Below are 230,686 nucleotides of genomic sequence, written 5' to 3' on the forward strand. Positions count from 1 at the left end.
TAAGAAGTGCTTGGAAGACCAGCATTGTTCAATGTGTAGCTGTTTTTATCAAGAATTGTGGATGATTTCAAACCGCTAGCATCAAACAGATCAACAGTGATCAAAGCATCACCATAAGTGTCATCACCAACAGATTTGCTATCATAGAACTTGATAGGAGCAGCGCCATTAACAACCAACAATTCTGGAGCTTTATCGTCAGTTGAAGTAGATCCGATTGTTACAGGCAATACTGCAGCAGTCAGTTCATTTGCACTGTAGGATTTATCTACGAACAATCCTGCAGGAATACGCAATGTGTAGCTACCAGCAGTTGGTACACTTACACCAGTGATAGTGAAAGTACTTCCGCTACCTTTAACAAGACTAGAATTGTGAAGTACAGTTGTAGCTTCACCAGTAGTATCATTAATCAGTTGCAGGGTGCCTTTACCTTTGTATACAACATTTTCAGAGAATTTCAGAACCAGACCTTTATTAACAGCTGTAGTTGTGTAAGTAACACCAGTTACAGTAGGAGCTACAGTGTCTTTAGTAAAGGTAATTGCTTGGCTAGCAGCTGTTCCCAAAATGTTACCCAGAGTATCTTTTACAGAAGCTCCGAATACTACAGAACCAGTGAAAGTTCCAGTTGAAGGGAAGCTAGTCAATGGGCTTTGAAGGGTGAACTTCTTGCCATTGTCAGTAGTCAACACTTGGAACGTACCTTGGCTTTCACCAACGGAGTTCAACAAGCGAACATTACCAACCAAAGAAGCACGATCAACTGTTTTGTCGAACTCAACTTCAACATACTTGTCACTTACTGGAGTTACGCTCTTGATTACTGGAGCAGCAACATCAGAAACTACAGTTACAGTAGTTTTGATTGGGTTAGGATTAGCTACATTACCTGCAAAGTCAGTAACGTTAAGCAACGATACATCGTAAGTTTTGCCGCTATCCAATGTTCCTGCAGACAATTTATACTCAGTGTAAGTATCATTTGTTACAGTTACAGTAGCAACTTGACCATTTACGTAAGCAACAATACCAGTAGTTTTAACTGGTTCGCTGAATTTCACGTATACATCTTTAGTAGTTGCTTTTGCAGTAGAGCTAGCAGAAGCAAGTGTTGGAGCAACTGTATCAGCAACAGTGATCAGTTGTGTGTAAGCTGGGATAGCTTCAGCAGATGTTGTTGTTACAGCATCGTTAAGAACTACAGTGTAGTTACCTTTAAGGAATTTAACTCCTGGCAGGGTAATAACAGCTTCAGTGTTGTCAGCGTTGAAGGTAACATTAGCATTAGCTACTTCGTTAACATCACTACCCACTTTAGTTACTTTTACTACGCCGTCGATAACTTTGCTGGATTCAGCCAGTGTATCAACATCGATTGAACGGTTAAATTTGATTACTACTTGTTTAGCATTTGGAGCTTCTGCGGAAACAACCTTAGGAGCTGCCAAAGTTACTTTTGTAGTGTAATCATGATCATTGTGTTTGAAGTTGATTGTAGTTTCAACGCCTGCTACAAGAGCAGTTGTCAATTCAACAGTTGTAGTAGTTTTGTCAGAGAAAGTAACAACTACTTTAGTTGGGCTCAATGCTTCAGCAGAAACGATTGTAGCTGCTTGGCTCAATTGATCCACAGCATAAGCTGTTTCAACTACCAAAGAACGGCTAGCGTTAGCTTTGAAGTTAGTGTCTTTAGCAACCAAACCTGCATTGATTACTGCTTGAGCGTAACCTTTAGCCCATGCGGATGCAGAGTTGTCAGTTGTAGTTGGTTGTTCCAGTTTCAAAGCGCGGAACAATACAGCCGCAACTTCTTCAACTGTTACTTTACCGTTGTAGTCGAAGATACCTTTAACAGTATCTTTACCTTGCATGTAGTTTACTGCAGTAACAGCTTCGATGTAAGGCACAGCCCAGTTCGATGCGTTGTAACCTTTGTCTTTGTAAGACAATTTGTTACTTACTTCAGTAAGGTCGAACAATTTAGTAACGATCTTCGCGAACTCAGCACGAGTAAGATCTTTTTCAAGGTGAGCTTGACCATCTGGGTATCCGTTGAGAATACCTTTCGCTGCCAAAGCATCAAATTTTTGTTGCGGAGTTGTTGCTGCGTCACCAAACGCTACAGAGGCAAACATCGAGAATGCCATTGCTGTAGATAATGCTACGGATAAAATTTTCTTCATAACCTTTTTTTCTCCTCCTTGGACGTTCATAAACTGAGATTTTTCTTTAGTTGAGTAGCTCATGTCACTCATTAGCCGATGCACCCCCTTTCCCGAGTTGAGCAAATTAAGTATAAATAATGTCTGTGACGGGTATCACAGAAACTGGTAAACGATTTTAGGACATGACAATACTAGATTCCTAATTATACCTAAGTATTATACAATGTGCCTCAAGTCACGTAAAGCTAATTTTTCCATTTTGTTAAATTGGCTTTACCAGCGGTTAATTTCAGCCCCTGTGTAAATGACTCTACACCTTAAACGCAGAAGATTTGAAAAAGTTGCGGTTTCTCAAAAAAAATCTTCTTTTTTATATTTTCCGGTGTGATCCCATTAGAAGATACATATGTATGTTCTACTAACTATTGTTAATCATGGGTGCCTACGGAAAACAGTATATCATAGTCGCTTTCTAAACGTCATTATGCAATATTTACTAAGAATCATTAACACTTGTACTATTAATTTAAACATTCCTACAAAAAACAAAAAAAGCGCCGTTGCCGACGCTTGCTTCTATTACATTGTTTCTAACGAATCTTCATAGATAATTGGATCAATTCCTGACGCTTCTCAGGACTCGAGTTCACATTGTCATACATTGCATCAATAGCTGCGCGGTTCTCGCGGTAGCTCTTCTCATGCTTGATTGTAGTATGAGACCATTCGATCAGAGCATTCTCAGTAACAACAAGCTCGTTGTATGAATCGTGGAATCCTGTTGCTTGCACCAGTTCTTCCATGACCTCTTGAGTGATCTCCTGTAGTGCCCGTTTAGCTGCAATTTCCTTCTCCAACACTTTTGCTCTATTCTCAAACATATTCTTGGCTTTCATGTAATCCAACTGTGCTTTTGATAAAATCGGTTTCATCGATGGCTTTCACCTTTCAGAAAATAATATTTTCTACATTATTGTATCGTAAATCGGTGCAGATTACAAAATTTATGTCACTGGTAATTGTTATCTTTACATCAAAACTCCGACCTACGAATACTTTTCGCAGGCCGGAGCACTTTTTTATTCTTTAGTTAAAGTTCTTAGGGAAGATGCTTGTACTCTTCTGTAAGAGTGCCACAGTAATCTTACCAGCCTCTGCTCTAGTCAACTTACCCTTCGGGTTAAAGTTATAGACGGGCTTCTTTTGGCCTGTAACGGTCACAGCGCTTCCTTCCATAATCTTAGCTTTAGATATAGCTTCAATTGCAGGACGTGAGTAGAAATCCATGTTACTTGTATCAACAAATGATTTGCTTAAGCTTGCCAGCAGTTTACTGTCATTCAAAGACATCTTGAGTTTCAACGCCCTAGCTATCATTACTGCGGCTTGTTCACGTGTTAAGGCTTGATCAGGCCCAAAGAAGCCATCACTGAGGCCTGTAACAATACCTGCCCTAGCAGCTGTCTCAATGTGTTTGAAATCCCATGTGGCCGCGACGGCTTCTGGCACAATATCAAAGAAGGTTTGTTTATTAGCATCATAGTTCAAAGGAATACTTAATGATTTCACCAACAATGTAGCAAATTCACCACGAGTGGTCAAATCATCGGCTCCGAATGCATCTGCTCGAAGATTAGTCATAAATCCTTTGGAATACAATCCATTCATTATATTTCTGCCCCATGGATGATTCGTAATATCAACAAAACCACGGCGCAGCTTCATAACAGTGTAATAACCAAATTCATCGAATGGAACGGTGATGGTATGTTTTTTCGTATCTACGACCCCGCCCAAGTTCTCCCACTTACCTGAATCTGTATATCGGAATACTGTAATAGTCGATCCCACTTCATCCACAATGCTGGAGTTGAAAGTAAGCGTCAATTCACCACGTTGGGAAGGTACGATTTTTCTTGTTTGACTATACTGTGTAAAGTATCCAGTCTTTCCACTGGCATCCACGAAATGCGGGGTAACCCCGTTGGTCTCAAGATTAACGCCATCATTTCCTAGACCACCACTAAGCCAATAGATATCCGATACTCTCGAAAAGTTATTAGTAGAGACGGTTGATGTAAAGCGCAGCGCAAGATCTTGTGGAATCACAAGCTGCCCGCCCCCGCCTTCGGTTCTGTCGTCACTACCCGTTACGTTGATAATGTTCCCGTAATCATTCTTACGTTCAACAACGCCATCAGCGGGATCCGCAATACCAAACAACAGTTTTGTATTAGGATAATATTTTGCAGCACCAGAGCTAGTATATCCCTTCATAATCGTGCCTTTAGGGAAGTTCAATTCCAAGGTTTTATTAAAGACACTATACTTCGTAGCTACCTTCTCAGCCATATATTGTGTATCAATCTGCACTGCACTAGCATAATACACATTTATAGTATCGCTTATTGTGGAGTTAGCACGAACCACTTGTATCTTAATGGGATTCGATTTGTCTGCTTTTAAGCCCACATAATCATAGGTGAAGCGATCTTGATTTGGCAAATCCGTACGTTTAATTGCTTCTTCTTTGCCAATTATTACTTTAGTGGCACCTTCAGCCTCAATATCAAAACGAACAAAGTTTTTGTTAACAACAATTTGCTCACCTACCGTCGCTACAGGTGACAGAAGACGATATGGAGCAACTTCCCGCACTACTTCAAGACGTTGTGTAGTTCTTGCTCCTGTTTTGTTAATAAGCTCTAGGGTATAAACTTGACTTCCTGGGGCATCAAATTTAATGTCACGTAATCTTAAAATAAAGTTTTTAGCACTGCCAATGTAGTCATAATACAGACCATTTGCAGCCACTTCATCAGGATAACGTTTAGGACCAATAGGTCCATCGGATTCCGTACCGTCAATTAGCAGCTTATCCTGCCCCGTCGAAGTAAACACCAGAGTAGAGCCCTGATAAAGATTCAGCGTTGTAGCACCACTACCTTGTAGTACCAAGTCGAATTTATCTTTGTTTGTTGTATATTTTTCATCCTTATATACAATCTCAGCCGGCAATGCCAGCATGGCATTACGCTCGACTTCATTAGAAAGGGTTGTAGTTGTAAAAGGTAAACGATTATCCCCTAAAGTAGGATGGAATTGTTTTACCCCAGAAATGTTGGTATCAATGATGTAAATTTTAAGTTCTTTTTTGATAATACGTTGGTTACCAGCATTATCTCTTGAGACTCCAGTAAACACGATTTTATTCTCACCGTATACCAGTGGTCCCGTCTGACTGATTGTCACAGTGAAATTAAAAGTTGTTTTATTTACTGTTGAGTTTTTTTCTACTTCAAGCTTAAAAGGATTGCTAGATAATGAGTTACTGTCTGTACCGTTAATTTGCACTTGTGCATTTTCTATATTTTCGAACCCGATATATTCCCCAGCGACATTAAGTTTTCTTTCTACACTGGAATCGAATTCGTAGGTCTGACCATCTTGCAGATTACTTACATATATATAGTTTTTCGATACATATGAAATATCAGCATTATAGAAGGATTCGGATCCTTTATAACGGAATTGTACCTTTTGTTGACCATTAGAGAACCCTGATATTTTATAAATATATTCATTTGTTCCTGTGCCTGCAGTTACATATTCTATGGATAGTGGTTTATTACTCAATGGCAAATAGTTCGCAGTTATATCTTCTGGGGTTGTTGATCTATTTGTCTTCGCCATTATATAGAAACTATCCGTCTCTAACTGTTGGCCATTCAAAGGCAATTTAGAGATATTGGTAAGATCACCTGAGCCTGTATATCCAGGAAGGTAGTACATTTCTGTTATAACAGTCTCTTTTTTCAAAAATTTATATGAATAAAGATGAGAACTGCTGTGGCTGCCATAATCTACAGACAATTTAAAGTCATTTACACCCGCCAAGATTTCTAAATCAGCTGCAGTCTTAAATTTAACCAATTTATACGTTGGCGTAACGCCATCAGGACCAGGAATTGTTAATTCTTCTGTCACAGCACTAATCGTTACAACTTTTTCGGAACTATTACCTTTATTAAGAGTTAGCACAGCATTTGTTGCAAACGGAGCCACGTTATATGGAACTAAGATCTGTCCAGTAAAACCTGCAACACTTGGAGTCAAATCAGCAGTCAACGTAGGCACATTATCATTTAAGATATTATAGTCCGCATTGTCGTGGTTGATGTTCAAAGAAGCGTACGGTTGATCCTTATCAAAGAAATATACGGATCTGTCTATTGTTATTGAATCCGAAGCATTTTGAATAACAATCTTAAGCGTACTTAATCCCGGACTCAAGTTCAGCGCGGGGGTGAAAAATGTTCCGTCTTCCAATAGGGAAGTTTGTAATGCAGTTCCTCCATTCACGGAGACACTGACTTTAGTGGCATTCGTTACTTTACCTTGAAGAGTAACTGTAGATACTGGTACGACAACTTGTGTTCCTTCATTTAAATTAAGCGCAGAAGGACCACCCAAAACTTTTAATTCTGTTACATAGGGAACTTTATCGTAAAGAACATAAAATGATTCTGAACGTTGGAGATTCCCTTGCATACCAGAAAAGGTCACCTTATTAAAACCTGTATACAAAACAAGACCAGATGCTACAAAACGGTTATCCGGGCTATTGGTATCTGTTGTTACCGCTCCCGTAGTCAGGTGAGTAGCATCTGTTACCCATTTATTAGATTGACTATCTTTTGTAAGCTGCTCTACAGTAACCTTCATCGTGGAAGATGTTACCTGAGAGTAGGTTCCTGTAATTGAAAAGGTAGGGCTACTTACTTTGTAAACACTAGAACGGTCAATAAGTCCCTCAGGATTAGGATTAGCTGTTGTTGCTACAACATCCTGTTTCAACAGAACAGTATTACGTAATGTGAGATCATCCGGACTGAAGAAAGTCGTGGAGCTCGTGGTAGCCGCTGCCGCTATGGGCGTGTATTTACCTGGGAACATAGAAACGATCAAAGCCGCCAGCATCAGCCAAACGAACGGTCTCTTAAAGCGTTGCATGTGTTATATCTCTCCTTTGAGTATAAATTCTCGTAAACCTTCACTTTGTTCTTTATCGGTCATAGGAAGCGATATTTTTAGGGAAAACAACAAAAAACTCATCCGAAAAGGGATGAGTTTTGTTAGTTATAGAAAATATTAGAATAATACCATTAATAAATTAAGATTTGGAACCTCTTTCCGGATTAGCCTTCATACGAATTCTTAAAAAGAAATCAATCAGCGGACGTTTAGTCTTACCGATCAAACCTGTAACTTCCGCACCGATCTGCAAGAAGAAGAGCATGATGCAGATGACTACAAAGGTAACCCAGTTCGCCTCGTAAAGAGCGGCAGAGGATTGAATAACAGCTAAAACTCCGAAAAATGCAGCAATACCATAAATAATGAGCACAGTCTGACGATGACTAAAGCCTAGCTCGCGAAGGCAATGATGCAAGTGACCTTTATCTGGTGCAAAGATTGGTTTCTTCTGCAGCTTACGGCGCACGATCGCAAAGAACGTGTCCGACAACGGTACACCAATAATAAGCAAAGGTGTAATAAACGAAACCACGGCAATCTGTTTAAACCCTAGCAAAGCAAGTAAAGCTAAGCAGAAGCCTAAGAACAGCGATCCCGTATCCCCCATAAAAATCTTGGCGGGATGGAAGTTGAAGAACAAGAATCCGATTATGCTACCCAGAAGCAACAGGCATAACATGGCAACCATCGTGTTACCCATCAAGAAAGCCATTACCGCAATCGTAGCAATCGCAATCCCTGATACACCAGCAGCAAGCCCGTCCAACCCGTCAATCAGGTTAACAGCATTGGTGACACCAACAATCCAGAAAATCGTAAGCGGGATAGCAATCCAGCTTTCCAATGAAGAATACGTATTGTTAAATGGAATATTCACAAAATCTACAGTAATACCAAAACCGAAAACTACAATACATGCTGCAACAATTTGGCCCAGCAGCTTCAACTTTGCTGATAATTCAAATCGGTCATCCAACCCTCCGATAAGTACAATCAGTCCGCCGCCACACAGCAGCGCTTTGATGAAGTTGGCCTCCCGCGGAGTGAACTCATATGGAATAATCGGCAATACGGCAAGCAGGCCTAACACAAACGCCAGAAAAATAGCTAATCCGCCAAGGCGGGGCATAATTTTCGTGTGCACTTTACGAGCATTCGGCACATCTGTCGCACCAATCTTAATGGCGAATTTCTTCACCAAAGGTGTGAGGCCAAGTGCGAGTCCCATGCATACGATAAATCCAGCGATGTATATGATTAACATTTGATCAGTCGACCCCCATTTCTCTACCGCATTGAATTATACGCTGTTACAAAAACAAATTCCAATCCCTTTTTTAGGCTATTCATCTGATTTTCTAGGTGAATATCGGCATTTGACTAGACTTTTGTTACTTTATCTTTCTCACGCACCACTTTTAATGCGAATTTCGGCAACGCAAGCATTCTTTTGTACCGCGTAGGCTCTTTTAATAAACGGTACAACCATTCAATTCTCATTTTTTGGAAAACTTTTGGTGCTCTCTTGCTCTTGCCAGAAATTACATCAAAGCTGCCGCCGACCCCCATCATGATCGGAACACCTAACTTGGATTTGTGTTTTGCAATCCATGGTTCCTGACTATCCGCGCCTCTGGCCACAAATAATAAGTCAGGATTGGTTTTAACAATTCCAGCAATAATTTCATCGTCCGATTCCGGACCAAAATAACCGTCATGATATCCTGCAATAATAACACGCGGATATTGCAATTGTAACCTTTCAGCGGTTTCCTGAATCACCTCAGGTGTAGAACCAAGGAGATATACCTTCCATCCATATCTTTCACCCTGTTGCATCAATTCATGTAACAGGTCAAAACCAGCTACCCGTTCGGTTACAGGCTCCTTACAATAATTAGCAGCCCATACCACACCGGTTCCATCTGGGACAACTAATTCAGCTGACTTCATTATCTCCATATAAGCTGGATCTTCCAAAGCAGCCATAACCATAATCGGATTAGCTGTAATCACTTGATGCGGGATACGGGTATGAACCGCCTCTGTCAAATATGCAACAGTTGCTGCCATATCAACCTTGGAGACTCTAATCCCAAAAATAGGAACTGTAGGTACCGCGCTTTCTGCTTTCACTTTAGATCATCCTTTATGGTGGAAATATTCTACGATTTGCCGTGCTGGAGCCCCTGCTTCTTGAATCAACGAGGAGAGGATCGTCTCCCGCTCATTTCTCCATCCCTCTGCTGTTTCCAAAAGATGGCCTATCTCAGCAGCAACTTGTCCAGCATCTAATGATTGGGTCGTGCCCACAGGCTGACACCGAACTCTGTCTAGAAAATGATCAATTTTCGGATCATAAGAGATACCAATCAGCGGAACTCGCCGCCCTGCGGCATAAATCAGGCTATGAAGACGCATTCCGATCAGCACTTCACATTGCCCTACTTCCCGCAGCATGTGTTGCGGATGACTAGCATCTTCACAAATACTGACCTGCCCCCCATGCTGGCTTATATTTTCTTCCAGCTTCTCCATCACATAACGTGAGGCTTCAATATCAGATGGAAGATGAAACGGAAGGAATCTTAAATGCAATGGTTTTTCAAGATTCGCCTTAATCAAGCCTTGAGCAAGAGCGTCCAGCTCCTTGCGATCTTGTTCCCAATAACGTACCGAAATACCTACTACCGGAAGTGAATCTGAAGACTCTGGTAATTCAGCAGCATCAGTCTCTTCAGGTAAAGATAAGCCCATCACCGGGTCAGGAACAACCTCTATGTTCTTCTGTTCTAATCCCATAGAAAGTAAAAGCTCGCGGGATTGTTCATCCCGCACAGAGATATAAGTACATTTGCGAAACACTGATTTGATTAATGGGTGGAAAAGCTTACGATGCACAGGTCCGATACCTTGAGCATAAATAAAGGTCGGTTTACCCATCCACTGCGCAAGCTTAATAATACCTAAATAGTAAGGAATACTCTTGCTTCCTGTTACATCTTGCAGCAAGCTGCCTCCACCGCTAATCAGACCAGAACTCTCATAAATAGCTTGACGGACTTCAACCAGCTTCATCCGGTGCACAGATTTCACTCCATATGTGGCGCTAGTCCACTCAGGATCGATGGACAAGACAATGGGTTCGATCTCTATACCTGCAGCTTGAGCATGTTGTTGCAGTGCAATCAATATAGATTGCAGTACCGCCTCATCCCCGCTGTTATGGAAACCGTAATAACCGGAAATAACTATCTTTTTAGGAGTGGCGACCATCGTTTCCAACACCCTTCTGCAATTTGCCATACGATTACGGCAATCACACCAATGATCAGTCCTAATCCAAGACCGAGCAAGCCACGAATGAGCGAGATCAGAACTGGCGAGTGAATATGAGCAAAGGTATCTACCATCGAGAGCTGACCGATTACAGCAATAATCATGATAAACGCTGCATTCCGATATCTAAAGGCCAAGAATGCGCCAAGAATTAATAACGGATGCGCTAGCAAAAACTCTTTATTACGCGGTCGAACGCCAACCGTATTTTCCAAGAATGTACGTAAAACCATTTCCAACGGACTCACACTGCCACCGTTACCTGTACGGGTCATGTAATAATAGCCAACAACCGCCAAAACAAAGGCAATGATAATCATCGCAAATGTGATTGGTGTCCGCAGTAGCTTACCTGTCTTGTTAAAGACAAAATCCCCACGATACAAAAGCACGTAAAGTGCCACAAGACCGATAGGTGCCATATGAAGCAGACTGACACCACGGAACTGGTTGAGAACCAGGCTATAAGTTACATTATTAAGCAGTGCTATCATAAACGGCACAGCGCTCAAAGAGATCAGTGAAGTCTTAAAATAAAGCACTAAGCTATGTGTAAACCGGCGTTGCGGGCTCATAGCCTTATAGGTAAGGGGATTGCTCCGTAGAGGTGGCCCCATTTCATTAACCTTACGAATGGCAAGCACAACGGCAAGCGTTGGTGCACTTATCGCAGCGGCAAGCGCGAGCGCTTGTTCAAACATTTCAGGCTTCACTAGCATCAGGCCTGCACTTCCAATCAGACCTAACACCCAGGCAGCAAGCGTGAGCTGTGGAATGAAGTAAGAGACCAGCAGAGCCACTAAAGACACTGCTCCAACCACCGCAACTAGCTTAAAGTAACGTTGATAAGAGGAATCTACAACCTCAAATGCCGTAGCTTGTCCCAGTTTAAATCCATTGTCTTTAATCTGCTCAACTGCTCCGCCTGGTTCGCTTAGGCTGGTAATAAGGTTATCTAATGTATCTGTAACCTGTGCCTTAGCAGTATTTCTTGCAGGAATCGTGTTTAAGTAGATCATGCGGATATTCCGATCCTTTGTTGCCAGAGCGAAACGGTCCGAAATTACTTTTGGATCTAAGGCAGAATCTCCCTCACTAAGGGAATATAAACGTGTCACATTATAATCCAGCAAATAAGCGAGCCTGTTAAAGCCCTTTTGCTGTTTTTTAATATTCTCAATTGCTGCAATCCCCATTCCACGTTCCTTAAGGAGATTAGCAAAGTCAGTGATACTGCCAGTATCGGCATCATCATTAAACCCTTTAACAGACTCACCTTCAAATAGAATCCGTTTAACACCCAATTCCTCATAACGATCCAACAGCTTCTTTACCGTGGCTTCATTATAAGTCAGAGAATCCACAAGACGAGGTACAATACTGAATCCCTTGTTATGCAGCATGTCCAGTGTAAATGGATCGGGCTGCAGCGGCTTCAATGTAGCGTCTTCTAGCGGGGTCTCAATGATAAGACCCTGCTGTCCGCGGAAACTCCAGTCTCTTGAATTAATCCCAAGATTACTAAATGCTTCTTTAATTACAGGCGCTAAAGTTTCGCTGTAATCAGCACTGGTAAAAAGAATATAGGTATAGTTCTCATTTTCAGGAATGATTGTGTCCGTAAGATTAGCTATATCAGCCGCACCCCATATCATAAGACGACGCGCCTTACGATAATCTTCCAATGTGCTTTCGTAAATCGCCATACTCTGAACACCAGCGTCTTTAAGGCGATCTAACTGTTCGGAAATATAATCTTGTGGATTTGCACGATAGCTGGCTACATCAACCAGATCACGATAATCAAACACAAATTCTACTGTTTTGGAAGACTTCTCCGTCTGCAGTCGATCATAGACCACTGGCAAGGCTGCTATAACGCCAACCACAACTATGATCCACAGCCACTTTCGGGAAGTAATATTCCAACGTTGCCATTTTTGCCGCACCAAAAGTACCTCCTCTTTCGCTTTAAAAACTCTTTTAACAAAAGTAGAAACGGATCGTCATCCTTTTAGAGACGGTACCCGTTTCTACGTAAAATATAATTCACAATATAGAAAGCACTCTATATTTATTATTGTCCCCCGTCAACGCGAGCCATAACCTGTTTCGACAGTGCAGCAACCTTATCCTTAGCATTCTGCAGGGAGTCACCCACTACTGCAAAATAAACCTTAATCTTAGGTTCTGTGCCGGAAGGGCGCAGGCAGAACCAAGATCCGTCAGCCAGCAAATACTTCAGTACATTTTCCTTCGGCAGTCCATTTAAGCCCAGGGAATAATCCTGAATTTCTGTTACGGCAGATCCAGCAATTTCTTGTGGTGCATTAGAACGCCAATCATTCATGATTCCTTGAATTTGCGCAACGCCATCTTTGCCTTTCAGCGTACGGGACTCCAAGCTTTCCAAGAAGTATCCGAACTGCTCGTACAATTCCTGAAGAACATCATATAATGTTTTGCCTTGAGCTTTATAATAAGCACCTGCTTCAGCGATAAGCATAGCAGCAAGAACAGCATCCTTATCGCGAGCATAATTGCCTGCAAGATAACCATAGCTTTCTTCATATCCGAAAAGATAAGTGTATTCTCCGGATTGTTCGAACTGGGTCATCTTTTCTCCAATATATTTGAAGCCAGTCAGCGTATTAAATACAGTTGCACCATAATGAGAAGCTACAGCAGCCCCCATTTCGCTAGTAACGATAGTCTTTACAACCGCACCATTGCTAGGCAGCTTTCCTTGTTCCTGCAAACGACTCAAATAGTAATGAATCATCAGTGCTCCGGATTGATTGCCGGACAGAACAACAAATTTACCTTCATTGTCGCGAACTACCGCACCCATACGGTCTGCATCAGGATCTGTACCAATCAAAAGGTCAGCATTCAACTCTTCGCCCAGCTTCATAGCTAGCGTAAAAGCTTCACGTTCCTCCGGGTTCGGAGATTTCACTGTAGAGAATTCAGAATCCGGCTGCTCTTGCTCAGGTACAACATGCACCTGGGTGAAGCCGATTTTCTCAAGTACACGGCGGACTGGCAAATTACCTGTACCATGCAGCGGAGTGTATACGATTTTAAAATCTTTCCCAAGCGTAGAGGCAATCTCTTCACTTGCAAGACTGACTGCAGCAACAGTATCGGTAAACGCTTCGTCATCCTTCTCTCCTAGCCAGTGCAACAGCCCTTGAGCTTCAGCTTCTTCTTGCGAAATCCGCTTTACACCATCAAAAGTGTCAACCTCTAGTATGTAAGAAATGACCTTTTCGGCTTCGTGTGGTACAAGCTGTCCGCCTTCCGAATTATAGACCTTATAACCATTGTATTCAGGAGGGTTATGGCTCGCGGTGATTACAATACCACCCGTTGCTTTCAAATAACGCACGCTGAATGATAGCTGTGGTGTTGATCGAAGGGAGGTAAACAAATGCGCCTCGATGCCATTAGCAGCCAGTACAAGAGCAGCCTCAAGTGTGAATTCAGGCGAGAAGCGACGAGAGTCATGCGCGATAACAACCGAAGGTCTGCCTTCTCCAGTATGCTTTTCTAGAATATAATTAGCGAAGCCTTGTGTAGCTCTGCCAACAGTATAACGATTGATACGATTGCTGCCCGCACCAATAACCCCACGCAAGCCGCCTGTACCAAACTCTAAGTCTCTGTAAAAACGCTCTTCAAGCTCCTGTGGCTCATTCTCCAGAGCGCGAAGCTCTGCCTTTGTAGCCTCGTCAACAGAAGGGTCCTGCAACCAGCGGGATAATGTGTCTGCCGCTTTCGCACTTAATTGAGTCATATGAATCTCTCCTTTAGATATATTTATAGAAAAATAAAATATTTAGCTCAGAGCAAACATAATTTCTCCAGAGGCTACAACCTTACCTTCAACGGAAGCAGTAGCTTGTCCTTTTCCGATGCTGCCCTTAAGGCGGGTGATCTCTACTTCAAGAGTAAGTGTATCGCCCGGTACCACTTGACCACGAAAACGGAATCCGTCCAGCCCAGCTAAAAAACCGATTCGGCCGCGATTAGCTTCTACTCCCAGGATAGCAACCGCACCCACTTGTGCAAGGGCTTCTGTAATCAGTACACCCGGCATTACCGGATAGCCCGGAAAGTGACCTACAAAGAACGGTTCATTGATCGTTACATTTTTGATTCCTACAGCTTTTTTGCCCATTTCAATCTCGATAATTTTGTCCACCAGCAGAAATGGAGGCCGATGGGGGATGATTTCTTGAATTTGGTTGATATCCAGCATTATGACAAAACTCCTTTCGGATGTTGCACATTTTCTTTTATTCTTTGCCGAAATGCATAAAATTAGGCAGGTTCGGTAAAAACTATATTTATCCTTCACCAACTGCAGAAGTGGAGGTTGAGATAAGGGGCTTTCTCCACCGGATGCGGCAGCATGGCGGAGAGGGCCCTTTTTGCTGCCCGAGGCCCCCCACCATTATACATTTTTCAGCATAAAAAAGAAAACTCCCTTATATAACAAGGGAGTGGTTAAATCATCTTCATTTATGGAGCAAAAACCAAATCATATACATGTCTCCACGTGCTCCACTGCAGAGCATCGCTTAACTCTTTCTTACCCAGGACAACGTAACCGACGGCCAGACCGCCTCCAAGTGCAGCTACGAGAAGCAAGGGAATAAGAACCCATTGTATCATGGTCCATTTGGAGATCCCTCGTGGAGAGGGTTCTTTCTTCTCTTCCGATTTAACTTTTTCCTGTCGATCCATTCCTTCACCTCTACGCGCGCATGTTATTGGCTAGACCAAACATCTGATCACTGGACGAAAGTGCCCGAGCTACGAGTTGATACGTGCGTTGAATCTGCATCATTTCTGTCATTTCTGAGGTCATATCGACATTCGACTGCTCCAGCCATCCTGAGCGCACTCCAATTCCAGATGCCTCGCCTGCCGCTCTTTGTACAAAAGCCTGCCGTGCTGTAACTCCATCTGCAAGCATATAGAAATTACCATCGACAGCCTTTAAGGCATTCTGTGTCTTAGGTTCTACTATCATTATAGTACCCGCTACCTGAACAGGTCCATTCTCCGTCTTTTTCGTTAACACACGACCGGATTCATCGATAGCAGCATTCACACCTACAGGAACCGTTAGAGGTTTGCCCTCTGTATTTAAAACCGAGTTTCCTGTGTTATCAACCAATACCATCTTTTTGGCATCAGTCGTGTCAGGAATAAAGTGAAAATCACCCTGACGAGTGTACGCCGTAGTACCATTGACCTGAACACCAAAAAGCCCGTTGCCCTGAATGGCTAAGTCGGTCGGACTCCCTGTTTCTTTAAGGGGTCCCTCTTCCCAATTCGTTGAGATCGAAGGTACATAAGTCCCAAAACCCATATTAAAGCCTAGAGGTGTAGAACGGCCCGGTTGGTCATAATCATCTGATTGCTGTTGTACACGAGTCAGCACGTCCTCAAAAGAGCCCTGCTTGCTCTTATAACCATTGGTATCCATGTTGGCTAGATTATCCGCTATAATATCAAGCCGCTGCTGAAGGCTCGACATGGAGACTGCTGCACTAATCGTTGAGTTGTTCATAGATCAAACCTCCTATAAGCTCTACCTGTAAAGCTCATTCCTAAGCACTGCCTATACCCTGCCAACTTCACTTACAGCCTTCTGCAAGCTGCCATCATAATATTGAACAATCTTCTGGTTCGCTTCATAAGCCCGATAGGCGGCATTCAAATCCACAGTAACCTGAGTAGGATCTACATTGGAGCTTTCCAGGTAACCTTGGCGTACTTGCATGTTATCTGTTCCGTTAGAGAAACGGATATCTGCCGCCTCTACATCATCAGCGTGAAATACACCATTACCGTCACGTACAAGCTCCTGTGGCTTTGTTACTACACTCACACCAAGCTTGGTCCCTGTCGGAAGTCCTGTTACTGGATTAAGCAAATTACCCTGCCCGTCCACTTTAAGGGTGTCCTGATTTCCTGTCAAGACAAGGGGCTTGCCTGTGGAATCAAGAACCTTGAAGCCACCACTGCTCAGTACCTCTCCTGTAGCCGCGTTTATTGAGAAGCTCCCATTTCGCGTATACAGATTATTCCCTTCAGCATCCTGTACAGTAAAGAAGGCCTGTGGACGATAAACAACCTCACCCTCAGGGCTTACATATTTGCCTGAACCATCAAAGGAGATATTTTGACCTGTCACAGGATCAGCTACTTGCAAATCCGTAGATAAAGCAAAATCCATGGTCTTGCCGCTCTCCCTTAAATCACCCTGTAAATATTGGGATATCGATTGTTCTGCAAAAACCCCAGTGTTAAGGCGCCCCACTGGCTTTGTATTGCCATTACTCATAGCAGAGATCAGTACATCCGGAAAAGCATGATTGACACTGTCAACCTGCTTGTACCCCGTTGTATTCAAGTTAGCGATGTTCTGTGTTGCCGTATCATGTCTACGCTGCTGTGTAACCATACCTGCAGCGGCTGTATATAATCCTCTTATCATGAAGGTAGTCCCCTTCCGAATCTTTTGCTACCTTTTATATCGGCTGCTTAGAACTTTTTCTTAACGACCTTGTCCAAATTATCTAGCATTATTCCGGTTCCCTTAACTACACAATGCATCGGGTCTTCCGCTATCCACACCGGAACATGTAATTCTTCTGAGAGGAGCTCGTCCAATCCATTAAGTAAAGCGCCACCACCAGTTAGAACAACACCCCGGTCAATAATATCTGCTGATAGCTCAGGCGGTGTACGTTCCAGAACGGACTTAGCAGCTGCCACAATAGAAGAAACCGGATCCCATAGTGCTTCTTTTACCTCGCCTGAAGTAATAGTGAGCGTCTGAGGGAGTCCACTTACCATATCACGACCACGAATATCCATTTCAGCCTGCATCAGGCCTGGACGCACGGTGCCAATTGTAACCTTAATATCCTCTGCCGTACGTTCACCGATTAACAGCTTATACTTTTGTTTAATATATCTTAAAATGGCCTCATCGAACTTGTCTCCTGCGACTTTAATCGAAGAAGCGGTAACGACGTCGCCCATAGAAAGTACGGCTACATCCGTCGTTCCGCCACCGATATCGACGACCATGTTCCCACTAGGCTGATAAATATCCATTCCCGCTCCGATTGCAGCGGCTTTTGGCTCTTCCTCCATAAAAACTTCCTTAGCCCCGCTCCGCTCCGCCGCTTCCCGTATGGACTTCTGTTCCACAGATGTAATATTTGTAGGGGCGCAAATCAGAATACGGGGCCGTGCGTACCAGGACCGGCCGCCAACGCGGTCGATAAAATACTTGAGCATCATTTCTGTGATTTCAAAATCTGCAATGACACCATCCCGGAGAGGACGGATTGTTATAATATTTCCAGGTGTACGTCCAACCATGCGACGTGCCTGTTCTCCCACCGCAAGGACTCTCTTCGTATCACTTTCAAGTGTGACCACGGAAGGTTCATCCAGAACGACTCCCCTTCCCTTAACATGTATGAGCACATTGGCCGTGCCGAGGTCGATTCCGATATCCTTGCTAAACATAATGAAAGAGCCCCCAAAGTGTTATTTTAATTGAAAAAACAGCAGTTAGTACTAAATTTAAAAATACCATACTTTAGGGGAAGTACACAATGTATTAAAGCTGAATATTTCCTTAAATTTCCGAAAATCTCATGGCTTTGATGCTACAGCAACCTCACGTTTTTTCCCCGTCGATTTTTTATATTTGATTTTTGTGGCTTCTCCCCCCCGAAGATGTCGGATGGACTTGTGATATTCGAGAATGTGCTTCACCTGATCGGCCAGATCAGGGTTGATCTCTGGCAGACGCTCAGTTAAATCTTTATGCACCGTGCTCTTTGAAACGCCAAATTCCTTGGCTATGGTCCGGACCGTATGCCTGGTTTCCACGATGCAGCGTCCGATTTTGATCGTACGTTCCTTGATGTAATCGTGCACGCTCCCGCCTCCCAACTGTGGATAGTTTGGTACATTATATGAGGGGCGGGCTTATATATTCGCGCTTTCAAGACATGACAAGCTATGGAGGGCTCATTTTATTTAATGGACAACCTAATAACCCGTGTTATTAGCATGATGAAAAGCCGTCGTTCTCCCTTTAGGTCAACAACCGTTTCCCGCGTAAACAAAAGGCTCATCACAAACACAACCTTAAAAATCCTTATATACACAAAAAAATAGGGGGCTTTCGCCCCCTGCTATAGAAATTTTTATCGCTGTGGCAGTAAATCCGATGGATTGACTACTTTGCCATCTTCGTACACTTCAAAGTGTACATGATTTCCAAGGTCCTTTTCGATCTCACTGCGACCAGCTGTGGCAAGAGTATCTCCTTGCTTCACTACATCGCCTTGTTTAACTTTTGTTTCACCAAGACTTTGGTATACGGTCTTCAAATTACCTTGATGGGTAATTTCAATCACTTTACCTAATACCGCAACATCTTCCACTCTGGTCACTTCACCGCTGAGCGCTGCTTTAACATCGAACGTATTGTTGTCTTCACGGGCAATATCGATTCCGACATTAGGAATAAATTTGTCGTTATATTGCACCATAGCGGCAACGTGATTGTCCTCTGTACCATTCTCATCATAATACGGCTTAACTACTTCTACTTCACCTGGATTAGCTACTGGCCAAGTCATACTTTCCGTTGAAGCAACAACTTCAAGTGCATCTGGACCTCCGGTTGTTGTACCAGCTTCGTTAGCGGAAGTTCCTACTTGCTGCGAAGTGGCGGCGGTGTCCTGGTTGAGCGGCTTCTGGCCGGCATCCTGATAGACCCACACCAAGGTTAGTATAATTGCCGCTGCCGCCGTGTAGACTGCTGGGAATACCCAACGTTTAGATACCAGTCTGTTCCATGAAGAAGGTTTTGCACCAGGTAAATCTCCCTGAGTTTTTTTGAGAGATTCATCTTGGTTTGTTTTGTTTTTGTCTTGTTCATTCATATGGTTATCACCTCAGTAACCAGTGTTACCGGGGTTTTCTCTTTTATACGTATCTTTCAAGTTATTTTTTCAGAAGAGTTGAGATTTGTGTAAATGAGATACCACTATAATAGTGTTTGAGAATTTGGGTAGCAGTTCCACCCTCTTTAGCCATCCCATTTGCCCCCCACTGGCTCATCCCTACTCCATGCCCATTTCCGAAGGTCGTGATTAAGATCTTATTTCCCTTACGACTCCAACTGAATTGGCTGGATCGTAGGCCCAGCTTCTCTCTCACTTCACGTCCAGTAAATATAGAGCCTCCAATTGAGACCTCTTTAATCCGATGTCCAGTGGTAAGAGACAACACTTCCATAGGTAATCTCGAAGATGATGAAATCTTCGTTGTAGTTCCTGAATTGGTAGTTTCTTTGGAGGCTGGAATGACTTTATCGTTCAGACCCAATCTAGTAAGTATTTCAGCAACAGTAAAGGTGTTAGTCACTGCATAGTTTGGGGTAATCTCTTTCTCCCAAGGACTCGTCACGCTGCGCAGATAGGGAATCGCTGCATTCCAATACTCTTCTGAGTTCTCAGTATATCCTCCACTGGAGGCGAAAAAGGAGGCCGTTATCGGCTGCCCTTTATAAGTCATGATCACTCCGCGCGTCTCAAGGACCGCGCGCTGCAGCTTTGCGAGGTCGGCGCTTCTTCCGCCGAGCTTCCATTGCCGTTCCAGCGTGTCCTTAGATATGTAAGCCTGATGGCTTACCGTATCGGTTACATCCGCCTCCGGAACGGGTACGCCGCTTCTGTCGCCAGCCACCAGGCGGCGCATGATAAAGGTGCGGGCCGCTACGGCCTGCGCTTTGAGCGCTTCAAGCTCAAAGTCGGCCGGCATCTCGGCCGCAAGCACGCCGCGGACGTAGTCCTCCAGCGGCAATGTCTCTATTTGTCCGCTGTGTGACAAATAGACAGAGACGTCCGGCTGCGGCGCTTCCTGCGCAGCCGTCTCCGGCGCCGCCGGAGGGGCCGTGACCGTCGGCACGGCCACAGGCGCCGGTTGTCCCCGGTGTAGCGGGACAACCGCCAGCGGAATCAGCAGCGCCGCCAGGAAAGGCGCTGCGAGCCAGCCGACGGGGATGAGTCGCCTGCGCCGGGGAGCAAGGGGACGCGAGTGCCAGCGCGTTGTCTTGTTTCTTCGCAAGTAGCGGAAATCTTTCATCTCTATGGCTCCTTCCGTGAATCACTGGTGATTCTTATAGATATGAATTTGCAGCAACTGCTAGAACACAATTTGAGAGAAAGAGAGTTCCTGTCCTCAATCTATTACTAGACCACAGGCTATTAAATTGCATACAAAAAAATCCCCATCAAATGAGGATTCCATAAAAAAAGACCAAGCTGCAAACTGCAGCCTGGTCTCTCCTAATGATTGATATTATACCCAAGTTGGTTGAACCTGAAAGCGTGGTTTAACCTCTTCGTTTTTAGTCGATTCACTCTTGGATACTTCCGGTTTAAGAACTTCATCCTTCACGGTTTGCGCTGAAGTATCTTCCATGGAGATGCGCCAAATTTCCGCACCCAATCCGGACAGTTTCTCAGCCAAATGAACATACCCGCGGTCAATATGATGAGTTCCGCTTACTTCAGTAGTGCCCTCAGCAACCAGACCTGCCAAAATAAGCGCAGCTCCCGCACGCAGATCCGTAGCACAAACCTTAGCTCCGACCAATTGTGCATTACCTGTAACGATCGCCGAGCGACCTTCGATCTTAATCTCAGCATTCATGTTGTGGAATTCATCCACATGCATAAACCGGTTCTCAAATACGGTTTCTGTAACGACACTAGTACCTTCAGAACGCAGCAATAATGCCATCATTTGCGACTGCATATCCGTAGGAAAACCTGGATACGGCAAAGTCTTCAAATCAACAGCTTTGAGAGGCTTGTCACTGATTACACGAATACCGTTCTCGTCGGGAATAATGGTTACACCCATTTCTTCCATCTTAGCAATAACAGGACCTAAGTGATCAGCAATTGCGCCTTCCACATATACATCTCCACCGGTAATTGCTGCAGCCGCCATGTACGTACCTGCTTCGATACGGTCAGGGATTACATGATGTTTGACCCCATGCAGACGTTCTACCCCTTCAATACGGATAACGCCTGTTCCCGCACCGCGTACGATTGCGCCCATACCATTCAAGTAATTGGCCAGGTCGACAATCTCAGGCTCCTTAGCCGCATTCTCGATAACGGTCACGCCTTCGGCTAATGTAGCTGCCATCATTATATTTTCGGTCGCACCTACGCTTGCTACATCCAAATACACTTTGGCACCGCGCAGGCGTCCGTTGCTTTTCGCTTCAATGTAGCCCTGGCCGAGACTAATCTCCGCACCCAGTGCTTCAAACCCTTTCAAATGCTGATCAATCGGTCGTGTACCAATGGCACAGCCGCCTGGCAGGGAAATTCTTGTCTGACCAAGTCTAGATAACAGTGGGCCCATGACTAAAAAAGACGCCCGCATTTTTCGAACCCATTCATAAGGTGCTTCACAGGATGTGATATTTGTAGCATCCACCTGGATAATATCGTTCTGATATGTAACCCCTGCACCCAGAGATTCCAGCATTTTTGATATCGTCATCACATCATCAAGCGGAGGTGCGTCTACAATGACGCTTACTCCTTCTTCTGCCAATAGAGAGGCGGCTATGATCGGTAATACGGAATTTTTTGCGCCGCTAACTTTCACGCTCCCGGTCAATCTGTTGCCACCGCGGACGATAAATTTGCTCATTTTCGGTTTCCCTCCGCGTCCATTATTTCTTAAATTATTTTTTTAGATTAAAGTAATTGCAAAAAAAGTTCTCTACTCCATCAATACGCCCATTTACTCGGGCATGTTCCTTAAAGTTCAGTGTTGACATAATAAAACCTTATTATTCGACACCTTTTGACCACTGCGACCTAAGACACTTATAACCAAACTACATCCCCTTAAAACATATATCGGATCATCCCACTCCAGCTCAGGTAATCCAGGAAGAACCCCGCTACAAAACGACCAAGTACAATGGCCAACAGCAAGTGCAGCAGCCTTCCCTGAGGACTCTTGGGATATCTTATGACCAAATCGAGCTTAAGGTTCTGCAATGCCCACCAAGATAATACAACACTGAGCAAAGATACAATCATTGAGACCATACTGCTGGTTCCAACTGCGCTAGACAACCCACCCGACAATATATCCTCCATGCTAACCCTCCGTGTTCGTATTACTCGGAAATCGACTCTTATATCATACTTGTGAAGGGCAAAAGAATCCAGTACTTTTACAAATTTTTAAACAATTCAACGCCATTATCCAAAATAATGAAGAAATTTTAACCTTTTTTCAATAGATTACTATAATAAAAAGCAGTCAAACCCTAAGGCTTGACTGCTTTTATCCTACTGTTGTCCTTTTCCTGTGGACACTTTAATCCGTGTAACAGCGCGTTGCAGCGCCAATTCCGCACGGCGGTGATCGATATCATCTTGTTTGCTCCGAGTCTGGAGACGGCGTTGAGCCCGTTCTCTAGCCGCTTCGGCGCGCTCAACATCGATATCTGTTGGCAGCTCGGCACTTTCAGCCAGCACGGTTACTTTGTCCTTATGCACTTCAACGAACCCGCCATGAACAGCGATGGAGATCGTAACACCGTCCGATTTGACGGATAACGGAGCAACCTGAAGTGGAGTCACAAGCGGAATGTGTCCCGGCAAAATACCCAACTCGCCTTCGACCCCTCTCACAATCAAGCTATTCACTTGCTTGGAGTAAACGAGATGCTCCGGCGTGACAATTTCCAACAAAAAGGTATTCACTTCCATTCCTCCTTAAAGCTTTACATTGTAAAGCTCGCTTCGAAAGCATGCACTAAGCTTTACGAAGTAAAGCTTGCATCGAAAGCATTAGCTAAGCTCAGGTTACATCGATTTCGCTTTTTCTACTGCTTCTTCAATCGTACCTACAAATAGGAAAGCTGCTTCTGGAAGATCATCATGCTTACCATCCAGGATTTCCTTAAAGCTGCGTACAGTTTCTTTGATTGGTACATATTTACCCTTAAAGCCAGTGAACTGTTCAGCCACGTGGAATGGCTGCGACAGGAAGCGTTCAACTTTACGAGCACGAGCTACGATAACCTTATCATCCTCACTCAATTCATCCATACCCAAGATGGCAATGATGTCTTGAAGCTCGGTATAACGTTGCAGCAATTGTTTAACACCTTGTGCCACGTTGTAATGTTCTTCACCAACAATTTCTGGAGCGAGCAAACGCGAGCTGGAAGCCAGTGGGTCAACCGCTGGGAAAATCCCCTTCTCGGAAATTTTACGCTCAAGGTTAGTTGTTGCATCCAAGTGAGCAAACGCTGTAGCCGGAGCAGGGTCAGTGTAGTCATCCGCCGGTACGTAGATTGCTTGAATCGATGTAACTGAACCTTTTTTAGTCGATGTGATACGCTCTTGCAGCTGGCCCATTTCAGTAGCCAGAGTCGGCTGATAACCAACCGCAGATGGCATACGGCCGAGAAGAGCGGACACTTCGGAACCCGCTTGGGTAAAGCGGAATATATTATCGATAAAGAGCAGCGTATCGCGACCTTCCACATCACGGAAATATTCCGCCATGGTCAAACCGGTCAAAGCTACACGAAGACGTGCACCTGGAGGCTCGTTCATTTGTCCGAAGACCATTGCTGTCTTCTTAATAACGCCGGAATCCGTCATTTCGTGATAAAGGTCATTACCTTCACGAGTACGTTCACCGACACCTGCGAATACGGAAATACCACCGTGCTCTTGGGCAATGTTATTAATCAATTCTTGGATTGTTACTGTTTTACCTACGCCGGCACCGCCGAAGAGGCCGACTTTACCACCCTTAGCATAAGGTGCGAGCAAGTCGATAACTTTAATACCTGTTTCCAAGATTTCCGCTTGTGTTGACAATTCGTCAAATGTTGGTGCGAGACGGTGAATCGGGTTCTTTTTCTCAGCAAGAACTTCACCAGCGTTATCAATTGGATTACCAAGTACGTTAAATACACGGCCTAATGTCGCTTCCCCTACAGGAACCGAAATTGGACCTCCTTGATCGATTGCATCCAGTCCACGAACCAGACCATCAGTAGAAGACATCGCGATACAACGTACCAGATTGTCTCCCAAGTGATTGGAAACCTCAAGTGTTAGGTTAAGCTGACGACCATTGTCCAAGACGGTTTCAATTTTGATAGCGTTGAAAATCTCGGGCAACTGGCCGCGTTCAAATTCAATATCGACAACCGGACCCATAATGCTTACAACGCGTCCTTTGTTCATCTTCTTTTCCCTCCTCGAAAGCTGTTACATCAAGAAGAAACGACGTTGTCGTCATATAAAGATGACAACCGTTTCTCGTAGAAATATAAGCATTTTGTATAGTGTAAAACCATACTTTCTTATATTTTAAGAAGAACTTACAGTGCCGTTCTTAAGGAGCTATGCACCCTAAGCAAGCGACACTGTTTCTCGTAAAATACAAGACAAGTTAAGCACTTAGTTTAACTTTTCTTGTATTTTAAGACTGCGCGTTCGCTCCGGCCACGATCTCGGTAATTTCCTGCGTAATTGCCGCCTGACGGGCACGGTTGTACGTAAGGGTAAGTTCTCCGATCATTTTCGACGCGTTCTTCGTTGCACTGCCCATAGCTGTCATTTTCGCACCCAGCTCACTGGCCTTGCCATCCAGAATAGCGCTATAAATCAAAGTTTCAGCGTACTTTGGAAGCAATACTTCTAGCACGCCTTCCGGTGAAGGTTCATATTCGTAGTTTGCAGAAGCTTCATGATGCTCTTGATTCCCTACTCCATCCATAGGCAACAGTCGCTCAACGGTTGGGATCTGGGTGATAGCATTGACGAATTGATTGTAACAAACATACAACTCATCATACGTACCATCTACAAACTGCTGTACTGCCGAATTCGCGATAGACTTGATGTCAGCAAACTTCGGCGCATCCGACAGCTCAGTAACTTCCTGTACAATCGGATATTCACGGCGACGTAGAAAGTCACGGCCCTTACGACCAATAACAAACAATGCGTACTCATCTTTGGACTTATGCTTCTCCGCGATGAGCATTGTCACCTTACGCAAAATATTAGCGTTGTAACCACCTGCAAGCCCTCTATCAGAGGTAACGATTAGATAACCAGTCTTCTTCACAGGGCGGCTAACCAGCATAGGGTGTTGAACACCTTCTGTGCCAGCCGCAATGCTCGATACAACCTCTTTTAGCTTCTCAGCATAAGGACGGGCGGCAATTGCCTTCTCCTGAGCTTTTCTCAGCTTGGATGCGGCTACCATTTCCATCGCTTTTGTGATCTGTCTTGTGTTTTGAACACTCTTAATTTGACGTTTAATATCACGCATGCTTCTTGCCATGATTTCACCACCTTAGAGCTTTGACGGAGTCAAAGCTAACTTCGTAAGCATTCTCTTAACTTTGACGAAGTCAAAGCTACTTCATAAGCACAGCCTGAGCTTCGGCAGAGCCAAAGCTCACTTAGTAAAATCCGTTAAAGTCTATCTATATTAGCTAGTAGCGAAACCTCTTTTAAAGGTATCAATCGCTGCTTTAAGAGCGGCTTCGTTATCAGCTGTCAAATCTTTTGTATCCCTGATGGATTGAGCTACATCAGCAGCACTGCTATCCATGTAAGCAAGGAATTCCTTTTCAAAACGTTTTACGTCTTTAACTGGAATATCATCCAAATATCCTTTTACAGCTGTGTACAAGCTAAGCACTTGATGCTCAACAGACAACGGCTGATTCACACCTTGTTTCAGAACTTCCATCATACGTGCCCCGCGATTCAGACGGGCAAGTGTAGATTTATCAAGATCTGAGCCGAACTGTGAGAAGGCTTGAAGTTCGCGATATTGGGCAAGATCCAGACGGAGCGAGCCGGCTACCTTCTTCATCGCTTTGATTTGAGCGGAGCCCCCTACACGGGAAACGGAGATACCGACGTTGATCGCCGGACGTTGACCAGAGTAGAACAGATCGGATTCAAGGAAGATTTGGCCATCTGTAATCGAGATTACGTTCGTAGGAATGTAAGCTGATACGTCAGATGCCTGTGTTTCGATAAATGGAAGTGCGGTTAATGAACCACCACCGAGCTCGTCACTAAGCTTAGCTGCACGCTCCAAAAGACGGGAGTGCAAATAGAATACGTCACCCGGGAATGCTTCACGACCCGGTGGACGACGAAGCAGCAAGGACAATTCGCGATAAGCCGAAGCTTGTTTCGAAAGGTCATCGTAAATGATCAGTACGTGCTCGCCCTTGTACATGAAGTATTCGCCCATTGCGCAACCTGCGTATGGAGCAATGTACAACAATGGGGACGGCTCGGAAGCCGATGCAGTTACAACGATTGTATATTCCAAAGCGCCATGACGGCGAAGAGTTTCTACAACCTGTGCTACTGTGGATTGCTTTTGACCAATGGCAACATAAATACATTTCATGCCGTTGCCTTTTTGGTTGATAATCGCGTCAATTGCGATTGCAGTCTTACCTGTTTGACGGTCACCAATGATAAGTTCGCGTTGTCCACGACCGATTGGTACCATCGCATCAATGGCTTTAAGACCTGTTTGCATCGGTTCATGTACCGATTTACGATCGATAACACCTGGTGCATTATTTTCTACAGGACGGAATTCAGTTGTAGCAATTGGGCCTTTGCCGTCAAGCGGCATACCAAGTGCGTTAACTACACGACCGAGCAGAGCTTCACCAACAGGAACTTGCATAATTTGTCCTGTACGTTTTACTTGATCGCCTTCACGAATTTCCTTGTACTCACCCAGAATAACAACACCGACGTTGCTTTCTTCCAGATTGAGCGCCATGCCCACTACTCCGTTGGAGAACTCTAGCAATTCGCCTGCCATTGCGTTTTCCAGACCGTAGACACGGGCGATACCGTCGCCGACTTGAATGACGGTGCCGACTTCGGCAACTTCGATATCGGCTTTATATTCCTCAATTTGACTTTTGATCAAAGTGCTGATCTCTTCAGGTCTGATGCCCAATATCCTCACCCCTATCTTCTATGCTTATCATTAAAGGATTTCTCGAGACGCTCCAATTTGTTAGACAGACTGCCGTCATACAGCGTATCGCCGATATAAACTTTCAGTCCTCCCAACAGGCTTGGGTCCACCACATTCGTAATCCGGATTTTACGGTTTACGAGTTGGCCGAATTCTGCAGCTACAGCTGCTTTTTCTTCTTCACTTAAAGAATAAACAGAGTATACCTTAGCATCACCAATGCCAAGAGCGTCTCCTTCAATCTTGATATACGTATCCAGCAGATCGGCAAAAATATCGGTTCTGCCTCGCTCTACTAACAATTCTACAATGTTCATCACGATGGGAGAGAGCTTATCTTGAAGCGCTGTGCGCAGCACTTTCAGCTTGTCGGACTCCGAGATGCGCGGTGCAAGAATAAACCGCTTTATCTCTTGGTCGGAATGTAATAATCCAACCACTGCCTTGAGCTCTTCTTCTACTTCAAGGGTAATCCCTTTCTCTACCGCTGCACTGTACAATGCTCTAGCGTAGCGCTTGGCAACTACCGTATCGCGGCTCATGATTGGCCTCCTACCTCTTTGAGGTATTGGTTCACAAGTTGCTCCTGCTCGCCGTTAGCACTAACTTCTTTCTTAAGAAGTTTAGAAGCAATACGAACAGATGCCGTTCCAATTTCGCTGCGCAACTCTTCCACTGCTTTGTTCTTTTCGTTCTCGATATCGCGCACGGCCTCTTCTTTGACACGTGCTGCATCTGCTTTGGCTTGTGCCAAAGTTTGTTCTACCTGTAGATTGCTTGTGATTTGCGATTGTTGAATAATCTGTTGAGCTTCCTGGCGTGCACTGTTCAGCGCTTGCTTCTGCTCTTCCACATACGCGACCGCTTGTTCTCTAGTCTTCGCAGCTTCGTCCATTTGCTGCATTACCAGCTCACGGCGTTTCTCCATAACTGCAAAAAGTTTGCTGAACGCATACTTGCTAAGCAAGAAATATAAAATCCCAAAGGCGACAATTGAAAATACTATGTTTGTCCAAACAATATCCACTGAGGTCACTCCCTTCCGTTACCGCGTCATGCGGACGTATACAAAAGTAAGGCGCGGATGGCATCGGCCGTCCCCGCCAAACCGTAACTACGGTTTATTAAGTAAACATAATCAGGAATGCGATAACTGTTGCTGCCAACGGAATAACTTCGACGATACCTACACCAATAAACATTGTTGTTTGCAAAGCATTTTTCGCTTCTGGTTGACGAGCGATGGACTCAACTGTTCTACTAACGATCATACCGTTACCAAGACCTGCGCCAAGTGCACCCAATCCAACCGCTATTGCTGCTGCTAAAAATTCCATTTGTAAATATCCTCCTTTAATTTCGGTTCATATTTGTGTTTAATGATATAAGATATCTCCCACGAAGGAAAATCAGACGATAGCCGTTCTCTTCGCAGCAGTTCATTAATGTGCTTCTTCTTCGTGAATCGTCATCTGTGCGATATAAACCATCGTCAGAATCGTAAAGATAAACGCTTGTAGTGCCCCGACGAAAATACTGAAGCCCTGCCATACAGCCAGGAACGGAATACTGAGAATCCCCAGCTTCAAAATGACTGTAATCAGTACTTCTCCGGCGAAAATGTTAGCGAATAGACGAATAGCCAACGCTACAGGTTTTGCCAGGTTTTCGATAATGTTCAGTGGCAAAAAGATTGGAAACGGCTCGATGTAGTGTTTGAAATAATGTTTGCCGTTGAGCTTAATGCCCAGAAAGTTCATCAGTACAAATACTATGATTGCCAATCCTGCAGTGACGTTAATGTCAGCAGTTGGCGACTTGTACCATAAAATTTCTGCATGCTCACCATTCGCCAAGTTCTTAGTTGCTTCAATCACGTGGCCAAACACTGTTACAGGTCCATGCGCCTCAGTTACAACGGAGAAAGGCAATCCAAGTAGATTGGAAACAAAGATAAACAGAATCAATGTCAACCCTAAAGATATGTAAGGTTTTCCTTTCTTCAGATCCATGGCACTGCTTATGACACCCTCTACAAATTCCACAACCCATTCCATGAAGTTCTGAAGCTTGGATGGATTTTCAACGGAAAGCTTACGAACCGAAAGCATAACCAGAACAAACACCACTGTACAACTGATCAGAAGCATCAACACGGCGGATAAATCTATCGGTATTCCCCCGACAAATATTTTCGGCATGTCATGCATAGTATCATCCCCCTTTCTCTTTAATCTGGTTAAAGCTTATTCTTCACACTCAGATATATCCCCGCAGGAATGGCGAGAAGCTGAGGAATGAATACGCCCGAAACAGTTGCTACCAGGGAGAAATGCTCAATCTTGACCGAGAACATGGTGACCAAAATTGCGAAGCTAATCCGTGTAACAAAACCGAGGCTGAAGGCATTCCCTTCGTTGCTCGCAATCGACTGCGTAACCCGTCGAACCTTGACGGCCAGATAACGAAAGTTTACCAATCCCGCCACCAGACCCAGAGTCATGCCCAGTGTAATTGCCCGGGTCTCATGATGAAGCACCCAGCCCATTAAGAGTCCTGCCATAAGGACGAGCGTAACTCTAGTGACGGTATTGATCATGGGAGTCATATTATCCATTCTGCTCCCCCAAAAATTTTTTAATTAACAAGGCGACATTCACAATTCCCAGAATCATTCCAGTTATAGTGCCAATGGCGAGCCAATATTTCGGCCCCTCCATCAGGTCTTTCAGCCATCTTGCCGCAAAAAAACCAATAAGAATGTAAGCGGCAAGCAAAGTGCCTGCACTTCCAATGACAAGCGCGGTCTGTAACAAGCTGTCCTTGCTATTTTGTTCTTTCATGGGCTACAATCCCAACTAATTTTACTGAATTTCCTGAGTCTTTGTCAATTCATTGAACATTGCCTAAAAACCCTTGAAAACATGAAAATAATCACAGCAAAACGTTCCAAAACCATATAAACCGTACAGTTTCACTGTATGTTGATTTTAATCAGATCAGATATTAGTTTAATTGAAATTATTTATTTTTTGTGAACATTCTGTGAAACTCTTCAGGACGTTCCTTATTAACACCAAAATGGTGCAAAATCGCATTGACAATCCGTTGGGAAGCCTTGCCATCTCCATACGGGTTGGCGGCCCGACTCATCGACTGATAGAGCTCATTATCAGTCAAAAGAGCATGTGTCCGTTGATACACCTTCTCCTCGTCCGTGCCCACAAGTTCCAGCGTTCCAGCCTCTATCCCTTCGGGACGCTCCGTTGTATCACGAAGCACAAGAACAGGCACTCCATAAGAAGGAGCTTCCTCTTGCAGACCGCCGGAATCGGTCAATATCAAGTGGGTATGCGGATAAAAATTATGCAGGTCCACGACATCCAGCGGATCAATCAGCTTAATTCTCGGATGTCCTCCCAGTATCTCATGCGCAGGTTCCTTAACGGCAGGACTCGGATGCACAGGGTAAACAATGGCGACATCTTCGAATTCATCAGCGATTCTTTTAATAGCTCGGAAGATATTACGATGCGGTTCACCTTGAGATTCTCTGCGGTGAGCGGTCATCAAAATAAGTCTTTTTCCTGAAGCAAAATCCAAAACAGGATGCCGGTAATCCGGCTGTACGGTATATTGAAACACATCAGTTACGGTGTTGCCTGTGATATAAATACTTGATTCTTTTTTGTTCTCGTGTCTCAGATTGTTAGCTGACAAATCGGTTGGAGCGAAATGCAGATCAGCTAACACACCTGTGAGTTGACGGTTCATTTCTTCAGGATACGGAGACAATTTGTTCCATGTCCTAAGTCCTGCTTCTACGTGCCCAACCTGAATTTGCTGCAGGAAGGAAGCGTAACTAGCTAAAAACGTTGTTAAGGTGTCCCCATGCACCAGCACGAGGTCAGGTTTAACTTCTTTCAGTACAGGTTCCAAACCTTCAAGCACACGAATAGTAATCTCATTCAAGGTCTGACGGTCCTTCATCACGTCCAAATCGTAATCAGGGGTGATATTAAACACTTCCAACACTTGATCGAGCAGTTCTCTATGCTGTGCTGTTACACATACTATTGATTCGATATGCTCAGGATGCTTCTTCAGTTCAAGAACCAGAGGAGCCATCTTGATCGCCTCGGGGCGCACTCCGAAAATAGTCATTACTTTGATTTTGGACATAACCCCTACCCTCTCATCAAATATTCTCGCATTACTATACTTAATACTTAATTACTTATTACTTGGTTCCATAAAGACGGTCACCAGCATCACCAAGACCTGGCACGATGTAACCATGTTCATTCAAATGATCATCAAGCGCTGCTACATAAATATCAACATCCGGATGAGCTTCCTGAACTGCAGCAACACCTTCTGGCGCTGCAATCAAGTTCATCATTTTGATCTGTGTACAGCCACGGTTCTTCAGTGAGGTAATCGCAGCAATTGCGGATCCGCCTGTAGCAAGCATCGGATCAATTACTATCAATTCACGTTCCTGTACGTCCGTTGGAAGCTTGATATAATACTCCACTGGTTGAAGAGTGTCTGGATCACGGAAAAGCCCTACATGTCCTACTTTAGCCGCAGGTAGAAGCTTCAGTACACCTTCAAGCATACCTAAACCCGCACGAAGAATAGGAATAAGCCCCAGCATTCTTCCCGAAATCACTTTGCTTTCCGTCTCAGTGACCGGTGTTTGTACCGTAATGGTCTCTAGTGGAATATCACGTGTAATCTCATAAGCCATCAATGTGGCAACTTCGTCAACATGTTCTCTGAAATCCTTCGTGTTTGTTCTAACGTCGCGAATAAATGTTAGTTTGTGTTGAATTAAAGGATGATCGCAAATCACCAATTTTCCCATTTACTGTCCCTCCGGTAATTGTAAGTCTTGTCTATAGCCATAGAAAGCGCTTTGCTTCTCAGTGGCTAAATCCTGTCTATTATAGCACTCCCGCCGCTGCATTTCACCTCAGAATGGTACTTGAACTCACATTGAACATATTCCTTTGTATTTCCTTGTTTTTAAAGGTAATGATTGGCTTAATTAGGAAACCAATCACTTATAAAACCTAGATTATGTTGTGCAACTTTGGCTTTTTCATACTATTCACATTATTTTCACTAATTTTATTGAAAGTTCCATGAACTTTCATGATTAATTTCATTCAATTTCATCTATTACCTACAGTGATATTTGTGAACAATATGCAACAAAAAAGCCTCCATCAAACCCGGAAGAGGGTATGGATGGAGGCAGAATCATTTCTTATTAGAAGCAAAGATTTAGTATTTCAACTCTGGATAAAGAGGGTATTGGTCAGTCAACTCAGCCACTTGACGCGCAGATTCTGCCAAGTTTGCCTCATCCTTCGGATTCTTTAGAACATTAGCAATGATACGTCCAATAGTGACCATCGCCTGCTCGTCCATACCACGGGATGTGACTGCAGGTGTACCAATACGAATACCACTTGTTACGAAAGGACTTGTAGGATCAAATGGAATTGCGTTTTTATTCACAGTAATCCCGATGGAATCTAGTACTTTTTCCGCATCTTTTCCGGTAATGTTCAGATTACGGGTATCCAGCAGCATCAAGTGGTTATCTGTACCTCCGGATACAATGTTAACCCCTTCGCTGATCAACGTTTCTGCAAGAACATTAGCGTTCTTCACTACATTTTGAGCATAAGTCTTAAAGGATGGCTGCAATGCTTCACCAAATGCGACTGCTTTTGAAGCAATTACATGCATCAGAGGTCCACCTTGGGAACCAGGGAATACCGCTTTATCAATAGCAGCTGCCCATGGCTGTCTGCACATAATCATACCTCCGCGGGGACCGCGCAAAGTCTTATGCGTAGTAGTTGTAACGAAATGAGCATGAGGAACCGGGCTCGGATGAAGACCAGCAGCAACCAATCCTGCGATATGGGCCATATCTACCATAAATAGCGCACCCACATCATTGGCGATAGCGCCAAGTTTTTCGAAATCAATAATACGCGGATAGGCACTAGCACCAGCTACAATCATTTTTGGACGGTGTTTGAAGGCTGCTTTACGTACTTCATCATAATCAATTAGGAAAGTATCTTCTTGTACTCCATAAGCAACGAAGTTATAAAGCAATCCTGAAGCATTAACTGGGCTACCGTGTGTCAAATGACCGCCGTGAGCCAAATTCATTCCAAGAACAGTGTCGCCAGGCTTAAGCGCAGCCAGATAAACTGCCATATTTGCTTGAGCGCCGGAATGTGGTTGTACGTTGACATGATCTGCGCCAAACAATTCTTTTGCACGATCACGAGCAAGGTTCTCAACGATATCTACATCTTCACAGCCACCATAATAACGTTTACCTGGATAACCTTCTGCATATTTGTTCGTAAGCACGGAGCCCATAGCTTCCATTACGGCTTCGCTAACGATATTCTCTGAGGCAATAAGCTCAATGTTGGCACGCTGACGTTTCAGTTCCAGTTCCATCGCTTCCAGTACTGCCGGGTCACTCTTACGCAATTGTTCCATGTTCTTATTTCCTCCCTAGTGTGTGTAGATATGTTGTATTTAAGTAGAAACGATTTGCCCGCCATAAAGAGACTTAGGTCTACGTTTCTGCAAAAAATATAAAAACTAAAGTTCGTTAATCACAAAACTGTGAACCACTTTGTTCTGGAGCACGATATACCGCACGTTCACCGCCAATTAGTGGGGGTCTGGTCCATGCCGCATTCACTCTGGCTGCACCAATGTATCGCAGAGTCGGACGGAAAGGAACGGCTACCCGCCGTAAATGCATTCCTATCAGTGTCTCGCCAATATCTAAACCAGCATGAGCTTCTATCGTTTCCGCCAAAACAGGATCTTTCATAGCGTGATAAGCAGCCGTAGCCATCGAACCTCCAGCACCTCGTATAGGTACAGCTGATACTTCCTTCAGACCAAGTGACTCTAGCAGAGAGCGTTCCATGACAAGTGCACGATTTAAATGCTCGCAGCACTGATACACCGGATGAAATCCTTTTTCCGCTGCTACTAAATGAACACCTTCAAGCAGTTGTTCTGCAACTTCAAGTGCACCACCAGTTCCAATCCGGACACCAGCAACTTCACTTGTGCTCACTCCGACGACAACAATTTTGCCTGACCCAAGGTTACCAGCCTCCGCCAACTCCCTTAACACAGTGACGGTGGCTTCAGTTAATGATAGCTCCACAACTTCGTCCATCACTCTACCTCCTCAAACTTCAAACAAGCTTATTTTAAACAAAAAAGAGCAGTCCGCAGGTAGCTGCGGATTTGCTCTTTTGCCCAGGCGACCGGCCGTTTATTCCGATGCTCCATCGTGGTTTGATCCACATTTGTCGCCAGTTACATCGGAACCGATTATTTGTAACTTCATCTTAAAGCAAAGTGAACTGAAAATCAACCATTTACAAATGGCGGAAGGTTTCCAGCTTATCCAGCAAACTGAATAGCGCAGTGCGAATCTCAGCAGCAGTTAGCTCATAGTCCTCACGCGTGCCACCAAATGGATCAGAAATATCGAAGCTCGGAATACGCTGGCGAATCTCAATCATCCGCTGCAGATCCGTTGCATTCGGTTCACCACCAAGTGCTAAGCTCAACTCCGCATCTGCGTAAAGGCTGTCCAATTCCTTGATATCTTCCGTCACCGCATCTTCATCATGCACGTATTCCTTCAATGTATAGGTTTTCGTTACAGCATCTGGAAAATACTGCAGCAAATGCTGCTTATGCCCACCCGTCAAGGTCAGCACAAGGTCGGCCCAAGCGACAGCTTGACCTGTCAATTGTGACGACTCCATTGAATCATGAATTCCTTCTTCCTGCAGTATAGCTGCAGCATGTCTTGATATAGAAGTACCGGAAATGGCGGATACACCTGCAGACCGCACTTCCAGGTCGATTCCACGTTCCTTCGCGAGCTTTCGTAAAAGCCCCTCAGCCATAGGACTTCGGCATGTATTCCCGGTGCAGACGAATAAAATATGCAGCATGTTTTGCACCCCCATGAAATTAAATATTCTAATGCCGTTATTGTATCAAAAGATGAATAGCAAGCCAAACCCCAGAAGTATTGCACCGCCTAGCGCTTCTCCATAATCCCCGAGACCACGACTGACATGCCGTCCAATTAGCAACCCTAGAATCGACATTAGTCCCCCGCAAGCACCGAAGGCTAAGATGGTCAAAAGTACTCCATTCACAAACATCCCCAGTGATACACCCACGGAGAAAGAGTCAATACTGACACTGAGCGAAAGAAGTATCATCCCCCACAAGGTTCGATGATCCATAGCTCGTGAGCTTCCTGTGTCCGGACGAAAGGAGTTGTACACCATATGCCCGCCCAAAAGAACTAGAAGACCTCCAGCAGCATAAGTCGTTACTTGACCTAACAGGTGTCCGACATAACTTCCTGTCAATAAACCCAGGAGAGGCATCAGCATATGAAAAACAGCAATGAGCAGACTCATTTGCAGAATATGCAGCAGACGAATACCTTTCATCCCGATCCCTACACCGAGCGAAAAAGCATCCATCCCTAATGCAACCGCCATTATAGTAATGGTAACAATCTGCCCCCATTCGGTATATACATCTCCTAAGCCCATGCTTAACCCCCCAAGTCCGAAATATCTTGTACAACAACGATATGCGGACAAGGGGGTAATCATGACTTCATATGGGAGTCATATACGAAAAAGCAATGCCGTGGTTATCCGGCGTCGATGACAGATCCGCCGGCGGCTTTCATAAGCCGGTTCATGATTGCAGCGCCGAGGCCGGTATACGGGCAAGCCTCGGCTAAGATGTAAGTCGCTCCCGCTTCATCGAAGCGCCGCAAGGCGGCATATAGGGAGCGAGCCCCTTCCTCCGGCGAGGATAACGAGCCGAGGGAAAGAACACAGGCGGCAGGGTCGGCGGGATAAAGGGCCTTATGCTCCTCGAAGATGAGCAAGCCCGTGACCTCGCCGTTTAGCTGCGCCGCCTGAAGTTGACTAGCGGCTTCGTCCGCCACGCGTTGCGGGGAAGAGCCGCGCACTACAGCAAGCCAGCCGCGCGGCGCGTAGTGCGTGTACTTCATGCCCGGCGCGCGCGGCGCAGAAATGCCGCCAGCAGCATCCGCACCATGCTGCTCAATAGATGCGGTAGCCCTTTCGAAAGGCTCACGATTGTTAACATTCAGGCAATCCGCTGAAGATTGCGCGGTAGTTGCTTTAGCTGTGATTGGCTCAGCAGTACTGAAATCAATAAGAGAGTTTGTCGTCCCCGAATCAGCCAAGACAGTAGCGGTTGCGGTTGCGGCAGCAGTTGTCTCAGCATTACCGGACTCTGAGCTTACAGCTTCTGCTCCCACCACTGCAGCCAATTGCTCCGAAGTAATCCCGCCGGGGCGCAGCACAGCAACTTTTCCGTCAGGCTGTACCTGCACGACTGTCGACTCTAGTCCAACTCCAGCAGCACCACCATCAAGGACGCCATCAATGTATCCAGCCAAATCTTCCATCACATGCGAAGCTAATGTCGGGCTCGGGCGACCCGAACGATTAGCACTGGGCGCCGCAACCGGACAACCTGCGGCACTTATCAGCGCCAGAGCTACCGGATGATCCGGCATCCGCACACCAACCGTATCCAAACCCGCCGTCACACAAGGCGACAGTACACCTTCACGAACAGGAAGCACAACTGTCAGCGGACCAGGCCAATAAGCTGCCATCAGCGCGGCCGCCTTAGGATGCACCTCTGCAACAAGCTCGTCCAAAGCTACCGTATCCGCAATATGTACAATTAACGGATTGTCAGAGGGCCGTCCTTTTGCTGCAAAAACAGCCTCAACTGCCGACGTATTTCGGGCATCCGCTCCTAGCCCGTAGACGGTTTCGGTTGTAAAAGCCACGGTTCCGCCTTCGCGAAGCATTGTTGCTGCCTCCGCTATCGCCAGCTTGTCAGCTTCATTCGGCTGAATTACCTCAGAGTTCGTTCCCTCAACAGAATTCAACTTCCAGTATACAGTCTCATCTCTATTTCCACTCCGCCGCTGAACGGCGAATAAAGGATTATTGTGTTCATTCATTCTCATCACAGGCTTTCTAGAAGATATAATTTATCTTAGCAAAAAACGGCCCCAGTAGGGAGCCGTGATAGATCTGCTTATAAAATAGTAACATATCTAGGGTCTTACGACCATAATCCACTGATCCAGTTCCAAAGGTTTTGCAGCAGCTCCCAGACGAAGAACCGTACCTCTGGCTCAGCAGCAGTTTCTCCTGATGAAGCACTTCCTGCCGAGGAATCAGCCTGCACTGTTTTTGCAGCTGCTGATTTCACCTTAGCACTGTTATCCGCACCAGCAGCGGACACTGTTTTTGTACCTTTGTCAGCAGCAGGTGCTGCCGCATCTCCAGAGCCTGCGTCGATAAAGCAAAGCGGAGGAAACAGTACACACCACCAATTTTGTCCCTTGCCCGCACCAAGTGTGACCCGTACAGCTTCATACTCCCCAGCAGGATAGACGGTACCACCGTATAATTTGGTTGGAAAAGGGACTACGCCCAGCTCCACTTTATAGGAATATTCAATGCCCCGTTTCTCCAGCTCTGATCCAACCAACGCGTTAAGCTCCGGCAGATGATTTCTAATCAGAGCACGTGCCTGCTCCAAGCTCTGCGGATCCTCAAGAGCAGATACCCACTGGTTCATTTGCTCCACAATTTTATCGCGAATTTGCCGTTTCACCAGCTGATCTTGCGCTCCGTCAGAATTAGCTAGAATACGTAACCGGATAGATTCTTGGGGAATAGATACTTCAGCTACTGCAGCATCGGTTTTTTGACCTTCCCAAGCCATCATGAGGACCATAAAAAAACAAATTAAAATGGCAGTATACTTAAAAGTTACACGTAAGGAATCTCTTTTATCCATAAGATTATCGTTCATTTGTTGCAGCCCCTCTCCTCTTAACTCTCATGCTAGTAGTATGCCCGGAGATAAGAGACTGCAAACCTATGAATCTATTAAATTTATAACTTCAATGCCAGCTCCTTATGCAGCTGCAAATCTTCCTCTACATCCTGCCCATAAAGATGCACGCTCATCACGACCCCCATGCTGGCCATATTAATCAGAAGAGACGTGCCTCCATAACTGATAAACGGAAGTGTTATTCCTGTCAACGGCATCAGGCCGATAAAAGCTCCAACATTCTCAAGAATTTGATACAACAGCATAGCCGTAATTCCAATGATTAGAAATGGACCGCTACGCTCCTTACTCTCGAGAGCAATCAATATCATCCGATGCAGCAAAATAAAAAAGAGCAAGAGAAGCAGCGCAGATCCCACAAATCCAAACTCCTCGGCAATCTGCACGAATATCGCATCCGAATAGGTATATGGGACACGATTATTCTGCACAGAGCTGCCCTGCATATATCCCTCTCCACTCATTCCCCCGGAGGCTATAGCTAATTTGGCATTTTTCGTGTGATAGCTTGCCTTATCTGTCGCTAAATCAGGTACCAGCCAAGGGTCAAACCGCTCCACTAAATGATCCTTACCAATGCCTTCAAAAAAATTGACTGCCTCATCATGATAGTTTATGTAGCTCAAAATCCCAGCAAGGCCGATCCCACCCACTATAAGCAAACCGATGAGCGCATGCGACAGTTTGATATTCCCAATCCATAAAAGTCCAATTAATATTACGATGTAGCTAAGGGCATTCCCCAAATCATTTTGCATAATCACTATACCAAATGGAATGAACGTAAGAATGGTGAGAGGCACAATCCCTTTCCAGAAGGTTAAGGTAGACCCTTGTTTTCGAATTAAGATCGATGATAAAAAAAGAATCAATACCAATTTAAACAGCTCGGCAGGCTGAAACCTAAGTCCACCGATCTCAAGTCCCAATTGAGCACCGTTCTCTACTTTACCAATAAAACTAACCGACACTAACAAGACTAAGCCCAAGAGATAAATATAAAGTGCATGTTTAACAAATATCTTAAAGTCCACAAAAGCGAGCACAATAAAAACTACAAAACCTAAAATATAGTATTTAAGCATTTGTAAATGAAAGCCATCCAATTTCATCGGAGGCGTTATTCTTCCATTGGTTACACTGTATATTGAAAAAATACTAATCACCATCAGCAAAATCAGAACAGTAACAATTACCTTATCAATCCTTTTGAACTTTTGAAGCATCTGCAAGCCCCTTACTCTGTTAAGGTTTCAACTCTCCTCTCTCAGGGAAAGTCGTTCCTTTCTATTGTAGAACATTCGTGAATATAATTCCAAATTTATGTAGCCAATCTATAAAATATCTTTCTATTAAAATTACACTCTGACGTGATTTTACTCTATGATCCAAACCTAACGGACTCCGTAGACTTTATTTATGGATTTATTGCTTCACGGGAACTTTTGCGGACTCCAGAGTCGTTATTACTTGCCATTTTGCAGTAAATCCAGTCTTTTTGATCAAATAACGTCTTTGCGGTCCGATACTATCCAATACGTAGTTAATATTCGAGTATAAGGGCATCTGAGTCCAAGTCAGGATACAAATACGAATACGATACAAATACAAATACGAATTGCTTCCAGCTTGCTTACCTGAAACGGCCCGTATTACGTATTACACCAATCCGACGAAGCCGTCCTCCATCAAAAAGAACCGCCAGCACCCCTATTAAACAATAAGGACCTGACGGTTCTACTTTATTTCGTGGTTACACCTGTTTGGCAGCTGCATAAGGAGTAGGTTTAGGAAAATCCTCTTCCACTTCTTGCCCGTGCAGGCGCACACTCATTACCAGCCCGATGCTGGCCATATTAATGAGCAGTGATGTACCCCCGAAGCTGATGAAAGGTAACGTAATACCAGTCAATGGCATCAAGCCGATAAATGCGCCGATATTCTCAAAAATCTGATACAACATCATCGCGACAACGCCGACAATCAGGAAAGGGCCAGCTCTATCCCTAGACTCCAGCGCAATCAGAATCATCCGGTGAATCAAAATAAAGTACAGCAGCAACACAAACGCAGAACCTACAAACCCAAACTCTTCAGCAATCTGCACAAAGATAGAATCTGAATACGTATATGGCACCCGATCCGTCTGAACGGAGCTGCCGTTCATGTAGCCTTCGCCACTCATTCCACCTGATGCAATCGCCAGCTTGGCGTTTTTAGTATGATAAAGGGCTTTGGCTGTCGCCTTGTCTGGAACAAGCCAAGGATCAAAACGTTCAATCCAGTGAGATCGTCCAATATCCGTAAGAAAGGTTTTAATTTCATCATGATAATGGATATAACTCATAATTCCCGCAATCGCAGAACTAGCCACGATGACCAGCCCGATTAATGCATGCGTGTATTTAATATTGCCAATCCACAACAGACCCGCAAGAATCACAACGTAAGACAAGGCATTCCCAAGGTCATTTTGGGTAAGGACAATAAGAAACGGAAACAAGGTCAGAAGGCCAAGCGGCACAACATCCCGCCAGAACAGAAGCTTACTCTTATTCTTGCGGACAAGCATGGCTGCCAGAAAAAGAATTAATATCAGCTTGAACAGCTCTGCAGGCTGCAGACTCAGGCCCCCCGGCAGGGTCAACCAGCCTTGCGCATTATTTTTGGTCTCGCCCAAAAAGCTGACGAGCACCAGCATCCCTATCCCAAACAAATAAATATATATCGCATATTTCACTAATATTCTGTAATCCAAAAAGGTCATTCCAATAAAAGCTACAAAACCAATAGCATAATACATCATCATACGAATATGATGTCCGTCCAGCTTCTCTCTTCCATGAGTAACGCTATATATGGCGAAGATGCTGACCACCATGAGTAATAACAGAACGACTACAATAGCACCATCAATCTTTTTAATCTTCTGAAGCACGCTCTGCCTCCCTACTCTATATCTGGGCTTTCTTTATGATCCCCTAAGAAATCCTGCTAAATTCTATTGTAAAGGAAGTCGGATTGAAAATACAATTTCTCTACTCCGGACAAAATGAACCCTCTGCATAGCAGGCAATATTATCTCGTTATGCCTAGCACATGACGCGGGATTCCAGCCAGATCATTAATGGTGATAATCTCGGTCCAATGGCCCGCTGCCGCAAGGAGTGCAGCGACTTGCTCAGCTTGACCGAAGCCAAGCTCAAAGCCGATCAGGCGCGGCGGTGCCGGGAGCAGCGTCAGCTGCTCCATCATGCGGCGGTACGGGTCCAGCCCGTCCGCTCCGCCATCCAGCGCAGTGCGCGGCTCATGGTCGCGCACCTCACGCTGCAGCCCGGCGATATCCTCGCCGGGGATGTATGGCGGGTTGGAGACGAGAATATCCGTCTCCATCCCCGCGAACGGCTCGAGCAGATCGCCGAGCCGAAAGTCCACAGCTGTGCCATTGCGCAAAGCGTTGCGCTCGGCCACAGCCAGAGCTGCCGGCGAAATATCGCCGGCGCAGACCCGCCACGCCGGCGCTTCCGCCGCCAACGTGACGGAGATCGCACCGCTGCCGGCGCCGATATCGACGGCGGCCAGCGGTCTTGCGGCGCGCACGTCCCCCGCGCCGCCTCCGTTGCGGGCCGCAGCGCCGCCCGCGCTATCCAGCGCCGCTTCGCCCGGCGTTACAACGCCGTCCGGCCAAAGCTCCGCGCCGTAACGTAAAATCGCCTCGACAAGCAGCTCCGTCTCCGGCCGCGGAATAAGCACGTCAGGCGTCACCTCAAAAGGCCGCCCGTAGAATTCTTGCTCGCCGATGATATACTGCACCGGCTCACCAGCGCCCCGGCGGGTAACTCCCGCCTCAAATGCTTCCTTAACCGCAGCTGGAAAAGGATCTGCCAGCGCCATGTAATAAGCTGCGCCAGACACTCCAAGCACATGCTCCAGCAGCAATTGTGCACTGCGCTGCGGTTCATTGCAGCCGCTCCGGCTCAAAAAAGAAGAAGCCTCCGCAAAGGCTTCCCGGATGCTTTTGACTTCCGACATGACATATACGCCATCGTTCAAAGCATTATTCTCCATTATCCATATTATCCATCAAGTCAGCTTGTTCAGCGATTGAAAGGGCTGAGATAATTTCAGTGATTTCTCCGTTCATAACCTGCTCCAAACGGTGCAGTGTCAGGCCAATACGATGGTCTGTAACCCGGCTCTGCGGGAAGTTATACGTCCGAATGCGCTCACTACGGTCACCCGTACCTACTTTGCTCTTCCGTTCACCAGCATACTTCGCTTCTTCTTCCTGCCGTTTCATATCAGAGATACGGGCACGAAGCACTTGCAGCGCTTTTTCTTTATTGGAGTTCTGTGACTTACCGTCCTGACAGGTAGCAACGATGCCTGTAGGTACATGGGTTACACGTACTGCAGACTTGGTCGTATTTACAGACTGTCCGCCTGCACCACTTGAACAGAAGGTATCCACACGAATATCTTTATCATGGATCTCGATCTCAAAAGCCTCAGCTTCCGGCATCACAGACACCGTAGAAGTAGAGGTATGAATACGACCTCCGGATTCGGTCGCTGGGATACGTTGTACGCGATGCGCACCACTTTCGTATTTCAGCTTACTGTATGCACCACGGCCGTTAATAAGGAAGATTACCTCTTTGAATCCACCAAGATCACTCGCGTTAACATCCATTAACTCAACGCGCCATCCTTGTGCATCAGCATAACGAGTGTACATCCGGTAAAGGTCTGAAGCGAACAATGCTGCTTCATCACCACCCGCTGCACCACGAATTTCAACGATTACGTTCTTATCATCATTCGGGTCTTTAGGCAGCAGCAATACGCGGATTCTCTCTTCCAGCTCCACTTGACGTTTGGAAAGGTCATCAATTTCCATCTTGACCATTTCTTTCATCTCATCATCAAGCTTTTCGCCTTGCATCTGCTTAGCAGCTTCAAGCTCTTCCATTACACTCTTATATTCAGTATACGCCTCAAATGCGGGCTGTAGGTCTGATTGTTCTTTGGAATAGTCCCTCAGTTTCTTACTGTCGTTTGCAACATCCGGATCACAAAGCAGTTCACTGAGCTTCTCATAGCGGTCCGCCAGGGATTGCAATCGGTCCAACAAGGGAATTCACCTCTCCTGATTCAATTTCAAATTCGCAAATATAACATCAAATTTGTACTGTCATAAAAATAGATATACGACTTTATATTATACCAAAGATATTGTGAAATGGCTACAGTTCCGTACGCATAATACCTTAATAAAAAGCTTATATTTTTAAAAAGGATCATCCCAGCAATAGAAACTCCCACTGCTCGAGATGACCCCTTTATCATTCGTACACTTAAACCTTCTTAAACGTTAAAACGGAAATGCATTACGTCGCCGTCTTGCACCAAATATTCTTTACCTTCAAGACGTAGTTGACCACGTTCCTTCGCACCGTTCATGGAACCAGCTGCCACAAGATCCGCGTAAGCCACTACTTCAGCACGGATAAATCCGCGTTCGAAATCTGTATGAATCACACCGGCAGCTCCAGGTGCTTTGGTGCCGCGGCGAATCGTCCACGCCCGAACTTCCTGAACGCCTGCTGTGAAATACGTATACAAGCCAAGCAGTTTATAAGCCGCTTTAATCAACCGGTTAAGGCCGGATTCTTCCAGTCCCAGCTCTTCCAGGAACATAGCTTTATCTTCGCCTTCAAGCTCAGCAATTTCTGCTTCCACCTTAGCACTGATCGGAACCACTTCTGCACCTTCAGTAGCTGCGAAATCACGAACTTGCTGTACATAAGGATTGTCCTCAGCACTTGCCACTTCATCTTCACTTACATTCGCCGCATACAGCACTGGCTTCAATGTTAACAAATGAAGATCACGGATAATAAGCTTCTCGTCATCAGACAATTCTATACTGCGTGCAGGTTTATCTTCGTAGAGCACTTCTTTGACGCGTTCTAGCAGTTCAACTTCTTGAGCGTATTTCTTGTCGCCGCCTTTGATATTCTTACGGGAACGCTCAATCCGCTTCTCAATGCTCTCAATATCAGCAAGAATCAGCTCCAGATTAATGGTCTGGATGTCGCTGATCGGATTTACTTTTCCATCAACGTGGGTAACGTTCTCATCTTCAAAACAACGAACCACATGCACGATAGCATCTACTTCACGGATATGGGCCAGGAACTTGTTTCCTAGTCCTTCTCCTTTACTCGCACCACGCACGAGACCAGCAATATCAACAAATTCAAAAGCAGTAGGTACGGTCTTGTTCGGCTGTACCAGCTCAGTCAGTTTATCAAGACGTTCATCTGGAACTTCAACAACACCAACGTTAGGGTCAATGGTACAAAAAGGGTAGTTAGCGGATTCTGCTCCCGCTTGCGTTATCGCATTAAACAATGTGGATTTTCCTACGTTAGGAAGTCCGACGATTCCAGCTTTCAAAGCCATTTATATGACAACTCCTATTTTCAGCTAAATTGATCATCCGAATAAGCTATACGATCTAAACCATTATATATTAGAACATATTCGCCAGCAACACCGGATGTCAAGCAGATGTGTCCGAACGCGCAAGCTCTAATACCTTTTTTATCGCCGGCTGGTCCAGTAATGGCTTAGATTTATCTGGATCAACCTCCACATCAGGCACAGTCTTTACCTCTTCATTACAACTTCCATCAGAATTCAGACCCATTTCAAAGGAAAACCTGAATACATAACCGCTATTTGGCAATGCAACAACAAGCGGATCTATCCCTAGTCCATCCCCACCTGTCCTGCCGCCTACAACCGTTGCAAACCCGGTGCCTTTTGCAAAGGCTGCAAGACCTTCCGCTGATGAATACACAGAGCTATCAACCAGCAAATAGATTTTCCCTTCAAATCCAACAGATTTATTAGGAGTTACTACATCATTTATTTTTCTATATGTCTTGAACATCTTTAAAGCCTCAGATGGCAGATTAGGCAGTTGCTCATCTTTGATGCCGGAAATAGGTTGTTGCCCGGCTGTGATCTGACGTGCCTGCATAAAAGTCTCCGCATATTTGCCTCTTGTATAAAGGAAGTATGTATTATATTCGATAGGTTTATTAATCAACAGAGGAACAATATGAATTCTCCAATAATTACTGTTTCCTCCCCCATTTCCGCGGATATCTAATATTAAGGTCTTATAGTCCTTTACCTCTATTAAAAAATCATGGATCTCGGAGCTGTCCATCTCCATGAGACTCCCGTCAAAGCTTTGCATGCCGAGATAAGCGATTCGATCGGGCTCTATAATGACTTTTTTTACATTCCCAGAAGTCTTTTTTGTTACATCTCCTACTCCATCTCCACCATTATGCATATCGTTATTGATATCATTAGAGTTTTGCTGCTCCGTTAAAGGTTTCTGGTTGTAACGGGCCAATACGTTAGGCTGTTGAACCACGTCGATCCAAGGTTCATAACCAAAACCTGCCTGAACATAGGTATGTAGGTACCAAGGATATTCCTCCTTGGATATAAAATTCGTATGCCCATTGTTTAATCCGCTAAGGACAAATCTCATTCGTCTCAAAAACTCATCATCCGATTTCACGGCTGCTATTTTATTGCGGTATTCCTCTTTTTTAGCAAGCCAATCCTCTCCATTGAGACGTTTATTCACCTCTAGGAAAGGATAGTTCTCCTCAATAATCTTCCACATATAATCAAAATCCTCTAGCCTTTTTTCCACTGTCAATGAAGGCAACGCTACTTTCGATTGTTCTTCAACTACAGCTGAAGAGGCTAGCGGTGCAACCGGACTTGCCTGGACTTGCTCAGACTCAGATTTCTTCTTTCCTGGTAAATCGCCACTGTTGCAGCTAACCAGTAATAGTAATACTACTGCGGAAACAACCACCCACGATACAGTCCTTGGCCTCACCTTAATCCCCCCTTTTCTCTCTTTATGACTTAATCCATTTTCAGGAAGTTATTTTTTAATCATATTTTCCTAATCATCCTAAATCAAATATATTTATCACAATTATTTACATAATAATTCAGTAGAAAAACAAAAAAAGACCTCTTTCGAGGTCCTCACACTTATGGACTATAGATCTTTAGACATCGTGATGTCAGTTACGATATACCCCATTTTTTTGTATAGCTCAAATGCGCGATTGTTCTGGCCGAAGACGTGCAACCCGATTTTGGTAACATTCATCTCCCGGGCTTCTTCATCGAGTGCGATCATAGCCTGCTTGCCATAACCCTTACTCTGGAACGGTTCAAAAACATAAAAATCATAAATGAAAGCCTCGCGGCCACCACGGCCTTCACTTACGTTAAACCAGATATAACCCACCTGTTCATCACTGCTTATTTCTACTATAGAATATAGATAAGCACCATCTGTGTGCAGCCCTTTTGGCAAAGAGCGCGTTATAGCTTCCTCAGACAGCTTCATCGCGATCTCTGGATCCCAAGCACCGGCGCTGATCTTATCTTCCGCATAATCCCGGGTAGCTTGACCTAAGAAAAATTGAAAGGCCGACTCATCCATATGGATCAGTTTAATCATAATCTTACTCACTTCCTCGCTTCAATATTTACCATCCTATTTACGTATTAAACGGGAAGTTCCACGTAAAGTTGCTAAATCTGGAGCGCCAATACCAAACATTGCTATTTTTAGCTCCAGTTCTACCTGTGCTAATGCAGCATCCAGCGCCTCTTCAGAATCGACAGCCGGCCCTAACAGATTGCGGCCAAAGCCTGCCAGATCAGCTCCAAGTGCCAATGCTTTCGCTGCATCCACGCCATGTTTCAGTCCGCCGCTGCCAATCAAAGCGCCCTGCGGAGAAACTGCGCGCACCTCTGTGATACAATCAGCTGTTGGAGTGCCCCAATCTGCGAAAGCCTCCGCCGCTGCCCGCCGTATAGGATCTACACTGCGGAACTTCTCCACCTGACTCCAAGATGTCCCGCCTGCACCCGCAACATCAATAAAAGCCGCTCCTGCATCATAAAGACGTGCAGCTGCATCTCCATCAATGCCCCAGCCTACTTCTTTCACACCTACAGGGACCTCAAGTGCCCGGCATACCTTCTCTATCTGCGATAGCAAAGAGGCAAAACCAGTGTTCCCTTCCGGTTGAAAGACCTCTTGCAGGCCATTCAGATGCAGTACAAGAAAATCAGCACCTGCGATATCCACAGCCCGGCGACATTCCTCAATCCCAAAACCATAGGACAGCTGTACAGCACCAATATTGGCGATAACCGGAATATCAGGCGCTTGATCCCGCACATAAAAGGTTGCCGTAAGCTCAGAACGCTCCACTGCCGCCCGAACCGAACCTACACCCAGCGCCCAACCACGACGCTGCGCAGCTGCGGCTAACCGGGCATTAATCGCTCCTGTAGCTGCACTGCCACCTGTCATCGAGCTGATGAGCAGCGGTGTACGCAGCTTACGATCCAAAAACGTAGTCTGCAATGATATATCGTCGAAATTCAGCTCTGGCAGAGCATTATGCTGAAATCTGTAATGTTCAAACCCTGTAGTCACACCGACGCCACCTACTTCTTCATTTAGGCAAAGCCGTACATGTTCAATTTTGCGTTCGCCTGTCTTCGATGTAGGCAATAAAGATCTTTTGTCAGAAGCCTCTGCAGCCGGTAGGTCCTTGCCATGATCTGCGCCAGACTGCCTAGTCGCATCATATGGCACGGCCTCTTCTGGCGTATGATTCATGCTGCGTTCCTCCTATTTCCAAACTCGATTTATTATAACATATCCCTACAGATGAATTTACAATATGAGGTTAGCGATTACAATTCACATCTCTATTATTCTACAAATCAGCTTCTACACATGGCTAGCAATATGCTCACCGACTAACCTTCCCGATAACGAGACGATCGGTGTGCCACCGCCGGGGTGTGTAGTTCCACCTACATACCAGAGTCCTTTAACATCGCTTGAACGATTGCCCGGTCTGAAGAAGGTCTGCCCTACTGAGTTCGAAGAAATCCCATAGATCGCGCCCTTGTGAGCCAGTGTGTCATCTGCGATATTTTGAGGTGTATAATGTTGGAGCACATCGCTCTGATGTAAACCTGTAATTCCATGGCTCGCAAGCACCGATAGTACTCTTTTACCATAGGAAGCAGTCTCTGTCCGCCAATCACAGACCTCATTTATATAAGGTGCATTAGCCAAAATAAACAGATTACTGCTTCCTTCAGGGGCCATACCTGACTCAGAGTATCCAGAGTGGCACACATAAACGGTCGGATGCTCGGGAGGACATTTGCGTTCAAAAATATCTCTAAACTCTGACTCATATTGCTCTGGGAAAAACACCGTGTGATGTAATAAAGCATTATATTTACGAGGAACACCTGCGAGTGTTACAAACCCTGATAAAGAGGGCTCATAAGCAGCGATTTTGCGATCACTCATAGAAGGACGGCTATTCTCCTGCACAAGCATACGGTTTACAGTGAGCACATCTCCTCCTGCAATAACCGTCTTCGCCTTGTAGAAGCCTCGTGTTGTATCCACACCTTCGACTACTCCTTTTACCACGGAAATATTCGTAACTTCAACCCCTGTCATGATACGAACCCCTAAGCCTTGTGCCAGTTCCGAAAGACCTTCGACCAGCTTGTAAGTTCCGCCCCGCACACCATAAACTCCTTCTACACTTTCCACATATCCAAGCATGGCGAAAATAGCTGGTGAACGAAACGGGGAAGATCCGACGTAGGTCGCGTAGCGACCTAACATGGCTAAGGTGTGAGGATGGCTAAAGTATCTCATTAGGAGTGAATGCAAACTTAAAAAAGGCCTGACTCGCAGCAGATCCCGTAGTAGAGGAAGAGACAGCTTATCTCGCCAGGACAACAGCAATTTATTTAAGAACTGCTTCTCACTGAGTTGATAGAGCATAGCAGCTTCAGCCATAAAATCGTCATACCGGAGTGCATCACTTGAACTGTATTTGGCTATCTGAGCCTTCATAAACGCTTGGTCGCGAGAGAAATCTACTACAGTTCCATCCGCAAAAATATTACGTGTGCGCGGCTCCAGCTCATATATTTGGACATAATCCTCCATAGAAGCACCAGCAAGCTCATAGAGTGAGCGAAATACATGAGGCATTGTTATCGTGCTCGGACCCCTGTCAAAGGTATAGCCATCGATTTCGATCCGTTGCAGCTTGCCACCAGGATTCTGTTGGCGTTCCAGCACTGTCACCTCCCAGCCTTTCGAGGCTAAGGCAACAGCACAGGACAGTCCACCGAAACCTGCACCGATGATTACTGCCTTTGATTTCATAGGTAACGCCTCCCTTTCCATTCATAGCCTTGATCAGGACGACTGCCCCACCAAGAACTAATCGCAATAGCTGACAAACAGACAATACTCGCAGAAATCAGCAAGCATAACCATACAGATTGTCTGGCAGAGGCATCACTAATCCGCTTAATAGCAATGCCTAACAGACTAGACGACAAAGCCCATGCAGCCTCAATAGCCTGACCTGTCGCACTGAAGAAAAAAAACGCCGCTACAGGAAACACGTATAACAAAGTATACAAACTTAACATTCCCAGTAGAATAACTGGGCGGCGACCCAATCCAGCATAAATATTTTTGCGGTAGCCATTCCATACCTCGATGGCATTATGATACATTCTCATTTCCGCATATTCCGTAATATCGGCAAGTGTTACTTGGTCACCAGACTTCTTGACCGCACGAGCTAAGGCCATATCATCTACAAGATCCGTTCGAATCGCCGCATGACCACCACAGCGCATATAACTATTCCTGTGAACCAGCATAAATCCTCCATGTGCTGCTACGAATCGTGGATCACGGGAAGCACGAACAAGAGGGATCGGCAAGTGACAAATGATCGTAAAGGTCATTAAAGGTACCACAAGCTTTTCCAGCCAAGTCCCAGTATGCTGATAAGCAAATCCTGTGATGAGACCCTCTTTTTGTGCTTCAGCCATGGCAAGAGCGTTCTCCAACGCTTCAGGTTTCAGCCGAATATCTGCATCAAGAAAAAACAACCATTCTCCAGAGGCTGCCTCCACTAGCTGATTGCAGGCATAAGACTTGCCTAACCAGCCATCTGGCAATTCTCTTCCGTCCACAACCTTAACACGCTCATCTCCTGTAGCTCTGGCAATCCTGCTTGTTTCGTCACCAGACCGGTCATCCAGAACAATAACCTCCAAATCCCACCCTGTACTTGTACAGGCCAACACGGAAGTAAGACAATCCCCAATATTGTCTGCCTCGTCACGAGCCGGTATCAGTACAGACACACGTCGATTACATTCTTCTATAGAAGAACTTCCACTAACCTTAGTGGTATGTTTCGAATTCGATATTCCAAGCTTCGGTAGCTGGGCTGTATTCCACAGTGCAAATAAATATTGAAGGAGGAGGCATCCACTAATGATCTGCAGAAAAAGAGTCATCTTCTCCCCCATAGTCGCACAGCATCAAACCATTCATTAATAGATTTGCCCTGCTTCATGAGTGGAGTAAACCCTCCCGGAATATAACCCCCGTTATTAACCATCATCAGACGGTGATGATCCAATTGCTCTCTAAGCACAGCCTGCAGCTCCTTTATGATATTGTTGCGATCCATATCACGCCATGGATGGGATATAGCATTGCCCGCCAACAGCGTCGCCTCCGGTTTGGAATGCCGGAACAAGCCATGATAAAGAGTGACAGGTACAACAAGTGCTTCTGGACATAATCGAAGTACTAGTCCTACCCCTGCCTGCAACTTTAATGGACGGTGCTCCAGCGGCCGAATTTCCCCTTCGGGATATATCCATATATTCCCCCGTTTATGTAGTAACCTTGACGTATAACGGAGCGAGGCACTGATATCCCCGGTGTTATGCCGATTAATAGAATAGGCGCCGAGCTTGCGGAAGAAAGCGTACTTCCGCAGCTGCTCTTCCTCCATCATGAAAAAGTGCTCTCTACTAGTCATGGTTCTCGCTGCATGGTAAGCCAGTAATCCATCCCACCAAGAACTATGATTCATAATATATAGAATGGGTCTATCTCCCGCAGATTTTGGCTGCAATTGTCCAGCGACCCCAACATAACGGAAATGTCTTTGAATCAAATAAAGCCGATTGTAATGATAGAACAACTTATCAAAGCCTTTGTGTTTGACGGCTTCCAACATAACGCAAGCTCCCTTCAGCAAGTAACGCCCCTAGCACAGCAATAACTCCACAGAGCAGCAAGCCTTCACGCAGACCAATGGTTCCAAATAAGATTAATATCGCTTGATATAACCGGGTCCCGCTACGAGCAGACAAACTAGTGCTCTTAACGTTACGTAGCGTTAAGGATAAGATCATCCCTACGATGAACCATCCGGCGAAATTGCTCCAAGGCACACCATAGAATCCTCCACTACTACCCCAATGCCAGAAGCCTCTAGCATGAGCAACAGGGTCCAATACGAGATCCAGCAGTACAGTCCAAAACCCAATCTGCAGTGCTTTTGCCAGCCATAATCGTGGTCCCCTTAGTCCGAAATCGTAACTAATCAAAGCAGCATTGTATATTACAGCAATCCAAGCAAAACCTAAAGTAATAGGCACCCCATACAGTAGCGGACCTAAAATATCAGAGTAATTATAAGTACCAAACAACTTACCGGAATGAACACCAATCCACTCAACGGACATGCCTAAGGTCCAAATAAGAATAGCCGACACCCAAATAACAGGCTTGCATTGTTTAATGACTGACTGGTCAGACATTAATTGCTGCTTCGATCCCTTGTAAATTAAATCTGCAGCATAGGCTGCATAAAAAATAAGAAATAAACCATTAGAAAATTGTAAACTTTCAGGAATGCCAAGCCATATTAACAACAGCGCTCCAATAAAGTACCATACCCAGAATACTATTCGGATCATTTAGTACACCGCCGTTCTGCCCTTGCCTCCTAAAATTGGCGCATAACGCATAGCGGTACGATGGAACATCCTAAGCTTAGCCTCATCACTGACATAGGCACGCCTGCGAAATACGTCGTAATTGCCTGCGGCTACATCATCGAGAATACCTGCATAAAAGGCGGCGGCCAATTCTACTGCCATCCCACTCTCCGGGGGATAAGTATCCACATTGTTCAGGCCCTTCTCAAACCACAGCAATGCCTCTCTTCTAAGATCCTGCAATACAGCTACAAAACACTCATTAACCACTCCGTGTTCCAGCTCTTGCTGGCTGTACCCGTTCTTTCTCATGATTTCCAAAGGAATATACCTTCTTCCGCGCCCTAGATCTTCACCCACATCACGGATAATATTTACGATCTGCATACCCATACCAAGTGCGATCCCTGCTTCCTGTGCTTCATCGCCTCCGTCGTCTCTCAATACAGGTAGCAGCATCTCTCCTACAGTACCTGCTACGAGATAACAATAAGATAGAAGCTCTTCCAGCGTCTCATAATGAGTGAAGGAGAGATCTCTTACCTGACCTTCCATTTGTAACAGAAACGGCTGTTTATCCAAATGAGGAAAATGATGCAGCAACCAACGTAGTGCAGGCCAAATGAAATGCCCCTCTGCTTGCTCTAAGTTTCGGAAATGATTGCGGAGCTCATGAATCGTATACGGTGATTTTTCCGGCTCATCTACACTGTCGTCTATTAGGCGGCAAAAGGCATAGATTACATGCACCGCCTCCCGTCGCGGACTAGGCAAGCCATCAAATGCCCTGTAAAACGAAGAAGAACCCTTTCTGATCATTTCCTCACATTTCTGTAATACTTGTTCATTCATGTATTGTTCATCTCCTTCATCAGTTCATGAACTGCCAATTTTGCGCCTTGCATAACAATAGGAACGCCGCCGCCAGGATGCACAGATGCACCAGCAGCATATAAACCTTCAATATTGTAGGGCTTAGACTGAGGTCGAAACACACCGGATTGTGTCAGCACGGGTGCGATCCCAAAGCTTCCACCGCCGAACAAACCTTCCTTGGCAGCATCAGCCGGTGTACGAATTTTTCGCCAAACTGTATGAGCACCAAGCCCAGGAAAACCTCGCTCTTCGGCGTCTGCCAGGACTTGTGAAGCCAAGGGCTCTGCAGCCGTATTCCAATCTATCTCTTCACCGGCAGGTACTGGGATGAGAAAATAAAGTACACTTTCTCCTTCAGGAGCTGCCGTATCATCGAGCATCACGGGATTGAACACATAATAGGAAGGTTTACCAGGGATGCTCTTGCGATCAAATAAATCACGCAAGCTCTTATTCAAGGAATCAGGAAGAAAAAACTGGTGTGTCAGCGACTCCTCCCATTGCTTGGAGACTCCTACATAGATGAGCAGACAGCCTGATGAAGGCATGAAATCTTTACGGTACTGTCTCCCTTTAATTTCAGGTAAAAGACCGGACAAGTGTGGAAAATCACCGTTATAGAGCACAGCATCGTAAGCTATCTCTTGTCCATGAACTACTACTCCGTGGCATCTACCACCATCCACAAGCAGTGACTCTACTTCCGTACCTGTGTGCATGCACACTCCGCGTATTTCTAGCTCTCGTGCAATGATTCGAGGCAGCTCCCCATATCCTCCCTTCAGCATCCAGACTCCAAAGGCATGCTCTGCATAAGGAAGCATTGTATAAAGACCCGGAGTGCGGAAAGGTGCTCCACCAATGTATAGACTCTGTAGTGAGAAGGCATCCTTCAACTCATCACTGCGAAAATACTGCCCAACTGCGGCCCTAAGGTTCTTATAGGCGCGTAAACGAACCATTAGCCTCAAATTGTTCACGCTAAAGAATTCCCTGCGAGTCTTGAAGCCTCGTTCCAGAAAAGAAGCTTTCCCTAAGGAATACAGACCCGACATCTCTTCCATGAATCTAATGAATCCTTGCCCTTCACCGGGAAAACACCTCTCGATCTCAGCCGCCTGCGCCTCTATTCCGTTCACTTTGGTCAAGGTACGTCCACTCTTAAAATGAACACGGTAGAGCGGATCGCACCGTAGCAACTCCAGACTCTCCGTTGGTAGGCCGCCCTCTTCCAGAATGTTCAGCAGCATCTCCGGTAGTAGTACAATTGTTGGTCCTTGATCGATCCGGTAACGGCCATTCTCTTCAAAAGCCACACGTCCACCAACCCGAGGTGCACGTTCATACACCGTAACCTCCTGCCCACGCTGGCTTAGCAGAAGTGCTGCTGTAAGACCACCTATACCGCTGCCCACAATAGCAACCCGGCTCATAATGAAGCTCCCGTTCCGGCGAATCCTGTGGATACCACCTTAGATCTAGCTGCACGGTCTTGCTCCTTCAGCAGCGCCACACTAATTTTCGCCGATTCAAATATCGTTGGAAGACCACTTCCGGGATGAGTCCCTCCGCCAACCAGCCATATTCCCTTCACCTCTTCAAAGGTGTTATGAGGTCGCATATACATCATCTGCCCGAGATTATGAGCCAAATTAAAAGTTGCCCCGTTATATACATTCTGCTTGTTCCGCCAATCTAATGGTGAGAAGAACAGACTCTCCTCTATTCGCTGAGGCAAATTTTCTAATCCTGAAATGCGCTGAAGCCGATCCATCATATCTTGCTTCACCAATTCCCCCTTCTGCTCCCAATCGATATCAGCCGTCAGGTTAGGTACCGGCATAAGTACATAAAGGGATGATTTCCCGGCTGGTGCCAACGTAGAATCTAGAACGGAGGGATTATGAACGTAGATCGAAGCATCTGCAGACAACTTGCCAAGGCGAGTAATCTCTTCAACATTAAGCCGATAATCATCAGCGAAATGAACGGAGTGATGAGCTAAATCAACGGCTCCGTCGACTCCCAAATACAGCATGGCGGTAGAACAAGAGTACCGCTTGCGGGATATTTTATCCGGTGAATAACGTTTAAGAATGCCAGGCTCGAATAACTGTGTCATAGCCGAACCAAAATCAGCTCCCAGCACCACATAATCCGCCTCCACCTTCTCTCCATTCTCCAGCAATAAACCACACGCCTGCCCGTTCTGTACCAAGACTCGCTTTACACCGCAAGAAGTATGTACGATTCCGCTGTACTCGGAAATAACCTTTGCCATCGCCGTTAGCACACGGTTAATTCCACCAATGGGATGATACAGTCCATATCGGTGCTCCATAAAAGAAAGAATGGTAAAGGTACCCGGGCATTCCCACGGCGACATCCCCAAATACTTAGCCTGAAATGCAAAAGCAAACCTCAGACGTTCATCATCAAAATATTTCGAAAGTCTATTATATACAGTGTCGGTTGCATGCAGCTTAGGCAGCGCGTGCAGGACATCCTTTTTGACATAGTCCCCTACAGATTGAAATGGCCGCTGCAGCAGCGGAATTACCCGGTCCAATTTATCTTGTTCCTCAGCCATGAATCGTTTATATCCACTACCGTTTCCGGGGAACAGCTTCTCTATCTCTTCAGCGGTCCGCTCTTGATCCGTAGAAGGCGTAAATACGGTATCTCCAAAATGAAGCGAATATAGGGGGTCAAGCTCTTTCATATCCACATACTCTTTCAGGGATCGACCAGCGGAGGCAAATAACTCTTCCAGCAAATGCGGCATCATTAAAAATGTAGCTCCACGATCAAATCGGTAATCACCCAGACGAAGTTCACCTGAACGACCTCCAACAACCTCCTGCTTCTCATAAACTGTGACATCATAGCCGTCAGCAGCCAGGAGCATAGCCGCAGCAAGTCCTCCCGGACCCCCTCCAACCACTGCAACTCTAGCTCTGTTTCTTTTGCTCATACGATCCCTCCTTTACTGCTTTATATGTCAATCAAACATTATACAAAAATCATACAAACACTATACAAATATCATACAGTGTTTAAACAGCTATGTAAATAACTCTGCAGCATTCCTCCCTTTCCAATAAAAAGGAGCCTGCCATATCACCCGAAAGTGATATTACAGACTCCTATTTACATTTCTATTTTCTTGATCAGAAGGATTACTTGCTCTTCATACTTGTAAACACATAATCAAACCACGCTTGCCAGTGTTCAGCAGGTTCCGTCATCACATAATCCGCTTTAGATAAAGAAGGGTCTCTTTCATAACCCTTGCCACCTACGAGGAATTTAGCCCCTGGACATACCTTTCTTAGCCGCTCTATAAGCTCCTCACTAAAGGGGATCAATTCTTTATCCGTAATCGACAGACAAATCAAACCTACACGACTTTGTTGTCCCAGCATCGAGATGATCCCTTCCTCAGGCGTATTAGCTCCTAAGTAGATGACCTCCATTCCGTTCTTGCGCAAAAACAAGGCGAATAACAACAACCCGACTTGATGATGCTCTCCAGCAGGGCAGAAAGCCAGCACCTTCGGCAAATGGGAGTAAACGGGGAATACGTGGAATATTTGATAGAACCGGTTGGAGATCATATGAGTAGTGTAATGTTCTTGCGCTACCGTTGCTATGCCAGCTTCCCAGGCATCGCCTACTTGTATCAAGATAGGCACAAGTACCTGATGGAACATTACTTCATAACCATAAAGAGACAACCCAAAGTCAATTAAGGCATTAGCTCGCTCTCCCTGAAAGTCATGTAGTGCATTGTATATTTGTTCTTTCATCTTCTCAAAAGCATCCTGAGTGTTTCCGCTTGCGACTGAAAGAGTATCATCCAGTTGTTTTTCTTTACGAGCCTTCAGCATTCGAACAGCATGCGATATGCTTACCCCTTGCTGCTCGGTCTGTTCCTTCAGCCAGCGCAGATCCTCGACATTCTCATGGCTATACAGCCTGTACCCGGATTCGGTTCGTTCAGGTGTAACCGCCTGATACCGATTCTCCCAAGCTCTGAGTGTCACAGAAGGAATATCCAGCATTTCAACAACCTGTTTGATGGAATACATGATAGAACTCACTCTCTTTCCTTATTGCAACTGCCCAAATTCGAAACCATAAACATTATACAAATCTTTCACACTCATTATACATAAGCCTATGTGTTATGTCATTAAACGTTAATGATACGGATGCTGCTTCATTTCGCTCCACTAGGTGTTAATAGGTTGGTAATACACCGGAGCATAACAATCACAAGGAAGTGCTCTGCAATAATTTCAGGAGGAACTTCCATGAATTCAGATCGTCAGCAACCCGTTCACCCCTATAAACCTAAAGAAATAAACTACGCTCCCGGTTTAACTACGAAGAAACGTTCCGGTTCACGCCGCCGCAGAATGGCGTTATGGACTGTCTTCATTCTAATCCTCTGGCTAATCGGCGTAATGACTTACCAGACGCACAAACCTTTACCCAGCGGCATTTCCTATGAAAGCCCTATATACAAAACGAATCATGTATCCTTCTGGCACGACCTAACCTATTCGGACGGTACAGCCACGGGCACTCAAGAGAGTCAGATTCTTTCGAGGATTCTACAAATTATCGAGGAGTCCAAAGAATTTTTGGTGATTGACCTCTTCCTTTTCAATGATTATACCCATAAAGATCAGTCATTTCCTCCGGTCAGCCGAATGTTGACGGACAAGCTTATTTTACAAAAAACAACTTATCCTGAGATGGAGATCGTCTTCATTACAGATGAGGTTAATACCAATTACAACTCTGCACCCAATCATCTTCTGGAAGAATTGAAGGCTGCGGGGATTAAAGTGATTTTGACCGATGTAAATGCTCTACGCGATTCTACGCCTGCTTATTCCGCTGTCTGGCGTACCTTTATTCAATGGTTCGGACAGTCGGGCGAAGGCCGGATTCCCAATCTTATGGCCAGCGGAGGACCGGATATTACCGCACGTTCTTATTTGAAGCTACTTAATGTGAAGGCTAACCACCGTAAGGTGGTTGTTAGTGAGAATACCGCTCTAGTCTCCTCAGGAAATATCCATGATGCCAGCGCCTATCATTCCAATATCGCTCTGGAAGTACAAGGCCCAATTATTGCTGATATTCTCCAGACGGAACAGGCCGCGGCCAATCTTTCGGAAGCAGGGCCACTACTCACTTATGAGCCAGACTTCACCAAGGAGAAGGATCAGCACTCTGAAGAATCTATGGAGGTCCGCTATTTAACGGAAGGAAAGGTATATAAATATGCACGGCAAGCCCTCCAATCTGCACAGAAGGGCGACACCATTTGGATGGGTATGTTCTACCTTGCCGATGATGCCATTCTCGATGAATTGGTAGAGGCTACCGAACGAGGGGCTACGGTAAAATTGATACTGGACCCCAATCAGAACGCCTTCGGCCGTGATAAAATCGGCATTCCTAACCGTCCAGTTGCCATGAACTTGAACAAGCGCACGAACGGAAAGATCTCTATTCGCTGGTACAATACGACCAAAGAGCAATATCATCCAAAGTTGCTCTTCATTGCCAAACAGACTGGAAGTTCCATCATTCTTGGCGGTTCCACCAATTTCACGACACGCAATCTGGATGACTACAACCTGGAGAATAATCTGTGGGTATCTGTAAAACAAGACCAGCCTCTTTATGCCGAGATGGAAACCTACTTCAATCGACTGTGGAATAACGAGGACCATGAGTATACTCTGCCTCTTGAGGCTTATCAGGGCGAAGTGACTTGGTTCAAGTACATTCTGTTCCGGTTGCAGACCACCTTGGGTTTAACTACTTTTTAAAGCAAAAACCACCGCAGATGAGGCATAACACCCTCTGCGGTGGTTTTTGGGTTATAGCAACGGTGACATAAGCCGAGCAGCAGATTCCAGTATACGGATCACCATACGCTTATTCATAAATTCTTCATGCTCAATCAAGCTGGTAGATAATAAATCCCGTTCAAAATCAGCAACAATACGAGCAACGCTCTCCGTCTGAATCAGTAGTGCATTCACTTCAAAGTTAAGGTGGAAGCTGCGCATATCCATATTGGCCGTGCCAATGGTCGCTATTTCACCATCAACGATAAGCAGCTTCGAGTGGATAAATCCCTTTTCATATTCATAAATCTTCACGCCAGCTTCCAGCAACGCCGGAAAATAAGAGTGTGAAGCCAGAAACGGAATCCATTTATCCGGCTTAGCCGGAAATAACAATCGCACATCTAAACCAGAAACAGCAGCTACACGCAGTGCAGTTAAGATGTCCTCATCAGGAATAAAATATGGACTGGCAATCCACACCGATTTCTCGGCAGAAGTGATCATGGAGAAGAAAATGTTTTTGAGCGCACGACGTTCGTTATCCGGCCCACTAGCAATAATCTGTACGGCACCATCACCTGTCATAAAGCGAAGCTGCGGAGTAAGATAGTCTTGCTCCAGTATTTTTTCGCCCGTAGTGTGCATCCAATCTTGCAGGAAAATAATTTGCATCGTCCGTACCGCTTCGCCTCTAACCAACATATGTGTGTCACGCCAAAATCCATAAGTCTTACTGCGGCTTAAATATTCATCGCCTACATTGAGCCCCCCCATGAATCCGACATCGCCGTCGATCACAACAATCTTACGGTGATTCCGGTAATTCACACGGCTGGAAAAAAAGGAGGTTGAATTTCCATACGAAGCCACCTGAACCCCGGCATCACTCATTTCCTTCAAAAAAGCTTTGGAAAGCTGAAAACTGCCAACGGCATCATACATAAATCTGACTGCAACACCGGCGCGAGCTTTATCGATCAGAATTTGTTTAATGCGTGTTCCAATGTGGTCCGCCCGGAAGATGTAATACTCCATATGAATGTGATGTTTAGCTTGACGGAGCTCCAACAATAACGTACCAAACGTCTCTTCACCATTAGTGAGGATACGTGTTTCTGATGCGAAGGAAATAGGAGTACGTGCTAAAGTTTTGGATAACAGCAGCAGTTTTTGGCGCGAGGGATCAAAGACTGACCAATCTTGGTGCGTACGTAAAGCGTCATTCTCAATTCTTTCGTAGGCCATAAGGTCTCTTTGTGCCTTTTTATCATATTTACGGCGTTTGAACACATTTTGCCCAAATAGAAAATAGAAGACCAGTCCCAGCACCGGGATCAACGCAAGCAATAAGATCCATGACATTGTTGTAGAAGGATTACGGTTCTCCATAAAAATAGCCAAGCTAATCGAAATGACTGTCAGAGTGGAGAAGATACTAATAATCGTTCCCGCAGTACTCCCAAAAATGCCGAAACCAAAATAATAAAATGCTATGAATGCCCCAATGATAATTATAGATTGAAGTCCTCTTCTCATACTCTACCTACCTTCTTATTCATACAAGCAACACGAAATTGACACATTTTATATATTACATGAAGAACACATTTCTTCCTAGCAAATTACTGTTTAAAATCTATTTACGACAAAAATGTAACCCTTCTGTTCCGATATTTGTAATGCCTGGTTGTATAGAATATAATTATTTTGACCAACTAGTCAATTATAGAACCGGGTAGTCAGAAAGGAGGTTAATCCTTTAATGAATGATAAAACTGTTGATAAGCAGGAGCAGATTATTAAGATTGCTATGCAGTTATTCGCTGTAAAAGGCTCCTCGTCCACATCCATGCAAGAGATAGCTGAATTATGCGGGATTTCGAAGGGCAGTTTATATCTGGTATTTAAATCAAAAGAAGAACTGGAGCGCAGTATCTTCCTTTATTGTTATCGGATGATTCGGGACCCCTTGTTACGTGAAGAACAGGAAACCCGACGAACACCACGTGAGAAGCTTAGGAATCAGATAGAAATTCTGCTAAGTCATGTGTACGAATTACGTGAGTTCTTGCAGCGTCAAATTCAGGAGGTTGCGGGCAAAGGATTTGATACTGAAGTCCCGGACTGGCTGCGTAGAAACAATGCTTCCTTCTTAAGATGGTTCCAGGTAAAAATGGAGTTGCTCTACGGAAAAGACGTCGTTCCCTATACCGGAGATTTATGTATGATCGGACATGGTCTCATCAAATCTTATATTGCGGTTATTTTTCGTAAGGATACGCAGGTACCTATTGCCGATATGGCAGATCATCTAATGAATTTAATGGATATGATCGTGTCTGGCTTGCTTACTAGTAAACAGGCTCCACTAATCAACTCTGCTACTTTAGCAAACTGGATGGCGGAGAACGAGGAGAACAAACGAAAAAATCCATTACAGCTCATTAAAGAAATGAAGACTGCGATCAGTAAACTAGATAGTATAGCATCCGAAGAAGCAGCCGATCTGCTGGAATCGCTCAACATTCTGGAAGGTGAAGTGCTTATCCCTCACCCGCGAAAAGCAATCATTCAGGGGATGCTGTCCAACCTCCAATCCTGCTCTGAGCTCACAGCAGAATTGGAAGAGCTGAGGAAGCTAATTGCCTCAATTCCGCACAATTCATGTGTATTTCGTTAATTGACTCTAAGAAGAGTTCGGTAGAGAGAAAGTCATGGATAGTGAGTATTATGATTTTTTATAATGGCGCCCTATTTCGTAAAGAAGAGGGCCGAGAGGAGCAGAAAAGAAACTTATGAAAAGCTTAATTAATTTCTCGCTCAGGAACAAATTTGCCATTTGGCTTCTGACGATAATTATTGTGTTTGCCGGTTTATATAGCGGACTGACGATGAAGCAAGAAACCTTGCCTAATATTAGTATACCCTATCTTAGCGTAACAACCATTTATCCGGGGGCCGCACCAGAAGGCGTCGTTAATGATGTCAGCAAACCGTTGGAGCAAAAGCTCCGCAATGTGGATGGTGTAAAGACGATCACCTCCACTTCTTTGGAGAATGCCTCCAGTATCCAAATTGAATTCGATTATGGAACAAATCTGGATAATGCTACAGCAGCAGTGCGCGAATCACTAAATGAAGTCTCATTACCAGACAATGTGCAGAAGCCTTCCATTTCCCGCTTTAGTCTTAGCTCAATGCCTGTTGTCTCCCTCAGTCTTTCTAACGGGGATACCCAGGATCTTGAGGAACTGACCCGTATTGCTGAGAACGATATTCGCCCGGCCCTGGAGGATGTTGAGGGTGTCGCTTCTATCCAAATCTCTGGTCAATACGTCAAAGAAGTATCACTCAAATTCAATCAAGATAAGCTCAATCAATATGGACTGACCGAAGATACCGTTAAAGGTATCATTCAAGGCTCTTCCCTCCGTGTTCCACTCGGACTATTCGAGATGGACAAGGCTCAAAAGGCAGTTGTCGTGGATGGCAACATCACTACCGTTGAGGATCTTAAAAATGTGACCATTCCGGTAATGCCAACTGGCGCTAACGCTGCTGGTGCTGGAGCTACTGGAGCTGCCGGCGTTGATGCTGGTGCTGCTAACGGAGCTGCTGGTGCTGGTGCTGGAAATGCTGCTCCTGGCGGAGCTGCAAGTATGGGACTTCCAACCGTGAAGCTCGGAGAGCTGGCCACGATTGAGGTTGTGGGCAATTCCGAATCCATCTCCCGTACAAATGGTAAAGAATCGATCGGTATTCAGATTGTCAAAGCCAATGATGCCAACACTGTTGATGTTGTAAATGGCGTTAAAGACAAAACTGAAGAATTAAAAGCACAATATAAAGGCATTGACCTTACTGTTCTACTTGACCAAGGTAAGCCCATTGAGGACTCCGTAAATACGATGTTATCCAAAGCGGTATTTGGTGCCTTATTCGCAGTAATTATCATTTTGGTGTTCCTGCGGAATATTCGTTCGACGATTATTTCTATCATCTCTATTCCATTATCCCTGCTGATCGCAGTGCTGTGTCTGCGGCAGATGGACATTACGCTTAATATGATGACACTGGGAGCGATGACGGTCGCGATTGGGCGGGTAGTCGATGACTCGATTGTAGTCATAGAGAACATATATCGACGGCTCTCCTTATCTGGTGAGAAACTGAAGGGTAGAGAATTAATCAGTGCGGCCACACGTGAAATGTTCGTGCCTATCATGTCCTCCACAATTGTAACCATCGCGGTGTTCTTACCACTTGCTTTGGTTAGTGGTATGGTTGGTGAGCTGTTCTTGCCTTTCGCTCTGACCATGGTCTTCGCCCTGCTCGCTTCATTAGTAGTTGCGATTACCCTAGTTCCTGCAATGGCTCACTCGTTGTTCCGTAATGGATTGAAAGGTAAAAAAACTCACAGCGAGAAACCAGACAAACTTTCTGCTGGTTATCAAAAGATTCTAAACTGGTGTCTTTCTCATAAGCTCGTTACTTTTGGAGTTGCCGTTCTTCTCCTTGCAGGCAGCTTGTTCTTAATCAAACCTATTGGGGTAAGCTTTATGCCATCCCAAGAGGATAAAACCGTAATGCTTACTTATTCACCAAAGGCCGGACAACGGATTGAGGAAGTTCAAGAGCAAGGTCTGAAAGCTGAAAAATACATTTTAGCGCAGAAGCATATAGACAAAATGCAATATTCCATTGGCGGCGGAAGCCCGATGGGTATGGGTGGATCCAGCAATTCAGGACTATTTTTCATCGTTTATGATAGTGACACTCCTGATTTTGAAGCTGTTAAAGAGAAGCTTATTGAAGGTTTGACCGCAGAAGTGCCAGATGGTGTATGGGGTGACATGTCCGCTCTGATGAGTGGAGGCATGGGTGGAAGCACTCTGACCGTGAATGTATTCGGAGATGAACTGGATCAGCTGAAGCCAGTCGCGGATGAGATTGCCTCAATCGTACAGGCTGACACCACTAATTTCAAAGACGCAGAAACAAGTCTCAAGGAAGCTTACGATCAATATACGATTGTAGCGGATCAACAGAAGCTTAGCTCCCTTGGACTTACAGCCGGACAAATTGCGATGAAGCTGAGTCCAGCAGGCACACGTCCAGTGCTCACAGAAGTAGAATTGGACGGCAAGAACTACAAAGTCTATATCGAAACAGATAAAGAAACGTACAAGAGTATTAAAGAAATGGAAGAGGCTACTTTGACTTCCCCACTAGGCATCTCCGTGCCAATCGGGCAAGTCGCTAAAATTGAAAATGGCTCCTCCCCTGACTCGATTACTCGTATGGACGGTAAAATGAAGGTAGATGTTACTGCCGAAATTATTTCGAGTGACGTGAATAGCGCTTCGAACAGCGTGAAAGAAAAAATAGACGCTATGGAATTGCCTGATGGTGTAACTGTTACCTTCGGCGGTGTAACCGAGCAGATCAATGATACGTTTGGTCAATTAGGAATTGCTATGGCGGCTGCTATTGCCATCGTATACTTCGTGCTTGTGGTTACATTTGGCGGTGGATTAGCACCATTCGCTATCCTGTTCTCACTTCCTTTCACAGTGATCGGGGTACTCGTTGCCCTTCTGATCGCTGGAGAAACCTTAAACGTGTCCTCGCTCATGGGTGCGCTGATGTTGATTGGTATCGTAGTAACGAATGCGATTGTCCTTATCGACCGCGTTATTCATAAGGAAAAAGAAGGACTCACTACGCGTCAAGCCTTGCTTGAAGCAGGTGGCACACGTTTACGTCCAATCCTGATGACTGCACTTGCAACGATCGGTGCATTGCTGCCATTGGTTACTGGACTTGAAAACAGTGCAGGAATTATCTCCAAGGGCCTCGGCGTGACCGTAATCGGTGGTTTGGTCAGTTCCACGCTTCTGACACTTGTAGTAGTGCCAGTCGTGTATGAATTCCTGATGAAATTCCGCAGCAAAAAGGTAATTGATTAGAACTATGATGTGAACAAGTAAATAGGCTCACACGAGAGGCTGTCTCCAAAGTAGTGAATTCTACTTATGAGGCAGCTTCTTTTTTTAGTAAAAGGCTGCACAGCGGATTCTTGCTTTAGCCAATAGACTGTGTGCTGTGCCAATGTTCAACGCCATTAGGGTGCTGATTAGAGAACGGTGGATGATGTGCGTTTGTGCGTGGTGGAGGCTAATGTACCGTGAACGTTTGCGATGTGCGGTATACAGCGGGTGATCTGCGTGGGTCGTTTGGACGGCGTACATTTGTGTTTACTGCGTTCTGTGTTTGGGCGATGTGCGGAGTGGATCTTAAACTAATTAGGGAAAAACTCCCTGAAAAAAGCCAATATTCGCTCTAAATGAACGAAATCAGGGAATTCCTCCCTGATAATAAGGGGGATTTCTTTTATTACCGCCGAATCAGCTATATTTTAGGGAGGTTTTCCCTAATTATTAGTCTGATGACCAGAAACTCTAGAATTTCAGGGAGAAATTCCCCAATTAGTCTATCGGTGCTTTAGTTCGGCAACAAGACTGCGCTTCGATTGGTACTTCAATTAATGCTTCGGTTGGTGCTTCAGTTGGTGCTTCAGCCTCTACTTCTATCGGAGTTTAATTAGATCATCACTAGGATGCTTCACACGGTACTTCTATTTGCTACAGAACTTCTATTAAAGCTTCATACCTACTTGACCAGCACGCAAAAACCCGACCTAATGGATAGGCCGGGCTTTCTAATATTAAATGCTTGTAGCTGCACTGCTCTCCAATGAAGCTCTCCAGGAACGAAGCATTTGCAGATCAAGTGGCAGAAACTCCTCAAGCATATGTGAGAGGCCTAGATATAGCGGACTATCCGTTGCTGCATTCAGTTTCTGACAGAACTGCGGTGTCCATTGCAGTAGATGCTTTTCCAAAAAGGACTCCTGAATATCAAGCAGCTCCATAGCACTTCTTATTGAAAAGCTATTGTAAAGCATACGCTCATGCATGACTGCCATAAATTCGAGCTCAATAGCAATATGATCATCGGCTTCACCATTACACTTATTGAATACAATTCCAGCGGAGGTGTACACATCCGCAAGCACGTTACAGAAATCCTCCGAGCGTCCTAAAATCGCTGCTTCGCGCAATTTAAAAGAACTAACGGACTGTTCTTGCATAAGCCGTTTATATTCTTTGCTCTCTTTCTCGCATATCATTGGCAGCTTGTTCGGTTCCTGACTCAAATAGCGCTTCAGCTCCCGACCGCCTTCCGTCATCTCAGCCGCTACACTCATCTGGCGATTGCGGCTCCATTGAGCCACTAGAGAGAGTGATGGTTTTCTACCCAAAAAATCCACTAAAAGCTGATATATTAATCCCCGACTTTCCAACCAACGGCTAAAAGCCTCCGGAACGGTGAGCGATGGAACAGTATGTGTACTCATTTTGCAAATCCTCCTCAATGGTTTCCCGGTCACTCTCCGTCACATTACCGACGTGCGGTTTCCGGTATCCTATCTGTTTTCGCAAAAGTGAACGTTAAAACTAATCCGCACCTAGATTATATCGGATATTAAAAGCGCTTTCCGTGAGCATTCTATGTCTAAAAACTTTATTTGTCGTACTTTTGTCACACTTTCCGTTGTTCAATATGCGTTATCTTCTTATCTAGTTTGTCCAGTTTTATGTAATGAAACCCTGTCGTCCAGAACTTTGCTCATTGACGTGAATCCAAGCGATCTTTAAAATTCTAAACAAGTATAAACATCTTCGCGTTCTGTCCTATTAGGGACGTTATGCGTGTATACGAGAAAGTATAAGAGCAATTTATCAGCCAGATTTAAAGGAAGGGAGCAACGCCATGGAGCCGCTGACGGACCCTTTTGGACGTTTACACGATTACATCCGCATTTCGGTTACCGACCGCTGCAACCTGCGTTGCATCTATTGTATGCCAGCGGAAGGGATGCAATTCCAACCGCAGGACGAGATTCTGAGTTACGAGGAAATTACCGCAGTCGTTAAGTCGCTAGCCCCTCTTGGATTACGTAAAGTACGACTAACTGGTGGAGAACCTCTTGTCCGCAAAGATCTGGAAAAGCTTGTTGCTATGATATCTGCGATCCCAGGTATAGAAGATATTTCGCTGACTACAAATGGTTTAATGCTTCCAGCCAAAGCAGCACAGCTAAAAGCAGCCGGTCTGTCACGGGTAAACATCAGCCTAGACTCCTTACGGCAGGATCGATTTTCTATGATTACTCGTGGCGGCGAAGTCGCCAAGGTATTAAAGGGGATCGAGGCCGCACAAGCCGCCGGACTTCAACCGATAAAGCTTAACGTTGTATTGATGAAAGGAATTAATGACGACGAAATCAAAGACTTCATCTCCCTTACGCTGGAGAGTCCTCTAAATGTACGCTTTATAGAATACATGCCGATTGGCAGTGCTACTGATGCTTGGCGCCAGACTTATCTGCCTCTGGAAAGGGTTGTAGAAGCTTGTACTGAGGCTGGTTGGGAAACGGAAGCGGCAGAAATGCCCTCCGGGAATGGCCCTTCCCAGAATCGGCGGGTTGTCGGATCCCCTGGTACATTCGGCCTGATTCATCCGGTGAGCGAGCACTTCTGCGATAATTGCAACCGCCTGAGACTTACCGCAGATGGGCACATCAAAGCTTGCCTGTATTGGGCAGATGAATACAATGTCCGCCCTTTGATAAGCGATCCTGCTGCTGTGCAGGCCTTATTCCGGAAAGCGCTGGGCAACAAACCCCATAATCATGAAATGGCCTTAGCTCTGGAGAAAAAAGCACAGAGCCACACGCCGACAGCTCGGCGCATGTCTCAAATTGGTGGATAAACGTCCATCCCGGTATTATAGTTCCTCTTTTAATTGCATAAATACAAAAAACGCCGCTTTCCCACTGAACGATCTGGGAAAGCGGCGTTGTGCTTAAAGCTTAGCGATGAGCTATTCAATCACTATTAGAGAGATAGAGCTTCGAGCAGCTTAGAAATAGTCGCCGCCGCCTCGGCTCTTGTAGCCTTTTTCTCAGGACGGAAGGTATTGTCTTCGAATCCACCCAGAATACCGGCTTCAGCTGTTTTTCACATACAGCAAGTTTATTTCATTCGTACTGGCAAGCTCACCTTGAACGCTGTCCCATCCCCCGGGCGACTATTTGCAGTTACCTTACCTTCATGCAGCTCAACGATTTTTTTAACCAATGACAGACCTAGTCCACTACCGCCACCACTTGCGGTTCTAGCTTTATCTGCCTTATAGAAACGCTCGAAGATCCGAGGCAGATCTTCCTCCGAGATGCCAATCCCGCTATCTTGAATCTCCACCTCTACCTGCTCATCCACCATGCGAAGGCTAATATGGATGCAACCGTTCTGCGGAGTAAACTTGATACTGTTATGCAGCAGATTAGTCCAAACCTGACTCATTAAATCTTTTACAGCAGATACATTCACTTCTTCCAGTTCAGCCTCTACCTCTATTTTTTTCTCCAACCACTGTGGTTCAGAAGCCAGAATCGTATCTCTAAGCTGCTTATCCAGGCGGTAAATCTGATTTTCAAACGGAAAATTGCCCGATTCAAGCGCGGACAGCTTCAATAAATTATCACTGAGCCCAGATACGCGGGTACTCTCAGCCACTATAATATTAAGGTAGTGCCTCCTGCTCTTCACACTCAGAGTTTCATCCTGCAGCGCAAGAGCAAACCCCCGAATAGAGGTTAGCGGAGATTGAATTTCATGCGATACATTAGAGATAAAATCCTGACGCATGGTCTCCATCTGGCTCAGTTCGCTGGCCATTACGTTGATACTCTCTACAATCTCACCGAAATCACCGTAGTCCTTTGTATTATCCAGTACCACATTGAAATCACCCTTAGCAATCCGCCCTAAACCTTCGATAATTGATTTATAAAAAACACGTTCCCAGCCCCGGAATAACTTGGAGGTTACCAATGCCATCAAAAACAAAATCACAATTCCGGCCATCACGCCGATTAACTGGGTCAAATACTCCGAAGAGGGGCGTCCAACCCTGCCATATATCCAGTTCATCAAGAAATAAGCTGCACTCCAGCTAATCCCAACACCACCGAAGTAAATAAAAGTCATCCCAATCCGCTTAAGAAGCTCCTTAAACCGGTTCATGCCTCTGCCTCCAGCCGATAGCCTAATCCGCGGATGGTGCGAATAACAAACCCGTATTTATCAGGAGCGAACCGTTCGCGCAAACGGTTGATATGCACATCGAGCGTCCGCTCATTCCCTTCAAAATCATAACCCCATATCTCTTCGATTAGCCTGTCTCTAGTCAATGTCTGCCCCGGATAGCTGCCCAGCTTAAATAACAGCTCAAATTCCTTAAGCGGCAAAGTGACTTCTCCATACGCTGAGGATACCTCGTAGGTTTTACGATTCATTCGCAGCCGGCCAATCCCCACACTTTGTGCAGCAGAGATTTGGTAACGTTTGAGCAGCGCCTTTACTCGCGCAATAAGCACCACTGGCTCAAAGGGTTTGACGAGATAGTCATCACTTCCCAGCTCAAAGCCCTTCACAATTTGTGAGGTCTCTCCCTTAGCCGTCAGCATCAATATCGGAAAATCATAGGTTTGGCGCATCTTCCGGCACAGCTCCCAGCCATCCAAATTGGGCATCATCACATCAATAATGGCTAAGTCTATGTTATGGCTCTCCAGAATCTGAAGAGCCTCCAGTCCATCAGAAGCTCCATAGATGTCATCCATCCCCTCAGCTCTCAGAAATACTTCTACCAATTCGCGGATGTGCGGATCGTCGTCCGCTACTAGTATTTTTGTCATGTATCACTGGAGCCTCCTCTTTATTGTCTTGAATCTCAAGGTTATTCATCTGCAGCTGCTGGGTGGCAAATTCACGATATAGCTCATGGTTTTCCAGCAGTTCTTCATGTCTTCCCATCCCGGTAATCTGGCCCTTTTCCATAAAAATAATCTGCTCAGCATTTACAACAGTAGCCAAACGGTGCGCAATTACAATCGTAGTCCGGCCCTTCATCAAATTGGACAGTGCCTTCTGCACTACGGCCTCTGATTGGCTATCCAGACTGGAGGTCGCCTCATCAAGCATAAGAATCTTTGGATTCCGCAGCAGCGCTCTAGCAATAGCAATCCGTTGCCGCTGTCCACCCGAGAGCTTCACACCTCTCTCACCGGCATCCGTATTATATCCTTCAGGAAGCTCATCGATAAAGCCATCTGCATAAGCCATTGCTGCTGCTGCGCGCATCTCCTCCATGCTAACGTCTCGATCCAATCCATAGGTTAAATTCTCAGCAATCGTACCTGCCAACAATGGGCTTTCCTGTGAGACGTACCCGATCAGTTTCCGCCATGAGCGTAATGAGAAGGTTGACACTGGTTTATCGCCTAGCTTAACCATACCTTTCTGAGGCTCATAGAATCGTTCGAGCAGTGAAAATAATGTAGTCTTGCCTCCCCCGCTCGGTCCAACAATAGCCGTCACCTGACCCGGAAGCATCCGGAAGCTTACATCGGTTAGCACATTCTCACCATTTTTATATCCAAAGCTTAGATCTTCTACAGAGATAGGACCCTCTGCACCGTTCGCCTCTTCCTGGCCCTCATATACCTCCTCTTCTGCTGCCAGGGTTTCAATAATGCGCTCTGATGCCCCTTTAGCTTTCTGAATCTGTGTAAAGAACGTGGTCAATTGAGTAAGCGGCATAATAATCTGAATAAGATACAGGATAAAGGCTACCAGCTCTCCAGCTGTCAAAGCACCGGAAGATACCTGCATTCCGCCATAACCGATAATGACCACAAGTAACATCATAAAGACAAAAGAGACAAGTGGGCTGATCATAGCGCTGATTTTGCCTTCACGAATGCCAAAGGAGAGCAGGTTCATAATTCCGGTTTTGCCTGCTTCGTACTCTTTTTTCTCTGCACCCGAGGATTTGACCAGACGGATCTCTGACAATACACCACTAAGTGTGGCGGTAAAAGAAGCTGTTTCGTCCTGCATGCCTTTGGAGATTTTGTACATCTGCCGTCCAAGCGGCACCAAAATCAACGCAGATAGTGGAAGAACGGTGAACAGAACAAGCGTCATCTTCCAGTTCAAAAATAAAAGCACAGCAATGGAGCCCACAATGGAAATCACTCCGGTAAATAAGCTGGCCAGATGTTCAGAGATCAGCGTTTTGATGATCCCTGTATCATTCGTCATCCGGCTGACGCTTTCTCCTGTCCGATTATCATTGTAATAAGCTACTGGCAACACTAAAAATTTACGCCATAACCGGTCACGAAGACCTGCAACCATCTTCTGGCCTACATAATTCAGCAGATAGATAGAGATTCCCCCGGCGATCGTCTGCGCGATAAAAGCACCCGCTATGCCCACAATTTGCAGCTTGCTGACAGAAGCCAAAGAAAAGCCATCCACCAGATTTTTGGTGAACATTGGGATCACCAGACTAACCAATGTCGAGATCATGCTTAGTGCAATGGCTATTGCCAATAAGCCGTATGAAGGCTTGGTTTCTTTTAATAATGTGAGGAATGGCTTCAGCGCCGTTTTCCCCTTAGCTTCGGATTTTTTCATGCAAAAACTCCCCTTTTCTTGGTGAATCTGCGAGAAGAATGTATCTTCTCTGTTTCGCCTAACCCCATCCTAGCCCTGAATTGTAAACTGAAGTTAAACCCATTGATTCTCTTTTATACAAACGTAGATAGGATAATCCTCAGGCATATTCCTAATAAGGAGGAGCGAACTCTTAACATTTCTACCACCTGCAAACTTGTTATATGCGTTTTTTGTCACTTAGCGGATCAAATTTAAATAAACGTTAAAAAAATGTAAAAAAGTAAAAAAGGAAGTTTGTATCCCTTTTCAACACGTGTTACAGTGATAGAAGGGCCTAATATTGGTCAGTATATCCATGCAAGACATCTAGTGGGAAAGGAGTGACGCATTTGCGGAAAGGCGTTAACTATCCATCTTCTTTCACGTCTTTAAAATGGTTCAATTTTTTTGTATACGGAACCATGGTCCTCTTCTCCAGCTTCTTTCAACTATACCTGCTGGATGTAGGGATGAACAAATTAGAGATCGGTGCCGTATTTTCTATGGGTGCGCTAGTATCCATCTTTGCAAATCCATTCTGGGCAATCTGGACTGACCGATACCAGAATATCCGGAGAATCGTTTTGCTTATGTTAATCGGAACGTTAGTGTTATCCCAGCTTATGTTTCGGGCAAATACATATGAGATGATCTACATCTCCATTCTTTTGTTCTATTTCTTCCAAGGACCGTTATTTGCTCAGAGCAATACGATGATTCTCAGCTATATTGACGGAACTAACTATCGCTTCCGTTCTTTTCGGCTTTGGGGTTCATTGGGGTGGGCACTAATTGCAATTGCCGCCGGATTGGTCCTTGATTGGGCTGGTGTATCTATCTTGTCCTATCTGTTTGCAGGCTTACTATGTGCATCAATGTTATCCATTCTTGCATTACCGAAACTTAACCATACCATTGGCATGGCTCCTATGCCGTATAGAGGCTTCAGCAAACTAATTTATAATCCCTTTTTCTTGTGTTTCATATTGTTTGGTATCCTAGTTTCCATACCGAACACCATGAACACTACATTCATGTCTTTGTATATTACGGACCTAGGCGGCTCCAAGGGAATGATTGGTCTCGCAGTATTCCTCTCCTCTATTTTGGAAGTGGGTGTATTTGTTCTCTGCGACCGATTCCTTAAACGTAAAATATCTGTTCTGCTCGGCTGGCTTGCGCTGGTTAGCGCTTTATTCGTACTACGATGGTGGTTCATGGCGGACGCGACTACAGCCCTCCAAGTAGTGCTCATTCAAATTTTACACTGCATAACATTTGGTGGTTTCTTCTATGTAGGCACTCAACTGACCATGCTTCTTATTCCAAGACCTTACCGTGCTTCAGGACAAGCGCTCTACACACTGACTTGGAGCGGTATAGCCGGTATTGTTGGAGGAGTTCTCGGAGGTTGGATGTATCAAAATCTAGGGGCACAGAGCATGTATCAAGCGGGTGTCTTCTTGACACTGTTTGGAACGCTAGGCTTTACTTTCATGTGGCTCTTTGTAAACCGTGGAGGCTACCGGCCCCCTACAGAGGATGAGGAAGAACTCTCTCACATCGAAATATTATAAGCGAAAATATAAAAAACAGGCGCAAACGTACCTAAACGGGACGTTTGCGCCTGTTTTATTATAAAGAACCTGAACGAATCAAGTGTTAGCCTTGTTTTGGAGGCTGAAATGAACTCTTCAGTGAAACGATAAGATTGAATACGAGATGCCCAGGCGCCGAATATTTGCTATCTACATTAAAATAGCCATGACGGAAGAACTGGAATTTATCCTGAGCCACACTTTCCTTAAGCGCGGGTTCCACAAAACCTTGTAAGATTTCAATGGATTTAGGATTAAGCTGATCCAAGAAGCTAGGCTCCGCTTTCTCTACCGTGGAATCCAGACCTTCAACTTCTGCAGCCTCATCTACTTCTTCAGCAGAAATCAGTGGCTCGTATAAACGGAATTCTGCAGGCACAGCTTGACTAGCTTCTACCCAGTGCAGAGTACCTTTTACCTTACGGCCTGTAAATCCACTGCCACTCTTTGTTTCCGGATCATACGTACAATGCAGTTCAACAACCTCGCCATTCTCATCTTTAATGACTTCATTACATTTGATGAAATAAGCATGCTTCAGGCGTACTTCATTGCCGGGGAACAAGCGGAAATATTTATTGGGCGGATTCTCCATAAAGTCGTCGCGCTCAACATAAATCTCACGAGAGAACGGAATTTGGCGTACACCCATTTCTTCATTCTCTGTATTATTCTCCGCTTCAAGCCATTCTGTTTGGCCTTCCGGATAATTGGTGATAACAACCTTAAGCGGACGAAGTATAGCCATGGTGCGAGGCACAGTTAACTTAAGGTCTTCCCGGATAAAGTGCTCCAGCATTTGCAGGTCCACTAGACCCTGACTCTTGGAGATCCCTGCTTCGTACACGAATTTACGAATCGCTTCCGGCGTATATCCTCTGCGGCGCAGGCCGGAGATCGTTGGCATCCGCGGATCGTCCCAGCCATCCACATGTTTTTCGTCTACCAGCAGCTTCAGCTTACGTTTACTAGTCATGGTTTGAGCGAGATTCAGACGGCCGAATTCATATTGATGCGGAACAGAAGGCATCTCACATTCCGCTACGACCCAATCATAAAATGGGCGTTGATCTTCAAACTCAAGCGAACAAAGGGAGTGAGTTACTCCTTCAATGGCGTCCTCAAGTGGATGAGCGAACGTGTACATCGGGTAGATGCACCATTTATCCCCTGTATTATGGTGATGCGCATGAGTAATCCGATAGATGACAGGATCACGCAGATTAATATTTGGTGATGCCATATCGATCTTGGCACGAAGAACCTTCTCACCATCTTTGAATTCCCCTGCCCGCATACGGCGGAACAGATCCAAATTCTCTTCGATACTGCGCTCACGATGTGGACTGTTCTGTCCTGGCTCTGTCAGCGTTCCCCGCAATTGGCGAATTTCATCCGCGCTGAGGTCATCTACATAAGCTTTGCCTTTAGTAATTAATAATTCGGCACGTTTGTACATTTCTTCAAAATAATCCGATGCAAAACGCAGCTCTTCCCATTCATAGCCCAGCCACTTTACATCTTCCTGAATGGAGTTCACATATTCCGTATCTTCTTTGGCAGGATTCGTGTCGTCAAATCTTAGGTTAGTCTTGCCACCGAACTCGTCCGCCAGTGTAAAGTTAATCCAAATCGCCTTGGCATGTCCGATATGTAAGTAACCGTTCGGCTCCGGCGGAAAGCGTGTGACAACTTCTTTTACTTTACCCGTACGGAGGTCTTCGGTAATAACATTTTTAATAAAATTGGAGGGGGTAGTACGGTTCTCCACAGCTATCAACCTTTCGTTCTGTAGTGTTACACTACTTCTTGTATAAACATGTTTCCTACTAATATACCCGTTAACTGTAGATTGTTCAATAAAAGGGGGCACATGGCCTGGATCAATTTTTAGCATCTTTAGACCTTTTGACTTCTCTGCGGGCGATAGAGTAGCATGATAATCATAAGAAAAAATCCATAATCATACATAAGGCCTTGTGCCGAAAAGGAGGCAACTGCTTGTTTAATTATGTCATCGACGAAGAGCTTATCTTAAAGCCACTCATGCCTGAGCATGCTAGGCACATATTCGCGTTAGTGGAGCGCTCGCGGGAACGACTTAGGCAATGGCTTCCTTGGGTTGATGCCGTTACGGAACAGGATCACACCCTTAATTTCATTAAAAATGCTATAAAACAAGGCACCGACAATGGCGCCTTCACTGCTGGACTTTGGGTCCGCGGCGAGCTCGCTGGCGTCATTGGGTATCACCAGATTGACTGGCATAACCGTTCGGTAGGGATTGGCTATTGGCTTGGTGATGGCTATGAAGGCAAAGGTTATATGACCAGTGCCTGCCGAGTTCTAGTAGACTACGCACTGCTGGAAATGGAGCTGCAGCGGGTAGAAATTCGCTGCGCGACCGCCAACGTAACTAGCCGGGCAATTCCTGAACGGCTTGGTTTTGTGCTCGAAGGTGTGATCAGACAGGCAGAAAAGCTGCCCGATGGCTACGTGAATCACGCCGTATATGGTTTATTACGTAGTGAGTGGCAGCTGCTCGGCTAAGTTACTTAAGCAAAGCAAAGTTAAACAAACACGCAAGCAGAAATAAACCTGGCTGGCATACGCCCCCAGGTTTATTTTATTGAGCAGACCAAGATTAGATCTCTGGCATACCCAGCTGTTTTCGAAACTTGTTCCGTACTACGGCTGAGAGGGCTTCCAGCTCCACAAGCTCTGCCAGAGCAGCCTCCTCTTGCAGCCCAACCTGCATTAAATGCAGTACATGCGCCACGGAAGCATTGCTGTCTCCGTTTTCTTTTTTGACAATTGCATCGCCGGTTGAAATCATTCCTTCACGAAGTACACGCAAGTAAAATCCGCTATACCTTGTATCCAGAACTTGAGCCGGAAGATCTGCGGGTCCATGCTTTTGTGAGATTTTGAAGCAAGGATATCTTGGCTGGCTAACCTGAAGCAGAGTGGTGCCTATTTCATATACATCGCCAATACACACCTCTATCTCCAGCAGACCCGTTGTGGTGATATTTTCTCCGAAAGCCGAGTACTCCAGTTTCTTTCCCAGCTGCTGTTCCCAATAAGGATAGTGCTCAATGGGATAGGCGCACACCGCCTTGTCAGGACCTCCATGATGTTTAAGATCTGCCTGGCCATCTCCAACAAATCCATTGATATGAAGCTGAACTGATCCTTCTACAGGCGTTTTATAAATTCCGGTCTCCAAAGGTTTTCCCCGATAATCCACCGTCACCGGCCGACCGACATTAAGCGAGACGATCTCCATATCCATTTCCTCCTGTCAGCATGCAGCTCATAAATATCTCATCCACATAACGGCCGCCAAGATAAAACTCCTCCCGCAGACGTCCCTCTTCCACAAAACCGCATTTCCGATAAAAAGAAATCGCTGATTCATTACAGGATAATACACGCAGGCGAAGCTTACGAATAGCATGCGCCGCAGCATGTTCCTTAATGGCTTCCATGAGCTGCCGGCCGATGCCTAAACGTTGATAGTTCGGATGAACAGCAATATTAACCTCGCACACATGCCGGTTGCTCTCCATTCTACTAGGGCAGCCAAACCCGACATATCCACATAGCTTGTCATCTTGCAGCGCTACGAGCTGAGAGCCCGGGGGAGCATTCAGCAAGAAATCCTCTTGTGAGCGCCACAACATAGGTCCCGGGCTAGTGTCCTCTGTCCAAATCAGATGGTCCAGATCAATGAGTTCTCGCACGTCTTTAATCTCTGAGGGTCTAATAGTTAACCTTGCCTTGTTGATTTGTTTCATAAGATGTACACCCCTTGCCTTGCACCTCTATAGAATTCACAGCAGATGTTGGAATCCACTGTGTATAGTTATCTTACGGACCGCTCTAACGAATGGCCTTTACGATTGACTAAAGAATGGATGACGAAAAATCCTACAGACAGCAGCGCCATCGCACAGGCCAGCCAGGCTGTCGGTGCCAAACCACCGCTATCATACAGTCTGCCCATGAAGTAAGGGCCAATGACTCTCCCGACTGCACCTATCCCTCCGCTTAGTCCCAAATAAAATGGTGCGCTGCGCCCCGCATGATCCGAGATAAAGGATGGCATCGCTGGAGAAATCAGCATTTCTCCCAGTGTAGCAAGCACCATTCCAAGCACTAATCCAGGATAATTAGGCATCCACAAAAGAAACGCATAGCCACCCAAATAAAACAGGGCACTTGCAGTCATTTGTGCCGTTGAGGTAGACGCGAACCAGCGCTTAATCATTGTTACCAATGGCTGAGCTGCAAAAATCAAAATACCGTTCAGTGTCCAGAGAAAACCATAAGTTTTCTTAGGCCAGCCCTCTGAAATAATGAACGGAGATACCCCTGTATTCCAGATAGAGTTACCGAGAAGCAGGAACAAAGAACCGATCCCCATATAAAGATAAATACGAGTATGCCCCATTAGCTTCCACGTGGATTGTTTCTCTGGTTCATTCTTCTGATGCCCCATTACCTCATGCGCAGGTTCTCCACCGATTTTCTTCAGATATATAAAAAAGAAACCCGCAAATACCGCCGAGGTTACACCATTCATTACAAAGCTTAGCATATAGGAAATATCGGCCAAAAAACCGCTTAATGCCGTCCCCAGTGCTACACCAATATTATTGGCGACATAAATAACATTAAACAGCTCACCACGCTGCTTCGTGAAACGAAAGCCGATAAATGCCTGAATGGCAGGTAATGATAAGGAATTAAATAATCCCACTAGTCCCATTGCAACCATAAATAACGTCCAGTTGTTACTAGCTGCCGGCAAGGTGAACAGTGCCAAAGCATTCATGGCGAGCGCTCCGACAATCAGCCGGTTCACGCCTACCTTATGATAGAGTGAGCCCCCGAGTAGTTGACCCACGATCCCACCAACCGATTGAATAAGAATCACCAGTCCAGCATCTGACATGCTGCGTCCAAGCTCATCAAATACATACATCGTAACGAGCGGCCACATCAGCGCACTACCTGTTGCGTTAATTAGGCTGGCAATTAGAAATATTTTCACTTCTTTTGGATATGCCTGTAAAAACTTCATAAGTAGTGTACATCCCCTGTTATATATGTGTCATTAATTCATCCAGTATCATCCCAAAACAGGGTTATGAGCAAGCATATACATTGACGTTTTATCGTGATAAAGTACGCATGAAATCTAGAGGATAAAACGCACATATCGCATGAAATATCCCGTCTCCCTTGGGGTTCACGTCCACAGTCCTCCCTAGTTCTAATATCTATTCTTATTTTAAAGCCGTGGCTGTCGTCCGTAAAGCAAACTAAACAAGAAGAAACTGATTCGCTTTTAGAAAGACGGGGTAATAGAGCCTAGAAACACTCCCCCTTCAAAATTCGCCGTGATCCGATTTCGTTCCCCCGAGCGCGGATATATCACGGCGGATTTTTTTGTGTCTACATAACAAAAAGCACCCCTAAAACATTAACGCCACCAATAAGGCAGACCTTGAATGTTCTATGGAGTGCTCTATAAGACGAGCTTAAGCGTGTTTTTTGACACTGCTGCCGGACATGCTATCTACGGATTGAATAGCCGTAGGTGCTTTACGCAAGTATGCCATCCAATAGGCAGCTGCGACAAATATTGCTCCACCCGTTAGATTGCCGAGCCAGACGGGAACAAAGTTAGTGAAGTATTGCCCCCATGAATAATAACCTTCAAAAATAGCTGCTGGAATTAGGAACATGTTAGCTACAACGTGCTGGAATCCTATCGCAACAAAGGCCATCGTCGGGAACCAAATACCAAGGATTTTGCCGCTGAAGTTATCTGCTCCATAGGAGAGCCATACGGCCAGCGCAACGAGCCAGTTACAGCCGATACCCGAAACAAATGCCGGAAAGAATTCTGCATCGATTTTATGACCAGCCATATCCACCAATTTTTCTAAATACACACCCTCTGAAGTTAAACCCACCACATGACCGAAGAAATAAGCTACAAATAATGCCCCTGCCAGATTACTAATCGTAATGAGCAAAAGATTCTTCACAACTTCCCAGAAAGAAATCTTCTTAGCCATAAAAGCGAGCGGCACGGCCATCATATTCCCTGTCAGCAGTTCTCCACCTGCAAGGAGTACCATGATCAGCCCAACGGGGAAGACTGCGGCTCCGATAAAGTTAGCAATGGAACCCCATTCCTGTGGTGCGCCAGCAATGACGCGAATATCTAATAAAAACCCGAGCGCAATAAACGCTCCTCCCAAAAAGCCCAGAATAAGTACGGTACTTAGCGGATTATGAGCTTTTTTTATGCCGTTCTCTACAGTTACTTCGGCAATTTGCTGCGGTTTGCTATAAGCCATGGTTCCTATCCCCTTCATCTATTTACTTCAAATTTGTTCCTTTATGACCATTGTAGCGTGTCGTAAAACACATTAACGTGATAATTATCACTTTGAGAAAACTAAGTGAAAGTTTTCACTGACATGTCAAATTTACTGCGACCTGTGCACAAATAGAAGTTTGCGACTGGCCTACTAAGCCAGCATATCTTGTTTCGTTGGATTACATTTGAGCGTACGCAGCAGCTATCGGACACCGTTGACCCTATATGCAGCTATATCTCACTGGAGCTATACCTAACTGGAGTCATACCTCACTATAGTCATACTTCACTATCGGCATTCTATCGGACTCGGATGACTCTAATCTTAGCTTTTGAGCATATTTGGCCCACACCCGGACATCGGACTCAGATAACCTTATTTGTAACTTTCGAGCACATTTGACTCGCTATCGGACCCCATAGTCGCTATTAGCACCAAAAACACACTAGTTTTACCTCGTTCTATGTAATAGCTGCACTGGAGTCCGAAATCACGCTCAAACGGCGATTAATTGCTAAATAGCGGCTTCTGAGTCCGGATAATTCTGAGGTGGGCGGTTTCTCAGCATGATCGGACTCAGTTGACCCTATTCGTAGCTTTCGAGCACATTTGGCTTGCTATCGGACCCCATAGTCGCTATTGGCACCAAAAACACACTAGTTTTACCTCGTTCTATGTAATAGCTGCACTGGAGTCCGAAACCACGCTCAAACGGCGATTATTTGCTAATTAGCGGCTTCTGAGTCCGAAAGCTTCTGCGGGGGGCGATGACTCAGCACGATCGGACCCAGTTGACCCTAATCGTAACTTTCGAGCACAATTGGCTCGCTATCGGACCCCATAGTCGCTATTGGCACGAAAAACACACTAGTTGTCCCCCATTCTATGTAATAGCTGCACTGGAGTCCGAAATCACGCTCAAACGGCGATTAATTGCTAAATAGCGGCTTCTGAGTCCGGAAAATTCTGAGGTGGGCGGTTTCTCAGCATGATCGGACTCAGTTGACCCTATTCGTAGCTTTCGAGCACATTTGGCTTGCTATCGGACCCCATAGTCGCTATTGGCACCAAAAACACACTAGTTGTAACTCGTTCTATGTAATAGCTGCACTGGAGTCCGAAATCACGCTCAAACGGCGATTAATTGCTAAATAGCGGCTTCTGAGTCCGGAAAATTCTGAGGTGGGCGGTTTCTCAGCATGATCGGACTCAGTTGACCCTAATCGCAACTTTCGAGCACATTTGGCTTGTCATCGGACCCCATGGTCGCTATTAGCACGAAAAACACACTAGTTTTACCTCATTCTATGTAATAGCTGCACTGGAGTCCGAAATCACGCTCAAACGGCGATTATTTGCTAATTAGCGGCTTCTGAGTCCGATAAATTCTGCGGAGGGCGGTGACTCAGCACGATCGGACTCAGTTGACCCTATTCGTAACTTTTGAGTACATTTGGCTTGCCATCGGACCCCATAGTCGCTATTGGCACCAAAAACACACTAGTTGTACCTCGTTCTATGTAATAGCTGCATTGGAGTCCGAAACCACGCTCAAACGGCGATTATTTGCTAATTAGCGCCTTCTGAGTCCGAAAGCTTCTGCGGAGGGCGATAACTCAGCACGATCGGACTCAGATGACCTTATACAGAGCTTTTGAGCAAATTTAGCTCGCTATCGGACCCCATGGTCGCTATTAGCACGAAAAACACACTAGTTGTAACTCATTCTATGTAATAGCTGCATTGGAGTCCGAAACCACGCTCAAACGGCGATTATTTGCTAATTAGCGGCTTCTGAGTCCGAAAGCTTCTGCGGAGGGCGATGACTCAGCACGATCGGACTCAGTTGACCTTATACAGAGCTCCTGAGTCCGGAAGCTTCTGCAGAAGGTGGTGACTCAGCACGATCGGACTCAGTTGACCCTAGTCGTAACTTTCGAGCACATTTGACTTACTACCATCACCGAAGCCATTGGATTGCATCTACCCAAGCAGCTATTCAGCACCTAACAAAAAAAAGCAGTGATCCTCCCGTAACAGGAGGATCACTGCTTCTCTAGCTTTACAAGGCTGTCTTATTCTTCGATAAATCACTCAGGAACAACGTCCCTTTTTAAACCGTTACAGCCTCTTTGCTTGGTACTGTTGTCGGCAGCGCTTGAAGACCTACTGTATTCAGGAAGTTCCAAGGTTTGTTGTAATGCGGTTGGAAGAAGAAATCGATAAAGGCTAGTTGGTCGATTGTCATATGATTTTGAATACATACAGACACTGTGTTGATCGATTGCGTCAGATCCATCTTGGACATAATTTGAGCCCCGAGAATACGGCGTGTGGCGCGATCAAACACTACTTTTAACTGTACCTGCTCAAAGGTGGGCATAAATTCCGGACGGTAGTTATCAATAATCATGGCGGTTTCTACGTCCATTCCTTCAGCCTTAGCTCCTTCTTCAGTAAGCCCTGTTGCAGCGATATTGTCTTCATAAATCTTAATGCCCGAAGTCCCTTGTGTACCCATATAAGGAATGGTCTCTGTTACCAAGTTGCGTGCAACTAAGGTTCCCATCCGCACGGCATTGGTTGCCAGTGGGATATAGGCGTGTTTGCCTGTAGGGTTGTAATGAATCGCACAGCTGTCGCCAGCGGCATATACATCCGGGCAGCTAGTCTGCATATAGTTATTGACTACAATGGCACCATTAGGCAGCATATCGACTTGACCTTTTAAGAGTTCAGTATTAGGACGGAAACCAATGCAGAGAATGACCAGATCTGTCTCATGCTCACCTTTGCTTGTAATAACCTTTGTTACCTTACCGTCTTTGCCTGCAAAAGTGCTGACCTTCTCATTCAGTGCCAATTTAATCCCATGATCCTGAAAAGATTGTTCGATCGGTGCAGTAAATTCTTGGTCCAGATATTTACTCAGAATGCGATCTTCACCATCAATTAGCGTAACTTGCTTGCCATTCATTTGAAAAGCTTCCACCAGTTCAACGCCGATATATCCAGCGCCGACGACGGTGATTTTATTCGCTTGTTTAGCTTTTTCTATAATAGTGTTGGAATGATCATAGTTCTTGGAAAGTAAAATCCCCTCGAGTTCAAATCCTTCAAGCTTCGGCACAATCGGCCATGAACCTGTAGTCATAATCAGCTTATCGTAGGTGTCAGCGAACTCGTGACCTGTCTCCAGATTGCGTACACGCAATGTTTTGGACTTCGTATCCACTGCAGTTACTTCATGACGCATATTGGTCTTTACGCCAAGCTCTGCAAGCTTTTCTGGTGAAGAATAGAATAGCCCCTCTGGGTCTTTAACCACTCCACCTACATACAAGGCAATTCCACAGGATAAGAAGGAAATATTATCATTTCGCTCATATACAGTAATCTCGGCATCCGGGTAAAGCTGAGCAGTATTCACAATTGCGGCGGTTCCGGCATGGGTACATCCAATGACAGCTACTTTCATTATTTCTTCCTCCTTCAAATGGACAATCGGGTTATATATTTGACTTGCATGACCGATCAATGATGGAATCTGATCAACAATGGGCTAGTTGTGATTTATTTCACTTTATAAACTGATTATATTGTGATATTTATCACATTACAAGTCTTTTTACCTATATCCTCATATTGTTCACAATTTTAAGTTTTTTTCCGCCACTGCTGCCGAATGCGACTCCGTTAGCTTTGCCACGTGGGAGGTACATTATGATCCGCATTTGCAGGAATCCAAAGGAAGCATAAAAAAAGGCTTCCCCTCTAATACCAACAAGGAGAAGCCTTTTATTAAAACACTTTTACACCAGACCGTGAATCTCTCCGTCCTCATCCATCCATAGTCCCTCAGCAGCTGGCTTAGCTGGCAGACCTGGCATCGTAACGATATTGCCTGTAATAACTACCGCAAAACCTGCACCAAGCGAAAGGGTAATATCTCGGACACCAATCGTAAAGCCTTCCGGTGCTCCGAGTAGTCTAGGCTGGTCGGAGAAGGAATACGGCGTCTTCGCCAAACATACTTGAAGATCATTTAGCCCAAGCCGCTCGATAACCGCCAGACTCCGCTTAGCCGCCGGAGAAAAGTTCACTTCTGCCCCGCGGTAGATCTCACGGACAATTTTGTTGATTTTGGATGAAATGTCGAGATCCTTCTCATACAAAGGAGCAAACTGGCTCGGCCCACTATTGTCCAAGAGCTTGTTCAGCTCAGAAGCCAGCTCCTGTCCACCTGCACTACCTTCCGCCCATACTTTTGAGATCGCAGCCGGCACGTTTAAATTGCGGCAGGCCTCCAATACATCATTAATCTCGCCCTTACTGTCCCCTTCAAAATGATTTATGGCAACTAAAACAGGGACTCCAAATTTACCGAGATTCTCTACATGACGTTCTAAGTTCACCAATCCCGCGCGCAGCGCCGTCCGATTCTCGGTTAGAAGCTCGCCTTTAGGCACACCACCGTTATATTTTAAGGACTTAACAGTTACGACAAGAACAGCAGCAGAAGGGGTTAACCCGGCCTGTTGGCATTTGATATCCATGAATTTCTCTGCACCAAGATCCGCTCCGAAGCCTGCTTCGGTGACTACAACATCTCCCAGCTTAAGGGCATAACGAGTGCCAATAACACTGCTGCAGCCATGAGCGATATTCGCAAACGGCCCCCCGTGCACAATAACAGGCGTACCTTCCAGAGTCTGTACCAAGTTTGGCTTAACTGCTTCCTTAAGCAGCGCTGTCATCGCTTCAACGGCCCCGATTTGCTCGGCTGTTACCGGTTGTCCCTCTTGGTCATAACCAATCAGAATACGGTTTAAACGCTTCTTGAGATCCATGAGGTTATCGCATAGGCATAACACAGCCATAATCTCAGAAGCCGTTGTAATCTGAAAGCCACTTTCCCGTACGGCTCCATTTCCGTCTCCCAGCCCTGTCACAATACTGCGCAGGCTGCGGTCATTCATATCCATGACACGTTTCCAAACGATACGCTGCGGATCCAGTCCCAGCTCATTGCCTTGGAAGATATGATTGTCAATCATTGCGGACAATAAATTATGCGCAGAAGTTACCGCATGAATGTCACCGGTAAAGTGCAAATTAATCTCATCAGCCGGAACAATCTGCGACTTTCCGCCGCCTGTTGCGCCGCCCTTCATCCCTAAACAAGGCCCAAGCGAGGGCTCACGTAAAGCAGCCACGGTCTTCACTCCTGCTGCATTCATTGCCTGCGCCAACCCGATGGTTGTTAAGGTCTTACCCTCGCCAGCAGGGGTCGGATTCACCGCAGTGACCAGAACCAGCTTGCCATCTGGCTTGTTTTTCATATCCTCCCATAAGGAAGGTGAGAGTTTGCTTTTATATTTTCCGTATAGTTCCAGATGCTGCTCGTCGATTCCTGCTTGTGCTGCTACCTCTGTAATTAACTTCATGCTTGTATAAAACCCTCCTGCCGTTATTATCCTGCTGTACTCCGCTTTTTTATGCATGTTCGCTCAGTTGCTATATTCTCTTCAAAGGATACATCGTCTTTTTAAAGCGTCAAGTATAATTTATCACAATAAAAATTCAAGGCAATCTCCATTAATCCTTTAAAAAAAGAAAATCCCCGCGAGCATCGGTCGAAACCGAGTCGAAGGGATACTTGGAAGATCACTCTGCAACTGACCCCATAATGGATCTACAGTAGTGCCTCAATATGTTGTTTCATCGTTTCCGGCGATTCTTTGGGCTCCACACGAGCTACTACATTGCCGCTGCGATCAATAAGAAATTTGGTGAAATTCCAGCTAATGTCGCTGCTGTCTCCAGCACCAGGCTGCTGCTCCTTCAAATAATTGAAAAGCGGGCTGGCATCCGGTCCATTAACATCAACTTTGGCGAATACCGGAAAGGTAACTCCATAATTAATCTGACAGAATTCCTCAGCCTCTTCACTCGTACCTGGCTCCTGGCCCGCAAACTGGTTGCAGGGGAATCCTAATACTACAAGTCCTTGATCGCTATACTGTTCGTATAGTTTCTGAAGATCTCCATACTGTGGCGTAAGCCCGCACTTACTAGCCGTATTAGCAATCAGCAGCACCTTACCTTCATACTCCGCAAACGGCACTTCTTTACCCGAAGGTGTAACGCCGGCAAAATTGTAGATCGACATCTTTATTCCCCTTCCTTCCTTGTACTTAGACTACACTACGTATCTTACCCGAACTGTAAGGGAATGCAACTTCTGAACTCTTTTTATAGCCATAGAAAAAGCAGCCCTACAAATTTCATAGGACTGCTCTCTGCGTCTGTGTTATTTCGATACCGGAATTGCGTCATAATATTCTTCCAACGTAATATCCTTCTCATTGATATAGGCAGCAATGTCCTTACCTACATAACGGATATGCCAAGGCTCGTACTTATATCCGGTAATGTCTTGCTTACCTTCAGGATATCTGATGATAAAACCATATTCCCCTACATGCTTGGCCAACCACTCGGCTTCCTTCGTCCCACCAAAACAGCTCTCAGCGGCACACTTGCCATCACTTCCCGAGACATCAATAGCCAGCCCGGTCTGATGCTCGCTATAGCCAGGGACTGCACTGTAAGTACGGGCTTTTTCTTCCCCGTCTCTCTCCACATAACGGTTATACAAAATCGTCTGGGTTGCCTGTGAGCGGTAGGCAGAAACGCCTGCTAAATAAATTCCGTCTTCCTCTGCACCTGCGAACATCTTCTCCAAGGCTTTAGCGGCTTCGCTGCGCATCATACGCTTTTCGATTTTCTCTTTGAAGGTAAACCGGACATCAGGATAGACAAGATCCGTTGGTTTATAATTATCAGGCAAACCATACTGCTTATTTACCATCACTGTAATACTATCAGGCTCTGCAGATATAGGATCTGGAACACTACCTGCATTATCACCGCCTGATTCAGGCGGACTAGAGGGTTCTGATGGATCTGGTGTATCCGATGGATCAGCTACTGCCGGGTCTGTAATCCCCCCTCCATCACTTTCCCCCGTCTCCCCAGGCTCACCTTGAAGATTATCCCCCACATTTATATTTGAACCGTTACTCTCCGAAGCAGAAGGAGACGTGTACTTTCCTATTCCCCAACCGACAGCAATAACGACAATTAACAAGATTATAATTTTAAATTTTTTTGACATCTGTAAGTTCTTCCTCCTCGAAGCCGAACATTCTATTTATCTATTAGACAGGCTTTCCTTCATAAATGTTTCACTAAGAACCTATTTTTAATATAAAAATCAATATGTTCCACGCTATAAAATAAAGGTTACCATAGGTCATTAGCTTCAGCGCTAACTACCCTATGGTAACAAGTTTCATCTATAAAACTCTACTAACTTTATCTGGAAGTGCCGCGACCGCCGCTTTTAAAGCCACCGGATCCATTGCTACGGCCACCGCGTGAAGATCCGCCGCCGCTGTTGCGGCCGCCTTTGCCAGCAGCGCCACCCTTGGCACCGGCGTATCCACCTTTGCTGCCTTTACCACCTTTGCCGCCTCTAGACGGGCCTGCACCGTAGCCGCTGCCTAAGCCGCCACGTGGAGTGCCTCCAGTGTAGGCACCGCCGTCCGCACCTCTAGCTACATTCTCACTGTAGCCAGTGCTTGGTCCACCCTTCCGGTTCGCACCGCGCGAACCGGCGCTAGGCGTTGCCGCGTTACCGCTGGCAGACGCTTCGCCTCGGGAGGCGAAGGCGCCATAGCCGCCGCCTACTCGCACTACGCCGGCAGCCTTGCCGCCGCCCTTAGGAGCAGCAGCGTCATAGCCGCTGCCGCCACGCTTGCCCGCCGCCGCATCGGAACGACCGCGGCGACCTTCTGCAGGCGCGCCCCAGCCGCCTGCTTCTTTACCGCGGCCACGGCCGCCTTGCCGCGCTCCGCCTTCGCCGCGCGGAGCTCCGCCGCGGCCAGAGCCGCCGGTCTTCGGCCCGCGGCCCGTGCGCGCTCCCTCAGCGCCGCCGCTTTGGCGACCGCCGTGGCGTCCGCCGCCTTGCACAGGGATGAATTCGCCAACACCGAATTCATCCTTCTCGTAACGGCGGCGATCCAGCCGCTGCGAGATGCCATGCTCGATCAAATCCAGACCCTCTTGATCACGTGGAGATACGAAAGTTATTGCAAGCCCTTTGCCTCCAGCACGGCCAGTCCGGCCGATCCGGTGAATATAGCTATCCACATCAAGCGGCATATCATAGTTAAAGATGTGAGTAATACCTTCAACATCCAGACCCCGAGCTGCTACGTCTGTCGCTACAAGCAGCTGCAGCTTCGCATCACGGAATCTTTTCATCACGCCTTCACGTTTACCTTGGGACAAATCACCGTGCAGCTCGTCACATTCATAACCGGCTGCTTGCAGCGCTTCGTTCAAATTGGATACCCGTCGTTTCGTCCGGCAGAAAATAATAGCCAAGTAAGGACGATCCCGTTCAATGAGGGATTTGAGCGCTTCTTCTTTATTACGGTCCGAGCATTCCACTACTTGCTGTTTTATATTATCCAGCGGAATCGGAGAACCACTCTTAATGATGATATCCAGTGGCTCTTTCATGTAATTAGCAGCGAGACGTTTAATCGGATCAGGCATTGTCGCGGAGAACAACATAGTCTGACGACGATAAGGCACAGCCGTAATGATGGTCTCAACATCCTCCAAGAAGCCCATGTGCAGCATTTGATCGGCTTCATCCAGAACGAGCATTTTTACGCCGCTAAGATCCAGCGTCTCCCGGCGCATATGATCCAAAAGTCTGCCCGGTGTACCGATGATAAGATGTCTGCCGCCTTCCAGCTTGCGCAGTTGCTTCTCTACATCTTGACCCCCGTAAACCGCCAATATTTTGATATCCGTATGACGCGCCAGCTTGCGTGCCTCTTCTGTAATTTGCAAAGCCAGCTCACGTGTTGGAGCCATAATCAGCGCCTGAGGGTAAGCCCGCTCCGTATGGATCTTGTCCATAATTGGCAGCAAAAAGGCCAAAGTCTTCCCTGTACCTGTCTTCGCTCTAGCTATTACGTCCAAGCCCTGCACCAATGGCGGAATGGCTTCCTGTTGCACTGGCGTAGGCTTAACAATGCCTTGACTTTGAAGCAATGTACACAGTAATTCTGAAACTCCTAAATCTTTAAATCCCGGCAAATTCTCCACCTCACTATTTTCTCGGTTTAATTTGATTACATCTCTTTCTTAACTTCCGTCTTCAAAAGCCCTGTATGAGGCAGCCTGCATAGGCTGTCCTGTTCTGGGGCATATGCTTCAGATTCAGCTATATTCAAACAAAAGCGGAAGAACACCGTCACCGGCATCCTTCCGTCCCATGTATCCCTTGACCCGTTAAAAGAGTGCGGTCAAAGTTCGGTTTCTGGGCAGCAGCGATCCACCGGACGTTAAGACGGCACTCCATTTGCGTTCCATTCCACTTTATACAATAGAAGTAAAGTTAAGCTTAGAAAGTTATCTTTTATATTGTACTTGATAGAAAGGCATTTGTGTGAAACTGCTGAAGAATAATTATTCAAATCCCTTAAGCTAGAACCTTCCCGATTTAAAAATCGCATAGATCAGCCACAAGAACATCAGAAGTGCCACTACGCTGCCAACCTCCACTGTAGGGAAATTCCATAACACTGAAGGCTGTCCACGCATCGCAGTACCAATAATGAGTCCTGTCATGATGATGCTAAACGCGAGCATCACAATACTGAATGCTAAACGGTTACCTACCCGGTCCAGCTTACGCTCCAGATTCTGCATCTCAGGTGCCACAATCTCCACCTTTATCTTTCCCTTACTGATCAGCGCGGATAACTGCTTAGCCTGCCCAGGAAGCTCCAGCAGACTCTCTGTTAAGTCGGCTACGCCTCCCAGGAACTTACGCTGCAATCGACTGCCGCTAAAGCGCTGCTTCACAAGTTCCCGCCCAAAGGGTTCCGCCATCTCCAAAATACTGATGGTTGGATCTAAGTTGCTGATGACTCCCTCCAGCGTGAGCATTGTCTTCCCTAACATCGTCAAATCCGGCGGCAGCACTAGACGGTGTTTTCGCGCTATGCCGAACAGATCATTCAGGGCTTTGCCTATACTCATTTTGCTAAATGGAACATCATAATATTCATCCCGCAGCCGATCCATATCATCATGCAGCGCACTTCGATCAGCATCCTCAGGAATGACTCCAAGACGCAAAATTGCCCGGACCATCGCATCCGTATTTTTGCGCATCAGAGCGATAATAAGTGCAGACAGCTGCTCCTTCATCTCCTCATTCAGCCGACCCATCATGCCAAAATCAATCAAAGCCAGCTTTCCATCACCCATCCGTATAACATTGCCCGGATGAGGATCAGCATGGAAAAAACCATGAATGAAGATTTGTCTAAGCATCATCTCCACAAGTTGCTGAGCAATGGCTTTAAGCTTAACGCCTTTACTCAGCAACTCATCGCGACGACTCAGCGTTGTCCCTACCACATATTCCATCGTCAGCACTCGTGTTGACGTATAGTCCCAATAGATATCCGGGATGTACACTCCCTCATAATCCATCTGCTGATCGATTTTCTCTGCATTACGCCCCTCTTGGCTGTAATCCAGCTCGCCAAGCAGCGATTTCGAGAACTCCTCTACCATACGGCACAGCTGATATTGCCTCGCCCAAGCGAGCCGCTTTTCAGCAAGCGTGCTTAAATCTTTGAGGATTTCCAAATCCCTGCTCATCGTTCGCAGAATACCCGGACGTTGAACTTTAACAGCTACGACTTGTCCACTGTGAAGCACAGCCCTATGCACCTGACCGATGGATGCCGCAGCAAGTGGCGTATCCTCAAAAGAATTAAAGATTTCATCCATATGCTGATCCAGTTCCTGCTCAATGATCGCGCGCACGCGGTCGACAGGAAAAGGAGGCACATTATCTTGTAGTTTTACCAATTCCTGAATAATAGAATCAGGCAGCAGATCTGAACGGGTACTGGCGAGTTGTCCCAGCTTAATAAAGGTTGGACCCAAATCCTCCAGCACCAGCCGAATCCGCTCCCCAAGCGTAAGGCTTGTGTGTGCTTCCTGCGTTACAAGACGACGTGGAAGGGATAGTAAGTGATAGAGCCCCAGCTCTTCCACCATATAGCCAAAACCATGGCGCATAAGCGCCATGGCGATTGCCCGGTAACGTCCGGCATGTCTAATGCGTACTGCCATTTAGTCCGAACGCGTTTCCGCCGATGTTCCCTCTAGATGGGAAATCCCCTCTAGCTCGGCCAACCGGCGCTCCAATACTGCAATTCGCCCTTCCAGCTCGGCAATATCGTTTTGTACAGGCACATTCATTTCCTTCAGCACGCGTTGTACTTGCTCTTGTACAGCAGATTTGAACATGCCTCGTTCTTCCTCACCACGTTCAATTAGCCGATCGACGAGAGCCCTAGATTCCGAAGGAGCAAGCTCCCCGCGTTTCACTAGTTCTTCAACAACCTTCTCTACTTTTTCCTTACTGACAATGGTGAGGCCCACTCCTAAAGAGATCGCTTTTTTAAACAAATCACTCATGGCACTTTCCTCCCAAAGATTCCGTTTCATTACATAACGGAGTTTATGATTAAAGTATACCCCACTGTGTACGTATTTCAAAAAAAACACAACATTGCTTAGTTAGTGACCGGAATACGGGCAGCCCAAGTAGCCGCCTGTAGAATTAGTTTACGTAGTGCCGGATGACGGAAGGAAGGTTCATGATGACCAGGCATAAGGAATACTACTCGTCCTAAACCATAGCTATGGCACCATGCAGCTGGAATCCATTGCCCCTCAGATTCATATTGAAGCAGAATAGTCCGTTCTGTGAACGGGTCAAATTCAAAATGATAGGGCTCCTCATCCAATTGGAAATCTTCCACACCTTCGGTGATGTCATGCTCTAGCACTTTGAAGTTCAGGGGTTCGTAAGCTGTGTGTCCGTTAAATCGACCCCCGATTAGCTGTGCAAGCTCGTTACGTTTCGTCAGCGAAGCTCCCGTATGAAGAACAATGAGTCCGCCTCCTCCACTTACATAGCTGAGCAAACCAGCCGTTTGTTGAGGGGAGACTGTTTCGTTCCACAATTCATTGTAAGCAATACATAGGTCATAACTTGCTAAATGCTCAATGCGCATTAATTTTTTATTTTCTGAACATTGCACGGTTAATAAATCATTTAAGATCTCACTAATTTGTTGGTCCACTCCTTGAAGTGGATGAAACCGGGGATGGGTGTAATCACCAAGTAATAGACATTTTCTCTTGTCCATGGGATCCTCCTCCTTATTCGTTGTTATTATTCGTCACATGTTGCCTATATTCTAAGGAAAACTGCCGCGAATGTCCATGCAGATGGCAGGTATATTGCTCTTTGGGCTTATTTTTCCGGGTAAAAAAGCATCCCCGGCCATGATAACAGGCGGGAATGCTTCTGTGTGATAACGTCATTCGTGTAAAGCTGACGCAACTTGTGACTTAGCGATTCGCCGCCACATATTTGCCTAGCTCTACAATCATGCTTCCCATCCGTTCATGCTCAGGCATAATGATACGCTGTACGCCCTCTTCTTTAAGCGCCTCAGAGGTAATCCGCCCTACAGAAACAGCAAGCACTTTATCCTCAAAAGACTTCAGCATTTCTTCCAGCTTTCCCTGTTCCCGGGCAAATTGACAGAGGAAACGAAACTGTGGTGCACTCGTAAAAGCCACGGCATCAATTTTGCCTGATATGATTTCTAGAAGCAATCTTTCCAGTTCGCCCGGCTCAGGTGGGGTATGGCGATACGGCAGCACTTGGCGGGTAGTAGCCCCAGCCTCCTGCAGCCATGCAAGCATATGAGGAGCTGGATCGCCGTGCAGCTGAAGAACGACTTCTTTCCCCTGCAAATTCAGGGATTGAAGCCCACGAATCAATCCGATTGTACTTCCGTCGTCGTCACGAACCTCCGGCGTAAGTCCTCTTTTTTTCAAAGCATTCACTGTCTTATAACCCCGTGCGGCAATAATAGAACCAGAAAGTACTTCTAAGAAACGTTCTTCGATCCCCATTCGCTCAGCCATATCGAAGAGAGCATCAAGTCCCATCCCTGTAGTCAGGATCGCCAAGTAAGGAGGCTGATTGATCCATGCATTCAAACCTTCCTGCAAGGCCTCGTCATCAAGAAATACAGTCCCTTGAGCAGGTCGGCATACTGCCGTTCCCCCCATATTCTGAACCAGCTTGGCCATTTCTTCCGATTTGCGTGGACCCGCCAAGGCGACAGTGAACCCTTTTAATTGCTCTGCCATTTCCTATTATCTCTCCTCTCTCCATTGCCTAACCCAACATTATTGTTTATCAGTATACTTGCAAAGGAGTTCAAAAGGGAAGATAAAAAGCACGGTTCTCCTATCAGAAATCATTCTTATTACCAGAAGCGTTTATCTTAAAGCGGCTCGCCAGCTTCTGCAGTTCTTCTGCAAGACGGCTAAGGTCGGTAGACGAGGATGCCATCTCCTCTACAGAAGCAAGCTGCTCTTGTGCGGCAGTTGCGATAGTTTCCGTATTCACAGCCGCCTCTTCCGATATGCCGCGAATTTCCCTAATAGCCTTCTCCATATCATTAGATTCCACCAATAAAGTCTGCACAACCCCACCCATGGCTTCAATCTTCTCCGCGGCACTCTTTACTGCTCTTCGGATACGAGAGAAAGAACGTCCGGAAGTATCCACAGCCTCAATACCTTCGGATACGCGCTGTCTGGTGTCTTCCATCGTATGAGTTACCAGCAGCATTTCACTATTAATAGCGGTAATCTGTTCGGCAATCAAATGTGCGGATCTCTCTGATTCCTCTGCCAGCTTACGCACCTCGGCAGCAACCACCGCAAATCCACGCCCTTGTTCCCCGGCTCTGGCTGCCTCAATGGAAGCATTGAGGGCCAGCAGGTTGGTCTGGCGGGCAATCCCGGTGATGACACCAACAATGCCCTCAATTTGACTGGTTCTTTCATTCAGCTTGTCAATTACACTGCCCAGCTCTCCGACCGTTTCATGGATACCATTGATTTTGTCCACCACGCTGATAACCGAATCATTACCTTCTGATGCTGAGAGTGAAGTCTTGTCCATCATTGTGGATACTTGCTCCATATATGTGGAAATCTGCTCGACCTCACTAGCTGTAGCGGCAGTGCTCTCCATTCCTTTTCGTACACTAACCACCTGTCGCTCCGTCCCTGCCGCTACGTCCTGAATCGCTATGGTCACCTGCTCAATCGTTTGGGCAGTCTGATCCGCACTAGCCGTCAGTTCTTCCGCTGAGGAGGATACATTGCTTGTCATCTCCTGCACGCCAATGATCATCTCGCGCAAGCTGATCACCATTAATTGAAAATTCTCTGCCAGCAGCCCTATTTCATCTTTACGGAAAACACCCATGTCTTCCGACAGATCACCTTTGGCTATCACCGCAGTTGCTTTCCGCAGCCGGAAAAGCGGTCTCAAAATCGATTGAATATTAAAATAGATCACAACCAGCGCAAGCAGAACGGAAACTACAATAACAAGCAGAGCTGTATCGCGAATTCCACTAGTTGCTGAGTTAACCTCATCAATGCTGATCGTACCTCCGATTCTCCAACCCGTCAGTTCATTGACCATAAAGGTCATCTTTTTGGACGTATCCTTGAAGACATAATCGAAGACCCCTTGTTCTTTCTCGAACATTTTCTTTACAAAATCATCTGACGATTCCTGCCCGATAGCCTCTGTAGGATGAACTAGAAACTTCTTGCTGTTATCAACGATGAGGATATAACCTTCCTTGCCTACCTTAATTGAGGTCAGCTCCCCTAAAGTAGACAGGTTGAGATTCATTGTGATCACCCCATCACCGCCCTTAAGAACCGTTGATATCGCAATCGCGGTTTCTTTATTTACGGTTTGAAAAGCTGGAGAAATCACAGCCCCTTTTCCTTGCTTCAGAGAATTAATATAGGCGCTTTCCTGCCTTGGATCATAACCCTCTGGCAGCTTAGCATCTAAAGCATGAATAGCCTTGCCATTGCTTGTACCCACATAAATGTCCAGTACATCCGGATGCAGCGCCACATATTCCTTCAGTCTGGCTTTTACAGCAGAGGAAGTCCCCCCAGATCCCTCACTGTTGATCCCCTCAGATGAAAACTCCGCGGCAAAATAAGAAATCGCATCTATTTTGGATTGAATATTAGAGTTAATGATTTCATTTACGGCCAACACACTTTCGGTAGCATTGTTCACCAGTTGATCTTCCACTTCCTGGCTGGCAGCTTGATAGGTTCGCCAGCCTATTATAATACTGGGCAGCAGCAGTATTATTAGGTATGTAAGAATTAACTTGGTACGGATAGTCATACCCGCATTTTTTTTCATAGACGTCATCATCTCTCTCTCATCTGAGTCTTAGGCAAGGATACATTTACCAGACTTAATATATAATTTAAAATCTGTTTTAGGAACCGATTTTCCTCCTATCTTTCTTTGTTTTTCTCATTTTTTTTGAGAATTGTCATATAAATGCAACAAAAAAGGCCGCCTCAATGAAAGCGGTCTCTCCGGATATACATATTATTACCGCAGCACAGGCTCCGGCACCTCTATCCTAATTATTCTTTTTGTTCTTACAGTTTGGGCAGACGCCCCCGAATACTACATGAGCATGACCAATGGTATAACCGGTATCCTTGGCCACTGTATTCATCCATTCACGCGGAACTTGATTCATAACCTCATCCACTGCTCCACAAACCTCACAAATGATATGCTGGTGATCATCCATACGTGCGTCATATCTGCTAGCAGCTTCACCAAGCTTAAGCTCACGAATCATTTGTTTATCTGAAAGATAACGCAGAGAGTTATATACCGTACCGTATGCTAAGCTATGTCCCTGCTCTACTAGCCGATTCATTACTTCCGCAGCAGTAGGATGGTCATGTGAATTAAGGACGATATCGTAAACGGCTTGACGTTGGGAGGTCAAATTTAGACTTTTCATTCCTATCATCCTCTAACTTATTTTTAGATCAAGTATAAATCTTGTGAATGGGAACGTCAATCCCATTTTTATCCACATGTTACTTTACAAGCTACCTAATCATTCCTGAATATTTAATGTTTACATCAGCCTTCACTTGGAAATCAAGTTTAGAATAGAGCTCCTTCCACACTTTCATTTCCGTATCGTTATTAAAATGCCTTGCTCCATAATGCAGCCCCCAACCCAAGGGATCTAGGCCACTGGCTTGTATTTTGGTCAGCAATGCTAAGATATCCGCTTCCAATTCCTTTTCCCCGGCTTCCTGGATCTTCTTCAACATGTGATGTGTCACCAGATCTGGGCTACTACTCTCTTCGAGAATACCTTTTATCTTAATATGATAACGAATAGTAGCTTTCCCATGCTCTGGTGTTACGATTTTATAGTGCGAGGATGACCTCTCTGTGTAATATTGAAACATAATTCCCTCGGAATGGGCGGGTAAGTTAGTCCGCAGATTCGGGCGTGACAGCAGATTATATAGCCGGGTCTCATTTGGCGTAAGAACCATTTTGATTTTCTCATTATTCAGCAGAGCAATTTTATCAATTAAAAACTCCTTATCCCCTTTGGCCTCAATAATCGGCAGGATTGGATCAATCCCCTCCTCAAAGATATTTCTCATCAGCTGAAAGGAATACACACTAGAAATAAATGGAGACTCTGTGCCTTGTCCACTCATAGCCAGAATAAGAGAATTCGATGGGATCCGCTCCGATTCGGGTCTTACCTTCAGCACTTGAAGTGCTTCCGGACGCCCTATTGCAAAATTGACAATAAGCTGGATATCTCTACGTCGCACAGCCCAATCCATAACATGGAGAATATCTTCACGGGCAACCCCTTCCCCCAAAACAATTGATTTACAATGGGAGTAATCAAGCTCCTTTTCCACTCTGGATTTCATTCTACGAAGGGCTTCCGAAATGCTTGGAGACTCCTCAGTCAAGATTTGCATCTTCTCATCAATCTTAGTAACATCCCCCTGAGGGATGGCAAGCTTCAAGCTAATTTTAAAATTCCCTGCTTCTGTACCTTGGTCAACGCCGATCGCTAACACGAAAATCCGCAAATCAATCTCCTTGAAGTCACAACCGGGAAGAAGAAGGAGCAAGGTAATTCCAATTCCAGCAAGTACTCTTCTCATAGCTTCCCCCTCCTAGCTTTGCGATAACAATAAAACAACAGAGCGATGATGAACATCTCACCAAACCAGCGAATTTGCAGAAACCAGGCACCAAACATATTAAGTTGATACTGATCCTGCCCCATTAAGGACAGAACCATCGCGCTAAACAAGCCTAGGATCCCCCACTCTTTCCAGCGCTCTGCTTTTGGGGACTGTTTTTTTGCAGATGAAAGAGCACCTTTAAAAAGCTCTAAACCTCCATGCCAATGAACGATTACACTCACCAGAGATAAACTTAAATAGGCAAAATAAAAAATAAACAGCATCCGTTCAATAATAAAGGATTCCATCCGAATACTGTCGGCCGTCGAGAACCATGTATACACATGTCTATCAATAGCAACGGTTCCGAAATAGCCGATGGGAACTAAAAAAGTCAAGAGTAATACGAAAAGACCCTCCACACCTAAAATCCAGACATGCTTCAGCTTCAGCCCATGAAATACCCGATTAAATATGGCCAGGTTTAAGTAACCGCTAAACGAAAAGGTAGCCGCCGCAAGGCTCATTAGGTCCGGCTTATGCCAGAAGTATGTAGTGACCTGCAGAACAGAATCCCAATTAAAGTCCGGATTGGTCAATGCTTTTACGAGGCCATAAATAATTAAAGGTAAGGATACGCTGAGAATGATTTCAAGCCCATACAAGAGTGATAGAGAATCGAAGCGACAGCAGATGCAGACCAAGACTAAAAAACTGATCACAACCGTATAAGGACTCGAATCCGGACTGATAAACCGCAGCGTAATATCTACAAAAGAAAGCAATGTAACTCCCCCGGCCACACACCATAAGCCAGCAAAAAGGACCAGTAAGATTCTGGATAACTTCTTAGGAAGCAAAGAGTTAAATATTTCCGGTAACCCCTTGCCGGGGAATTTAGCAATCAGTACAGTAAATATATAGACAAACAAAGTGCCCAAAATCGTTCCGATTAGTATGGACATCAAAGCGCCACCAAAACGTCTGTCTATTAGTTCCCTTGGAACAAAATTAATGATGTTGATCAGGCTATTCATCAGAAAAAGACAGTAGAAATAACGGCTTTTGGCCATCAATGCTCTCCACCCTTCTTCTTGCCGAGATTATCGAGAAAAAACAATCTGAAATAAGGTTGTCCGAAGGTACGCTGTTTGCATAAATACATTGCGAATCCCACGACACAGACTACTACCCCAACCAATCCTAAAAAAGCTGCGGCAATTAAAAAAATATACTTCAGCACTCGTATGGACAAGCTCATCATATTCAGCGGAATTAGAAAATTAGATATCGCAACAGCAGAAACCAATATGATCATGATATTTCCTACAAGTCCTGCTGCCGTCGCTGCCTGCCCCAAGATAAGCCCCCCTACCGTCGTGGCCGTTGGACCAATTGCCTTGGGGAGCCGTAAGCTCGCCTCAGTCAGAAACTCCATCATCATGAGCATTAAAAGCACTTCCACAAAAGATGGATAAGGCACAGTCGCACGACTGCCCGCAATAAGCAAGGCAATCTGCACACGAATAATCTCTGGGTTATACGAGGTGAGTGTTACATAGAGCGCAGGCAGCCACAACGTCATGCACACACCGATAATCCGAAGCAGCTTTAGGAATCGCCCCACGATAGGAAATTGTATTTTATCATCCATGGATGTAAAGAAATCATTAAAAATAGAAGGCAGCACTATCGCATAACCGGTTGTATCCAGCACTATCGCTACTTTTCCTTCAGACAAATTAAACACCACTCTATCCGGTCTTTCGGTGATGATGGACTTAGGGAGTATTCTTAATTTGTCACTGCTTATAAACTTCTCAAGCTCTCCTGTAGCCTGCAAAATATCAACCTTTAGCGTTCCCATCTTCTCCCTTAATTCTTTTAAAACGTTATGGTCAACACGACTGTCATCGTATAAAATAGCTATCTTTGTTTTAGAGACATCGCCGATGACCATGGTCTCCATTTTGAGATTAGTGGATTGATAACGCCGCCGAATCATGTTCAAATTAATCGCTATATCCTCTGTCAGTGCATCTGACGGCCCCTGTGAAATACTTTCGGCAGACGTTTCACTAACACCGCTGCTCTCCGTACTCATAGCATCGAAGAAATATATCACATCTTTTATACCCAGAAGCACATAACCACTGAGCAAAAGGTCGATCGCCTTCTCTCTCGTAGTCGCCTCTTCAGTGCCCGGATAAGTCATAATGTAATCCTGATAAGCGCTAATACTCTCCATTTCATAAAACGGCGCAATCACGTGGCGGCTGAGTGTCTGCGCATCTGTAACACTTTTGATATAGAGCAGGTTGATTTGCCCAAAAGGGGCAACGCTTGTTTTATCGATTAAATCCGCGAACCCGTTCAGCTGATCTTTGATCCATTCCAGAGAAATATTGTCCTTATCCTGTTGAACTGACATGGAACATCATCCCTCCTATTTATCCTTTACGTCCCAGTTTCCACCTTATTTTGGCACTGTTTCTCTGAATTCATGCACAGCACGATGGAATGGGAAGTTTCTTTTCACAGGACTGTGGTAATAAATGAGATGAAGATTGTAAAGATGGAGGGATAATAGATGGACCCAAACCGTAAAATAACGCAAAGTCTTCCACAATTTCCGGAATCATTATGGAGAGATACCACGGATTTACCGGCTTTTCCAAAGCTGGCTGAAGATATTTCTACAGATGTGGCAGTGGTAGGCGGTGGAATTACAGGCATTACAACAGCCTATCTCCTCAGCAACGCAGGCTACAAAGTCACGCTCTTAGAAGCCGGAGAAATTCTGAGTGGCACTACGGGTTTTACCAGTGCAAAAATCTCAGCACAGCACGGGTTAATCTATCATCATTTGATAAAGCATTTTGGGCAGGAGCAAGCCCGGCTCTATTATCGCTCGAACAGCGAGGCTATGAATTGGATCCAGAATACGGCTGAGGAACTTGAAGTATCCTGCGGCATGAAACATGAGGCGGCTTTTCTGTACGCGGATGCTGAAGATCATAAAACGCTTAAACAACTGGAGGAAGAGTATAAAGCCTATGAACAATTGGGTCTGCCCGGAGAATGGCTAGATAACGTCTCTATCCCTCTGATGGCCAGTGGTGCCATTAAATTACCAGGACAAGCCCGCTTTCACCCGCTGCAATATCTGAAGGGGCTACTGAAGGTCATTCAGGATAAAGGTGGCGTAATCTATGAGCATACGATGATGGCGGATAAGGTGGAGAAGAACGATAAGCTTACGCTTTTTACTGAAAAGGACGAGCATCGGATCACCTGCCGCTACGCCGTTTCAGCTTCTCATTTCCCATTCTACGATGGAGGAGCACTATATTTCTCGCGGCTGCATGCTGAACGTTCCTACTGTCTGGCGATCCAGCCTGAAACGGATTTTGAGGGTGGAATGTATCTAAGTGCAAGCGAACCCACCCGTTCTCTTCGTGCAGTAGAGTGGGAAGGCAGGAATCTGGTCATTGTCGGGGGAGACAACCATAAGACAGGCCAGGGCATCTGTACGATAGGACATTATGAGAATTTGGAGCTATTCGCAGGAAATCTGCTCGGCATCAAAACAATCCCTTACCGCTGGGCAGCACAGGATTTAATCACCCTAGACAGAGTGCCCTACATCGGCAAGATTTCGGACAACGAAGAGATTTATATCGCCACAGGTTTTGGAAAATGGGGCATGACAAGCGGTACGCTGGCCGCACAGATTATCTCGGATCAGATTCAGCGCAAAGATAATCCGTATACCGAATTGTACGATCCGTCCCGCTTCAAAGCTGGCACCAGTCTAAAAAACTTCATCGTGCAAAATGCCAATGTGGCAAAAGAGCTCGTGGCGGGCAAAGTGGAAATCGTCCATAAAAAGACAACTGATTTGGAAGCTGACGAAGGAGCCGTTGTGTTCCATGATGACAAACGTGTGGGAGCTTATAAGGATACAGAAGGTAAACTTCATCTGGTGGATAGAACCTGTACCCATATGGGCTGTGAATGCGAATGGAACAACGGGGATCGTTCTTGGGATTGCCCTTGCCATGGTTCCCGCTTCTCCTACGATGGCGAGGTTTTAGAGGGCCCAGCTTCGGTACCGCTGACGAAACTCCATGAATAATACCTTTCATGAAAAGGCAGTTCGGCTTCATGAAAATTTGCAGACCATTTTCTAAGGGGCGATTGTAATTGCCCTACAGCATTCAGGTATAATAAGACTTGAATGAAGCAGCTGCTTCAAAAAAGTTTGAAGGAGAGTGACGATAGAGATGGATTTGAGAGGAAAGAGTGTTGTAATTACTGGTGCAGGCAAAGGGATCGGAAAAGCCTTGGCTATGGCACTGGCTAAGGAAGGTGCTAATTTAGGCCTGATCTCCAGAACTTCAGGTGATCTCGAAGCGTTAAAATCAGCCTTAACGGAAGTATATGACGTTAAAGTCAGCATTGCCGTGGCCGATATCGCCGTACGCGAAGAAGCTGAACGTGCTGTTGCTTCCCTGCAAAATGAGCTTGGAGCATTTGATGCATTAATCAACAATGCCGGGATCGCAAAATTCGGCACTTTAGTAGAAATGGATCCTGCAGACTGGGAGCGCCACATCCAAGTTAATCTTTACGGTACTTATTACGTAACTCGTGCTGCACTGCCTGCGATGATTGAGAAAAATGGCGGAAATATCATCAATATTTCATCCACAGCCGGAGAACGCGGCTTCGCGACAGGCTCTGCTTATTGCGCGTCCAAGTTCGCTCTCATGGGCATGACCGAAGCCCTCGCACAAGAAGTGCGCAAACACAATATTCGCGTCGTAGCCTTGACTCCAAGCACCGTCAACACTGGCCTAGCTTCCAATGCTGGACTTAAAATCGGTGACGAAGACCGCATGATGCAACCTGAAGATGTTGCTGAATTGGCACTGACAGCTTTGAAGCTGCCGGATCGCGTCTTCCTAAAAACAGCAGGACTATGGACCACCAATCCGCAATAAAATCGCGCTGGACGCGGGGGAGCCGGGTGATCTGGGGTGATTGCTCTTTGTGCAATCAGTTTAGTGGCTCCCCTCCTTTTTAGGCGATTTGGGCTTGATTCTATTGTACAGAATGCAACAGACTGCCTTATTCAGATAACATTCAGGCTATTCTGTTGCACATTCTGCAATGCAACTTCATTTGGGGGCTTTATTAGGGAACTGGGACTGGAATTAGGTGCTAGCTGTAATGGTGGTTTTGAGTAAAAACTTTGGAGTTGGGTTGGCACTTTGGCTTAGAGTAACATTACGGTTGAGGTGGCACTTTCCTTACGGTAGTTACTTTAACGTGCAGTAGCCACTGTACTTGCAGTAGACACTTTACTTGCAGTAGTTACTTTAACGTGCAGCAGTTGCTTTAACTTGCGATAGCCACTTTACTTGCAGTAGACACTTTGATTTTTCGCAGGTACCTGAGTTTGCACAATACTTAACGTTTAAATAGATAATAGTTGCACTTTGTACATCTATTCAGCGCAATTAGAGTAGAAATCATACTTTAATTGCACTCTACACAGTTAAAAGAAGGCTAATCTCGGCGATTCACCAGATTCGCACAAATTAGTTGCAGAGAATACACTTATTCGATCGTTTCTGGTGTGACGGATAATTTAAGTGTACAAAGTGCAATTAAACGCCCGCACTCTTGTGTCTTGTGGGATGGTCTTTTATTTTGTTAGTTGAAAATCACGATGTTACCTTGAGATATTGGCTAATTTTCGAGGTTCCCATGTTATACTATTTCGATTCACAATGTCCTGAAAAATATACTAACTTTCTGATCGGAGGTTTATCTATCATGCTGGTAGTAACTAATACTATTAAAGTAAAAGAAGGCCACGGCGAAGCTATTGCTCAACGTTTCGGAGGAAATAATGGTGTGCAGGATATGCCAGGGTTTGTACGTATGGAGGTTTGGCGTGGAAATGCCAAGGAAGGTGTCGAGGAATTAAAAATCTGCACCGTATGGGAGAATGAGGATGCATTCAAAGGCTGGACCTCCAGCGAGTCCTTCCGTCAGTCGCACCGTGGTGCTGGTGGTAATGACGCAATCCTGGGTGCTTCCATCGATAAATATGAACTAATGATCAGCCGCACGCCCAGTAACTAAGGATTTGGACCACCCAAACAGAGCAGTAGCTAGATTGAACCAGAAGTGTGTACGGAATGGTAGCCCGATAAGTACAGTTAACTAATTGATTATTACTGCTAGGTAACCGGTGCTACGAGCTAATTGACTATTATTGATGGAGCCACCTAATTGTCTTTTACCACTGGGCTAGCCAATGCAGCACGCTAATTGTCTTTTACCTCTTGGCTAAGACAATCAGCCGCTAATTAACACAGTTATCGCTTCTAGATACTAATTAGCACAGTGAATACTTAGAATAACTATCGTCAAGCAGACTGATTGATTAGCCTAATAGATACAATTAAGTTAGTTGGTACAAGCAGCGCTATTATCCAGCGATGTCCTGTGCCCAAGCCTAAAACAAACAGGGATGTCCGGAGCCAATATGGCTCTGAGACATCCCTGTTTGTTTATAAACTCATTATTTACTTACATCTGGCTGAGGGGTCTCCACCTCTTGATGTTTACCCGGCCAGAACGACCAACGGCCAAAGAGCGTTGTAATAGCTGGTACAAGGAACGGCCTAACCACGAAGGTATCCAGCAGAACACCAAGAGCGGTGATGATACCGAACTGCACAAGCACCTGAATCGGCAAGCTTGCCAATACAGCAAATGTACCTGCCAGAATGAGGCCGGCAGAGGTAATTACCGAGCTGGTCTCATTCACTCCTTCGGCGATAGCCTGCTTAAGCGGCATGGTTTTACGCTTTTTCCAGATATTCGAGATCATGAAGATGTTGTAGTCTTCTCCAAGTGCCACCAAGAAAACAAAGGAATACAGTGGGATCGCTCCCTGAATAGCATCTGCTCCCATCACATAGTGAATGATAATCCAGCCTAAGCCAAGCGCTGAGAAGAAGGAGAGAATAACAGTGCCGACCAGATAGATGGTGGCCACTATTGAACGCAGATATATCAACAACAGTACGGTGATCATTCCGATGACCACGGGTATGATCAGATCGGTATCCCGATCTCCAATCTCTTTAGTGTCGTGCTGTGTTGCCGTCTGTCCGCTTACCCACACGTGATCCGCAGGGTTCGCAACGTCTACATCGATTAATGCCTGCTCTGCGGTAGCAAGAAGGGTAGGAATATGACCCATCGCTTCTAGTGAATATGGATTGCTTTTAAATTCAATATCAAAACCAACAATATCTTTGTTTACTGCCCCCTGCTGCGGATCGGAAACCGTGTCCACATAGGTGAGTCCGCCAAGAATGACCTTTAAATCCTCTCCGCTCGCTTTTCCTTGGGTATCAATAATCAGCTTCGCTGGAGCTAATTCTCCGGGAGAGAACTGTTTGCCAATAAGGTCGAACCCTTCGCGGGACTCCATATTTTTAGGAAAAGAGGATAGGATATCATAGGTAAATTTGATGCCACTGGAGAATGAAGCCAAAATCCCCAGTCCGATAACGGTCACACCTACGATAGCCCAAGGCCGGGTTACTACCAAACCGCCAATTCCTTTTTTACGGGAAACTTTGGGTTCCGGAATAGGTTTGCCTTTAGCCTTAGCCCGTTCTACCTCCATTTGCGGTGTGCGCGGAATGAATGGGAAGAACGAGGTCCGTCCGAAGATTGCCAGCAGTGCTGGTACGAGGGTTAGACTGGCAATTCCCATGATGAAGATAGATACGCTAAATGGAATGGCAAAACGATGATAAGCTCCATACTTAGCCAGCAATAACGCAAACAGCGCGAGCACGACGGTGAAGCCACTCATAGCAATGGCGCCTGAAGATTCGGTAATGGAGCGAAGAAGCGCACGACTCTTACTCTCTTCTACCTTCAACAACTGCCGGAACCGTGAGATCAGGAACAGGCAATAGTCCGTACCAGCTCCGAATAGCAAAACAGTCATAATCGAGACAGCCTGTGAATCCACTGTGATCCAGCCTTCTTGCGCCATTTTTCCAAGAATCGGACTAGTTACACCATAAGCGAATCCAACCGCAATAAGTGGAATAAAAGCCAAGATCGGTGAACGATAAATCACCAATAAGAACACCAGCACAAGCATAACCGTAGCAATTAACAAGGAAACGTCTGCGTTCTGAAACAGGCCTGAAGCATCTATGGAGATGCCCACTGGACCCGTAACACGTAAACTCAGGTCTTTTCCATCCACCTTAGCCGCGGAGGGGTCTCCACCCGTCTCTGTGTTTATGATCTTCTTCATTTCTGTCACAGCTTCGCCAAGCTGATCACTATCTGCTGTTTTATCAAAAAGCACCGGGGTTACCAGCGTACTAAGATCCTCAGATAACGAGGCTTGTAATGCCTGTGGCGGCAGTTGTCCTAATGGGGGAACAAAATTCTGATGGGGCAATGGTTGCTGCTCCAACTTCTTGTACACAGCAGTGATATGTACTAAATCATCTTGTGAAAGCCCACCTTCTCTATGCCATACGAGCAGCGCAGGCACTCCACTTCCACTAGGGAATTCTTGCTCTGCAATAGCTGCTGCCTGTACCGATTGTGAATCATCTGGGAGGTTAGGCGCATTATTAGCAACCTGAGAATTCACTGCAGGCCATAACAGGGTAAGTGCACCTACAAGCACTATCCATACGAGAAGAGTAATCCACTTCGTCTTTTTTCCTGCCACCCATTTTCCGTAGCCTGACATTCCCTTCATCCTCTCCTTTACCTTGCAGCCTTAAAAATGAGCCGCGGGTCATTTTTTATTCTATCATATATATGCTTTAATTTTTAATCAAACTTTTTTTATTTTCCAGAAAAATTAAAACACATCATCACATATAAAATACCCCTCTCTTCACATAAAAAATCAGCAACATGTGAAAAGAGGGGTTTATGGGTTATCTATACTTTTTTCTTCACTTCAATTTAGCCTACGTCCAAATCTCCTTCAGAGAACTGACTGTTATAGAGATCCGCATAGAATCCGCCTTGGGCCAGCAGTTCTTCGTGGTTGCCTTTCTCGATTACACTACCTTGATTCATGACAAGGATGAGATCCGCATCACGAATCGTCGAGAGACGATGGGCAATAACAAAGCTGGTTCTGTTTTGCATCAGCGCATTCATCGCTTTTTGAATCAGCAATTCAGTCCGTGTATCGACACTGCTCGTTGCTTCATCAAGAATAAGGATCGATGGATCGGCCAGAATAGCGCGAGCAATAGTAATCAACTGCTTCTGTCCTTGTGAAATATTAGAAGCTTCTTCATTTAACACCGTATTGTAGCCAAGCGGAAGTGTGCGGATAAAGTGATCGGCATGCGCAGCTTTGGCAGCCCGCACCACATCAGCTTCAGATGCACCTTCACGACCGTAAGCAATGTTGTCACGAATCGTACCGTTGAAGAGCCAGGTATCCTGAAGCACCATACCAAATTTACTGCGTAGGTCACTCCGTTTCATATCGGTAATGTTGACGCCATCAATGATTATTTCCCCATCGTTAAGCTCGTAGAAGCGCATCAACAGGTTAATCAAAGTGGTTTTACCAGCACCAGTAGGACCGACAATCGCTATAGTCTGACCTGGACTAACCTCAATATTCATGTCCTCAATCAGAATAGCATCCTCTTTATAGCCGAATTTCACATGACGGAACTCAACGGAACCTTCCGGAGCACCTTCATCAAGCTTCACCAGTGTAGTATTAACTTCCTTAACTTCCTCTTCTTCATCCAGAAGTTCAAATACACGTTCTGCGGAAGCAATGGTGGATTGAATAATGTTAGCAATATTAGCCGTTTGTGCAATCGGCTGGGTGAACTGACGTGAATATTGAATGAAGGCTTGGATATCCCCGACATCAATCATTTTTTTAGTAACAAAAATACCACCCACAACACAGATAAGCACATAACCCAAGTTACCGATAAACATCATAAGCGGCATAATCATACCTGACATAAATTGAGACCGCCAGCCAGAATCATAAAGCTTATCATTTATTTCATCAAAATCTTTAAGCGACTGCGGTTCGCGGCCGAAAGCTTTAATAATCCGGTGCCCCGTATACATTTCCTCTACATGACCATTCAACTGGCCAAGCGATTTCTGCTGTCTCACAAAATAAGTCTGCGAACGTTTGGAGATCGCCATAATCACAATAAAGCTGAGTGGCAACGTAGTAATCGTGATTAAAGTCAGCCATGGGCTGATGGTAAGCATCATCACAATAACACCAATAATAGTGACGATTGAAGTAATTAGCTGCGTTAAACTTTGCTGCAACGTGGTACTGATGTTATCCACGTCATTCGTAGCACGGCTAAGAATTTCCCCGTGTGTACGGGAGTCAAAATATTTTAAAGGTAAACGCTCCAGCTTGCTGTTGATCTGCTCACGCATGTCATAAACTACCTTCTGCGCTACACCAGCCATTACATACTGCTGAATGTAACTAAACAGAGCACTAAGCAGATACAATCCCGCGAGCAGGATCAGAATATCATTAATATATCCAAAATCAATGGAGGCACCCTCTACACCCATCAGTTTGCCGTAAGCACCTTCGAACAGTTTGGTTGTAGCTTTACCCATAACTTTTGGACTGAAGATACTGAACACCGTACTGGCAATCGCCATAATTAGTACAATAATCAATTGAACCATACGCGGGCGCAAGTATTTGATCAGGCGACGAAGTGTACCTTTAAAATCTTTAGCTTTTTCTGCCGGCATCCTCATTCCAGGACCACCCGGTCCACCCGGTCCTTTATGGCCGCGGGGAGCTGCAGGTTTATGTTCTCTGTTTTGTTCACTCATGCTATTTCCTCCTCTGACAGCTGCGAGGATACGATCTCGCGGTACACATCACTGCTCTCGAGCAGTTCACGGTGAGTGCCCATTCCAGCAATTTCACCCTCATCAATTACAATAATCCGGTCCGCATCCATAACGGTGCTAACCCGTTGAGCTACGATCAATACGGTGGATTCCGTAGTTTCAGATTTGAGAGCCGCGCGAAGTTTGGCATCTGTCTTGAAATCAAGAGCTGAGAAGCTATCGTCAAACAGATAAACCTCAGGTTTTCTCACAAGCGCCCGAGCAATGGACAACCGCTGTTTCTGACCACCTGAGACGTTATTCCCGCCCTGAGCAATTTCCGAGTCAAACCCATCCTTCATCGCGGATACGAAATCGTAGGCTTGAGCCACCTTAGATGCATGAATGATTTCTTCATCCGTAGCATCCTCTTTACCGTAGCGGATGTTCTCATTAATCGTACCCGAGAACAATACTGCTTTTTGTGGGATGTAACCGATTTTGCTCCGCAGCTCTTCCTGTGTCATCTCACGTACATCCACTCCGTCTACGCGTACAGCACCTTCATTAACATCATAGAATCTTGGAATCAGGCTAAGCAGTGTAGATTTACCCGATCCGGTACCCCCGATAATTGCGGTAACTTCACCCGGACGAGCACTAAAGCTAATTTTCGAAAGTGCAGGCTGTTCTGCCCCTGGATAGGAAAAAGATACATTCTCAAACTCAACAAAACCACGCAAAGAATCGCGTCCGTCTTTTTTAGTAGCTTGAGCTGTTGTATGCAGTTCACTCTCAGTAGGATCTGTAAATTCAGGCTGCATATCCAGTACCTCATTGATACGCACGGCTGAAGCTGAAGCACGCGGAATTAACACGAACATCATCGATACCATAATCAGAGAGAACATAATTTGCATTGCATATTGGATAAATGCCATCAGGGACCCAACTTGCAAGTCGCCATCACCAATTCGTATTCCACCAAAATAAAGAATAGCAATCATAGAAAAGTTCATTACAATCATCATCAGCGGCATCAGGCCGGCCATAATTTTATTGACCTTGATAGCTGTATCCGTAAGATCACGGTTAGCTTCAGTGAAACGTCTATTCTCATGATCAATCCGGTTAAAAGAACGAATAACACGAATACCTGTCAGATGCTCACGCAGCACCAGGTTTAATTTATCAAGCTTAATCTGAATGGCTTTAAACAGTGGCAGACCCTTCATCCCAATAAAGAAGATCGCCCCTACAAGTACAGGAATAACGACTACAAAAATCAATGATAATTTAGCATCTTCAGATACTGCCATGATGATACCACCAATCATCATCATCGGTGCTCCGATCATCATGCGCAACATCATAGTAAGTACCGTTTGAACTTGTGTAATATCATTTGTTGTACGTGTAATCAAGGAAGCTGTACCCAGCTTATCGAATTCATGCAGCGTAAAATTTTCTACATGGTTAAATACTCGTGCACGGGTGAGTTTACCAAACCCAGCTGCTACTTTTGCCGATAAGTAACTGGCAATTACCGAACATAAAGCACCGCCACCTGCAACCAGGAGCATGAAACTACCTATTTTCCAAATATAAGCGCGATCTCCTTGAACAATCCCTTTGTCGACGATGTCGGACATCAGTGTAGGAAGGTATAAATCGCCCATGGACTGCAAAAATACAAGGATTAATACAGCACCAATAGCTACCCTAAAAGGCTTCAGTTGTTTAAATAATTTAATCAAGCTTCTCATCTCCGTTCATTTGTAGCCTATCCCAATCAGGTGGTGGATTATCCTCAACGTATTCATGTACCTTAAGCAATAGCTCTGTGAGCTGTTTAGTGTCTTTTTCGCCTAAGTGTTGCACAAGCTTATCAAGCATCACATCACGATAATGTTCTGCTTTTCGTGTGAGTTCTTTTCCACTTTCCGTTAATTTCACGCGTACAACTCTTCGATCTGAAGGATCCGCGCGTCTTTCCACCATCTGTTTCGCTTCAAGACTGTTAATCAGCTGCGTGATGGTAGGAGGAGTGAATCCAAGTAGTCGGCTGATTTCAGACACCTTGAGACCCTCTTCATCAGAATGATTCCATTTTTCAATGCATATCATTAAAGTCATCTCACTTGGCTTGTGGCCCTCAACGCCCTTTTGCCATTGAGCTTTGTGCAGGCGTTTCATCGCCGCAAAAAGCCCGTGTGCGACTGAATTTTCAGTATTTTCTGTATTTCCTCCGTTTATCCCAATTTCCTTCACCTCTATTTTAGTTAGGTCAACTAATTATTAAACACTATATTATTTAGGCTACCTAATTATATTTTCGCCAGATTGCTTTGTCAAATTATGAATGCGCTATCAATTATTACGAAAAAGAAAACTCCCCAGCACGAGTGCAAGGGAGTAGTTATGCGTATATGTATCTGTATATAGAATATTGCCAAGGATAACCTTTAGAATCCTGCTCCGTGCTCATAAGTTGTGATTGGTCCGTTACTTCCGGAACCAACTGGGCCGATAATGATGAAGCTAAACAATGCTAAAATGCCTGCCATCATCAATAGTGATTTTTTCATCTTTTCTCACCTCCCTTATCAGCTTTCTGTATTTCTCCTGTTGATTCAGAGTTGCATAGTCCCTATTGGTCTCAAACAAGGTCACGCACTTAATGAAGTCTATTCCATTATTAGTCTTAATAGATAACTCTAAAGACTGTATGATATAGTCTACACCCGTAATATATTGTCCATTGTTTATTAGATACATGGCTATTTGATAGTACAACCGATATAATCGGTCAATATTAATGGGATCTTCAAACTGTTCAAATCGTAACATTTCCCGTGCAAAACGTTTAAGCACATCGTCTACAGAAAATCTGTAATGATTAGCCGATTCCATAATAATAATGAGTCCTGGCAATATTTCTCCGGGGTGCTCAGCCAAAAAAGCTACATAGTCCGGTACAACCTTTACGTTTCCCTCCAACATTTCCAGTGTGAAACTGTTCCCAACTGCAAATAATCGGAATTGTTCTACAGCTTGCTGGCCTACTTCATCCAACATCTCAAACCAGCCTAAGTCTGCATAACCAGCGGTATATTTCTTCGCCGCTTCATATTGACCTTGCTTCGTCAACGAAATTGCTTTAAGCAAATATCCGTGTCCATAATAAACAACGAGCGGACGTTCCGTACAGAGTTCTTCTCTTCGTTTGTCTCCGCTCCTCCGCAGTTCTTGGCGGTAAACTGCATTGGCTAAAGCTCTCAACTCATCAGCATAGATCTCCATTTCTTCCCATCTGCGAAGGGCGAAACATAGCTGTGTCAGCATCAATAAACCATCTAATTGCAAATTTTCCGGAAGGCGCCCCCTAAAAGGACTAAAGCTAATGACTGCGCGTAGCTTCTCCTCCATATCAAGTGTTTGCAAAAATTTAAAATTACGATAATGACTGATCGCGAGACGTTCACTATAACTATCCGACTCGTTCTCTACTACAATCTTGTAAAAAAACATGGATTCCTGAACTTTGCCTTTATTGAATAATTTATCAGCAACAGAATAAATGATATCCAGCGGCTTGGTAGACTCTAATAATCTGCTTATAGTTTCATCAATGCAATTCTGTTTGCCCAATTCAGCACAACGAATCAAAAAAGGCTCCACTCTACGGCGTGAGACCTTCTCATCATTGAAGCATTCATCAACATATAGAGGATATAACCAACCTTCTGGAAAACCAAAGGCTTTTATAATTGCATCTACTTGTCCCAAGGACATAGGCTTCGGCGGATTTCCATGCAGAATTGCACTGAGGCTGCCTCGATTCAGGCCACAAATTTTTGAAAATGAGGCGAGATTATGGCCGGAGCGGGACAAATTTTTCTCAATTTCTGAGCGTATAGTTGTTAACTTTCCCTCCACTCGGCACCCCCAAAGTTTGACTTGAAAAGATTCTATTAATTGACATTATAGGTGAAAGTTATGGATTGTACAACAAATAGATTGTACGACAAATAGAGGAGCCTAATACGCTCCTCTAGATCAGTAACATCTTCATAGTATTATAATTCTATGTTGTTGGTAGTTTAGCTAACAGTGATGGCGGTTTTGGAACTTCTACTATAGGATGTAATGCCGGCTTTCCGGTTGCGCAAATTTTCCATCATCTTATTTTGTGCCAGCAAAATATAGCTGTCTAATCGCTCACTGAGCTCTAGAACAGCACGGTCACTAAGACTGCGTTGCTCTGCAACCTCCAGCAATTCACATCTAAGACTCTCTATAGTTACAAGTAGCTCATCTTCTTTATAATCTTTTCTATGATTATTCTTGGAGGAATTTGGATTTTGTGTCACATCTCTCTCCTTCTCTCTATCAACATCTTCTCCTATCATAAGTCATGATACCAAAAAACATATTTTCAAAAAAAAGAAAAATTGTAGAGCTTCTAACAAAAACGGAATTACTACTTATTCAGAGTCCTCCGCAAGTTCGTCAGGGAGCTCATTTGGATACTGTTCTCGCAAAAGTCCCTTTGCAAAAGCAATCCATTCGCGTGCCGCAAAAGATAAATAACGGTCTCTACGCCACGCCATAGCAAGCTGCCACGGAATTACCGGATCCGTCAAAGGCACAACGACCAATCGTGAACGATCCATATCCCGGCAAATGGTTTCTGGCAGCAATGCGATTCCCATTCCGGCAGCCACCATACGGCTAATTAAGTCCCATTGGGAGCTCTCATAGATAACCTTAGGCTGAAATCCCGCCTTCACACATTCCGTAATAATCCGATCATGCAGCGTAAAATCCTCCCGGAACAGCACAAACTCCTCTTCGGCTAGTTCACTTAACGGAACAAGGTCTGCCTCGGCCAATCTATGTCCAACAGGTAAAATAAGATTCAGCTTCTCTTCAACAAAGGTGAAGCAATGAAGTTTGGCTGTATTTACAGGCAGCACAACCATTCCGATATCCAACAAGCCCGTTTCTACATCTTCCTCCACTTTTTTCGCGCCATCCTCATGCAGACGAATAGTAACCTGCGGATAACGTTTATGAAATTGACCAATCACCGAAGGAAAAAAGCTCGCTCCTACCATTGGAGGCAGACCGATGCGGATGTGGCCCTGCTCCAAATTTCGTAAGCTATCCAGCTCAGAAGACAAGCTGGCGAACGACTCCACGATATTTTGCGCTTTGGTGAACAGAATTTCCCCCGCATCTGTAAGCCGGACACTTTTCCCTTCACGGTAAAACAAATCAGCCTCCAGCTCGATCTCCATATTCCGGATCATTTTACTGATCGTAGGTTGTGAAATATATAAGGATTCGGCAGCCCGAGTAAAGCTTTTCATTCGTGCTGCTTGGACGAAATATTCTAATTGTCGGATATCCATTTTCCAACCTCCGATCCATAGACAAAAGGAATGTCATTTATTCAATCTATTCATTTTACCTATGAAAACAATTGATGTAAACTTTCATTATCATGAAAGGAGCGAAGCCTTATGAAAAAGATTATTATAGGCTTGCTGCAGGTAGCGGGACTCACCCTATTCTCATTACTAATCAATGCTGTAACCCCATTTTTGCATATCCCTATTCCCGGAAGCATATTCGGAATGATTATATTGTTTCTTCTGCTTGAGTTTGGTGTCATTCATCTGAATTGGGTTGAAGTTGGTGCTTCTTGGCTACTGGCTGAGCTCTTGCTGTTCTTTATTCCATCTGCTATCGGCGTAATGAAATACGCCAATATTCTGGAAACTGATGGTTTACGAATCCTCGCGGTGGTCATTTTGGGTACGATTGTTGTAATGGCCAGTTCCGGATTACTTACCAGTAGAATTTACAAAGCAAAGGAGCGGAAAGGATCATGTTAAACGCTCTATTATTCTTCGGTCTTACGGTTGCTGTATATCTACTGGCGAAACGCATTTATGCTTCTAGTGGCAAAGTGTACACCTCTCCATTGATCATTACACCAGTGCTTATGATTATCTTCTTACTCATCACAGGCATTACTTATGATTCTTACAATGCGGGAGGCAAATGGCTGACGGATTTGCTGCAACCGGCAACTATGGCCTTTGCAATCCCTTTGCATAAAAACTTCAAGGTGCTCAAAAAGCACGCCGCCGAAATTGCGGCAGGCGTGCTGTCAGGGACGATAACAGCGGTGATCTCTTCCATTCTGCTCGCCAAATGGCTGCATGTCAGCGGCGATCTGGCAGCCAGTCTGGTTCCACGTTCGGTGACTACACCGATCGCTATGAGCATCTCGCAAAGTATCGGCGGTGTACCGAGTATTACTGCAGTCTTCGTCATCATTACCGGGATACTCGGTACAATGATGGGCCCTACAGTACTCCGCATCTTCCGCATTGACAATGAAATCGCGCGTGGTGTATCGCTGGGAACCGCTGCGCATGGTACAGGAACATCCAAGGCCTTCGAGCTTAGTTCACTGACCGGAACCATCTCCAGTATTGCGATGATTCTGTCCGCGCTGTTATCCATAGGTGTGGCGCCAGCTTTATTCGCAATATTCCTCCACTAGGCTAACCCAGCTTGAGCCAAGGACATGTCTCTTTAGCACATCTAAGGTGGCATGTCCTTTTTTTAAGAATCCAAACTTAGAATTTAACCGGAAGTCCACTTTGTGCGGACTCGTAAGCCGCACAAGTTACTTTAAGCGTCTTGAATCCATCCTCATAGTCACTGAGAATACGCGAACGATCTCCTGTCCGTACAGCATACAGAAAAGCTTCACTTTCCACTAAATATGGATTTCCTGTGTTTTCAAATTCGGTGCTATTGCCACTTCGCACTTCCAAGAGACGATCCGGGTTCCAGTCCAGCAATCCCCGATCATTATAGAAACTAAGACCTACACTTCCTACCGGATCAGGCAGCACACATGTATTTGAAATATTAGCTATGATTCCATTCTCAAGCTTCAGAGATACGGTACCTACATCGGCTACACTCACACCTTCATGCTGCTCATGCATAATTCGATTTCCGAACATGCCGTATACTTCTTTTACCTCTCCTGCCAGATAACGCACCAAATCGACGATATGAGTGGTTTGCTCGGTGAACTGTCCTCCGGATTGCTCCTGATCACGCCACCAAGCTACGCCCGGCATGCCGCCCATCCACTGGCCCATGACCATACCGATCTTGTCACCACGTAGTGTTTCCTTGAGCCGTTTAACATTCTCTTGATAGCGGAAATGGTAGCCTACCGAGGTCAATAAATTATGTTCTTTAATATCTTGCAGCAAGCTGGCAGGAATTTCAGTAGTCATACTAAGCGGCTTTTCTATAAAAAAAGGAATATCCCTCTTGATTAATGAACGTTCAATCGCACCATGAGATTGTGGAGGCACACAGATATAAACAGCATCAAGCTTCTCCGCATCCAACATCTCTGTAATATCACCATATCCAGCAGCTCCATATGGACGTGCCATATCTTCGCCTTTGGCTTTACTGCTTCCACAGACTGCCTGCAACTGGACATCAGCCATCCCTGCCAGCAAATCAGCATGTACCTTAGAGAACCAACCTGTACCCACAATACCCACTTTTATTGTCATATTATTTCCTCCTGCCGATTGATTATGAATACCCTTTCGTAGATTATAACCTCTTATGAGCGTATAAGATAATCTCTCCATTCTTCGGGAAGCAAATGCATATATGGACTCTGCAAAAAACGGTCATCCGCCAACACGATAATGCCCGTATCCGTCTCGCTGCGAATCAACCTGCCTCCGGCTTGGAGTACCTTACACATTCCCGGATAGACATAGGCATAATCAAAGCCATTTTTTCCTCTGGCATTAAAATATTGACGCAGCAGATTGCGTTCAAGACCAAGCTGTGGCAGGCCAACGCCAACAACCATAACCCCATTGAGGCGATCCCCTGGCAGATCCACACCTTCTGAAAAAATCCCTCCAAGTACAGCAAATCCCAATAACGTCTCGTCATTATCTGGACTAAATGCGGCTAAAAAACTTTCTCTAGCTTGCTCGCTCATGCCAGTATCCTGCATCAATGTCCGGATTTCAGGGTAATACTCCGTAAAGGCCTGATATACGTTTTGCAAATAGAGGTACGAAGGAAAAAACACCAGATAGTTGCCCTTTTTAGAGACCATTTGGCTCAGTGCTTTAGTCAACGGAACTAGGGAGGCTTCCCGGTCATGATAACGTGTGGAGACAGGTAAGACGGTTACTTCCCACTGCTCTTTCTGAAAAGGGGAAGACACGGTTAAACTGTAATCTTCCTCCGCTGCACCAATCATATCCCGGTAGTAAGATAATGGAGAAAGTGTAGCTGAGAACAGGATCTGACTGCGAAAGCTCTTGGACATCTGCCGTAGCAGATGCGAGGGATCCAAATTGAATAGCTTGAGATAGACATCCCCTCTACGAACCTCCGCATAGGTAATGTAGCGTTCATCATAGGTCTTAAAGGTGCGGAGCATGCCCTGAACTGCAAAATAGGTATCCAAGAGGACATTTTCCCCTTCTCCTTCCCCATTCAGTGAGACAATACTGGAGCTCGGGTGAATAAGCTCCTGTTCCGCCTCCAAAGAAAATATCTCAAGCAAAGCCGGCAGTTCCTCCGGGAACGAGTCCCACTGCCCTTGCCCCTCTTCATTGCAAATTTTGCGAAGGGAGATGAAAAAAGCATTCACCGATTTAGCGGCTGTACTCAAATTCCGGTTCATTTCTTTATATTGGCGCTGGATTTCCAGGAAAGGGGCTTTCAGCAAAGAGGCGGAGAACATCTCCCGTCCCCGGTCTACCAGATTATGTGCTTCATCTACTAGAAGTACCGTTTCTCTCTTTCTTTCCTCTGTTAGCCGTTTCAGACTGATGCGAGGATCATATATATAATTGTAATCGCAGATCACAGCATCACAGGCATAGGCTGCATCCAACGAGAACTCAAATGGGCACACTTTGTGTTTGTGAGCATACAGTGCAAGGGTGTCTCTGCTCATCAGCGTCTCATGCTCTAACAGATCCATTAATGCCTCGTTGATCCGGTCATAATAACCATCCGTATAAGGACAGGAATCCTTACCACATATCCCCTCTTCGCGAAAACAGGCCTTCTCTTTAGCGGTAAGTGTGATGACATGCAGCTGAAGACCCTGCGTTAGCAACAGCGAGATCGCTTCCTGCGCGGCAAAACGGGTAACCGTCTTTGCCGTTAAATAGAACAATCCTTTAGCTTGTCCTTCGCCCATCGCTTTAAGGACAGGGAACAACGTCGACATTGTTTTCCCGATACCTGTGGGGGCTTGAGCGAACAGACTGACCTTTTCCACGACGGACTTGTATACAGCTCCTGCAAAATGACGTTGTCCCTTTCGATAAGAGGAGAACGGAAAGCTCAACTCCCGAAGACTCTGCTCCTTCTTAGCATCATGACGAACCATCATCTCAGCGTATGGAGCATATCTAGCCACTGTGTCATTCACAAATGAAATCAGTTCTTCAAAAGACAACGTTCGGTACAAGCTTTTTTGCTCATCAGTAGCCCGGTGGACATAGGTAAGCTTAACCTGAATAGAAGAAAGCTCTTGCTCCAGAGCCAACATATATGCGTACATCAGCGCCTGTGCCCAATGAACCTCATGTCCTTCATCCAGTAAATCCAGGAGTCCGGAGGTTGATTTGATTTCTTCGACCGTAAAGCTCCCATCCTCCGAGACAAGCAATCCATCACAACGCCCATCTACAACATAAAGCAGGTTTCCATAAGGAATCTCCGTTTTCAAATAAACCTCCTTGCGGTCACCTTCCTTATATTGCTTTTGGATCTTCTGATGAATTCTTGTGCCTTCGACCATAGCGCCCGTTCCATGAAAGCCAGGTTCAATGCTTCCGCTGCGAAAAACATATTCAACGAGAGTTCTAACTGATAAAGCTACTGTAGAGCTCATCCAGCATCACCTCCTTTTATTATCCATATATCCTTTTTGTTCCCAATTGCCATTTTAGTCCTGAATTCGTTGTATAACCCTGCATGAGAGCAGGAGCGTCAGCTTCAACCCTTTGTGTTCAACTTTACGCGCTCCACTAAGCTTATACTTAGGTTCTCGATTTTTGACATTCTATAGCCAGCCCTGCATAATAAATTTAATTACTATGGAATTATTTTGTCTGGGCGCTATTTCTTCCTAGCCGGGAAATGGCGTTTTATCATGTAGAAAGAAGGCGAAGCTGTGTCATCCTTTAACTTTAAACAGTGGATCGTTAAACCTTTTGTGTTTTTCACAATAATTTTTATTCTAAAAGCTTTCTTGGCATGGGGCGTAATCTTTGACGATATATTGCCCTGGAAATCATTATTAACTGAAATCCCCTTTGCTTGGGCGCTCTTCTGTATCATTGAACGTTTTGGTTCCAAGCGCAAGCTCGGATATTACATGACCGTAAATTTATTAGTGACAGCCATTTTCTTCGCAGCCATTATGTATTTTAAATATTACGGTGTTATTGTGACTTACCATGCAGCGGAGCAGGTGAATCAAGTCACTGCCGTCAGCAACAGCGTATTCTCACTAATGGATCCATACTACCTGCTGATTTTTACAGACATCATTATTCTTGGCGTCTATTTCTTCTTTAATAAAAAAGGCCGGGTCTATAAGAAAGAGAATATCAACCACCGCCGTGGCGGAAAACTTAAGTATAGTGTTCTGTTTGCAGTCTCACTTGCTTTATGTTTGTTCAACATCTTGCCTAATAAGGCCAGTATGAACGAAATTAAGAAAGCTCAAGAAATGGGAATTCTTAATTATGAAGCTTATACGATCTTCGCTAAAGAAGAGCCTGAGCTAGTCGATTCAAGTGACATTACACAGGATGCCATCAACAAATTGAAGGGGATTAATACTGCGGCTAGTTCTCCACTTCAAGGCATCGCTAAAGGCAAGAACCTTATTATTCTTCAAATGGAATCTTTCCAGAATTTCTTGCTGGGACTTAAATTAGACGGTCAAGAAATTACACCGAACCTGAACAAGGTAATGAAGGACAGTCTTTACTTCCCTAATTTCTATCAAATGGTTGGCCAAGGGAATACGTCGGATGCAGAGTTCGTAGTTAACACTTCCTTCTACATCCCTCCACGTGGAGCGGCAACGATGTCTTATGTGGATAAGGTACTTCCAAGTCTGCCACGCGTGCTTAAAGAAAATGGATATCAGACAGCAACCTTCCACACCAATGTCGTAGAATTCTGGAACCGCGGCGAGCTGTATGACTCCCTCGGCTTCGATCATTATTATGACCGCAAATTTTTTGGTGAAGATGATGTCTTCTTCTTTGGAGCTTCTGATGATACGCTCTACAGTAAGACAGCCGATAAACTAAAAGAAATGGACCAACAGGAGCAGCCTTTTTACGCTCAAGTCATTTCAATGTCAGCGCATCACCCTTTTACTATTCCGGAAGAAAAATACCGCATGAAGCTGCCGGAGCGTTATGAAGGTACTTTTGTTGGTGACTATATCCGTTCCCAGAACTATGCGGATGATGCTTTTGGACATTTTGTAGAAGAGCTAAAAGCAAATGGTGTCTGGGACAATAGTGTAATCATGATTTATGGAGATCATATGGGATTGCCGATTTATTCCCTCGATCATGATGATAAAGAATTGATGACTGAAATCTATGGTCATGAATACAGTTATGCGGATATGATGAACATCCCTCTGCTTATTCATGCAGGTGCTGGCGTAGCATCGCAGACCATTGACGAAGTAGGCGGGGAAGTAGATATCATGCCAACCGCAGCCAGTCTGCTTGGGATTTCATTAGAGAATAACGTATATTTTGGTCAAGATCTACTCAGTCAGACTTATAATTTGCTGCCAGAACGATATTATTTACCTTCTGGTTCATTCATTGCCAGCTCAGGATTGCTTATTCCTGGTAACAGCTTTGAAGATAACACTCAGTACTCTATTTATAACAATGGAACAACGCCGAGTGCCACTGAAGACGAATATAACCGTGCCTTGAGGCTTTTACAGCTTTCCCACAGCTATATCACTCAGTTGCCTGACAAACAACCTAAACAATAAATTACAGGGCGTAGGTAGCCAACGAACAAAAACAGCAGAGCAGCGATTCTCCAATAAGGAGAACCGCTGCTCTGCTGTTTTTATAAAGATATCCATTCCGAAGCTTAGCTGACTAACGCTCCTGGTCCTCGATCATACGGTAATACTCTGCAAAGTTGCGTAGTTCTTCGGGCTTCAGTATGGATAAATGCTCCGCCAGCAGTTCTTTGGACCGGAAATGTCCTTCTTCGAGCACCTGCTGACCTTTTTCGGTGATCGTCACTACAACCGCTCTCCGATCCTTCCCATCCGGCTCACGTTTGATATAACCCAGCACCTCCAAACGGTCCAGCATCACCGTCACCGCACTGGATTTGACCTCCATACATTCTGCCAGCTGTACCACCCGCGACTTCTTTTCTTTCGCTATCATATTTAACAGACCCATCTGTGGCACCGTAAGTCCGAGTTCTTTGTGCAAAGACATTTGAGACATAATCTTACGCTGTACTCTCCACATGGATAGTCCTAGACGATCTATTAACGGATCTATTTGATGTGGCATATTTGTTCAACCCCAATCCGTTTTTAATAACTCAAGCGTACCATTAGAACTGGCTATGATTCAATGGTTTTGTCTACTAAACCATTGAAAGCATGATGGAAAGCGAAAACTTCCACCATTCTCCAATTTCCGACACAGAAATACTATATTCCATGTAAGGTTATAAGCATATCAATACGATATAATCGTAGAGGTGAGAGCTATTATCACTGAGAACATAATTTGTCAAGGTTGGTGCGAAGAATGAAATTAGCAACTAAATTAACTTGGATGATGTTCGTCGTCTTACTTCTTGTAGGATCATCCATCGGGTTTTTCGGATACCGTACAGCTTATAAGCAAGTAGACGAAGCCGCAGGTATCGAATTGGTAGGATGCGCTAATATTACAACCGGCCTGATTGACCCAGCAGACATTTCCGCATTGTTGGCAGGCGATCAAAGTAAACTGGAGGCTGTAGAGGATCGAATCGGTTGGATTGTAGCACATAAAGCTATTTTTAAAGAGGCATTCATCTTATCCTTAGACGGAAAAGTACTTGCCGCAGATTCAAGCTTCCAGGCTAGAGGTTATAAAGCAGGCGATACTTTTTATTTCCCAGCTGAAGTTAAGCAACATATCACTGAGTCCAAGCATTCCTCCTACTCCAAGGTTTATACATACGAAGGTACCTCACTTAAGACAGGTTACGGCCCCATCTATCAGGATCATGATCCATCTAAACCTATAGTTGCGCTGATGGCTATTAATTTCGATGGCTCCATAATTCAAGACCGAACTCAAGATATCATTGTTCAGCCTTTTATTATCGGTGCTTCCATTCTGGTTATAGCTATTGTGGCAGCTTATCTGTTAATCCGCCGAATGATTAGTCCGTTAACGAAGCTGTCCAAAGGGGTCAACCTTGTTGCACAGGGCGACCTTACTCATAATCCTATTTTATTCAACAGCAAGGATGAGATTGGTACATTAGCCCGTAATTTCAATGACATGACCCAAAGCCTGCGCTTACTTATTACCGAGGTCAATGAGACCTCCATGCAGGTAGCCTCCTCTTCCGAAGAGCTCTCCGCCAGTGCGCAGGAAACCAACCGGGCCGGTGAATATAGCGTCAATGTTACGATTGAACTTGCCGATACCGCGAATTCACAGCTGCAGAATATGGAGGGTGAATATAAGTCTGTACAAGACCTGTCTCGTTTCATCACAGAGATTGCAGGCAATGCAGATAACGCAATGAATAATGCGGTCAGCAACGCTAATAAAGCACGTACAGGCCGTGAGGCAATGGATTCCACCACACAGCAGATGAGAGTCGTAAGTGACAGTATTACCGACCTAGCACTCATTATTGAAACCTTGGGTGGTTATTCCAAAGAAATTGAAAATATCGTGGGTACTATTGCCAGCATCGCAGAAGAAACCAATCTCCTGTCCCTGAATGCAGCGATTGAAGCCGCAAGAGCTGGAGAAGAGGGAAGAGGGTTTGCGGTCGTTGCCCATTCCGTACGTAAGCTTGCTGAGCGCTCAGCCCATTCCGCTGCGCAAATTGGCCAACTGGTCAACATCATCGTAAACCAGATGGATCAGGCAGGAGAAACTATGAAACGCTCTACAGAAGAGATGGAGCACGGCAGAGAAATGATTGCCACGGCAGGCCAGTCCTTCTCGGAGATTGAAATGTCTGTCTCGGGAATGGCCTCACAAAGCCAGCAGATCTCAGGAACGGTTCGCCAGCTTTCGCTGATCTCCGACCGTCTCGTTACAACCCTTCAGAATATCGTAAATGTCGCTAATCAGACAGCCAGCAGTGCAGAGACATTATCCGCTTCCTCAGAAGAACAGCTTGCCGCAATGGAGGAAGTTGAGTCTGCAGCAGCTTTCCTGTCCTCCCTAGCTGAGAAGCTGCAAATTCTGATTGAACGATTTAAGGTTTCTTAATAGCAAAGGGGCTAGCATCCAAGCAGAGATATTCTGCTTAGACGCTAGCCCCTTATTCTATGTATTGAGATCATCTGCTACGATACTGCTGTATTCGCTATAAACCACTGGCCCAGCTCATGCACCGGCATTGGCCGCCCATAATAATAACCCTGCATCACTCTGCAGCCTAAGGATTGCAGCAGCTCAATCTGCTCTGGTGTCTCCACACCTTCCGCCACGACCTCCATATTAAGATTGGTGGCAATCGCAATGATATTACTGATAATGGCTTTCTTGGAATGCATCTTGCTCTTACGAATAAACACTTGATCAATCTTGAGTGTGTTAACTGGAATCTCGTCTAAATTACCAAGGGATGAAAAGCCTGTCCCAAAGTCATCCAGTGATACCCTTACCCCAAGTGCCCGAAGTCTGGAGAGCTGCGCAACCGTCTCTTCCATGTTATTCATCGCAATGGACTCTGTAATCTCCAGTTCAAGGAAATGCGGCTCTAGACCTGAACGTGTGAGTGCTTCTTCTACAACATCGTATAAGCCCCCGCCCTCAAACATCCGTGCTGACATATTAATAGAGACTGCGACATTTGCTATCTCTTCCTTATGCCAAAGCATGTTCTGGCTGCATACATCATGCAGCATCCAATAGGTAATCGGGACAATCAGTCCCGTTTCCTCTGCAATGGGAATGAATTCAGCCGGGGAGATTATCCCATGTTCAGGGTGCCGCCAACGCAGCAGTGCTTCAAGACCAACGGTAACGTTCATATACGAATCCCATTTTGGCTGGTACACAACCATAAACTCGGAGCGTGCCAGCGCTTTACGAAGATCCTTCTCCAGCGACATCCGTCGCAGCTGATGGCGGTTCATCTCCTGATCGAACACACTGAATTTATTCTTACCCGAATCCTTAGAGGTATAAAGAGCTGTATCGGCCGCCTTCATTAACGCTGAGCGGTCAGTTCCATGCATAGGGGTCATACTGATCCCCACGCTTGCAGTAACATATAGCTCATTACCTTGAATACTGTAATATTTCTTAAGCTCATATAAAATGTGCTCTGCTTCCTCTTGCGCATCCTCCACAGTACAATCTGGAAGAGCGATCAGGAATTCATCTCCGCCCAAACGAAAGACCTTGCCCTTACTTCCTACAGAGCGTCTTAATCTTATAGCGACCTCTCGCAGTAACAAGTCCCCTATATCATGTCCAAGCGTATCATTAATCGACTTAAACCGATCCAGATCCACAAAAAATACGGCGCCAGATCTACTCCCGAAAAATTCATCTTTAAAATAACGTACCAGGCCATGCCTGTTCGGAAGATCGGTTAGCGGATCATAATAAGCCATCCGTTCCAGCACATGCCGGTCCAGAAATACAGCACCACCAGAAATCGCAAGCATAAATAGCGTTACCAAGGATACTCCCATTAAAAGAATAACATCAGTCTCCATAAAAAAAGTTGTATTGCCTAGTAGACCGTTATATTCAAAATGAGTCGCCCTTACACTCGTATAATGCAATCCAGTCACCGAAAATCCGATAAAGAGAGCAGAGTATAACTTCCAGCGGTTAAAACCCACATAGTCTTTAAACTTGTGAAATAGAAATAATCCGATAAAAGACGAGAGCATAACGAGGATTACAGCACATGTCTGAGTCCATATCTCATAATGAATCTCCGCTGCGATCTTCATGGAGGACATTCCGATATAATGCATAGCCGAAATTCCGCTGCCTAGAAGAACACCACTAACTATTAAACAACTTTTTCTTAAACGTGGCACAAACGTAATCCGGAATGCCGAATAGCAGCACAACACACCAACCAATAACGATAATACAGCCCTGCCTGGATAATAATTCACGCTAAAAGGAAAACGGCTCGCCATAATCCCTACATAATGTATCGACCATATGCCACTGCCGAGTACACATGCCCCCGATATTAACCATAAGCGACGAACTTTCCCAAACGAACGAGGGACTTGCGAGATCAGATTCAGCGCGGAATAAGCTGCAGTCGCCGCTAGCGCAAATGATAGTAAAACAATCCAAACGTTATAGTGGATTCCCATTTTATCCATTAGTTAACCTCTTCACCGGTTTTGAATACCGTAATCGCTGCAGCGTATTTCTCAAGTAAAAAATCAGTACACGAATATCAGATAAATGGAAGAGTGCGTAAAGATTATAGGTTATCCCTGAAAAGCAACTTTAGATGTATTCTACCTTGTATTCAGCCGATTGTCTAAGAAAATACTGGAATTTATACCCTTTTTTTATGTCGGCAAAAAATGTCCATATTTGACGCATTCGCTCACCCCGAAAAGTTGGATATGTGACCTGTGGTTGATGGGGTTTTGGGGAAGGTCTTTCGCCATAACCATTGATTCAAAACTACCAGAACTAACAGATAGATGTAAATTCCTCCGGTAAATAAAGTGAAGACATAATGAATACCCGCCATCCCCATCAGCAAAAACATAAGCATGAAGGCGACTCCAGTGTAATCCTTTTGTTTGGCTGCCTCATAACGCTCTGAAAAAGGTAAGCTCCGGGGATAAACACGAAAGCAGATGACTGAGAAAATCAGCATGGCGAATAATACCACTACTAAATCAGGTACAATGTGCACACCGAACAACAGAATGAACAATACCGCATCTACAGCAAATAAAGGCAAGACTAGCCGTAGCAGTGCCGCCTTAAGCATCCCACGGTAAATAGGCGTGCTATCGGGTAAAGGAATCAGCCTATAAATCCAAGCTCCTTTATAACTTGTAGAGTAGCGTAGCATCTGTATTACAGTCTGCATTAACATCGTGCAGAAATAGATTAACAAGTACACTTTTGAACCTTTAAGGGAACCATCATAACTATTCTGCAATATACCAAATATAAAAATAAACGGGAATGCGATAGAAAAGCCAAGTGCAGGATAGACCTTCAGCTTAAAATCGCGCTCATTCTTCATCATGGACCAAGTAAACCGAAAGAAAATCCCCTCTGCCGGTTCCTTGCATACTCTGCGGGAGAGCCACTCTGCGATCTGGCCCTTGTCTTTTCCACCGGAGCCTTGCTCCGCCAGCTTTTGCAAATTCCGTTCAAACTGCGGCATCAGCTTAATATAGGCTGCGATCAGTACAAGTGGGATTATCAAAGCCAGCATTGAAAGAATGAAGTAATAGGGTTCTCTAGCTCCACCAAGCAACAGTTCAAACGGAGCCGCGAACCAAACCGGAAAAATAAAGTACTGCCACCAAGCAGGATGATAAGCAGCGCCAAGCTCAGTGAGGTTGAACAACCGGGAGATGAATTGATAGCCCACCATTATTCCGATCGTCAAAAGGATTTGCGTATAATTTATAATATCCTTGAGCTTCTCCCCATCAAAAAACCGCATGATCATCAGGTAGAGCAGTGCAGTTATTACGAGGATAAAACAGTCTAACAAGACAATTGTCACCGCATACATCAGAAAAAAAGCGATCCCCTGCTTAAATAGGCTAAATACCAAAGATGGACCAGTGATCGACAATGTAACTGTCCCTAAGTAGAGGAGAACGTGGATGGTTTTGGCCATATTTAAGGTAGTACGGTTGACGGGTTTGGAAAAAAGAATATTTTTATCACGTAAATCAAGCATTACTGAAGAAAAGTCAGAGATCAGGGTTGTGGAGACAAAAAACATAATGATCCCAAAGGTTAAGCTCATTTGCAGCATATAGTGATCGTTGGATAGCGTTAGCGGAATTAATATTAAACCAAATAGTAAATAAATCCACTGTAATCGCAAGGGTGAACCTTCTTTAGCGTTCTCCTTTTTCTGCATACCTGCAAGCGCTGTAGGCGTTCTTCTTCCGTCCATGGTCAGTTTGATCTGTAAAATACTCCGCATGGTGTCGTAATCGACTCCAAATCTTATAAAGGCACCCCGCAGCTTATCCAACAGCCTCAGCACGAAGAAATCAGTCATAAGAGGATACCTCTTGCTCCTGCATGACCGCAACAAATTCACCAGCGATATCACGGTATTTATCAAATCCGGTTAATTGATTGAAAATATCTTCAAGCGTCCCTTCACGGCCTTTCTCCTTCAGCTCTGCAAAACTTCCGTCCGCCACAATATCCCCGCCATCAATCAAAATGATCCGGCTGCTGATTTTCTCAACCACATCCATGATATGTGAGGAGTAAAAAATGGTCTTCCCCCGTGCCGCCAGCGATGCAAAAATCTCCTTCACTATCATCACGCTATTAGCATCCAAACCACTCAGCGGTTCATCCAGGAATAAAATATCAGGGTCATGCAGCATGCTGGATATAAGCAGCACCTTTTGCTTCATCCCTTTTGAGAACGAAGAAATCCGCATATCGTAAGACTTCTCCAAACCTAACAGTGTAGTTAATTTTTTGGCCTTGTAGTCCGCCTCCGCACGACCTAGCCCATACAGCTCGCCAACAAAGGTTAGATACTCTCTTGCAGTGAGGCTATCATATAATTCGGCTACCTCCGGCACATAACCTATACGTTTCTTGTAAGAAACATCTCCATCGGCAATATCCTTACCGAAAATCTCCACTTTACCGTTATATCCTTCTACCAGACCGAGCATAATCTTCACCGTTGTACTCTTGCCTGCCCCGTTAGGGCCGATATAACCAATAATTTGTCCTCTATATACCTTAAGATCAATTCCCTTTAGCACCATTCGGTCTGTATAGTTCATCCATAAACCTGAAATCGCTATGACCGGATCGTCAGCTAAACCCATATCTCAGTCCCCTTTCTAGTAACTAATCAATAATGTGAAATATTACTACTTTATGTAATTACAATAATTGTATCATTTAGTAGAATCCTCTTCCATGATTTAGTCTGCTAATCTTATGTCTAGTTAAAAAAGAGTGGCCATTAGGCCACCCACTAGAGATTTATAGCGAAAGGCAGCACCACCGATGCCACGAAATGGCTGTTGGCACCCCCTTTATTTGAGCAAACCAGACTAAGATCAGCGTACGTTTGGTCGGGTAGCATTTATAAGTAAGAGAGCGAGCACGCTATCGGACACAGCTGACCTTATACGCGGCTTTTTCCCACATTTGGAGTGCTAAAGGACCCCATAGTCGCTATCAGCATGAAAACCACCATAAACACACCTTTTTCTAAGCGATAGCGTCGCTGGAGTCCGAAACTATGCCCCAAAGGCTGGAAAGTGGGAAATAACGTCATCTAGGTCCGAAAGCCGCGCCGATAATGAATGAACTGCTGAATCAAGCGGGCATGAGGGCAAGCGGACAGGGCAAGGGCAACCAGCCAGCTAACAAACAAAAAAGCAGAGCAGTGATACTCCAATAAAGGAGGAACCGCTGCTCTGCTGTCTTAGTCAAACCAAGTCGAAACATTCATAGTTGAACGCTACTTACGTGACGTCCGCTATGTCTTAGTGGCTGATTATTTGGATAGCAAATTGTAAATAACCTGTGCTGCTTCTGCTCTTGTAGTGACTTCTTTTGGATTGAGTTTACCGTTCGCTCCGGTCACTACGCCTCTCTCTACCAGCGCTTGAAGGGCTTCTTGTGCATAACCAGCGATCTGTCCAGCATCACTAAAGCCGGCAAGCGTGGCCGTTGTCTTCTCAGATGGCAGTTCACCTAGCGCTACAAGCGAGCGGTACAAGAGTGTAAATAGCTCCTGCCTAGTGATCTGAATATCTGGCTGGAAATGATTATCTCCCGAACCCGTTGCTACCCCAAGACGTTTAGCTGTAGCAAGATAATTCGTATAATACGTATTGCCTGCATCTGCAAAATTATCAGCAGCAATGGCATCCGGTGTGATGTCATAAGCCTTGAGCAACAAGACGATGAACTGCCCTCTAGTGATTGCAGCATTCGGACTGTAATGTTCAGCATCCGTACCAGATGTGATACTGCGTGCTGCTAAGAAACCTACTGCATGGCTATACCATGATGCCTCTGGAACATCTGCAAAGCTCACCTGATTATATCCAATAATATATTGGGAGAAATGTGTGGTTACGAAATCTACAGTTCCCTTGGCGGCATTGTAATTTCCACGTACATTGTCCAAACTTCCAGTGCTGTTAATGTGATACACAATAACCGCATCTGACCGTTCTCCCGCTTGCAGCACATACGGTACGCTGATACGAACACTCCCCCCACCGAAGGTGGAAATCGTACTTTCACCCGCTATAACCGACAAGTCATAAACCGGTCTGTCTCCGAGAACAGCCTTGCCTTCTGCCGTTAATGACACCTTCGCGATTCTAACAATGATGTCTCCGGCATCTGAAGCTGCACTAATGCTCGCCAATGATTTGGCATCAAACGTAATCGTACCCACATTCTCATAATCAATGGTAATCTCCGCCTTCGTTCCGGCGGCTAACTCATTAATTATGCTTCTTGGAAGTATAAGATCAGCTGTTTGAGTATCCGAAGTAGCTGCAACTTTAATTTCAAGAACAGCTTTCTTCCCATCAGCTTCTGCCTTCTTAGCGAGACTCACAAATTCAGCAGCCGTTTCTTTTGTGATCGTAGCAGTAGTAACTCCTGTGGTTTTATCCGTTTTAGTTGCCGCTGTTGCTGACAGGTTCACGGTATTCCCTGCTGTTGCCGCAGCAACCAGTTGCGGGCTTGCTGATGGTGTTGGTGTAGTCGTGCTCGGTGTAGAATTGCCACCCGATCCACCTGTTCCACCTGTTCCAGGATCTGAAATAGGCACATAGGCCGGAACCACAATGTCAGTCGCTGGACTTGCCTTATAACCTTCTTTGGCTGCGTATCTCACTTGATACGTGCCCGGTATTAATCCTGTGATTTCTTTATCTGGTGCATACACATAATTAGTTACACTAGACAGCTTATATTCTAAGGCTGTCGTGGTTCCCGTAATTCTTCCATCGTTGTTCGCTGCTGAGGTAGGAGCAACTCCCTGTAACCCAGTTGGGGCTGCTTGTTCCGCAGTGAATGCTGGAACGATTACATCTGCTGCTCTACCCGCGTTAAATCCTTCTTTAGCTGCGTATCTTACCTGATAGATACCCGGCACCAGTCCAACGATCTCTACATCTGATGCGTAGACATAATCGGTAACGGTAGACAGCTTATATTCCAGCGCTCTCGTAGTTCCTATAATTTTACCGTCGTCATTAGCTGCACTGGTTGGTGCTACACCTACTAATCCTGTAGGTGCCGCTTGCTCACCATATGCCGGGACTTCAACTGTAGCGTCTTTACCAACGCTGTATCCCTCTTTTGCCGCATATCGCACATTATAGAAGCCCGGAGTAAGACCAGTGATAGCCGCACCTGTTACAGGCTTATAATCAGCTTCTCCAACGCCTTTATACTCCTGTCCTTCCGCTGAACCCGTAATTTGCCCATCATCATTAGCTTCAGAAGTAGGGGCTACGCCTACCAGTCCTATCGGAGCTGCTTGTTGATGGGTGTAAGCAGGAACTTCCACACTTACGTCTTCGCCAGCATTATAAGGAATGATTGTGGGTCCAGCTGCGGAAGTTGGCCCTTGATAGCCCGATGTTGCGGCATATCTTACCTTGTAAACACCAGGTGCAAGCCCTGTGATGGCTGATCCCGAAACTGGGGTGTAAGCCTCGTCTCCAGCAAGCTTAAATTCCAATGCTGAACTGGTGCCCACAATTTGCCCATCCTTATTGTCGGCCGCAGTTGGTGCTACACCCGTAAGTCCTGCCGGCACAGCTTCGAGTCTGGAGAATATTTTATCCAGCGCTGTTGTAGTGTTATTGTATCTGGCTCCGATTGGGTAATTATCCTGCACGTAATCCGGTTGGATATTCGTCCAGCTGTACATAAGTTCAACATGCCCTAGAATCGGTGTGTTTTTGCCTCCTGCATCCTTGTTGTCCTTGTTATAAGTGAACAGATATGGAACCTGAAGTCTGTCTCCGCTCACAGTGTTTCCAAGTCCGTCTACATAACTAATTACAGTTGGTTTAGCAGCTGTATTGTTTTCGGTCTTGATATTGGTCAGATAAGTACGAACCAGATCAACATAAAGCTGCGCATACGGATGATTGGTGGTTCTAATCTGAAGCTCATTATTATTATGCGGATTCGCACTGCCCTTAGTGCCGCTGTTGTTATTAGGCTCAGCAACGGTCACACCAGCATCCAGCTTAGTGTCGAAGAAGTAGATCTTATGGATATTATGTTTTTTGGCATATTCGTTGATATATTTAATCACCGCTTGCGTGTTAGGGCACCACGAGCCGCCTAACAAAATCGCATAGTTTCCCTCACTCGCTAAAATTTGCTTCAGCTGATGATAGGTCACATGTTCATAAACAAGCGTGCCATCCGCTTCGTTGAAGATCGTAGGTTTGCCCTCATTTTCCCCTTCATAGTTCTTATTAAATGCAGCCTTGATATAAGCCGACTCGTCGATAGTGTCATATCGGGAAGCGGCACCCAGCACCTCACTTACTGATGTTTTATACGCATTAACCTTCGCCGCATCAAGTGTTCCGTTCGTCAGGAACTCATTCCACGAATAGCTCTTATCCAGATAGGATACGACAGGAGCACTATTTCCCTGTGCATCCTTGTGATCCTTGTTGTATACCAATAAGAATGGAGACTCGAGCTTGTTAGCAGTCACAACTTCCCCGTTTTTATTGGTATAGCTGACATTGCGTTCTGGATCATCTTTGGAAGACAGATTTAAATTCTTCAAATACTTGTTGACCAGATCAACATATTTATAGGCAAATTTATTATTGCTGTCTGCAATCTGAAGGGTGTCCCCGTCCAGCTTAGTATCAAAGTTATAAATCGTTGAGATGCCATATTCCTTGGCTGCCTCGTTGATAAAGCCGATATCGGCCTGTGTATTCTCACTCCAAGCGCCGCCAACCAGAACAGCGTATGTGCCTTCACTCTCAAAAAGATGAACGATATCTTCATATGTCGCTGTTTTAAATACATGGTTAGCATCATTTAGACGGTCATAGACATGACTGAAATAGTCAAACTGGTTAACGCCGCCTTGGGAAGAGGTTATCGCCTCTGCGGTATCCGGATTAGCATAAGCTCTTCCTGCCTGAGTAGGCAGGATTAGCAGGGAGGCTGCCAGCAGCAGCGTTACAATTTTTTTGAAGGTTAATGGTCGTATCATTATGTGCACCTCGCCTTAAATAGGTTTATGGGATGAATGGGCTGAAAGGAATCCTGAATGAGCCTGCTGCTCATCAAGGACAAACCTCTTCCTCAGCGGCTGGTGCCGGTGCGGGTGCCTGAACCGTTTCCACTGGAGCAGCTGCTGGCGCGCTGACTGTGGATGCAGGTGCAGAAGACGATGTTTTCGGTTGAGAAGACTCAACTACCGGAGCCGGGGTCGCCTTAACTACCTCTGTGGTAGAGAAGGTTATAGCCTTTTTGGAAGGTGTCTCCGTTGCTTTTGCTACGGGAGCTGCGGTTTCCTTAGGCTGTTCAGATACAACAGGAGCGGCAGTCGGCTGAACGGCTTTAGCGGTTACGTTTGCTTTTGGAGCAGTCGTAGGCGCAGCAGTTGGCGCAGGCGTTGCTGCGCTGGTTTGCGGTTTAACAGATGCAGATACCGTTGTTGCAGCTGTTGCTGTCTTAGCGGTGTCCGCAGCCGGGGAGGCAGCTGCTTTAGGCTGAGCTGCACCCGCTTCTGGAGCTGCTGAAGCCACAACCTTCGCCGCAGAATCAACAGCTGCGGCTGGGGCCGTAGTCGCTTTTGCCGTGACTGTCTCAGCTGCTGGAGCCGAAGCTTCCGGCTGGACAGCTTCTGTTACAGGAGCTGCAGTAGCTTCTGCCTGAACAACAACTGCTGCCGCAGAAGTAGCTACTGGTAAAGCTGCTGCGGTTACTGCTGTATTACTACTCTCTTGAATGGGTGCTGCCTCTGCTGTTTTTTTGTTAGCGGATACCGCGGCATACGTCAATGCGGAGAAGACGATAGCGGCGGCAACCAAAGAGATCGAAAGCTTTTTCATATGTGTACCATCCTTTTCAAATAAAATAAGAAACCCCTTCACTACATTCTTGTACCTTAAATCCGTAACTCTCCCTTCTCTAAAGTAAAAAAAAGAGACTCAACGGGACGCAATTTACGCGTCTTTCGTTGAATCTCCGGCTGTCCAGTCGATTCCAATTGGCTTGTGATTAAGTTCCATATTATTCATGCCATAGTGCCTTGTCAATCAATTTTTATTTTTCACATGGTTTTTATCGGAATTAATTATTTTTAACATATAATTACATTGACTTTACTATAAATTCTATATAGATTGATCTCAATAGGATTAATCACATTAAAAAACTAGGTTTAAGGGGGTATTGGTAGTGAACATAGATAACAACTTATTATCCGCCATCGAAACGAACTGGTATGGATTTGTCGCCTCCATATTTGTGTTTGCAATTTTGTTTCTACTGGCACGTAAACGAATTGGATTTGGTACCCGGGTACTCATCGGACTTGGCATCGGACTTATTGCCGGTATATTCTTTCAGTACTTCGATTTAGAGACCAAAGCTATTAGCACATTCGGCAGCATTTATATCAGCTTGATCCGCATGCTCGTCATTCCTTTAGTATTCGTACTCGTATTAAACAGCATTTCTTCCTTAACCAATCTGGAGTATCTACGCAAAATCGGGATCAAAACCTTCGCCTGGTTCCTCGGAACAACGGGCATCGCTTCTATTATCGGCCTATCCGTTGCGCTGCTGTTCAATCCCGGCCAAGGTATACAACAAGATGTACCCGCAGATTTTGCAGCCCGTGAAATCCCGACCTTCTCCCAGGTTATCCTCGATCTTGTTCCATCTAACCCTGTTAATGAAGCAGCTACGGGTAAGGTTGTGCCTCTACTCATTTTCGCGATCTTCCTAGCAGTGGCTATAATCAAGATTGGCTCCAAGAAACCGGAAGCCGTCAAGCCTGTACGTGATCTTATTGAATCCCTGACACTGATACTGCATCAGGTTGTGAAATTCATTATTCGCCTGACGCCTTATGGCGTATTCGCACTGATTGCCGGAATCACCGCACGTTATGGCTGGGAGACGTTGCAGGAGCTAGGCAGTGTAATTATAACCTCGTACGTAGCAATGATTATACATTTTGTACTTATCTTTGGCGGATTGGTTCTATTAGTAGCGAAGGTGAATCCAATTCGTTTCTTCCGCAAAGTGTATCCAACCATTACCGTTGCCTTCACAACCAGAAGCAGCTACGCAACCCTACCGGTCAATCTCGAAGTGATTACGAAGCGGCTTCATGTCTCCCCGCGGATCGCGAGCTTTATCGCACCGTTAGGGGCATCTGTGAACTTTAATGCGTGCGGTGGGATTTGGCCAGCTATCGTGGCTGTATTTACCGCCCAAGTATTCGGTATTGATCTGAACTGGACCGACTATATTACACTGGTATTAGTAAGTATTATTTCTTCCATTGGTGTAGCTGGCGTACCTGGACCAGCCGTAATCTCCACCACAGTAGTCTTAACTGCTCTCGGCCTGCCGCTTGAAGGAATCGCTATCGTTGCAGGTGTTGAAGCGCTCATCGATATGGGCCGTACCGCTGTAAACGCAACTGGAACAGCTGTAACAGCTCTGTTAGTAGCTAATTCCGAAGGTGAATTTGACCGCGAAGCGTTTAATAGCAATGATGACGATGATATTCTCTTGAGCACCGTTTAAAAGCTGAAACTGTAAAAACCTCCGGAATCTGCGTAAAGCAGAGCGCCCGGAGGTTTTTTTTGCATAGATTCCTATTGGATTCATCTTCTTATAGCATACTAATTCTTTCCCGCTTTTTAGCAGAAGCTAGACAAGTCTCGATCAATTGCATGCCCAGCACTGCATCCTCAGGTGCAAATAATTTTTTTCCTGTAAATACTGCGGCGGCAAAATCATCGACCTCCCGTGTATAGGGATTCGCCCCGGTGGCATCAACCCGTCTTACCCCTTCTCCCGAATGCACAAAAAATTCAGCGTCCTCATCTCTAGCATTAAAAGGCATAGGCACTTCAATCATTCCATCGGTCCCCAGAATCTCTAACAGCTGGCGGTTATATGCCCACATCCCGCAATCAAAAATCAGGCTTAGCCCCTTCGGAAACTCTACCAGTCCTGAAGCCATCATATCTACGTTGTCATGCTCCGGAGAGAACATAGCATGTACTGTTACGGCTTCTGGCTCAGCTCCGAACAGCAGTCGTGCTGCACTTAGCGGATAACAGCCGATATCATAAAGCGAGCCGCCGCCCCAAGCGGATTTAAAGCGAATATTAGAGGTGTCTGTAGCGTCATTATAAGTAAAAGTGCCTCGAATGGAGCGTAATTCGCCAATTTCTCCGCTAGCGATAATCTCTTGCAATTCCGCAATCCGAGGATGATGCCGATACATATAAGCTTCTGCCAAATGGACTCCAGCATCATTACAAGCTTTTACCATCTCAGCCGCTTCTTCACTGTTCAGCGCGATCGGTTTCTCACATAAGATATGTTTGCCAGCTTCCGCCGCACGGATTACCCATTCCCGATGGAGGTGATTTGGCAGTGGAATATACACTGCATCAATATCCTTATCCGCCAGTAATTCATCATAGCTGCCGTAAGCTTTATCTATTCCGAACTCTGCGGCTACAGCGCTGCTTTTTTCTAAACCGCGACTGGCTACCGCTGTAATCATTCCCGTCTCCGAATCCACTATAGCCGGCATCACTGAACCTGTCGCAATCTGCGCGCAGCCCATGATTCCCCAGCGAAGTTTTTGCACCATCGTTGCTAACCTTCTTCCTTATAGATTACTTACTATACTTAAAGCCACCTTATCATAGAATGAAACGTTTCTCTAACAGAAAGAAGCCTGCAAATTGCAAAAAAACAGTGCCAAAAGGAGCTCCAACCCCGATAGACACTGCTTTTTTATAAAATATGAATGTTTATATTAGTGCATTTAACAGCACAGCCGCACCCAGCACAACAATACGCGCAAGGTTCATCAATACGAAGTTTTTGACGGCAAGAATAAAGGTACTCGCCTTCTCCTGTTTCTCTGTGAACAAGGCAATATTTCGGCGAAGCGGGATCAGCGTAAGTAGAATCAACAGAACCAGAATAGGGTTAATCCCTAAGATCAGCAGCACTACAAGATCCAGATAAGAGACATAGTAGAGATATTTAAAAAGCACAAGCGCATTGCGGCGGCCAATGTACACCGGAAGCGTGTACCTGCGATTCTCCACATCCTCATCAATATCACAAATATTATTAGCGAGCATAATCCCTGCGATCCCCAAAATAGCGGGCACGGAAAACCAGAAAAGGTACAGCACTTCCACGATGTTGATATTCAAGCTGACCCAGCCGTTCTGAAGCAGCAGTGAAACCACATGCTCATCCGTATGGATATAGGCAGAGATAAAAATAATAACAAAGCCCATAAACAAACCCGAAAACAGCTCACCTAACGGCATTCGCGAGATGGGAATCGGCCCGAACGAATAAAGTATACCGATCAAGAACGACAGTCCACCCAGCAAAAAGACCAGTAAACCCGTCTGAGTGACAAGCGCAATCCCGCCCCCTGCTGCCAGCGCCAGCAAAATAACAATCGTCGCCACGACGGTGCGCTCTTTTAGCTTAAAATGAACAATTGGATTATGCGTTTCGTAGCCGTAGCCGTGGGTTTTGGAGGCTTTTTTGAAATCGTAATAGTTGTTAATCGCCGTCGTCGCCATATCGAAGCTAAGCAAAGACACGAACATCAATCCAAAACGCAATACGTAAAAATCCTCAAACCGGTACAGGGCATACAACGTTCCCATTAGAAACGGAATAATACTGGCTACCTTCGTCGGCAGCTCCACAAATCTTAGAAAGCTTTTAATATTCACACCATACACCCTTATCTGTCAAATGAGCCTGCAAGGCATTACTCTTCAGTTGTTGTAACCGTCACCGGGGACCATTCTGCAATAACTGTTTGTCCATGTACAGACACACTGCCTTCAGGACTCAGATCCTTCTCTGTCATAATTCCGAGCGCTACAGTGAAGTTATTGAATTTCAGCGGTATATTTTTCTCGCGGCGTACTTCCTTGCCGTTCAAATAGAATACAGCCTCATCATTGCCGCGGTGATAGGTAATACGGTACGTATTGAATTCCCGTGGTTTGAAATCCGTATCTTCTTTAAAGATGCAGAAATATTTCGTTCCAGTGCTTTCTGGCACTTGTACACCCGGGAATGGCAATATACCATATACACTAGCGTATTTGTCATTTCCCGCGAAGAAATCAAGCGCAGCGCCTGTCGTGAAATCCAGCAGGTTCAGCGATACATATCCATCATACAGATCTCCAGGTGCAGTTCCTTGTGTACGGCAACGAATTTGCAGCTCAATGCTAATCTCTCCAGCTTCCGGAATCTCCACTGGCTTGGCTGAATAATACATGTGCTTGGCATTGTCCAGAATTTGCACTTGATGGTTCTCACGAGATAACTTCGCACGTACATACAAGGTATCATTACGAACGATAACTACAGCCTCCGGCTCACGGTAAGCCCAAAAAGATCCGTCAGGCAGTGTAAATCCACCCGTCTTCCAGACCTTTCCTTCTTCTAAAATGGAGTGGAAATCCCCAAGAACCATGCGATTGCCTTTAACTTGTTGTTCTTCTGCCATCAATTCCTTGTCCTTCTTTTCCATGAAAGCTCACTCCTTCTGTAGTCCATCTATTATTATCAGATCAAGCCTTGAATTAATAAAGTTATTGCCATTACTACTCCGCAGCGTACGGAGGCTTTTTGTGAAGCACCCATCAGCGGGATATAAGCCGGCGAAGCATTATGTTGCTTCAGACTACTGTAAATGCGCAGCGGCCAGAAAGCTGTAACCAGCGCCAACAGTGCGTAAACAGGAAGTACACCCAACAGCACACACACTATCACCGAAGCGTAGCCAGTAAAAAGAAGTACACGTGAGAATACAAGCGCCTTTTGTTCTCCCCATACTACAACAAGCGTAAGCTTACCCGCCTGCTCATCCGCTTTCCAATGTAGGAAATGGTGATTAAACAACAATAATGTAGTTAAAAATCCGACAGGCAGCGAGAGAATTACAGGCTTCATGCTGAACTGACCGGTTTGTACGAAATAGGAGCCTAATACAGGCATAATCCCAAAAGCAATAAAAATGGCCATCTCACTATAACCTTTGCCGCGATAGCCATAACGCAGTGGCGGAGCCACATAGAAATAAGCGATTAAAGCACCAACAAGTACAAACCAAAGGATATTCCAACCGCTATATATACTAAGAATCCCACCACAGATAAGGGCAATCGCCAGCATACTCCAGGTCATCCTTGCATAAAAAGACTCCGAGAGGATTCCACCTGTCAGTAGCCCGGAGTTTGTGCTAATTTCACCAGCGGAATTCTTTGCTTCTGTATCGGTTCCGTTGCGGAAGTCCCACAGATCATTCACCATATTGGAGAACAAATGCGCCGAAATCGCCCCTATTAAGGTAAGAATAAATAAAACCGGATGGAATGTCCCTTCCCATACATATGCCCCAACGGTCCCCAAAACAATCGGGATGAGCATAACAGAAAAACTCCAAAACCGGGTCGCCTTGGTAAATAATGTCCATTTGTTCACTTCAAGCTTACCGCCTTTTTCATATGATTTGATAATAATTATCACTGACTATTATACATCAATTTTCAATAGATTGTGAAGATTATCACTGCATATAATGTCTATTCTTGACATAATACTTCCGTTTGTTTGGTTAAGTATCTTGATAATGGAAGATAAAAATGTAAACAATTCCTTATTTCACGCAGGACCCCTATTTTACGACAAAAAATGAGTGTTGTTTTATAGGCAAGCACATACCGATATGATATGATAGGCAAGCCTATGAACAGCGCCCCTTACGGGCTGTTTTTAAGAGCGTAAAACTATATATAATAATGGAGGCTTTTACTGTCATGTCAGCGCAATCCCCTAACACCCAATCTGTCAAAATCGTCACTGCCGACCCTAGCGCCATCGGGCTATTCGGACTGGCTATTGTCACATTGGTCGCTTCTTCACAGAAGCTTGAATTTACAACAGGACTTAGCTACGTTATTCCTTGGGCTATCTTCCTGGGAGCATTCGCGCAGCTATTCGCCGCCATTCAGGATGCTAAGCACAACAATACCTTTGGTATGACCGCCTTTGGCGCCTACGCTTTCTTTTGGTTCGGCATGGCTAGCAGCTGGCTAATCAAGCTTGGCGTATTTGGTCCAACGCTTGCGGAGGCTGTAGATCCTAAGCAGCTCGGATTTGTATTTCTGGGTTACTTGATCTTCACACTCTTTATGACGATTGGTGCCGTTGAGGCAAATAGAGTTCTGCTTATCATTTTTGTATTGATAGATTTTCTCTTTATCGGACTAACCTTTGATTCCTTTGGGATCGCTCCAGAATTCTTCCATAAGCTAGCTGCTTGTGCTGAGCTTGGTATTGGTATCGTGTCCCTTTACGGATGTGGAGCATCCGTGCTAAACGCTCATTTCGGCCGCAGCTTCTTACCGATTGGAGCTCCGCTGGGCATCTTCAAAAAATAGAAATTGTTCTGATCTGAAACTAATACTTTTGCAAGCCGAAAGGATGCTGAGACTATGCATGTCCTGTCCTCTTCTGAATTAGCGGTAACTGCTATTTTCGCCCTTATTCTCGCAGTTATTGCCTACCTGATCATTCGGAATATCCCGAAGATGGTTGGCGATATTGCGGCTTTTCGCAAAAGAACACTGGTTTGGACCCAAGTTTCACTAGTACTAACGGTGCTTCAGTTGAATTTTAAAGCAGGCGATTGGCGCTTTTCTATCGTCCTTGGACTCATCGTGTTATTTACCGGAGCTATTTGGCTGTCCGCCCGTTATTACGACATCAGTCGCAATGCAGGTCCAGAATCTAAAGATCCTGAAGTACATTAGTAAATCTCAAGCTCCCGAAAGGGGGCTTTTTTTTATAATTTCAGAAAGCTTCTTCGCATAGTTCTCCCCACCACAACCATACTAATGACATTCTAATAAAAGTAACGGGAGGATTATCAGGGTGAGCAAAAAAATCAATCTGCTAATGTTCAGTGGGGAATACGACAAAGCGATGGCTGGACTGATCCTAGCAAATGCCGCAAGAGATATCGATGTCGAGGTTACTATGTTTTTTTCATTCTGGGGTCTATTTTTGGTGCGTGATCCGGAGAAGATGACTCTTGAGGACAAGAGTATCTACGAGAAGCTGATGGATGTTATTACACCGAAGGGCCCTGGGCAGCTGCCGCTCTCTCATCTGAACTTTAGCGGGCTGGGACGAATGATGCTCGAGGAAATGATGGAGGAACAAGGCGCACCGAAGCTGATTCATTTTCTAAAAGGGGCTCGTAAAAAAAACATCAAATTCTATGCCTGCAAGCTCTCTGTGGAGATCATGGGCTTTAAGCCCGAGGAACTGCTGCCAGAGGTCGAAATCATCGATGCTGCGGCATATTTAAAAGATGCTTTAGAAAGTGATGTACAGTTATTTATTTAAAGTCTGACTAGGCTTTAACCCAATCCCCCATGCAGGCATATACTGTTGCCATAGAAACTACTGGCACGCCGAAAATACACCCCATTAACTTAGCACTGACGGCGTACGGGCTGGAGGGAATATCCGTGCTAAACATCATCCACGCCTCTTCTGCAGAGACGCCCGCTTCATTACAAGACCATTTTGATACTTTTCGTGGTCACACCATCGGCATTCGGCATCAAATCAACACCCCTTATGGCAGACAGCCGCTTCTGTATGCCGATTGGACCGCAAGCGGGCGCTTATATGAACCGATCGAACGCAAGTTGCAGGAAGCCTTCGGTCCCTACGTCAGCAATCCACATACAGATTCCAACACCACCGGACTAATCATGACGCAGGCTTATAATGAAGCTCGCCAAATCATTAAGAACCATGTAAATGCTGGCCCTCAGGATGTACTGCTCTTCTGCGGCAATGGAACAACAGGAGCCGTGAACAAGCTGCAGCGTATCATGGGATTAAGGCTCCCGGAATGGCTACAGGAACATAATAACCGTGCACTGGAAGACCGCCCCGTTATCTTCACCAGCCATATGGAGCATCATTCCAATATTCTTCCTTGGCAGGAGGGACTTGGTGACGTCGTTACCATTCCCGCCGGAAAGGACGGAAATATTGACCCTCAACAGCTTGAAGACCAGCTGCGACTGTACCCCAATCGTCGTTTCAAGATTGGTTCATTTACAGCTTGTTCTAATGTGACTGGAATTCAGACGCCTTACGCAAAGCTAGCGGCTACTATGCATCGTCATGGGGGCATATGCTTTGTGGATTTTGCCGCCAGTGCTCCCTACGAGCCTATCAATATGCACCCCCCTTCTCCACTGGAGAAGCTTGATGCGATCTTTTTTTCTCCGCATAAATTTCTGGGTGGGCCGGGCACAAATGGCGTTCTAATCTTTGATGAAGCGCTGAGCAATGGACGTATTCCTGACGAACCGGGTGGAGGTACAGTAGCCTGGGTCAACCCTTGGGGAGGACGCCGCTACACTAATGCGATTGAGATGCGGGAAGACGGGGGAACACCGGGGTTTTTACAGGCTTTTCGCACGGCACTTTGCGTGAAGCTGAAGGAGCAGATGAATGGAAACGGTCAATATATGGTGATTAGAGAACACGAGCTGTGTCAGGAATTAATGGCAGGGCTCCGCAACATCCCGGAATGCGCGCTGCTGGCCGGAGATCATACAGAACGTCATGGAATCGTCTCTTTTACACTTCGTGATATCCATTACAACCTCGCTGTTCAGCTGTTGAATGACCGTTTCGGCATACAAGCTCGAGGCGGCTGCTCTTGTGCAGGTCCATACGGACATTACCTGCTTGGATTAGGGTGGACGCAATCCGCTCAGATTGCCGGAGCGATCATGAGCGGCGACCAATCCTTCAGACCAGGGTGGATTCGCATCTCCCTACATCCCATTATGACTAATCAGGAAGTAGAGAGAATTGTATCCGCTGTAAGGAGTATTGCGACCCATGTCCAGCAATGGAAGCAGGACTACCTTTACGATACTTCCACGAACAGCTGGAATCATATCTACGCGCAGCATTCACCCGAGATGAAGCTCCAAGAACTCTTCACCATGTAACAATCTAACTTATCACACGTTGCCCTTCACCATGTCCAAATCGGCAGCACTGGCATTGGAGATGACTTGTTCTACATTTTTGCAGCCCGGAATTACACTGGTTACTGCGGAATGCTGGAGACACCAAGCCAAAGCCCACTGCGCCATATCCAGACCTGACGGCACTTCATTAGCAGCAATTTCTGCTACTGCGCGCAGCTGCTTTTGTCTTACATCCTCTTTATGGTTAGCTCGCACATCACCCTGAGCAAAAACCGCATCTGGCTTATACTTGCCGCTCAAATAACCACTGGCTAACGGAACGCGAGCTAACACGCCTAATTGATGCTCGATGCACAGCGGAAGAATCTCTTCTTCAGGTTGACGATCCAGCCGATTATATACTACTTGTATGGCCTCTGCTTGCACATCCGCTGCCGCAGAGGTCTGGTGCACCCCCGAGCCCGATGCACTGATCGACACGCCCAAATGACGGATTTTGCCGGCTTGCTTCTGTCTGTCGAGCATACTCCACAGCTTATCATTATCGAATTGCTCATCCGTTCCGGAATGGAATTGATAGAGGTCAATATACTCTGTTTGGAGTGCGCGGAGGGAGTCGTCCAGCTGCTTAAGCACATCCTCAGCACGCCATAGCTGTTCCCGCTGCAAATGCCCCTGAAAATGATGGCCAAATTTCGTAGCTACAACCCAGTCCTCGCGTTTGCGGCGCGCCAGATAATCCCCGATGAACTTCTCCGACAAGTGATCTCCGTAACATTCTGCCGTATCAATCAGATTAATACCCAGCTCTCCAGCCTTATCCAGCATGGCATCGACTTCAACCTGAGTGAAATCCTTGCCCCACTCTCCGCCAAACTGCCAAGTCCCTAGGCCAATCACCGAGACATTCATTCCTGTACTGCCAAGCTTACGATATTTCATCATCATTTCCTCCTTTATTCTATTTAAATTTAGGGATTCCAGTTAATTCTGACTCTATGCTAAGCTATCTTGTTCCCATCCTGTGCTGTTCTAGCAAAACGCGCTTCGATGGCTTTGACTCCCCATAACGACAGCCCGATAAACAACAGAACATAGATAATCTCCCACGGCTGGCGAATGAAACGTTCCAGATCGTTGCCAATGTATGAAACTGCAAATACCATAATCGCTTTGCCTACCGTGAGCGCAAGAAGATACGAACGGAACCTCATCCCGGCAAGCCCCGCTGCCATATTAATCACAACAAAAGGTCCTACCGGAAATATACTAAGCAGAAAAACATAGCTAAATCCACTTTGCCGCACCCACGTCATGCTTTTGGCTACTTTGGGCCGCGCTGCCCACTTTCGTAAATAACGATGGGAGGCTACTTTGCGGATAATCCAAAAGGTAGTCACACAGCCTGCAACCAGACCGATCCAAGAATACAAAAAACCTAACCATAAACCATATACGGCCCCATTTAACCCTACGATCGCAATAGTTGGCAGTGGTGGTATAAATGATTTCATAAACGTTAACGCAATGCCCGGAAAGGGCCCAAACGAACGATATTGTTCAAGCAGATGCCGCAGATTATCCTCTGTCAGCCAAGACATAATATCAAGAAAATACATAACCAGCTGATCTCCTCATCCGATTGGAATTCTTAACACTTGGTCTCAATTATACACGAAGTTACGTTCATTCCTACAGTGCCGCCAATATAGAGTGAGCAACCGGGACTAATTAAATGACAGGGAGAAAATTCTTCGTTACTATGGATAAAAATACATATTAGACGGGGGCATAAGGTTATGATCATTCATTCAGAAACGTTGGATCTACAAACTACCACCGAGCAGGATTTAGCGTTCGTTCTAGCCATTGAACAAAGTGAGCTTAATCGTGCCTATATCGGACAGTGGAGTAAAGAGGAGCACATTACGGCTATCCATGATCCAGATATCCTGCATCTTACAATTTGAGAGAGGTCCGGGAAAAGAGTCGGCTATATCATCGTAACAGGACTTCAAGATATTCATCTTACCGTTTGTATTAAACGAATCGTCATCCATTCCAAGGGCTTTGGGTATGGCAAACTGTCGCTTCGTCTCGTGAGCGACTGGATCTTCCAGCACACCGAGACGCATCGGCTATGGTTGGATGTTAGAGATCACAACCACAGGGCTCGCCATGTCTATGAAAGCTGTGGCTTTACACTGGAAGGGACTCTACGTGATTGTATGAAGGTTGAGGGACATTTTGAATCTCTGCATATCCTGTCCATATTACGGCATGAGTATATAGAGCGTGAGCAGCAGCGACAGAAATAGATTAGGGAAATCCTCCCTGATTTTTGGTCTTTCAGGTGCCTATAACTGCAAATCGGGGAAAACTTCCCTAATATTCAGCGGATTTGAGCAAAATCGGCGTATTTCAGTGATTTTTAGGGAGGTTTTCCCTAAAACGTCTATTTCGGGACCCTAATCAGCTACTTTTTAGGGAGGATTTCCCCAAAAAGTATATTCCGAGACGATAATCGGCTATTTTCAGGTAGGTTGTCTCCTCGCACCCTTTCATGGGCACAATAAAAAGCCGAGCGGCAAGCTCCCTATCCTACGTGGGCTCACTACTCAGCTTTCAATTCCGTTCCCCTCATACCTCTCCACTGTAACAACCCGCCTGCACACCTTCCGCCCTCAGCCCCGCAACCACAAGGGTTGTCACGTACTTACGGGCATCCGCTGTGAGTAGTAACAGCTCTACCGAGCTTTTAGCCGGCTCCCCTCTGACAAACTTTATTCGGGCACCGTCCAAATCCTCTTGGATGCTGGCAATCGTATATCCTTTAAAAAGCAGCCCATCAATCTCCTGCTGTTCTTTGGCATATTCCGCAAAAGCAGACATTAGACTACACCTCCGCTGATTTCTGCCTTAGAAGGAAGAGGAGCCTCCGCTGCAAAACGTTTGCGTTTCAAATATTTTCCCGAACCTGCTTTGCCGACAAATTGTTTGTTACGAATAACAAATTCACCTCGACTGAGAACAGAAACAGGCTCTCCCTTCACTTCAAAGCCCTCAAACGCATTATAATCTACGTTCATATGGTGCGTGTCCGCAGAAAGGGTTCTTTCTACAGAAGGATCAAAAATGACCAGATCAGCGTCACTACCTACTGCGACCGTGCCTTTTTGCGGATACAAGCCAAACAGCTTGGCGCTAGAGGTAGCAATAATATCTACGAATTTGTTCAATGAGATCCGGCCTTTCTGCACACCTTCCGAATATAGAATCGTAAACCGGTCCTCAATAGTCGGCCCACCGTTCGGGATTTTGGAGAAATCGCCTAGCCCCAGATCCTTTTGTCCTTTGAAATCAAACGAGCACTGATCAGAGCCAATCGTCTGCAAGCTGCCGCTCCATAACGCATCCCACAAAACATCCTGATTCCACTGCTCACGCAGGGGCGGAGACCACACGTATTTAGCACCTTCGAAATTAGGCTTTTCCAGCGCCGTCTGATCCAGCACTAAATACTGTGGACAAGTCTCACCGTAGACGCGCAGTCCCTTTTTACGCGCTTCAGCAATCTTCCAAGCGGCTTCCGCACAGGTCACGTGTACAACATACAGCTGAGAATCTGTAAGTTCGGTTAGATAAGCTGCGCGTCCCGTAGCTTCACCCTCCAGCTCCGGCGGGCGGGTCAGCGCATGAAAGATTGGGTCGGTATTGCCTGCGGCCAAGGCCTGCTCAACAAGATATTCAATGACATCTCCATTCTCCGCATGCACCATAACGAGTGCACCTTCTTTTTTCGCGGCTTGAAGGGTCTTAAAAAGTGTGCCGTCATCCGCCTGAAAAGTATTCTTATAAGCCATAAATACTTTGAGCGAGGTAATGCCTTCATTTTCAATGATCTCCGGAAGCTCACCCAGTACTTTATCGTTTAATTCTGAGACCATCAGGTGGAAGCTGTAATCAATCACCGCTTTATCCTGCGACTTATGATGCCATGTATCTACGGCTTGCTGTAGCGGTTGTCCTTTGGTGGTTAAGCAAAAATCAATGACTGTGGTCGTTCCGCCATATGCAGCCGCAATGGTTCCCGTCTCAAAATCATCAGCTGTAACCGTGCCGCCAAAAGGCATATCCAGATGCGTATGAGGATCAATGCCTCCAGGAAAAACATAACACCCCGAGGCATCTATAATTTCCGCACCAGGGACATCCAAATGAAGGCCAATCTCCGTAATAACCCCGTTTTCAATCGCCACATCGCCTGTATAAGTATCTGCTGCGGTAACGATGATGCCATTTTTAATAATCTTTTTCATCCTTACACCACCTCCACTTCCGAATAGGTGCCATTCAAACTTCCGATCACTTTCTGCCGCTGGTTCCAGGTCAGTGGAGCTGCCCCGGTATCCACTGGAACCATATCGATCGCGCCGTCTGCTGGACAGACAATTGAACAAAGATTACAACCTACACAATCTTCCTCGCGGACCTGTAGAATAGCTTTCCCATCTGCATTAGTTAACATATCAATACACTGATGTGAAGCATCTTCGCAGGCAATATGGCATTTATTACAGTTAATGCAGTTGTTCTCATTAATACGGGCAACGACCTTATAGTTGAGATCCAGATCACCCCAGTTGGAGTAACGGGATACCGATTTACCGATTAACTCTGTTACGGAAGCCAAACCTTTGTCATCCAAATAGTTGTTCAGGCCATCGATCATTTCCTCTACAATTCGGAAGCCATGATGCATGACCGCTGTACATACTTGAATGCCCGTAGCACCCATCAGCATGAATTCAACAACATCCTGCCAGGTCGAAATCCCTCCAATACCGGAGATAGGAATGCCTACTCCCCGGTCACGGGCACACTCGGCCACCATACTAAGCGCAATTGGTTTCACAGCCGGCCCGCAGTAACCGCCATGTGCACCCTGACCCCCAACATTCGGAATGGTGTTCCAGCTATGAATATCTACACCAGCAAGACTGTTGATCGTGTTGATCATACTAATTGCGTCTGCTCCACCCTTAACCGCATGGCGGGCAACGACGGTGATATCCGTAATATTAGGCGTCAGCTTCACAATCACCGGGGTCGTCGCAACTTCTTTTACCCAGGTGGTCTGTGCCTGCACCAGATCAGGCTGCTGCCCCGAAGCAGCGCCCATTCCACGCTCAGCCATTCCGTGCGGACAACCAAAATTAAGTTCCAGGCCGTCTACACCCACATCCTCTACCCGCTTAACAATCTCATGCCATTTATGCTGCGATGGTTCTACCATCAGGGAGGCTATAATCGCATGATTCGGGAATCTTTTTTTCGTTTCATAGATTTCCTTCAGATTAACTTCAAGCGGACGGTCGGTGATCAGTTCAATATTGTTAAAGCCCGCAACCCGTTGCCCATTGAAATTTACTGCCGCAAAACGCGATGAGGTATTAATGATCGGATCGCCGAGCGTCTTCCACACCGCCCCGCCCCAACCTGCTTCAAAGGCCCGCTGCACTTGATAACCTGTATTCGTAGGCGGCGCGGAGGCCAGCCAGAACGGATTCGGTGATTTGATTCCTGCGAGATTAATACTTAAATCTGCCATGATGTTCCCTCCCTGTCATGTAAAATCCAATTTGATTTCTACGCTCAGCCCGCTGATCTAACAACGACCTCCTGCTGGCCTGAGAATTGTTTAACAATCGCATGGGCTGCATCTTTCCCCTGCTGTGCCGCTGACACAACCATAGCCTCACCCTTACCTGAACCAAAAATAATGTCCCCAGCGGCATAAATCTGCGGATCGGAGGTTTGGCAGGTGACCTCATCCACCTTAACAACCCCACGGTCATGCATAAGACCTAAGGAATCTATTAGATCCAGACGACGCTTTTGACCAATAGCTATTACAACCGCATCTACAGGAATCAAGAACTCAGAACCCTCGATCGGCATAGGTATTGGACGCCCATCTTTGCCCAGCTCCTCCGTCAGCTTCATCTGCACACACTCCAGTGCGGTTACATTCCCAAGCTCATCACCCACGATACGTTTCGGTAAGGTAAGCCAGCTGAACTCCACACCTTCCTGCTTCGCGAATTCATATTCAAAGTCATATGCCGTCATCTCTTCGCGGGTCCGGCGGTAGACCATTTTCACATTGGTGGCTCCCAGCCGCACTGAGCAAGTCGCTGCATCAATAGCCGTATTCCCTGCCCCAATGACAGCGACCCGCTGACCCATCAGCTCTAGCAGAGGAATGCCCGTCTTAGTAGATTCTACAAGCGCAATAGCGTCATAAACTCCAGCCATTTTTTCACCTTCAATCCCTATTGGAGGCACATATCCCATACCCGCTGCCAAAACGATAGCATCATAATTCGACTTCAGCTCATCTACAGAAACATCCACTCCGACTTTTACACCTGTACGTATTTCCACACCCAGCTTCTCTACCTGCTCTACTTCCCAAAGAGATACAGACTGCGGGAGCCGAAACGATACAATCCCATGTGTATCCAGCCCACCCGCTAACGCCTTTGCTTCGTAGATCACAACAGCAAAACCTTCACGGGCGAGCTCCCTAGCCGCAGACAATCCCGCAGGACCACCACCAATTACGGCTACCTTTTTCCCATTAGGGGTGCCAGCCTTAAATAATTGAACTCCGCTGTTCATCGCCCAATCTGTCGCATAACGCTGCAGCAGTCCGATTTGGATCGGCGCCGAGGCATCATTTAACACACAGGCTCCTTCACACAGCTCATCTGTAGGACAAACACGAGCACAACTGGCACCCACAGGATTGGAATCCATAATCGTCTGTGCCGAGCCTTTCAAATTGTCAGTAGCGATCCGTTTGATAAAGGAGGGAATATTAATGCTGGTCGGACATGCTTTTATACAGGGGGCATCGTAGCAATATAGACAGCGATTAGACTCATCCAGGGCACCTTTATGGGTCAGAGGCGGCTCAGCCTCGGCGAAATTGCGCATGAACATATCAGGTGTAAATGCTGTTAACGGAGATGAATGCTCCATCACTAGTCCCTCCTTATGGGTAATTTTTCATATTAGTGTTATATAATATAACATTATTTCAAGTTTTGTCTGAATATTTTGCTTACATCTTTAATTTATTGTAGTAATATAAGCATTAACAGAAATTATCTCTCAACGTTCTTCCTGATTAGGTTATATATACTGACATCCGTTAATCAAACTATAGTCATTTCGAATTTTCGTTGCATTAGACACTTTGTCTAATTTCAAAACTGTATTTTTTACGTGTGAGAATAGGCTGAGAATAACAGGGCGTTAGCCGAAGGCCAGAGCGCAGAAGATCGAGGGGGAGTAACTATGGACTGGGAGCTTGTATTAACCATTCGTGACGCTTTAAAAAGACCACTATTCGCAGAAGCCGAGGTGATCGGCGGGAAAAGCGGCCTAAGCCGTGCCATTCGCTGGGTGCATGTACTGGAAAGTGCCAACTTCGAGACTCTGATTCATGGCGAAGAAATGATTTTGACTACGGGGATTGGTGCAAGTGTCGATCTCCCTTCCTCCTTGGAGTTTATGCAGAACCTGATCGACAAAAATGCAGCTTGCCTATGTATTGAGTTAGGTACGTATTTCAGCACCATCCCGCAAGAGATGATCGACTTAGCCGACAGGCATGACTTTCCGCTAATCATCTTCACCCGCACGGTTCGTTTCGTAGATATCACGTTGGATCTTCACTCGATTATCATTAACCGGCATCACCGGATGCTCCAAGAACTTGAAAAAATCTCACGTGAATTCCACCGCCTGACCTTAACTTCACAAGGAACGCTGAAAGTGCTGCAATTATTGTGCAAAAGTACCCGCACACAAATAGTCTATATGCAGCTGCAAGGCAAACCCTTATTTTTCCCGGCACTTCCGCCGGAAGAGCAGGCTCCATTGCTGAATTTTTTCACCGCCTTCGGCGACGAGCTGGAAGGAATTCAACCTGACGTTGCCCCCTATATCCGGGAATATGGACAGAAGACCATCGCGCTCAAGCCTGTAGGTGCGCTGGATCAGACCTGGGCTTACATTCTGATGGTATGCAATCACAAACCACAGGAGTTCGACTGTCTGCTGCTGGATTCCGCCTCTTTGTCCATTGCACAAGAGCTGCTGCGGACGCGGTATATGGAGGAGCGTAAGCTTTTTTCAGAAAATCTATGGGTCGACGAGCTGATCAATGGCCGCATCGAAGATGATAACCGCTTAAAGGGCCTGATCGGCTCCAATTTCAACGTGGTCAACGAGCTCCCTTACCGTGTATGCCTTATAGAGATCAAGAACCCCAGAGATGTAAAATGGAACAGCTCAGAGAACGAATGGGAGTCCATTACCTTCCACCTTTCGCTCATCCTGCGTTCCATCTTTGAGAAATATTCTTTACGTCCGCTGATCACCCTTAAGAACAATCGCCTCACCGTCATCGCCCTCGATATCCAATCGAAAATGCCTGGAAAAATGCGACTTCAACAAGCACTTGAAGCCCTGCAGAACATCCGCTCCGATGAGAAGCTCAAGGATTTGCAGCTCGTCATTGGAGTCAGCAAATCGCATAAGCGCCTAAAACGAGCCTATTCCGGTTATCAGGAAGCCCTACAGGCATTGTCGTTATACTCCTGTTACCAGAAGTCACTACTCTTCTATGAAGAGCTGGGTGTATTCCAGCTGCTGTTGAGCTTAAATGACGGAAAAACGTTGCAGAACTTCATTCGCAGTTATCTCGGCCCGCTAATCGACCACGACCAAACCAAAGGCAGCGAGCTGCTGCTTACCCTTCGTGTTTATCTGGATCATGATGGTTCCAAACAAATTGCCGCTCGAAACCTATTCATTGTCAGACAGTCCCTTTATTATCGCCTGGACAAAATAACAGAGCTACTGGGTGAAGACTTCATGCAGCCAGAGAATCGGATCTCCATTCAAGTCGCCCTGCGCGCTTACCAATTTCTATATCCAGACAAAATCACTTTACCTAGCCCCCGTTCAGCACAGATTTAAAGGTATCGATAATAAATTCTATATCTTCATCCATGGAGGATAACGGCGGGGCGAAGGTAAGCACGTTGTTGAACCCAGCTACGGTATCGCCATTTTTACCGATGATAAGCCCCTTGGACTTACATTCGGCAATAATCCCCTTCACAATATTCAGATCAACCGGTTTCTTACTGACCTTGTCTTCAACCAGCTCAATCCCTGTCACCAAACCAAAGCTGCGGACATCACCTACAAGCTTGTGATCAAGCAGCTCAGTAAATTCTGTATTTATTCTTTTACCTAAAAGATCCGCACGTTCCACCAGCTTCTCCTGCTCGATAATTTCCAGATTACGCAGCGCCAGCGCACAGGAAGCAGGGTTACCACCAAAAGTATTCACATGGCGAAAATGCCCATAGTCATCGCTATTGTCCTTAAATACCTCATAGATATCCTTACGAACAGCAGTGGCAGATAGAGGAAGATAAGCGCTAGTCAGTCCTTTAGCCATCGTTACGATGTCAGGCTTCACATTAAAGTTGTGATGACCAAACTTACGTCCAGAACGTCCGAATCCACAAATCACCTCATCCATAATGAGCAACACACCGTGCTTACGGCAGATTTCCTGCACCCGATCCAAATAAACCTGATGCGGTACAATGACGCCACCACCCGTAATTACAGGCTCCATAATCACCGCAGCTACCGTCTCCACGCCTTCCCAGATGATCATATCCTCTATGGACTGTGCACACTGGAGGTTAAATTCTTCCACAGTCATCCCGGCCGGGCGGCGATAGCTGTCCGGGGGAGCTACATGCAGAAAACCACCCGCCAACGGTTCATATTTATATTTGCGCTGGGCCTGGCCCGTTGCAGATAATGCCCCAAGTGAACTGCCATGGTACCCACGATAACGGGCAATGAATTTATGGCGATAATGCTGGCCGATTTGCTGCTGGTACTGGCGGGCCATTTTGAAAGCAGCCTCATTGGCTTCCGATCCACTATTGGAAAAAAAGATCACATAATCGTCTCCGAGCCACTCATTCAGCTTCTCCGCCAGCGCAATCGCCGGGAGATGACTTTGTGTCAGAGGAAAATATGGCAGGGTCAGCAATTGATTGTAAGCAGCTTCCGCCAGCTCCTTGCGCCCGTATCCCACATTTACACACCACAGGCCAGACATCCCGTCCAAAAATCGATTGCCCTGTATATCTGTAATCCACGACCCACTTGCCGAGGCGGCAATCATAGGCGGATTCTTTTCACTATAAGGCGTAATGTTGTGCCATAAAAATTCCTGATCCTTCTTCACCGCAAGCTCACTATCGTTCCCCAGACTCTGCATAACATTTTCTCCTCTCAGCAGCTCATTTTCTCTAATAACGGGCAGTGATCATCTTTTTACGCGTATAGAACTCCACCCCATCACGCCCATTGGCATGCAGGTCTCCGTAGAACGATTTCTTATAACCCGAGAAGGGGAAAAATGCCATGGGGGCAGGCACACCCAGATTCACACCCAACATCCCTGCATCAATTTCTTCCCGAAATTCACGGATCGCCTTTGCGCTATCTGTATAAATACACGCCCCATTCGCGAATGGGGACTGATTCGTTACCGCAATCGCTTCACTCAGACTTTTCACACGAATCACAGACAATACCGGCGCAAAAATTTCATCCTTCCAGATAGTCATTCCCGGCTGTACATGATCAAATATCGTCGGCCCGATAAAATAACCCGCACCACCTGTAGCCGCATCCTTCCGCCCATCTCTCACAAGCTTGGCTGCCTCAGCTTCACCAGTCTCAATGTAATAAAGCGTCTTCTCCTTATTCGACTGGCGAATTACCGGACCCAAAAACACCCCGTCATCGGCGCCATTACCAATCTTAAGCTCATCCGCAGCCGCAGCCAGACGACCCACTAGCTCGTCAGCGATATCCTCATGAACCACCACAACCGAGCACGCCATACAACGCTCACCTGCCGAACCAAAGGAAGCCGCAATGATATTTTTGACCGTATTGTCCAGCTCCGCATCAGGCAGCACAATCGAGTGATTCTTGGCTCCAGCTAGCGCCTGCACCCGTTTTCCCTGCGCCGTCCCTGTCTTATATACATATTCCGCAACCGGCTGCGAACCCACGAACGAAATCGCCTTCACTTCATCATGCTCCAGCATCCCATTCACAACCTCGTGCGCCCCATGTATCACATTCAGTACACCTGGAGGAAAGCCCGCTTCGGCAAATAACTCTGCCAATCGATTAACAAGCAGCGGCGTCCGTTCAGAAGGCTTCAGCACAAAGGTATTTCCACAAGCGATGGCAAGCGGAAACATCCAACAAGGAACCATCATCGGAAAATTAAACGGGGCAATCCCCCCGATAACCCCCAATGGATAACGGTACATCCCGGATTCAATTCCGGTAGCAATGTCCGGAAGCTGGCTGCCCATCATCAACGTGGGGATGCCTGCGGCAAATTCCACACACTCAATTCCACGCTGCACCTCACCTTGCGCCTCTTCCAGACTTTTTCCATTCTCCAGCGTAATCAGCTCGGCCAGCTCATGCCAATGCTTTACCAGCAGCTGTTGATATTGAAAAAAATAGCGGGCACGACGCGGCACAGCGACCCTTTTCCACGCTTGAAATGCCGCCGCAGCCGCTACTACCGCCGCACCCAGCTCTTCCTTACTGGAAATGGGCACATAAGCAATCACTTCACCCGTCGCCGGATTATAAACCTCTTCATCTCGCCCAGACGACGATTCTACCCAAGCTCCATTCACATAATTCTTAACTCTTTCAGCCTGCGTTACTAGGAGAGACATAGCTCGCACCCCTTTCTCTGTTTCAGATGCACTGATGGACTGCTGATTATAATAGATGACCGCCAGATCAGGCGGCCATCCACTATAACATTAAGCTCAATTGGTTATTTTGCCGCCATTTCTACGATTTCGTTCGTATAAGCCTCATCTACCTTAACCGGTTCTTTAATGACACCAAATTTAAGCGAAATATCAGCGGTTTGCTGGAACGCCGCCGCATCGGTATATCCCATCTTGGCACTGTCAAAGCCTTCAGGCAGAATCAGCTTGGCAACCTCAGTCATCATTGTCAGCTGATGTTCCTTCGTCGTACTGCCGTCTTCCGCTTGCTTCATCACACTGTCCACGGCAGCTGCAGGATCAGCAATTGCATCTTTCCAGCCCTTCAGGGAGGCACGTACAAACTTTGCTGCAGTCTCTTTATTCTCCGCAAGCCATTCCTTATTCGCGAACAAGTTATCCTCAAGCATCGCAACGCCTTCTGTATTCATGTCGATGACGTTCAGATCCTCAGCCTTAATACCTGACTCCAACACCACTTGGTACTCGTTATAAGTCATCGCTGAGGCCGCATCGATCTGATCGCCCAAGAACTGATCCATCGTGAACCCTTGCTTCGTAAAGCTTAGGTCCTTATTCGGATCGAACTTATATTTATCGAATAACGCTAATAGTTCAAATTCGTTGCCACCCATCCAGTTGCCGACTTTTTTACCCTTAAGATCAGCGGCTGAGTTAATGCCAGCAGTTTTTTTGGAGACCAGGACCAACCCGCTCTTTTGATAGATTTGCGCGATCTGCACCAGCGGCATTCCCTCTTCAAGACTCGGCAGCAAGCTGGCTACCCAACCCACACCGATATCTGCGGAGCCACCTGCCACTTGCTGTTCCGGAACGATATCAGGCCCACCCGGCAGAATTTCTACATCCAAGCCTTCTTCCTTGTAATATCCTTTATCCTGCGCCACAAAATACCCAGCGAATTGCGCCTGCGGCACCCATTTCAGCTGTAGCTTCACTGTAACTGGATCAGCAGCCGGTTCAGTAGCAGCACTTGCTTCAGGAGCTGCTGAAGCTTCAGGGGCAGTCGTAGCTTCAGCTGCCGAGTTATTATTGTTGCCACCGCAACCCGCCATTAAAGAAACACTCAACATCATCACGATTGCCAACAAACCACCACGAAATTTGCGTTTTTTCCCGTTCATCAATCGAACTCCCCCTATCGTAATTTAAGTTTGTAACAAGCACAGTATGGACAATCATCGTGGTGCGTTTATGCATACAGCCGTGGGCGGTTTCTCTTTTCCATTCCCACTATGGCCGGATGTAATGAGGGGAAGATTAAGTACGCTGCGAAGGATGCCACTTAATGAATACTTTCTCCAGCCGCTCAACCACTAAATAGAAGAGCACGCCTGCAATCGCAGCCAACACAATACAGGACCAACCCAGTGGCATTTTGGCAACTTTAATGGAATTGGAGAGCAGATATCCAAGCCCTTTTGAGGAGAAAAAGAATTCCCCAACAATGGCACCAATCATACTGGCAGTAGCATTAATCTTGAGTGCTGTAAATACATAGGGCAGACTGCTCTGAATCCGCAGATAACGGAACACTGCCGGTTTACCTGCCGCATAGGAATGCATCAGATCCAGCGCCAAAGGATCAATCGCCGCCATACCTTTATAGGCGTTGATCGCCATCGCTGCCATTGTAGTTGCTGTTACTATGGCAATTCGTGAGCCTATCCCATCTCCAAACCACAGATTCATGATGGGCGCGAGGGCGACGATAGGCACAGCATTTAGGGCGGCAACCAGCGTCAAGCTTCCACTCCCCCAGCGCGGCCAAGCTGTCGCGACTAAAGCGATCAGGAAGCCGATAGCAGAACCAGCCAACATTCCCAGCACAGCTTCAGCAAGAGTGTATCCGGTATAGGACAGCAACAAGCTGAAATTATCTCGCATGGTTTCGGCGATGGCTGTAGGCAGCGGGAGTTGATATTTTTTCAGATCAAAGATCTTATGAAAAAATTGAAATTCCCATAGTGCAAGAAATAACAGACCTGCCAGTACAGGCAGCAGTACCCCTGCGCTAAATATCCTCTTCAGCATTCGTGAGCCGCCGCGACTCGCCGTAGCTTCCGCAGGTTTCGGAACGGCTACAGCATTCTTTGGTGTAGCCGTTAGCGCCGGCTGAGCCATTTCTTTACCAGTAGAGCCTATAAACGTGGTCTCCCGAACGGAGTTAGTTTCCATTAGCGGCTGCCTCCTTTCGGACGATATTCAGGCTGCCAAGGCGTTACCAGGCGTTCTATCAGACTGATTAACCAGTAGCTTACGATTCCCAGCAAGGCACCCACAATCACCGTAGACCAGAACATATAGGTGTGAGAGCTTCCATAATAGAGATTGCGCAGCATAATTACACCAATGCCATGCTGGGCACCCATAAGCTCCACCAGAATAGCTCCAGTCACAGCAAGTGGGGCAGCTATCTTAAGCCCACCGAACAAACCCGGCAAAGCCGCCGGGAATCTGAGTTTCCAATAGACCGCCCAAGGTTTCGCCGCGTAAGAATGCATCAATTCGAGCGCTGATGGATCTACACTCCGCAAGCCGCGCAGCATGTTCAGAGCCACCGGGAAAAAGGTGATATATCCTGAAATAATAATCCGCGAGGTCTGCTCATCGCGCACAATCCCGTAGATGATGGGCGCCAACCCCAGAATCGGAATCATCTGCGAGGCAATAGCATAAGGAAAAGTTAATTGCTCTATTGTCTTCGACAAGCTCATCAGCACCGCCAATGAGGCACCAGCTACCGCTCCAATCAGAAAGCCAACACCAGCATTACCGAAGGTCGCAGCCCCCTCCTTCAAGAGCGTGTCTCCATACTGCCATAAGGTAGCTAACACCTCATGAACATATGGCAGCTTGGACTGTGCTAACGGCGTCTCCACCACATGGAGCAGCATCCAGGAAGTCCCTTCCCAGACTAGCAGCAGGCCAAAAATCCAGACGAACAACGGCAGCAGACGGCCTCGCACAAAGATACTGCCCCCTTTCATCACTACACCCCTTCGAAGCTGTCGCGAATACGTGCGATCAGTTCGAAAAACTCTGGGCTATTTCTCATTTCCGCCGTTCGCGGACGTGGCAGAGGAATTTCGACCACAGCGGACAAGCGACCTGGATGCGGGGAAAGAACAAACACCCGGTCAGAGAGGAATATAGATTCAGGAATACTATGAGTTACAAAAACAATTGTGTTCTGCACTTTACTCCAGACAGACAATAACTCTTCATTCAATCGCTCACGTGTAAATTCATCCAGAGCAGAGAACGGCTCATCCATGAGCAGAATTTCCGGCTCCATCGATAGTGCTCTGGCAATCGCTACACGCTGCTGCATCCCGCCGCTGAGCTGCCACGGATATTTATCCGCAAAGCTCTGCAGCCCCACCAGATCAAGAAGCTCCATCGCCTTTTCCTCACGGAATGACTTCTTTACCCCCATCAGCTCCAGTGGCAATGTGATGTTATGCTTCACTTTTCGCCAGTCGTATAACACTGGACTTTGAAAAACAATGCCATATTTTTGCGCCAGCCTGGCTTCTCTGGCACTTTTCCCAGCTACCACAATGTTCCCGCCTGTTGGTGCTATGAGATCGGCCATCAGTCTAAGCAGCGTCGTTTTGCCACATCCGGAAGGTCCGAGCAGGGAGACGAACTCCCCTTTTGCAATATCAAGACTCACCTGATGCAGGGCAAGCACTTCCGCAGCTTCTGTCCGATAACGCATTTCAACATTCTCCAGCTGAATCTCAGGAATATTTGTCGCTAGTGATGACATCCTCAGCCCCCCTTTTCAAAATAAGCCATGTTTATAATGTTATATAAACTGACGCTATTTAGATAAAATAAAGAAAACTTCTATTTCATGTAGTATTAACTAACATGTTACACGCTGCTCACTGGACTCTCACTAGACAATTAGTAAAATAGCTCCTGTTAAATTGAGTCATTTTGTCTAGGAGACATTTTTTTGACCACAAACCCGAAGTATTTTTTTTATATCCGCAGATATGTGGTAATATTTATCCATATCTTTCCTCGGTAGGTGACAATAGACCCATGGGATCTATAATCTCGAATTATATTGTAATTGTTGCTATATCAGGTGTGCTGAGTGTCTTACTAGCCCTTTTCGCCTATTATAAAAAAACTGATTTCTTAGGAATCAGGGCTTTTGTTATAAGCTCCTTTACCTCTGCTATTTACACCTTCGGTTTCGCATTAGAATTATCGGGGAAAACTCTGGAGGAAATCAGCTTCTGGATTAAGTTAGAATATCTGGGGATGCCCTTTATTGCGCCGGCTAGTCTAATCATGGTGATCCATTTCGTTGGGCTGGAGACGCTGTTTAAAAAAGGCATACGGGCGGCGTTATTTATCATTCCATTCATTACAACGCTGCTGGTCTGGACCAATGATTACCATCATCTCTTCTATAAATCCATTTATTTACGGGAAAATACGCCCACCCCACTCGTTGATGTTGTGATGGGACCTTGGTATATCGTTCACGGCAGCTTTACTTTCGGCTGTCTGCTGGCAGCCATTTGCCTCATGATATGGCAGTGGAACCGGATGAAAAGGGTATACCGCAGGCAGATCATCACAATAATAATCGGGTTAAGCCTTCCAACCCTCGGCGCTTTTTTGTATCTGATAGGCTTGACTCCTTACGGAATGGATCCCGTCCCGATCATTATGAGCCTAACCTCCTCCCTATATATTTGGGCTATTTTATCCCGGGGCATGTTAACGGCTGCACCTATTGCTCGTGAGAATCTGTTCGAGAGCATGCGGGAGGGAGTGCTTGTCACCGACCGCTCGGACATGCTCGTCGATTACAATCGTGCAGCCGCGGATATGATAGAGGGGCTCAACTCCTCATCGATTGGCAAACCGCTAGCACAATTGTTTCTTAACGCAGGCAAAGACGCCTTGTCCTATGTGATGGATGCCGAGCCACTGTTGCGCGAAGAACGGGAAGTGGCTTGGAACAAAGCAGAGGAGATCTGCTATTATCAAATCCGCTCCTCTCCGGTACAGAAACAAGAAGGGCACATAGCAGGACAGATGATCATGCTGATTGACGTGACTGAACGAATACTGCTTCAGGAGAAGCTGCGTCAATTGGCTACGATGGACAGCCTAACGGGTATCTATAACCGCTCCTATTTTTTGGAGCTGAGTCAAGCATTGCTTGCCCGGGCTGCCAGCCTGCGAAGCTCATTATCTATGATTTTGCTGGATGTGGACTTCTTCAAGAGCATTAATGACCGCTATGGGCATCAATATGGAGATCAAGCTCTACAGCATATTGTCCAGGTGTGCAGCAGACATCTGCGGGAGGGAGATCTCTTTGGCCGTTATGGTGGTGAGGAATTTGTGATCTGTCTGCCAGAGACGTCACTGAAGCAAGCAGCATTGCTCTGCGAAACTATCCGCGCGGATATTGAACAAAGCACCTTATATACCGTCATCGGGCCCATTAATGTGACCGCAAGCTTTGGAGTTGTGGAGGCCCTAAATCCAGAGGCCACTCTAGAAGAACTGCTATCTGAAGCCGACCATGCTCTGTATAGCTCCAAACGGAATGGACGCAACGCTGTGCATCTCTCCCAAAGGTCAGAAATCATTCTTTTCAAGCCTGTTTAATGATAATCATGTCCCTTCCTGCGCATTCAACAACTGGCCTTATTTTTCATAGTCTGTTTTTAAGTTTAATAAGAGTTATCTGAAAAACTAATCAGAGTGTTGAGAGTAAAATTTGCTTGATGGGATATGGAGGCGTAAGAAATAATGAGGAACCATACAATGATGCAGTTTTTTGAATGGCATGTTGCTGCGGACGGGAAACACTGGGATCGCTTAAAAGAAACTGCACCCGCGCTAAAAGCCGTAGGCATTGATTCTGTTTGGGTACCTCCTGTGACAAAGGCCGTCTCCGCTGACGATACAGGCTATGGCGTGTATGATCTATACGATCTGGGCGAATATGACCAAAAAGGTACGGTACGCACCAAATATGGCACCAAACAAGCACTGATCAACGCAATTTCGGAATGTCAAAAGAATGGCATCGCCGTTTACGTTGATTTGGTGATGAATCATAAGGCTGGCGCGGATGAAAAGGAAGTATTCCAAGTCATCGAGGTCGACCCCAATGATCGGATGAAAGAAATTTCGAAACCTTTCGAGATTGAGGGCTGGACAAAATTCACCTTCCCTGGCCGCGGGAATGAACACTCTGCCTTTAAGTGGAATCACAATCATTTTAACGGCACTGACTTTGACGCCAAAGAAGAGCGAACCGGCGTATTCCGTATAGTAGGCGAGAATAAAGCGTGGAATCAGAATGTTGACGACGAGTTCGGAAACTATGATTATCTAATGTTCGCTAATATTGATTACAGCCATCCGGAAGTCAAAAAAGAAATGATCCAATGGGGAAAATGGCTGGTGGATACCCTCCACTGCAGCGGCTTCCGCTTGGACGCCATCAAACATATCAACCATGAGTTTGTTAAAGAATTCGCGGTAGAGATGTTTAATAAATGCGAGAAGGATTTCTATATCGTCGGTGAATTCTGGAATTCCGACTTAGAGTCCTGTCGACAATTTCTGAATACCGTCGATTATAAAATTGACCTCTTCGATGTATCCCTTCACTACAAGCTGCATTCAGCTTCTTTGGAGGGCAGAAACTATGATCTGACCAAAATTCTTGATGACACACTGGTGCAGACCCATCCCACCAATGCTGTAACCTTCGTTGACAATCATGATTCTCAGCCTCACGAAGCCCTGGAATCCTGGGTAGATGATTGGTTCAAGCAAAGTGCTTACGCGCTTATCCTGCTGCGACGGGATGGATATCCTGTGGTCTTTTACGGGGATTATTATGGGATCGAAGGACCAACACCTGTAGCAGGTAAAAAAGATGCGATTGACCCTCTGCTGTATACCCGCTATCACAAAGCTTATGGTGAACAGAAGGATTATTTCGATCATCCTAACACGATTGGCTGGACACGGCTCGGCGTGGAGGATATTGAACACTCCGGTTGTGCGGTTGTGATCAGTAATGGTGAGAATGGCCAGAAGAGAATGTTCGTAGGAGAACATCGCGCCGATGAAGCATGGGTGGATTTCACCCATAACCATAAAGCCACCATAACCATTGAAAAAGATGGTTGGGCGACCTTCCCGGTCAATGGCGGCAGCGTCTCCGTCTGGGCTTTGCCAGATGCAGAAGCTGACAAGAAGTAAACCTGATTAAAAAGGTGCCCAACGCCGTTTGGCGTTGGGCACCTTTTTTTAGTTATTCGTTTTATGCTCCGGATGGCGGGATACAAGCCTCACCAGATCCAGCGTTAAGACGGGTAATGTTAGGGACGCTGGATAAGCTAAGTAACGCGGCTCCCACTCTGGATTGAACTTTTCCTTGTAACGACGCAATCTGGCAAAACCGTAACCATGCCCATGCCCACCTCTATTAAACACTTGATGAGCCAGCTTCTCCTCCTTCAGAGCTCCGGGGTCCTGACCCCCACTGGATGATAGAGGAGTGTTGCCTAGATTAAATCGCCGATACCCCTTGGACTTCGCCCATTCCAGCATACAAACCAATAAATAATCTACCGTCCCGTTTGGCACATTCTTCCGCTGGCGCAACAAATCTACGGACAGGGTCAATCCTTGATCATACCCTGGGGCAATAGAAGCAAATGCCAGTATTGTACCTTTGGTGTTCCGCAGCACCACAATGGGAGCCCGTTGCAGATACTCGACCTTAAACCACCCTAACGAATAACCCTTTTCCGCTCGGCCATTCAACCACTCGTCCGAAATCGTTCGCAGTTCTCTCAGCAAACTATCAGCATGCGGCGCTTCTGTAATTTGAACAATCATGCCTTCCCGTTCAAAACGATCGCTTACCCTTTGCAGATCACCATTCTTCAGATCACTGAGTGCAAAGTTATCAAGGCTTATCACTGCCTCTTCACCCAGCTTAAAAAAGCGATAGCCCTGCTCCTGATAGACCGATAAAAAAGCAGGTGAAGCTTGATAGAAAACTACAACCAGACCATACTGATCTGCAGCTTGTCTAAATTCACTGATGGCTTCACTTATTAAGCTGCTCTCTCCCAGCGGATCACCCAGCACAACGAGTTTATCCCTAACTCTGGCGAAAGCGAGCAGCACTTTATCGTTCTGAGCCCAGAAGAAGCCCTTATCACCCAAAAACAACGTATGAGTTAAGGTATTGCCTCGAACTCCATCTAGAAAATGTTTCAGCTTAGCTACATCCAAGGTCCCGAACAGCTCGTTCTCCTTATGATGGGGCCTGAGGTTTACCCACATTATGAGCAGTACCCAAGACAAGACCAATCCTCCCACTGCCGTAAATGCAACATGACTATATCGCTGCAACCATTCAGGCTGTACTCCCGGAGGCAGATGCTTCAGAAATCCACGATGTACATAACAGCCCATCAGATAGTAGCTTAGTGCAATTACTGAAGTGAGGGCAAACCACCGGATCGCGCTCTGTCTGCTGATTGGCGCACTAATCCGATAAAACCGCGATCTGGATATCCAAAGAATAAGCGCTACTATAAGTAGCAAAAGCGCCTCTTCATAATCAAAACCCTTAGTGACTGCAAACAATGATCCAATAAACAGAAGTATGCTAGTCCATACATATGCACTATGGACCCGCAATGTAATGCCCCGCGACAATAAAATCAGCATAAAACCAATAAGTACAGACAGATGATGAGAAAGCTGCATTACCGGAAACGGCAATATTTCCTCCGTAATCTTCAACCTATACAGCAATCCGGGTACTGCTGCAGATAGTAAGAGAATAAGCCCGCTAGCTAGTACCAGCTTACCAAGAGCCCACATCCCAAGATCGCTCAGAAAGGTATACTGACCCGGCCAGCCCCAGATCTTCTGCCATTTGTTAAGAGAGGGTTCGAATCCTGGAACTGAACGATCTTGATCCTTTTTTCCTTGCAGACCAATTTCCAGTGCAGCCAGCACCAATCCAATCAACCAAGGAATGACATAATAAAACAATCGAAAGATGACAAGCACCGCCATCGCCTTATCGGTCTGGTAGCCAAGCTGTGTCAGCCCGAGCAAGGCGATAAGGTCAAATGCACCGATACCGCCGGGTGCCATACTCAAGATTCCGGCAATAGCAGCAATCGTAAATATACCAAAGATAGCTATAAAATGGACCTCATCCAAGAGATGGCTGCTGATGGTCCAAAACGTCACGCCAGCAAAGCTCCATTCCAGAAAGGAAGCACCGACGGAGTTAACGACTGTAAGCCATGATGTTCTGCCTTTTCCCCGGTTAATCCATTTCGCATAAAGCGATGAGCGCTGCACAAACACAAAAACCGGCAAATAAAGCGCCATACCCCATACTGCAAATACCAGCCAGCGATGTTCTTCCAGCAAAGCCGTTGCCGGGAGTAAACCAAAGATATTCGCCCATGAAAGTAGTGATAACCCGGTAATCATAAGCGGCGAAAGAAATACAATGGCGGGCGTTAGCACGGAGGTCGGCACTCCGCTTTTTTTATACAGCAGCGTCCTTAAACCAACTCCAGCCAGACCTGCAAACCCAATCAAGTTATTAAATGTATTAGCAATCCATGCATACCGAAAGGTACTCCACAGCCCTACTTTTAAACGAAAATGTGCCCGAATCAAATAATCATAAGCACTCATCACAGCTACGGAAAGAAGTGCAAAACCAATCATTTGCAAAATAGCAGACGTAGGTACTCGCCTTAGTTCGCGCATTATAAGTCCTAAATGAACCTGCTTCAGCTCATGTTGCCCCTCCCAGTATACGAACGCTATGATAGCCACTGGAAAAAGAGCTCTGACCGCCCGGATCCGATAGATAGATAAGATCAGTCTTACAATTTTGAATCTTTCTAATGTCTGTTGCTTTGAATGCATGAGCCCACCTGCCTTTACCGCTGACACACGTTGTGCTAGACAATTTTTACAACTAATCCATTATAGCAATTCTTGGAATAGAAGACCCGTGATAATCAACACCTACTCTATTAGACTGCCAGCAAATCCCTAACCCCTGCAACAGTTAAAGATTTTTTGGGAAATGAGGATAAGCATAGTTAATATATTACGAAGCTGGACAGATCAATATGACGGAACTTTATTTTAGGGGTATCTTTCTAGTATTGGCCAACAATGTGATAAAAGAACATTTAAATTGTAGTCTAAACTTAAAAATACATAACAAAAAGGACATCCCTCACGGCAAAGGATGCCCTTTTTGTTATGTAACACGACTTAGTATGGTTTATACACGAATATCAAATCTGCCTTGGCTATTCGTTGTTGCGGTAGCGATTTCTTGCGGGCTTGCCGCAGCAAGCGCGTTGTTTGCAGGTTTGGCAGGTGCTTCTGCACTACTGCTTGCAGCGGAAGCACTGCTCTGCGACTTCTGGGAAATTTGTGCCTCGATTTGCTTGATCTGCTGCTCAATTTGTTTCGTTTTCGTTTCTTTGGTCTTCGCGTCATCCGAGCTGGCATCAATCTTGTCCAATTCGGCTTCCAGCTTCGCTTTTTGTTTCTCGAGCGCGCTGGTATCTGTAGTACTAGACGTCGAGGTAGTATACGATGTAGAACCTGAGACTGCGGATATACTCATAATCATCCCTCCCTTCCTTACCTCCAATATAATCCTTTTGCAGATAAGGAACGTTAAAACCCGCTGAAAGTTTGCTGAAAGTATTGCTCTCTTTCAAGGTTATAAGGATAAGCTGTCAACAATTGGAATTCCCCCGTTTGACCAATAGAAGATAAGACAGAATAGAGAGAACACCCGTACAGGCAATCACAATCGCCATTGGAAGGGCTGAATCTACGCCTCCAAGACCCACAAGCGGTGCTACACAGCTACCAAGCAGCAACGGGATCAGCCCTATCAAGGCCGAAGCGCTGCCTGCGGCTTCTCCTTGGTCCTGCATTGCAAGTGAGAAGCTGGTTGCGCCGACAATCCCCACACTGGAGACAACAGCGAACAGACAGATTAGAATAGGGATCAGCCCTCCCCCTATCAGGATCGTAAGCAGCAGCAAGACGCCCCCCATTGTACAGAGCAGCAACCCGCTAAGCAGTAGCTTCGTCTCACTCACCTTACCAGCAAGTCTGCCGGCAATTTGACCTGTAATAATAATCCCAATCCCGTTCACAGCAAAGATCAAGCTATATACCTGCGGAGTAACCGCAAAAATATTTTGCAAAACAAAAGATGACCCAGAGATATAAGCGAACATAGACGCTGTAACAAAACCTTGGGACAAGGCATAACCCATAAACTTGCGGTTGCCAAGTAACACCTTAAAGGTAAGCAAAGTACCCTTCAACCCACTCTTGGAGCGCCGCTCCTTCGGCAATGTCTCAGGCAAGCGCAGGAGAATCGTTAAGCAAAAAATAATTCCGGCAGCAAATAATACGAGGAATATCCCCTGCCATGTAGTCACTCTTAAGAGCTGGCCTCCAATGACTGGAGCCAAAATCGGACCCAGACCATTAACAATCATCAATAAAGAGAAAAATTTCGTTAGTTCAGAGCCACTGTACAGATCACGCACAGCCGCCCTAGAGACAACTACACCCACTGAACCAGCAAGACCTTGAATAAACCGCAAAACAATTAAAAGTCCAATCGAAGGACTAAAAGCACATAGCACTGAGGAAACGGCATAGATGAACATCCCTATAAGCAGTGGACGGCGACGTCCATATACATCACTCAGTGGTCCAGCTACTAACTGACCCGAGGCCAGTCCCAATAAAAAGAAGGTGAGACTTAGCTGCACCAAAGCAGCTGTCGTACCGAAATCGTCAACAAGTGTAGGCAGTGCTGGCAAATACATGTCAATCGACAACGGCCCAATGGTTGTAATGGAGCCCAGAATAACAGCAAGTTGCAATCTCTGCTTCCTTGAGGGTCCATCTACAGCAAGTTTATTAGCATTTTGCATTCCAATCATGATCCTTACGTCAACCTTTCTAAAGCAACCCGGGGGCCTTTTTTGTATTCTTCATACTAACGTAAAGGAACTCAAATGATCAATCCTTTTATAAGGCCTCATTCGGGGCTATTAACTTAAAAATAACCGCCAAAAGGCGGTTATCCTAATTGTTTTATGCATTTTGAGATGTGCTAAACCCCTGTAGCCAATCTTTGGCGGCTTCGGCTTCCGCCATACTCAAGCGGTGACCTTGATTGCCCCAATGGGTTGTAACCTCAGCGCCTGCTTTCTGCAGAATCCCCTCTAGCTCCTGAGTTTCCGTAGATGTTATTAGCGGATCATTCGTACCTGCCCCAATAAAGATAAACACCCCTTCTAGAGAAGGAAGCTCCACATTGCGTAATGGCACCATCGGATGCAACAGCACTGCCGCGCGGAAAATGTCCTTATAATGAAACAGAAGGCTACCAGCAATGTTTGCACCGTTAGAGTAACCAACCGCTACCAGATTGTTGGCATCAAACCCGTATTTCTCTGCCGCCTCATCCAGAAACTGCTTAATCTCATGGGTACGGAAAACTAAGTCCGCTTCATCGAACACTCCTTCTGCCAGCCGACGGAAGAATCGTGGCATGCCATTCTCCAGCACATTACCCCGTATACCTAGCACCGATGAATCTGGGGATAACATCTCAGCCAGCGGCAGCAAATCCTGCTCATTACCACCTGTGCCATGAAACAACACTAATGTAGGTTTAGTTATATCTTTACCTTTACGGAATACATGAATCATCCCTGCTTCACCTCAATTTCTCTTACTTGAATAGGCGTTAAGTTTTCTTCGATGGCCGCGCGATGCGGCTCAAACCAGGACGGCAGCATCAACTTTTCACCCAACGCATCTGGGGCTTCATCACGGGCAAAACCTGGAGGATCTGTAGCGATTTCGAACAGGATTCCTCCTCTTTCACGGAAATAGATCGCATTAAAATACTGACGGTCTTGAACGGGTGTAGGTCTATGCCCATGACTCTGTACATGGCGCGACCATTCCAGTTGCTCTGCATCATCCTTTGCCCGCCACGCGATGTGATGAACTGTCCCTGCACCTCCCGCTCCGAGCGGAACGGGTAATGTCTTCAAATCAATAATATTACCTAGCTCCCCATTGGTTCTATAGCGAGTATATCCATCTCCGTCAGCAATATGTTCCATACCCAGCGTATGAACAAGTGTCTCGGCTGTTTGCAACGGATTGCTGCTATATAGCACAGCCCCGCCAAAACCTTTGATCGCGTATTTAGTAGGAATCCCACCAAAGGACCACTTACTGAGCGGACCTTCCTCACGTTCCACCAGTTCAATCCGCAGACCGTCGTAATCAGCAAAAGATAAATAGGGTTCCGAGATCCGACTTCCCTTTGTAACCGAAATTCCGTATTCAGCAAGGCGTTGTTCCCAGAATTGCAGAGCACCGACCGGCACTGCGTAGATCGTTACGCCAACTTGACCACTGCCTATTCTGCCTCTACGCCCTACAGGTGAAGGGAAAAATGTAATAATCGTTCCCGGCGCACCCTGCTCATTCCCAAAGTATAAATGATAGACCTCTGGAGCATCAAAATTAATCGTTTTTTTCACGAGCCGTAGGCCCAGAATCCCGGCGTAGAAATCAACATTGCGCTGAGCGTCTCCGACAAAAGCTGTAATATGATGTATTCCTGCAGTTTGAAGTGTCATTATTATAAACTCCCTTCTTAGTTAAAAAACAATGCATCTAGAGAAATCGAACCTGGTCCCGTAAGCGCCACACCTACCGCAAATACCAAAACCGTGAGCGGAAACTCAATCCCGTTCGAAGTGGACCAGAAACCATTTGGAGCATGAACCTTAACGATTGCCCCCAGCATCGTGGCAGCGATCAACACCGCTGCAACAGGCGTTAACAGCCCTGCCGCGAACATAAATCCGCCCACCAGCTCCATAATCCCTGCTAAAATCGCCATAGTCACACCCGGTTTGATTCCGATGGACTCCATCCAGCCTCCCGTACCCTTCGGACCATATCCTCCGAACCATCCAAATAGCTTTTGTGCGCCATGTCCTATAAAAGCAAGCCCAATCACCAATCTCATTAATAACAGTCCTACACTTATCATTTTTACCTTCCCCTATTCCTTTGATTTAATTATCTTAATGTTAAGATATTGGGTAAAAAAGAGCGCCCGGCGAACCGGAATAACCTATGGGCTGCTCTCCTCTTCCCTCTTCTATCTACAACTCGGAGGCGTTAAACGTATCGCCGCCCTTAATCGTACCCGAGTTAAAACCTTTGTAGAACCAGCGCTTTCTCTGCTCTGAGGTACCGTGAGTGAAACTATCCGGCACTGCATAGCCCTGAGCTTGCTTCTGAATCGTATCATCGCCGACGGCGCTTGCAGCTGCCAGAGCTTCCTCTAAGTCGCCTTCCTCCAGCAGATTCATACCCTGAGCATGATTGGCCCAGACACCGGCGAAATAATCAGCCTGCAGCTCAAAACGAACCTGATATTTGTTGTACTCCTTCTCACTCAACGTCTGGCGAAGGGAATCAAGCTGTTTCGAGGTGCCTAGTAATGTCTGTACATGATGTCCAACCTCATGGGCAATGACATAAGCCATGGCGAAGTCGCCCGGCGCGTGGAAGCGTTGCTGCAACTCATCATAAAAGCTCAGATCAATATATAGTTTGGCGTCACCCGGACAGTAGAAGGGACCAACTGCCGAGGTGGCTGTTCCGCAAGCAGAGTCTACACTCCCACTGTATAGCACTAAAGTGGGGTCCGTATAGGTCATTCCCTGCTGCTGAAAAATCTCACCCCAAACCTCCTCTGTGTCGGCAAGAACTACCGATACAAACTCCGCAAGCTCTTGCTCCTCTGCGGTCTGTTCATAAGGGGCCGTTGAACTGGAGCCTGTGGAAGTCAAACTTCCCAGGATATCCCCGGCATTGCCTCCACTGAGTAACGTGATGACCAGGACAAGGATAATTCCTCCGATCCCGCCACCAATCATCTTGCCGCCGCCGCTCATGCCTCTGCGGTCCTCCACGTTCGAACTCCCTCTTCTTCCCCGCCATTTCATGGCCAAGCCCCCAGTCGAAATATCAGGTAATCTTAAGTACATGGCTACCTGGCTTCGTTAAGTTAAATATCTTATTAGTGATATACCCAAAAAAGCAGGGTTTCACTTATACTTACTGGAGTTGGGAGAATGAGGATGGAGCCGAACTACTTCCAACCTTATAGAAGCGTCTAGTTATTCGTCATGTTCGCAGCGCCTATACACCTTTGCCAAGCTTTTTCATTAATTCGATAGCCTGGACTTTCTCTTCCTTATCTAATCCACCCATCAAATCATGAATTGAGGCTACATGACGAGGGAAAATCTCATCAAACAGTTCACGGCCTGCATCCGTAATCTCCGCATAAGTAACGCGGCGATCCTCGCTACAGGGTACACGTTTCAGCAGTCCCTTTTTCTCCAACTTGTCGATATTATAGGTAATGCTTCCGCTCGTAACGAGAATTTTCTCCCCAATCTGTTGCAGCGGAATCCGCGTTCTATGGTAAAGTACTTCAAGCACCATGAATTCAGCCGAAGCCAAGCCATAACTCTTCATATCCTTCACCGCATGATCCATTAGGCTTTTATAAGCCTTAGATAAGACTACGAACAATTTCAGTGAGGCGGCTTGTTCTTCGTCAGGTGCACTCTCTGTATTACGCAGATTTATTTGTTTATCACTCATCAATTCCACCTCCACTTCAATCAAACTTGTATCCAATCCATTTATTTGTCTTTACGTTAAATATCTTTAAGTTAAGATAACTATACGACTTCCCATCCTCCTTGTCAACCTCATCGCTAAAAAAGTCACTTCCGTCTAGAGACCGGTAAGTTTTCCTTTGACACTTTACAGGGAGTGATAAAAATCACCCCAAGTTTGACCTGACCTATAAAAGGGCGTATTCTTGTCTTTACGAATGACTCTTTAGTAAGCGATTTCAATACCCTAAAGGAGGCGACCTGATGAGTTCGTTCAATCCAACCCCTACCGAAGAAGCTATGGAGGGGCAGGCTGGAGCACGACGCGTGCTGATCGTGACAGCCGTAGACGCGGAGCGTGACGCGGTCCTGCGCGGCCTGCAAGGCAGCGACAGGTTCCATGTTATCGCTGCCGGCGCAGGGCCGGCAGCGGCGGCGGCGGGATCCGCCGCGGCACTCGCAGCCGGTTCTTACGGCTGCGTATTGAGCGTCGGGATCGGCGGCGGATTCCCGGGGCTGGCGCCTTTAGGCTCGCTGGTTGTAGCCAGCGAGATGATTGCCGCCGACCTCGGGGCCGAGACGCCGGAGGGCTTCCGCAGCGCTGCCGAGCTCGGCTTCGGCAGCGTGTCCGTGCCGGCTGACCGCGGCACGGTGCAAGCGGTTTCGGCCGCGCTGGCTGCGGCCGGGTTACCCGTAAGCACGGGCATCGTGCTTACGGTCTCGACGGCGACCGGCACCGCGGAGACGGCCGCCGCCCATCTCGCGCGGCATCCCCATGCCGTCGCGGAAGCGATGGAAGGCCACGGAGTCGCCGTGGCCGCCCAGGCGCTGGGGCTCCCGGTACTGGAGCTCCGCGCCATCTCGAACCCGGTCGGTCCCCGCGACCGGGCCGCTTGGAAGATCGGTGATGCAATGGAAGCATTAACGGCGGCAGCCGCTATATTACTGGAGGTGCTGTAATGACAACTGAGCTTAATATCGCTTTTTCCCCTTGCCCTAACGATACCTTTGTATTTCATGCCTGGGCGCACGGGCTTGTCCCGAATGCACCTAAGCTGAATGTAACCTATGCCGACATTGATATTACCAATACGCTGGCTGCTGACGGAGAAGGACCAGAAGTCCTCAAAATCTCCTACGCTGCTCTGCCTTGGGTTCTGGAGCGGTACAAACTGCTGCCATGCGGCGGTGCTTTAGGACGCGGCTGCGGCCCGCTGCTGCTTACAGCAAGTGGACCCCATGCGGTCAAACGCCCAGAAAAGCTAGCCGGACGCCGGATTGCTGTACCTAGCGAACGCTCTACGGCTTATTTGCTTTTCCGATTATGGGCAGCACAAAATGTAACTGGAGGCATCGGCGAAATAGTCGTAATGCCTTTCGATGAGATTATGCCTGCCGTACGGGATGGCCATATCGATGCAGGGCTGGTAATTCACGAAGCCCGCTTCACTTACGCCTCTTATGGTCTTAATATGCTGACTGATCTAGGCAGCTGGTGGGAAAGCGATACCGGACTGCCCATTCCTCTCGGCGCTATCATTGCCCGCCGTGATTTAGATGCCGATGCTATCACCAGCTGGATTCGCAGCTCTCTTCAGTATGCGTGGGATCATCCAACGGATTCCAGAGACTATGTGCTTAGCCATGCTCAAGAGTTGGCTCCTGAAGTGGCTAAATCCCACATCGATCTCTACGTGAATGACTTCTCGATGAATCTGGGTGATGACGGCTATGCCGCAATCTCTGCCCTGCTTAATCGTGCTGCGGCAGAAGGACTTGTGCCTGCAATCGATCCAGCACTGCTTCTTTAGCATTTACCAGATAGTTTAACAATCCCCGGCCACACCTATAAGGTGTTCTCCGGGGATTTTATTTATTCTGCGTAGCCTTCCAGCCAGACATTATTTGGCTTATCGAACCAGTGATTATACAATAGACCTATAAACATGATCTATGAGGGAGGATCACATGATACCTGAAAAAAACAGCAAACAAAACATCGACCGCTTTTTGGGCTTTCAAAATGAATATGACCGCTACCGTCCCGAAGCCCCTGAGATGATTATCAAATTGCTAACAGATTACCTAGGTACCACCCCTTCACTCGTCGCAGATATAGGCTGCGGTACGGGTTTGTCTACTTTTCTCTGGAACGATGTCGCAGAACGCGTAATCGGTATCGAACCCAATCCAGATATGTTGGGAAAAGCAATCGATAAACTTAGCAGATTAGAAGCACCCCAATCAATTACTTTTGTGCAAGGCTACTCTAACCAGCTTCCGCTTGCATCAGATAGTGTAGACATAGTTACCTGCTCGCAATCATTCCACTGGATGGATCCTGAAAGTACACTGCAAGAAATCTCCCGGGTCTTAAAAAAAGGCGGAGTCTTTGCCGCCTACGATTGCGATTGGCCTTTATCTCTTCAGCAAAATGTAGAAGAACGATACAACCAGCTGATCTCCAAAACAGAAGAATTGCTGGCTTCGCTTTTACCTAATGAGGAGAGAGCACATAAATGGGACAAAGAAGGTCATTTGTCACGGATCAAAGCTAGTGGGGCCTTCTCTTTTGCCAGAGAAATCGTATTCCACAACCTAGAGTCCTGCGATGCCCAGCGATATATTGGTTTAACCCTAAGTCAAGGGGGAGTGCAAACCGTAATGAAACTAGACGCTACCTTGCTTGAGCAAGACATCGCCGATTACACCGCCGCAGTTGAACAGCATTTTAAAGGCAGAACATTAGAGGTTCTAATCAGCTACCGAATGAGAATCGGCATCAAATAATCTTCGATCGCAACAAAAACGCCCCGCCCCCTCATATGAGGAGTTCGGAGCGTTTTCTTCTTTTTATTTAACTTCCTCCATGAATACCCTTAGGTTCTCTACGATTTCTTTGGATTTTGAATGATGTAAGTAATGTCCGCCTTCAAATGTCATTACTTTTCCATGCACTGAATCCTTGACTTGCCCTTCATGTAGAGGAATCCAGTCTTTCACGGTAGTATTATTCGCTTGTATAAAGAAGATAATGGGAAGATTCTTGTCGAATGTTAAGCCTCTGGAGGCAACAAAGTTAGGATAAATATGTTCCATTTCATTTAAGGTAGTGGAATTGTTCATATTTTTAAGCGAAATCAATTTCATTTGTTTTTTGGTTTCATCATCAAATGGCAGTCCATCATAAGGGTCACCGCTTAATTGCAAGCCCAATCTTATAATCCCTGAATCTTTAAGCAGCTTTAATTTTTTAATTGGAAATTTAACATCCATACCGCCTTGTTCCGGAACACTACTATCAATACCCACAAAAGCACTCACTTCGTTTGGATATTTCTTCGCATATTCCAATCCGTAAATACCTCCAATCGAGTGGCCCATTAGAATGTATTGTTCAATGTTAAGATTCTGAACGGCTTCATGAATTTCACTAACGATATTCTCTGTAGTTCGTTCTTTTTTCGTTTCATCACTGAGTCCATACCCAAACGGTTCAACCGCCACCACTTTGTAGAATGGTGATAACTCATCAATCAACGGCTTGAAATCAAGCGCTGGCGCTCCTGTTCCAAAGCCTGGTATGAGCACGATCGTCTGTTTACCTTCTCCTTGAATCAAAACATTCATATTTTTCCCGTCAACAGGGACTAACTGACCATAGTGCTGTATTTTTTTCTGATCTGTTTTGTTGCTGATCACATTAACTGTATAGACAACGGCTAGAAAAAGTACGACCACGATCACTATTGCTCCTAATATTTTGAGCAACAGGTTACGCAGTTTATGTTTTTTCTGTCCATTCCCCGTTTTTTTGTCCTCTTGTTGTGTCACCCTCATCTTCTCCTGTCTTTAATCTGTTTATTAAGTTCCCTTAACGTTTCGCTAATGAGATCATAACTAACAAAGATGTACCCCTCATGACGACAATATGAACTGAAAATGAACAGGTAAAAAAAATGCTACGGCAGCACAAGACAAGAAAACTTGCCTGTACTGCTGTAGCATGAAGAATGCGGGTGCATTCAAGCCCTCGCAAGGCACCGCCTGGAAGCTAATTACTCTGTCGGCGCTATAATTGGGAGGGTGACAACGATGGTCGTTCCTTGGCCGGGTTCGCTTTCCACGCGGATATCCCCTTTATGAAGCGTTACGATCTGTTTAACAATGGCAAGTCCCATCCCGCTGCCACCATATTTACGGCTGTGGGATCGATCAGCCTTAAAGAACCGTTCAAATATACGTTGCTGATCCTCAAGTGAAATCCCGATGCCAGTGTCTGTTACCCGAACGGTCACGTTGTTGATATCTTGTTTGAGGCTGACGTTAATTACACTGTTATCCTTAGAAAACTTGATGCTGTTGCCAAGGAGATTGGTCCATACCTGACTTAACAGGTCATAATCAGCCAGTAGGATAATAGGCTTCAGATCAAGGTCGAAGCTGATGTTACGAGCTGACCATTGCGGCTGAATCGCTACGATTACTCTTCTTATCTGTTCGTCCAGATTGAATGTAGTTAGCCGTAGCTGCTGGGACTGCGATTCTAATAAACTCAGCTTCAGCAGGCTGTCACTCATTTTAGACATCCGTTCTGCTTCAGCGATAATAATATCCAGATAACGATTTCGCTCTTGTTCTGCAAGATCTACTCGCTTGAGCGCAATCGCATACCCAGATATTGAGGTGAGCGGAGACTGGACCTCATGCGACACATTGGATACAAACTCCTTACGCATCTGCTCAAGCTGCTGCAGATCGTGCATCATTTCTTCAAAGCTGCGAGCCAAGGTACCTAGCTCACCGGTTTGCTTAATATTCAGCTCGACGTTAAAATCACCAGCTGCTATTCTTCTGGTCGCTTTGGTTAGCTTCTTGATCGGTCTGACTAAGAACATTGCAGCTACCAGAATCAAGAGGCTTCCAGCTATCAATGAATAGAGCAAGAAATTTAATATCAAATTCCTTCTGGCAGTGACGGAAGGGGGATTAAGCGTCTCCACAAACATCGCTTTGGTGCCGTCTTCCGTTCTCAACTGCAAGCCTAGGAGAAGCGCAGAAGTATTCCTGTTATGAGGTTGATAAACTTCTCCTGCGAGAACTTTTTTTATTTCTTCCATAGTTACAGGGACCGGCTTGTGCCCATTAAGTCCGTAAGATTGGAATTTACCCGCTTCATCGAATATTCGGATATAGTAGGAATCAAGCTGCTTCATTCCACTTACGAAAGAGTTGGCTTCACGTAATGGAAAGGTTTCGTAAATTTTGACTATATCCTGTCCAAAATGCAATAAGGGAATTCGCATGTTCTCTTTCAGTTTGTCTTCAAATACCCAAGTTGCCACAAACAAAGCAATGATTGTGCCCCCGATTACGGAGGCTAGGAAGGTCAGAACAACGCGTGTATATATAGATCTGATCATTCATGCACCTCAAGCCTGTAGCCAAGTCCACGCACCGTCTCAATACGAAAATCAGGAGTAGTCGCAAACCGTTCACGCAGGCGTTTGATATGCACGTCAATCGTCCGATCATCTCCAGCATAATCAATTCCCCAAATTTGATCGATCAACTGCTCGCGCGTATATACTTGTCCAGGGGTTCCAGCAAGCTTGTACAGCAACTCGAACTCCTTAAGGGGTAAGGGAAATGACTCCGTACCTTTCATCACCTTATAGGTCTGCCGATCAAGGATGACATTGCCAATTTGGATCATCTGCGTGGAGCCAATCCGATATCGTTTCAGCAATGACCTAACACGAACCGTCAGCTCTAACGGATCGAACGGTTTAGTTAAATAATCGTCCGTGCCTAATTCGAAGCCCTTCACTTTCTCCCAGGTTTCGCCTCTGGCAGTCAATATAAGTAATGGAAGATCAGGATTAGCTCTGCGGAGCTCCTTACAAAGCATCCAACCATCCATATTTGGCATCATAATATCCAGCACGACAAGATCGACATGTGTTCCAGCATATACGGCGAGCGCTTCCTTGCCATCCACAGCTTCAACTGTTTCGAATCCGTCGTTGCGGAGAAATAAACAGACAAGTTCGCGAATGTTCGCATCGTCGTCAGCAACCAGTATAGTAGGCATTCGTTTCCTCTTTTCCTGTTGTCCATTCTTACTATTATACTATATTATACTTTCGGCTAAACTGTCTGTTGTCTTGAGGTTACACGATGATCAAACCGAAAAAGAGCGCCTAACACGGTTACCCGTATGTAGACGCTCTTAATGTCGTTTCGCTTTAGCTTTAGTCAGCTTACTTCTTATTCATCTTAAACATTAGGAACAACTCATTATAATGAGCGAGCATCCGTTTGCCAAGGTTATCGTATACTTCAAGCCGGTCCGTAATTTCAGCAGGTGGATAGAACCGGGTATCCTCAGAAGTTTCCTCAGGAAGCAGCTCCAGCGCAGGAATGTTAGGCGTGGAATAACCTACATATTCTGCATTCTTAGCAGCAACGTCTGGGCGGAGCATGAAGTTGATAAACTGATGCGCTCCATCCACATTTTTCGCTGTCCGAGGGATGACCATGTTATCAAACCACTTGTTCGAGCCTTCTTCCGGCACTACATAATCCAGCTTATCATTCTCGTCCATGATCTCGGAAGCATCTCCGGACCAGACAATCCCAACCGCAGCTTCTTCATTTGCCAGCAGCATCTTGATCTCATCACCGACAATCGCCTTAACGTTAGGAGACAACTTGTTGAGCTTAGTCAGTGCTTCTTGCAGATGTGCCTCTTCCTTGTCATTAACGGAATAATGCAGGCTGTTCAAAGCCATGCCCATCACTTCACGGGCTCCGTCTACCAGGAAGATGTTATTATGCAGTCTGCTGTCCCAGAGAGAATCCCAGCTGGTGAAGTCCATGCCCTTGGTCATTTCCGGATTGAAAATAATCCCGACGGTGCCCCAGAAATAAGGCACAGAATATTTGTTACCCGGATCAAACGAGAGGTCCATAAAGCGTGAATCAATATTCTTTAGATTCGAAATCTTGCTATGATCCAGCGGAATGAGCAGATCTTCTTCTTTCATCTTAGCAATGGCATAATCCGAAGGGATTACAACATCAAAGGTAGTTCCACCCTGCTCAACCTTGGTCAACATAGCTTCATTGGAATCGAAGGTTTGATAAATGACTGTTAAGCCGGTCTCTTTTTCAAATTCCTTCAATAGATCGGGATCAACATAGTCGCCCCAGTTATAGATAGTCAGTGTGTTCCCACCTGAATAACCCTCTCTCGAATTCATCCAAGAGCCCAAGTACATGAGCGCAAATGCCGTGATAAGGATCGCCAGAAAAGCATTTATCAGCTGTTTCATCTAGGCACCCCCGCTTCTGCAACAGGCTCCGCCACAGCTTCTGCTGTGTTATGGCGATTTTTCTTAAGGGTCAGGAAGTAATAACCCACCACGAGCAGAATGGTGAACAGGAAGATCAGCGTCGACAGCGCATTAATCGATAGCGACACCCCTTGCCGGGCTCTAGAGTATATCTCAACCGATAACGTCGAATAACCGTTGCCTGTTACGAAGAACGTAACCGCAAAGTCATCCAGTGAATACGTAAGCGCCATAAAAAATCCGCTGAATATCCCTGGTTTAATAATCGGCAAAATTACTTTAGTCAGCACATCCTTACGGCTTGCCCCAAGATCACGGGCTGCATCCGTTAATGTAGGGCTCATTTCCTGTAGATGGGGCAAAATCATCAATACGGCAATCGGTACGCTGAATGCAACGTGTGAGAGCAGAACAGACGCGAAACCCAGCTTGATGCCAGCAATGGTGAACAGGATAAGGAACGAAGCACCAATAATGACATCTGGACTGACGATCAGCACGTTATTCAGAGACAGCAAGGTGTTCTTGGCGCGGCGATTCTGCACACTTTTAATAGCCAGCGCACCAATAATAGCGATAAGGGTCGCAATAGCCGAGGATAGCAGTGCGATCACAAGCGTATTGATTACGATGATAATCAGGCGCTTATCTTGGACCACCTCACGGTAGTAATCCAGCGTGAAGCCCTCGAACTTATGCATCGTCCCCCCACTGTTGAACGAATAGTACATTAAATAGAAGATAGGAGCATACAGAACAATGAACACCAGAACTAGGTAGAGGTTAGAGAATCCATTTTTATTTCTCATTCCGCGCCCCTTTCCGCGATCCGCCTGTGATAATCATAAACAGCGCCATAATGGCAATCAGAAACACTGCAACTGTAGAACCCATGCCCCAGTCCTGAGTGACCAGGAAATGCTGCTCAATTGCGGTGCCCAGCGTAATGACCCTGTTGCCTGCAATCAGACGGGTGATCATAAACAGGGACAGCGCAGGTATGAATACTGCCATACAGCCTGAGCGTACTCCCGAAATGGTCAGCGGAAAAATAACACGTCTAAACGTGGTCCAGCCCGAAGCCCCCAAATCACGTGCCGCATCCAGCAAGGATAAATTCAAATCCTCCAAAGCGCTGTATATCGGCAGGATCATAAACGGAATAAAAATATAGACAGATACAAATACAAAACTGAAGCCCGTAAACAAAATTTGCTGTTCTCCGATTCCAAGCAGATCAAAGAAATTATTGATCGGACCAAATGTACCGAATATCCCTATAAAAGCGTAGGTTTTTAGCAGCAAATTAATCCATGTCGGCAAAATAATCAGCAATAACCACAGTTGCTTATGTTTGGTTCTCGTCAACAGATAAGCCGCCGGATAGGCAACTAGCAAAGAGAATGCTGTAATCAGAAACGCGTACCAGAACGAGGTCAGCGTCATTTTTAAATATACAGGGGTGAAGAAACTGACGTAATTATCCAGAGTAATATGGCCATCCAAATCAAATAACGAATAATAGATGACAAGCACTACCGGTGCAATTACAAACAATGCGATCCAGAGGTAATAAGGGATGAGATAGTACGATTTGCCCTTATTCTTCATGACTCTCCACCTCGCCATAAGCTTCCAGACGTCTGTCGAATTCTTCCTCCGTTTCACCGAAACGCATAACATGAATCGCTTCCGGATCAAAATAAAGGCCAATTTCACTGCCTACAGTCGCCTTACGTGTAGAATGCACAAGCCATTCATGCCCGGATTCATCATAACAGCTGATTTCATAATGCACGCCCCGGAATAGCTGGGAATCAACCCGCACACGTAGTTTACCCTGTTCCAGCGTAGAAATTTCCAAATCCTCAGGACGAATAACAATCTCTACGGATTCATTCGGTTTCAGCCCGGCATCGAAACATTCGAAGCGGCGGCCGTTAAACTCCACCAGATAATCCTCGATCATAACTCCCGGCACAATGTTCGATTCGCCAATAAAATCCGCCACAAAACGGTTAATCGGCTCATCATAAATATCGTTAGGGGTGCCGCTTTGCTCGATTTTTCCTTTATTCATGACAAAAATCCAGTCGGACATCGCGAGTGCCTCTTCCTGGTCATGCGTTACAAAAATAAAGGTAATGCCTAACCGCTGCTGCATTTCCCGCAGTATGTACTGCATCTCCGTGCGCAGCTTGAGATCTAGCGCCGATAGAGGCTCGTCCAGCAGTAGAACCTGTGGCTCATTCACAATCGCCCGGGCAATGGCAACCCGCTGGCGCTGACCGCCGGACATTTCGTTAATCGCACGCTGCTCATAACCCACAAGGTTAACGAAGCTTAGCGCTTCCTGCACCTTCTTCGTGATAACATCCTTCTTAAGCTTCTTAATGCGCAGTCCGAAAGCCACATTCTCGAATACGTTCAGGTGTGGAAACAATGCGTAATCCTGAAATACCGTATTGACCTGCCGCTCATTGGCGGGAATGTGGTTAATTACTTTTCCATTTAAATAAATAGAACCGCTCGTTGGCTCAGCGAACCCGGCGATCAATCGAAGAATAGTCGTTTTACCACAGCCAGATGGACCAAGTAGTGTATAGAATTTGCCGCGCTCTATCTCAAAGCTGACTCCTTTTAACACCGGATCTTCGTCGTCATATTGCTTAGTAACTTCTTCAAATGAAATAATGGTACCTTCCTGAATAGCTATAGCTAACAACCTCCCTTACCTTAGTAATACAATACTATTTTACCCGCATCTTGCGGAGAACAATCGAAATGAGTATGCTCAGCGCTAATAAGCGACAATTTTCCCTCTCCTTCGACGCTCCAATAGATATAGCATATTAGATTGTACCATTATATGCGATAGCTTACATTGTTAAATGCTAAGCATAAACTTAACAAGTTTGTAAAAAGTCCAGTCTTCCCTGCCCTTTTTGAGGTGCTATAATGAAAACGAACTGAAAAGCCAGTGTGGTTTTCTTATTTTTGCGAAAGAAGATGAATGATAATGAACGAGGGGTTACTAGACCGCCTTGAAAAATATGGATTCTCGCTTTACATGATACGAATTACGCTTGCCGCATCACTATCCTGGGTAGCCGTACACAGTTTATATGGTGACCAATATTTATACTTTGCACCGCTTGCAGCCATTCTAATTACTCAAGCCAGTGTGAAGGCTTCACTTGAAAAAGGAATCTACCGCCTGATCGGCATTATTATCGGCGGAATCGTCAGCCTGATTGTAGGCCAATTCTTCGATGTAGGTGCATTTTCCATTCTGCTAATTCTGCTCATCGGGATTGGAATTGCCACAGCCTGTCGGATGAATATCCAAGCGGTTTCGCAGGTGGGGGTAACCTCGGTTCTGGCCCTTACCTTTTATCACAATGATTACGTGCTGTGGAGAGTCGCCGAAACCTTTATTGGTGTGCTCATTGCCTTGATCATCAATATGATTATCGTTCCACCGAACAGGTTCGTCAAGGTAAAAGCATTGGCACTCGATGGAAGCCTTCTACTTTCGGATGCTTTAAAAGGTCTCGTAGGCATAAGAAGAGATTCATCAAAGGATAATAATATGCTGGAGCAAGCAGGTAAACTGCTGTCTGCCAGCAATCAACAACAGAAGGAAATGTTCTATACCATTGCTCACTATCAGTGTCGTGGTGATCTAAAGGGACTTATACAAGCCACGGCACATCTAAAGACCATTCATTCCTATGTTAAAGAAATTGCCGATGATATTTGCTTGCTGCCAGCACATCATGCCAATTCTGACTGGATGCTGGAAGTGCTGGAGGCAACAGCCGATTGTATAGCTGTTTATGGTACCAAGACCTTATCCAAGGCTGAATGCCAACGTTCACTTACAGATTGTCTGCATCGTGCCCGCGACTTGCAGGCGGCCAGCTTCTCTGAACTGCAAGGACGGTGCTCACTGTCATCTGTTCGTGATCTAGGAGCGCTCTTCAGTCACTTAAACCGGGTACTCGAAGAAGTGGAACGTGCTAGTTCTGCTACTTACGTAGTTGCAGCTCGGCCTTCAACAGCTGAAATCACACGCGCTATACGCTTAATTAAAAAAGGACTCTCCCAGAAGCTCTAAGCTTGGGAGTGTCCTTTTTTTATGTTCAATCCCTATTAGACATAATGCCCTTTAGCACGACTGGTTACTACAACCATCCAACAAATTTAACTGACTGATTGTTTGGCAGCACGCCCTATCTTCACATTTACCAGTACAATACTGCTGACAATCAGCAATAATCCGATCACAAGGTTTATGGTAATCTGCTCTTTCAAAAAAACTACGCTGGTTGCTATCGAGATCAGGGGGATCAAGAAGGTGAATGAACCTACTTTTCCTGCTTCTCCTTCGTTAATCAGCTTGAAATAAATTAGCCAGCCCAGAGCAATAACAAAGATTGCGATAAACAAGGTATCCACAATAAAGGTTCCACTCCAGGTGATATCCGACCATTTCTCCGTAGCTGATCCCGAAAGTAGCAGAATGATGCCACCGATCGTGATTTGCATAGCCGTCATCCACAGCATATCCACACGTACAGCATTCCGTTTCATATATATTGTTCCTAATGCCCAGCTTAAGGCACTGGCTAAAGCCAACACAATTCCCCATATGGAGATACTCCCATTAATTCCGCCGATACTAAGAGAGGCTACCCCGAGAAAGCCAAGCAGCAAACCAGACATTTTAAGCCCGTACATGCTCTCACCTAACCACAGCCAAGAAAAAATACCTAACAATACAGGCTGCAAAAATACAATCGATGAGAACAATCCCGCCGGAACATACTGCAAGCCAATTGTCTGAAATCCATAATAGAACACAATACTAAGTACCGCCGAGATCAGATAGATCGGCCAGAGCTGCTTGAAGCGAAGCTCCTTCACCTTGGGCAATGCAATTAGAATCAGAATAATACCGCCTACGACGGTTCGAATACCTGCAAATAATAGAGGTGGAGCATAGTCTAAGGCGATTTTGGATATAGGCCAATTAATGCCCCATACAATCACCAAAAAAATAAGAAGGATCATACTTTTCTTCTGCTGATTCATTTGTTCACTTCCTTGGTGTAGATTCATCACAAATGATACAATAAACAAGAGCATAAATGAAATGAATAATAATCATAAGGGGCATATCATATTTGTTATGAACAATACTCAAATTCGTTTATTCGTCAAAATCGCCGAAAGCGGCAGCTTTACTAAAGCTGGTGTAGAACTGAATATGACACAGCCTGCGGTCAGCCGGGCGATCTCGTCCCTCGAAGCCGAATTAGACGTGAAGCTCTTGCTTCGAGACCGGCGTAATGGCCTGATGCTTACGGATATCGGCAAACGTATTCTTGTTATTTTCCGTGAAATTCTAATGGGCTTTGATAAGGTCAATCAGGAGATTTACGCGGAGAGAGGTCTTGAAAAAGGAAGTATCCGCATTGGAGCTTTCCCTGTGGCAGCGGCTCATTTTCTACCGAAGATTATTAGCTCTATCACTAAAAGATATCCAAATATTACAATTAGCTTACAGGAGGGTTCTATCGCTGAAGTCAGAGAATGGCTGGATTCAAAAGAAATTGATGTTGGCTTATTGCTCGCTCCCAGTGCAGAATTCGAAACCATTCCATTATATAGAGAGAAATTGTTTGCCGTTTTTAGAGATGACCATCCCCTGCAAAAGCGATCCATTGTATGTGTGCAGGAATTAGCGAACGAGCCCATGTTGATTTGCAAAGCAGGATATGAACCGCCCGTTGTAGAGCTATTCCGCAGAAGTAATAGCCATCTGAATGTGAAATATGTGGTTAATAACTTTGCAACAGCTCTTAATATGGTTCAGGAGGGACTGGCGATCGGCGTGATGTCTGAACTGTCCTTGTTATCTCTGCCTCCAAATGTGGTTACCCGTGAGCTGCAGCCGGATGCTTATAGAGATATCCAAATTGCGGTCAGCTCGCTTGCCGACACTTCAATTGCTGTAAAGCTCTTCATTGAGACAGCGCTGGATCTTTTCACTCAAAAATAAAATGGATTAATTAATAGATGATAAGGAGTGCTGAGGATGAACTTTAAAAGACTAGGAAATAGCGGATTACAGGTATCCGCATTAGGACTGGGAACGAACGCTTTCGGCAAACGTGCGGATCAAGAGACCTCCATTCAGATTGTACATGCTGCGCTTGATCATGGAATTAATTTCATAGACACTGCTAATATTTACGCTGGCTCAGAATCCGAGCGAATCATCGGTCTGGCCTTGGAAGGTAGGAGACATGAGGCTGTTCTAGCAACTAAAGCAGGTTTAGTTAAAAATGAGGGTCCCAACGGCAGCGGCTCCTCCCGTCGCCATTTGCTGCAGGAGCTTGAAGATAGCCTTCGCCGCCTTAAGACGGACTATATCGATCTATACCAGATTCATACCTTTGATCCCTATACGCCGCTTGAAGAAACCTTACGAACCTTGGACGATATGGTATCCTCGGGGAAAGTCCGTTATATCGGGGCCTCCAACTATACAGCATGGCAATTAATGAAGGCGATTGGGATTAGTGAAGCACGCAACTTCACCAAGTACATTTCAATTCAGTGCAGCTACTCCTTAGCAGACCGGACACCGGAGAATGAGCTTCTTTCGCTCTGCCTGGATCAAGGTGTAGGGATCATTCCATACTTTCCGCTAGCTGGCGGGATTCTCACTGGCAAATATAATACAAGCGACTCAGCCCCATCGGGGTCCAGAGCAGATACCGATCCTAATTTCAAAAGATTCCTTGATGCTGACCGGATCAAGCTCGGAAGCCAAGTGAGCCAAATTGCTGAGGAAATGGAAACCTTATCTACTGCGCTCTCCTTAGCTTGGCTTATGAATCGGCCTGCCGTCTCGACGGTTATTGTCGGGGCTACACGTGTGGAACAGCTGGAACAAAATTTGCTTAGTACCTCGCTTGTACTTAATGAAGAAACTTCGGCCAAGCTGGATGAAGCCAGTGATTCCTTCCGTTATGGCGAACCGTTCGCTTTTTACCGGCTCCCATAGAGTAGTATGCTTTAACTTCTTACAAGGATGGAGGAAAGATTAATGACAACCTATACAGCTGACAGCATTCAAGGAATGCTTGAAGAGCATAAGGATTTTTTTAATAGCGGCGTAACTAAAGAGGTTTCTTTTCGTCTCCAGCAGCTGCTCAAGCTTAAGAATATTATTAAACAATACGAAGGACGTATCATCACCGCACTACAACAGGATTTAGGAAAAGGTGAGTTCGAAGCCTATGCCACAGAAATCGGCTTTACGCTGGACAGTATCGGCTACATGATGAAACATCTTAAGCGTTGGGCGAAGCCTAAAAAGGTTCGATCGCCGCTGCACTTATTTCCTGCAAAAAGTTATATTTTAAGTGAGCCTTACGGCACAACGCTCATTATTGGCCCGTTTAATTATCCATTTCAGTTGCTAATTGAGCCCCTGATCGGCGCCATTGCCGCTGGTAACTGCGCTGTCCTCAAGCCATCTGAGAGCACACCTGCCATCTCGTCCGTGGTTGAGCAGCTTATTCAGGAGACCTTCGAGCCGCAGTATATCCGCGTAATTCAAGGGGAAAAAGAGACCACTAATTTGCTGATCCACGCCAAGTTTGATTATATTTTCTTTACGGGCAGTGTGCCTGTCGGCAAAATCGTAATGGAAGCGGCAGCGAAAAATTTAGTGCCTGTAACCTTGGAGCTTGGCGGGAAAAGTCCGGTTATTGTTGATAAGACCGCTAATCTTGATGTTGCAGCGAAACGGATTGTCTGGGGCAAGCTGCTGAACGCGGGCCAAACCTGTATCGCACCGGATTATCTATGGGTCCACAAGGATATTGCCAAAGAATTGATCACCAAAATCAAACATCACATCACTGAGTTCTACGGTCAGGATGCACAGCCTAATACAGATTACGGCCGGATCGTGAATGATCGCCAGCTGCAAAGACTTGCCGACCTCATTGCGCGTGATCAGAGCAAGGTGATTATGGGCGGCACCATCGTGCCAGAAGAACGTTATATTGAGCCTACTTTAATCTATCCTGCCACTTGGACGGATGCTGCTATGGAAGATGAGATCTTCGGTCCGATCCTCCCAATATTGGAATATCATCAATTGGATGAGGCCATTCAGAGCATTAATGAACATCCAAAGCCACTGGCACTATACCTATTTACGGAGGATAAGAGTGTAGAACAACAGGTGCTGTCCCGAGTCTCATTCGGGGGAGGGTGTATCAATGATACGATCTCACATGTGGCGAGCACTTATCTTCCGTTTGGTGGAGTAGGAAACTCTGGAATCGGGGGTTATCACGGGAAGTATAGCTTTGAGGTCTTCTCCCATCGTAAAAGCATCGTCAAGCGAGGCACACGGATCGACCTCGGAATCGTATATCCTCCTTATGGCAATAAAGTGAAGCTGGTTCGAAAAGTAATGAAATAAACAAAGCAGCAAACCTCCCATGATCGGGAGGTTTGCTGCTTATCAGGGTAACTACGCAAACAGCTCTAACAATTTCTCAACACTTATCTCTGCGGTGGAAGCCAGACATAGATCCGCGGTCCCGGTTACGAGCGCCACTCCAGCTCCCACTGACCTCATACCAGCAGCATTAATTGCGGCTATTCCTTCCTCGGTATCCTCAATCGCCACACAGCAGTCTGGGGATATGCCCAGCATCTCCGCAACCTGCAAGTGAATCTCTGGATCTGGCTTGCTTCTACGCAAGTTGCCAGGGTCAGCCACCGCCTGAAACCAATGCCCGATCTGCAAGCGTTCGAGAATCAGCAGCGCATTCTCATTCACTGAAGCCAGTCCGATAGCAATCCCTCTTTGCTGCAAATCGGACAACACGCTGTGGATACCCGGATACAGCTCAGCAGGCGTCATTTGCTGAACCAGCTGTCTATACTTCTCGTTCTTTTTGTTGCAGAGCATTCCCTTTACCGGTTGCGGCAAATTCAGTCCACTACTCTCCAGAATGACTTCTAAAGATTCCATTCGACTTAGGCCCTTAAGACTCTTATGCTTCTCTCGATCAAAAGAAAGCGCAAGTTCATCCGCCAGATCCTTCCAAGCCTCATAATGATACTCTCCAGTGTCAGTAATTATCCCGTCCAGCTCGAAAATAACAGCTTCAAGCTGCTTCACATTCGAAAGCCTCAGCGGCTTCTGTGCAGACAACTGTATAAGGTTTCCCTTATGCATAATCTCAAGCTCTTCGCCCTCCAGCAGCGTATAGATCACTTCTGTATCACTCACAAAAATATCCAATAGCTGTCCAGCGCATGTTATTTTAAACCGATAGCTCTCCCACTGCGCTGGCACACTAGGATTAAATGATAACATCCCGCCGCATAAGCGCATGCCACCAAAACCATTCACAATCGACAGCCAGGAGCCTGCCATAGCAGCAGTGTGCAGTCCATCCTTTACGTTGCGGTTGATATCATCCAAGTCCATCCGTACCGTGCGGTCAAAATAGGAATAGGCTCCCGTCAAATCACCAATCTCAGCAGAGATTATACTGTGAATACACGGTGACAATGAAGAATCATGCGTCGTCAGCGGCTCATAATAATTATAATTCCGGATCTTATCCGCCAAGCTGAATTGGTCACCCAGCAGAAACATCGCCATTACCAAGTCCGCCTGTTTCAACACCTGATGACGGTAAATTACCAGCGGATGGTAGTTGAGCAGCAGCGGATATTTGTCAGCTGGTGTATGCTCGAAATCCCATTTTTTCTTGGAGAGAAACGTGTCGTCTTGAGCATAAATGCCAAGTCCCTCATCAAAGGGGATAAACATTTTGTCCGCCGCTTCCAGCCACACTAATGTCTCATGCTCAGTCAGACCGATTTTTTGCTTCAGGCGTTCAAAATGCTCAGGATACTGCTTAGACAATATCCCTGCCATCTCGTGTGCATAATAAAGCTGATCCTGTACCATAAAGTTGGTGTATGCATTATTGTTGACGATAGCTGTATATTCATCAGGACCGGTTACTGCATCAATACAAAAGACACCGCCCCTAGCCGGATTAAAGTACCCCAAGTCCAACCAAAAGCGGGAAGTTTCGAATAAAATTTCCGCTCCCTTCGTAACCAAAAAATCATAATCTCCGGTAGCCAGTACATACTGCTTGATGGCATACGCAATATCCGCATTAATATGCATTTGCGCCGTGCCTGCCGGGAAATACGCAGAGTTCTCTGCCCCGTCTATAGTCCGCCAAGGGAACAAGGCTCCCTTCTGCGACATTACCGCTGCACGCTCCCGTGCTTTGTCTAACGTGGCATAACGAAATTCGAGCAGCTTTCGGCTAATCTCCGGCTGTGTGAACGTAAAGAAGGGCAGCATATACATCTCGGTATCCCAGAAATAGTGCCCTTCGTATCCTTCACCCGTTAATCCCTTGGCTCCAATATTCGTAACCCCATCACGGCCTACGGATTGAAGCAGTTGAAAAGCATTAAAGCGAATGCCCTGCTGAAGCGCAAGATCACCATGAATCTCCACATCCGTATGTGCCCAGTATCGATCCAGATAAGCCTGCTGTTCCTGGGCAAGCGCTTCAAACCCGCTATGGTCTGCTAAGTGTAATATTTCAGTACTTCTACTAAGTAGTTCGTCTTCTGGATAATCTTTAGAGGTATGGTAAGAGATATATTTGGTTAGTGAGACGCTTTCCCCACGCTCCACCGGGACGACAAACTGCATGGATAATTTCTGCCCCTCATGCTGTACGGTCCTTTTACCCTCAGATCTTGAATCAAGCTTATGACTTACCCCTGTTAATAGGGCAAACCGGGTATGCCGCGTCCGCTGCTTCATCCATAAGAAGGACTGTCCCGGTTCATGACCGGTATCCTCCAGGAGCAGACTTGGCTCCTTGCCTCCCGAGCCCAATCTGGGATCATCCGTTACCTTAGGTCTTTGGATCTTGCCGTCGATGGATGAAGTGAAGGTAAGCACTCCGCTGAAATTCAGCGCTTTAACCTCATAATCTATCGCCGCCAGATGTTTGTGCTGCAAAGTCACCATCCGCCGGATATGAAGCTGTACCCGGTGACCAGCTGGAGATTCCCAATCTACCTGCCGATGCAGAACCCCGCTTCGCATATCCAGCTTTCGTTCATAATGATGCACTTGCCCACTGTTTAACTGAAAGGTCTGCCCTTCAATACTCAGTTCAATAATCTTGGCATCTGTTACGTTCAGCATCGCTTGATTGCGGGATGGATATCCGTAGGCTCCTTCTGGATATACAATGGGCTCCGAATCAAAAAAACCATTCAAATAATTGCCTGTTACAGACGAGCCTGAGCTGCCGTGGTAACCTTCTTCGAAATTACCGCGCATACCAATATATCCATTGCCAAGAGCAAAAATACTCTCGCTTCTTTGATTGTTCTCTTCACTATAAGCTTCCTCATCAAGACTCCACTCCCGGTAAGGATATACCGCCGCCGGATGTACGTATGGTTTCATCTTCATCTCTCTAAGCTCCCCCTGATCACAGTTTCATTCGGGTTCTAAATCATTAACCTTTCACCGACCCACCCATAAGCCCTCTGACGAAATACTTTTGCAGCAGGAAAAAAATAGCGAGCGGCATCAGCATAGAGATAAATGCAGCCGAAGTAAGTAAATGCCAATCGTTGCCTCGTGAGCCAACTAAATCGGCAATTTTCATCGACATAACTTGCACAGACGGTTGATTGCCGATAAAAATCAATGAGACTAAATAGTCATTCCACACCCATAGGAATTGGAAGATCCCGATAGAAGCCAGTGCTGGCACTGATAGAGGCAGAATTAGCCTGCTGAATATAGTGAAATGACTTGCCCCATCCATGAAAGCCGATTCGAACAAATCCTTCGGCAATTGACTGATAAAGTTGTACATAAAGTACGTAACCAGCGGTAATCCAAAAGCCGTATGCGCCAGCCAAATTCCCAGATAACTTCCGTTTAGCCCAAGTGCGGTATAATCCTTAAGCACTGGAATAAGCGCAACCTGTATCGGAATGACGAGCATTGCAATAATGATTACAAAAAGGATTCTGCGCCCAGGAAACCGCAGCCAGGCAAAAGCATATGCAGCAAAAGAAGCGATCAGCACCGGAATAACTGTTGCTGGAACAGCAATCGTTAGCGTATTCCAGAAGGCCTGTGACAATCCGGAGCCTTTTTGCACCGTTTCACTACCATCAGCCTGTTTCAGCTTGTATTCCTTACCGGAAAGCACATTATTATAGTTATCCAGCGTGAGATCCGGTGTCATCTTCCAACCTTGTATCTGTTCATTTACGGTACGTGCTCTACGATTCTCCCACATAAGCCGGCTGCCATCTGCCTTCACGCCAGCCTTCAGCTCATCATCTGTATAAGTTTTACCGTTCACCTCAATTGGCTCCCGAAGATCCACATCCTTGGATAGCTGAATCGTCTCTCCAGCCTTCCACTCCTGATGAGGAAAAGCTTTCCACCATCCAGTCTGCAGAATGTCAGCAGCCGGACGGAAGGAGGAAATAAATAGCCCAAGAGTCGGAAGCAGCCAAATAAAACAGATCACACCCAACACGATATTTACAACCGTTTTGCTGCCTTTTCTCTTCTTTTTGCCAGCCATTAGAATCCCCCCTGCTTACGGAACTGACGTAGATTGATTATGATCACAGGCAGCACCGCGATCAGTAGAACAATAGCCAGCGTGGAGCCGTAGCCGAAATTACGGTACATAAAGAATTGCCGGTAGAACTGTGTAGCAACAACCTCTGTATCGTATTGACCTCCTGTCATCACCATGACGACGTCAAATATTTTCAACGTAAAGACGATAATGGTCGTTGTCACTGTCAGAATGGTTGATGAAATATATGGAATCATGATTCCAAAGAAAATCTTCACCTCATTTGCTCCATCCACTCGTGCAGCTTCCAAAATGTCGTCAGGAACCCCTTTGATTGCTGCCGAGAAAATCACCATTGCAAATCCCGTCTGCATCCAGATCAAAATGATAATGAGGAAAAAGTTATTCCATGGCTGAAGCATACTCGTCCAGGCTTGGGGTTCTCCCCCAAAATAAGTAACGATTGCGTTCAACAGCCCGATTTGTTCGTCACCCGGTTGATAGTAATATACGAATTTCCAAATGACTCCTGCCGCTACAAAGGAAATAGCCATCGGCATAAAGATGATCGATTTGGCGATTTTCTCATAGCTGCTGCGATCGGCAAGAATAGCAATTAAGAGCCCGAATGCTACACAAGCAAGCGTGCCAACGAATACCCAAAGTAAATTGTTACGCAATGCCGTTGCCATCAGATGATCGCTAAAGATCGCTGCATAATTGCTCAGACCCACAAATTTTTCTGAAGAAGCATTAAAAAAGCTCAAATATAATGTTCGCAGTGCAGGCAGGACCAGTAACCAGCCCAGAATAATCACTGCCGGACCAATAAAGATATAAGGCAGCACCTTTCGCCGGATATGATCAGGGTACTGCTCAACCGCCCAAGTCAGCGTATAGTAAATCAGATAAACACCTAGAACTCCCCAGAGGACAGCCAGAACCGCTGTTAGCAGCGGATTTAATGTGGAATCCCGGAAGAATAAAAAGATTGCGCCGTTAACAACAATATTCGCTAACAACACAACTAGGGACAGCATTACCGCCTTCAGGCTGACGGTTGGCCTAGCTTGTGGTTGTGTTGGCATTTGTGGCTGTGGCTGTGATTGTGCACCCATATTAGCTCCAGCTCCTCCTATAAGTTTTGCGGAGCAAAACTCTTATCATAAGCATCGAACTCACTAGTTAGAAAACAAAAAGAGGGGCAGACAATCCTCTTTTCTCACTGCCCCTCTTTTTACTGTGCGCTTTAAATATTAGGTTAGTTGTTCCAGCCGGACTGGATTTGTTCCAAGGCTTGATCCAGTGTCGCTGTACCGCTCACATAGTCGGTCATCCCTTTCCAGAAGGTGCCTGCACCCACTTTACCTGGCATCAAATCAGAGCCATCAAAACGCAGTGTGGAAGCATCTTGAACCAACTTCGCCATCCGGCGATCAGATTCAGAGGTATACCAATCAAGGGAAGCATCATTCATAGGAGCAATTACGCCGCCAGATTGTACCCAGCTCTTAATCGACTCTCCAGTGGTGAAGAATTCCATGACTGCACGAACCTCTGGACGATCGTTGAACATAGCGTAAATATCACCTGCAACCAGCACTGGTTTACCATATTGCGCATCAATTGGCGGCAAGTAGAACCAATCATAATCCTGATCAACCTTTGCCGTTTCAGGGAAGAAGCTTGTAATAAAGTTACCGAGCATATTAAACCAGGCTTTAGGCGGATCAGTGAACATTGGCGCTGGGGCATCCCCGAAGGATGTCGTCACGATAGACTTAGCACCACCGTAAACATAATCCTTGTTAAGCCAAATTTTAGACATGATTTCAACAGCATTTTTTACTTCTGGTGAAGTAAATGGCAGTTCACCTTTTACCCACTTATCGTAGTTCTCAGGCGTAGTCGTACGAAGCATTATATTTTCGACCCAGTCTGTTGCTGGCCAACCCGTTGCAGCACCACTCTCAATGCCAATAGCCCAGGCAGGATCGCCATCCTTGGCAATTTGTTCAGTGAGTGCCATCAGCTCATCCCAAGTTTCAGGAACCTTGTAACCTGCATCATCAAATTGTTTCTTTGGATACCATACCAAGCTCTTTACATTACTGCGGTTCCAAATCCCCGCCATGATCTTCCCGTCTTTTCCGTCCATCGTAGACATATCGAGCCAGCTCTTGTTGTAATTAGCCGTCAATTTGTCTTGATCCAGCACACTGGTCAAATCGATAACCTTGCCCGTCTTAGCAATCGATGCCAGCAATCCCGGCTGCGGGAAGTCAGCGATATCAGGAGCATTTCCGCCGTCCACCCGAATATTTATTGTTGCTTCGAACTCCTTGGAGCCCTCGTATTGAATATCGATCCCTGTCTTCTCTTCAAATTCTTTAATGCTGCTCTCAAATTTCACTTGGTCAGCATCTACGAAGGGTCCAAACATGGTTACTTTAGTCCCTTTATATTCACCTTTCATCGCTAAATCTAACGGGGAACCCGAAGGTTCAGCACTAGGTGCATTTGTCGCTTTCTCGGTGTTATCTGCTGTTGGGCTGACTGTTGCCGCCGGTGGATCTGTAGGCGCCGCATTATTGTTGCCTCCGCCGCATGCGCTCAGCGTCATTGTGAAGGATAAACACAGTACTAAAGCCAACGACTTTTTACGTCCTGAGATCTTCTTCATCTTTTGTACATCCCCTTTAATGGTTATAGAGATAACATCTTATTCAATCATCCGGGCACCCTGGCATGTATTAGCAGCTTGTAGCAGATCACCTCCTTGCAAAGCTTTTCAGAAGACAGGTAAATATCCTAAAATCAAACTCCATCACAAATGTAATTTAATAATAGCGCTTACATTTTTTATATTATCATAATTAGTAACCGTTTCCAATCGGAAAATGAGATGTTTTTCATAAGAATTCATACTATTTTCTATCCTAACATTTAAATTTTAATTAAGACCGATACATGGCTCTGAAAAGCTTTTCAGAAGAAGGTCACAAAAATAAAGAGCCTTTATTTTTCCCGCGTGGATTCCCGCACAATCAGCTTATGCTCCATCTTTTCATTCAATACCTGGACACCACCTGTTGTGAGCAATTCATGCAGCATCTCCGCCGCACGATACCCTAACTCATAAATCGGCTGTGCAATCGTGGTCAGCTTTGGAATGAACATACTCGACATCCGCAAATTATCAAATCCAATCACAGATACCTGCCCCGGAACTAGAATATTACGATCCTTCAGATAAGAAATCGTCCCCATTGCAAATTCGTCAGCAACACAGAAAACGGCGGTCAGCTCGGGATAATCAGTAAACAACTCATGCGCAGCTTGATAAGCGTGTTCGAACCTGTGATTGGCATATTTGCTCTTCACAATATTCTGCTGTAGTCCAAACTCTGTTAATGCTCTTACAAAACCCTCATAACGAGGAGGGCCGGATACGGAGTTATCATGGTTAAAACCAATCATGCCAATGTCCTTATGCCCTAAATCAATCAGAAACTTTACCGCATCGTAAGCCGCCTGTTCATCATCCACCTCCACAGATGGAATGTCGTACTCATCAGAATGCGAGGATACCAACACAAAAGGAATTCTACAACCGACTAATTTGTCATGTGTCTCAGGATAAAGGACATCACTTGCGAACACGATCCCATCCACCTGCTTCTCATGAAAGTTATCGATGTAAGACAGCATCCGTTCTTTGTCGCGGTCCGTATTGCAGATCATTAAACTGTATCCGAGCTTGATGCATGCATCCTGCATTCCCCGAATAACCCCTGCGAAATACAGGTTCTCAATATCCGGAATCAGCAGGCCCAGTGTAAAAGACTTCTTGTAGATCAGGCCGCGTGCAAACGCATTTGGTTGATATTGCAAACGTTCTACAGCCTCCATCACTCGATTCCGTTTGCTCTCTACGACCGTATTCGGCGCATTCATAACACGCGATACGGTGCTGATCGACACCTCCGCCATTCTGGCAACATCTCTTATGGTTGGCTTCATAACGATAACTTCCTTTTTTTCAGGTAACTTTTCGATGTGATTATAGCAAGCCCGTTAAGAAATAACAACAGATTTTTTAAAGCGCTTACATTTTATTTTAAAGACATACTTATTCCTTATCTAATCATTACAAAGTGCGTATAACTTACTTAAAGTGTGTATATAGTTTTATTACATGGTATACTAGGCGAGTAGCATTATTCGCAGCTACAAATACTGCTCTAGACTATCTGAGCGTTTATTATAGGAGGGATTACATTGAAGCAACAGCGCGATATTCGATTCTCCGTACTGGACTTAGCCTCTATTGTGGAGGGTGGCACAGCGGCAGACTCTTTTCATAACTCTTTAGCTTTAGCTCAACATGCTGAGGCATGGGGCTATCACCGGTATTGGTTTGCTGAGCATCACAACATGATTGGTGTTGCCAGTTCTGCTACCTCACTCTTAATTGGCCACATTGCTGGCGGCACAAAAAGCATACGCGTAGGCTCTGGAGGCATCATGTTGTCCAACCACGCACCACTTGTCATTGCGGAACAATTCGGGACCCTCGAATCCCTATATCCAGGACGGATTGATTTAGGACTGGGCAGAGCCCCAGGATCCGATCAACCTGCTTCCCGTGCGCTACGCCGTGGTCTCGGAAGCGACGGCAGTGACTTCCCCGAGCAGTTAAGTGAGCTCAGAGCCTACTTCGATCCTGCAGGTGCAGGATCACGACCGGCTGGGGTTCGTGCTGTTCCTGGTGAAGGCTTGAATATCCCCATCTGGCTGCTGGGCTCCAGCGGTTTTAGTGCTCAGCTGGCAGGGAAGCTAGGTTTACCTTTTGCTTTCGCCAGCCATTTCGCACCAGAATATTTACTACAGGCTTTACACATCTATCATAGTAATTTCCGTCCTTCAGCAGCACTCGACAAGCCTTATGTGATGGTCGGAGTTGGTATTACAGCAGCCGATACCGTGAATGAGGCAAGACGACTGGCTACCTCGCAGCAGCAGCAATTCCTTAATATCATCCGCGGACGTACGGGGAAGTTACAACCACCGGTTGATAGTATGGAGGGGCTATGGACGATGCAAGAAAAAGCAGCCATGCTTGAGAAACAGCGTTACTCTTTCGCTGGTGATAAAGCAGCAATTAAAGAACGGCTTCAAGAAATCCTGCAAGAGACACAGGCCGATGAATTGATTGTTTCTGGTGGAATTTATGATCCTAACGCTCGTCTACGCTCTTATGAGATTGTAGCCGACGCTATGAAGGAAATCTAATTTATCATCATAATTAAGGCAAGACGATAGGTCTGGTATCGGGGTTTGAGCCCTATTCCAGATGTATGTCTTGCCTTTTTATTTTGCATTCATAATCGTTCTCAATAAAACACAATAAAAACAATGAATTACATAAAAATAAAGAGTTAAATAGAGAGAACTGGTGTAAAACCATTAATATAATTGATATTTGATCAAATATGATGGATTTCCTTCTAATATCCCATTTTTGTTTAGATATTATTTTGATTATACTTTAGTTATTCGCTATAACGAACGAATTGGCGGTATATCTCTACCCTCTCCTTCCACTTTCACGGAGATTCCTATATACGCACAAGAAAGTGGTTCTGTGAGATACTACTTATTTCGACAATGTTTGATGGAAAATCCGATTAGAAGAGAAGAATTTGCCGGAAGCCCGCAAATGATGTCTACAAAATTTAATATGGGGTTCAGGAGAAAGGAGCGAGTAAAGTGAAGAAGAAATATCGCTCGGCTTTCATAGCTGCTTATATCCTGACTATTCTAGCAGGAGTCATCTGGCATGCTGGCGGAGTTAGTGCGCAAGATACCATTAAGCTTACGGTGAATTCGCATACGACAAGCACAGCCACCATGAACAATATGCAGCCTGGTGATGAAACGAACTCAGAATACACAATTATTAACGCAGGTAGTGAGGGCTTTAATTACTATGTGGACTTCAAATTCATCTCTGGAGACGCAGAATTATACGATATTCTCCAAATGACACTCGAAAAAGAGGGAGTAATCATCTATTCAGGGGTGATGAGTGAGGCTGCCGGAAGAGTTGCCATCGGTTCACTTGCCGGGGGAGAACAAAGTGCAATCCAAATGGATGTAATTTTCCCGTGGGAAGCAGGGAACGAATATCAAGGGAAAACCACCACTGTAGCCTTTGAGTTCTCCGCTTCTGGAGGACCGGAGCCTTCCGCTGAACCTAGTCCTTCACCGACAGCGACGGCCACAGCTCAGCCTACACCTGAGCCATCACCTACTGTAGTGCCAACTACGACACCTACTGCCACGGCTACAGCTACACCTGAAGCTTCGCCGACCGCAACAGCTTCACCAACCACGACACCTACAGATCCGCCGACGACTACCGCTTCACCAACTGCGGCACCTACGAATACACCGACGGCTACTTCGCCAACGGCAACAGCAGCTGCCACACCAGGGCAATCAACGACGCCAACACCATCGCCAATACCTACAGCTTCACCAGTAGTAGATGAAATTAGTGTCACTGAAGCGCCGATCCCACTGGGTGGAGGCGATAATGAGCCGACAGTATCACCAAGTGCTGGCAGCCAAACTACCAGTGCAACACCGCAGCCAAGCAATGAGATCTCCCTGCCTGATGATGAGCTTCCACTGGGAGCACCAGAGGTTGGCAACAAGCTTCCAAATACCGCTGAGCCTTGGTATAACTTGATTCTTGCCAGCTTAGCCATTGCGGTACTCAGCGTGATTATCATGCGCAGATTGAAATCGAAGAAATAACCACATTTTGCAGCATAAGTCTGGAGGTGAGAGAGTATGAAGAAGCGTAATGGTGTCTTGCTAGCCGTGAAGCTAATCTTCATACTCTCTTTAGTTGTGTTGATTTACTCGGTTGTACAAGTGGTCAAAGCACCGCTCGAAGCTAAACAGGCTTTAAATGATTGGGCAAAAAAGAGGGAGGAAGCTGTCGCCCGCCCCCTTTCTGCCGAAGAAATCCCTCTTCCCATGGGAATGATCAGTTCAGCCAAGGAACAGCCGCACCCCGCTCATTCCTATTCAGAAGGTGAAATCATAGGAGAGATTCGTTTCCCCAAATTAAACAAAAAGATCGCAGTGCTAGAAGGCACGGAAAGCCCAGAGCTAAAAAAGGGAGCCGGACATTATAAAGGCAGCGCAGCTATCGGTGCCACCGGCAACAGTGTGCTCGCAGGCCACCGCGATACAGTGTTCCGTAATCTGGGAGAACTCGTCGCTGGAGATCTTATCGAGCTGGAAAGTACCGATGGGACTTTTACCTATGAAGTAACAGGCAGCACAATTGTTGACGGGGACGAACGTGGTGCTATAAAGCCAAGTGATAAGGCCATCCTCACATTGATTACCTGCTATCCCTTTTCATATGTGGGATCTGCACCGGACCGTTATTTACTTTCAGCGAAGTTAGTGAAACAAGATATATTGCCGCATTAAACTTAAATATTACCTCAATCTTCTTCCTCAGGGATGAGACCTTATATGGAAAGTGATACTATATATATACAATAGTAAAGAGGAGATGACCCAAGGTGAAGAAAGAGGTTGTAGAACGGTTTATTTCGTATGCACAAATGGATACCCAATCGAATGAAGATAATGAGACTTGCCCATCCACTCCGGGACAGATGGTTCTGGCCCACAAGCTGGTTGAAGAGCTTAAGGAAATCGGCATGGAGGAAGTCCAGGTGGACGAGCATGGCTATGTTATGGCGACACTCCCTGCGAATACGGACAAGGATGTTCCGACCATTGGTTTTTTAGCCCATTTGGATACAGCGACTGATTTTACCGGAACGAATGTGAAGCCACAGATTATCGAGAACTATGATGGTCAAGATATTCTTTTGAATAAAGAGCTGAATGTTGTATTATCCACAGCGAGCTTTCCGGAGCTGGCGGAATACAAAGGCCACACCTTAATTACAACCGACGGCACGACCCTGCTTGGCGCAGATAATAAAGCCGGTATTGCTGAGATTATGACCGCCATGCATTACCTCATTCAACATCCAGAAATCAAACACGGCAAGATTAGAGTTGCCTTCACACCAGACGAAGAAATCGGCCGCGGGCCTCATAAATTTGACGTAGCCGCTTTTAATGCTTCCTATGCTTACACTGTAGACGGAGGTCCACTCGGAGAATTAGAGTATGAAAGCTTTAATGCTGCGTCTGCCAAAATCTCAGTCTACGGCGTTAATGTTCACCCTGGGACTGCAAAAGGAAAGATGATTCATTCCGCCAAAATCGCCATGGCACTTCATCTCAGACTCCCTGCTGAGGAAGCGCCCGAATATACAGACGGTTATGAAGGCTTTTATCACCTAAGCTCTATAGAAGGCACACCTGAATTCAGCAAGCTGCAATATATCATCCGCGACTTCGACCGTGAGAAATTCGAGGCACGTAAAGCATATCTCTCAGCTGTCGTAGAAGAATTCAAAAGCATCCATGGTGAAGAGAACATCGTGCTTGAAATGAAGGACCAATATTACAATATGCGTGAAAAAATCGAGCCAGTGCGTCATATCGTCGATATTGCCCATGAGGCGATGGAGAACCTTAACATCACACCGATCATCCGCCCGATTCGCGGAGGTACAGATGGCTCGCAGCTTTCCTACATGGGCTTGCCGACACCTAATATTTTCACCGGAGGCGAGAATTTCCATGGCAAATTCGAATATGCGTCTGCGGACAATATGGTAAAAGCGGTAAATGTTATCGTGGAGATTGCTAAGCTATTCGAACAGAAAGCCTAAAGTATTATCCGCATCACTCCTTTAAAACACCAAAAAATCCCTGTAGAGGCCGATCCAGACCTCTCAGGGATTATTAATGTTCATAGGCTATTCGATTAGCATCTTTCTTCCGGCGGCGTGTCCTTCCAGATCACGTTTTCTCCGTAATTTTTACCCCAATCATACATCAATCGAAGGACGGGAAGCAGACTTTGGCCATATGATGTCAGGGAATACTCTACTTTTGGCGGAACCTCAGCGTACACTTTTCTTAGAACCAGCTGGTCCTCTTCGAGCTCGCGAAGCTGATTGGTCAACATTTTTTGCGTGATATGAGGAATTAGCTTCTTCAGCTCGCTGAATCGCTTTGTCCCTTCAAGCCCTAGATGCCAGAGGATAATCAGCTTCCATTTCCCTCCGATCACCGCAAGCGTCAATTCCTTCTCACAGTTAATTTCCTTCAAGTTTATGCGATCTTTAATCTCGGTTGCCATACCTAAAGCGCCTCCTCTCTCCTGTTATCATACTAACACAAAAACGAATAACCTCCTTATAGGAAGGCATTCGTTTCTGTACGTTCACTCTAAATTAGCATGCTTGCCGAACATTTGCTGATTCGTCTGCCCCGTCTTCTCCATCATTCGCAGAATAATAGCATCATAAAAGACCAACATCGTCTGTTCGAATAAAGAAGCCATCGGCTGGATCGTGCTGTAGCTTCCACTGGCCGGATCTTTTGGAGATCCCGGCAGCTTCACTGTATAGCCCGCTAAACGTCCAACCGTCGAATCCGGCGCAATGGTAACGGCAACAACTTCTGCACCCACCCCTTTGGCTTTCTCAGCCATAGAGATCAACCCTTTCGTCTCACCAGAACCGGAACCGAGGACTAACACATCCCCCTGTTCAATCCCCGGAGTCACCGTTTCGCCTACAACATAAGCCTCTTTACCAACATGCATTAACCGCATAGCAAAGGCCCGTCCCATCAATCCAGATCTGCCCGCTCCAGCCACGAAGATCTTATTGGACTGAAGCAGCAGCTCAGCCAGTCGCTCAGCCTCTTCTTCATCAAGCTGAGATATGGAGCGCTGAAGCTCCTCTATAATTTGCTGCGCATATTTCATTGTATCCATTGTAATCTTAAGCCTGACTAACTAGACGTTTCATTTCTGCTGCGGCAGCCTTTTGATCCGCTTCACCTGTGATGCCTCCGCCAACGATGACAAGATCAGGGTTCGCAGCGATCACTTCTGGAAGTGTGCTTAGCTTGATCCCTCCAGCGATAGCTGTTTTGGCCTGCTTAACCACACTCTTAATCGCATTTAAATCTGCAAAAGAATTTTTACCTTCCGCTTGATGGTCATATCCAGAGTGTACACAGATATAGTCTACGCCAAGTGCGTCTACTTCAGCCGCTCTTGTTTGGATATCCTTCACATTAATCAGATCAACTAGAATCTCTTTATTGGTTTTCTTCGCTTCCTCCACTGCACCTCTAATGGTAGAATCATCAGAAACACCAAGTACAGTAACGATATCCGCGCCCGCTTCCACAGCCTTCATCACTTCATATCCACCTGCGTCCATGATTTTCAAATCCGCCAACACAGTCAAAGCTGGAAAAGCCTCTTTGATTGCCTTCACTGCATGTAACCCTTCATTTATAACGATAGGTGTTCCAATTTCAACGATATCTATAAATTCGGCAACTTTTGAGACAACCTCTTTCGCTCCCGCAATGTCCACTAAATCCAACGCTAATTGTAATTTCATATTTATTTGCACTCCTTATTAATATATTTTAGTAAGTCATGTACAAATTGTAGTTCCTTACATCCCTTTAGGGAAGTAGGCACTTTATTGTGATGTAGTTACCTGGAGGATACTAATGTGCGGTTAAAGGGCTCTTTTCGACTTAAATTAAAAACGTTTTGTCATTTTTCTGTAAAAATACTGCATTTCCATGAAAGCTGTGCTAATATTACAGTTTGTTTATGAAATTTTAGGAAGTACATCATAATATAAGAAGGTGCACAATGAAGCAAAATAATCACCAGGAATTCAACCTGGTCAAACTTACCTGGCCGATTTTCCTCGAGCTATTCCTCTTTATGCTCATGGGCAGTGTGGATACTTTTATGATCAGTTCAGTGTCGGACGATGCCGTGTCTGGTGTCGGCGCAGCGAATCAGATCATTGCGATAGCAATTTTAGTCCTCAGTGTAATTGGTAACGGCGCAGCTATTGTGGTCTCCCAATATCTCGGTTCCAAAAAACCTCTGGAAGCCGCTCAAGTGACCGGCAATGCCATTACCCTAAACCTGTTAGTCGGCATTCTCCTAAGTACGTTTTTGCTGATATTCGGAGGGTCGCTACTGACTGCGCTGAATGTAAAAGGGGATATCCTCATTTACGCCAAAGCCTATATGAATATTGTTGGGGGCGGTATTTTTCTGCAAGCATTAATTAATGCTCTGGCGACTACTATCCGTACTCACGGTTTCACCAAACAGACGATGGTCGTATCCTTGCTGATGAATATCATTCACGTGGTGGGCAACTACCTGCTCATTTATGGTCATTTCGGACTTCCGGCGTTAGGTGTGGAGGGTGCGGCTATCTCAACAGTGATGAGTCGCTTTATCTGCCTGATCCTATTCTTCCTGCTGCTCTACAGAGTGATGGAGGTACGGGTGAAAGTAACCTATTACATTCATCTTTCTAAAAAATACGTGCTGCAAATTCTCAAAATCGGCATCCCGTCCGCTTTTGAATCCATCACTTATCAGTCGTGCCAGCTTGTATTCACACTGTATATTACTTATTTAGGCGCTGAAGCTATGGCTACCCGCCAGTACGCGCTTAATATTTCCAATTATATTTATTTATTCAGTGTAGCTGTCTCTATGGGAACTTCCATCGTTGTAGGACATCTCGTGGGAGCTAGACGACCTGATGAAGCCTATAAGCGTGTATTCACCAGTGTAAAGTGGGCGTTGCTGGTTACCGTAATAATAGATGCTGTGGTGATTTTCTTCCGGGTACCGCTATTCGGGCTTTTCACAGACAATGAGAACATCATTAGGATGGGGGCGCAGGTCATATTGCTTAGCTTCTTCCTGGAAACCGGGCGCACAACCAATCTGGTTATCATTAACTCTTTACGCGCCTCGGGCGATGCCAAATTCCCTGTATATATGGGACTGATCTCCATGGTCTGCATGAGCTTACCTCTTGGTTATTTCCTGGTGTTCCAACTTGATCTCGGGTTAGCCGGCGTGTGGATTGCTACTGCGGTCGATGAGTGGGTAAGAGCCGTCATTATGTATTTCCGCTGGAAGAGCCGAGCTTGGGAGAAACATGGACTTATCGAACACGAAGCTCCAGAACACTGTACACCTTCCGCTACTCCTGCAGCTGTAAATTAATATGTATATACAGAGGGTTCTTTAAGGTCATATCAGATCTTAAGGAACCTTCTATTTATTTACGCCAACATTACATAAAATTTGAGAATGAAGGAACCATTCTACGTTACAATAGATAGAACATAATTCACAAAGCTAAAGGAGAGAACTTCATGCCGGAGGAAACCGGAATCCATGAGTTACTGACGCTCAAAACGATTGCGGAGACTTTAAACAGTTCCAATGAGCTCAGACCCATGCTCGACACAGTCATGGGCAAGCTGCTTGAGTTAACCGGAAACACTGCAGGCTGGATCTTCCTGAGCGAAGAATACATGGAATATGAGTGTGCCGCTGATCGAGGCCTGCCACCTGCACTACAGCGCGACAATAAACAACCAATGCAGTGCGGAAGCTGCTGGTGCCTAAGCCGCCTATGGGACGGTCGGCTCGAGCATGCCGTTAACATTCTAAGCTGCAAGCGGCTGAGTAACGCCAGGCAGTATAACTGGGGCGACACGCTGGGCATCACCCACCACGCCACCGTCCCGCTGCATTCAGGTGAGCGTTACTTGGGACTTATGAATGTGGCCGCACCAGGCAAAGCACATTACGCCGACAGCGAGCTGGCTTTGCTGCAATCCGTGGCTTTGCAAATTGGCAGTGCTATAGAACGGATGCAGTTATATAGCACCGAGCAGCGCCGCGCGAATCTGTACGCCAAATTAGGCGAATTCAGCGCAGCTTTAAATCTAACCGCCAACCAATGTATCTCGCCCAGTATTCTGATCGAGAAAAGCGCCGCCCTGATTGGCGACTATTTCGATTGGCCCTTTGCAGCGATTATCGGGCAATATGAAGGGCAATTCGAAGTCCATGCTGCCTATGCGGCTAATATAACGCCTGAAATAGCTCCCTTCGAGCTCTCGGATTCTTTTAAAGTACGTCTAGGAGATATCACAAAAGGACAACGCTTTGCGACATTAACCCCTGATGAAGAGCAGGAAATTACGAAGTCCTGCTGTTCTGAACAACCTGTCGCGGAGCGTGTCGTGATGCTCGCTGTGCCCTTTCGGCAGATTGCCGCACAAGGTGCAGGAATTCTACTGATCACCTCACCCAAAGCACTAGCTTCCGCAACTGCGGATGGAGAGGTGCTTGAGGCTGTCGCTGAGCATATTTCCGCTACATTGGAAAGTGCTCAGCTTGGAGAGAAACGCCGCGAAATTGCGCGTCTTGATGAGCGGAATCGTCTGGCCCGTGACCTGCACGACTCCGTGAACCAGATCCTCTTCTCCCTCTCAATGACCGCCAAAGGCGTGGAAAGTATGCTGAAGCAGGAGCATATCTCCCATCCTGCTACTGAGGCTGCCCGCGATATTCAAGCTTTATCCCAGTCTGCACTCAAAGAAATGCGTGCATTAATTATGCAGCTTCGGCCTGCCGGACTGGAAGCCGGTTTATTGACTGCGCTGCAGGCTCATGGCCAGCAGCTAGGGCTGCTGATACAGACGCAACGGAGTGGTGTTCACGAACTTCCCCGTAACGTGGAGGAAGGGCTGTGGCGCATTGGCCAAGAAGCGCTCAATAATGTACGAAAGCATTCCGGAACCTCTAAAGCGGAGGTATCTCTGCATCTGAATGCAGCCGAGGTGGTACTGAGCGTTGCCGACCAAGGTAAAGGCGGGGCCAAACGGCGTTCTAACACAGACACTAATGAATCTCTTGGTCTGCATATTATGAAGGAAAGAGCAGAAGCTCTCTCCGGTCGTATTCATATCCACAGTGTGGAAAATCAGGGCACAACGGTTGAGGCAACCATACCTCTGCCCATCCAATCTACATGAAGTCGGGTGATCATAAATGACGATAAACTTATTATTAGTAGACGACCATGCAATGGTACGCCGTGGGCTGCAAGTATTTCTCTCCACACAACCCGATATCAAGGTTATCGGGGAGGCCTCCAACGGCCGCGAGGCACTGGAAAGAACAGCCGAATTGAACCCGGATGTCATATTAATGGATTTGCATATGCCCATTATGGACGGCATTGAGACCGCTCAAGCGCTGAGGATCTCCCACCCGCAGGTCAAGGTCATTGTATTGACCTCCTTTTCGGATCAGGATCATGTACTCCCGGCTATCCGCGTAGGAATCAAAGGCTATTTGCTTAAAGATATAGAACCAGAAGCGCTGGTAGTTGCGATCCGCAAGGTACATAACGGTCAAGTGGAGCTACATTCCGAGGCTGCCAGCCAACTGATGAATCTAATGGCGACTTCTACACTAGAGCAATTGGAACTTAATACTTCCGATCCGAACGGCCCAAACACAACACCTGCTGCGATCACCGGATTAGAGCTTCTTACCCCACGCGAGCAAGAAGTATTAGACCTGATTGCGCTCGGTATGAGCAACAAAGAGATTGCCAGCAAGCTGGTCATCACCGAAAAAACCGTTAAGACCCATGTCAGCCACGTTCTCGGAAAGCTAAACTTAGCGGATCGGACTCAGGCTGCCATTTTCGCATTGAAAGGCGGCTATAACGCCTAGAATCAAAACTCCTCTACAACTTTAGTCTTAGACGCTCAGCACAATGGCTGAGCGTTTTTATTATGTATGTTCATTCCATGTGCTGATGTTAACAGAGGCTGATTCAACTATCATTGGTTTATAGCAACTGACCTCACATAGGAGTGGATACAGATGAAAGTGATGATCCTGACAGGCAGTAATCGAAAAGAAGCAACCAGCACGAAGCTGGCAGAACATGCCGCCCATTTCATTAGTCAGCATGGGGAAAAGGTTACCGTGTTTGATCTCTACAAACGCCCACTTCCCTTTTATTCACCAGACGAGGCTTACACAGAGCATGAACATTTAAACGAGCTTAAACAAGAGATGTTAGCAGCGGATGCAGTAATCTTGGTTACTCCGGAATATCACGGCTCGGTAAGTGGCGTATTAAAAAATGCGATTGATCATCTAGGCCAGGCGCATTTCAACGGTAAAGTTGTGTTATCCGCCAGTTCAGCCGGGGGAGCGGTAGGGATAAGCTCATTACTTCAATTGCAAGCCATCGTACGCAACCTGCACGGTATCAATACACCAGACTGGATCTCCATCGGTGGACTGCAACGCAAGCGGTTCGAGGTCGGGTACGACGGATACGAGGGTGGGCAAGAAATCGAAGATCGCATCCACCTAGTATTAGAAGCATTCCTGAACTTAGCCCGCAAAATCGGCAGACCGGCAGGTGCTATCCAATGATCAAAGGACTATATGAAGCACATTTACCAGTAAGCAATCTTGAAGTATCCATCGAATTTTATGAGAAATTAGGTCTGAAAATGGCCTGGCGGGATGAAGAAACTGTATTCTTCTGGATCGAGGAAGGTCGGAGCTGGATTGGTCTTTGGGAAGGCCAGGAGGTTCAAACCCCATACCATCCGTCCTTGCGGCATATTGCCTTCCGTGTCACTTACGAGGATTTGAAGCAATCACTGCAATGGCTGGAATCGATTGGTGTAGAGGCTGTTCCGTTCCGCAACCGGACTTCTGTCGAGCCTTTTATCCGGGCTTATCAAGGAAATGCTTCTGTCTACTTCAACGACCCTGACGGCAACAGCTTGGAATTTATGTGCCACGTAGAGGTTCCTGAACATCTGAAGCATATTCCAGAGAACATAACCTTAACGGAATGGGAGAAATTACTGCACAGTAAATAAAATACTCAAACAAAAAAACAGCTGCTCCCGTCCAAGGGTCCAGCTGTTTGAGTATATTAGCTTCTTCGATTACTTAATCGAAATGCCCTTCTTCATGGCCTTCATGTCTGCATTCGTATTCACAAGCGTTGGCAGTATCTTCATACTTCTAGTCATGGGAGAGTTGCATTGCCAGCAGGTAGGTACATATTGAAAGGCGAAATTATCGCGCATCCAACCTGTGCAACCTTCCTTGGTACAGGACCAAATAGCTGTGTCTTCTTGCGGAAGTTCCTCCAGTGCTTTTTTACGAAAATACATAAGTACCCCTCCTTGGATCGAATCGAGACGATATCGCTACCCTATTAGGGGCAGATTCATACTATGAAAATAAAAAAAGCTGCCCTCAACTTGTGTTAAGGGCAGCCTGATTTTTAAACTACAGTTTTACAACGTTTTCGGCTTGTGGTCCACGAGCGCCTTGAGTTACGTTGAACTCAACGCGTTGGCCTTCGTCCAAAGATTTAAATCCGTCGCCTGTGATTGCGGAGAAGTGTACGAATACGTCGCTTCCACCTTCAACCTCGATAAAACCGAATCCTTTGTCTGCGTTAAACCATTTCACTGTACCTGTTTGCATGATATTACCTCCAATATTTTATTTAACACATGTCCTTTTATTCCTACGTAGTGTACGAACAAATAAAAATTCACACATTGGAAAAGGACTCATACGCACAAATGATAACCTTTTACAATATGTGAATTAAGGGTTAAATTTATGATTGATTTCATTGTACCACACTAAATCACTAAAAGCAATGCGTATGCCTATTTAATTTTCACTCCGGCTCTTATTGCCTGTAAACAGCAGCAGCCGAGCCGGACGAATACCCATGTTAGTCGATATAACCTGCCAATCCTTTATCCATCAAGTAATCCATTTCTGCATCAAGAATGGTCTCTACTGTGATTTCATCCAGCTTCACATCACGTTGGGCGGTAACATAGTCGACCAGATCATCGCTGTCGATGTCTACCTCACCCTTGGCGTTCGCCTTGGCCTTATTGATAAAGGTCTGTTCATGCTTCAATACTAAACGGATGATTTGCGGATCCACTTTGGTTTTGGCAGATAATACATTTACTAGCTCCTGCTCATTTACTTTGTCACTCATTTTTTAAATTTCATCTCCTTACAATTATTACACAATCATTGTAGCATATTTCGCGCTTTAACGCGTCATTACGCGAAGTATACCGCGGTTTATTCACACTTTTCTTATCATTCCAGTGTCTATAACGTTCCACTTGAAGTAAGTTATTTAATAAAAACAGTTGTGAGGAACATTGACTTGTGCCAAAATATAAAAAAAGTGTTGGACCAAATGAATACTAGAAAAGGCGGTTGAATTCATGAGCTCTGTATCTACCCAGCAATTAGACACAAACAGCAACAAGGCACATCGTTATATCGAAGACGTATACGCACAGGTTGTTGCGCGTAATCCTTTTGAGCCCGAATTTCATCAGGCCGTAAAGGAAATCCTTGAATCTTTGCTTCCAATCCTCGCTGCTGAACCTAAGTATCAGGAAAATGCCATTCTGGAAAGATTGGTTGAGCCAGAACGTTTGATTATGTTCCGTGTTCCTTGGACAGACGATCAAGGTAAGGTCAGAGTTAACCGTGGATATCGTGTACAGTTCAGCAGTGCAATTGGACCTTACAAAGGTGGACTTCGTTTTCACCCATCCGTTAATGCTAGTATTATCAAATTCCTTGGTTTCGAGCAAATCTTCAAAAATGCTCTTACCGGCCAACACATCGGCGGAGGTAAAGGCGGCTCCGACTTTGATCCTAAAGGTAAATCCGAAGGCGAAATCATGCGTTTTGCACAAAGCTTCATGACTGAATTGCAAAATTACATCGGTCCTGACCAAGACGTTCCTGCAGGAGATATCGGTGTAGGTGGTCGTGAGATTGGCTACATGTACGGACAATACAAGCGGATCCGCGGAGGATATCCGGCTGGCGTATTGACTGGTAAAGGTATTGGTTACGGCGGAAGTCAGGCTCGGACAGAGGCTACTGGTTACGGTACAGTTTATTTCGTAAACGAGATGCTGAAAGCAAAAGGCCTTTCCTTTGAAGGAAGCCGCGTTGTTGTTTCCGGTTCTGGTAACGTAGCGATCTATGCGATCGAAAAAGCTGTACAGCTAGGCGCTAAAGTCGTAGCTTGTAGTGATTCCGCCGGATATATCTATGACGAAAATGGGATTAACCTCGAAACTGTCCGCCGCCTGAAAGAAGTCGAAAGAAAACGGATTAGTGAATATGTGAATGAACATCCTAACGCTGTGTATACTGAAGATTCCACGCAAATTTGGACCATTCCTTGTGATATCGCCCTTCCGAGTGCTACTCAGAATGAGATTGATGAAGCCATGGCATTGAAACTGATTGAGAATGGTGTAAAAGCAGTAGGCGAAGGTGCCAATATGCCGTCCACCCTTGAAGCTATTCATCAGTTCCAACAAGCTGGCGTACTATTCGCACCTGCTAAAGCTGCTAATGCTGGCGGCGTAGCTGTATCTGCGCTTGAAATGGCACAAAACAGCATGCGGTTGTCCTGGAGCTTTGAAGAAGTAGATACGAAGCTGCATGAAATCATGGTTTCTATCTACGAACAATCTGTAAATGCATCCGAGCAATATGGACAGTCCGGCAACCTTGTTGCAGGAGCGAACATCGCTGGATTCAAAAAAGTGGCCGACGCTATGCTGGCTGAAGGTGTAATCTAAATAAATTACCGGCGCTCTAGTCACGAACGCCCGACATACAAAAGTCCCCGTAACCGGTCAGCAAGAATCCGGTTACGGGGACTTTTTGTGTGTCTAAGCGTTCCATCCGGGGATCTTCCGCAAATCCCCGTCCCATATCGATTGAGTACTCTCCACAGTCGTATCGGGGGGTGAAGAAGCCGTACGAATGTAACAGGAATCTATTCCTATCGTTAGCGCCCCTGCAATATCCGTACGGGGATCATTCCCGATCATGATGGCCGAACGCAAGTCCGCTCCATAATGTTCAACTAGATAACGATAAAATAGCGGATCCGGCTTACTCACTCCTGCTTCGGAGGAAATGGCAATGCCATCGAATAAAGGAAGAATACCCAGCATCGTTAATTCTGCTTCTATAAAGGTTTTCTGGCCATTGGAGAGCAAAAACACCTTTTTGCCACGTTCTCTTAATGTTTGCAGAATTTCAACCACACCCTCATAAAGCGAGATATGGATCATCGATAATGTCCGCAGCCATCTAACCGTTTCATGTAACCACGCTTGATCCGGTTCCCCACCCAATTGACGGGCCACAGAACGAAACACATCCTCCATTACGAAATCTGGATACTGACAATTCCGTGCGGCTTTGGCGAGCTGTAAATCCCTCTCCCGCAGAAATTGTGCCTGTAGCTCACTTCCTGTTATGGACATCCCCTGATATCCGAAATGGAGCGATAATCGATCCCATACCTCCTGCTTCTCCTCATCTGTCTGAATATCGATTAATGTGCCATACAGGTCGAAAATATAAGTCTCGTACATCCACCGTCTTCCTTCCTATTATTCTCTCTGTGTTTTATCCCTTAGTACCATTGCCATTGTCGGTGGTTGTCTGGCCCTCCTCCATCCGGTTTGACACCTTTTGATAGAGATAGGAGATGCCGAGCAAACAGATACCAAAGCTGGCATAGGCTATGATTTTGCTGCCAGTATTCAGCAGACCCAAATCATAGAGCAGCAGCTTGCCCGTGGCCAGCAGCGTTAATCCAAGGCCGAAGCGCCGGATGTACACATACCTTTTGCGGAAGCCATACATGATAAATAGAACGGCTAACAGTAGATAAATGAGACTAAAAATTAACCCTGCATCACTCAGTTGCAATTGCACTCCTAGGAAAGCGGTGATAATGCCGAGTAGATAAATCGCCATGAAAACAGGATAGATCTCCATACTCTTAAACTGGCGATTCAGCGCTGCAATCAGCAGATCACGTCCGCTAAACCAAACAAAGATATTAAAGATAATCAGTACGGCCAGTGCGATATAATCAGCTGCTGTATTTTGCGCGGAATTATTTTGCAGACTTGGCAGTCCTACTGTAATCACTATACAAATGACGTAGCCAATCCCAAACAGAAGTCTCACAAAATATTTAACAATCGTGTCATACAGCACCTTCACCTTTGGCAGCACGTAAGCCAGAACCAAGGTCCATACAGCGGACAGCAGCAAATTATAGAAGGTTCTATGCGCAAAATCCTCCGGTACAACCAGATGATACAATCTTCCCGATTCATACAAGCCGTAGATCCAGAAATTTAATAACGCCGCATATTTGAACCACAACGCTAAGGTGATTTCATAAGGTTCGCTGCGCTGAAGAGCATCCTTACGGTTATGCTGAACAGCATACAACACCGCGATAATCAGCATGCCTGCTGTGATAAAGACATATTTTAGCGGGAAGTAGACATCTCTAAAATTCGTCCATTGATAGTCTGCAACCCACTGCGTCGGTACATTTAGACAGAAGAATACTACAAGGCAGAGCATCATAATGCCCCAGCCCGCCCTTTCCATCCCCTTAAAGCGGTTCAGATTGCCATACAGCGTAAGAACGATACCCTCAATCAGCCAACCGATGGACCACCAAGCCGCTCCAAATTGAAATGGAATCATCAATATGCCGAAGGTCAGTGAAGTGGCATAGAACAGCAACATGCTTTCTTTTTCCTGTGGCATCAGCTTCTCAAGCCCTCGACCCAGACCGAGATACAGCAGGCAGAAAAGCAACGCCAGTGCACCATTGTAATCCTTCAGTCCTGCATCCATAAATAAAATATACAAGGTGAGACAGCTAATAAACGTATTACATCCTAAGAGAGAGAAATCCCACCAGGACAGCTTGGAACGATATTTGAACGGGTACCACAAGGTAATTCCCAGATACATCGCAAAAGTCAAAACAGCATAACACATATTAATTCCGTTGCTATCCGACAAAGCTATTAATATGAGCATGGAGGGTGTATTAAATAAGTAGCTGATATAATTGACAACGTTCCAGCGTTTGCGGAAAGAAATCAATAAGATGAATAAATTCAATAAAAACAAGTAACCCATAGCCACGTAAACCGCGTTGCCCGAAAGGCCAAACGCCCCCAGATAAGAGTATAAGGGCAGATATCCTCCGATTAAGCCCAGCGCACAAATACTCCGTGATTCATACCTTAAAGACAGGAGTACCGCAGTTAAAGTAACGAGTACAGACAAGGATAACCCTACATATATACTAATAATATCAAGCAGAAAATAGCTATAAAAAATAGAGCCATACAGCACCGAAATCCCGCCGCCAAGCAGCCCTAAAGCGAAGGTGCCTTTTCCTTTGCGGTATAACCACTCCCCGCCTCCCAACATCAATAATCCCAGTAGAAAAAAAGCGCTTCCCTTCATATAACCTGTGAACCAGTTGGAATAGGTATACCGGAAGCCTGCCCCCACCGCCAAAATCAACAGTAGAATACCCAGCTTGTTAATCCAGCTTAGTCCAATCTTCATTTCGATCTGATTTTGTTTTCTTCGGCGCTTAAGCACCTCTTCACTGATCTCTTCCGAAGCAAAATCATGTAATCCATTATCCATGCCCGAGTTGAGGCGAAGCTCCGCTTCCCTCAGTCTCTGCCGCTGTGCCAGCACACGCTCATTTAATTCTGCCGCCAACGCCCCGAGTCGACTGGATATCTCTGCTTGTTCCTCACCCAGCTGCCTGGAGGCTGTGTGGTACAGCTGCTGAATATGGCGTTTCGTCTCCACTTCAAAAGCCGTCAGCCGATCCGTATGAGCGTGGCTTCTAGAGGCAAAATAAGTCTGCAGCTTCTGCCTCGACACTTTAAGAATGCCCAGCTTTTCATCTAAAATTTGTTCCGTTAGCGCAACTCTTAGCTCAGTATTCTCTTCTTGAAGCTTACCTACCTGAGTCTTTAGCTCGACCAAAGCGAGCTTATGCTTCTCATATTGCTTCTTCAAGTATTCATTCTCGTTGACCAGATCGTGACTTTCATATTCCGCAATCAGAGCCTCATATTCCTTAATAAGCCCGTCCTGCTGTACCTTCATGAATCTCAGTCGATCTTTGAATGACTCCATAGCGCCTCCTTATGTGAGCGATTGTTAATACTTACATATTACTACATATAGCTGGGGGGTCTTATGCTTTTTTTATATTTGCAATGAATGAAGATTACGATCGGGATGCAAAAAAACTGCAACATTTTGGAGGGGTGTCCCGTCAGAATAATAACAACACTAACAAAAGATTTTAAAAGGAGCTCACAACCATGAACAACATTTTAAAAACAAGTACAGTTCTTTTAACTTTGTCCCTAGCACTTTCTACAGGAGCAGCTTATGCTGCACCCACCACAACTTCTGCTAAAAATGAGGCTACACAAACCTCCGCTAGCGTTAATCAAAAGACGTTTGCGATTGAAATCAACGGATCGACTATTAAAGAAACAGGCTTCCAAAGCACAAGCGGTAAAGAGCCGATGGTACCACTACGTTCAATTACTGAAGCCCTTGGATTTGAATTAACCTGGAATGCACAGAATAAATCCGTTGAACTTATCAATGGCGCTGTATTCACTACAGTGAAAGCTGGAGAAGATCGTTATAGTATCAACAAAATGAATACAACACTTGGAACTGCACCACAATTGGTTGACTCCACTTTGTATGTCCCAGCTTCCTTTTTAAGCGAAGTAATTCATCAAAACATGACTGTGAAGGGAGATTCCATTGTGATCAACACAAATGCCGCCGAGCAGCACATGACTAAGACTGGTGTGATTACAGCAGTCTATGATGGTGGTAAATACCAATCCGTTCAAATCCAAGGTGTAGGTACGGATGGAATCGTATTAAATGTAGGGGAAGATACGGCTATTGAGATGGCTGACGGCACTAAAATTGCACTCAAAGATCTCCATATCGGGATGACAGTAAAAGCAGAACACTCCATGGTCATGACTATGAGTCTTCCGCCACAAACACCAACTTACAAAATCACCGTTCTGGATAAGCAAAAACAAGATGATCTTCTAGGTACTGCTGGTACTATTGAAGAAGTTCAAAAAGACGATAAGGGAAATATCAGTATCACCGTTAAAGGTAGTGGCCTGAGCGAATTGTCACAAAAAGAAGTAGTACTGCGCATTAGCGAAGACACAGTGCTCATTAACAAAGACGGCGAAGCTGTTAAAAGCAGCGAGCTTGTTAAAGGCACAAAAGTTATCGGATTCTACAGCCCAGTGCTGACCAGAAGCCTGCCACCCATCGGCACAGCTGTCAAAGTTGTAGTAGATTCTGCACAACAATAAGAGAGAGACTGGAATCTTATTAAAAAGATTCCAAAGAGACATTAAAACAGCGATCCTTCCGTTATGGGAGGATCGCTGTTTTGCGTTATAGACTATAGGTTGGCTGACTCGCTTCAGCCGATTTGTGAGGTAAACGAAAGCCGGCTGAACGCTTGGTCACACTTTTACTTGCCTTGCTGCAGAGTTTGGGATGATCATAATCGCGAGCCTTACGGACCCAGCTGACTTTATTTGCGAATTTTCTGCCTTCAGAGCAGCGTTTCGGACTCCAGCGCCACTATTCATTAAAAAGAGGGGCATATTCGATGTTTTTTATGCCAATAGCGTCAGTGGGGTCCGTTAGAATTACAAATGTGGTAAAAAGCTGCGTTAACGGTCAGCTGTGTCCGATAGCAGAGCAGATTATAGTTACTTCGTTCGCGCAACTTCACTCGAGTTATCCGAAGTTGGAGGTCTAGCTCATGAATCGCTAGCCAGTATCAATTGCATCAACGCTAATAAACGTTCCAGGTTAATCGGCTTGCTAAGATAATCTGTTGCCCCAGCCTGTAGGATTTTAGCCTTATCTTCCTTCATCGCTTTTGCAGTCAGTGCAATGATGGGAATATCCTTCTTTGCGGGCATTTGTCTGATCCGATTGATTGCCTCATACCCGTTCATCACTGGCATCATAATATCCATAAGAACGATATCTATAGAAGCCGCTTGCTCCAGTTCATACAGGCCGCTCTCTCCGTTAGTAGCTGTAGTTACATGCAGCCCGCGCTTTCTTAGGGTATTTGATAAAGCGAACAAATTCCGTTCATCATCATCCACGATAAGTACATGCTTTTGATTCAGAGAAGTGAAGTCAGTACGTGTATCCTCAGCCGTTGTAGCGGCAAGTACCACTCCACTCCCGATCTCTTGAATAACAGTCGCTTGATCAGCCACTTCCTCAAGGCTTGGAGCCTCAAGCTGCAAAGGCAAATACACTGTAAAGACACTACCCACACCCTCTTGGCTCTCCAGCGTAATTCTACCACCAAGTAATGTTGCCAGCTCTCTGGATATGGATAAACCAAGCCCAGTTCCCCCATATTGACGTTCTGTATTTCCATTCGCCTGTTGAAATGCTTCGAAGATAATTGACTGTTTGTCTTCTGAAATCCCAATTCCAGTATCTTTGATGGCGAAGGCAATAAATTCCCCTGTATACGAACCTGCCAAATCCAGCAACTCGTCCTTAGTTGCTAAACGGATTTCCAGAGTGACTGCGCCTTCCGCTGTAAACTTAAACGCATTGGACAGCAAATTTATAATAATTTGCCGTACTCTTTGAGCATCCGAATAAAACAGCGGGGGTAAGTCCTCTCCGAGCTGTATTTGCAAAGGAATCTCTTTTTTGCGGGAAAGCTGACTGAAGTTCTGGATCATTGCCTCCGGAATCTCCGATATATTTATCGCTTCAATTTCAATATTCAGCTTTCCTGCCTCAACCTTGGACAAATCCAGAATGTCGTTAATCAGCGCCAGCAGATCTTGTCCCGAAGAATGAATGGCTTTTGAGAATTCAATATCCTCTTCGCTTAGAGCTCCCGACTGGTTCTCCATAAGAAATTCGGAGAGCAGCAGAATGCCGTTCAGCGGAGTTCGCAGTTCATGAGACATATTAGCCAGAAACTCAGATTTATATTGTGAGCTTTGCTGCAATAACTCTGTGTATTCACTAAGCTCCATTTGAGCTCTTTCCGCCTCCAATGACTTTTGTTCCGCCAGCAGATTCTTATCCTCCAGCTTTCTATTTGTTGCATGCAGTGACTCCGTTTGGATCTGCAGCTCCTCAGACTGAGTCTGTAGTTCCTCGGTATATACCTGTAGTTCTTCGTTTAGACGCTGAGATTGTGCCAGAAGTTGGTCAATCTTCATACTGTTAATCGTGCTGTTAATTGCAGAGCCAAAGGCATTCGAAATAGACCCTAGGAACTTAACCTGCAATTCCGTAAGTGGAGCAAAGGCGGCGATTTCCACCACAGCAACTACCTCACCCGAAAAAGAAATCGGCATTAACAGAAGCGCCTTCGGCGCAGAAACACCCAGCCCAGACTGTATGCTAATATAATCCTCCGGCAGATCCTGTATTTGCATCAAACGCGCCTCTTTAGCACATTGTCCAACTAGACCTTCTCCGGTCTGGAATGCCCGCTGATCTGGAATGTTACTGCTTCCGCCAAAAATAGAGACTCTCTTAAAGAAATCCCGATCATGATCCTGTGTTCGAACATATAAGGATCCATATGGATAATTGATCACTTCTGCGGTTTTGCCAAGAAAAATATCGCCCAGTTGCGAGATATGTGTGATGCCCTGATACCTCGCCAACAGTTCGTTTGCGTTAGCCTGAATCCATATCCGTTCTTGTTGCGTGTCTATCAGATGATTCGTAGCTACGCTCAGATCCCTGATCTCATCATTCGTGGTGATCTCTATCCTTGTCTTCATATCTTCGTCAGATTTCAATTCTGCAATCGTATGGGTAACTTTACGAACCGTACTAACGATGGAGCGTGAATTGATCCACGAAGCGACCATCGCGGTAACCGCTATAATTGCCCAAGCAATATAAAGAAGCTCTAGCAATAATTTATTCTTGTCTGCTTGTCTAGCTATCAGACTGTTGGTGTTCTCTTTCATCGTCTCGCGGTAAGTGCTGATCTGATTACGAATCCGATCCATTTGATCTTTGCCATCGTCGGAATTAAAGTATCTTAGGAGCTCAACGTCCTGTCCCTCTTTTTTCAACTGGATCACATAATTTCCGGACTGTTCGATCCATTGCTTAATTTTACTTTCAATACCCAACAGACGCTGTAGCTGTAAAGAATCATTAGCAGTCAGCACGTAGAGCTTATCATAATTAGCCTCCCATTCAGCCTTACCCAAATTGTAGGGCTCCAGATACTTGTTATCGCCGGTGATGACATATCCGCGTTGTCCGGTTTCCATATCCAAAATATTCTTCTCAATTAGATTAGCTAAATTAGTAATCTCTCGATCCTGATGAGAGATGAAGCTGGTTTCCCGCTGTAGAGCATTGATTCTTCCATGCATGACAAAAACGAATCCTAATAGACAGATCACGATTAAAACTGTAATTGACAGTATTTTATACTGCAAAGTGAATCGGCGTTTGTTCACAACTAGCCTCCGTCCTGTCTTCTAACTATAAACCCCTTTCTATTCTACATCATTGTAAAAGATTACTTGAATAAGGCTTCATTAATTCTTCTATGTAAATTTTGACTGCTGCTAATTTAAACAATTTCCGCAGGGTTGAAACACTTGTTTTTCCCGGAATAAAAAAAACCCCACAAGTGCCTTTCACCTTGAAGGGTTACCTAAATATCTAACTTAGCAAATACAAGTTTTCTTCTTCACACCAAGCTTCCCAGCTTGTTCAACCTTAGCAATATAATCAACAGCCATAGGAACTTTACAAGCGGTTTGTCCCATGTTCACCTGGACCTTACCTATACCTGCTGCGATCTTTGCTGCCTCCTCATGCAGTTCTGTGATACTGCTGCCCACCATAATTAAGAAAGTATTCATCGTATAACGGACACGATTCCGCTCCCGATGAATAGTAGCGCCTACTTGTTGTAACAACTCCCTAATTTCAGCGATGTCCAGCTTATCATCCGGTGTAATTGAAATGTAATTGGCATAAGTGCTCCAGCCGCAAATGGCTATTAGTTCATCCGAGGAACGAATCCACTCTCTCGCAAGTTCCAATCCATATGGACTCTCTGCGGCGAGAGGGGATACTATATATTCCACTACCGCATGCCAACTGGCCGCCGAAGCCCAGCTTTGAAGCTCTTCCTTCGTCATACTCTTAGGATTGACCGTTAGTCCAGCCAAATACATTGCATCGTAATTGCCTGTCTGATACAAAGCCCTTGCCAGACTCTGATCTTTTTTCACATCCTTAACCAGCTTCTTCATATCCCCTACCTTTACTCCAAATAAAGGTTCCACTGCGCCATGTCGTAAGAAAGTACGTTTCGTCTGCTCTGTACCCATCTCCTCAAGCTTGCTCATCACTTCATCAACAGTCAGATTCATTAGGCCACTCCCTTATCTTCGATGTTCTTATCCCTTTACTGTTTCTCTTATGATCGGTTCACGACCTAACGTAACTCTGTTCTTCCCTGTATTCTTAGAGTGATATAACGCTTCATCCGCTTCCCGATATAAATCTTCGAAAGTCACCTCTCTACGCTCCGTAAAAGAGATTCCGATACTTGCGGTAAGATGAATGCTATCCTGTTCATTCAAGATTATCGTGTAATCACTCATCATTGTACGAAAATCCTCTGCTTCTTTTAAGGCTGCACGTTTATCTTCAGCGAAAAAGCATACAGCAAATTCCTCGCCACCTACTCTTCCAGCAATACCTTTATTCTGGTATACCTGAAGTATTTTATTCGAGAAATCAACTAACGCCTGATCGCCCGCTAAATGACCATAAGTATCATTAATTAATTTAAAATCATCGATGTCAAATAACAGCAGAGCCAACCCTAATCCATCCGGGATCGTTTGATTCTGAACCCTTTGCATGAAATGCCTGCGATTATAAAGCCCTGTCAGATCGTCAACCGTTGCCTGATAGACCAGTTCACGCTCATATCGCTTTTTCTCACTATGATCACTAAACACAATAAGCATACCCTTATTCTCTATTGTCGCATGCTCCGTAGCAATTAAAGAAACCCCATAACAGAGCTCCCCTGCGCCAGAACAAACTACCTCAAACTGTCCTTCCGTCCTCTGACTGTAATGAGCTGCAATGTCTTTGTGAGACTTCGTAAAAAGATCAATGTTTTTTCCCATCCAATTATCGTTCGCTATTCCGGTAATGTCGTATAAAATAGCAGTCGCCGCATCGTTTATGCCAATGATATTATCATAACGGTCAGTCAGAACTACGCCGTCTTTCATGTGCTCTAGAATTTTGTTTTTGGTTAGAGGGAAGATGGTTAATTTGGAGCTAACAAAAAGTGCAAAATAAGCCGCTATAATCGCAGGCAAATAAGTAAACGCCGTAAAACCTGTAATGGTAATCTTCAAGAGGGGGAGTAAAAAGACGGAAATAACCGGAACCAGCAAACCCGCCAACAGCAGGACATTAGTCCGCAAATAAACTCTCGGGGTATTCAGTAGGGAAACTGCAAGCAAGCAGACTGCATATAGCCCAAAAAGCTGATCATACGCAATAAAAGCCATACTAAGGAGCGTAGGCTTTACAGCAATTCCACTAACACCCGCAACCGTCAGGACGGACACTTCACTGCGCATCAGATGATGATAGCTATCCGTAAAAATAAGAAGTACATCCATAACAATAGGGATAGAGAAGATGGCAAGCTTCACGGGCAGGCGCCCTGTGGAAGGAGATACGTATTCTTTTACCACAGCATAAGTAAAGAGCGCACTAAAAAAAAGCGGAGCCTGCTGTACATTCTTCCACCACAGCTTAGACTGAAAAGAGGGTGACATAATCTCTCCCGCCGTTGCAACAAATATAAGGCTGACTAACAGCATTAAGATCCACAAATAGCGTCTCCCTGCTAACTTACGGTGCCGATAGGAGCTGACGCCCATGTACAGACTTAGAACACTGCCCATTAATAAGTAATACGGATATCCCTGAATCCATGGCATGCCATATTTCTCCTATTTTTCAAGTCGCTCCTATCATTATAGCCTAATCCTTGGTACAAATGAATCAACAATAACAGCACATCTTATGCTTTAAATTTCACCCGATTGGAGAACATATATTTTCTGGCTAAATCCTTAAATGTTATTTTATCTTGTGCCGATTCAAAGAAACGTTTAGGGATAATCAGCGCTCTCTGTGTGGACACAAAAAACACAAACAAGTTCGTAGTTTCACCTATCTTATGTATCTCTTCCCACTTCACTTGCCCAGTGCCCGCTTCGGAAAGATAAGATATGCCTTCATCTGAAATCGTATAATTTTGCGGTTGCTGAATTAGGTTATCTGTTTTGAACGCCTTTTTCGATTTTTTGATCAAGCTTGCCTTGGTCATATACCATAAGACAGCGGCAAGAATTATAGCAGTCACAGCCAGGATTGAGATGCTTTGAGTACTGTAATCCTTAGTAATTAATAACAAAATCATAAAGTAAGCGACTACGCTAAAAGAGTTGAGTATAATCCGGCTATTCAAGCTGAACCATAAGTTAAACTCCTGAACGTCTTCACTCTTTAGGACTGTATCTACTTTTATTACATTTTCCATCACTGATCGCTCCCTCGACGCCATGTATATTTTTAAATTCATCTCATTTTAACATGCCTGAACACAAAAAAGGGACATCCCCGAAGCGATTGCTTCTACATGGGTTGTCCCTCTTCAATCCGTAAGGATTCTTATTTCTTTTGTGCAAGACGTTGTTTGAACTTGTCAACACGGCCGCCTTGTTCTGTATCTCTTTGTTTACCAGTGTAAAATGGGTGGGATGCGGAACTTGCGTCCACACGGAGCACTGGGTAAGTGTTGCCGTCTTCCCATTCCATAGTTTCATTGGATGATTTAGTAGATGCACTCAAGAATTTGAAGCCTACGCTTGCATCCAAGAAAATCACTTGGTTGTACTTAGGATGTATGCCTTCTCTCATTCTGATCGTCCTCCTTCTGATTAAATTCGTGGAGCCTTTATGGTAAATTATCCAAATGATCTGTAGGTTTATATATAGTATAACCTAATAAACGTAGGAAAATTCGTAAATCTTACGATTTAGACCACCGCTCCATCATACGCTTATTTAGAGCACAAAGCAACTAATATTGAAATTACTAATATTTCCATAACCTTTCCAAGCCTACCCATAACGCCGGAGTTAGAGCGATTTCACCATTCCTCCATCGACTAAAAGAGATTGTCCCGTAACATAAGTATTCGCAAAAGAGCCTAGAAAAACAGCAGCCTTGCCGAATTCTTCGGGCGTGCCCAATCTTCCTAACGGGATTTGCAGCAGCGCTTCCTCTTGAATCTGCTCCATAGGGATCCCCTCTGCTTGCGCGCGTTTGCCGTCTAGTTGAAGAATCCTGTCGGTTGCAATACGCCCTGGTGCGATCGTATTAATTAAAATGCGATCCGCAGCCAGCTCAGTAGCCAAGCTCTTGGTCAAGGCATACACGCCAGCGCGAAAAACATTGGAAAGAATCAACCCCTCAATAGGCTGCTTGATAGAAATCGAGCTTATATTAACGATTCGCCCTGCCCCAGAAGAGCGCAGATGCGGCAGTGATTCACGGATCAAACGAATGGTGCTCATCAGTGTGAGCTCAAACCCCTGGTTCCAATCCGCGTCTTCCATATCAGCGAAACCTCCGCCATGAGGCCCCCCCGCATTGGTCACTACAATATCAAGCCCACCGTTTTGGGCTACAGCCGTTTGAATAGCATGTACGATATCCTCTGGGACAGTCACATCCATCTGAACAATGTTCACCTGCTGTCCTGTGGCTGCCTGAATCTCTTTCTGTGCGTCTGCAAGCTGCTCCATACTCCTGCTGGCGATCATTACCTTCGCTCCCTCACGGGCGTACTCCAGCGCAGTTGCGAGTCCTAACCCTTTACTTGCTGCGGCTACAAAAACTGATTTCCCACGAAGTCCCAAGTCCATCATTAATGCCTCCTTCTTAATTAAACTCCCAACAGCTAAGACTTAAATTGCCATACTGATAACTTCGGTGCAGCAGCTTCGCTTCCTTCCCTTTATCGCCAGCTCCCATAGCTATTATCAAGGGGATAAAGTGCTCACTAGTCGGCACTGCATCAACGCCATAAGGAGCAAGCTCCTGATAGTTAAATAGCGACTCTGTATCCCAAGCTTCCACCCTGTGCTGCAGCCAGTCATCGAATGTCTCCGCCCATTTCTCGACGTTCTCCATTCCCCACTTCACGCTACGCAAATTATGGACGGTTCCACCGCTGCCAATAATCATAATATCCTGCTCACGCAGCTCAGATAAAGCCTTACCCATTAAATATTGCTGTTCATTGGACAACTCTCGATTAACTGACAAAGATACGACAGGAATATCTGCATTCGGATAGATTAATTTAAGAATAGCCCAAGCTCCGTGATCTAGTCCACGCTCTGTATTTAATTTGCTGGCAATCCCATTCTTGTGGAACAGAGACATAATTTGCTGTGCAACCTCATTGTCCCCTTTGGCAGGATAAGTCATTCGATACATCTCATCTGGGAAGCCATAGAAATCATAGATGGTGTCGAAAGTCTCCATAACTCCAACCGATTGTGTGTGTTCTTCGAAATGTGCAGAAAATACAACAATCGCTTTCGGTTTGACATTCCTCTCAGCGAGCTCCCCAAGAAATTTCGTATATGCATTGTTATCAAGTACCAGAGAAGGAGCACCATGGGCAATAAAGTAAGAAGGTATCATAGTTTATCACTCCCTAAGTTCTGCCGTAACCAAGCGATCAAGTCCTGCTGATTCTGCGGTAATACACCATGATCCGAAGGATAAGTTTTAAAGGTTAATAATGGGGTTAGACCTTCGAAATAAGCGGCTGTTTCTGTCCCCACTGAAATTGGAAATACAGAATCATATTCACCATGCGAGATGAAGACCGATACCTCCTGCACACTCCTCAGCTCATAATCCGTCTTCACAAACCCCGGAACATAACCGTTCAGCGCCACAATTCCCCGAAGCGAATTCCCCATTGTAAGCGCGAGTGTCATGGACAAAATGGCTCCTTGACTGAAGCCAAGCAGATAACGATGTTTAGCATCTATAGGGTATTTGTCGGTGGCGTATTCGATAAACTGCTGCAATTGCGATACAGCCTGATCAAACTGCTCGCGGATGGGATGACCTAGACTTTTGAGATCATAATATTGAAATCCTGCCCCTAAAATCATATTTCCCCGAATCCCGATAATAATAAACTCTTCAGACAAGGACTCCACAAGCCCGAACATATTCTTCTCATTGGAACCTTTGCCATGCAAGGTGAAGATAACCGGATAAACCCGATTCTCATCGTAACCGGAAGGTAGACTGACATCATATATATAAGGTGCCTTCATACTAAACACTCCTTCAAAATATTTGTAATACAAAAATAATATTTGTAAAGTTAATATTATAAACCCCTAGCTAGTATGTCAATTAATAATTTGTTAATATAAAAATATATTTGTTATTACTAATATTAAAAGGAGCTTTACTAATGAATATAGGTTCAAACATTCGTACAATCCGTAAAAGAAAACATATAACGATTGCCCAAATCTGTGAAACTACTGGCCTGTCACAGGGTTTTATGAGCCAGGTTGAGACTAATAAGACCTCTCCCTCGATCGCAACCCTTAGCCTGATTGCGGATGCGCTGAACGTTCCGTTGGCTTATTTGCTGTTAAAAAAGGAAGAGCGGATGCAGGTGGTACGCTCCAAGGAGCGGCAAATCACCAGTAGCGGAAGTGATAAACTGCAAGTTGAGCATTTAAGCTCGGCAGGTGGTGTACGAATGGTGCTTGTCCATTTCCCTCCGGGTACTTCTACGGGTGAAACTCCGCAGGCGCACGAAGGCAAAGAGGTCCATTTAGTAATAAAAGGTGAGGTTTATGCGGAGCAAGGTGAAGATTTCGGGATGTTCCAAGCGGGGGATTCCTTTAGCTGGAATGCCTGTGTGCCACATCTGGTCATAAATAAAGGCGATGAGCCGGCAAGCGTGCTCATCGCCATCCATACAGAGGCTGATAGTGAAACTGTTGATTTTTAAGCTGGTCTACACGTCGTACTCCAGCTGTTTTTTGGCCTGAACAATGAAATCCAGCGGATTCTCAATCGTGCCGGCTTGGTATTCGACCGCCCCAATCTTAAGACCCAGGCTGACCTTATATTTTCTGGAGAAATTATTGTCATTCAACTCCTGAAGCTTGAGCTTAATCCGCTCGATCACAATCTTCGCCCCATCGCTGTCCGTGAACAGCAGCAGGCCCCATGTTGCTTCATCCTTATCTAGCAGATAGAGTGCATCATTGGTACGAATACTCGCCTGACTAAGCTGAGACACGTCATAGATAGCTTCTGCCAGCTGATCTTCAGGAATGATCCGTCTGATCTCTTTCCAATACTTCACCTTCACCACTAGCAGGGTGAGCGGAATCTGATAGCGAGTCGAAATGCTTGTAAATAATGTAGCATCCGTCTGAAAAGAAATACTGTTCCTCAAATTTGTGTTTTCATCGACGATAGCCATATTGGCAGTCTTTTTGCGTAGCTGCTCATTCTCCACCTGCAAATCACGGCTGCTTAAAGTGAATACCCATAGAACGACCGTTAATAGCGGAGTCATAATTAACCAGAAATAAGTATTCAGGCTAATCGTTTCCCCCAGCGTTATCGTCTGGTACATCGTGTAGAATCCGTAAGCAAAGATAAACACCAGATTCAAGACCAGACCCGCAGTGACCGTCGTAAAATACGTAACAATGGCCAGAATAAAAGCCACCGTTAAAATGATAATATTCTGGAGGTAATCATCCGGTGCACCCGCAATAAAGACGATACAGAGGAACGATAACACCAGGAATGATAAGAGAGCGATGTCCGACACTAAGCTGCGATTACGTCTCACGCTTATCACCACGTTTCTTCATGTGTTTGCGAAGCAGCAGGATCAGCGATAGAACCACCAGCGTCAGCACCAGTAAAATCACGATGATAAAACTGAGTACATCCGACCGTTCCATTATTTTCTGGGCCACAGAGTCCTCGGCTGCTCCAGTGATCGTTTTGAAGCGGTGTGCGCTGACATTACCGTCTTTATCAACGATTGCACCATCGCCAAACACCTTCCACTTGTCCCGTTCTGTAGCGAGCAGTTTAGATCCTAAGTAATACTCTTCCGAGCTGACCCCTGTAACCGCGAGCAATGCACGTCCCGCCTCAAATGGCGAATCAATCAGCTGCAGTGTTCCGATTCGTGCGCCGTATTGCTCTTCAATACTCATTTTCTCGTTGGAGCGAATTGTGGTTCCATCTCCGTTATATTGAAAATAAAGCTTAGCATTCTGATCACGGATCACCTTATTATTCTTATAAGCACCAATAGCGATGATATTATTATTTTTCAAATGATCGGCGTTGACGGTATCGGTATAGAACTGGATATTCCCTATATTTCCGCTGGCATATTTACCAAGCAGATTAAAGATATTCGATACACTTAAATAGGCGTAATCATCCATTTGTTCGGGCAGTACAACCGCCACATGATTATAGATCCCATCGCGGATGAACGGATATGGATAGTTATTAAATAAGAGATCCGTGCGATCCTTCGTATTCAGCTGCATTACAGAATCTTTACTGATATAAGCCCATGGCATTTGATCCCGATCGATAATACATCTGGCTCCTTCGATCTCCAAATCAAAAGCCACTGTCACCGAGAAATTTCCGGAGATATTCAAGTTCTGAGGCACCGAGAGATTAAGAATATCGCCATTCGCCAGTTCCTTAGTCAGCTTCTTACTGCCAATCGGAGTATTGTTGATGCTCACGGTAACCAATGAACGAGTAAAATCCAAATTCTGTGCATAACGGAAATCCAGGCTGATTTTACCGGAATCGGCAATCGAGCGGTTCGCTGGCAATGAAATAAAATACGTCTGCTCCTGATGATGTGCCCCGGTCAGTTTATCACCTGTCTCAGTGAACGTGATGTTAGAGCTAATCGAAAGCGCAGGTGCTGATACTTCTGTAGCATCCGTTACTGTTTTCAGATCACTAGTGATCTGCCCGATCAGCTCTGGATTAGCAATCAAACGACCCGCTTTAATCAGCAAGTTCTCATCCTTCGAGGTTACAACCAAGGTGGGCTGGGTATCCTTATTCACTAGCTGGAGCAGCGCGTGCGTACCCAAATCTTCAGTGGAGCTTAGCTGAGCTTTCAGCCCGCTTGGTACTCTGTCATACATAGCTACCAGTACAACTGCGGCCTTATTCTGCACAGTGTCTGCCCGGTAGGGAAGCAAGGGAATAGTCTTATCATTTAACGTAATCCCCTTAACAAGCCCGGAGAGAGCATAAGTGGCTGCTTCCATTTCTGCCGCTGTGCTTTTGTCCGGTACAGTCAGAATACTCTGATTCTTCGTTAAGGTATCTATCCCGGCGAATCGCTCGCTGAAGTCACTGATCCCTCCACTCAAGGGCTTTGCGGTATAAATCACGTTAATACTGGACGTATTGAACAGATGCAGCCAATTATCCGACGTTTCATCGACCGAACAAAAGAGGTCATCTTGACGATCTGTCTTTAAATAGCCCTGAATGCCCAGCGTATTCGTCCCTTTTTTCAGAAACCCCTTGGGCGCCACAAGGGTCAACAGCTGTTCGCCGTTGTCTTGTAGTGACGGACGAAACGTATAGAACGGGCTGCCGTTTAGCGTTAAGGTAACACTAGAAATCTGCTCTTCGGTAATTTGTGAAATTTGAAAATGCAGTTTGATCTTTACTTGATCCACATTCCAATAATCCAGAACCTCAAAATATTGCTGCTGGGCACTCGAACCTGTTAAGGACGAGTCCGTTCCCGTAAATGAGGTTGTGTAAGTGGACTTATGATCCTGCGGCAACGTCTCTGCGGCAGCAGGATGGATTGGAATTAACAAAAGGGAGAGGCAGGTTAACAGTATAACCAGCTGTTTTTTTATCTTCATGTTCTGTTTCTCCTGTGATTACATTTTTCTCATATGACTTTTTGGTGCCTCGTTAGTAGCGCTCCGTCTTATACCATTTGGCTTCTCTTTTGAAGATGAGGTCTTTCAGATATAGATATAATCCGTTAGCCGCGACAACCATCCACAGCTGGCAATAAGACACATACATCAACATTACAATCCCTAGATTGGACAAGCTCATCTCGCCCTTTTCTGTCGTTAGCGTGATGAAGGTCCCCACAACGAAAAGAATAATAGCGAGCAGCCATAAGAAATTACTAAGACCTGCAATAGTAGTATGCACATAACCCAAAGCATGCAGGATCAGCAGCACATCCGAGGTGATTAACGACAGCAGCAGTAAGAAGTAAATGGATAGAAAATAAAGAATATCGAACCGCACCTTTGCGGCCGATTTATTGAACAGCAGCGGAATATTTTTGACAATGACATAAATATTGCCCTTCGCCCAGCGGGTTCGCTGCTTGAACCAGACCTTCAGGGTCTGTGGTTCCTGCTCCCACGTGACGGATTTCGGCTGGAACTTGATTTGGTAACCCATCATATAAATCCGGAAGCTGATTTCTGTATCCTCGGCTATCGCTTTAACATCCCAACCACCGATGCTTTCCACAATTGACCTGCGCATAATGAAATTGGTTCCCGGAATAGTGCAAAGCTTGAACAGCTTCCAGCGTCCCGCTTGAGCCATCCATTGAAAGGATAAGGTCTCAATATTAATGAACCGGGTCAGTAAACTTGCATCACGATTACGGGTCCGGAACTTCCCAATCACCGCACCGAGGCTGGAATCATGCATGATCTCAGCAACCAGATAACGCAAAGCTGTTTTCTCCGGAGTATTGTCGGCATCATAAATGGCGATTAGCTCCCCTTTACAGCTGGTAAAGCCTATATTCAAGGCATTGGATTTGCCTTTGCCTCCTGTAACTGCATCCGTATTAATGACTACCAGCTGACGCCCCGGATTTCGGGATTGTATGCCCGCAAGCAGCTCGGCACTGTTATCAGAGGAGTTATCATTAATCACAATAATCTCATACCGATCTTGCGGATAATCCAGCGCCAGCAGAGATTCAACCGTCTTACAAATCACTACCCCCTCATTGTGAGCGGGAACCATAATTGAAACAAAAGGATATTCGCCCTCTATCTCTGGTATATCCTCATTTTCGGATTTAATGTAATATAGATAGCCCGCGATAATGAGGGTCACATTCACCAGCAGCAGAGACCAAATACAGATCACCGCAATCACCATCAGCACGTCTGAAATCGTCATAGGGTCCTCCAAATCACGATTAGTTGTCTCATTTCAAAAACTTTCTGCGATATAACCGGTATCCGATCATCAACAATCCGCCAAACAGCAGCAGAGAAATCATGATCACAACAATAAAAAATTGATTCTGAATATTAAAAAGTCGGGTGAAGCTCTTTTGCTGCTCCTCTGTGTAGCGATAATCGCTATCCACTGTTTCCGGTGTATAGTCCAGGCTTAGAGGTTGTCCATTAATAGAAATCATTCCATCTAATGAGGAGATTGTGTTCTGATCAGTAACGACCTGATGCTCTTCTTGCTTATAATCGGCAAAAGAAACCCAATTCCGTTCCAGACTTTGCAGCATTTCTTCAAGCTGACGCTCATCCTCGGGCATGTCGACGGTGATTACAGTATCCATCGGCAAATGCGGTATCACTTTATTGGATGTATGCAAAGCTTGAAGAAATTCCAGCGGAACGCTATATAAAGAGGATGGAAAGGATTTAGAGGTGTCGCTCTGCTCCATATAATCAATCTGTTCATCTGGATATAACACCACAGAATCAAAAAAGCTCATCCCCGCTTCTGAATACTCTTTGTCATACGACCAATGCATTTCCGCTCCGACTCCAAGCGGCCCAAGCCCGTTTTCGGCCAACAGATTGATGAAATCATTCATCTTTCCTTTAAGCGTATGGTCACCGGAGCTTATCGTTGGCATCACCACTGGGGCATTGACCAGAATGCTTCCATTGCTGGATTGCACACTTTTCATAGCCACTAAATAACGCTGCATGGCCGGATAGTCGGTATTGCTGAACACAGGCCGCACACTTGCAAGAAACGGAATCCCCAGTTGATACAGCCGCTCACCCGTTTCTGCCAGCAGTCGCAGATCGGAGAAAGGATAGATTTCTTTGATCGCAAGGTACATTTTAGGAGCAGCAGTGATATGGAGCCAATCCTTCAGAACATACGCCATCCCTAGCGTACTGACATTCCCTTGTTCAAAATATGGGGCATATGTATCATTCCCCTTACTCACAGCGTACGGTGCTTGCAGACCCTCCTCCGCAAAAGAGAGTTGCCCGAAGGATTTGACCGCCTGACTCGCTACAATATAAGGCATATCCTGCACCTTAGCTTGAATTCCGGAGAACTGTCCGATTTCGAGCTCAGCACTCCCGTCATAGATCACATCAGTGGTTAGCTGTAACGCCTTCGTTAGACTAGCGGGTGGGTTGTACCCGATATGCAAATACTGCCCCTGATAATGCTCCCAATCCTCTATATAGGATTTATTCGTGATCGAAATATCCGCTTCGTTACGGACCATGATCACTCTGGAGTAATTTTTCAGCATCCCCTGCTCGTATTGATCTAGGCTTCCAAGTGTAACCTTTGTCGAGTAAGCTGCCAGCAGACGTTGAAGTTCAGTCACATTTCCATCCTTAGAGGTCCCCTTGGCAAGGCTGTCATAGAGCAGTAAGACTTGTTGTGGCGATGCAGCAGATTGAACAGGAGTGGCGGGCAGCAATAGGATGGTTAAGCTCAGCATCAGCAGCAATATACAGTATAAGATCCCTCTGCGCTTCAAACACTCACATCCTTTTGAGGCTTTGTAAATGGACTAGAAGTGGTGGGGCTCTCGTTAACCGGCTTTTTGCGATTTTTCGAGAATCTGCGTCCGATCACACTAGATACTGTCAAAAAGGTCACCAAATCAAAAGATAAGGTGAACAAGAATTCATGCTTGGAAATGTCGGCATCACCGGCACCGATAATCGATACAAAAATGCCTGAAAGACCAATGCCTATCGTAGCGACAATCAATACCATCCGCTGCAATCCTCTAAAATTGCGTGCCTTAATGGCTGTTACGAAGGAAGGCATATACAGACCGATGACAAGCACTGTCCAAAGGAAGATAAAACCTATCGTTCGTGGTGCTAAAGCCTTTTTCAGCTGACTGTATCCAGTAAAAAAGTGACTCTGTGCTCGAAATTCCTTCCCAACAGATTGCTCGTAATTGCCCATCGCCGCTGGTTTGATCGAGAATGCACTTTGAGCAGCTACATTAAGAATCGAGTTAAGCTGATCCGGATTCGATATATAGTATTTAAGGATCGAAACAAATCCGTAACGACTGTAAAAGTTCTCTTGGAGGATTGGTGAATTCACATCAATAGTTCCGTATTTCTCGTAGTAAATGCTATTTTTCAAGATGGCATATTGTTCATCAATATCGAATGACTTCAGTGCCTTCTCCGGATCGGAGGAATCCTTCAGCACCCCTCGGGTCATGGCATGGAACTGGTTAATATTCACGAACTCATCCGAGATATTCAAATAAGTGAACACACCTGCGAACAGGATCAAAGCAAGGGAAACCAGGGTCAGAATACGAAAGATCTTATCCCTGCGAATCCAAAGGATTGAACACCCCAGAACCGCAATGATTATACCCACTGGCGCATTTTGCTGCTTGGAAGTAGTCAGGATAATCGTACTGATCAAGAACAGGGCCAGCAGCACGTAGTCATTGTATCTTTTTTGATATAACAACAACCAAGCTGCGAACATAGTAATCATCGTGATCATCACGACGCTCTCGCCGTAAAAGGAGTTGAAATAAGCGGTATACCCGGTATCTCCAAATATAAAAATAGCAATACCTGCAGTGACCCATCCCTGCTTGCGGGTCATCCCCCATGTAATAGCCTCTATTAATAAGTAGATCGCCGCAACATATAAAATCGTGTAAATGACTGCTTGAAACCGGATATCGAAAACCTCGCTGCTAAAAAACAGCTTATTAAGTCCAATGGCCAGCTGGATAAATAAGGACTGTGAAGAAAATAATGTAGCGCCATTCTCATTAAAATATTGAAAGATTCCATATTGCTTTACAAAATAACCAAAGTATTGCTCGTCATAATCCGGCAGATTGAAATAAATTCCGTTACTATAGATGCTGCGAAAAAAATCACCATTATCCGCCATTCCGACATACGGGGCGGTAAATAAGGCGATGATGGTTATAAGCAACACTCCAACAGCAGTGATAAAAGCCGGGGACAATGGCAACGGTAGGTTAGCGAGTGTCATCCCCTGCCTCAGAGGTGATTTCACCGTGTTGTTTATCATGCAGATTCAC

191 protein-coding genes, 1 pseudogene and 1 riboswitch (1 of these 193 only partly in view) are annotated in these 230,686 nt (G+C 45.7%); of the genes and pseudogenes, 42 read left to right on the forward strand and 150 right to left on the reverse strand.

All coding sequences use genetic code 11. The features are described 5' to 3' along the window. The 52 genes from NSQ91_RS29885 to NSQ91_RS30140 all read right to left on the reverse strand — a co-directional run. Nucleotides 1-2,150, reverse strand: the 5' portion of a protein-coding gene (locus NSQ91_RS29885) for an Ig-like domain-containing protein (RefSeq protein ID WP_175617272.1). The gene continues 595 nt to the left of window position 1, outside the view; 2,150 of the gene's 2,745 nt are visible here — the first part of the coding sequence; its start codon is at nt 2,148-2,150; the stop codon falls past the left edge of the window. A 608-nt stretch (nt 2,151-2,758) separates the two neighbouring features. After that, the gene (locus tag NSQ91_RS29890) at nt 2,759-3,100 is read right to left on the reverse strand and encodes a hypothetical protein (protein ID WP_036681520.1); all 342 of its coding nucleotides are present in this window, start codon (nt 3,098-3,100) and stop codon (nt 2,759-2,761) included. A gap of 154 nt (nt 3,101-3,254) precedes the next feature. Next, a complete protein-coding gene (locus tag NSQ91_RS29895) occupies nt 3,255-7,181 on the reverse strand; it encodes an S-layer homology domain-containing protein (RefSeq protein WP_076303591.1) in 3,927 nt (1,308 codons plus the stop codon). Nucleotides 7,182-7,341: 160 nt separating this feature from the next. Next, nucleotides 7,342-8,469, reverse strand: coding sequence for a glycosyltransferase family 4 protein (locus NSQ91_RS29900; protein WP_036681523.1), 1,128 nt, complete (start codon nt 8,467-8,469; stop codon nt 7,342-7,344). A gap of 116 nt (nt 8,470-8,585) precedes the next feature. Continuing rightward, nucleotides 8,586-9,341: a WecB/TagA/CpsF family glycosyltransferase gene (locus NSQ91_RS29905; protein ID WP_036681526.1), complete on the reverse strand. Its 756-nt coding sequence runs from the start codon at nt 9,339-9,341 to the stop codon at nt 8,586-8,588. 6 nt (nt 9,342-9,347) lie between these two features. Beyond that, nucleotides 9,348-10,481, reverse strand: coding sequence for a polysaccharide pyruvyl transferase CsaB (gene csaB / locus NSQ91_RS29910; RefSeq protein WP_076192366.1), 1,134 nt, complete (start codon nt 10,479-10,481; stop codon nt 9,348-9,350). After that, nucleotides 10,457-12,493, reverse strand: a complete 2,037-nt coding sequence (locus NSQ91_RS29915; protein WP_076192363.1) for a DUF5693 family protein — start codon at nt 12,491-12,493, stop codon at nt 10,457-10,459. The genes csaB and NSQ91_RS29915 overlap by 25 nt, the downstream gene beginning before the upstream one ends. A 128-nt stretch (nt 12,494-12,621) precedes the next feature. After that, the gene (locus tag NSQ91_RS29920) at nt 12,622-14,343 is read right to left on the reverse strand and encodes a phospho-sugar mutase (protein ID WP_076123920.1); all 1,722 of its coding nucleotides are present in this window, start codon (nt 14,341-14,343) and stop codon (nt 12,622-12,624) included. Nucleotides 14,344-14,385: 42 nt separating this feature from the next. After that, complete coding sequence (gene fabZ, locus NSQ91_RS29925) at nt 14,386-14,808, reverse strand: 3-hydroxyacyl-ACP dehydratase FabZ (RefSeq protein ID WP_036681536.1); 423 nt, start codon at nt 14,806-14,808, stop codon at nt 14,386-14,388. Between the two features lie 263 nt (nt 14,809-15,071). Continuing rightward, nucleotides 15,072-15,296: a DNA-directed RNA polymerase subunit beta gene (locus tag NSQ91_RS29930; RefSeq protein ID WP_036681538.1), complete on the reverse strand. Its 225-nt coding sequence runs from the start codon at nt 15,294-15,296 to the stop codon at nt 15,072-15,074. A 10-nt stretch (nt 15,297-15,306) separates the two neighbouring features. After that, nucleotides 15,307-16,128 (reverse strand): flagellar hook-basal body protein, encoded by an 822-nt coding sequence (locus NSQ91_RS29935; RefSeq protein ID WP_076182078.1) that lies wholly within the window; start codon nt 16,126-16,128, stop codon nt 15,307-15,309. A gap of 51 nt (nt 16,129-16,179) precedes the next feature. Beyond that, nucleotides 16,180-17,058: a flagellar hook-basal body protein gene (locus tag NSQ91_RS29940; protein ID WP_038573634.1), complete on the reverse strand. Its 879-nt coding sequence runs from the start codon at nt 17,056-17,058 to the stop codon at nt 16,180-16,182. A gap of 47 nt (nt 17,059-17,105) precedes the next feature. Beyond that, nucleotides 17,106-18,104, reverse strand: coding sequence for a rod shape-determining protein (locus NSQ91_RS29945; RefSeq protein ID WP_036681546.1), 999 nt, complete (start codon nt 18,102-18,104; stop codon nt 17,106-17,108). A gap of 129 nt (nt 18,105-18,233) precedes the next feature. Next, entirely contained in the window at nt 18,234-18,521 is a 288-nt protein-coding gene (spoIIID, locus tag NSQ91_RS29950; protein WP_036681548.1) for a sporulation transcriptional regulator SpoIIID, read from the reverse strand. A 272-nt stretch (nt 18,522-18,793) separates the two neighbouring features. Further along, complete coding sequence (locus NSQ91_RS29955; protein WP_076123922.1) at nt 18,794-19,537, reverse strand: M23 family metallopeptidase; 744 nt, start codon at nt 19,535-19,537, stop codon at nt 18,794-18,796. 61 nt (nt 19,538-19,598) lie between these two features. Continuing rightward, a complete protein-coding gene (gene spoIID / locus NSQ91_RS29960) occupies nt 19,599-20,741 on the reverse strand; it encodes a stage II sporulation protein D (RefSeq protein WP_076303590.1) in 1,143 nt (380 codons plus the stop codon). Between the two features lie 216 nt (nt 20,742-20,957). After that, on the reverse strand, nt 20,958-22,334 hold the full coding sequence (gene murA / locus NSQ91_RS29965) for a UDP-N-acetylglucosamine 1-carboxyvinyltransferase (protein WP_076123926.1): 1,377 nt from the start codon (nt 22,332-22,334) through the stop codon (nt 20,958-20,960). A 200-nt stretch (nt 22,335-22,534) separates the two neighbouring features. Continuing rightward, nucleotides 22,535-22,792 (reverse strand): DUF1146 family protein, encoded by a 258-nt coding sequence (locus tag NSQ91_RS29970; protein ID WP_036681556.1) that lies wholly within the window; start codon nt 22,790-22,792, stop codon nt 22,535-22,537. Nucleotides 22,793-22,987: 195 nt separating this feature from the next. Next, entirely contained in the window at nt 22,988-23,404 is a 417-nt protein-coding gene (locus tag NSQ91_RS29975) for a F0F1 ATP synthase subunit epsilon (protein WP_036681559.1), read from the reverse strand. A 102-nt stretch (nt 23,405-23,506) separates the two neighbouring features. After that, a complete protein-coding gene (gene atpD / locus NSQ91_RS29980) occupies nt 23,507-24,907 on the reverse strand; it encodes a F0F1 ATP synthase subunit beta (RefSeq protein WP_036681562.1) in 1,401 nt (466 codons plus the stop codon). A gap of 238 nt (nt 24,908-25,145) precedes the next feature. Further along, nucleotides 25,146-26,015, reverse strand: coding sequence for an ATP synthase F1 subunit gamma (gene atpG / locus NSQ91_RS29985; RefSeq protein WP_036681564.1), 870 nt, complete (start codon nt 26,013-26,015; stop codon nt 25,146-25,148). Between the two features lie 150 nt (nt 26,016-26,165). Further along, nucleotides 26,166-27,677, reverse strand: coding sequence for a F0F1 ATP synthase subunit alpha (atpA, locus tag NSQ91_RS29990; protein WP_036681566.1), 1,512 nt, complete (start codon nt 27,675-27,677; stop codon nt 26,166-26,168). Between the two features lie 11 nt (nt 27,678-27,688). Beyond that, nucleotides 27,689-28,240 (reverse strand): F0F1 ATP synthase subunit delta, encoded by a 552-nt coding sequence (locus NSQ91_RS29995; protein WP_076123928.1) that lies wholly within the window; start codon nt 28,238-28,240, stop codon nt 27,689-27,691. Continuing rightward, a complete protein-coding gene (gene atpF, locus NSQ91_RS30000; RefSeq protein WP_076123930.1) occupies nt 28,237-28,725 on the reverse strand; it encodes a F0F1 ATP synthase subunit B in 489 nt (162 codons plus the stop codon). Before atpF ends, NSQ91_RS29995 begins: the two co-directional genes overlap by 4 nt. Before the next feature lie 97 nt (nt 28,726-28,822). Next, the gene (gene atpE / locus NSQ91_RS30005) at nt 28,823-29,035 is read right to left on the reverse strand and encodes a F0F1 ATP synthase subunit C (protein ID WP_036681574.1); all 213 of its coding nucleotides are present in this window, start codon (nt 29,033-29,035) and stop codon (nt 28,823-28,825) included. Nucleotides 29,036-29,140: 105 nt separating this feature from the next. After that, nucleotides 29,141-29,908, reverse strand: a complete 768-nt coding sequence (gene atpB, locus NSQ91_RS30010) for a F0F1 ATP synthase subunit A (RefSeq protein WP_036681575.1) — start codon at nt 29,906-29,908, stop codon at nt 29,141-29,143. 29 nt (nt 29,909-29,937) lie between these two features. Continuing rightward, entirely contained in the window at nt 29,938-30,315 is a 378-nt protein-coding gene (locus tag NSQ91_RS30015; protein ID WP_036681578.1) for an ATP synthase subunit I, read from the reverse strand. After that, nucleotides 30,308-30,541: an AtpZ/AtpI family protein gene (locus NSQ91_RS30020; RefSeq protein WP_036681579.1), complete on the reverse strand. Its 234-nt coding sequence runs from the start codon at nt 30,539-30,541 to the stop codon at nt 30,308-30,310. Before NSQ91_RS30020 ends, NSQ91_RS30015 begins: the two co-directional genes overlap by 8 nt. A gap of 178 nt (nt 30,542-30,719) precedes the next feature. Continuing rightward, complete coding sequence (wecB, locus tag NSQ91_RS30025; protein ID WP_076123932.1) at nt 30,720-31,880, reverse strand: non-hydrolyzing UDP-N-acetylglucosamine 2-epimerase; 1,161 nt, start codon at nt 31,878-31,880, stop codon at nt 30,720-30,722. 58 nt (nt 31,881-31,938) lie between these two features. Continuing rightward, complete coding sequence (gene upp, locus NSQ91_RS30030) at nt 31,939-32,568, reverse strand: uracil phosphoribosyltransferase (protein WP_036681583.1); 630 nt, start codon at nt 32,566-32,568, stop codon at nt 31,939-31,941. A gap of 422 nt (nt 32,569-32,990) precedes the next feature. Continuing rightward, nucleotides 32,991-34,238 carry a serine hydroxymethyltransferase gene (gene glyA, locus NSQ91_RS30035; RefSeq protein ID WP_038573642.1) on the reverse strand — a complete coding sequence of 416 codons (1,248 nt, stop codon included), beginning with the start codon at nt 34,236-34,238 and terminating at the stop codon, nt 32,991-32,993. 115 nt (nt 34,239-34,353) lie between these two features. Beyond that, nucleotides 34,354-34,938 (reverse strand): TIGR01440 family protein, encoded by a 585-nt coding sequence (locus tag NSQ91_RS30040; RefSeq protein ID WP_076192358.1) that lies wholly within the window; start codon nt 34,936-34,938, stop codon nt 34,354-34,356. A gap of 74 nt (nt 34,939-35,012) precedes the next feature. Further along, nucleotides 35,013-35,095, reverse strand: a riboswitch (ZMP/ZTP riboswitch). Between the two features lie 48 nt (nt 35,096-35,143). After that, on the reverse strand, nt 35,144-35,731 hold the full coding sequence (locus NSQ91_RS30045; RefSeq protein ID WP_036681588.1) for a low molecular weight protein arginine phosphatase: 588 nt from the start codon (nt 35,729-35,731) through the stop codon (nt 35,144-35,146). 45 nt (nt 35,732-35,776) lie between these two features. Then, entirely contained in the window at nt 35,777-36,349 is a 573-nt protein-coding gene (locus tag NSQ91_RS30050; protein WP_076182070.1) for a manganese efflux pump MntP, read from the reverse strand. 104 nt (nt 36,350-36,453) lie between these two features. Beyond that, nucleotides 36,454-37,815, reverse strand: coding sequence for an L-threonylcarbamoyladenylate synthase (locus NSQ91_RS30055; protein WP_340921591.1), 1,362 nt, complete (start codon nt 37,813-37,815; stop codon nt 36,454-36,456). Between the two features lie 104 nt (nt 37,816-37,919). Next, nucleotides 37,920-38,663: a stage II sporulation protein R gene (gene spoIIR / locus NSQ91_RS30060; protein ID WP_076099806.1), complete on the reverse strand. Its 744-nt coding sequence runs from the start codon at nt 38,661-38,663 to the stop codon at nt 37,920-37,922. A gap of 98 nt (nt 38,664-38,761) precedes the next feature. Continuing rightward, a complete protein-coding gene (locus NSQ91_RS30065; protein ID WP_038573648.1) occupies nt 38,762-39,949 on the reverse strand; it encodes an FtsW/RodA/SpoVE family cell cycle protein in 1,188 nt (395 codons plus the stop codon). Between the two features lie 527 nt (nt 39,950-40,476). Further along, complete coding sequence (locus NSQ91_RS30070) at nt 40,477-41,661, reverse strand: FtsW/RodA/SpoVE family cell cycle protein (protein ID WP_076123938.1); 1,185 nt, start codon at nt 41,659-41,661, stop codon at nt 40,477-40,479. Between the two features lie 140 nt (nt 41,662-41,801). Then, nucleotides 41,802-42,791, reverse strand: a complete 990-nt coding sequence (gene prmC, locus NSQ91_RS30075) for a peptide chain release factor N(5)-glutamine methyltransferase (RefSeq protein ID WP_076307538.1) — start codon at nt 42,789-42,791, stop codon at nt 41,802-41,804. After that, a complete protein-coding gene (gene prfA / locus NSQ91_RS30080) occupies nt 42,781-43,857 on the reverse strand; it encodes a peptide chain release factor 1 (protein ID WP_036681601.1) in 1,077 nt (358 codons plus the stop codon). The genes prmC and prfA overlap by 11 nt, the downstream gene beginning before the upstream one ends. Nucleotides 43,858-44,090: 233 nt before the next feature. Next, nucleotides 44,091-45,191, reverse strand: a complete 1,101-nt coding sequence (gene ychF / locus NSQ91_RS30085; RefSeq protein WP_036681604.1) for a redox-regulated ATPase YchF — start codon at nt 45,189-45,191, stop codon at nt 44,091-44,093. Nucleotides 45,192-45,291: 100 nt separating this feature from the next. After that, nucleotides 45,292-46,659 carry a S41 family peptidase gene (locus tag NSQ91_RS30090; protein WP_340921083.1) on the reverse strand — a complete coding sequence of 456 codons (1,368 nt, stop codon included), beginning with the start codon at nt 46,657-46,659 and terminating at the stop codon, nt 45,292-45,294. 168 nt (nt 46,660-46,827) lie between these two features. After that, the gene (locus NSQ91_RS30095) at nt 46,828-47,298 is read right to left on the reverse strand and encodes a GNAT family N-acetyltransferase (RefSeq protein ID WP_232061473.1); all 471 of its coding nucleotides are present in this window, start codon (nt 47,296-47,298) and stop codon (nt 46,828-46,830) included. A gap of 36 nt (nt 47,299-47,334) precedes the next feature. Further along, on the reverse strand, nt 47,335-48,474 hold the full coding sequence (fni, locus tag NSQ91_RS30100) for a type 2 isopentenyl-diphosphate Delta-isomerase (RefSeq protein ID WP_081391782.1): 1,140 nt from the start codon (nt 48,472-48,474) through the stop codon (nt 47,335-47,337). A gap of 114 nt (nt 48,475-48,588) precedes the next feature. Then, a complete protein-coding gene (locus NSQ91_RS30105) occupies nt 48,589-50,064 on the reverse strand; it encodes a phytoene desaturase family protein (protein WP_081393905.1) in 1,476 nt (491 codons plus the stop codon). Continuing rightward, nucleotides 50,061-51,221 carry a glycosyltransferase gene (locus NSQ91_RS30110; RefSeq protein WP_340921089.1) on the reverse strand — a complete coding sequence of 387 codons (1,161 nt, stop codon included), beginning with the start codon at nt 51,219-51,221 and terminating at the stop codon, nt 50,061-50,063. The genes NSQ91_RS30105 and NSQ91_RS30110 overlap by 4 nt, the downstream gene beginning before the upstream one ends. Next, nucleotides 51,218-51,955, reverse strand: coding sequence for a lysophospholipid acyltransferase family protein (locus tag NSQ91_RS30115; protein ID WP_076182059.1), 738 nt, complete (start codon nt 51,953-51,955; stop codon nt 51,218-51,220). The genes NSQ91_RS30110 and NSQ91_RS30115 overlap by 4 nt, the downstream gene beginning before the upstream one ends. Continuing rightward, nucleotides 51,924-52,700: a carotenoid biosynthesis protein gene (locus NSQ91_RS30120; RefSeq protein WP_340921096.1), complete on the reverse strand. Its 777-nt coding sequence runs from the start codon at nt 52,698-52,700 to the stop codon at nt 51,924-51,926. The genes NSQ91_RS30115 and NSQ91_RS30120 overlap by 32 nt, the downstream gene beginning before the upstream one ends. Beyond that, nucleotides 52,701-53,573 carry a phytoene/squalene synthase family protein gene (locus tag NSQ91_RS30125; protein WP_111505823.1) on the reverse strand — a complete coding sequence of 291 codons (873 nt, stop codon included), beginning with the start codon at nt 53,571-53,573 and terminating at the stop codon, nt 52,701-52,703. It lies immediately after the preceding gene. Next, nucleotides 53,570-55,030: a phytoene desaturase family protein gene (locus tag NSQ91_RS30130; protein ID WP_340921100.1), complete on the reverse strand. Its 1,461-nt coding sequence runs from the start codon at nt 55,028-55,030 to the stop codon at nt 53,570-53,572. Before NSQ91_RS30130 ends, NSQ91_RS30125 begins: the two co-directional genes overlap by 4 nt. Continuing rightward, nucleotides 55,027-56,571: a phytoene desaturase family protein gene (locus NSQ91_RS30135; protein WP_076182051.1), complete on the reverse strand. Its 1,545-nt coding sequence runs from the start codon at nt 56,569-56,571 to the stop codon at nt 55,027-55,029. The genes NSQ91_RS30130 and NSQ91_RS30135 overlap by 4 nt, the downstream gene beginning before the upstream one ends. A 205-nt stretch (nt 56,572-56,776) precedes the next feature. After that, nucleotides 56,777-57,688, reverse strand: coding sequence for a MerR family transcriptional regulator (locus NSQ91_RS30140; protein ID WP_076182048.1), 912 nt, complete (start codon nt 57,686-57,688; stop codon nt 56,777-56,779). Nucleotides 57,689-57,913: 225 nt separating this feature from the next. On the opposite strand from NSQ91_RS30140, the gene NSQ91_RS30145 reads away from it, so the two are divergent. Then, nucleotides 57,914-59,449, forward strand: a complete 1,536-nt coding sequence (locus NSQ91_RS30145; protein ID WP_340921105.1) for a phospholipase D family protein — start codon at nt 57,914-57,916, stop codon at nt 59,447-59,449. Between the two features lie 51 nt (nt 59,450-59,500). Here NSQ91_RS30145 and cls read toward each other — a convergent pair whose 3' ends face one another. Then, complete coding sequence (gene cls / locus NSQ91_RS30150; RefSeq protein WP_076123942.1) at nt 59,501-61,009, reverse strand: cardiolipin synthase; 1,509 nt, start codon at nt 61,007-61,009, stop codon at nt 59,501-59,503. A gap of 226 nt (nt 61,010-61,235) precedes the next feature. Between cls and NSQ91_RS30155 the strand changes: the two genes are divergently transcribed. Together NSQ91_RS30155 and NSQ91_RS30160 are read left to right on the forward strand one after the other, a co-directional pair. Next, nucleotides 61,236-62,153, forward strand: a complete 918-nt coding sequence (locus tag NSQ91_RS30155) for a TetR/AcrR family transcriptional regulator (RefSeq protein WP_076276923.1) — start codon at nt 61,236-61,238, stop codon at nt 62,151-62,153. Between the two features lie 115 nt (nt 62,154-62,268). Then, nucleotides 62,269-65,442, forward strand: a complete 3,174-nt coding sequence (locus NSQ91_RS30160; protein ID WP_076301451.1) for an efflux RND transporter permease subunit — start codon at nt 62,269-62,271, stop codon at nt 65,440-65,442. Nucleotides 65,443-66,200: 758 nt separating this feature from the next. On the opposite strand, the gene NSQ91_RS30165 is transcribed toward NSQ91_RS30160, so the two are convergent. Further along, complete coding sequence (locus NSQ91_RS30165) at nt 66,201-66,893, reverse strand: TorD/DmsD family molecular chaperone (RefSeq protein ID WP_076123947.1); 693 nt, start codon at nt 66,891-66,893, stop codon at nt 66,201-66,203. A gap of 416 nt (nt 66,894-67,309) precedes the next feature. Between NSQ91_RS30165 and moaA the strand changes: the two genes are divergently transcribed. Then, entirely contained in the window at nt 67,310-68,311 is a 1,002-nt protein-coding gene (gene moaA / locus NSQ91_RS30170) for a GTP 3',8-cyclase MoaA (protein WP_340921110.1), read from the forward strand. Nucleotides 68,312-68,436: 125 nt separating this feature from the next. Here the strand turns inward: moaA and NSQ91_RS32145 are convergent, their stop codons facing one another. Genes NSQ91_RS32145 through NSQ91_RS30185 form a run of 4 tightly spaced genes read right to left on the reverse strand, consistent with a single transcriptional unit; the run spans nt 68,437 to nt 72,087 of the window. Beyond that, entirely contained in the window at nt 68,437-68,541 is a 105-nt protein-coding gene (locus NSQ91_RS32145; protein ID WP_081383200.1) for an S-layer homology domain-containing protein, read from the reverse strand. Nucleotides 68,542-68,574: 33 nt separating this feature from the next. Then, nucleotides 68,575-69,627 (reverse strand): HAMP domain-containing sensor histidine kinase, encoded by a 1,053-nt coding sequence (locus NSQ91_RS30175; protein ID WP_340921113.1) that lies wholly within the window; start codon nt 69,625-69,627, stop codon nt 68,575-68,577. Then, nucleotides 69,624-70,301, reverse strand: coding sequence for a response regulator transcription factor (locus NSQ91_RS30180; RefSeq protein ID WP_076123953.1), 678 nt, complete (start codon nt 70,299-70,301; stop codon nt 69,624-69,626). The genes NSQ91_RS30175 and NSQ91_RS30180 overlap by 4 nt, the downstream gene beginning before the upstream one ends. Beyond that, nucleotides 70,231-72,087 (reverse strand): ABC transporter ATP-binding protein, encoded by a 1,857-nt coding sequence (locus tag NSQ91_RS30185; RefSeq protein WP_340921115.1) that lies wholly within the window; start codon nt 72,085-72,087, stop codon nt 70,231-70,233. Before NSQ91_RS30185 ends, NSQ91_RS30180 begins: the two co-directional genes overlap by 71 nt. A 362-nt stretch (nt 72,088-72,449) precedes the next feature. Between NSQ91_RS30185 and NSQ91_RS30190 the strand changes: the two genes are divergently transcribed. After that, nucleotides 72,450-73,685 (forward strand): MFS transporter, encoded by a 1,236-nt coding sequence (locus NSQ91_RS30190; RefSeq protein ID WP_305953522.1) that lies wholly within the window; start codon nt 72,450-72,452, stop codon nt 73,683-73,685. A gap of 85 nt (nt 73,686-73,770) precedes the next feature. On the opposite strand, the gene NSQ91_RS30195 is transcribed toward NSQ91_RS30190, so the two are convergent. Then, on the reverse strand, nt 73,771-75,477 hold the full coding sequence (locus NSQ91_RS30195) for a glutamine--tRNA ligase/YqeY domain fusion protein (RefSeq protein WP_076182280.1): 1,707 nt from the start codon (nt 75,475-75,477) through the stop codon (nt 73,771-73,773). A gap of 230 nt (nt 75,478-75,707) precedes the next feature. Here NSQ91_RS30195 and NSQ91_RS30200 point away from each other — a divergent pair, with 230 nt between their 5' ends. After that, nucleotides 75,708-76,256, forward strand: coding sequence for a GNAT family N-acetyltransferase (locus NSQ91_RS30200; protein WP_036681941.1), 549 nt, complete (start codon nt 75,708-75,710; stop codon nt 76,254-76,256). Nucleotides 76,257-76,350: 94 nt separating this feature from the next. Here the strand turns inward: NSQ91_RS30200 and NSQ91_RS30205 are convergent, their stop codons facing one another. The 18 genes from NSQ91_RS30205 to NSQ91_RS30290 all read right to left on the reverse strand — a co-directional run bounded on the left by NSQ91_RS30205 (nt 76,351) and on the right by NSQ91_RS30290 (nt 99,824). After that, nucleotides 76,351-76,995 carry an MOSC domain-containing protein gene (locus NSQ91_RS30205; RefSeq protein WP_340921118.1) on the reverse strand — a complete coding sequence of 215 codons (645 nt, stop codon included), beginning with the start codon at nt 76,993-76,995 and terminating at the stop codon, nt 76,351-76,353. Next, nucleotides 76,976-77,506, reverse strand: a complete 531-nt coding sequence (locus tag NSQ91_RS30210; protein WP_038573668.1) for a GNAT family N-acetyltransferase — start codon at nt 77,504-77,506, stop codon at nt 76,976-76,978. Before NSQ91_RS30210 ends, NSQ91_RS30205 begins: the two co-directional genes overlap by 20 nt. A 68-nt stretch (nt 77,507-77,574) precedes the next feature. Next, nucleotides 77,575-78,795: an MFS transporter gene (locus NSQ91_RS30215; protein ID WP_036681946.1), complete on the reverse strand. Its 1,221-nt coding sequence runs from the start codon at nt 78,793-78,795 to the stop codon at nt 77,575-77,577. A gap of 460 nt (nt 78,796-79,255) precedes the next feature. Further along, nucleotides 79,256-80,083 (reverse strand): formate/nitrite transporter family protein, encoded by an 828-nt coding sequence (locus NSQ91_RS30220; protein WP_036681949.1) that lies wholly within the window; start codon nt 80,081-80,083, stop codon nt 79,256-79,258. 2,137 nt (nt 80,084-82,220) lie between these two features. Further along, nucleotides 82,221-83,585, reverse strand: a complete 1,365-nt coding sequence (locus NSQ91_RS30225) for an FAD-dependent oxidoreductase (RefSeq protein WP_340921122.1) — start codon at nt 83,583-83,585, stop codon at nt 82,221-82,223. 334 nt (nt 83,586-83,919) lie between these two features. Then, entirely contained in the window at nt 83,920-85,554 is a 1,635-nt protein-coding gene (locus tag NSQ91_RS30230) for a formate--tetrahydrofolate ligase (protein WP_340921125.1), read from the reverse strand. A gap of 248 nt (nt 85,555-85,802) precedes the next feature. Further along, nucleotides 85,803-86,279 (reverse strand): glutathione peroxidase, encoded by a 477-nt coding sequence (locus NSQ91_RS30235; protein ID WP_339813016.1) that lies wholly within the window; start codon nt 86,277-86,279, stop codon nt 85,803-85,805. Between the two features lie 141 nt (nt 86,280-86,420). Then, nucleotides 86,421-87,287, reverse strand: a complete 867-nt coding sequence (locus tag NSQ91_RS30240) for a M15 family metallopeptidase (RefSeq protein WP_340921130.1) — start codon at nt 87,285-87,287, stop codon at nt 86,421-86,423. Nucleotides 87,288-87,487: 200 nt separating this feature from the next. Next, entirely contained in the window at nt 87,488-89,287 is a 1,800-nt protein-coding gene (locus tag NSQ91_RS30245) for a DEAD/DEAH box helicase (protein WP_340921132.1), read from the reverse strand. 390 nt (nt 89,288-89,677) lie between these two features. Next, a complete protein-coding gene (locus NSQ91_RS30250) occupies nt 89,678-91,345 on the reverse strand; it encodes an ABC1 kinase family protein (protein ID WP_076123972.1) in 1,668 nt (555 codons plus the stop codon). After that, complete coding sequence (locus NSQ91_RS30255) at nt 91,346-91,693, reverse strand: phasin family protein (protein WP_036681962.1); 348 nt, start codon at nt 91,691-91,693, stop codon at nt 91,346-91,348. A gap of 98 nt (nt 91,694-91,791) precedes the next feature. Further along, nucleotides 91,792-92,430 (reverse strand): ThuA domain-containing protein, encoded by a 639-nt coding sequence (locus NSQ91_RS30260; protein WP_076123974.1) that lies wholly within the window; start codon nt 92,428-92,430, stop codon nt 91,792-91,794. A 205-nt stretch (nt 92,431-92,635) separates the two neighbouring features. Then, the gene (locus NSQ91_RS30265; RefSeq protein WP_339170288.1) at nt 92,636-93,448 is read right to left on the reverse strand and encodes a uroporphyrinogen-III synthase; all 813 of its coding nucleotides are present in this window, start codon (nt 93,446-93,448) and stop codon (nt 92,636-92,638) included. A 103-nt stretch (nt 93,449-93,551) separates the two neighbouring features. Further along, entirely contained in the window at nt 93,552-95,555 is a 2,004-nt protein-coding gene (locus NSQ91_RS30270) for a methyl-accepting chemotaxis protein (protein WP_280753191.1), read from the reverse strand. Nucleotides 95,556-95,784: 229 nt separating this feature from the next. Continuing rightward, entirely contained in the window at nt 95,785-96,180 is a 396-nt protein-coding gene (locus NSQ91_RS30275) for a Fur family transcriptional regulator (RefSeq protein WP_076123979.1), read from the reverse strand. Nucleotides 96,181-96,271: 91 nt separating this feature from the next. Then, nucleotides 96,272-97,369 carry a Ger(x)C family spore germination protein gene (locus tag NSQ91_RS30280; RefSeq protein WP_076191747.1) on the reverse strand — a complete coding sequence of 366 codons (1,098 nt, stop codon included), beginning with the start codon at nt 97,367-97,369 and terminating at the stop codon, nt 96,272-96,274. Next, on the reverse strand, nt 97,366-98,466 hold the full coding sequence (locus NSQ91_RS30285; protein ID WP_280753192.1) for a GerAB/ArcD/ProY family transporter: 1,101 nt from the start codon (nt 98,464-98,466) through the stop codon (nt 97,366-97,368). Before NSQ91_RS30285 ends, NSQ91_RS30280 begins: the two co-directional genes overlap by 4 nt. Beyond that, entirely contained in the window at nt 98,466-99,824 is a 1,359-nt protein-coding gene (locus NSQ91_RS30290; protein ID WP_076123985.1) for a spore germination protein, read from the reverse strand. Before NSQ91_RS30290 ends, NSQ91_RS30285 begins: the two co-directional genes overlap by 1 nt. A 159-nt stretch (nt 99,825-99,983) precedes the next feature. On the opposite strand from NSQ91_RS30290, the gene NSQ91_RS30295 reads away from it, so the two are divergent. The 3 genes from NSQ91_RS30295 (at nt 99,984) to NSQ91_RS30305 (ending at nt 103,549) form a co-directional block, all read left to right on the forward strand. Next, complete coding sequence (locus NSQ91_RS30295) at nt 99,984-101,531, forward strand: FAD-dependent oxidoreductase (RefSeq protein ID WP_340921139.1); 1,548 nt, start codon at nt 99,984-99,986, stop codon at nt 101,529-101,531. Between the two features lie 148 nt (nt 101,532-101,679). Next, nucleotides 101,680-102,399 carry a 3-ketoacyl-ACP reductase gene (locus NSQ91_RS30300; RefSeq protein ID WP_036681981.1) on the forward strand — a complete coding sequence of 240 codons (720 nt, stop codon included), beginning with the start codon at nt 101,680-101,682 and terminating at the stop codon, nt 102,397-102,399. 838 nt (nt 102,400-103,237) lie between these two features. After that, nucleotides 103,238-103,549: an antibiotic biosynthesis monooxygenase gene (locus tag NSQ91_RS30305; RefSeq protein WP_076179209.1), complete on the forward strand. Its 312-nt coding sequence runs from the start codon at nt 103,238-103,240 to the stop codon at nt 103,547-103,549. A gap of 442 nt (nt 103,550-103,991) precedes the next feature. Here NSQ91_RS30305 and NSQ91_RS30310 read toward each other — a convergent pair whose 3' ends face one another. From NSQ91_RS30310 to cidR, 7 genes are all read right to left on the reverse strand, one after another. Continuing rightward, on the reverse strand, nt 103,992-106,217 hold the full coding sequence (locus NSQ91_RS30310) for an MMPL family transporter (protein WP_076182011.1): 2,226 nt from the start codon (nt 106,215-106,217) through the stop codon (nt 103,992-103,994). Between the two features lie 212 nt (nt 106,218-106,429). After that, a complete protein-coding gene (locus NSQ91_RS30315) occupies nt 106,430-108,325 on the reverse strand; it encodes an ABC transporter ATP-binding protein (protein ID WP_076123991.1) in 1,896 nt (631 codons plus the stop codon). Then, a complete protein-coding gene (locus NSQ91_RS30320) occupies nt 108,322-110,082 on the reverse strand; it encodes an ABC transporter ATP-binding protein (protein ID WP_076123992.1) in 1,761 nt (586 codons plus the stop codon). The genes NSQ91_RS30315 and NSQ91_RS30320 overlap by 4 nt, the downstream gene beginning before the upstream one ends. Next, entirely contained in the window at nt 110,075-110,521 is a 447-nt protein-coding gene (locus NSQ91_RS30325; protein ID WP_076124352.1) for a MarR family winged helix-turn-helix transcriptional regulator, read from the reverse strand. Before NSQ91_RS30325 ends, NSQ91_RS30320 begins: the two co-directional genes overlap by 8 nt. Nucleotides 110,522-110,866: 345 nt before the next feature. After that, nucleotides 110,867-112,264: a DNA-binding protein gene (locus NSQ91_RS30330; RefSeq protein WP_076105042.1), complete on the reverse strand. Its 1,398-nt coding sequence runs from the start codon at nt 112,262-112,264 to the stop codon at nt 110,867-110,869. A gap of 164 nt (nt 112,265-112,428) precedes the next feature. Beyond that, entirely contained in the window at nt 112,429-112,698 is a 270-nt protein-coding gene (locus NSQ91_RS30335) for an aspartyl-phosphate phosphatase Spo0E family protein (RefSeq protein ID WP_076099698.1), read from the reverse strand. Between the two features lie 114 nt (nt 112,699-112,812). Continuing rightward, nucleotides 112,813-113,742, reverse strand: coding sequence for a cidABC operon transcriptional activator CidR (gene cidR, locus NSQ91_RS30340; protein WP_076278300.1), 930 nt, complete (start codon nt 113,740-113,742; stop codon nt 112,813-112,815). 111 nt (nt 113,743-113,853) lie between these two features. Between cidR and NSQ91_RS30345 the strand changes: the two genes are divergently transcribed. Continuing rightward, entirely contained in the window at nt 113,854-114,228 is a 375-nt protein-coding gene (locus tag NSQ91_RS30345) for a CidA/LrgA family protein (RefSeq protein ID WP_340921146.1), read from the forward strand. Then, the gene (locus tag NSQ91_RS30350; RefSeq protein ID WP_076301462.1) at nt 114,222-114,905 is read left to right on the forward strand and encodes a CidB/LrgB family autolysis modulator; all 684 of its coding nucleotides are present in this window, start codon (nt 114,222-114,224) and stop codon (nt 114,903-114,905) included. The genes NSQ91_RS30345 and NSQ91_RS30350 overlap by 7 nt, the downstream gene beginning before the upstream one ends. Before the next feature lie 76 nt (nt 114,906-114,981). Here NSQ91_RS30350 and NSQ91_RS30355 read toward each other — a convergent pair whose 3' ends face one another. Both NSQ91_RS30355 and NSQ91_RS30360 read right to left on the reverse strand, forming a co-directional pair. Then, the gene (locus tag NSQ91_RS30355) at nt 114,982-115,950 is read right to left on the reverse strand and encodes a Gfo/Idh/MocA family protein (protein ID WP_076182005.1); all 969 of its coding nucleotides are present in this window, start codon (nt 115,948-115,950) and stop codon (nt 114,982-114,984) included. Nucleotides 115,951-116,003: 53 nt separating this feature from the next. After that, nucleotides 116,004-118,316 carry a helicase C-terminal domain-containing protein gene (locus NSQ91_RS30360; RefSeq protein WP_340921149.1) on the reverse strand — a complete coding sequence of 771 codons (2,313 nt, stop codon included), beginning with the start codon at nt 118,314-118,316 and terminating at the stop codon, nt 116,004-116,006. Nucleotides 118,317-118,598: 282 nt separating this feature from the next. On the opposite strand from NSQ91_RS30360, the gene NSQ91_RS30365 reads away from it, so the two are divergent. Then, nucleotides 118,599-120,464, forward strand: coding sequence for an LTA synthase family protein (locus NSQ91_RS30365; protein ID WP_076124004.1), 1,866 nt, complete (start codon nt 118,599-118,601; stop codon nt 120,462-120,464). A 112-nt stretch (nt 120,465-120,576) separates the two neighbouring features. Here NSQ91_RS30365 and NSQ91_RS30370 read toward each other — a convergent pair whose 3' ends face one another. Further along, nucleotides 120,577-121,008, reverse strand: a complete 432-nt coding sequence (locus NSQ91_RS30370; protein ID WP_081383619.1) for a MarR family winged helix-turn-helix transcriptional regulator — start codon at nt 121,006-121,008, stop codon at nt 120,577-120,579. A gap of 243 nt (nt 121,009-121,251) precedes the next feature. On the opposite strand from NSQ91_RS30370, the gene NSQ91_RS30375 reads away from it, so the two are divergent. Further along, nucleotides 121,252-122,949 carry a methyl-accepting chemotaxis protein gene (locus tag NSQ91_RS30375; protein ID WP_076303575.1) on the forward strand — a complete coding sequence of 566 codons (1,698 nt, stop codon included), beginning with the start codon at nt 121,252-121,254 and terminating at the stop codon, nt 122,947-122,949. Between the two features lie 77 nt (nt 122,950-123,026). On the opposite strand, the gene NSQ91_RS30380 is transcribed toward NSQ91_RS30375, so the two are convergent. The 5 genes from NSQ91_RS30380 to NSQ91_RS30400 form a co-directional block, all read right to left on the reverse strand. Next, the gene (locus tag NSQ91_RS30380; RefSeq protein ID WP_038573706.1) at nt 123,027-125,042 is read right to left on the reverse strand and encodes a bifunctional diguanylate cyclase/phosphodiesterase; all 2,016 of its coding nucleotides are present in this window, start codon (nt 125,040-125,042) and stop codon (nt 123,027-123,029) included. A gap of 233 nt (nt 125,043-125,275) precedes the next feature. Beyond that, nucleotides 125,276-126,934, reverse strand: coding sequence for a hypothetical protein (locus NSQ91_RS30385; protein WP_339245347.1), 1,659 nt, complete (start codon nt 126,932-126,934; stop codon nt 125,276-125,278). After that, the gene (locus tag NSQ91_RS30390) at nt 126,927-127,733 is read right to left on the reverse strand and encodes an ABC transporter ATP-binding protein (protein WP_036682032.1); all 807 of its coding nucleotides are present in this window, start codon (nt 127,731-127,733) and stop codon (nt 126,927-126,929) included. Before NSQ91_RS30390 ends, NSQ91_RS30385 begins: the two co-directional genes overlap by 8 nt. Nucleotides 127,734-128,413: 680 nt before the next feature. Further along, a complete protein-coding gene (locus NSQ91_RS30395) occupies nt 128,414-132,142 on the reverse strand; it encodes an S-layer homology domain-containing protein (protein WP_340921152.1) in 3,729 nt (1,242 codons plus the stop codon). A 73-nt stretch (nt 132,143-132,215) separates the two neighbouring features. Further along, nucleotides 132,216-132,986, reverse strand: coding sequence for a hypothetical protein (locus NSQ91_RS30400; RefSeq protein ID WP_340921156.1), 771 nt, complete (start codon nt 132,984-132,986; stop codon nt 132,216-132,218). Nucleotides 132,987-133,341: 355 nt separating this feature from the next. Here NSQ91_RS30400 and NSQ91_RS30405 point away from each other — a divergent pair, with 355 nt between their 5' ends. After that, entirely contained in the window at nt 133,342-134,697 is a 1,356-nt protein-coding gene (locus NSQ91_RS30405) for a dicarboxylate/amino acid:cation symporter (RefSeq protein ID WP_076179275.1), read from the forward strand. A gap of 88 nt (nt 134,698-134,785) precedes the next feature. On the opposite strand, the gene NSQ91_RS30410 is transcribed toward NSQ91_RS30405, so the two are convergent. The 4 genes from NSQ91_RS30410 to NSQ91_RS30425 form a co-directional block, all read right to left on the reverse strand. Beyond that, nucleotides 134,786-135,781, reverse strand: coding sequence for a Gfo/Idh/MocA family protein (locus NSQ91_RS30410; RefSeq protein ID WP_340921158.1), 996 nt, complete (start codon nt 135,779-135,781; stop codon nt 134,786-134,788). A gap of 163 nt (nt 135,782-135,944) precedes the next feature. Beyond that, nucleotides 135,945-136,898: a 1,4-dihydroxy-2-naphthoate polyprenyltransferase gene (menA, locus tag NSQ91_RS30415; protein ID WP_076219134.1), complete on the reverse strand. Its 954-nt coding sequence runs from the start codon at nt 136,896-136,898 to the stop codon at nt 135,945-135,947. A gap of 38 nt (nt 136,899-136,936) precedes the next feature. Further along, nucleotides 136,937-137,713, reverse strand: coding sequence for a DUF6081 family protein (locus NSQ91_RS30420; RefSeq protein ID WP_340921162.1), 777 nt, complete (start codon nt 137,711-137,713; stop codon nt 136,937-136,939). Between the two features lie 35 nt (nt 137,714-137,748). Further along, nucleotides 137,749-138,666 carry a prenyltransferase gene (locus tag NSQ91_RS30425; protein WP_036682043.1) on the reverse strand — a complete coding sequence of 306 codons (918 nt, stop codon included), beginning with the start codon at nt 138,664-138,666 and terminating at the stop codon, nt 137,749-137,751. A gap of 335 nt (nt 138,667-139,001) precedes the next feature. Between NSQ91_RS30425 and NSQ91_RS30430 the strand changes: the two genes are divergently transcribed. The 4 genes from NSQ91_RS30430 (at nt 139,002) to NSQ91_RS30445 (ending at nt 142,232) form a co-directional block, all read left to right on the forward strand. After that, nucleotides 139,002-139,625, forward strand: a complete 624-nt coding sequence (locus tag NSQ91_RS30430) for an acetate uptake transporter (protein ID WP_036682044.1) — start codon at nt 139,002-139,004, stop codon at nt 139,623-139,625. A gap of 54 nt (nt 139,626-139,679) precedes the next feature. Further along, nucleotides 139,680-139,997 carry a hypothetical protein gene (locus NSQ91_RS30435; RefSeq protein ID WP_076124017.1) on the forward strand — a complete coding sequence of 106 codons (318 nt, stop codon included), beginning with the start codon at nt 139,680-139,682 and terminating at the stop codon, nt 139,995-139,997. A gap of 121 nt (nt 139,998-140,118) precedes the next feature. Next, the gene (locus NSQ91_RS30440) at nt 140,119-140,595 is read left to right on the forward strand and encodes a DsrE/DsrF/DrsH-like family protein (RefSeq protein WP_036682046.1); all 477 of its coding nucleotides are present in this window, start codon (nt 140,119-140,121) and stop codon (nt 140,593-140,595) included. A gap of 125 nt (nt 140,596-140,720) precedes the next feature. Continuing rightward, complete coding sequence (locus tag NSQ91_RS30445) at nt 140,721-142,232, forward strand: aminotransferase class V-fold PLP-dependent enzyme (protein ID WP_340921167.1); 1,512 nt, start codon at nt 140,721-140,723, stop codon at nt 142,230-142,232. Between the two features lie 12 nt (nt 142,233-142,244). Here NSQ91_RS30445 and NSQ91_RS30450 read toward each other — a convergent pair whose 3' ends face one another. Together NSQ91_RS30450 and NSQ91_RS30455 are read right to left on the reverse strand one after the other, a co-directional pair. Continuing rightward, complete coding sequence (locus NSQ91_RS30450; RefSeq protein ID WP_076179216.1) at nt 142,245-143,156, reverse strand: aldo/keto reductase; 912 nt, start codon at nt 143,154-143,156, stop codon at nt 142,245-142,247. 59 nt (nt 143,157-143,215) lie between these two features. Next, complete coding sequence (locus tag NSQ91_RS30455) at nt 143,216-143,833, reverse strand: TVP38/TMEM64 family protein (protein WP_036682051.1); 618 nt, start codon at nt 143,831-143,833, stop codon at nt 143,216-143,218. Between the two features lie 180 nt (nt 143,834-144,013). On the opposite strand from NSQ91_RS30455, the gene NSQ91_RS30460 reads away from it, so the two are divergent. Together NSQ91_RS30460 and NSQ91_RS30465 are read left to right on the forward strand one after the other, a co-directional pair. Continuing rightward, complete coding sequence (locus NSQ91_RS30460; protein WP_340921170.1) at nt 144,014-144,184, forward strand: hypothetical protein; 171 nt, start codon at nt 144,014-144,016, stop codon at nt 144,182-144,184. Between the two features lie 15 nt (nt 144,185-144,199). Continuing rightward, nucleotides 144,200-144,532 (forward strand): annotated as a pseudogene (locus NSQ91_RS30465) (GNAT family N-acetyltransferase); the annotation flags it as partial. A 322-nt stretch (nt 144,533-144,854) separates the two neighbouring features. Here NSQ91_RS30465 and NSQ91_RS30470 read toward each other — a convergent pair. From NSQ91_RS30470 to NSQ91_RS30485, 4 genes are read right to left on the reverse strand one after another with little or no spacing between them, the layout of a single operon-like run. Next, a complete protein-coding gene (locus NSQ91_RS30470; RefSeq protein ID WP_094900955.1) occupies nt 144,855-145,106 on the reverse strand; it encodes a hypothetical protein in 252 nt (83 codons plus the stop codon). Next, nucleotides 145,106-146,533 (reverse strand): dihydropyrimidinase, encoded by a 1,428-nt coding sequence (gene hydA, locus NSQ91_RS30475; RefSeq protein ID WP_340921175.1) that lies wholly within the window; start codon nt 146,531-146,533, stop codon nt 145,106-145,108. Before hydA ends, NSQ91_RS30470 begins: the two co-directional genes overlap by 1 nt. 2 nt (nt 146,534-146,535) lie before the next feature. After that, a complete protein-coding gene (gene preA, locus NSQ91_RS30480) occupies nt 146,536-147,825 on the reverse strand; it encodes an NAD-dependent dihydropyrimidine dehydrogenase subunit PreA (RefSeq protein ID WP_076276253.1) in 1,290 nt (429 codons plus the stop codon). 44 nt (nt 147,826-147,869) lie between these two features. Beyond that, a complete protein-coding gene (locus NSQ91_RS30485; RefSeq protein ID WP_076179221.1) occupies nt 147,870-149,261 on the reverse strand; it encodes an NAD(P)-dependent oxidoreductase in 1,392 nt (463 codons plus the stop codon). A gap of 318 nt (nt 149,262-149,579) precedes the next feature. Here NSQ91_RS30485 and NSQ91_RS30490 point away from each other — a divergent pair, with 318 nt between their 5' ends. Continuing rightward, entirely contained in the window at nt 149,580-151,268 is a 1,689-nt protein-coding gene (locus tag NSQ91_RS30490; protein WP_076181983.1) for a PucR family transcriptional regulator, read from the forward strand. Here the strand turns inward: NSQ91_RS30490 and NSQ91_RS30495 are convergent. The 6 genes from NSQ91_RS30495 to NSQ91_RS30520 form a co-directional block, all read right to left on the reverse strand. Further along, a complete protein-coding gene (locus tag NSQ91_RS30495; RefSeq protein ID WP_340921179.1) occupies nt 151,243-152,601 on the reverse strand; it encodes an aspartate aminotransferase family protein in 1,359 nt (452 codons plus the stop codon). The two genes, NSQ91_RS30490 and NSQ91_RS30495, sit on opposite strands and share 26 nt — an antisense overlap. 31 nt (nt 152,602-152,632) lie before the next feature. Continuing rightward, a complete protein-coding gene (locus tag NSQ91_RS30500; protein WP_340921182.1) occupies nt 152,633-154,096 on the reverse strand; it encodes a CoA-acylating methylmalonate-semialdehyde dehydrogenase in 1,464 nt (487 codons plus the stop codon). A 104-nt stretch (nt 154,097-154,200) separates the two neighbouring features. After that, on the reverse strand, nt 154,201-155,301 hold the full coding sequence (locus NSQ91_RS30505) for an ABC transporter substrate-binding protein (RefSeq protein WP_076181976.1): 1,101 nt from the start codon (nt 155,299-155,301) through the stop codon (nt 154,201-154,203). Nucleotides 155,302-155,437: 136 nt separating this feature from the next. Continuing rightward, nucleotides 155,438-156,355, reverse strand: a complete 918-nt coding sequence (locus NSQ91_RS30510; RefSeq protein WP_081391780.1) for an ABC transporter permease — start codon at nt 156,353-156,355, stop codon at nt 155,438-155,440. Next, complete coding sequence (locus tag NSQ91_RS30515) at nt 156,355-157,167, reverse strand: ABC transporter permease (protein ID WP_076191718.1); 813 nt, start codon at nt 157,165-157,167, stop codon at nt 156,355-156,357. The genes NSQ91_RS30510 and NSQ91_RS30515 overlap by 1 nt, the downstream gene beginning before the upstream one ends. Nucleotides 157,168-157,169: 2 nt before the next feature. After that, nucleotides 157,170-157,952, reverse strand: a complete 783-nt coding sequence (locus tag NSQ91_RS30520) for an ABC transporter ATP-binding protein (RefSeq protein WP_339170359.1) — start codon at nt 157,950-157,952, stop codon at nt 157,170-157,172. Between the two features lie 281 nt (nt 157,953-158,233). Between NSQ91_RS30520 and NSQ91_RS30525 the strand changes: the two genes are divergently transcribed. Continuing rightward, nucleotides 158,234-159,826 (forward strand): histidine kinase N-terminal 7TM domain-containing diguanylate cyclase, encoded by a 1,593-nt coding sequence (locus NSQ91_RS30525; protein WP_076124039.1) that lies wholly within the window; start codon nt 158,234-158,236, stop codon nt 159,824-159,826. A gap of 141 nt (nt 159,827-159,967) precedes the next feature. Beyond that, complete coding sequence (locus NSQ91_RS30530) at nt 159,968-161,440, forward strand: alpha-amylase (protein WP_076124041.1); 1,473 nt, start codon at nt 159,968-159,970, stop codon at nt 161,438-161,440. A 48-nt stretch (nt 161,441-161,488) separates the two neighbouring features. Here NSQ91_RS30530 and mprF read toward each other — a convergent pair whose 3' ends face one another. The 8 genes from mprF to NSQ91_RS30570 all read right to left on the reverse strand — a co-directional run bounded on the left by mprF (nt 161,489) and on the right by NSQ91_RS30570 (nt 169,993). Then, entirely contained in the window at nt 161,489-164,155 is a 2,667-nt protein-coding gene (gene mprF / locus NSQ91_RS30535; protein ID WP_076191710.1) for a bifunctional lysylphosphatidylglycerol flippase/synthetase MprF, read from the reverse strand. Nucleotides 164,156-164,522: 367 nt separating this feature from the next. Then, entirely contained in the window at nt 164,523-164,873 is a 351-nt protein-coding gene (locus NSQ91_RS30540) for a FlxA-like family protein (protein WP_076099710.1), read from the reverse strand. Between the two features lie 115 nt (nt 164,874-164,988). Continuing rightward, entirely contained in the window at nt 164,989-166,221 is a 1,233-nt protein-coding gene (locus NSQ91_RS30545) for a multidrug effflux MFS transporter (RefSeq protein WP_370510739.1), read from the reverse strand. Nucleotides 166,222-166,375: 154 nt separating this feature from the next. Next, a complete protein-coding gene (locus NSQ91_RS30550; protein WP_339281494.1) occupies nt 166,376-166,996 on the reverse strand; it encodes an alpha/beta hydrolase in 621 nt (206 codons plus the stop codon). Beyond that, entirely contained in the window at nt 166,993-167,943 is a 951-nt protein-coding gene (locus NSQ91_RS30555; RefSeq protein WP_076303561.1) for a ring-cleaving dioxygenase, read from the reverse strand. The genes NSQ91_RS30550 and NSQ91_RS30555 overlap by 4 nt, the downstream gene beginning before the upstream one ends. Nucleotides 167,944-167,960: 17 nt before the next feature. Beyond that, nucleotides 167,961-168,362 carry a DoxX family protein gene (locus NSQ91_RS30560; RefSeq protein WP_036682076.1) on the reverse strand — a complete coding sequence of 134 codons (402 nt, stop codon included), beginning with the start codon at nt 168,360-168,362 and terminating at the stop codon, nt 167,961-167,963. Between the two features lie 115 nt (nt 168,363-168,477). After that, nucleotides 168,478-169,326: a KPN_02809 family neutral zinc metallopeptidase gene (gene ypfJ, locus NSQ91_RS30565; RefSeq protein ID WP_340921189.1), complete on the reverse strand. Its 849-nt coding sequence runs from the start codon at nt 169,324-169,326 to the stop codon at nt 168,478-168,480. A gap of 196 nt (nt 169,327-169,522) precedes the next feature. Continuing rightward, on the reverse strand, nt 169,523-169,993 hold the full coding sequence (locus NSQ91_RS30570) for a MarR family winged helix-turn-helix transcriptional regulator (RefSeq protein WP_076124049.1): 471 nt from the start codon (nt 169,991-169,993) through the stop codon (nt 169,523-169,525). A 281-nt stretch (nt 169,994-170,274) separates the two neighbouring features. Here NSQ91_RS30570 and NSQ91_RS30575 point away from each other — a divergent pair, with 281 nt between their 5' ends. The 3 genes from NSQ91_RS30575 to NSQ91_RS30585 all read left to right on the forward strand — a co-directional run bounded on the left by NSQ91_RS30575 (nt 170,275) and on the right by NSQ91_RS30585 (nt 172,800). Then, entirely contained in the window at nt 170,275-170,970 is a 696-nt protein-coding gene (locus NSQ91_RS30575) for a futalosine hydrolase (RefSeq protein ID WP_248548943.1), read from the forward strand. Beyond that, on the forward strand, nt 170,970-171,821 hold the full coding sequence (locus tag NSQ91_RS30580; RefSeq protein WP_076181962.1) for a 1,4-dihydroxy-6-naphthoate synthase: 852 nt from the start codon (nt 170,970-170,972) through the stop codon (nt 171,819-171,821). Before NSQ91_RS30575 ends, NSQ91_RS30580 begins: the two co-directional genes overlap by 1 nt. A 157-nt stretch (nt 171,822-171,978) precedes the next feature. Continuing rightward, nucleotides 171,979-172,800, forward strand: a complete 822-nt coding sequence (locus tag NSQ91_RS30585; RefSeq protein WP_076124053.1) for a class I SAM-dependent methyltransferase — start codon at nt 171,979-171,981, stop codon at nt 172,798-172,800. Between the two features lie 63 nt (nt 172,801-172,863). Here the strand turns inward: NSQ91_RS30585 and NSQ91_RS30590 are convergent, their stop codons facing one another. The 7 genes from NSQ91_RS30590 to NSQ91_RS30620 all read right to left on the reverse strand — a co-directional run bounded on the left by NSQ91_RS30590 (nt 172,864) and on the right by NSQ91_RS30620 (nt 180,078). Beyond that, entirely contained in the window at nt 172,864-173,844 is a 981-nt protein-coding gene (locus NSQ91_RS30590) for an alpha/beta hydrolase (RefSeq protein WP_340921198.1), read from the reverse strand. A 224-nt stretch (nt 173,845-174,068) separates the two neighbouring features. Then, on the reverse strand, nt 174,069-175,433 hold the full coding sequence (locus NSQ91_RS30595; protein WP_038573730.1) for a sensor histidine kinase: 1,365 nt from the start codon (nt 175,431-175,433) through the stop codon (nt 174,069-174,071). Beyond that, nucleotides 175,430-176,104 carry a response regulator transcription factor gene (locus NSQ91_RS30600; protein WP_038573732.1) on the reverse strand — a complete coding sequence of 225 codons (675 nt, stop codon included), beginning with the start codon at nt 176,102-176,104 and terminating at the stop codon, nt 175,430-175,432. The genes NSQ91_RS30595 and NSQ91_RS30600 overlap by 4 nt, the downstream gene beginning before the upstream one ends. A gap of 169 nt (nt 176,105-176,273) precedes the next feature. After that, nucleotides 176,274-177,347, reverse strand: a complete 1,074-nt coding sequence (locus tag NSQ91_RS30605; protein WP_038573734.1) for an ABC transporter substrate-binding protein — start codon at nt 177,345-177,347, stop codon at nt 176,274-176,276. Next, on the reverse strand, nt 177,344-178,177 hold the full coding sequence (locus NSQ91_RS30610) for an ABC transporter permease (protein WP_036682094.1): 834 nt from the start codon (nt 178,175-178,177) through the stop codon (nt 177,344-177,346). The genes NSQ91_RS30605 and NSQ91_RS30610 overlap by 4 nt, the downstream gene beginning before the upstream one ends. Then, on the reverse strand, nt 178,167-178,979 hold the full coding sequence (locus NSQ91_RS30615) for an ABC transporter permease (protein ID WP_036682096.1): 813 nt from the start codon (nt 178,977-178,979) through the stop codon (nt 178,167-178,169). The genes NSQ91_RS30610 and NSQ91_RS30615 overlap by 11 nt, the downstream gene beginning before the upstream one ends. Continuing rightward, nucleotides 178,969-180,078: an ABC transporter ATP-binding protein gene (locus NSQ91_RS30620; protein ID WP_036682445.1), complete on the reverse strand. Its 1,110-nt coding sequence runs from the start codon at nt 180,076-180,078 to the stop codon at nt 178,969-178,971. The genes NSQ91_RS30615 and NSQ91_RS30620 overlap by 11 nt, the downstream gene beginning before the upstream one ends. A 309-nt stretch (nt 180,079-180,387) precedes the next feature. On the opposite strand from NSQ91_RS30620, the gene NSQ91_RS30625 reads away from it, so the two are divergent. Then, on the forward strand, nt 180,388-181,488 hold the full coding sequence (locus tag NSQ91_RS30625) for an FUSC family protein (RefSeq protein WP_052097383.1): 1,101 nt from the start codon (nt 180,388-180,390) through the stop codon (nt 181,486-181,488). An 86-nt stretch (nt 181,489-181,574) separates the two neighbouring features. Here NSQ91_RS30625 and NSQ91_RS30630 read toward each other — a convergent pair whose 3' ends face one another. Further along, complete coding sequence (locus NSQ91_RS30630) at nt 181,575-182,465, reverse strand: DMT family transporter (protein ID WP_076301480.1); 891 nt, start codon at nt 182,463-182,465, stop codon at nt 181,575-181,577. Nucleotides 182,466-182,526: 61 nt separating this feature from the next. On the opposite strand from NSQ91_RS30630, the gene NSQ91_RS30635 reads away from it, so the two are divergent. The 3 genes from NSQ91_RS30635 to NSQ91_RS30645 are packed head-to-tail and all read left to right on the forward strand — an operon-like array spanning nt 182,527 to nt 185,880. Next, nucleotides 182,527-183,435, forward strand: a complete 909-nt coding sequence (locus tag NSQ91_RS30635) for a LysR family transcriptional regulator (RefSeq protein WP_305953540.1) — start codon at nt 182,527-182,529, stop codon at nt 183,433-183,435. 36 nt (nt 183,436-183,471) lie between these two features. Further along, nucleotides 183,472-184,446, forward strand: a complete 975-nt coding sequence (locus tag NSQ91_RS30640; protein ID WP_340921204.1) for an aldo/keto reductase — start codon at nt 183,472-183,474, stop codon at nt 184,444-184,446. A gap of 42 nt (nt 184,447-184,488) precedes the next feature. Further along, nucleotides 184,489-185,880 (forward strand): aldehyde dehydrogenase, encoded by a 1,392-nt coding sequence (locus NSQ91_RS30645; RefSeq protein WP_076301482.1) that lies wholly within the window; start codon nt 184,489-184,491, stop codon nt 185,878-185,880. Between the two features lie 51 nt (nt 185,881-185,931). Here NSQ91_RS30645 and pgmB read toward each other — a convergent pair whose 3' ends face one another. The 5 genes from pgmB to NSQ91_RS30670 all read right to left on the reverse strand — a co-directional run bounded on the left by pgmB (nt 185,932) and on the right by NSQ91_RS30670 (nt 194,098). Then, the gene (pgmB, locus tag NSQ91_RS30650; protein ID WP_081383184.1) at nt 185,932-188,937 is read right to left on the reverse strand and encodes a beta-phosphoglucomutase; all 3,006 of its coding nucleotides are present in this window, start codon (nt 188,935-188,937) and stop codon (nt 185,932-185,934) included. Between the two features lie 46 nt (nt 188,938-188,983). Beyond that, nucleotides 188,984-190,075, reverse strand: coding sequence for a carbohydrate ABC transporter permease (locus tag NSQ91_RS30655; protein WP_076124061.1), 1,092 nt, complete (start codon nt 190,073-190,075; stop codon nt 188,984-188,986). Further along, a complete protein-coding gene (locus NSQ91_RS30660) occupies nt 190,075-191,193 on the reverse strand; it encodes a carbohydrate ABC transporter permease (RefSeq protein ID WP_232061475.1) in 1,119 nt (372 codons plus the stop codon). Before NSQ91_RS30660 ends, NSQ91_RS30655 begins: the two co-directional genes overlap by 1 nt. Before the next feature lie 143 nt (nt 191,194-191,336). Beyond that, nucleotides 191,337-192,758, reverse strand: coding sequence for an ABC transporter substrate-binding protein (locus tag NSQ91_RS30665; RefSeq protein ID WP_038574978.1), 1,422 nt, complete (start codon nt 192,756-192,758; stop codon nt 191,337-191,339). Between the two features lie 335 nt (nt 192,759-193,093). Continuing rightward, complete coding sequence (locus tag NSQ91_RS30670) at nt 193,094-194,098, reverse strand: LacI family DNA-binding transcriptional regulator (RefSeq protein ID WP_036682112.1); 1,005 nt, start codon at nt 194,096-194,098, stop codon at nt 193,094-193,096. A gap of 258 nt (nt 194,099-194,356) precedes the next feature. Here NSQ91_RS30670 and NSQ91_RS30675 point away from each other — a divergent pair, with 258 nt between their 5' ends. The 4 genes from NSQ91_RS30675 (at nt 194,357) to pepT (ending at nt 198,918) form a co-directional block, all read left to right on the forward strand. After that, complete coding sequence (locus NSQ91_RS30675) at nt 194,357-195,370, forward strand: LLM class flavin-dependent oxidoreductase (RefSeq protein WP_081383185.1); 1,014 nt, start codon at nt 194,357-194,359, stop codon at nt 195,368-195,370. Nucleotides 195,371-195,847: 477 nt separating this feature from the next. After that, nucleotides 195,848-196,900, forward strand: coding sequence for a hypothetical protein (locus NSQ91_RS30680; protein ID WP_340921211.1), 1,053 nt, complete (start codon nt 195,848-195,850; stop codon nt 196,898-196,900). Between the two features lie 36 nt (nt 196,901-196,936). Continuing rightward, nucleotides 196,937-197,590, forward strand: a complete 654-nt coding sequence (locus NSQ91_RS30685; protein WP_076181939.1) for a sortase — start codon at nt 196,937-196,939, stop codon at nt 197,588-197,590. A 95-nt stretch (nt 197,591-197,685) separates the two neighbouring features. Next, entirely contained in the window at nt 197,686-198,918 is a 1,233-nt protein-coding gene (gene pepT, locus NSQ91_RS30690) for a peptidase T (RefSeq protein ID WP_076181937.1), read from the forward strand. Nucleotides 198,919-199,013: 95 nt separating this feature from the next. On the opposite strand, the gene NSQ91_RS30695 is transcribed toward pepT, so the two are convergent. The 3 genes from NSQ91_RS30695 to hxlA form a co-directional block, all read right to left on the reverse strand. Further along, nucleotides 199,014-199,391 carry a winged helix-turn-helix transcriptional regulator gene (locus NSQ91_RS30695; RefSeq protein ID WP_036682121.1) on the reverse strand — a complete coding sequence of 126 codons (378 nt, stop codon included), beginning with the start codon at nt 199,389-199,391 and terminating at the stop codon, nt 199,014-199,016. Nucleotides 199,392-199,475: 84 nt separating this feature from the next. Beyond that, nucleotides 199,476-200,033: a 6-phospho-3-hexuloisomerase gene (gene hxlB / locus NSQ91_RS30700; RefSeq protein WP_076301484.1), complete on the reverse strand. Its 558-nt coding sequence runs from the start codon at nt 200,031-200,033 to the stop codon at nt 199,476-199,478. A 7-nt stretch (nt 200,034-200,040) separates the two neighbouring features. Further along, nucleotides 200,041-200,673, reverse strand: a complete 633-nt coding sequence (gene hxlA, locus NSQ91_RS30705) for a 3-hexulose-6-phosphate synthase (protein ID WP_036682127.1) — start codon at nt 200,671-200,673, stop codon at nt 200,041-200,043. Between the two features lie 263 nt (nt 200,674-200,936). Between hxlA and NSQ91_RS30710 the strand changes: the two genes are divergently transcribed. From NSQ91_RS30710 to NSQ91_RS30730, 5 genes are all read left to right on the forward strand, one after another. After that, nucleotides 200,937-202,328: an MATE family efflux transporter gene (locus NSQ91_RS30710; protein WP_076124068.1), complete on the forward strand. Its 1,392-nt coding sequence runs from the start codon at nt 200,937-200,939 to the stop codon at nt 202,326-202,328. A gap of 152 nt (nt 202,329-202,480) precedes the next feature. Next, complete coding sequence (locus NSQ91_RS30715) at nt 202,481-204,154, forward strand: GAF domain-containing sensor histidine kinase (RefSeq protein ID WP_339281501.1); 1,674 nt, start codon at nt 202,481-202,483, stop codon at nt 204,152-204,154. A 16-nt stretch (nt 204,155-204,170) separates the two neighbouring features. Then, entirely contained in the window at nt 204,171-204,863 is a 693-nt protein-coding gene (locus tag NSQ91_RS30720) for a response regulator (RefSeq protein ID WP_280753198.1), read from the forward strand. Nucleotides 204,864-205,016: 153 nt separating this feature from the next. Next, nucleotides 205,017-205,580, forward strand: a complete 564-nt coding sequence (locus NSQ91_RS30725; RefSeq protein WP_280753199.1) for an NADPH-dependent FMN reductase — start codon at nt 205,017-205,019, stop codon at nt 205,578-205,580. Beyond that, a complete protein-coding gene (locus tag NSQ91_RS30730; protein ID WP_076124075.1) occupies nt 205,577-206,038 on the forward strand; it encodes a VOC family protein in 462 nt (153 codons plus the stop codon). The genes NSQ91_RS30725 and NSQ91_RS30730 overlap by 4 nt, the downstream gene beginning before the upstream one ends. 69 nt (nt 206,039-206,107) lie before the next feature. Here the strand turns inward: NSQ91_RS30730 and NSQ91_RS30735 are convergent, their stop codons facing one another. From NSQ91_RS30735 to NSQ91_RS30745, 3 genes are all read right to left on the reverse strand, one after another. Next, nucleotides 206,108-206,338 (reverse strand): cold-shock protein, encoded by a 231-nt coding sequence (locus NSQ91_RS30735; RefSeq protein ID WP_036682139.1) that lies wholly within the window; start codon nt 206,336-206,338, stop codon nt 206,108-206,110. 118 nt (nt 206,339-206,456) lie between these two features. Beyond that, nucleotides 206,457-206,657: a cold-shock protein gene (locus NSQ91_RS30740; RefSeq protein ID WP_019914790.1), complete on the reverse strand. Its 201-nt coding sequence runs from the start codon at nt 206,655-206,657 to the stop codon at nt 206,457-206,459. Nucleotides 206,658-206,916: 259 nt separating this feature from the next. Next, on the reverse strand, nt 206,917-207,195 hold the full coding sequence (locus NSQ91_RS30745) for a hypothetical protein (RefSeq protein ID WP_038573758.1): 279 nt from the start codon (nt 207,193-207,195) through the stop codon (nt 206,917-206,919). A gap of 238 nt (nt 207,196-207,433) precedes the next feature. Between NSQ91_RS30745 and gdhA the strand changes: the two genes are divergently transcribed. After that, a complete protein-coding gene (gene gdhA, locus NSQ91_RS30750; protein ID WP_036682144.1) occupies nt 207,434-208,819 on the forward strand; it encodes an NADP-specific glutamate dehydrogenase in 1,386 nt (461 codons plus the stop codon). A gap of 93 nt (nt 208,820-208,912) precedes the next feature. Here the strand turns inward: gdhA and NSQ91_RS30755 are convergent, their stop codons facing one another. Together NSQ91_RS30755 and NSQ91_RS30760 are read right to left on the reverse strand one after the other, a co-directional pair. Then, on the reverse strand, nt 208,913-209,626 hold the full coding sequence (locus NSQ91_RS30755; RefSeq protein ID WP_339812927.1) for an HAD family hydrolase: 714 nt from the start codon (nt 209,624-209,626) through the stop codon (nt 208,913-208,915). 34 nt (nt 209,627-209,660) lie between these two features. Continuing rightward, complete coding sequence (locus tag NSQ91_RS30760) at nt 209,661-212,234, reverse strand: DUF2339 domain-containing protein (RefSeq protein WP_340921220.1); 2,574 nt, start codon at nt 212,232-212,234, stop codon at nt 209,661-209,663. Between the two features lie 191 nt (nt 212,235-212,425). Between NSQ91_RS30760 and NSQ91_RS30765 the strand changes: the two genes are divergently transcribed. After that, the gene (locus NSQ91_RS30765; protein ID WP_076140656.1) at nt 212,426-213,466 is read left to right on the forward strand and encodes a stalk domain-containing protein; all 1,041 of its coding nucleotides are present in this window, start codon (nt 212,426-212,428) and stop codon (nt 213,464-213,466) included. Between the two features lie 459 nt (nt 213,467-213,925). On the opposite strand, the gene NSQ91_RS30770 is transcribed toward NSQ91_RS30765, so the two are convergent. The 8 genes from NSQ91_RS30770 to NSQ91_RS30805 all read right to left on the reverse strand — a co-directional run bounded on the left by NSQ91_RS30770 (nt 213,926) and on the right by NSQ91_RS30805 (nt 222,605). Beyond that, complete coding sequence (locus NSQ91_RS30770) at nt 213,926-216,643, reverse strand: CHASE3 domain-containing protein (RefSeq protein WP_081383186.1); 2,718 nt, start codon at nt 216,641-216,643, stop codon at nt 213,926-213,928. 213 nt (nt 216,644-216,856) lie between these two features. Then, the gene (locus tag NSQ91_RS30775) at nt 216,857-217,564 is read right to left on the reverse strand and encodes a DNA alkylation repair protein (protein ID WP_076303640.1); all 708 of its coding nucleotides are present in this window, start codon (nt 217,562-217,564) and stop codon (nt 216,857-216,859) included. Nucleotides 217,565-217,597: 33 nt separating this feature from the next. Next, nucleotides 217,598-219,172 (reverse strand): histidine kinase N-terminal 7TM domain-containing diguanylate cyclase, encoded by a 1,575-nt coding sequence (locus tag NSQ91_RS30780; protein WP_076303551.1) that lies wholly within the window; start codon nt 219,170-219,172, stop codon nt 217,598-217,600. Nucleotides 219,173-219,255: 83 nt separating this feature from the next. Next, the gene (locus tag NSQ91_RS30785; RefSeq protein ID WP_076124082.1) at nt 219,256-219,777 is read right to left on the reverse strand and encodes a YcxB family protein; all 522 of its coding nucleotides are present in this window, start codon (nt 219,775-219,777) and stop codon (nt 219,256-219,258) included. 131 nt (nt 219,778-219,908) lie between these two features. After that, the gene (locus NSQ91_RS30790; RefSeq protein WP_036682161.1) at nt 219,909-220,157 is read right to left on the reverse strand and encodes a type B 50S ribosomal protein L31; all 249 of its coding nucleotides are present in this window, start codon (nt 220,155-220,157) and stop codon (nt 219,909-219,911) included. A 222-nt stretch (nt 220,158-220,379) separates the two neighbouring features. After that, nucleotides 220,380-221,168, reverse strand: coding sequence for an SDR family oxidoreductase (locus tag NSQ91_RS30795; RefSeq protein ID WP_076303550.1), 789 nt, complete (start codon nt 221,166-221,168; stop codon nt 220,380-220,382). A 16-nt stretch (nt 221,169-221,184) separates the two neighbouring features. Further along, the gene (locus NSQ91_RS30800) at nt 221,185-221,955 is read right to left on the reverse strand and encodes a DODA-type extradiol aromatic ring-opening family dioxygenase (protein WP_076181911.1); all 771 of its coding nucleotides are present in this window, start codon (nt 221,953-221,955) and stop codon (nt 221,185-221,187) included. Continuing rightward, a complete protein-coding gene (locus tag NSQ91_RS30805) occupies nt 221,952-222,605 on the reverse strand; it encodes an alpha/beta hydrolase (protein ID WP_076181909.1) in 654 nt (217 codons plus the stop codon). Before NSQ91_RS30805 ends, NSQ91_RS30800 begins: the two co-directional genes overlap by 4 nt. A 143-nt stretch (nt 222,606-222,748) precedes the next feature. Between NSQ91_RS30805 and NSQ91_RS30810 the strand changes: the two genes are divergently transcribed. Continuing rightward, nucleotides 222,749-223,300, forward strand: coding sequence for a helix-turn-helix domain-containing protein (locus tag NSQ91_RS30810; protein WP_076191653.1), 552 nt, complete (start codon nt 222,749-222,751; stop codon nt 223,298-223,300). Nucleotides 223,301-223,306: 6 nt separating this feature from the next. On the opposite strand, the gene NSQ91_RS30815 is transcribed toward NSQ91_RS30810, so the two are convergent. From NSQ91_RS30815 to wsfD, 5 genes are read right to left on the reverse strand one after another with little or no spacing between them, the layout of a single operon-like run. Beyond that, a complete protein-coding gene (locus tag NSQ91_RS30815) occupies nt 223,307-224,158 on the reverse strand; it encodes a diguanylate cyclase domain-containing protein (RefSeq protein WP_036682174.1) in 852 nt (283 codons plus the stop codon). Continuing rightward, the gene (locus tag NSQ91_RS30820) at nt 224,148-226,244 is read right to left on the reverse strand and encodes a cellulose biosynthesis cyclic di-GMP-binding regulatory protein BcsB (RefSeq protein ID WP_081391778.1); all 2,097 of its coding nucleotides are present in this window, start codon (nt 226,242-226,244) and stop codon (nt 224,148-224,150) included. The genes NSQ91_RS30815 and NSQ91_RS30820 overlap by 11 nt, the downstream gene beginning before the upstream one ends. Before the next feature lie 52 nt (nt 226,245-226,296). After that, a complete protein-coding gene (locus tag NSQ91_RS30825; protein WP_036682179.1) occupies nt 226,297-227,547 on the reverse strand; it encodes a glycosyltransferase family 2 protein in 1,251 nt (416 codons plus the stop codon). A 28-nt stretch (nt 227,548-227,575) separates the two neighbouring features. Next, on the reverse strand, nt 227,576-229,126 hold the full coding sequence (locus tag NSQ91_RS30830) for a hypothetical protein (RefSeq protein ID WP_081391777.1): 1,551 nt from the start codon (nt 229,124-229,126) through the stop codon (nt 227,576-227,578). Then, complete coding sequence (gene wsfD / locus NSQ91_RS30835; protein WP_076303549.1) at nt 229,123-230,676, reverse strand: glycan biosynthesis hexose transferase WsfD; 1,554 nt, start codon at nt 230,674-230,676, stop codon at nt 229,123-229,125. Before wsfD ends, NSQ91_RS30830 begins: the two co-directional genes overlap by 4 nt. Between the last annotated feature and the right edge of the window lie 10 nt (nt 230,677-230,686).

The organism is Paenibacillus sp. FSL R7-0048, from assembly GCF_038004505.1.
In the GTDB taxonomy this organism is placed as follows: Bacteria; Bacillota; Bacilli; order Paenibacillales; family Paenibacillaceae; genus Paenibacillus_AQ; species Paenibacillus_AQ odorifer.

Bases quoted from the DNA above. Each gene is read 5' to 3' on its own strand.
- NSQ91_RS29890 (WP_036681520.1), bottom strand. From the start codon at position 3,100: ATGAAACCGATTTTATCAAAAGCACAGTTGGATTACATGAAAGCCAAG.
- NSQ91_RS29895 (WP_076303591.1), bottom strand. From the start codon at position 7,181: ATGCAACGCTTTAAGAGACCGTTCGTTTGGCTGATGCTGGCGGCTTTG.
- NSQ91_RS29900 (WP_036681523.1), bottom strand. From the start codon at position 8,469: ATGTTAATCATATACATCGCTGGATTTATCGTATGCATGGGACTCGCA.
- csaB (WP_076192366.1), bottom strand. From the start codon at position 10,481: ATGGTCGCCACTCCTAAAAAGATAGTTATTTCCGGTTATTACGGTTTC.
- NSQ91_RS29920 (WP_076123920.1), bottom strand. From the start codon at position 14,343: ATGACTCAATTAAGTGCGAAAGCGGCAGACACATTATCCCGCTGGTTG.
- fabZ (WP_036681536.1), bottom strand. From the start codon at position 14,808: ATGCTGGATATCAACCAAATTCAAGAAATCATCCCCCATCGGCCTCCA.
- NSQ91_RS29930 (WP_036681538.1), bottom strand. From the start codon at position 15,296: ATGGATCGACAGGAAAAAGTTAAATCGGAAGAGAAGAAAGAACCCTCT.
- NSQ91_RS29935 (WP_076182078.1), bottom strand. From the start codon at position 16,128: ATGAACAACTCAACGATTAGTGCAGCAGTCTCCATGTCGAGCCTTCAG.
- NSQ91_RS29940 (WP_038573634.1), bottom strand. From the start codon at position 17,058: ATGATAAGAGGATTATATACAGCCGCTGCAGGTATGGTTACACAGCAG.
- NSQ91_RS29945 (WP_036681546.1), bottom strand. From the start codon at position 18,104: ATGTTTAGCAAGGATATCGGAATCGACCTCGGCACGGCCAATGTGCTC.
- NSQ91_RS29955 (WP_076123922.1), bottom strand. From the start codon at position 19,537: ATGAATGAACAAGACAAAAACAAAACAAACCAAGATGAATCTCTCAAA.
- spoIID (WP_076303590.1), bottom strand. From the start codon at position 20,741: ATGAAAGATTTCCGCTACTTGCGAAGAAACAAGACAACGCGCTGGCAC.
- murA (WP_076123926.1), bottom strand. From the start codon at position 22,334: ATGAGCAAATTTATCGTCCGCGGTGGCAACAGATTGACCGGGAGCGTG.
- NSQ91_RS29970 (WP_036681556.1), bottom strand. From the start codon at position 22,792: ATGGAGGATATATTGTCGGGTGGGTTGTCTAGCGCAGTTGGAACCAGC.
- atpD (WP_036681562.1), bottom strand. From the start codon at position 24,907: ATGAACAAAGGACGCGTTGTAAGCATTATGGGTCCGGTTGTCGATATT.
- atpG (WP_036681564.1), bottom strand. From the start codon at position 26,015: ATGGCAAGAAGCATGCGTGATATTAAACGTCAAATTAAGAGTGTTCAA.
- NSQ91_RS29995 (WP_076123928.1), bottom strand. From the start codon at position 28,240: ATGAGCCGCGATACGGTAGTTGCCAAGCGCTACGCTAGAGCATTGTAC.
- atpE (WP_036681574.1), bottom strand. From the start codon at position 29,035: ATGGAATTTTTAGCAGCAGCAATAGCGGTTGGATTGGGTGCACTTGGC.
- atpB (WP_036681575.1), bottom strand. From the start codon at position 29,908: ATGCATGACATGCCGAAAATATTTGTCGGGGGAATACCGATAGATTTA.
- NSQ91_RS30015 (WP_036681578.1), bottom strand. From the start codon at position 30,315: ATGGATAATATGACTCCCATGATCAATACCGTCACTAGAGTTACGCTC.
- NSQ91_RS30020 (WP_036681579.1), bottom strand. From the start codon at position 30,541: ATGAAAGAACAAAATAGCAAGGACAGCTTGTTACAGACCGCGCTTGTC.
- wecB (WP_076123932.1), bottom strand. From the start codon at position 31,880: ATGTCCAAAATCAAAGTAATGACTATTTTCGGAGTGCGCCCCGAGGCG.
- upp (WP_036681583.1), bottom strand. From the start codon at position 32,568: ATGGGAAAATTGGTGATTTGCGATCATCCTTTAATTCAACACAAACTA.
- glyA (WP_038573642.1), bottom strand. From the start codon at position 34,238: ATGGAACAATTGCGTAAGAGTGACCCGGCAGTACTGGAAGCGATGGAA.
- NSQ91_RS30040 (WP_076192358.1), bottom strand. From the start codon at position 34,938: ATGGACGAAGTTGTGGAGCTATCATTAACTGAAGCCACCGTCACTGTG.
- NSQ91_RS30045 (WP_036681588.1), bottom strand. From the start codon at position 35,731: ATGCTGCATATTTTATTCGTCTGCACCGGGAATACATGCCGAAGTCCT.
- NSQ91_RS30050 (WP_076182070.1), bottom strand. From the start codon at position 36,349: ATGGGCTTAGGAGATGTATATACCGAATGGGGGCAGATTGTTACCATT.
- NSQ91_RS30055 (WP_340921591.1), bottom strand. From the start codon at position 37,815: ATGAATGAACACAATAATCCTTTATTCGCCGTTCAGCGGCGGAGTGGA.
- spoIIR (WP_076099806.1), bottom strand. From the start codon at position 38,663: ATGGATAAAAGAGATTCCTTACGTGTAACTTTTAAGTATACTGCCATT.
- NSQ91_RS30065 (WP_038573648.1), bottom strand. From the start codon at position 39,949: ATGCTTCAAAAGTTCAAAAGGATTGATAAGGTAATTGTTACTGTTCTG.
- prmC (WP_076307538.1), bottom strand. From the start codon at position 42,791: ATGGAGAATAATGCTTTGAACGATGGCGTATATGTCATGTCGGAAGTC.
- ychF (WP_036681604.1), bottom strand. From the start codon at position 45,191: ATGGCTTTGAAAGCTGGAATCGTCGGACTTCCTAACGTAGGAAAATCC.
- NSQ91_RS30095 (WP_232061473.1), bottom strand. From the start codon at position 47,298: ATGATTAAACTGATCCATATGGATGAGTCGGCCTTTCAATTTTTCTTA.
- fni (WP_081391782.1), bottom strand. From the start codon at position 48,474: ATGAATCATACGCCAGAAGAGGCCGTGCCATATGATGCGACTAGGCAG.
- NSQ91_RS30105 (WP_081393905.1), bottom strand. From the start codon at position 50,064: ATGAAATCAAAGGCAGTAATCATCGGTGCAGGTTTCGGTGGACTGTCC.
- NSQ91_RS30110 (WP_340921089.1), bottom strand. From the start codon at position 51,221: ATGACTCTTTTTCTGCAGATCATTAGTGGATGCCTCCTCCTTCAATAT.
- NSQ91_RS30115 (WP_076182059.1), bottom strand. From the start codon at position 51,955: ATGTTGGAAGCCGTCAAACACAAAGGCTTTGATAAGTTGTTCTATCAT.
- NSQ91_RS30120 (WP_340921096.1), bottom strand. From the start codon at position 52,700: ATGATCCGAATAGTATTCTGGGTATGGTACTTTATTGGAGCGCTGTTG.
- NSQ91_RS30125 (WP_111505823.1), bottom strand. From the start codon at position 53,573: ATGAATGAACAAGTATTACAGAAATGTGAGGAAATGATCAGAAAGGGT.
- NSQ91_RS30130 (WP_340921100.1), bottom strand. From the start codon at position 55,030: ATGAGCCGGGTTGCTATTGTGGGCAGCGGTATAGGTGGTCTTACAGCA.
- NSQ91_RS30135 (WP_076182051.1), bottom strand. From the start codon at position 56,571: ATGAGCAAAAGAAACAGAGCTAGAGTTGCAGTGGTTGGAGGGGGTCCG.
- NSQ91_RS30140 (WP_076182048.1), bottom strand. From the start codon at position 57,688: ATGTATTCCATCAAACAGGTTGTTGAAATGCTGGATATTCCTTCTGTG.
- NSQ91_RS30145 (WP_340921105.1), top strand. From the start codon at position 57,914: ATGAATTCAGATCGTCAGCAACCCGTTCACCCCTATAAACCTAAAGAA.
- cls (WP_076123942.1), bottom strand. From the start codon at position 61,009: ATGAGAAGAGGACTTCAATCTATAATTATCATTGGGGCATTCATAGCA.
- NSQ91_RS30155 (WP_076276923.1), top strand. From the start codon at position 61,236: ATGAATGATAAAACTGTTGATAAGCAGGAGCAGATTATTAAGATTGCT.
- NSQ91_RS30160 (WP_076301451.1), top strand. From the start codon at position 62,269: ATGAAAAGCTTAATTAATTTCTCGCTCAGGAACAAATTTGCCATTTGG.
- NSQ91_RS30165 (WP_076123947.1), bottom strand. From the start codon at position 66,893: ATGAGTACACATACTGTTCCATCGCTCACCGTTCCGGAGGCTTTTAGC.
- moaA (WP_340921110.1), top strand. From the start codon at position 67,310: ATGGAGCCGCTGACGGACCCTTTTGGACGTTTACACGATTACATCCGC.
- NSQ91_RS30175 (WP_340921113.1), bottom strand. From the start codon at position 69,627: ATGAACCGGTTTAAGGAGCTTCTTAAGCGGATTGGGATGACTTTTATT.
- NSQ91_RS30180 (WP_076123953.1), bottom strand. From the start codon at position 70,301: ATGACAAAAATACTAGTAGCGGACGACGATCCGCACATCCGCGAATTG.
- NSQ91_RS30185 (WP_340921115.1), bottom strand. From the start codon at position 72,087: ATGAAAAAATCCGAAGCTAAGGGGAAAACGGCGCTGAAGCCATTCCTC.
- NSQ91_RS30205 (WP_340921118.1), bottom strand. From the start codon at position 76,995: ATGGAGATCGTCTCGCTTAATGTCGGTCGGCCGGTGACGGTGGATTAT.
- NSQ91_RS30210 (WP_038573668.1), bottom strand. From the start codon at position 77,506: ATGAAACAAATCAACAAGGCAAGGTTAACTATTAGACCCTCAGAGATT.
- NSQ91_RS30215 (WP_036681946.1), bottom strand. From the start codon at position 78,795: ATGAAGTTTTTACAGGCATATCCAAAAGAAGTGAAAATATTTCTAATT.
- NSQ91_RS30220 (WP_036681949.1), bottom strand. From the start codon at position 80,083: ATGGCTTATAGCAAACCGCAGCAAATTGCCGAAGTAACTGTAGAGAAC.
- NSQ91_RS30225 (WP_340921122.1), bottom strand. From the start codon at position 83,585: ATGAAAGTAGCTGTCATTGGATGTACCCATGCCGGAACCGCCGCAATT.
- NSQ91_RS30230 (WP_340921125.1), bottom strand. From the start codon at position 85,554: ATGAAGTTAATTACAGAGGTAGCAGCACAAGCAGGAATCGACGAGCAG.
- NSQ91_RS30235 (WP_339813016.1), bottom strand. From the start codon at position 86,279: ATGTCGATCTACAATTTTGCCGGCGTTACACCTTCGGGTAAAGAAGTG.
- NSQ91_RS30240 (WP_340921130.1), bottom strand. From the start codon at position 87,287: ATGTCAAAAAAATTTAAAATTATAATCTTGTTAATTGTCGTTATTGCT.
- NSQ91_RS30250 (WP_076123972.1), bottom strand. From the start codon at position 91,345: ATGGCAGTACGCATTAGACATGCCGGACGTTACCGGGCAATCGCCATG.
- NSQ91_RS30255 (WP_036681962.1), bottom strand. From the start codon at position 91,693: ATGAGTGATTTGTTTAAAAAAGCGATCTCTTTAGGAGTGGGCCTCACC.
- NSQ91_RS30260 (WP_076123974.1), bottom strand. From the start codon at position 92,430: ATGGACAAGAGAAAATGTCTATTACTTGGTGATTACACCCATCCCCGG.
- NSQ91_RS30265 (WP_339170288.1), bottom strand. From the start codon at position 93,448: ATGGCAGAGCAATTAAAAGGGTTCACTGTCGCCTTGGCGGGTCCACGC.
- NSQ91_RS30270 (WP_280753191.1), bottom strand. From the start codon at position 95,555: ATGAAAAAAAATGCGGGTATGACTATCCGTACCAAGTTAATTCTTACA.
- NSQ91_RS30275 (WP_076123979.1), bottom strand. From the start codon at position 96,180: ATGAAAAGTCTAAATTTGACCTCCCAACGTCAAGCCGTTTACGATATC.
- NSQ91_RS30280 (WP_076191747.1), bottom strand. From the start codon at position 97,369: ATGAGAAGAGTACTTGCTGGAATTGGAATTACCTTGCTCCTTCTTCTT.
- NSQ91_RS30285 (WP_280753192.1), bottom strand. From the start codon at position 98,466: ATGGCCAAAAGCCGTTATTTCTACTGTCTTTTTCTGATGAATAGCCTG.
- NSQ91_RS30290 (WP_076123985.1), bottom strand. From the start codon at position 99,824: ATGTCAGTTCAACAGGATAAGGACAATATTTCTCTGGAATGGATCAAA.
- NSQ91_RS30295 (WP_340921139.1), top strand. From the start codon at position 99,984: ATGGACCCAAACCGTAAAATAACGCAAAGTCTTCCACAATTTCCGGAA.
- NSQ91_RS30300 (WP_036681981.1), top strand. From the start codon at position 101,680: ATGGATTTGAGAGGAAAGAGTGTTGTAATTACTGGTGCAGGCAAAGGG.
- NSQ91_RS30305 (WP_076179209.1), top strand. From the start codon at position 103,238: ATGCTGGTAGTAACTAATACTATTAAAGTAAAAGAAGGCCACGGCGAA.
- NSQ91_RS30310 (WP_076182011.1), bottom strand. From the start codon at position 106,217: ATGAAGGGAATGTCAGGCTACGGAAAATGGGTGGCAGGAAAAAAGACG.
- NSQ91_RS30315 (WP_076123991.1), bottom strand. From the start codon at position 108,325: ATGAGTGAACAAAACAGAGAACATAAACCTGCAGCTCCCCGCGGCCAT.
- NSQ91_RS30325 (WP_076124352.1), bottom strand. From the start codon at position 110,521: ATGAAACGCCTGCACAAAGCTCAATGGCAAAAGGGCGTTGAGGGCCAC.
- cidR (WP_076278300.1), bottom strand. From the start codon at position 113,742: ATGGATATCCGACAATTAGAATATTTCGTCCAAGCAGCACGAATGAAA.
- NSQ91_RS30345 (WP_340921146.1), top strand. From the start codon at position 113,854: ATGAAAAAGATTATTATAGGCTTGCTGCAGGTAGCGGGACTCACCCTA.
- NSQ91_RS30350 (WP_076301462.1), top strand. From the start codon at position 114,222: ATGTTAAACGCTCTATTATTCTTCGGTCTTACGGTTGCTGTATATCTA.
- NSQ91_RS30355 (WP_076182005.1), bottom strand. From the start codon at position 115,950: ATGACAATAAAAGTGGGTATTGTGGGTACAGGTTGGTTCTCTAAGGTA.
- NSQ91_RS30360 (WP_340921149.1), bottom strand. From the start codon at position 118,316: ATGAGCTCTACAGTAGCTTTATCAGTTAGAACTCTCGTTGAATATGTT.
- NSQ91_RS30370 (WP_081383619.1), bottom strand. From the start codon at position 121,008: ATGCCACATCAAATAGATCCGTTAATAGATCGTCTAGGACTATCCATG.
- NSQ91_RS30375 (WP_076303575.1), top strand. From the start codon at position 121,252: ATGAAATTAGCAACTAAATTAACTTGGATGATGTTCGTCGTCTTACTT.
- NSQ91_RS30380 (WP_038573706.1), bottom strand. From the start codon at position 125,042: ATGGATAAAATGGGAATCCACTATAACGTTTGGATTGTTTTACTATCA.
- NSQ91_RS30385 (WP_339245347.1), bottom strand. From the start codon at position 126,934: ATGACTGATTTCTTCGTGCTGAGGCTGTTGGATAAGCTGCGGGGTGCC.
- NSQ91_RS30390 (WP_036682032.1), bottom strand. From the start codon at position 127,733: ATGGGTTTAGCTGACGATCCGGTCATAGCGATTTCAGGTTTATGGATG.
- NSQ91_RS30395 (WP_340921152.1), bottom strand. From the start codon at position 132,142: ATGATACGACCATTAACCTTCAAAAAAATTGTAACGCTGCTGCTGGCA.
- NSQ91_RS30400 (WP_340921156.1), bottom strand. From the start codon at position 132,986: ATGAAAAAGCTTTCGATCTCTTTGGTTGCCGCCGCTATCGTCTTCTCC.
- NSQ91_RS30410 (WP_340921158.1), bottom strand. From the start codon at position 135,781: ATGGTGCAAAAACTTCGCTGGGGAATCATGGGCTGCGCGCAGATTGCG.
- NSQ91_RS30420 (WP_340921162.1), bottom strand. From the start codon at position 137,713: ATGGAAAAGAAGGACAAGGAATTGATGGCAGAAGAACAACAAGTTAAA.
- NSQ91_RS30430 (WP_036682044.1), top strand. From the start codon at position 139,002: ATGTCAGCGCAATCCCCTAACACCCAATCTGTCAAAATCGTCACTGCC.
- NSQ91_RS30435 (WP_076124017.1), top strand. From the start codon at position 139,680: ATGCATGTCCTGTCCTCTTCTGAATTAGCGGTAACTGCTATTTTCGCC.
- NSQ91_RS30450 (WP_076179216.1), bottom strand. From the start codon at position 143,156: ATGAAATATCGTAAGCTTGGCAGTACAGGAATGAATGTCTCGGTGATT.
- NSQ91_RS30455 (WP_036682051.1), bottom strand. From the start codon at position 143,833: ATGTATTTTCTTGATATTATGTCTTGGCTGACAGAGGATAATCTGCGG.
- NSQ91_RS30460 (WP_340921170.1), top strand. From the start codon at position 144,014: ATGATCATTCATTCAGAAACGTTGGATCTACAAACTACCACCGAGCAG.
- NSQ91_RS30470 (WP_094900955.1), bottom strand. From the start codon at position 145,106: ATGTCTGCTTTTGCGGAATATGCCAAAGAACAGCAGGAGATTGATGGG.
- hydA (WP_340921175.1), bottom strand. From the start codon at position 146,533: ATGAAAAAGATTATTAAAAATGGCATCATCGTTACCGCAGCAGATACT.
- preA (WP_076276253.1), bottom strand. From the start codon at position 147,825: ATGGCAGATTTAAGTATTAATCTCGCAGGAATCAAATCACCGAATCCG.
- NSQ91_RS30485 (WP_076179221.1), bottom strand. From the start codon at position 149,261: ATGGAGCATTCATCTCCGTTAACAGCATTTACACCTGATATGTTCATG.
- NSQ91_RS30490 (WP_076181983.1), top strand. From the start codon at position 149,580: ATGGACTGGGAGCTTGTATTAACCATTCGTGACGCTTTAAAAAGACCA.
- NSQ91_RS30495 (WP_340921179.1), bottom strand. From the start codon at position 152,601: ATGCAGAGTCTGGGGAACGATAGTGAGCTTGCGGTGAAGAAGGATCAG.
- NSQ91_RS30500 (WP_340921182.1), bottom strand. From the start codon at position 154,096: ATGTCTCTCCTAGTAACGCAGGCTGAAAGAGTTAAGAATTATGTGAAT.
- NSQ91_RS30505 (WP_076181976.1), bottom strand. From the start codon at position 155,301: ATGAACGGGAAAAAACGCAAATTTCGTGGTGGTTTGTTGGCAATCGTG.
- NSQ91_RS30510 (WP_081391780.1), bottom strand. From the start codon at position 156,355: ATGGAAACTAACTCCGTTCGGGAGACCACGTTTATAGGCTCTACTGGT.
- NSQ91_RS30515 (WP_076191718.1), bottom strand. From the start codon at position 157,167: ATGAAAGGGGGCAGTATCTTTGTGCGAGGCCGTCTGCTGCCGTTGTTC.
- NSQ91_RS30520 (WP_339170359.1), bottom strand. From the start codon at position 157,952: ATGTCATCACTAGCGACAAATATTCCTGAGATTCAGCTGGAGAATGTT.
- NSQ91_RS30525 (WP_076124039.1), top strand. From the start codon at position 158,234: ATGGGATCTATAATCTCGAATTATATTGTAATTGTTGCTATATCAGGT.
- mprF (WP_076191710.1), bottom strand. From the start codon at position 164,155: ATGCATTCAAAGCAACAGACATTAGAAAGATTCAAAATTGTAAGACTG.
- NSQ91_RS30540 (WP_076099710.1), bottom strand. From the start codon at position 164,873: ATGAGTATATCCGCAGTCTCAGGTTCTACATCGTATACTACCTCGACG.
- NSQ91_RS30545 (WP_370510739.1), bottom strand. From the start codon at position 166,221: ATGATTGGAATGCAAAATGCTAATAAACTTGCTGTAGATGGACCCTCA.
- NSQ91_RS30550 (WP_339281494.1), bottom strand. From the start codon at position 166,996: ATGATTCATGTATTCCGTAAAGGTAAAGATATAACTAAACCTACATTA.
- NSQ91_RS30555 (WP_076303561.1), bottom strand. From the start codon at position 167,943: ATGACACTTCAAACTGCAGGAATACATCATATTACAGCTTTTGTCGGA.
- NSQ91_RS30560 (WP_036682076.1), bottom strand. From the start codon at position 168,362: ATGATAAGTGTAGGACTGTTATTAATGAGATTGGTGATTGGGCTTGCT.
- ypfJ (WP_340921189.1), bottom strand. From the start codon at position 169,326: ATGAAATGGCGGGGAAGAAGAGGGAGTTCGAACGTGGAGGACCGCAGA.
- NSQ91_RS30570 (WP_076124049.1), bottom strand. From the start codon at position 169,993: ATGAGTGATAAACAAATAAATCTGCGTAATACAGAGAGTGCACCTGAC.
- NSQ91_RS30575 (WP_248548943.1), top strand. From the start codon at position 170,275: ATGAGTTCGTTCAATCCAACCCCTACCGAAGAAGCTATGGAGGGGCAG.
- NSQ91_RS30580 (WP_076181962.1), top strand. From the start codon at position 170,970: ATGACAACTGAGCTTAATATCGCTTTTTCCCCTTGCCCTAACGATACC.
- NSQ91_RS30585 (WP_076124053.1), top strand. From the start codon at position 171,979: ATGATACCTGAAAAAAACAGCAAACAAAACATCGACCGCTTTTTGGGC.
- NSQ91_RS30595 (WP_038573730.1), bottom strand. From the start codon at position 175,433: ATGATCAGATCTATATATACACGCGTTGTTCTGACCTTCCTAGCCTCC.
- NSQ91_RS30600 (WP_038573732.1), bottom strand. From the start codon at position 176,104: ATGCCTACTATACTGGTTGCTGACGACGATGCGAACATTCGCGAACTT.
- NSQ91_RS30605 (WP_038573734.1), bottom strand. From the start codon at position 177,347: ATGAAACAGCTGATAAATGCTTTTCTGGCGATCCTTATCACGGCATTT.
- NSQ91_RS30610 (WP_036682094.1), bottom strand. From the start codon at position 178,177: ATGAGAAATAAAAATGGATTCTCTAACCTCTACCTAGTTCTGGTGTTC.
- NSQ91_RS30615 (WP_036682096.1), bottom strand. From the start codon at position 178,979: ATGAAGAATAAGGGCAAATCGTACTATCTCATCCCTTATTACCTCTGG.
- NSQ91_RS30625 (WP_052097383.1), top strand. From the start codon at position 180,388: ATGAACGAGGGGTTACTAGACCGCCTTGAAAAATATGGATTCTCGCTT.
- NSQ91_RS30630 (WP_076301480.1), bottom strand. From the start codon at position 182,465: ATGAATCAGCAGAAGAAAAGTATGATCCTTCTTATTTTTTTGGTGATT.
- NSQ91_RS30635 (WP_305953540.1), top strand. From the start codon at position 182,527: ATGAATAATAATCATAAGGGGCATATCATATTTGTTATGAACAATACT.
- NSQ91_RS30640 (WP_340921204.1), top strand. From the start codon at position 183,472: ATGAACTTTAAAAGACTAGGAAATAGCGGATTACAGGTATCCGCATTA.
- NSQ91_RS30645 (WP_076301482.1), top strand. From the start codon at position 184,489: ATGACAACCTATACAGCTGACAGCATTCAAGGAATGCTTGAAGAGCAT.
- pgmB (WP_081383184.1), bottom strand. From the start codon at position 188,937: ATGAAGATGAAACCATACGTACATCCGGCGGCGGTATATCCTTACCGG.
- NSQ91_RS30655 (WP_076124061.1), bottom strand. From the start codon at position 190,075: ATGGCTGGCAAAAAGAAGAGAAAAGGCAGCAAAACGGTTGTAAATATC.
- NSQ91_RS30660 (WP_232061475.1), bottom strand. From the start codon at position 191,193: ATGGGTGCACAATCACAGCCACAGCCACAAATGCCAACACAACCACAA.
- NSQ91_RS30665 (WP_038574978.1), bottom strand. From the start codon at position 192,758: ATGAAGAAGATCTCAGGACGTAAAAAGTCGTTGGCTTTAGTACTGTGT.
- NSQ91_RS30670 (WP_036682112.1), bottom strand. From the start codon at position 194,098: ATGAAGCCAACCATAAGAGATGTTGCCAGAATGGCGGAGGTGTCGATC.
- NSQ91_RS30685 (WP_076181939.1), top strand. From the start codon at position 196,937: ATGAAGAAGCGTAATGGTGTCTTGCTAGCCGTGAAGCTAATCTTCATA.
- NSQ91_RS30695 (WP_036682121.1), bottom strand. From the start codon at position 199,391: ATGGCAACCGAGATTAAAGATCGCATAAACTTGAAGGAAATTAACTGT.
- hxlB (WP_076301484.1), bottom strand. From the start codon at position 200,033: ATGGATACAATGAAATATGCGCAGCAAATTATAGAGGAGCTTCAGCGC.
- hxlA (WP_036682127.1), bottom strand. From the start codon at position 200,673: ATGAAATTACAATTAGCGTTGGATTTAGTGGACATTGCGGGAGCGAAA.
- NSQ91_RS30710 (WP_076124068.1), top strand. From the start codon at position 200,937: ATGAAGCAAAATAATCACCAGGAATTCAACCTGGTCAAACTTACCTGG.
- NSQ91_RS30715 (WP_339281501.1), top strand. From the start codon at position 202,481: ATGCCGGAGGAAACCGGAATCCATGAGTTACTGACGCTCAAAACGATT.
- NSQ91_RS30720 (WP_280753198.1), top strand. From the start codon at position 204,171: ATGACGATAAACTTATTATTAGTAGACGACCATGCAATGGTACGCCGT.
- NSQ91_RS30725 (WP_280753199.1), top strand. From the start codon at position 205,017: ATGAAAGTGATGATCCTGACAGGCAGTAATCGAAAAGAAGCAACCAGC.
- NSQ91_RS30730 (WP_076124075.1), top strand. From the start codon at position 205,577: ATGATCAAAGGACTATATGAAGCACATTTACCAGTAAGCAATCTTGAA.
- NSQ91_RS30735 (WP_036682139.1), bottom strand. From the start codon at position 206,338: ATGTATTTTCGTAAAAAAGCACTGGAGGAACTTCCGCAAGAAGACACA.
- NSQ91_RS30740 (WP_019914790.1), bottom strand. From the start codon at position 206,657: ATGCAAACAGGTACAGTGAAATGGTTTAACGCAGACAAAGGATTCGGT.
- NSQ91_RS30745 (WP_038573758.1), bottom strand. From the start codon at position 207,195: ATGAGTGACAAAGTAAATGAGCAGGAGCTAGTAAATGTATTATCTGCC.
- gdhA (WP_036682144.1), top strand. From the start codon at position 207,434: ATGAGCTCTGTATCTACCCAGCAATTAGACACAAACAGCAACAAGGCA.
- NSQ91_RS30755 (WP_339812927.1), bottom strand. From the start codon at position 209,626: ATGTACGAGACTTATATTTTCGACCTGTATGGCACATTAATCGATATT.
- NSQ91_RS30760 (WP_340921220.1), bottom strand. From the start codon at position 212,234: ATGGAGTCATTCAAAGATCGACTGAGATTCATGAAGGTACAGCAGGAC.
- NSQ91_RS30765 (WP_076140656.1), top strand. From the start codon at position 212,426: ATGAACAACATTTTAAAAACAAGTACAGTTCTTTTAACTTTGTCCCTA.
- NSQ91_RS30780 (WP_076303551.1), bottom strand. From the start codon at position 219,172: ATGCCATGGATTCAGGGATATCCGTATTACTTATTAATGGGCAGTGTT.
- NSQ91_RS30785 (WP_076124082.1), bottom strand. From the start codon at position 219,777: ATGGAAAATGTAATAAAAGTAGATACAGTCCTAAAGAGTGAAGACGTT.
- NSQ91_RS30790 (WP_036682161.1), bottom strand. From the start codon at position 220,157: ATGAGAGAAGGCATACATCCTAAGTACAACCAAGTGATTTTCTTGGAT.
- NSQ91_RS30795 (WP_076303550.1), bottom strand. From the start codon at position 221,168: ATGGACTTGGGACTTCGTGGGAAATCAGTTTTTGTAGCCGCAGCAAGT.
- NSQ91_RS30800 (WP_076181911.1), bottom strand. From the start codon at position 221,955: ATGATACCTTCTTACTTTATTGCCCATGGTGCTCCTTCTCTGGTACTT.
- NSQ91_RS30805 (WP_076181909.1), bottom strand. From the start codon at position 222,605: ATGAAGGCACCTTATATATATGATGTCAGTCTACCTTCCGGTTACGAT.
- NSQ91_RS30810 (WP_076191653.1), top strand. From the start codon at position 222,749: ATGAATATAGGTTCAAACATTCGTACAATCCGTAAAAGAAAACATATA.
- NSQ91_RS30820 (WP_081391778.1), bottom strand. From the start codon at position 226,244: ATGAAGATAAAAAAACAGCTGGTTATACTGTTAACCTGCCTCTCCCTT.
- NSQ91_RS30825 (WP_036682179.1), bottom strand. From the start codon at position 227,547: ATGACGATTTCAGACGTGCTGATGGTGATTGCGGTGATCTGTATTTGG.
- wsfD (WP_076303549.1), bottom strand. From the start codon at position 230,676: ATGATAAACAACACGGTGAAATCACCTCTGAGGCAGGGGATGACACTC.